Here is a 230686-nt window from a genome sequence, read left to right as displayed (position 1 = left end):
TCAGCCACTTGTTGAGGAGTAATTAGCCCATCGGCTGCAGGTACCAGATAGGTAATTTCCGCCCCTAGTTGTTCCAAATGATGACAGGTATCAAGCACCGCTTTGTGCTCGGTCGCGACGGTAATGATGTGTTTTCCTACGTGGCTCTTTTTTTCAAAAACTCCCTTGATAGCTAAGTTATTGGCTTCGGTTGCTCCACTCGTAAACACCACTTCTTTGGGCGTAACATGTACTAACTTTGCTAGTTGTTTTCGTGCCGTAGCTACTGCTTCTTCTGCCGTCCAGCCGTACAAATGCGTCCGACTTGCCGCATTGCCAAACTGCTCCGTAAACCAAGGCAACATGGTTTCCAACACCCGCGGATCCACGGGCGTAGTGGCGTTGTAATCGAGATACACTGGAAGTCGCATAGGGTCGTTATTTTTTTGCGAAAATAATGCCATCCTCTCGAAGGTTTACCGCTTTCAAAATATAATTTTTGACAGGCAGTTTTGTAGCTTTGCCACCTATGAAAACTGCGTTGGCTGTTCTGCTTTATTTGACGTTTCCGCTGCTCCTGTTTTGGTGGGGATGGTTTTCGCCTTGGGTTGCGTTGGTAAGTACCGTTGCGTTAGTGGGACTAATGAGTCCATTTTACCCCACTATTGTTTCTTTTTGGAAAGAAAAACCTACCAAAACGTCCATTTTGGCTTTATTCTATTGTGGTATAGCCGCCTTCGCATGGACGTACTTGGCGGGAGTCGGAGGTTTTCGCCCGCAGCATTTCGATTACTACAAACACAACCTCGTTCTCAACAACTTAGTACGGTATTCTTGGCCCGTACAGTATTCCGACGGTAGTTATTTGTGCTATTACCTGGCCTATTATTTACCTGCCTCAGCCTTGGCCAAACTAGCAGGTGGCATGGCGGCCATGCCTTATTACCTTTTTGGCTGGACGTGGTTAGGGCTTTGGCTGGTCGTTTGGTTACTTTATCAATTAGGTGGCAAACGACTTTTGTTGTTTTTTGCACTTTTCAGCAGCCCCAACGGCCTATTATTAGTTTACGAAATCATCCAATCTCCCCTCCCACTCGGTGCTGCCTTGCGGGATATTTGGACGAATGACCACACCATCGAGCTCATTCAATCCCCTGGTGGATTGATGTTTATCAGTCACATCGACTCGTTTTCTGCCTCTCCCCAACACGCCCTCCCCGCTTGGCTTATTACGGCGTTGTTTCTTTATTCATTTCAGAAAACTTTTGTCGTACCGACGAAGGGGGTATCTAGCTTCCTGTTTCTCTCCCTAGTGGCCACCACCCTCTACTGGTCGCCATTGGTGGCGGTGGGGCTTTTGCCGTTTTTGGGGTATCAGGTTTTTCAGGAATACAACGGTCGGCGGGCAGCAGGCAGTAACCTGTGGGATTCCAGTCATCTGTGGACATTTTTGTTAGTTTTAATTATTTCGATACCTGCATTTCTGTTTTTTTCAGGACACGTTCCCTTGCACGATGCGCGAGGTTGGTGGTGGAACTTGTTAGCAACACCGCACCAATTTGTCCTTTGGGGAATTTTCATTTTCTTGGTCGTCGGTGTTTGGGCAATTTTAATCCTTTTTTTGAAGACAAAAGGGGCATTTTCTCCCGCCGAATTTCAGCTACTTTGCCTTTCGCTCATTGTACTTTTTGTACTAACCCTCTTTAAATATGGCCATTACAACGACCTACCTCGTCGCGCGGGATTGCCTGCTACATTGGTGCTTTGTTGGGGGTTAGCTCGCTCGCTTCGTGCCTCATTTTTCCAAGATAAATACCTTCGGGTGGGCCTTGGGTTGGTCGCCATTTTTAGTGCGTTTTTACCTTTCAAACACCATGCACTGTGGCTAACCCCCCGACCGTACATTGCCACTACCGACAAAACCATCCTCGATTTCACCCCTTACTCTATTCATTATCTCAGTAGGTATCATTGGGGCGAATTTGATGTGGTTTCACAGTACTTGGGCGAAAAAAAATCTGCGTATCTACGTTATTTTGCTCCTGCAAAATCCACCCCTCCGCGACAACTAACGAACGCATTTTATTACTGGAAGTCTGAATTTTCGCTTTCGGGGTATGAGAAAAAAGCCCTTGCCCAAAACGGCATCAATAAGCTTTATATTCGATTTTTTGACGTGGACTGGGATCCCGTCAGCAAGCAAGCGGTTCCCAAAGCCGTGGTTTATTTCAAGGAAAATCCGCCCGTTGCGTTTGTGCCTACCGTTTTTATCACCAACCGCACCCTCGAAAAGCTTTCGTGGGGAGGGGTAGAAGAGTTGGCAAAAAAGATTACTGAGAAGATTAAGACATTGTCGGCCACGATTGCTCCAAATCAACCAGTTACGGAAGTGCAAATTGACTGTGATTGGTCACTTTCAACGCGGCGTTCGTATTTTCAACTTTTAACTCAGCTCAACAAACATTTGCCTACTCAAATAACCCTTTCGGCCACTATTCGTTTACACCAAATCAAATTTTACCGAACCACGGGTGTGCCTCCCGTAGCCCGTGGAATGTTGATGTATTACAACATGGGTGATTGGAAAAGCCTCCGCACCGAAAACTCCATTCTCGACCTTACTACCGCCAGCAGGTATGCCGATTACATCTCGGATTATCCATTGCCACTCGACGTTGTTTTACCTTTATTCCGTTGGGCTATTTTTTACCGAAATGGGCGACCATTAAAAATAATTAACCACCTGTCTCACAAAGACTTTCAAAACAATTCATTATTCAAAAAAGCCCCCGAAACCAACCAATACATTGCCCTTACTAATACCCACTTATGGGGGATTTCGGTACGGCGTGGCGACCGTTTTCGGGTGGAAGAAAGTACCGTCAACAACCTTTCAATAAGTGCCAAAACTTTAGCTCAAGAAATACAAAATACTAAGCTTACCTTTGCGTTTTACCACTTAGATTCGACCAACCTCTCCCATTATGAAAGAGATTCTCTCCAACAAATTATTCAAGCGTTCCGCTAGAACCATTGCCGTATTGATACTCCTTGCGTGTGCAGGAGGCCCTGCTGATTTGAACGAATTTACGAGCTATTTTTTACCCGAAACCGCCACTGCCCAAGCGGGCGACGGGCGCTACCACTTTACCCAACAATTTCTGTATTTGGACGATTACAGCGATACCCTTCGTCCTGAAAAAGACATCAACTCCCAAGCCTGGGCGAAATACGCAGGGGTGGACGAAACCATCGCCTACAACTATTTTTATACCGAAAGCGCCAATAATACGCTGCCCAACCGCCTCATGTTGAAGGGCAACAAAGCGGCCGTTACTTATCTCCAATTGGCCAAGTCGATTGAAAAATCGTACCAGCCGTCCGTTTATTCGTGGGAAGAAGGAAGCAAAGATTCGCTGGTATTAGTGGAAGCATTTGCTAAAAGTCAACAGCTTGCCCGCAGTACGACCGACCCGTTTTTAAAAGAGCGTTACGGGTATCAAGCCGTGAAATTGGCCATGATTTTAGAGCAGCCTGACAACTGCGTCAAGCTCTACGATGAGCTTATTAAACCACTGAAAACCAAAACCTTTATCAGTGATTGGGCTTTTTCAAGAAAAGCAGGTGCGACCATGGCATTGGGCGATACTGCCAAAGCGCTGTACGAATTTGCCCAATTGTTTGACCGCTGCCCGTCACGCCGCCGTGAAGCCGATTTGAGTTTGCGTATCAAGGGGGTTCGTTTTCAAGAAAAAGCCTTAGACTATTGCCAAAACAACGACGAAAAAGCCGCTGTTTACGCCCTGAGCGCCATTCAGCCTTTGGAGGATGGATTGCCTATGCTCAAAAAAGTCACGGAGTTAAATCCTAAAAACGCCCTTATTGAGCTTATCACAGCCCGTGAAATCAACAAAAACGAGTACTATGCCAACGGCGAAATGCCTTACGTAGAAGATACCCTTGCCTACGAAAAACGCCGCGGAGAAAGCAAGTCGTACTTTGAACAATTGGGAGATTTTTGCGCCGACAATGCCACCAACAAAGCCTTGAGCAATCCTTCCTTTTGGTACACTTCTGCCTCTTACGTTGCCTACGTCAACAAAGACTACAAAAAATCAGAGGAATACCTTGCGCAAGCCAAAGCCGCTCCCGCCCCCAACGACTACCTCAAACAACAAATGGACATTCAGGAAGTATTGTTGTTGATTGCTCAGCAGGAGGGAATTACGTCCGAGTTTGAAGGCAAAGTGATTGGGATGTTGGAAAAACTCAATAAATCGGTGAATTTCCGCATCGTTAATGCCTATACGCGTGCCTGTGGCTTGTTGGCAAAAATGTACCGAGGGCAACCTACCGAAGAAAAAAAATCAGGCGGATGGTGGTCGAGCTGTAGCAGCAAATCATCGGGCGACGTCTCTGCCACTCATTTGGCCAAAGCCTTTTTATTGGAAGCCGCTGCCAGTTGGCAGTCACGCCCAGCCAATGCCGACGGCTACGCTCCCGCTTTTGCCACCAACCTAGACCGATACGCTGTCGAGGATAGCACTTCGGTAGCAACCCTACGCGAAGCCATTTCGTACGCACAACAGCCCCAATTGGATGACTTTGGCAAACGCCTCGTGGGACTATCGGGGGTAAATGCTGACTACTTGAACGTTGTCTTAGGTCGCCGCCTTTTGGGAGAACACCAGTACGCCCAAGCCGCCGAAGTATGGAAAAATGTGTCACCCAAAACGTGGACGGAATCTCCCTTTAGCGATTACCTTACGGAAAATCCGTTTTATATCAAGCCCGATAATGGCCAAAGTCCGTCGCAAACCTTGACTCCAGCAGCATTTGCGGCTCGTATGGTTCAGTTAGAAACCCAAATGAAAGCAGGTGATGCGCAAGCCGCCTATTTGTTGGCCTGTGGAGCCTACAACATGGGGTATTTTGGCAACAGCTGGTTATTGCTCAACCGCCAACGCAGCAGCAGCGAATACGAATACACCTACCCTCCCCGCGATTTAACAGGCGTTGACTATTACACCGCTGCCAAAGCAAAAACGTATTTTGAAAAGGCATTGCAATTGACCAAAGACCCCGAATTAGCCGCCAAAGCGGCCTTTGGTGCATCTCTTTGCGAAGAAAGCACGTTCTATGTCTTTAAGGCCAACGAAGGCCGCGACCTCGGTTACGACGAAGCCACCCAAGCCGCATTTAAAAAGCGTATGAACGAAGAGCAAAAGAAACGCTTAGGCAAGTACTTTGACTTGCTTCGTCGCAATTATGCCAACTCTGCCTACACCAAAGAAATCATCGAAGAATGTAGCACCTACCGCGATTTTGTAGGCCAATAACGACTAGAAGCGTTTTAGGGCGAAAAATTTTTAAAAATTTTTCGCCCTAAAACGCCTTGAAAAACAACAAGATACAAAAAAAGACTCATTTTTTTGATTTTTTTTCAGCAAAAACGTTTGCATTTAAAAAACACATCGCACATCTTTGCACTCCCGAACGACGGGAACAAAACAAAAAACGATGGTGATGTAGCTCAGTCGGTAGAGCAAAGGACTGAAAATCCTTGTGTCGGCGGTTCGATTCCGTCCATCACCACCATCGGTAAAAGCCGTTATAACGCAAGTTGTAACGGCTTTTTTTGTTTTGCAAGTATCATTATTAGAAGGTTACTCATTTTTTGTATCTAATCCTAAAAATATTGTTCAATATTATTTATCTTTAAATTTCAACCATCATGCTTTTACCATAATCAGGAGATACCAACAATCCATAAGTGGGAATAGTAGAAATAATAATTTTAGAAAAATATAGATAATAAACAGGGCTTCTTTTCTTTGTATAAACAGCATTCTGGCAATTTTGCTATACAATAAAATAACTGGCCGTTCCATTACATTTCGCAATCATAAGCGGCGAATAATGGCTATCTTTACATAAATTGTTGATTTTATGAATCAGGAACTGTTAACACGGTTATTTAGAGCAATAGAGGGCGATTATACATCACCTCTGTTCAAGGTAGCTTACACCATTATTGAAGAAGAGAAGAAAAAAGGACATGAGAAATTAGCAGAAAGATTGAATTCAATTCTTTCAAATAAAAAAAATCGAGCCGAAGGAAATGCCCCTAGTCTCAGATTAGTTAAAGATAGTGTCTATAAAGTCCCTGTAGATAGAAGATATAAATTGCCGCTGGCAAAACATATTGAGCATGACTATTTGCGCCATGAAATGGTTTTGTCGGATGAGGTAGAAAAAAAGATAACTCGGATCGAGAATGAGTATCTTGGGCGGGAGCGGCTTGCTCATCATGGATTGAAGCCCCGGAGAAAAATCCTGTTTTATGGCTCATCGGGATGTGGCAAAACAATGGCTGCTGAACGCATTGCATGGGACTTAGGTTTACCTTTTTACAAGGTACGATTTGATTCAATCATTTCTTCCTATTTGGGGGAATCTGCATCCAACCTCCAAAGCCTCTTTGAAAGCTTAAGAGACTTTCCATGTGTTTTACTGTTAGATGAATTTGATATTATTGGAAAGCAGAGAAACGTATCATCAAACGAAGTAGGAGAAGTCCATCGGATTGTAAACGTTTTGCTTGGGTTATTAGAGGAATACGACGGCGAAGGTATTCTGGTGGCAACGACGAACCTTGAAAGCAGTCTGGATAAGGCGTTATTTAGACGCTTCGATGACATCATCGAATTTCAGAAGCCTACTGAACTTGAAATTGAGAAACTGTTAAAAATATCCTTTTCTGCTTTAAAACTTAGCAAGGAAATAGACTTAAAGAAGTATGCGAAGAAGATGACAGGACATTCTTATGCAATTATTGTTAAGATTGCAAATGATGCTGCTAAGAAGTCTATCATTAGCCTAAGGCCGGAAATATCAAAAGACGATATTGAAACAGCCTTTTTGGAAAATGTAGACCTCGCAAAATAGATGGAACAGTTTGCTCACCTGAGACTTGTCACAAAGAAAACCGGACTGGCCGCTCTTACAGGCGGCGGCGCAGATGCGGAAGAAACAAAGGCAAATAAAGCAGACAGAAAAGGCCACTCGGGCAAGTTACAGCGTTGGCTAACAGATATAAAGACTGATTGGGAAGGTGAGTTTGCCGAACGAGAGCAAAACCAACTGGCGCCGCTGGATCAGGATGTTGTCACGGTCTTTTTTCAGATTAATCCTGACCTATTACTTCCAACGTTTGATCTTGAGGCTTTCGGCATTGAGATTATTTCTGAGGAAGAGGATGGTTTTATTATTGGTGCATCAACGGACAATTTCAGGTCTCTTGAAGCAAAAATTACCGGTTTCGTAACAGAAGAGTATGGCAGCGCAAAAGTAGGAGACCTTTGGAAGATCATTGACGGTGATAGAGGTTCATGGCGTGCTGAACATATTTTATCTGAGACGCTTTTTGCAAGGTGGAAAGATATTCGAGACGACGACCTTCTTAAGCTCGATGTATCTATTGCATTTGCTAAGCCACTCGGAGCTCGTCCAGATCCCGATAAAAGAGGAGGTCCGAAAAGATTAGAAGAATATCAGAGGCTATTTATAGAAAGGGATGATGCGCTTATTGAGCGTCAAACTCACTTTGAAAATTTTGTCAAGTTTTATAAAGGAAAAATTCCTAGCGGTTTAATTGACTTTGATGACAGTTTTAGTGCAAAGGTCGAAATCTCGGGTTTAGGTTTTAAGGATCTGGTTCGAAATTATCCATTTGTTTTTGAAGTCGTTGAAACTGAAGAGGCAGGGATTGGCGATACTGATAGCCAAGAGATGGTTCTCGATGGAATTGAAATTCTTCCTCCGCCAGAGGGAGCACCAATAGTTGGAGTGATCGACAGCGGAATAATGGAGGGACATAAATATTTGGCTCCGGCAATTGATGTTGGACGCTCCTCATCATATCTTAAAGGTGACGGGTCGACTGCTGATTATGTTCCCAGTGGTGGTCACGGTACTAAGGTTGCAGGCGCAGTCCTTTTTCCAAAGGGGATTTCATCACTAACTTCGCCATTTTCACCCCCATGTTTTATCCGAAATTTAAGGGTACTTGATAAAGATAAACATCTGCTGGAGGTTTATCCTGCGCAGCTTATGCAACAAATTGTCGCAGATAATGATGATTGTAAGCTTTATAATCTATCAGTTACAGCAAGCGCCCCATTTCGGATAAAACACATGTCGTCTTGGGCAGCGATGATTGATAAACTCATTCACACTAATGATGTACTGTTTGTTTTATCAGTAGGAAATATCACATTTGGTACTGTTAGTTCTTATCTTCGAAGTGGAGTTACCTATCCTGCTTATTTAGAACAATCATACTGCCGCATTGCAAATCCTGCTCAAAGCAGTTTTGGCATTTCCGTTGGTTCAATTGATCACATTGATTTTCATGATGCTAGCTGGCGATCAGTTGGCGGGAATGGGCTGGTTTCAGGGTATTCAAGGATTGGCCGTGGGATGTGGGGACAGATCAAACCTGATTTGGTTGAGTATGGTGGCGGAATAGTGGCTTCACAGAATGGGTTGTCACAAATTGCGACTAATTCCAATACTGCTACTGAACTTGTTCTTTCAACCCTTCATGGTGGACCTGCAATAGGTACAGACGTAGGTACTTCGTACAGTGCCCCAAAGGTAACGCATATTGCTGCGGTGTTAAAATCCTTATATCCTGATGAAGGAGTAAATTTGATCAGAGCGCTTCTGGTTCAAGGTGCTCGGCTTCCAGGTGATTTATTCTACACCCCAACAGATCTGGGAATGCGGCAACTTGGGTATGGTCTACCTTCCATTGAACGTGTGACAAGTAATACAGACTATCGAGCGACATTTTACAGTACGGGCCTTATTGCTGCCAATGAAGGTCATATATATTCTTTGCGCATACCTGAATCTCTTCGTAATCCGGGAAATGAATATGATGTCTTGGTAGAGGTGACACTTGCTTATACAGCCAAAGTGCGCAGAACAAGGCAAAGACTAAAGTCATATTTGGCGACATGGCTTGACTGGACATCTTCAAGATTTGAGGAAAAGTTTGATGGTTTTTCAGAGCGTGCCCTCAAGCCGGAAGATGGATCTAAAAGAGCCAAGAAAAAAAATGAAAACGGGAAGACCATTCAATGGAAAATTCGGGAAAGAAGTGACCTTGGGGATGTTACAGAGATGAACCGGAACCAAGGTAGTTTACAAAAAGACTGGGTCATTTTGAAGTCGCATCAAATGCCCGAGGAATTGTCATTTGCTGTACGAGGGCATAAAGGATGGGATAAGGATTTTGAACAAATCCCTTATGCATTTACTGTCTCAATCGAAGTGCTTGGCGCTGAAATTCCTATATACGAAGAAATTAGAATTGAGAACGAAGTCGAAATCGAGATCAAGGTTTAGAAACCTCCCACGATAGCACTTAAAGAAAATATCAGAGTATATGTGGGCAATTTTTCGAATCATTACCTTTGTATTGGTAATACCTCCTTTTTATCTAATGTTCGGGCAGTAATTCTGAAACGGCATTACTGGCACTTTTAAGGTGTTCAGTCAACTGATTCACGAAAACGCTCGGGCTCGTAACAGCACCAAATCAATGTCTTCCGAAAACCGGCTAATAAAGGAAAAACATTTCGCTAGAGCCGTACCACCTTTAAAAACGGTAAATTCCGCCAAAGGGCTCGTAAAAGTATGTTGCAGGGTAAACGTGACCCAATAATCCTTTTCTACATAAATTTCGGGCAAATTCAGATACTCTGCCGTGATTGATATCGCGTCCGCAAATAGGTCTGGGTTTTCGTGTAATTTCATTGAATGTTCCAGTTGGAGGCCGTTTTCAGCAGAGAATTATTGAATCCTAAATTAAACTTTGTAAAAGGATTGAGACTTTCTTTGAGCGGGGTCAAATCCAAATCGCTTTGAATTTCTTCCAAAACGGCTCCCAATAATGCCCTTACCCGTGGGGGATATAACAAGGCATAGGTAATCATTTGGCGTTGCCGTTCGCTGCTCAATGCTTTTATGCGAGTTTTGAAGATGGTCAGCGCTGACTGCATATCCAAATCTGGGATTTGTTTTAGGTCTTTCATCGCATCCAGAAAACCCAGCATTTGATAATTATCTTCAGATACGTCGGCGTAGCTTTTGACGGAGCTGACTTTCATAAAGCTGATTCCGCTCAAGTTACGGCGGGACCGACTGGCAATTTGAATATCGGCTGGTATCTGAGTGGTCAGTCCTAGTTGATTATAGAGCCTTGTCCCCGTGATGTAGGCTATGCGCCGCCCGTTTTGGTACAGGTAAGGTTTAAGTAACTCCGCCTCATTGGGTCGTTTTTTTCCAAAAATAGTCATTTTAGGCTTGTAAAAGCGCCCTTTTGAGACCCTGCTGACCAGCCCTTTCTTCTGCAACCGTTCCAGCGCTTTGGCTGCCGACGCAAACTCTTCCCGACCAATGGACAGCCGATCATAGCCAAAGATTACACCTTCGGGCATGTTCTTTATCGTTTGGGCTATTTTTTCGGCGACACTTATCATTCTGTAAATATAGTATGTTAGTCAAGTACTGTCAAGTTTTGTATTTTATTTACTTGACAATATAAAATATGTTAATGAATACCTAAATTATCTGTTATATCATTTTCAAGTTTTTAGTGCCTTTTTCATGATTAAGGCACCTCTCATTCCAAGTAGGTATTGATAAAATTCGGTCGCCATCTCAGGCTGGCCGCATCACTCTCCTTGGATCTACTTAGACCGAAAAAAAGTAGGCTTCCGATGAACAAGCCATGCGGCGAATATACTGCTTAATCACCGCATAATATGCGTCAATTATCTTGACAATGCGGTAATTAGACACTACATTTACCGCATAACAAGCGGTGAATAGAACATGTACATCCATCAACGACCTCTATGGCCTCATTTTTCGTGGGATAGGCAACTAATTATGGACTTACTGGCTTCCGTTCGCCATAAACAGGGAAAACTCATTGGCCGAATGGAAAGCTTAGGCTTCCCTTTACAGGAAGAAGCTATACTGCAAACGTTGACGTTGGAAGTACTCAAATCCAATGAAATTGAAGGCGAAATCCTCAACGCCGAACAGGTACGCAGCAGTATTGCCCGCCGTCTAGGGATAGACATTGGAGCACTCTCTCCCACAGACCGCCATGTAGAAGGGGTGGTCGAAATGCTACTGGATGCCACACAGCATTTCAATCAGCCTCTTACAGAAGACCGCCTCTTCGGGTGGCATGCCTCACTGTTTCCTACAGGACGCAGCGGTATGTACAAAATCACTGTGGGAAATTGGCGGGATAATGAGACTGGCCCGATGCAAGTGGTATCAGGGCCTCTCGGTCGTGAAAGAGTCCATTTTGAAGCTCCCTCATCCGAACGCTTACCGCAGGAGATGGCCCAGTTCATGGAATAGTTTAATACCCAAAATAACATGGATCCCGTCTTTAAAGCGGCCATGGCTCATTTATGGTTTATTACCATTCACCCGTTTGACGATGGTAACGGGCGTATAGCCCGCTCTATTGCCGATATGCAACTCGCGCGAGCGGATGGAAGTCATCAGCGCTTTTATAGCATGTCTGCCCAAATTAGACTGGAACGCAAAGACTACTATCATATTTTGGAAAAGACACAACGCGGAGATTTAGACATTACAGAGTGGGTTCATTGGTTTTTGACTTGCCTAGACAGGGCATTATCAGCTACAGAAGACATTCTTACGTCGGTACTGACCAAAGCAAGATATTGGCTATTTTTCTCCGAGAAAGACATCAATGACCGTCAAAAATTGATGCTTAATAAGTTATTAGACGGCTTCGAAGGAAAACTCAATACATCCAAGTGGGCCAAAATCACCAAGACTTCAACGGACACCGCATTGAGAGATATACAAAATTTAGTGGAACAGGATGTTTTGGTGAAAGAGGATTCAGGCGGTAGAAGTACCAGTTACAGGCTTATTGATTTGAAACACTAAATTGCAAGGCATTTGATTTCTACTGTCCACCATTAAGCACTTTGACAAAGGCACCCCATCATTCCATCAACAACCTCCTCAATACGTCAATTTCTTAATGTTATCCATGTAGCCTCGGCTGACGCGCACCCAATCGCCGTTTTGCATAATGACATCGTAGCTGCTGAGTTGTTTTTGGATTTCTTTTACAAACTCCAAATGAATGATGGAAGAGCGATGCACCCGAATAAAATGCTGCGGGTTAAGTTTTAATTCGAGCTGGCTAATGCCATAATTGCTCAAATAATTGCCTCGGTTAGTTATAATTTTGGAATAATCACCCTCGGCCGAAATCCAGATGATGTCGCGCACATTGACTGTCACCAGTTTTTGATTTTGCTGAATGAGAATCTTTTCGGGATACTGCAAGGGATTGATGAGGCTTTCGGCCAGTGGTTGAACGGGGGTTAAATTCTGGCTCTGGTTCAACCGCAATTTTTGAATGGCAGCGTTGAAACGAACCCCCGTATAAGGCTTTAACAAATAGTCAATCGCGTGGACTTCAAACGCCTGCAAAGCGTATTGGTCGTAGGCCGTTGAGAAAATTATCTGCGGAATTTCTTCCAAATACTTCAGCACGTCAAAACCCGTCAGGCCAGGCATTTGAATGTCCAAAAACACCACATCGGGTTTAAATTCATTGATAATCTTGACGGCATCGACGCCGTTGTTGGCCTCCCCTACCACAATCATCGTAGGGTATTCCTGCAAATATTGCTTGATGAGCGTACGTCCCGCCGCTTCGTCGTCGGCAATTACTATTTTTTGCATGGCTGTTAGTGGAGCGGTATTTCAAACCAAACTCGAAAACCGCTCGGTTGGTTTTGTTGAAAATGTAACGTTTTCCCAAACATCTTTTCTAAGCGCAATTTGGTGTTGGTTAGCCCCACACCTTTTCCAATAATTTCTCCTTCATTGACCAACCCAACCCCCGTGTCTGTAACCTCCACTATCAAGTCGTAGGTACTTTTTTTGATTGTTATTTTCACTTCTCCCCCTTCGATTTTGGGTGAAATACCGTGTTTGATGGCATTTTCCACAATCGGCTGAAGCAACATCGGTGGCACCCGTTCGGTCATCAATGCTTCGTCCACCTCAATCGTTGTTTGCAACCTGCTGCCAAAACGATCTTTTTCCAAGGCAAGGTATTTTTCAACAAATTCCATCTCGTCTTTCAGTTTGACAAAATCCACCCGAGATGCCTTCAACTGGTACCGAAACAAATCGGCCAACTTGGCAATCATCTCCCGCGTGTCTTCCATCTCGGGCGGTACCGACGCGCTGATGGTATTGAAAACATTGTACAGAAAATGTGGATTAAGCTGGGCTTTGATGGCCGAAAGCTCACTCTCCAGCGACGCCTGTCGAAGGGCGTTTTCGGTCTCTTTTTGGCGTTGGTAGTGCAAATGGTATTCGTAGGCGTGAAAAAAGCCAAATTGAATGACGTAAATAAGCGCGGGAATGTAGATGTCCCACACTTGACTCGACCCTCGTAAATGCCCACGCCCAAGGGTATCCATCGTGAAATAGAAGGCTTTTTGCCACGTAAAAACAAAAAGTAACATCGTAAATACGTGCAAAAGAATCTTGGTCGAAAGCTTCCAATGCGGAATCACCCGAAAGTAGAAGTACCAAAGGGGGATGGTCAGGATAAATTTTAAGGCATAATCAAAAAATTGGCTGACGGCATAGTTGAGAAGCAGTGCGCCGTAGGTCATTTTAACGTACGACAACTCATTGAATGTCAACGTCAAACAATACAAAGCATACAATACAAAGTAAACTCCAACCACGGCTAGCAGTTCTCCAAGCCGAACTCCCCAAATGAGTTTTTTTTGCCAATTTATCATTTTTCTCCGCTGTATTTCTTGTGAATCTGTGTCAAATCTCCCACAAATAATTCGATTCTGCTACGTTTTTTCGACGAACTGCCGTATAAGCCGTTCAACTGCACAAAGTGTCATTCGTCGGGTTATTTGTCGATTCGCCGAATGTCTCTTTGATGGGTTTCGTCAGGACTGCAACTTTGTCCCATCAACCATCGCAACCATGAAAACCATCTTACTTCCATTTCTCGTTTTAATAACCACCGTATCAATGGCTCAGCGCTTTTCCGTTTCAGGATTGGCAAAAAACGAACAAAACGAAGGTATTCCCTTTGCCACTGCAACCCTTTTTAAAGTAAGCGACTCCAGCCTCGTAAAAGTTGAAAGCAGTACCGAAAACGGTCATTTTAAAATGAGCGGGATTGCCCCCGAACACTACTATTTGGTCATTAGCAGCGTGGGTTTTCAAAAATACCGCTCGGTCAATTTCAAGCTCATAGATACCAACATTGACTTCGACGCCTTTGTTTTGCGCAGCGATAATCAACTGGCCGAAGTAAAAGTAAAAGCCCAAAAACCGTTGGTCGAGGTTCTTTCGGACAAAACCATTTTTAACGTCCAAGCGTCCCTCAGCGCTACGGGAACGACGGGCTTGGAACTGCTACGAAAATCGCCAGGGGTGGTGTTGGACAACAACGAAAACATCATTCTCGAAGGTAAAACAGGCGTCCGAATTTTCATTGACGGTAAGCCTTCGGTATTGCAAGGCGCAGACTTAAACCAATTCCTAAAATCACTCCAAGCCTCTGACATTGAAGCCATTGAAATAATCACCCAACCCTCGGCCCGCTACGATGCCGCAGGCAATGCGGGTATCATCAACATTCGCCTCAAAAAAGACAAAGGCTTCGGCACCAACGGGTCGTTGGCGCTGGGGTATGGCTATGGTCATTTTGGAAAAGTTAATAGCTCCGTTTCGTTTAACCATCGAAACCGTAAAACCAATTTTTTTGGCACGTACAGCAACCGAACAGGGCAAAATTGGTCGTATTTGAATTTTTACCGCGAACAAGTCAACACCATTTTTGACCAAAAAGCCGAGACCATCAACAACAACCAAAGCAACAACATCAAACTCGGCATGGACTACTTTGCATCGACCAAAAGTACGTTTGGGCTTATTTTGAACGCCAACCTCAATGCCAACGATAACACCTCGCTCAGTCGAACGCCCATTTACCCCCAAAACAGTACCCTCCCGACGCAGGTTTTGATTGCCGATAACACCTCCCAACAGCACAGCAACAACTTGTACCTCAACACCAACTATCGTTTTGCAGATACCCTTGGCCGCATCCTGAACGTGGACGTTGACTTGGGTTCGTACAACAGCAATCGCCACAGTTATCAGCCCAATTTTTATAAAAACGGGACCGAAACCCAAACGTTGTTCAGCCAAATTTACCGCATGAAAACCCCGACAGATATTGGTATTTTTTCGGCCAAAGTTGACTACGAACAGCCATTTTTAAAAGGGAAACTAGGCATGGGGGCAAAACTATCGATTGTAAAAACGAACAATACCTTCGATTTCTACGATGTGGTTGACGGAATGGATGCGTTCAATGCCAATCGCTCCAACAATTTTGTTTATACCGAACAAATCAACGCCGCTTACGTCAACTACAACCGAAGCCATCAAAAATTCGACCTTCAATTTGGTCTTCGGGCCGAGCAAACCGTGTCGGAAGGGAAGTTGACTGGAACGCAAAAAAATGCCGATGCTTTTGTGCGTCGCAACTACACCAATCTCTTTCCCAGCGGTGGTATCACCTACAAAGCCAACCCCAACAATAGTCTTGCGTTGACGTACAGCCGCCGCATCGAACGACCTACGTACCAATCTCTTAACCCTTTCGAGTGGCAATTGGATGAATTGACCTATCAAAAAGGCAATGCGTTTTTGCAACCCCAATACGTCAACAACCTCAAACTTGCCCATACTTACAAATACACCCTGACGACCTCGCTGAGTTACAGCTACGTCCGTGACTTTTTTGCCCAAATTACCGATACTACGGGCTATAATCGCAACTTTATGATGGAGCGTAACATCGCCGACCAACAAGTCATCAACTTGGGCGTTTCGTACCCGTTTCAGGCGGCGAAGTGGTGGAATGTGTATGTCAGCCTCAATGCTTACCACACCGCGTTCACATCTGACGAGAAGAAATTTATGAACGTAAAAGCCAACGTGTTGAGCCTGTACGGGCAAAACACCTTTAGTTTACCCCTAAAATGGAACTTAGAAGTATCGGGTTGGTACAGTTCGCCAGGCATTTGGGGCGGCACCTACGTTACGCGCAGCCAAGGTTCACTCGACTTTGCGCTCCAAAAACGTATTTTAAAAGAAAAAGTAGCATTCCGCGTGGCCATCAGCGATGTATTTTACACCTCTCCTTGGCGCGGTACCACCCAATTCGGCGGACTACGCATCACAGGTTCGGGCGGCTGGGAAAGTCGTACTGTCCGAATCAACTTGAGTTATAACTTTGGTAATAAACAAGTAAAATCGGCACGACAACGACAAACGGGAGTTGAGGAGGAGAAAAACAGGATTAATTGATTGTTGCAACCTTCAGCGCATCTCCTCCTTATTATTAACCCTTTTTCTCATGCCCTACCTTGCCCATCCCTACAGGCAAGTAGGGCATTTTTAGTGAGTAGGTATTTTTCAAAAAAATTCGTTATCATTGCCATACTGATTGTGTATCAGTACCCTACTCACGCTTTGACCCTCAACTTTATGGCTCTCATTCAACCGCTCGCAAACCAGTTCCACCGTGAACTGCTTCGTAAAAACCTTACCCGTATTTTTGGTGATTTTGACGATACCCTGCTACATAGCCTCGAACCTCAGCTCCAATGGGTGGAAATAGGTGGAGGCGAACAACTTTTTGCCCAAAAAGACGTCGGTGACTCGCTCTATTTTGTCATCAGCGGACGCCTACAGGCCCAGATAACGACCGAAGAAGGCACCCAAAAGGTCATCGGGGAAATTATGCGGGGCGAAACCGTGGGTGAAATGGCCATTTTCACGGGAGAACCTCGCTCCGCTACGATTGTCGCCATCCGTGATAGTGTTTTGGTGAAGCTGTCGAAGGAAGTTTTTGAAAAAGTCATCTTAGACTACCCTGCCGTTTCCATGAACGTCACCAAACTCATTATCAGCCGATTAAAAAATTCGCAAGGGGGTCGAAAAAGCGTAAAAAAACCCGTTAATATTTGTTTATTGGCCCTACACAACAGCATTTCTTTACCCGATTTTTCCCACGATTTATACCAAGCATTAACTGCCAAAGGGACAGTTTATCTGGCCTCAAGCACAGCCGTGGACGAACAGCATGGCATGGTAGGTTTTGCCCAAACCAATAAAAACGACAGAAAAGCCTACCACGAACTATCGCAGTGGCTTGATAATCAGGAGTCGAAACACGAGTATATGCTCTATGTGACGGACTCCGAAAACACCGAATGGACGCAGCGGTGCATTCGCCAAGCCGATGAGATTTTTCTTATTGCAGACGCTACCCAGCCTTCGGTGCTGGTCTCGCACGAACAAAGTATCAATTCTAGGTCTGCCACGACTGGCGTTCCGCAGGTGTTGGTGTTGCTGCATCCGTCAGATACAGTTTCGCCGCGCCACACCCGCGAGTGGCTGAGTTTGCGCCCGAACGTAAAATCTCACTACCATTTGCGCCGAGAAAGCTCCCAAGATATGAAGCGGTTGGCCCGTATTATGAGCGCAACGGCCATTGGTTTTGTGGTAGCGGGCGGCGGAGCCAAAGGGTTTGCGCACATCGGAGTGATGCGTGCGTTGGAAGAATTTGATATACCCATAGATTTTGTGGGCGGAACGAGCGTGGGCGCGATGGTGGCCGCAGCGGTATCGTTTGGAGAGCCTTCCGAAACCGTGCAACGTATTATGAAAAAGGGAGCCATGTTTAATCCGACCAAAGACTACAATTGGCTACCTTTTATTTCACTCATTCGCGGCAAACGCATCAAACAGATGATTGACGACACGATTGAAGCCTTCGTGGGTGTACGCCAAATCGACATAGAAGATACGTGGCGAACGCTTTTTGTGGTGTCGAGCAATTATACCCAAGCCCGCGAAGAAGTACATACCCGTGGCTCCATGAGCAAATACCTGCTGGCTTCTACGGCCATCCCAGGCGTATTTCCACCGATTATTGATGGCGACGATTTGTTGGTGGATGGCGGGACGTTCAACAATTTTCCTGCCGACGTCATGAGCCGCGCCAAGGTAGGCAAAGTGATTGGCGTGGATTTAGCCCGCGACCAGAACTATCGACTTGATTTAGAGGAGATTCCTAGTCCCAAGCAGTTATTACAAGACCGATTTCGTCCCAAAAAACAGCGTAAATATCGATTGCCTTCACTTACGTCGTTGTTGCTCAATGCGACCTTGCTCTACAGTGCCGCGCGGCGCAACGAAGCCATCAGCTACTCCGATTTGTATTTCAACCCCGACGTCAGTCGCTTTGGTATCGTAAGTTGGGCAGCCTTCGACACCATTGTCGAGAAAGGCTATGAACACGCCAAAGAGGTTCTCCAAAACATGAGTAGTGAAGAGTTGGCTTCGTACAAATCCTAAAGCAAAAAACGTTATGCAATTGCTTCAATCGCTGATACATAATTTTAAACAACCGTCTTTCGGGATAGGGCGCGCCTACTACCCGCTGCGTATTTTGGGCTACGCTTACGGCATTCTTTTGCTTGTTTTACAGGGCAATAGCCGTGGTTTTGACAGCAACATTTACCTGCTCATCGGTGTTTTTTTGATTTATCCTCACGTTTGCTTTTTGGTTTATAAATTTTCTGGCTCGAGTCGCTTTATCGAGCTCTCTTTTTTAATCATAGATACCTTTTGGGCAGGTATGTTTATTGGCATCATGTCGTTTGCGGTATTCCCGACCATCATGTACATCGTAATGACCTGGACGGGAAATATAGGCGTGCGGGGCATACGGCAGTGTCTATATGGCATCGTGGCGACCATCGTAGGCATAGGCGTGAGTAGTTTTTTAAAGCCAATTACCTTTGAGCCTGATAGTAGCTTATTGATAGAACTAATCTGTTGTGGCCTGGTCACGGTTTATGCGCTTTATTTTGGCTATACCGCCTATCTTTCTACGATTTATCAGAAAAAACTTAGGAAAGAAATCGAAGCCGAAAAGAAACGTTCGGAAGAATTATTGCTCAACATCCTGCCCTACGAAACAGCCGCTGAATTAAAAAACAAAGGCTACGTGGACGCCCAAACCTACGGATTGGTCACGGTGATGTTCACTGATTTCAAGGATTTCACCAAAGTGTCTGAGCGTATGAGTGCGCAAGAGTTAGTGTTGGAAATTGACAAAATATACCGAGAGTTTGACCGCATCATTGGCAAACATGGCATCGAAAAAATAAAGACCATCGGCGATGCGTACATGTGCGCGGGCGGGCTCCCAAAATCCAACCAGACCCATGCCGCAGACGTGGTGGCGGCGGCTATTGATATTTTAGGGTTTATCCACCAAGAAATCGACGCTCGCAAACGCTTGAATTTGCCCTATTTTGAAATTAGAATTGGCATCCACACGGGGCCGTTAGTAGCGGGCGTAGTGGGCATCAAAAAATTCAGTTATGACATTTGGGGAGATGCCGTCAACATTGCCAGCCGTATGGAAAGCAGTAGCGAAGCAGGAAAAATTAATATTTCGGAAACAACCTATCAACTCATCAAAGACCGTTACGCATGTCGCCATCGAGGTAAAATTACGGCCAAAAACAAAGGCGAAATCGACATGTATTTTGTAGAATAAGAATAACCAACCTTTTTTATGCGCTATCCACTCCTTTTAATGACCCAAGTTGACCGTTATTTGTTAAACGCACTAAAACGGCTACTTTATTACTTCATCACTTGTTATTCTGGGCTGGTTTATGGACAAACCTCCTCAACATTTGACAACATTTCTGCAAAACAACTGGCTAAGTTCAAAGCCGCAGGGGTAGTTAGTTACCGTGATTTTGGCGCCAAAGGGGATGGCAAAACCGACGACATGGAGGCCATTGCCGCGACTCATGCTTTTGCCAATACCAACGGGCTTAAAGTCAAAGCCGACGCCAACGCCACTTATTACGTGAGCGGCAAAGAGCGGACGGCGGTGATCCAGACCGATACCGATTTTGGCACGGCAGCCTTTATCATCGACGATACCGACGTCCAAAACCGCAATGCGTCGGTGTTTACGGTCAGCTCTAACCTCCAGTCGTTTAAGCTTTCTACGGTTTCTTCCCTCAAACGAAATCAGAAAAAAATCGACGCGTCCTTGCCAAGTACTTGCCTAATTACAGTCACCAATGCCAACGTAAAGCAATACATTCGGTTTGGGTTAAATCAAAACAACGGCTCTTCGCAAACCGACATTTTTGTGGTTGACAAAAACGGCAACGTTGACATGAACGCTCCCATCATTTGGGATTTTGACCAAATCACGGATATTACAGCGCTGCCCATCGACGAAAAACCTTTAAAAATCACGGGAGGACGCTTCACAACCATTGCCAACAAAGCCGAATCAAAATATACCTATTATAGCCGAAACATCGCTGTTCGTCGGTCAAACGTTCTCATCGAAGGACTCGAACACCGCATCACGGGCGAAGGCGAAAACGGTGCGCCTTACGGCGGATTTATCAACGTCGGTGATTGTGCCTACGTCACCGTCAAAAACACCTTGCTGACGGGCCACCGCACCTACAGTACCATTGGCGCGGCAGGCAAGCCCGTTTCGATGGGCACTTACGACCTGTCGGTCAATCGGGCGGTGAATGTATCTTTTGTCAATTGTACCCAAACCAACAGCATCGACGACAATACGTATTGGGGCATTTTGGGTTCCAATTTTTGCAAAAACCTGCTGTACGACCGCTGTACACTCTCCCGTTTTGACGCGCACCAAGGGGTAGCCAACGCCACCATCCGCAATTCCACCCTCGGACACATGGGCATCAATGCCATTGGAAGTGGCACGTTTTTGGTCGAGAACTCCACCATTCGCGGTCGAAGCATCGTCAATCTTCGCTCCGACTACGGCAGTACGTGGCAAGGCGAGCTCATCATTCGCAACTGTGTTTTTGTCCCCGCAGGTGGTAAGCCTACCAGCGCCGACCTCATCAGTGGGTCATATTCTGGCCTACACGATTTTGGTTATACCTGTTACATGCCCGAACGAATCACCATCGAAAACCTCCGCATCGACGATTCACAGCACCCCGACAACTACCAAGGCCCTGCCATTTTTGCCAATTTTAACCCCCAACTAACCGACAGTTCCTACCAAGAAAAATTCCCCTACGTCATCACCAAAGAGGTCGTTCTTCGCAACGTCACAACGGCCAGTGGGAAGGCAGTACGGGTTAGTAACAACTTGTTTATGTTTAGGGAGGTGAAGGTAACGACAGCGCCCTAGTCTTTTTTATTATAATATACATTCAACCTCTTTTGGTATCTTTTTTAGCAAAAGGCTTTTTCCTAAATCTACAATTGACGTATTTTGTTGTATTGGTTAAAAACCCATACCAAAACTTCAATTGTGACCAATGCCTACTCTTTCTCCCTTTAAAAATAAACGTTTAGCAGCAATCACCCTGTTCGTTGCCTTATTTTTGGGGTCATCAAGTGCTACGCTTTTGAATGCTCAAAACCCCAAGGTAGCTTCGTTCTTAACGTTAAAAGACCTAGCTCGGTTAGACAGTCTTGAAATGCACTTTATTTGGGCGAGCGAAGAGCCTGACAGTACTTCAATGGCTGCTGATTTGAACGCGATTGAACTGTATGCCAAGCAATCGCAAGACGAGCAGCTACGCCTTTTTCTCAATTACCTAACACTCAACTACTTTACTTTTAAAAAAATACCCAAGCCTAGCTCTAGGTATTTAGAATTGAAAAAATTGCTGGACGGATTAGCAAAACTACCCCAAACCCTTTTAACCGATCGAATCAGGGCTTATGTTGAATTTAGAATGGGTGTGTACCTTTATAACCAACGCGCCAATTCTGTCACCCTCGTCAATCATTTTCTTACGGCGGACCTGCTTTTTCGGAAAATAGGCTATGACAATGTCTTGTTAGCAGACCACAAGCTCAACCGCCTTGGAACGTATTACATGAACCAAGTATCTGATTTTAAGACGGCTATTAAGTATTTCAGAGAAGGTGAAAAGTATTTGGCCAAAGACCCAATTGACCATTATCGGATTGATTTTTATAAAAACTATGCCAACTGTTTGGGCTACTTAAAGCAATACGACCAAGCCATTAAGTATAACAAGTTGGCGATTGCTCAAGTCCGACTAAAAAAAGATAGCTTAAAAATAGGCACCATCAACGGTAACATTGGCGAAATCATCCTCAATACCTCCCCTAATCCCGCCCAATCAGAACCCTACTTTAAGCAAGAGTTGGTTTATCGTTTGCGCTACAAACCCAAAGGGTTGGGCGATATTGCCAAGGTATATGGTAATTTATGCCAAGTCGCTGGGGTCAAAGGCAACAAAGGGGAAATAGTTCAGAATTTTGAAAAAGCCGTTAAAATCCTCAACTCTGATCCTGATACGCTAGATTACCACGCCTTGCTGTCTGGATTATACAAAAACCGAATGATTGCCGATTCGCTGATTGGAGATTTCAAAAGCGCTTTTCTGCACCGAAAAGGGTATTACGAAGAATTGATTGTCAGCAACGAACAAGAAATTAAAGCCATTACTTCGGAAGCTTCGGTACGGTTTGACGTAGAAAAAAATAAACTTCAGGCTGAACTTGCAAATGAGCAAGCCCAAAACTCGCGCTTTTGGGTATTGGCCATTTCATTGGTGCTTGCTATCGTTTTGTTTGGTGCCTACTTTGTTTATTACCGCCAAAAAACACGACGCGAGGAATTAATACAGCGCTTGTCTTTTGAGCAAAAAGAAGCCGAACGATTGGTGGCGTTGGACGAAACCAAAACGCGCTTTTTTACCAATATCTCGCACGAGTTTCGCACCCCGCTGACCCTGCTCGTTGGCCCTTTGGCAGAGCTAGGCAAAAAATACCCCACCGAAGGCATGATTCCTGTCATGCAACGAAACCTATCTCGCCTCCAAAACCTTATCAATCAACTTCTTGACCTTTCCAAACTCGAAGTCGGAAAACTAGAACCCACCATTCAGTATGGCGACGTAGCCCATTTTTTACGTTACCAATTTGCGTCCTTTGAATCGCTTGCGCAGAGCAAACAAATTATTTTTGAACGGACGCAAAGTCATCAAAAATGCCTTGCTTATTTTGACGAAGATAAGCTGGAAAAAATCGTCACCAACTTACTTTCTAACGCTTTTAAGTTTACCAATGAAAATGGGCGCGTAAAAGTGAATGTACAGTACACTACTCCCGAAGGAGATGACCATGAGAAAGGCGCACTTCTCACGCTAACAGTGGCTGACAACGGAATTGGGATGGATGCCGAACGACTCCCCCGAATTTTTGACCGTTTTTACCAAGTTGATGACAGCCAACGACGCCACTACGAAGGAACGGGCATTGGATTGGCCCTCGTGAAAGAATTGGTTTTAGCCCTCAAAGGGACGATTGACGTGACAAGTAAGCCCGAAAAAGGAACCACTTTTGTCGTGACTCTCCCCTGCGATGCTGCTCATTGGGGTGAGTTTGTCCACGTTGGCCAAACAACTGTTGAAAAACCAGATTCACGGCTGGCGTTCGAGTCTAGCGCATCAAGCCTTACGGAAGCTCCTGTTGTCGATAAAAATAGCGAGGCACCGTTACTACTTATTGTTGAAGACAACCCCGATTTGCGCCATTATATCCGAAGTATTTTTAGTAGCACGTATCGCATCGAAGAAGCACAAGACGGCCAAATCGGTCTCCAAATGGCTACCGAGCTAGTTCCTGATGTTGTTATTTGTGACGTTATGATGCCACGGCTCGATGGGTTTGGTTTTTGTAAAGCCCTTAAAACCGACATTCGCACCAATCACATTCCTGTCGTAATGCTTACCGCAAAAGCTACGCTCAACGACCGACTGGAAGGGCTTGAGACAGGTGCCGACGATTACCTGTCGAAACCATTTCATACGGAAGAACTGCAAGTACGACTCCAGAATTTGCTCAAAAAACAACAATTGCTCCAACAAAAGTACGCTCATCTGACCCCGATAGTTCAGGCTACCGACGAAGTCGTTCCAGCGGCGTCGATGGATGACTTATTTTTACAAAAAGCAACCGATGTTTTAGCTAAAAACTATACCGAAAGTAGCTTTGACGTTGACCAGTTTGCGGCGGAGATGAGCTTAACGCCCGTGCAGCTACGTCGTAAATTGAAAGCGCTCACCAACCAAACCGTGACCGAATACGTCCGAAATTATCGCCTCCAACTAGCGGCTGATATGCTGAGGGCCAAGGCTGGAACCGTTTCAGAAATAGCTTATCAAGTGGGCTTTGAGAGTTTGCCCTATTTTTCTAAAATATTTAGCGAACGATACGGAATTTCACCAAGTGAATACGCGTAGCAGACCATGAACTACACCACTATCTATTTCATTGTCAATGGCTCAAAAAAAGCCAGCCAACGTATCATACCTGAAATTACAAATACCTTTGCCGCTTATCCTATAAGCGTTCAACTTACGAACTATAGCGGTCATGCTGCAATGTTGGCAGAAGAAGCTGTGCAATCGGGTGCCTTGGTTATAATCAGCGTTGGAGGTGACGGAACGCTCAATGAAGTAATCAATGGAATTATGAAAGGCTGTGCCAAAAGCGGACTTGATTCCCGTACCGTCGCACTGGGCGTTCTTGCGACGGGTTCAGGTAATGATTTTGTTAAAAGTTTAGCCAAAAAACATACCTTAAACTCATTACTAGAAGCTATTCAGGATTCCAATAACACATTGGTCGATGTTGGAAAAGCTGAATTTTTAACAGTAGATGGCCAACCGACTCATCGTTATTTTATCAATATCGCCGATGTTGGCATTGGTGGCGTCATTGCTGAAAAACTAAGCCGATACCAACGTTGGCTTGGCGCTACTTTTACGTACCAACGGGCGATTTTGGCTACCTTTTTGAGTTATACTCCGCAATGGCTGTTAGTCCGCACCCCTGCGGAAGAAATAGCTACCCCCATGATGAGCTTAGTAGTGGCCAATGGGAAATACTTTGGTAGTGGCCTTGGGATAGCCCCCAGCGCCCTCCTCAACGATGGTCTGCTGGAAGTAGTAATGCTCAAAAACATCACGGTCATCGACTACTTGCGTCACCTACCTACCATCCGTAAGTGCCGCCCTATACAACATCCCCAAGTGAGTTATTCATCTGCTAAATCCATTCAAATTGACACCCAAAAACCGTTACCTATTGATATGGACGGAGAGTTTGTAGGCGTCACCCCCGTTGTTTTTACCGTGTTGAAAGAAGCCATTTCAGTGATTTAAACCCCAAACGACTAACACCCAGCGATGTTGGGCATCAAAGGTTTCGCTTCATTACCTCCACGCATCTCACTAATTCTTCCTCTCTCGACGACGCAAACCCTAAGCGTGTGCCGTTGAGGGCTGGGTGAAGGTGTTTTCCGTTGGAAAAAAAGAGATCGTGTTTGAGACAACGTTCCGCAAATTGTTCTAGGTCAATACTTTTATCAAACAACGTCCAAATCGCCATCCCACCGTCGGGAAGTTGAAACTGTACGTAATCGCTCAATTCGTTTTGAAGTAGTTCGGCAAAGACATCCCGCCGTTTGCGGTATTCTTTCAGCGATTTACGAAGGTGCCGCTCAATCACCCCGCTCTGAAGGAGCTCGGCCACCGTATTTTCCAGCATCAAATCTCCCTGTCGGTCGATGATCCGCCGCAGGCGTGCCAAATGCGCAATGACGTCCTCTGGCCCCACCAAATACCCCACCCGAAAGGCGGGCGAAATGGCTTTGGTAAACGACCCACAATACAGCACCATGCCCGCGCGGTCGGCACTTGCCAGCGGCAGCAGCGGTTTGCTCAAGTAGTGAAAATCGTAGTCATAATCGTCTTCAAAGACAATAAAACCGTATTTTTCGGCCAATTTCAGTAAATTCAATCGGCGGTCGGCGCGTAGGGTGACGGTCGTTGGGTAATCGTGGTGCGAGGTCACATAAACCAAACGAACTGTTTTTTGTTGGCATAGTTTTTCCAGTTCTTCTACCACTAGACCGTATTCATCCACTTCAATTGGCTCAATGTGCGCGCCCGCCTGTACAAAATTGGTCGTAGCCGTTCCCCAACTCATTTTTCCCGTCACGACCACGTCGCCGCGCTGTACCAAACCCGCGCTCGCCAAGTGGATGCCCATGACCGTACCACGGGTAATCAGGATGTTTTCGGGCGTAATTTTAAGTCCACGTGTTTCGTTCAAATACGTCGAAAGTTCTTGTCGCAACCAACCAGACCCTTTGGTATCTCCATAGCCCAATTTTACGTACTGATTCCCCAGCAGCAACTGACTTCGATACACGCGGCTTAGTTCGGCGAGTGGTGCCAAACGTGGATCAGGAAAACCATCGTCCAAATGCAAGGCATACCCCGACGTCAACACATCGCGACGTAAATGCGGTGGCTGGGCAAAAGTAAACCCCGCTTTTTTGGCAGGATTCACTTTTTCGAGCGTCTGTTTGCTCAGTTTTTGGGGTTCAACTTCGGGTAAAGTTTCAACCACGTACGTCCCGCTCCCTGTTTTGCTTTCTAACCAGCCTTGCACCAACAGTTCATCGTAGGCTTGCACGACCGTTTTGCGATGAATATCAAGCAGTTCGGCCAACGAGCGAGTACCAATTAGTTTCTGTCCTGCCCGCAGCTCGCCCGTCCGAATCAACTGAATCAGCTGATTGGCCAATTGCAAATACGCAGGTTGCTTGGCGTTTTTGTCGATGGATAATTGTAACTGAGAAACAAGCATTTTTCGAATGACAAATAGAACGAGTGACGAGTGAGGATTTTTTTGAATGACGAATTTCTCGAATGACGAACTTTTTTTTCGTCATTCGTCACTCGAAGTATTCGTCATTCAAAAATTCATCATTCTCTTAATCTCTATAATTAAGGGCTGGTTTGCGGTCGCCGACCAAGGCTTTATAGGTAAAATCAGTCCCACGGCGTTTTTCAAATTCGGCTTTGGCTTCCGAGATTATTTTTTCGTTTTGGAATAAATCAATGGCCGTCGTTGCCAACGCTTTGGCCGCAATCACCATTCCTTTTCGTCCAATGCTCGTGCCCCCCGCCGCTACTGCTTGCCAACTGTGGGCAGGCGTACCTGGCACCCACGTAGCCGTGCGCAAACCAACAGTTGGCACCGCCCAGCTCACATCACCTACGTCCGTTGAGGCACTGCTTAGTCCCTCGTTGGCCAATGGTTCAATCGTTTCAACTGAACTTAGCTCCCGAATCCCCATTCCTTGCGTTTTGCTGATTTCTTCGGCATATTTCAATTCCTCGGCCGTATATTTCATTCCTCCAATGCCTTTCAAATTTTCGTGCATCAATTGCGACAAAACATCGTTGGGCAAAATTTCGTGTACGCCTCCAATGATTTCTTCTTCCACCGTCGTGCCCGTGGCCAACGCCGCCCCTTGGGCCGCTTTTTGTACGCGTTCCCAAATCGAGGCCACGTATTGACGACTTGGGTGGCGAACGTAATAATACACTTCGGCAAAATCAGGAACAACGTTTGGCGCTTTCCCGCCGTTGGTAATCACGTAATGGATTCGGGTAGCGGACGGAATGTGTTCGCGCATCATATTGACGGCATAATTCATCACCTCTACCCCATCCAAGGCCGAACGACCACGGTCAGGGGCAGCCGCAGCGTGCGAAGAAATGCCTTTGAAACGGAATTTAGCCGATTTGTTCGCCAACGACGACGACGAACTTGCGCTGTTGCTATCGCCTGGGTGCCAGTGCAGTACCACGTCCACGTCCTTAAATAACCCATCACGTACCATGTACACTTTTCCCGAACCACCTTCTTCAGCGGGTGTACCGTAAAACCGAATCGTTCCTTTGTGTCCTGATTGCACCAACCAGTTTTTAATGGCAACCACCGACGCCAACGAACCTACCCCAAACAGGTGGTGCCCGCAAGCATGCCCTGCAATACCTCCGATTGATTTTTTGATGGGAATTGAATCTTGTGACAAGCCTGGCAAGGCATCAAATTCACCCAAAATGCCAATCACAGGTTTGCCTTCGCCAAAACTCGCCACAAAAGCCGTAGGCATATCTGCCACGGCCGACTGTACCTTAAAACCTTCCTTGCGAAGCTGGTCTTGTAAAATGGCCGAGCTTTTGACTTCTTGATACCCTACTTCGGCAAACGTCCAGATTTGCTTAGAGAGCACGCCATACTGCTTTTCTTTTTGGTTAATTTCCTTGATAACACTTTCGTGGGCTTTGTTGGGAACTTGCGCAAAGGCCGTACTGATCCCCGCTAAAAACACCCATAGGTTTTTGGTTTTCATCGTTTGTTTAGGTTAAAAAGTGGACTACTTACTTTATTAAAAGTGGACACGTATAGCAATCCAGTAAAGATATACTTTTGTCAAAAAAAAACCAACCCATGCAGCCAACTCCCCGCACAACTCCAAGTCGTTTGGCCAAACGCGCTCAGTACGACGAAGAAACCGTTTATTCGATTTTGGATGAATCGATGTTTTGTACCGTAAGTTTTACCATCGACGGGCAGCCTTTTGCCCTACCCACTGCATTTGCCCGCTACGAAGACCGTATTTATCTTCACGGGTCGGTGGGGAGTCATTTTATTCGAGAACTAGAAAAAGGCATTCCTGTTTGTATTTCGGTCATGTTGACGGATGCTTTGGTGGTGGCCAAATCGGCCTTTCATCATTCGGTCAATTATCGTTCGGTCGTGGTTTTTTCCAACGCCGAAAAAGTAGAAGATACTACCCTTAAATGGGAGGCACTCCGTTGGATTACGGAGAAAATTGTCCCCAATAGTTGGGAGTACCTACGCCCCATGACGGAGAGCGAGGTTCGTAAAACAACCGTTTTGTCGTTTCCCATCGTAGAAGCCTCGGCCAAATTGCGTACAGGGATGCCCAAAGACGACGAAGAAGACCAAGAACTGCCGATTTGGTCGGGGCTGATTCCCCTTCGTACCGTTCGTGAAACTCCCGTGGGGGATGAATTCAGTAAAAATGTATCTTTACCCGAACATTTAACTCACCTACCTTCATGAAACGTTCCGACATCCAACACATGCCCCAGTTTTTTGATCGTTACATCCTACTTGTTGACGACATTGACATCATCGACGGTCTGGAGGCAACGGCTGGCCTTTATCACGCGCCCGAAATCAAAGAAAAACTGGAAGCACTTGGCGACCAAGTCTATGCACCTGGCAAATGGACTGCCAAGGACATCATCCAACATTTGATTGATAACGAGCGCATTATGTCTTATCGAGCGATGCGTTTTGCCCGAAACGATAAAACAAGCCTTCCAGGATACGACGAAGAATTGTTTGGGGCCAACACCACCGCTAACCAACGCACGTTAGACGATTTGCTGGATGAATTTGCCGTAGTTCGTCAGTCAACCATCGCACTTTTTAAAAGTTTCAGCGACGAGATGTTTCACCGTTCGGGCGTTAGTTTTAACCAGCAAATTTCTCCCTTAGCTTTAGGATTTGTGTTGATTGGCCACCCCATTCACCACTTACGGGTGTTGGAAGAGCGTTATTTCCCATTGATTTAAGGTTCACTTACTACCATCATGTTCGCAAACAAAATTAGCTTGGCAGAAGCTTCTCAAAAACTCAGTCAACACTCCGAGGAATTTATCTCGTTGTTTCGGCGTAGCAACTTAGAAGTGGAACTTTACCAACCACACCTTGTTGACAAACAAACTCCCCACGACCGCGACGAAGCTTACATCATTGCATCAGGGAGCGCAACGTTTGAGTTAGAAGGAAATGTGACCGAAGTAGAAACGGGCGATTTTTTGTTTGTACCTGCCCATGCAGCCCACAAATTCACCCGTTTTTCAGAAGATTTTTCGACTTGGGTGCTATTTTTTTAAAAACTTTGAAAAAAAATAAAAAAAAATTGTGACCTTGTATTCGACCTATAGTCTAAGCTATAGAGTTTTTCATAACGTTGAGTAAAGGTTAAAAATCCGAGTGGGCTTCCCGCTCGGATTTTTTTTTGCCCTACAAACTGGTATTATTGCTTTATCAAAAGCATTTTTCATCCCAAACTGGATTCCTAAGCAAACTACAAGCACTCTTCTACCATGAAAATTTTTCGTCTAGCTCTGCTATTTTCTATTTTTTCCCTCACCCTTTACGCCCAAAAATACACCTTCACGCACGACGATACACTGCGGGGCAGCATTACCAAAGAACGTGCTTGGTGGGATTTGCAGTTTTATCACCTCAATACCCGCATCAACCCTGCCGATAGTACGATTGGAGGCAGTGTAACTGTTCGCTACAAAGTAATTCAGCCGTCACAAGTGCTTCAAATCGACCTGCAACGCCCCCTAACGATTTCTAAAATTACCCAAGATGGTCAGGAGCTCACCTACAAGCGCGACGGAGACGCTTTTTTTGTCACGTTGGCCAAACCCCAAAAAACCAATGCCCAAGAAGAAATCACGGTGTATTATGGCGGACGGCCACGCATTGCAAAACGTGCGCCGTGGGATGGTGGTTTTTCTTGGAAACGCGACCAAAACGGACAGCCTTTTGTCGCGACCTCATGCCAAGGCTTGGGTGCGAGTGTGTGGTGGCCTTGCAAAGACCACATGTACGATGAGCCCGACAGCATGAAAATCAGCATTACGGTACCGCCAGGTCTGACCGATGTTTCCAACGGGCGTTTAAGTAGTGTTTCCAACAATGCCGACGGGTGGCGCACTTTTCATTGGTATGTCCAAAATCCCATCAACAACTACGGCGTAAACGTAAATATCGGCAACTACGTCAGTTGGACCGACACCTTTGAAGGCGAAAAAGGCAAGCTCGACCTGTCGTTTTATGCACTACCCGAAAACGTAGAAAAAGCCAAAGTACAGTTTCAACAAGTCAAACCAATGCTCAAAGCGTTTGAACACTGGTTTGGGCCGTATCCGTTTTATGAAGATGGGTTTAAACTCGTCGAAGTTCCCTATTTAGGCATGGAACACCAAAGCTCCGTGACGTACGGCAACGGCTACCAAAACGGCTACCTTGGCCGCGACCTTTCGGCTACGGGTTGGGGATTAAAATGGGATTTTATCATTATCCACGAGTCGGGGCACGAGTGGTTTGCAAATAATATTACCTACAAAGACGTGGCCGACATGTGGATTCATGAAAGTTTTACAAATTATTCAGAAAACTTATACACTGAGTATCACCACGGTAAGCAAGCAGGAGCAGAATATGTGATTGGTTGTCGAAAATTAATTCGCAACGACAAACCGATTATTGGCGTATATGGTGTTAATCACAGTGGCTCGGGCGATATGTACTACAAAGGCGGAAACATGCTCCATACCATTCGACAAATTGTGAACGACGACGAGAAGTGGCGCGGCATCTTGCGCGGATTGAATAAGACGTTTTACCACCAGACCGTTACGTCACCACAAATTGAAGAGTATATGAGCGCACAAGCGGGCGTAAACCTGTCAAAAGTGTTTGACCAGTACCTCCGCGATGTTCGCATTCCAACGTTAGAGTACAAACTCGAAGGTAAACAGCTTTCGTATCGCTGGAGCAATTGCGTAGCAGGTTTTGAGATGCCAGTAAAATTGAAAATTGGCGATAATTGGAAGACACTACAGCCAACTTCTGATTGGAAAACACTCAAAGCATCTAAGGCAAGCGCTGTGATGATAGACCCTAATTTTTATGTAGAAATAAGAAAATTAGAATAAATCATTACACCATTCTTACGACGTATGCACATCCATTATGAACAACACTCGGATGGAGAAAAACCACTTTTCTCCATCCTCATTCCTACTTGGAATAATCTTTCGCTGGTCAAACTTTGCGTTGAGAGCATCCGCAAAAACTCCACTTACAACCACCAGATTATTCTCCACATCAACGACGGCTCCGACGGCACTGTGGCCTGGGCCAAACAACAACAGCTTGACTTCACCCAAACGGCCGAAAATGTCGGAATTTGCGTTGCTTGCAATGCCGCTTTTACGCTTTCCAAAGCCGACTACATCGTTTATATCAACGACGATATGTACGTGTGCCCCGAATGGGACAAGCGACTTTTTCGGGCAGTGACGGATTATGGAAGCGACGATTTTTACTTTTCATCGACCATGATTGAACGGGTAGCAGCCAACAGCGGCAACGTATCATCACCTCACAACTATGGCGATAGCGTCGAGAATTTTAAGGAGGAACAATTGCTGAAAGAATGGTCGAGTTTGATTATTCCCGACTGGCAGGGCGCCAATTATCCCCCAAGCATCATGCACCGACGGATGTGGAATTTGATTGGCGGCTTCAGCGTCGAGTTTAGTCCTGGCATGTATTCCGACCCTGATATTTGCAGAAAACTTTGGGCTGTAGGAGTACGTAACTTTAGGGGCATTGGCGATAGTCTTGTCTATCACTTTATGTCGAAGAGCGTATCGCGCATCAAAAAGAACGACGGTAGCAAGCAGTTTTACCAAAAGTGGCGAATTTCAGCCCGCACGTTTTTTGATTATTACCTTCAATTTCAGCGCTCAACCCAAAACGCTTATTACAAAGGTATTCTGAGCGAGCCCGCCGAAAGTACCGCGCTTCGTTTCAAACGTACCCGCGACAAAATAAAGTACTGGTTTTAAGTGCAGCGGGGTACTAGGTGTGCTGCGGGGTACTCATACCTCGCTGAGTAACCTACGCAAATAGGTTGTCGGGGTATTGTACTGTGCTGCGGGGTACTCATACCCCGCTGAGTAGCCTACGCAAATAGGTCGTCGGGGTATGAGTACCCCGACGCACGCCACGCACGTACCTTAAAAACTTGGTGTTTTGTCATTCAAGAGTGTGGTATCCACTACGCTGCCCGTGCGAGGAGCACCTGCTTCGATCCACCGCCGCACAAACTCAATTTGTCCTTTATAAAGCGCTTTACCGTTTAGCGGCATGGGATTTCCGTAACTTAATCCGCTGTGGTGACCACTGTCTCCCCAAACCAGTTTATGATAAAAAAGACTTTGCAGCGAAAAATAAGGCGTCACTAACTTTAGTTTATCAATGCGCGCATTGGCGTTTTTAGGGTCTTTGTTGACCAAAAAATCATACGTTTTTCCCTTGGCCAACACCAAACCGTGCTGCGCAAACGTGCTTTCCTGCTCCGACGCATGACAGCCCGCAGTGGCACAAGTGGGCGTCAAAATACGGTCTTGAAGCAAATCAAACGACGCTGCTTGAGGTACGGAAACGGGCGTTTCTTTGGGCGTGCAGCCCTCCAGCGAGAGTCCCAACGCCAATATGCTTACTGCCCAGTACAACTGTTGTCTAAATTTTTTCATGGTTAACTCAAAATTGGCACTGCATCAAAGTTAAACAATTCTCCATTCCCACGCTATTTTACTATTTTTGCAGCCTCAAATTTGATTTATTATCCCATGAGTAAGAAATACACCGTTACGGCGGCCCTCATTTACGCCAACGGCCCTATCCATATTGGTCACTTAGCAGGTTGTTATGTCCCTGCCGATATTTACGTGCGGTACTTACGTGCCAAAGGTGCCAATGTAGCTTTTGTAAGCGGTACCGACGAACACGGTGTCCCCATCACCATCCGTGCAAAAAAAGAGGGAATTACGCCCCAAGAAGTGGTCGATAAGTACTATACGCAAATCAAACAATCGTTTGCTGATTTTGGGATTTCGTTCGATGTTTACTCTCGCACGAGCCTGCCTGTTCACCACAGCACATCGCAAGAGTTTTTTAAGACCATTTACGACAAAGACGGCTTTGTAGAAGAAACCAGCGAGCAGTATTACGACGAAGTAGCGCAGCAGTTTTTGGCCGACCGCTACATCGTTGGAACGTGTCCCGTTTGTGCCAATCCCAACGCCTACGGTGACCAATGCGAACGCTGCGGAACCGCCCTCAGTCCGATGGAATTGAAAGAACCACATTCGACACTTTCGGGCTCAAAACCTGTCTTAAAATCGACCAAAAACTGGTACTTACCTTTGGACAAAATGCAACCCGACGTAGAAAAATACGTAGGAAGCCATACCGAATGGAAAACCAACGTATTTGGTCAGTGTCAGTCGTGGTTGAAAGAAGGTCTTCGGCCCCGTGCCATGACCCGCGACCTAGATTGGGGCATCAAAGTACCCCTTGCCGATACCGACGGAAAAGTGCTTTACGTGTGGTTTGAAGCGCCCATTGGGTACATTTCGGCCACCAAAGATTGGTTGATTCAGCAGAACGGCACCGACGCAGGCTGGGAGTCGTGGTGGAAAAAGTCGGACAACGAAGAGACGAAGCTGATTCACTTTATTGGCAAAGACAACATCGTGTTTCACTGCATCATTTTCCCCGCTACACTCATGGCGATGGGAGGCGAGTATTTGTTGCCCGACAATGTTCCTGCCAACGAATTTATGAATTTGGAAGGCGATAAAATTTCAACTTCTCGCAACTGGGCCGTTTGGTTACACGAATATTTAGAAGAACTTCCTGATAAACAAGACGTTCTGCGTTACGTATTGACCGCTAATGCGCCCGAAACCAAAGACAGCGAGTTTACGTGGAAAGACTTCCAAACCCGCAACAACAGCGAGTTGGTAGCAATTTACGGCAATTTTGTCAACCGTGCCGTTGTCTTAACGCACAAATACTGCAACGGTAGCGTTCCTGCCTTGGGTGAGTTAACGGATTTTGACCGTGAAACGCTCGCATCGTTGGCCGAGCTCCCCGTCAAAATTGGGGATTCCCTCGAAAACTATCGTTTCCGCGAAGGCTTGGCATTGTTGATGGATTTGGCACGTTTGGGCAACAAGTATTTGGCCGAAACCCAACCTTGGCAAGTCATTAAAACCGACGCCGAGCGCGTAAATACCATCATGCACATTGCACTTCAGATTGCCGCCAACTTGGCCATCGTGAGCGAGCCTTTCTTGCCGTTTACCGCCGAAAAGCTACGCAATCAACTGTCGCTCAGCCACCAACAGTGGGCAGAAGCGGGTAGAAGAGACCTGTTGGCAGAAGGCCAAGCCGTTGGCGAGGCTTTCTTATTATTTGAAAAAATCGAAGACTCGGTCATCGAAAAACAAGTACAAAAACTGCACGACGCAAAGAAAATGAACGAATTAGCGACCAAATCCGTCCCTGAACTTAAACCAACGGTTCAGTTCGACGATTTTGCCAAATTAGACCTTCGCATCGGTACCATTTTGGAAGCCGAACGCGTTCCTAAAAGTGATAAGTTATTGAAGTTTTTGGTGGACGATGGTTTTGAAAAACGCACGATTCTGAGCGGAATTGCCAAACATTTTTCACCCGAAGAAATGATTGGTCGCCAAGTGACGTTCATCGCCAACCTCGCCCCTCGCAAAATCATGGGGCAAGAATCTAACGGGATGATTCTCATGGCCGAAGACCGCGACGGCAGCCTATCGCTGCTCCAGCCCCACAAAGAAGTGTGGTCAGGAGCTTCAATTTCATAACTTGCTTCGAACCTGATTTTACAAAATGAGCGGCTGCCCGAAAAGGACAGCCGCTCACGTTGTATAAGTACCAATAAAACGTAGTGCTTCTCCCCTTCCAAAGGCTTACGGGCATTTTATGGCTTGGCATTTAGCGACTATGAAGGCCTTGTTATTGATGTTAGTTTTTTATTTTTAAAGCACTATTTTTTTTAACCACTCCGACATTGTATCAAAATATCCATCACATGGTGGTTGATATTTATTACTGTTTTCAATAGTTTCTTTCATTCCACCTGTTTTACAACTTTTAAGGTTATGGTTACAATCAGGATAAGTCTTTATTGTTAGCTTAGCTTTCGTTTTTTTCCCTATTGTTTCTTTATAGAGGGCAATCGTTTGTCTCCAATTAATATTAGCATCTTTTTCTCCAAAAATTGCTAGTACAGGGCATTGAATTTTCATAAGCGTTTTCCGAAAATTGGGAACGTATATCATTAGCCCTGTTTTTCTGTCAAATTTATGATGTTCACTTATAAATTGTTTCTGCTTAGACAAATAGGACTCTTCGGTTTCTGAAGAATTGTTTAAAAAAATCCAAAAAGAATCCTTCGTTAGATTTTGAGTCGCTTTTTGATATTCAGCAAATGCCCCACCTTTTCTAAATATATCATTACCTCTTTGCCATTCTGAAACCAATAGTTGTATTTCAGTTTCACTTCTGCCGTCAATTCTAAGATTTGTTTCAAGCAAGTAGCCAAAATTTTCTTTATCATCTGTTCCACTCACCGAAATCCAATAGGCAATTTTTGGATATTCTTGAATTACCAAAGGGCAAATCCATCCTGCACGGCAAATCCCCCAAAGTCCAATATTGGTAGCCCCTGCAATATTTTTACTTTCTATTTCTTTAATTGCAGAAAGCACCTCATCGGCACTACTTTGTACTGTTTGATTTACGTCAAATTCACCTTCACTTTTTCCACAACCAGGTTTATCCCAAATAACACAAGCAAGTCCAAGTTTTACAAAGTTTGAGCGTAAATCGTAATACCAATTTCCTTCTACAATATTACTTTTTCCGTAACCTTGAACAATTAAAATTACTGAAGTGGGCTTTTGTCCAATTGGTAAATCCAGAAGTCCACTAAGTTTTTTACCGTTATGAATAAACTCAAAACTTTCTGTTTTAATCTGCCCAAATGCTGAATCACAAACGAACAGAATCAGGATAATGAAGGATCGTAATGCCATGCTTTTTTTCATTTTTTACGTGATTTTTCTATTAGAACTATCCTACTAAAACTACTACCAACGAGCGAATGGACGCCGCTCTAACATTTTGAAACACACAGTTCTGAGTAGCCCTCGATAGGGAGAGCATCACGCTTATACTGTCTATTTGCAAGACTTCGAACCCAGCTTGGCAATAGAAAGGCTAGAAGCCTGCAAATAAGGGCCACGAACGGGACGTTCGCGCCATCGAAAGCTGGGTGCTTTTGTAACGTAACTTGCAGAAAAACAAACCAATAAAAAGCGAGAGACTATCCTTTGGGGACAAACTCTCGCTTTTTATAACTACCTATTTTTATTAGGCCATTGGATAACCCTCTAGTTCTTTCAAGCCCGATTTCAATTCGTCGTCGGTCAAGAAATGGTCGGAGAGTTTACCGTCGAAATAGTCCATGTAAGCCTGCATATCCAAGAAACCGTGGCCGCAAAGATTGAACAAAATCGTCTCTGATTTGCCTTCTTCTTTGCAACGCTGCGCTTCTCTAAATACCTGCGCGATGCCGTGCGTGGCTTCGGGCGCGGGGATAATTCCTTCGGCTTTGGCAAAAGCCACCCCTGCCTCAAAACACTCCAACTGCTGAATGGCATTGGCTTCGATGAGGCCGTCTTTCAACAACTGCGAACACAATACCGACGCCCCGTGGTAACGCAAACCGCCCGCGTGAATGGCCGCAGGGCGGAAGTTGTGGCCCAAGGTGTACATCGGCAACAACGGCGTAAACCCAGCCGAATCGCCAAAGTCGTAGCGGAATTCACCCTTGGTAAGCTTAGGACACGAAGCAGGTTCTACGGCGATGGCGCGCACGTTTTTACCTTCGGTGATATTTTTATGTAAAAATGGGAACGAAATCCCTGCAAAGTTGGAGCCACCACCCAGCGGCGCAATGACGACGTCGGGATAATCGCCCGCTTTTTCCATCTGTACCAAACACTCTTGGCCAATGATGGTTTGGTGCATCAACACGTGGTTCAACACACTTCCGAGGGCGTACTTGCAATTTTCGTCCTGAACGGCACACTCAATCGCTTCCGAAATCGCAATTCCTAAACTTCCTGGCGTATCGGGATATTGTTCCAAAATCTTCCGTCCCGACTGCGTTAGCTCCGAAGGAGAAGGGAAAATTTTGGCACCAAACGATTCGATAAGGGCTTTACGATACGGTTTTTGGTTATAGCTGATACGCACCTGAAACACTTCGCACTCGATACCAAACATCTGACACGCAATGGCCAAGGCCGTTCCCCACTGCCCTGCGCCTGTTTCGGTCGTGATGCGTTTTACGCCTTCCATCTTATTGTAGTACGCCTGCGCCACGGCGGTGTTGGTTTTGTGGCTACCCGATGGACTTACGCCTTCGTATTTGTAGTAGATTTTTGCGGGCGTGTCCAGCATTTTTTCCAAGCGATGCGCACGGAACATGGGCGTTGGACGCCACAGCTTGTAGATTTCGCGTACTTCTTCGGGGATTTCGATGTATCTTTCTTGGGATACTTCTTGCTTAATCAGCTCCATCGGGAACAACGGAGCCAAATCGCCTGGCCCTACGGGCTGCTTAGTAGCGGGGTGCAATGGCGGCAGCGGCTTGTTGGGCATATCTGCCTGAATGTTGTACCAATGTCTTGGAATCTCGTCTTCCGTGAGTAAGATTTTGTGTTGCTTTTCCGACATGATTTAAGGAATTAACGTGATTAGGAATATTAACCTTTAAACTTAAAAAGGATTTTCCCGACCTGCAATGACCTTTGTCGAAAAGTTTTATCGAGACCTTCCCGAAAGTTTCAGAACTTTCGGGAAGGTGGTACTTCTATTTTTTCAAACTCGTTAAGAACTCTACTAAATCGCGGATTTCACGTTTTGACAGAATGCTCCCCATCGGCGGCATCCCCGATGGCATGTTTTCGCGCTTGCCGATGCGCGCCACAGGAATGACCAATGGCTCAGCGTCGGAGGTATTGACAGTGAGTGTTTCGGCCGTTTCTTTGGCTAATGTTCCGTTCACCACTTGACCGTCTTTCAGCGTGAGCGATACCATGCCAAACCCAGGTGCCAAACGGGCACTAGGTTCTACAAGTGCTTGCAACAATTGCTCGCGTGTAAGTTCATCACCAATGTGCGTCAATGATGGCCCAACGGCTCCACCCGTACCCCCAACGGCGTGACAACGTACGCACTGAGCCGCTGAGTTGTTGTTGAATATGTTGCGACCTGAAAAGCGATTTCCGCCAAACAGTGCCTCCGCATATTCATCTACAAGCGAAGCGCCTGGCTTCACCGTTGCCATTTTTTCTTTCAACGCTGCTACCCCCGAGGCTTCTACGGCTTCTTTCAGTTCCAATGACAAGTTGGGAGACAGTTTTTTATCCTTCAATTGGTCTATCAAATCGCCCAAAATTACCTGTGTTTTGTCAGCGTCCATTTTCCCCAACACTTCAAGCATTTTTTGTTGCTCCCGCGTTGTGCCTTTGGTAAAGATCGAATTGACAATCAATGGTAAACTTGCTTTGGTGACGTTGTTATTATTCAACAGCCCCAATGCTACCGTGCGCACACTTTCTTCTTTGTCGTCCATTCCTTTCTTCACAATGGCATCAATCTGCGCATAACCCAACTGATTGAGGGTAGTCAAAATAGCACTTTTTACCCGAGGACTTTCGCTGGCGTCAAAAATCGACACCAGTTGTTCGTTGGCTTCGGTGATTTTTACGTCCGCAATCAAGCCCACAATTGCCGCCAGAGGTTCTGCATTTTTCTCCTTCAAAAACTCATTGATGTAGGGCAACACTTTGGCTTTTACTGCCGCAGGGTCACGCTCAATTTTACCACGGTAACGACCATCAACACGGTCGGTGTACGACGGATTTGCCCACGTTCCGAGTGCGGCCAATGCTTCTGCTTTTATGTCTTCTTTGAGGTCGGTGCGACGGGCAAAATCAAGCAACAATTGAAGCTCTTTGTCGCCGCCCACGCGCAATGCCGCGTTGATGGCACGGCGCACAATCACCTCCGACGTAAAGCGGGTTTCTTTCAACGTAGCAGCCAAGGCAGGCAAGGCTCCCACAATCGACAGGTCGTCGTTGATGGCACGGGCGGCTTCGGCTACGATGTATTCGTCTTTATCGTTCAAGAAAACGGCCACATTTTCATTACGTAAACGTCTCAATACCACCACTGCCGCTGTCCGCAATGCTTTGCTTGGGTTATTGGCCAAGGCTACCATTGGTTCTACTTTTCCAATGCGCGACAAGGCCAACACGCCCGCGTGACGTAAGTAGAGGTCTTCGTCGTTGTTGGCCCCAATCATTTCAATCAGCGGCGTTACGGCATCTGCATAAGCGATGCGTCCCAATGCTTCAGCAGCGTAAAAACGAACACGTGGGTTGGTGTTTTTCAACAAAGGTACCAATGCACTTCCTGCACTCGCGATACGTGCATCTCCGAGCATTTTGGCGGCTTGGGTCATAACCTCAGGGTCTTTGTCATTCAACAACGACATCAACGTCCCAGCGTTGGCTTGGTCGATGCGTGTCAACTGACCAATTCCCCAAATTCCGTGAATACGTGCCAATTGGTTCTGCGTTTGTTCGGCTGCTTTTATCAACTGCGGAAGCCCTTTTTTGCCGCGATTCACCAACTCAAATTGCGCTTTTTGACGAACCCGCATATCGCCGTACGAGAGCAGCGAATACAGTTTTTCTTCGGTTTGTGCAGGGTAACTCAACTGAATCATCCGCTTGGTTTCTTCGCGTACGGCTGCTAGGTCATTTTTATCTTTGGTAACGTCCAATTTCCAGACGCGGCCGTAATTTTTGGTTCCCCAGCCATTGATCCAGTCAGCGACGTACAACGCACCATCTGGCCCAAATTTGATGCCCGTTGGCAAAATCCCGCTCACAATGTCCTTTTCTCCATCGAGATCAAACGTAGCTCCTTTTGGCTTCAGCCCAAACGACCAAATGTGTGACCGTGAGGGTGTTCCGACAAATTCTACCAAGAAAAACTTGTTTTTCCACTCCGACCCTAGCGCCGTGCCTGGGTTGTATTCCATCCCCGTTGGGCCATTATGGTAGTTCATGATGGGAGGCAAAATATAGGCTGCTTGCCCCTCCCAACGTGGTTTGAACAATTTCTCGTTCATCCACACATTGTATTTATTGTTGCGCAGGTCGGTGTATTTTCCATATTGCCAGTTGGAACGCCAGCCCGCGTCATGCCCCTGCACAACGTGCACCAAACGCTCGCTTTCGCCTGGGTGGTCACCGTCGTTGTCGGACGAAATGAGGTTGCCGTATTCATCAAAAACAAACTCGTGGGTGTTACGAAGTCCCGAAGCAAAAATTTCAAAATCAGAGCCGTCTGGATTAGAACGAGCGATAATTCCTGAGTTGGGATTTTCCCATTTTTTGCCATCGGGTGCAGTGATATTCGCCCCAATGTCGCCAATGTTCCAATAAATGCGCCCATCGGGGCCTTCGGTTACGCCCGACATACCGTGACCACTAAACCCAATGTGCACGCCGTAACCGTGGCTGATGGATGTCTTTTTATCCATGATACCATCGCCGTTGGTGTCTTTCAAACGCCAAAGGTCAGGAGCAATTGCCACAAAAATTTCGCCCGCCCGTACGAGCATTCCCCCCGCTACGTCGGTTACTTCGTCGAAAAAGTCTTCTAGCACACGCAGCGAAACGTCGGCGATACCGTCGTTGTTGGTATCTTCTAACCGCCAAATTTCATCTTTTTCGACGGCCAAGTCTTTCCAATCATGCACCCCATCTTCATTAAGGTCGCGCAACCACTCGTTGGCTTTGCTACGCTCAGGAGCAAATGTTTTGCGCAAAAACGCCCGACGATCTTCTACCGTTTGAAGGCCAATCGACTCCGTCATCCAATCGCGGTGCCCGCGAATGTCAAATTCTGAGTTTTTTTGGCGATGGGTACGGTTGATATAGACCCGTCCTTGGTCGTCGATGGCCATGGCCACGGGGTCGGGAGCAAGTGAGTCCGACGCCCAAAGGGTCATTTGTAGCCCTTCGGCAAGCTTTACGGGCGTTTTTTCACGGATTTCCTTGGCCCTAGCAATGGCCTTGGTAGGGTCTTCTTTGATGACAACGGGCTGGCTAGTCCGTGGTGTTTTCATACACGACACCACCAAACAAGCCGTCCCGATTGCCGCCGAAAGTTGCAATTTTGACTGTTTTTTAAAACGCATGGGTTAATCAAACTTTTGTGAGAGAGATACTTAAAACTAAATAAAACGACCAAGTTCTGCTTTTTACTTATCCCACGTCAGTTTTTTAGACGAGCCCTTCTTTTATCGCCTTTTTTATGCCAAATAGTGCGACTAAATTATCGCAAGCGAGTATGAAAAAAGGATTAAAATCGCTTTACAAGGGTTACCTACATGACTACCCAATCGAGTCGGTGTCTATATTTGCAGCAACAGCATTACTCTTAAAGGGGTGGAAACGAACACTTTGACACATCAACAACCCACATCGTTTGTATGAAAATCTTATTAGTGGAAGACGAGGATAGACTCGCTTCTTTTATTCGTAAAGGCATTTCGGCCGAAGGCTATGAAGTAGAAGTTGCCTACGACGGGCGCATGGGTCTGTCGCTGTTTCGCAAAAATAGTTACGACATCATTTTATTGGACGTCAACCTTCCCCATATCAATGGCTTTGAGCTATGTCAGCTTATTCGGGCTGACAATGAAAGTGTTCCCGTACTAATGCTAACGGCCCTCGATAGCCTCGCCGACAAAGCCGATGGCTTCAACGCGGGCGCGGACGACTACCTCGCCAAACCTTTTGAGTTTCAGGAACTGCTGCTGCGCCTTCGGGCACTCACGCGGCGAAGCGGCACTAAGCCAAAACAAGTGTTACGGTTGGCCGATTTGGAATTGAACCTTGATACCAAGACGGTCACTCGCGCTGGGCAACGCATCGACCTGACGACCCGCGAATACTCTTTGATGGAATATTTGATGCTCAACAAAGGGAAAATTATTTCGCGAGTGGACATTAGCGAACGCGTTTGGAGTTTGGATTTTGACAGCAGCACCAACGTCATCGACGTCTATGTCAGTTATTTGCGAAAAAAAATTGATAAAGGTTTTTCTACCAAACTGCTCCATACCATCGTTGGGATGGGCTATGTGCTGCGCGAAGGATAATCGTTTTCTATACTATGCTCATTCGGAATCGACTTACCATCATTTTTACCCTGCTTGCCACGGCCATTCAGGTGACGTTGTCGTTGTTGGTTTGGTACTTTTACTCGCTGTACCGTCAAGAAGAATTTTACAGTCGATTGGAGGGAAAAGCGCGGGTAGCGGGAAGGGTGTTGATTTCGAGGCGGCACCTCCACGATGATTTTTTTAAAAACATGGTTCGTACCGATTTGCTCACCATTGTCGAGGAGCAAATCAGTATTTTTGACCAACAACATAAGCTAGTTTTTACCAACCGAACCCTCAAAGAATCGGATTATTACAAGGAAAAAATCCCGCACCTCCCCTCTTCCGATGCCATTTTTGAATTTCGTACGGGGCACCTTGAGTCCATTTTAATTCCTTACAATGACCAAGGGCAGCGCTTTTTCATTTTTGCCTCGGGCTACGACCGCATTGGGTTTGCCAAACTTGGCACGTTACAACAAATCCTCCTGTTGGCCAACCTATTAGGATTTTCATTGATTGTATTGGCAGGATGGTATTTTTCGGGAAGGGTCTTGAAACCCATTTCTCAGATTGTTGAAGAAGTAGAACAGATTACCGCTAAAGATTTGCACAAACGGGTACAAGAGGGCAACCGCCGCGACGAAATTGCGCAGCTTGCGATGACCTTCAACCAAATGCTCTTTCGGCTCGAAGATGCCTTTGTCTCCCAACGGAGTTTTGTGGCCCACGCCTCTCACGAGCTTCGTACTCCGCTTACCAACACCCTCGGCACGCTCGAAACATCGCTCCGGTACGATCAAAATCCCAACGACTGGCGCGACAGCATGGAAGTAGCCGTGGAAGAATTAAAAAAAGTCATTTCGCTCACCAATAGCTTGCTGGGACTGGCGCGCGTCACCGATGGGGCGCTTACCCTCCAAAGCGTGCAGGTAGATGATTGTTTGCTGACCGCATTGGGACAAATTCATGCCAAATACCCGCACCGAAGTTTACCCCTTCAATTTACAACCGACGACGACCACTCGCTGACGGTAAAAGGAAATGCGACTTTGCTGACCACTGCCTTTCTAAACCTCCTCGACAATGCCTGCAAGTACTCTACTGAGGCCGTTTCGGTACATCTTCAGACGACTTCTGATAAAATTTTGGTCGTTATCAAAGACCGCGGACGGGGCATTGCCGAAGCCGATGTTGCCCACATTTTTGACCCACTTTACCGAGGAAAGAACGTAGAAGGAGTGCCTGGGTTTGGCATTGGCTTAGCCATGACGCAGAAAATCATTGAGCTACACCAAGGCTTTCTTCATTTGAATTCTAAAATCAACGAAGGCACCACCGTTTCCATCTCATTTCCCAGTTTAAGTTAATCTTTTTTAGGAGCGACGCTCATCTCACATTAGAAAATCACCCCATTTTTCTAATGTCTTCAAATTTGTTTCTTAAAAGCAAATAATTGTACAATTCCTATTTTCCCCCAACTTATCAACTATTAACGCACTACCTAAAAGCACTAGAACTGGCTATTAGTAGGTATTTATGCTTTCTTAGGCTGGTACAAGCACTTCGAGTCACTTAGATTTTTCTAATGTTTTCTAATTTGCTTCTCACACCGTTTTAATACCTAAGTGGTTGCTTTGTTTTGTCAATCAACATAGCTATCCACTCTATGCGACGCCATTATTTTCCATCGATTTTGCTTTACGGCTTGGGGCTCACATTGGCCCTCTCGCTAGGCTTCAACGGCTTTTTACTTTACCAACAAACCCGCCAGCGTAGCCTCTATGAATTTGAATTAGCCAGCGTGGCTAGCAGTGTCGATAATGTGTATTGTCGGCAGCAACTTTCGGAATGTATTCGTCACAACCAAGAGAAAGATAGCCTCTTACGAGAATTGGTCCAACACCCCAACGCTCCCCCGCTTTACAAAACAAACTCGCATTCAAAAAAATAAATCCACTCACATTATTCCCCATTCTCCCTACACAAAACGTGAAATCAGTATGAATAAGACCCTCATGCTCGCAAGTTTCTGTGCCTTGTTGTGGTGTACAAGCTGCTCAGAAAAAGAAGAAGAGAAGGAAGAAATTACCAAGTTTTTGGTAACTACCCCCCTCAAAAAAGACACTACCATTACGAAAGATTACGTCTGCCAGATTCATGCCTTTCGTCACATTGAGCTCCGCGCTCAGCAGCGAGGCTACCTCCAAAACATTTACGTGGACGAAGGTCAGTTTATCAAAGAAGGCCAAATGATGTTCCAAATCATGCCCAAACTGTACGAAGCCGAGGTGCAAAAAGCCGAAGCCGAAGCTAAGTTTGTCAGCATCGAATACCGAAATACCAAACGCCTTGCCGATAGCAACATCGTAGCGCCCAACGAACTGGCGATGGTCAATGCCAAGTGGGACAAAGCCAAAGCCGAACTTGCCTTAGCCCAAGTTCACTTAGGTTTTACCAAAATCAAAGCACCTTTTTCGGGCATCATGGACCATTTCCAAGTACGCCCTGGAAGCTTGGTGGACGAGGGCGATTTGCTTACCACGCTCTCTGATAACAGCAAAATGTGGGTGTATTTCAACGTACCCGAAGCCGAATATTTAGACTTTAAAGCCAAAGCTCAAGACGGCAAAAAGATGTCAGTTAACTTGTTGATGGCTAATAATCAACTCTTTGGTCATTCGGGCATTGTCGAAACAATTGAAGCCGACTTCAACAACGAAACGGGAAACATCGCCTTTCGGGCTACTTTCCCCAACCCCAAAGGGCTGCTTCGTCACGGCGAAACAGGCAACATCCAAATGGTAGTTCCGCTTCGCAACGCCATCATCATTCCTCAGAAAGCGACTTTTGAAATTCTGGAAAAACGCTATGTGTATGTGGTAGGCAAAGACAATGTTGTCAGATCGCGCGAAATTAACATCGCCGCCGAAATGCCCGACCTCTACGTGGTGAAAGATGGCCTAGCCGCCGACGAACGCATCTTGCTTGAAGGTATCCGTAAAGTACACGACAACGAGAAGATTCACTTCGACTACCAAGAACCGCAAAAAGTGTTGGCCAATCTTAAAGTATATACCGAGTAACAGCCGTCCCCAAAACCTCGCACGAATATGTTTAGTAAATTCATACATCGGCCAGTACTTGCTATCGTCATCTCGCTGGTCATCATTTTTATGGGAATATTGGCTATCACTAGCTTACCCATCTCGCAGTTTCCCGAAATTTCGCCCCCAATGGTCATCGTACGGGCCTCTTACCCAGGGGCTAGTGCGAAGGTACTTACCGAATCGGTGCTGATTCCGATGGAACAGGCCATCAACGGCGTACCTGGCATGAAATACATGACTTCTGACGCCACCAGTGCGGGGGAAGCCAACATCCAGATTGTCTTTAACCTCGGCACTGACCCCGACCAAGCGGTCGTCAACGTCAATACGCGTATTGCACAGGTGCTCAACCGTTTGCCTATTTTGGTACAACGCGAAGGGGTCATCGTAAACCGCATCGTTCCCAACATGTTGATGTACGTCAACTTGTACAGCAAAGACCCCAAGGCCAACATGAAGTTTCTCTTCAACTTTGCGGGGGTAAATATGTTGCCCGAACTTCAGCGGATTACGGGAATTGGACAAGCCAGTATCTTGGGTAGTCGCCAGTACGCCATGCGGATTTGGCTCAAACCCGACCGTATGCGGGCTTATAATATTTCGGCCGACGAGGTGATGGAAGCCCTCAACGACCAGAGTGTGATTGGGTCGCCTGGGCGGATTGGCCGAAGCGACGGAAAACGCGCCGAAGCCTTGGAATACGTACTGACCTACCAAGGGCGTTTCAACGACGTGGAGCAGTACAAAAACGTGATTGTGAAGGCAAATCCTAACGGTGAAATTCTGAAACTGAAAGACATTGCTGAAGTGGAGCTTGGTAGCGAATATTATGACATTTATTCCAACCTCAACGGCTATCCATCGGCAGCGATTATGCTCAAGCAAACCTACGGAAGTAACGCCAGCGATGTCATTAAAAGCGTAAAAGCCAAACTGGACGAAATGAAGAAAACGTCGTTTCCGCCTGGCATGGATTACGAAATTAGCTACGACGTTTCGCACTTTTTGGATGCCTCCATCGAAAACGTCATTCATACCCTGCGCGATGCCTTTATTCTGGTGGCTTTGGTGGTCTTTATCTTCTTGGGCGACTGGCGCTCTACGCTCATCCCTACGCTGGCCGTGCCCGTATCGCTGATTGGTGCGTTTATCTTTATGCAGCTTTTTGGCCTGACCATCAACATGATTACGCTCTTCGCGTTGGTACTTGCCATCGGTATTGTGGTCGATGACGCCATTGTGGTCGTGGAGGCCGTCCATGCCAAAATGGAAGAAGAGCCGCACCTCACGCCTTACAAAGCCGTCAAGAAAGTACTTCGTGAAATCAGCGGTGCCGTTATTGCCATTACGTTGTTGATGACCGCCGTGTTTGTCCCTGTTGCCTTTATGACAGGCCCCGTGGGGATTTTCTACCGCCAGTTTTCGATTACGATGGCTACGTCTATCGTCATTTCGGGGCTGGTAGCGCTTACCCTTACGCCTGTGCTTTGTGCCATGATTTTGAAAAACCACCACGGCCACAAACGCAAGAAAACCATCATCGACCGCTTCATTGATGCATTCAACCGAGGTTTCGAGAAACTGACGGGTCGGTACGTGGGGCTTCTGCGCCTCATCGTCAACCGCCGCATGGTGACTTGGGGAATCTTGTTGGCGTTTGGAATTGGAATTTTCGGAATTACGGCCAAACTCCCCTCGGGCTTTATTCCGAGCGAAGACCAAGGCATGATTTACGCCATCGTACAAACGCCGCCTGGCTCGACCTTGGAACGCACCAACGACATTACCCGCAAACTCCAAGCCATTGCCGAAAAAGTAGAAGGAATTCAGTCGGTTTCGGCTCTTGCGGGCTACGAAGTCCTTACCGAAGGGCGGGGGTCAAACGCGGGTACGTGTTTGATTAACCTCAAGCCTTGGAACGAACGTAAACACACCGTCAATGAGATTATTTATGAATTAGAAGAAAGAGCCAAAGTAATCCCTGGGGCAACCATCGAATTTTTTGACCCACCAGCCGTACCAGGCTACGGAGCTGCGGGTGGTTTTGCGCTGCAATTGTTGGACAAAACCAACACGGGTGATTACAAACAACTCGAAAAAGTCAGCTCCGACTTTATGAGTGAACTCAAAAAGCGGAAAGAACTGACGGGCTTGTTTACCTTTTACAGTGCCAATTACCCCCAATACGAACTCGAAATCGACAATAAATTGGCCATGCAAAAGGGAGTTTCGATTGGCAACGCCATGAATACCCTCTCCATCTTGATTGGTAGTACGTACGAACTCGGTTTTATTAAGTTTCAGCGTTTCTTTAAGGTGTTTGTGCAAGCATCGCCCGAATACCGCCGACTCCCTGACGACATTATGAACCTGTACGTTAAAAATAAGTACGACGAAATGGTACCATTCTCGGCCTTTATGCGCATCAAAAAATCGCAGGGCGCCAACGAAATCAACCGCTATAACATGTACACCACTGCGGCTTTCCGTGGGGCACCCGCCAAAGGGTACAGTAGTGGGGAGGCCATCAAGGTGATTCAGGAAGTGGCCAAGAAAACCCTTCCACGTGGCTACGACATCGACTGGGGTGGGTTGTCGAAAGACGAAGTAATGCGGGGCAACGAGGCACTTTACATCTTCCTCATCGTATTGGCCTTTGTCTATTTTGTCCTTGCTGCCCAGTATGAGAGCTTTATTCTGCCGCTGGCGGTGGTCTTCTCGCTGCCTGCGGGGGTCTTCGGTTCTTTCCTACTCATTAAAGTGATGGGACTTGCCAACGACATTTATGCCCAAGTAGGACTGGTGATGTTGGTTGGGTTGTTGGGGAAAAACGCGGTCTTGATTGTGGAGTTTGCCGTTCAGAAACACAAAGAAGGATTCACCGTTTTGAACGCCGCCATCGAAGGGGCCAAGGTACGTTTCCGCCCCATTTTGATGACGTCTTTTGCCTTCATTGCGGGGTTGATTCCGCTTGTGCTTGCCACGGGTGCAGGGGCCATCGGAAACCGTACAATTGGTTCGTCGGCACTAGGAGGAATGCTTTTCGGGACTGTATTCGGCGTGATTATCGTTCCTGGGCTGTACTTTATTTTCGGAAAAATAGCCGAAGGTCGTCAGTTGATTAAAGGCGAAAAAGAGAATCCGTTAACCGAAGAAATTGAGCACTAATGTTTAAGAAAATCATCATACTCGGTCTTGGAGTTGCGGGGTTAACGTTGGCCATTTCGGGCTGCAAAACCCCAGCGCTGGTCACCAGAACCGAACGAAACACCTTACCTGCGAGTTTTAATAACTCGCAGGACTCGACCAGCAGCGCCACGATTCGATGGAAGGAGTTCTTTACCGACCCTTACCTCACCGCACTGATTGACAGCGCCTTGCAAAACAATCAGGAACTAAACATTACGATGCAGGAAATCGAAATGTCGCGCAACGAAATCATGGCCCGTCAAGGGGAATACAAACCTTTTGTGGGCATCCGTGGCAGTGCGGGTGTGGACAAAGTGGGGCGCTATACCAACATCGGAGCCAGCGAAGCCACCACCGACATCAAACCTGGCCGAGAAACCCCCGAACCGTTACCCAATTTTCTGGGAGGTCTTTTTGCTACGTGGGAAATCGACATTTGGCATAAACTCCGCAATGCCAAAGATGCCGCCGTGCATCGGTACTTGGCTAGTGGTGAGGGTAGAAATTTCATGGTGACCAACTTAATTGCCGAAATTGCTACTTCGTACTATGAGTTGTTGGCACTTGACAATCAATTGGCGATTATTCACCAAAACATTGATATTCAGAACAATGCCCTTCGTATTGTGCGCCTTCAAAAAGAAGCCACCAAGGTAACAGAATTGGCCGTACGGCGGTTTGAGGCTCAGGTATTAAACACCCAAAGTTTGCAATACAACATCCAGCAACGAATCATCGAAACCGAAAACCGCATCAATTTTTTGGTGGGACGCTATCCCCAAACCGTGGCGCGTAGTTCACAAGATTTTAGCAATTTAGTCCCCACGACCATTCATACGGGCTTGCCTTCGCAGTTGTTGGCCAATCGCCCCGACATTCGTCAGGCAGAGCAGGAATTGGCCGCCAACAAACTCGATGTGCAAGTGGCCAAAGCCCGTTTTTATCCTTCGTTGGGCATTTCGGCAGGACTGGGCTATCAGGCTTTTAATCCGCTTTATTTGTTAAAAACACCCCAATCGCTCCTTCTTTCTTTGGCGGGGGATTTGGCGGCACCGTTGGTCAATAAAAACGCCATCAAAGCCTCGTATTTCAACGCCAATGCCAAGCAGATTCAGGCCGTGTACAACTATGAACGTACGTTGTTAAACGCCTACATTGAAGTGGCCAACCAAATGGCCAAAATAGGTAATTTGGAAAAAACGTACGACACAAAATCAAAAGAGGTTCAGGCACTTACGCAGTCCATCACGATTTCAAACAACCTGTTTAGCTCGGCCCGCGCCGATTACATGGAGGTATTGCTGACACAACGCGACGCCATAGAATCGCGGTTTGACTTGGTCGAAACCAAGATGCAACAGATGAATGCCGTTGTGAATATTTACCGCGCCCTGGGCGGGGGTTGGAATTAATTTATTTTCCGTGGTCAGTATGAAAAGGTTTTTTTTGCCATCTATTGTAGCGACGTTGCAGTGCAACGTCGCTACAATCAAAAGACCAATGAAACACCTTTTCACCACCCTCTTAATCGGTTGGACGGCCATCGCCAGCGCCCAAGTAACCCAACGTAACCTGCTCGGTACGGCCTATTCGCTTGAGGCCGTCAAGCAGTCGCTCCTCCCCCAAGCACAATTTAAACCCTACCCCAAAACCGCCGCCGAATGGCAATCCCAGCTTCCCGATAGTGTGGTGGCACGGGTGATAAAAGCGGGAGAAGTTGTCTTGAACTACAAATTTGAAGCCATTCCAGCCAGCGTTTCGATGGATTTTGTACGCTCAGGCGACCGCGAACGCCACGGTAAACTCTCGTACGGAAAACGTAACGCCCTCATTGACCTTGTTTTGGCCGAAAGCGTCGAAGACAAAGGCCGTTTTACGGAAGCCATTTTCAACGGCGTTTGGTCCATTTGTGAGGAAAGTTTTTGGGGCGTTCCTGCCCACATTAGCGGTACAGGTCTGCCCAACGTCGAAGACCCCGTCGTGGATTTGTTTGCGGCCGAGACCGCAGCCGTACTTTCTTTCGCCGACTATTTTGTGGGTGAAAAATTAGACAAAATCAATAAACTTATCCGCAAGCGAATTTACGTTGAAACCAATCGTCGGTTGTTTGTTCCCATGATTCAAAACCCCGACCGATACGGTTGGATGAGCAAGAAAAATGCCGTCAACAACTGGAATCCGTGGATTATGTCCAACTGGATGACGGCGGCGCTGTTGTTGGAAAAAGATGAAAAACGCCGCGCCGAACAGCTCTACGCAGCCATGCTCGGATTGGATTTATACCTCAACGGCCTCGGCGAGGATGGCGGCTGCGACGAAGGCCCAAGTTATTGGTTTGCGGCGGGCGCCTGTGTATTTGACTGTTTGGAATTACTCGAATCCGCGACTCAAAACAAAGTAAGTGCGTACCAACAGCCGCTTGTTCAAAAAATGGCGTCGTACGTATTCAAAACCCACATTGCGGACGATTACTTTGTCAACTTTGCCGATGCCGACCCCAAACTCAAGCCCGACGGCATTATGTTGTATCGTTTTGGCAAAAAAATCAACGATGCTCAACTCATGCAATTTGGTCTATGGGCAACTGAAAAATACCCCTTGGCAGTGTCTAACAACGGCTTTCACCGCATGCGTCGCATCCAGAACTTACTTACTATCAAAGAATTACCTTCCACCAAAGCGACGTATCAACCCGTCAAAGACGCTTGGCTCGGCGATATTCAAGTACTAACGGCCCGTAGTTCCAACGGTCTGTATTTGGCTACCCACGGCGGGCACAATGCCGAAAGCCACAACCACAACGATGTGGGCGATTTTCTACTTTATGCCAACGGTGAGCCTGTTATCATCGACGCAGGTCGCGGCAACTACACCGCCCGCACTTTTTCGTCGAAGCGGTACGAGCTTTGGTTTACCCAATCGCAATACCATAATTTGCCCATTGTCAACGGACTAGGACAACTTGCGGGACGCACCTACGAAGCGCATAACGTCAAAAGTACCATCAACGAAAAAGAAGCAACTTTGTCGATGGACATTGCGCCTAGCTATGCCAAAGAAGCGGGGATTCAGGCTTGGAATCGCTCGGTGAAGCTCAATCGCGTAAAAAATGTTGTCGAAATAAACGATGATTTTGCGTTGGCGCAAAAACCCACTTCGCTCCAGCAAATTTTTATGACGGTTTGCGACACGGATTTAACCACTCTTGGCAAAATCAAATTGACTACTCCCAAAGGCCAAACCTTTGTTATTCAATACGATAACAAACTTTGGGACGTATCTGCCGACCTCCCCTCCACCGACGGAATGGAGTACGTTAGTTTCAAAACCAAATGGGACAATCGCCCCGTGCGTCGATTGATTCTTTCGCACAAAGCACTGCCTCAGAAAGGAAAATCGACATTTTTAATTATGCCGAATTAGGTACATTGTTTGCTACTTTTTTTAAGTTTTACCCGCAGATTAAGAGCCGCAGATATTCGCTGATGAAAATAGCTTCATTAAGTCATTTATCAGCGAATATCTGCGTTTGTATTATTCTGCGCGCTTCTGCGGGTAAAAAATGAAATTATGTATTAAGCCTAGTATTTCCCCTTTTTTCATCGTCGATGTAGCTAAATAGGCGCTAAAGTCAAAACTTAGCGTTAACTTTACTTACACATTCTACACCAAAGGACCAAAACAGCTGTTTTTGACGCCTTATTGCTCATTTTTTTCCCTCAAGTGGCTAATCATGGCATGGTTCGTGTAAATGAAATTAAGTTAGTTACATTGACGATTGGTATGGAGATGCTGACTTTTAGGTTTACTTTACTCCTTTTTATAGTTGAATTTGTACTTGGCACACGGTCTCAAGCGTGCGTGGTAGATTCTTCTAATACGGGGTCGTCAGCGCATTCAACCAAGAAAATTACGGTAGCTCCCCCCAAAAAAAATAGTCCTCAAAACCCCAAGCGGTTTCCTCAACTCAACAACGGTGGCATTCAGTACGCTTACAATCAGCGGTACCAAAGTGCGCAGTCGATGTTTCTGCAAGCCCAAGAATACCAAGCCAACAACGACACCCTATTATACAATCTCGCGCTTGTCACTGGCGTGTTGAAAGAATACGACACCGCCCTGCAACTACTGACTCAGACTGGAGCTGGGCGGCGTTATTTGCACAATAAGGGCGTTTGGGAAGCTCAAAAAGGCAATATTCAACAGGGCTTGGCCACGTGGGAACACGCACCTCCTAGCGATACCCTCATTTTTAACATCGCATTGGCCCATTACAAATTGGGCGATTTGCAGCAGTCGCAAGATTGGAGCAAACGAATTGGGTTTGCCAAAGCGGCCGAATTTCACGAATTGGCCGCCAACGTTCATTTTAAACTTGGCGACTACAAACAAGCCGAACGCCTCTACGAAAAAGCCGACAAGCTTGCCACGCGCGTGGGCAAGCATCCAAGCGGGCCTCGCTTTTTGGTACAGCGCGGGAATAGCTCGCTGGCCTTGGCCGAATACACCACAGCCGAGGGCCTTTACCGCGAATACCTTGCTACCAAAGACCCTTATTATCGCTTTGCGGCAAGGCTGGGTTTGGGGCACGCGCTTTATCGGCAACGTAAGTACCAAGAAGCTGTATTGGAGTACGACGCGGCTTGTCGGCTCAATGATTTTTCGGCCGAAGCGTGGCTAAGTTTGGGCAATGCGTACGTCGGCACCAATGGGCAACGTCAGGCGCAAAAAGCGTACGAACGGGCGTTGGATTTAGATTCTACCCAAAAACACGCGTGGCTTGGTTTAGGCATTATTTATTATCGACTCCAAAACTACGGGGAAGCGGTATGCTGCTTTGAGCAAGCGGGTGAAATTTTGAATGCCAAAAACCCACATCATGCCGATTTTTTTGCCGCACGGGCATTTTGTCGGCTCTATTCTCACCAAACAGCCTTGGCAAAAGATGACGTTCAAACGGCGGTGCAACTTTCGGGCAAAGGACTACTTCCGTGCTTGGCCATGAGCGAGTATTGCCGCATCGAAGGGTATTTTTTGACTTCCTTAAAATGGCTGGAAAGAGCCATTCGGGCCAACCCCGAAATCAGCGTTCGGATGCTCGTCAATCGAGGGAATATTTACCTCAAATGCAACGAGTACCAGCAGGCCCTCGACGACTTCACCCACGCCCACGCCCTCGACCCAAGCAATATCAACGCGAGCAACGGGTTGGGCGTTTCGTACCTCAACATCGACGACATCGACCGCGCGAAGGTGCTCTACGATAGCCTTTTGCGAAAAAAGCAATTGCCGATGTTGTACAACAACCGTGGGATTGTTCAGTCGTATATGTCATTGCGTGAACGCCACAACCGCGACCAAGCCGAAGAAGCCAAGTTTTCCGACTTATCGCTCAAAGATTTTGAAAAAGGCTTGGAAATTGATTCTACCAAAAAGGCGTACAATGTCAACATTGGGAATGTCTTCAAAAACCGCAACGAGGAGTCATCGGCCATTGCGCATTATCAATTGTATTTAAGCAAAAACGCCATCAACAACATGGGGGTTTTGTTTGCCAAAGACACCCGCAAAGACTTTTCGAAGCACTACATCGACATTGCCATTACCTACGACTCGTCAAACACGATTTATTTGTACAATCGCGCCAAACTTCACCACGATCATTTTAAAGAACAGTTTTTCCGCCGCGCCGATTTTCAACAGGCGTTTAAACTAAAACCTACCCAAGACATCAGCCTCAAGTACAGCCCCGATGGGTTTATTACGATTTTCTTGTTTGATTACGAATTTGAGACGTACCATTTTCCTGGTGACCCGCTGTTCGACATTCATCCTCAGCCGATTAATGACTTTGCTTTTTTGCCGTCGTTGGATTTTATTCCGATGAAAGAAGGGGGAGAAATTAGGACGCGAAACGGAAAAGGAGGGTATTTGGTCACGAAAAACCAACTTCAATTTCGACCCGCTTCGCGCAAACAACGTGGGCGAACAAAATGCCCTAAGATAAGATAACACCTTCCCGAAAGTTTTGAACTTTCGGGAAGGTAAACCTCACACTTAAATCCGATAATAATCCTCCCAGCCTTTGCGCGGCGGAATGCCTGTGAGCATCGCGTTGGCAAAAGAATGATTGGTAATGGTTTTTGTCGTACGGTCAAACAACAGTTTCGTGTTCAGACGCTGCGCCATCACGCCCAACGCAAATACCTGACACAACGGCCCTGCGATTTCAAACGGTGAACGCGTTTTTTCTTCTCCTTGACAGGCCAACAAGAAATTCTTGAAGTGGTTGGACGGGCTGGCTGGCACCACTGGCAGTTTTGACTGCATTTCCACCGCTTTTTCTTTCGGAATAATACTCAACGTACTTCCGTGCGAACCACCCTTGAAAATGAGGTCTTTTGAATAAATAATCTTGCCTGGGTTCAAGGTCGCCGCCTTGATTTTCTGTCCTGCTACCACTGGAATATTCGGGTCAAGTTCTGACAAACCGTATCCGTCGGGCAGCGGTGGCTGGTTATTCACCCCATCGTACCACGTAATATCCACGGCTGGCATTCCTTTGCGCTCAGGAAAGCGGAACAAAAGCGTCGATGACATTGGGAAGAAGTAGTCGTTGTGTCCGTCCAACTTCACCGCAGTCACTTCGTTAGGCAACCCAAGGTCGAGGAATTGGTGCGCCGTATCCAAGATGTGTGCGCCCCAGTCGCCCAAAGCACCCATCCCGAAATCGTACCAGCAGCGCCAGTTTCCGTAGTGGTATTTTTCATTAAAATCGTGGTACATCGTGTTCAAATGCCACGTATCCCAATCCAACGTTGACGGAATGGGCTGAGCTTCGGGGTATTTTGAAATCTTAGGATCCCAACCGTGCCATCTGCGGGCCGAGTTCATGTGGGCCGTAATTTTGGTTACGTCTTTGATGATACCCGCATCTTTCCATGCTTTAAACTGGAAATAATTGGCCTCCGAGTGCCCTTGGTTTCCCATTTGGGTCACCACTTTTGGGTTTTTCTTGGCCAACTTCATCAACAATTCCGATTCGTGGAAAGTCCGTGCCATTGGTTTTTCAACATAGACGTGTTTTCCCAACGACATCGCATGGACGGCCACTACGTAGTGGGCAAAATCAGGAATTCCGATAGAAACCGCCTCAATCTGATTTCCCATGCTGTCGAACATCTTACGGAAATCTTGGAACTGTTTGGCATTGGGAAACATGGCCGCAATCTCTTGCGTATGCTTGGCGCCCATGTCGATGTCGCAAAGCGCCACAATCTCAGCTAAGCCCGTTTTGTTGAGTTCTTTGATAATTTCACTCCCACGGAAGCCAATCCCGATACACGCCAATTTGACTTTTTCGCCTTTTCGTGCTGGATTTGTCATGATGCTTGGGCTCAATTGCCCCAAAGCTAGGCCCGAACCCGCAACCCCTGCTTTTTTTATAAAATCCCTTCTCGTTGTCATTTGGTAACGATTATTTTTTTTCTAAAATCTTAATGTTTTTAAACCATACTTCGTCTCCGTGGTCTTGGAGTAAAATCGGAGCTTCGGTAGCATTGCCAAAATCGGCGTACTTTTTGTATTTGCTGTAGTTGACCAACGCCCGCCACATCTGGTTGTTGCGGTCGTATTCCACTATTTTCACGCCATTGAGCCAGTGTTCTACGTGATTGTTATTCACAACAATCATGGCCGTATTGAAGTCGTCCTTTTTAAGTGGTTTTTTGGGGTCGGCCGTAATCAAGTCGTACAAAGAACCCAAGGTACGGTTGCCCTCCACGCCTGCTTTGGCATCGGGGTGTTTGTCGTCGTCCAACACTTGGTATTCGCAACCAATTCCCGACGAATTTACGAAGTACTTGATGCCGCTGTTGGCACCTTCGGTCAGTTTGAAGTCTATTTTTAGGACAAAGTTTTTGTACTTATTCGTCGTAATAATATCGCCTCCTCGGGCGCTTTTCAAGACTTTCAACACACCACCTTCCGTTGACCAACCTGTGGCAGGAAACCCGTCAGCTTTTGTGCTTTTCCAGCCAGCGTTGGTTTTTCCGTCCCAAAGGAGTTTCCATCCTTCGGTTTTTTCCTTCTTCGTCAGGGTATTGTCTTCCGATTGGGCGTACGAGAGTGACGTACAGAACAATAAAGAAGCCAACAAACTTTTAACTTTCATGCTTTCTTAGATTAATATTTACCCTAAGAAGGCATTTTTGGCCAAATGATACTGCAATCAGAGCGGAATTTTAAGTTCTACGCGCGTGCCTCGAGGGTTTCCCTGCTCGTCCATCAAGTCGATGGTAATGGCACTAACGGCCTGGGTACGGTTGGCATTGAGGAGGCGAATCCGACTATCGGTAAAAGAAGTACCGCGCGAAATGTGCGCGCGACGGCGGTGGGAGTTGATGTACGCAGCGGCCTCGCGGCCAATACCGTTGTCTTCAATGACGCACAACAAATCATCAAACTGTCTCAGAATAACCACTTTAAGCTGCCCTCCACCCTCTTCTTTCGGACGAAGCCCGTGTAAGATGGCGTTTTCGATGTAGGGTTGGAGCAACATCGGCGGAATCTCCGTCCGCTCGGCATCAATGGTTTCGTCAATGTCGATGAGGTACTCAAATTTATTTTCAAATCGAAGCCGCTCTAAATCAATATAATACGACAACGCCCGTGTTTCGTCGGCCAGCGCCACGCGGTCATTCACCGAGTTTTCCAGCATCTGACGAATCAGTTTTGAGAATTTTGCTAAATAATTCAGCGACTCTTTGGTCTCTTGTTTGAGGATAAAATGCTGAATCGACCCCAGTGCATTGAACAAAAAATGCGGATCCATTTGGGCCTTCAATGCCTGCAAACGCAGGTCGTGGTTGATGTGCTCAATGTCCAAGCGCTGGCGCTCAATTTCCTCGTTTTGTTGGCGAAGCAACGCGTTGGTATCGTCCAACACTGCCCGCTGACGATCGGTTTCGTCCAACGCTTTTGTCAGCTTTTGCTGATTGCCACGATTAACCAGTTGAAGATAAATAAACGCCACCGTCAGCATAACCATGCTCCAAATGATACCCATGTGTGCTACGTACGGGTTGTCGTAGTGGGCATCGTTGGCAATCCAGGCCGACCGAGGAATTAAGTCTGTCACGTAGTCAAACGACAGCACCGTCAGAAATACCCACCCAAGCCCAAGCAGCATTTGAAACCACTCGGTGATTTGAAAAAGTAAAATAGGCAGGATAATCATGGCCATAAACGAAATTTTGGCCGCCGATGCAGGGCCTTCGGTTAGCAATCCAGCACCTATCAAATTGAACACAGGCGGCGTGAGCACAAACCACCACCGCGCCGTCGAGTACCACCCCAAACGATTGATAAAAATGGGTATCAAATAGCTCAGAATCGCTAAAAAATGCAGAATGAAGACATCCAGTACTTGAATGTAGTTGAACAACGGCCCAATAAGCATCAAACTAACTGTTGCCGCCAAGCGGTTGGTCAGTTTCACTTTGTTTCTACGGTCTTCGGAAAGCGCGTCGGTAACGCCTTGTCTCGACACCCAACGCCATAAGGGACGAACCCAACGGACCAAGGTCTGTGAGAGGGCATTTTTCTTGGCATTTAACGATTCCGAAAGCGCTTTCAACATACATTATGATTTTAAAACACGATAACGGATTTCGTAACGGTTAGGGACAGACGTCGAAACCGTAATCGTACCTGCTTGGGCTGCGTTGTAAAGCTCCATCCGTTGCCACATCAGGTTCAATGAAGCGTTGTCCGTCTCTGATTTATTGCTGATTCCCACTAAAGGCTCTCCCGTTGGCGCATTTACTTCAATGCACCCCACAATGTACCCATTCTTATAATCAAAGCCAATTTGCAGAAAACCATCGTTGTCTTTTCTAACCAAAATACCGCGGTGCAAGGCAGTTTCAATCAACGGGTATATCAACAACGTCGGAATCTGCCAATCTTTGACGGCTTGGTCATACTGCACTTCAAAGCCAAATTTGTCGGCATAACGGATTTTTTCCAATTGCAAGCACTGCGTCATCAACTGACATTCTTCCTCTACCGTACAAAAGGTTGTTTCGGATTGCTGCAACAAATTATTCATACATTCCGACAGCGCCGTCAGGTACGCCAGTGTGCTTTTTCGTTCGTTGATGCTTACAAAATACCGAAATGTATGCAGTGCATTGAACACAAAATGAGGAGTTGTTTGCGACTGCAACACCCGTAGCTGCAAATCCCGATTGATGCGTTCTATCTCGCTTTTTTGGGTCAAAATCAACTCGTTTTGCGTTCTCAACACTTCCGAATAGTGCTTTTTGCTACGATATCGAAGATAAAATACAAACATCAATACCAATGCGAACACACCCGTCAGCAGAAGAATGTTCCGAACGTCACGCTGAAACTCTGACTCCTGAGCGGCTTCGATGACGCGTGCGGCAAACAAGTCTTTCTCAATTTGTAATAACTCCAAATCGTTTTGATTTCGCATCGAATCGTTCATCACGTTTAGAAACACCAATTTCCACATGTGAGCGCCCAAATACTTACGGGCGATTTGCTCAAAATCACGCTGAAAATCAGCACTTTCAAAGTACGCATCGACGGGCTCTTTCCAATCACTTTTTTGAGGATAAATCCCCGCAAAACCTGGACGTTTTACGGCCCACACGGGCTGGCGTTTGACTTTGAGGCCACGCTGGAGCGCCACAATGTATATCGACAATGGCAGATACCCAAACGCTTTCTCATCTTGGGAAATGGCCTCGGCAATTTCATAATCGTTGTTTTTGAACGTTGTCGCCACCTGAGGAATCCGCGAGCGAAGTTTGGCCAGGTCTTCAGCCATCGTGGTGTTGTTCATCGCAAAGCTGTGCATCTGTTTGGCACCGTCTAAAAACGCTTCGGGCGATTTGTACAATGCTCGGTTGGCGTGTGTCACGAGCACGTTGAGGTCGGGCATGTAGGGTGGGGTAAATTGAAGAAACTTGACCCGCTCGGCGGTGATTGAGATGTACCCCCACGCAAAAACCCCTGCTTGTTTACTGTTTTTGATGGCCGCAATCATCTGCTGAAAATCGGGGTTTTCCACCCAGTTCACGGCCAATTTTAGCCCGTATTTTTTTTCGGTAAAACGCACAAATGCTTCCATCACTTCGTACTCCACGCCCATCAGCCGCCCATCCGAAGCCTTAAACACAAACGGGTCGATGCCGTTCCAAAGCGACGTGACTGTTCCTTGTTTATTGCGCAGTACTTCTTTCCACGAATCACCCTGATACGAGGCTGTTATCTGCGCAAAAACACTCAGTTTCCACAGCACAGCCAGCCCTATCAGTAGCACTTTTTTCATTGATTTCGGTTCGCGATTTTGGAGTTTTATCTTAACCTCCAAAAATACCAAAACCCAGCGAGACCATTGGCATATATATACGTAAAATGCCCCGAAAAGGGGCATCCACTTATTTAGCGTAACAAATACGTCTTTTTCCGAAAAAATAATCCCCTAAAAATACTTAATGAATAGCTCAATGAGCTTCTTGACTTTGTCAGTATAAGGCGGATAAATAAACTTCATCGTTCCAAATTGTCGTTTGGTTACGCCCCGCAGGTTGCTCATTTCTTGAAACCCAAAAAAACCATTCGACTTTCCAATTCCGCTGTTGTTTACGCCCCCAAAAGGCACTTCGGCGTTGCTAAACTGCAACATCATGTCGTTGATGACGGTATCGCCCGCCGTGGTATTGTTCAGAAAATAGTCGATGCTCCGTTGACTGTTACTGTGAATGTACAAAGCCAGCGGTTTTTCTTTACTGTTAACGTATCCAATCACCTCCTCTTTGTCGCGGTAGGTCAATACAGGCAACACAGGCCCAAAAATCTCCTCTTGCATCACTTTCATGCTATCGTTGACGTGGGTAAGGAGCGTTGGTTCAATGAAGTTTTGGTCAGCAATGGTCGCCCCGCCCACTTCAATTTTAGCGCCCTTTTCTACGGCGTCGTTCAGATACCCTTTGATGCGCTGAAAATGGCGTTGGTTCACAATGCGGGCGTAGCTATCGGAGGCTTCCACTTTGTTGCCATCTGAGGCATACATCTTTTTGACAACTTCGCGATAGGCATTGACAAATGCGTCTTTTTTCGACTCATGAATCATCACGTAATCGGCCGCAATGCAGGTTTGGCCGTTGTTCAAACATTTACTCCAAGCCGTCATTTCAGCCGCTTTCTGAATATCAGCCGTTTCGTCGATGATATTAGGCGATTTTCCTCCTAACTCCAGCGTCACCGATGCCAAATGCTCAGCCGCAGCCCGCATCACTATTTTACCAATGGAAGGCGCGCCCGTAAAAAAGATATGATTAAATGGTAGTTTCAACAGCTCCGTGGCCACAGCGGCATCGCCTTCTACCACCGCCACTTCGTTTTCATCAAACAATTCACCAATCATTTTTTTGATAAATCCCGAGGTATTGGGCGTCATTTCTGAGGGTTTGATGATGGCGACATTCCCCGCCGCAATGGCCGATACCAACGGCTTAATGGCCAACGAAAGCGGGTAGTTCCAGGGAGAAATAATGAGTACATTTCCCTTGGGTTCGTGTTTGATGTAGCTTACGGTGCCTATCATCCCCATGGGCGTCGAAAGCCGTTGCGGCGCCATCCAACGTTTCAGGTTTTTGCAAGCAAATTTTATCTCCGACGTAATGCTATAAACTTCTCCCAAAAGCACTTCAGAAGCTGGTTTTCGGAAGTCATCGTACATGACTTTTTCCACTTCTGCTTGGTGTTCCATCAAATACGCCTGAATCTTTTCGAGTTTTTCTTTCCGCTCATTGGCGTCCGTAAGAGCAATGTAGGCAGCTTTACGCCGCTGTTTTTCAAAAATACGCTTACAGCCCTCATGGACTATTGGTTCTTGAACTATCATAGGTTTTTGGTCAAAAAGGTTAGGTTAAGTCAGCGTTGGGTAAGTACAAAAATACAATTTTTCAGCAGGATAGTTACATATTTTTAGTAAAACAGAAATTTATCTACTTTTACTAAAATTTTTATCAAAATCGCCATGAGCATTGTCAGCGACAACATGAAATACTTGCGGAAATTGCACGGAATGACGCAAGACCAATTTGCCCGCCGAATTGGCATAAAACGGGCTTCTGTGGGCGCTTACGAGGAACAACGCGCCAATCCCAACATCGACGTTTTGAAGGTAATGTCGAAGTTGTTCAATGTTTCTGTGGACGATTTGCTAAAAAAAGACCTTCGGAAAATCCGCGAAACACCGAGTCTTATTCCCATCGACAAACCAGCGGTTTCGTCGTTGGTATCGGAGCCTCAAGAAAAAGAGCCACAGACACTTTCGAGCATTTTTGACCAGTTTTATGTGCCGCCTACGTCCACGCAGCCGCGTCCACAGCCTGTGCCTGTAAGCCCACCCGCTGCCGTAGCACCGCCCGTGATTGAACCTCCCAAACCACCGAGCCCACCCAGTTATTCGGCGCCCGTTACCCCACCACCTGTTGTACCGACTTATGCCCCAGCGACGACGTTCAACAACAATTATGACGGCGGTTCGGCTACCATTGTCCAAACACCGAGTGCGTACGACAAGCCAAATCCACAGGCGATTCCTTACGTTCGGCAGTCGCAAATGAAGGAGTACATTGATAAATTTTCGCAAAACGATTACGTCAAACGTCTTCCTTCTTTTGAATTTCCCCTTTTGCCCAACGGCAGTTACCGTGCCTTTGAAGCGGGCGACGATTTTTCGTACGTCAATTCGTTTTTGGTGGGTCAACAAATCAGCAATTGGTACGACATCGCCGACGGGAAAATGTACGTCTTGGTAGCGCGCAATTTGGGCGTCGTTTGCCGACGAGTTTATAACCAAGTAAAAATCAAAGGAACACTTTTACTGAGTTCAGATAAAGTAAACATTCCTACCTTTGAGGTACCCATCAAGGATGTACTGGAAGTGTGGGAAATCAAGGCATTTTTTAGCACAGTTTTGCCCGAGCCTACCGTTTCGCTTGACCATCTTCGGTATTTAGTGAATCAAATGCACGAAGAACTGAACCAAATTAAGAAATAGATGGGTTGTTAATACATGTCTAAAGTTATTCTCATTACTGGAGCTTCGACGGGGATAGGTCGCACTACCGCCGAGTACTTAACGAATCTAGGGCATCGCGTGTATGGCACCAGTCGCAAACCCTTCAACGAGGTCGTTTCTTTTCAAACGGTTGTGATGGACGTCACCGACGATGCCTCGGTACAAAGCGCCATCGCCCACGTTTTGCAACGTGAACAACAAATCGACATCCTCATCAACAATGCAGGGTTGGGAATTATTGGCGCCCTTGAAGAGGTTCCCGAAGAAATGATTCAACGAGTTTTTGACACCAACGTTTGGGGACTTTTGCGGGTTTGTCGCGCCGTGTTGCCCGCCATGCGCCAACGCCGCAGTGGGCTTATCATCAACGTAGGCTCGATTGCAGGCCGCATGGGCTTGCCTTTCCGTGGCATTTATAGCGCCAGCAAAGCCTCGGTAGAAATCCTGACCGAAACCCTCAGCATTGAACTCAAACCGTTTGGTATTGAAGCGTGTAGCGTATTGCCTGGCGACGTCCGCACCAACATCAACGCCAACCGTTTGGTGGCGCACAGCCCTTCCAATTCGCCTTACCGCGCTTACGTGGACGACATGAATGCCAAGGTAAAGGCCGAAGTAAGCGAAGCCGCCGAACCAATGTACATTGCCGAAACGATTGAGAAAATTATCAACGCAAAGTCACCCAATATTTATTACGTAGCAGGGCCATTCCTCCAGCGCGCCTCGTTATGGCTCAAGCGCTTCCTACCCAGCCGCATTTTTGAGTACTTGCTTCGCGAAAATTATGGAATGAAATGATGTAGAATGACGAATGAGCGAGTTACGAATGACGAATGAGGCAATTACGAGTTATAATAATCTTGGCGGGTCTTGCCTATTTTTGAAATAATTTCAAATTGTTATATAATATAATTAAAATATAGACAAAGTCTTTTTTTTATACCTCTTCAAAAAAGGAGACTTATTAGCTATCTATTTGGAATTACAGCCCCCAATATACGCCTCAAATACGTTACCAGTAGCCGAAAACCCTGGTTTGAAAATTATAGATTCTTCAGCTTTAATCCTCACATCAGTGTTAGAAATTTTACTAATGATAGAAATTTTGCCCGCTTGATATACTGTTGTTTCTGATATAGAATAATTATCAATATCCAGTTTGGGTTGCCCAGATACCGAAATACTAACGTGTTCTGATAGTTTTCGACTACAGCCATTCGCGTCACTAACACCATCAAGCGTGTATTTGAAAGTTCCAGAAGTTTGAGTGTTATGGGAAATACTAATAGAAGTATTCATGCCAGTAGTAGTCATTTTTACATTACCCCATCCATTTGCCCCATACGTAAATGTATAAGGAGGCATGCCACCACTACCTGTATAAACAACATTAAGAGGAGGATCTCCCTTACAAACCATCGTGGTACCAGTAATACTCGCTTTTGGAGCAGGGTTGACCAATATGTCCACCTCCCCTTTAGAAAAACCCGTTGTTTGAACCGAATTGTCAGGGTAAGTGACTGATACTAAACTATAAGTATTTTTAGGGGGGACGGGATTAGTAAATACGTCAAAAGGGATTCCGTTTGTGACGTCAGTAACCGTTCGATTAGTTACTCCGTCATTATATACGATTGTATAGGGACCAGAACCTGCATTGGAAGTCCAAGTTAATTTGCCTATTTGTGATTCACAAAGAGGACCGTTTGCTGCTACTCCTCCTTGTGGTATCGTTTGTCTGTACACTGATATATTTTCAGTGTTACTATTTGATACTACTAAATCCGATTTTCCATCACCGTCTAAATCTCCAATTGTTGAAAAGAAAGAAAAAGTCCATTGAGAATTGGGATTCGCCAATGTGGAGAAATCTACTTTGGGGGCTAAATTCACAGTGCCAGGGGTAGATAAATTACGAAAAATAGAAACGGTGTTACTTAAACGGTTAACAACTGCTAAATCGGGTTTTCCGTCCCCATTAATATCACCAATTGCAACGGATTGAGGCGAAATACCAGTGTAAAAAATTTCTCCAAATGCAAAACTGAGGGTGGTTGAAACAGAGGTATTTCGATAAATGGATAATGCTCCTCCCTGATACGTCTCATTTACTGCAACTAAGTCTCGCTTACCGTCACCATCAATATCTATTGATGTAACAGTTACATTCGCTCTGATTGGCCCTGTTTGATAGGATACTCCTTTATCAAAGCTGAGTGTCCCCAAAACAGAAGTGTTACGCATCACTTGTCCGACCGAAATTAAATCAGGTTTCTCATCACCATCTAAATCTCCAAGTTCAGAAAACCATACTGCAAAATCTCTTCTTGATGCAAAATTGATAGTACCTGACGTAGAAGTATTATATAGTATCGAACTAACTGCATTTTCGCCATCCGAACCAATGAAAATTTGGTCATTTCTTACAACTAAATCGGATTTACCATCACCATCTATATCGCTTATGGATACTAGATAAGGGTATGGTCCTGTGGAAATATCTATTTGGGGGGCAAAACTTACCAAACCCGCAACGGATGTATTTCTAAGAATGGATACATGACTCGAATTCTGACTCGTAAAGGCTAAATCTAGTTTGCCATCCCCATCTATATCGCCAATACTTAATGAAGTAAGTTTTGCATCAATTTTAAAGTCAATTTTAGGAGCAAAGCTAATCGTACCAGAAAAGCCTGTGTTACGGAATATTGATATACTATTATTCCCTTCATTAACTACAACTAAATCAAGCTTTCCATCGCCATCTAAATCACTCACTTTTAGCAACTTAGGAGTTAATCCAGTGGCATAATCTTGTTTATTTTCAAAAGCAATTTTTCCTGCAAAAGTGGTAATAAAAGGTTTAGCAGAATAAGCTGTTAGATTATTTATTAAATTAGTAACTGATATATTCTGGTAGGTAGCTCCACTTGGCACCGTGACAGTCAAACTGTTAGGACTCGCGACCAAAATATTGGCTTTCGTTGCACCAAAAAATACAACATTATTGGCAGGGGTAACATCAAAACCTGAACCCGTGATTATGACACTTGTGCCAATGGGACCAGAAGTAGGCGAAAAAGTGGTAATAATGGGGGCTTGTGCCTTGATATTCTGCAAGGTCACTATCACGAGCAATAATAGTAGCACATTTTTCATAATAGAAATGGTTGCTGGTGTGTTTACGTACTGTTACAAAAGCACAATTCTCAAGTTATTAACACAAATATATAACCAATTAACAAATTTTTTTAGTTAATATCCAAAAAGCAGAAAATGAGCTTACTCATTTTCTGCTCATCAACAACTTATTTATTGCATTCTCTCTGGCCTCCTATTCGTAACTCGCTCATTCGTCATTCCTAATTCAAATTTTCCCTAAAGGCTTTTTTCGTGTAAAACTTCACATTGTGTTGGCGAAGAAACTCCTTGATGATGTCGGCGCTAATGCAAACGCCTACGTGCAAAAAGGGATGATTAGAAATCTTGGCGCGGTGGGTTCCCCCTACCCAAACGTCGTGATTGACCATGTCAAACCCCATGTGCAAGTGCCGAGTCGATTGTTGCATTCCGTAAACGGTCCCTTCGGTATCAAACAACGGGCCACCACTTTGTCCTACCAATCCTGGGGTACTCATTTCAATCGCAAAAGGAGTTCCTGACTCATCGGCAATGTATCGAGTGACAATTCCATCAATGGGAAACGAAGGAGTTACTTGGTTATGGGTACGAACCCACTCAATGTCGTCTAAATCTGAATTGTAGCGAAAGTTGGTGTATTCGGCAAACGGATACCCCAAGCGGCACAATGACTTTCCAGGCTTCGCACTGGCTCCATCGGCGACAAATTCGGCAGGACGTTGAAAAAACTTTTGCCCCGTTCCCTCAAAACGCAAAAGTGCTAAATCGTATTTTGGGTGGTACGTAACGTGGATTTGGGACAGACTTTCAAAGCAATTGATAAAATCGAATTTTTGCCCAATGACTGTCCCCAACTTCATATTAAACTGGTCTTCCAATCGTTGTCGCAAATAGTCGTGCTGAGGCTCGCGTAAAATTTTACGGTATTCCGCCATAAAACGTGCATAGTGCTGCTGGATAGCTCCCACGTTGACAATCAAGTCGGCTACGTGCTTGCAAGTGATGGCATCGCCATTTTCATTGATAAAAAACAAGGTCGCAGCACCAGGTCTGATTTCGGCTTGGTTATATAAACGAGTGATAATATGAATAGGTCGAGTAAACTCACTAACGCGTTCGATGGCTTTTACAAACATTTTTTCTCTCAGGTATAAAGTTATGGCAAGGTATAGTACAATTCTCGTACCACAAAAAAGCCCTCAGCGAGATTTCTGAGGGCTTTGGGAATTAAAAAAGAGGAAGAAAATCGTTAGGCCAACGGCGCACCCGCTAAGATTTGCGGACTTGCGTAATCGCTGTATTTAGCAAAGTTACTGCGGAACAAATCGGCAAGGTGCAAAGCGGCGTGGTCATAGGCTTCGGCATCGGCCCAAGTCGCACGTGGGTTAAGCAATTCGCTAGGTACATTTGGACACGTTTCGGGCATTTCAAAGCCAAAAATCGGGTGTTTTACGTAGTTTACCGCTTCCAAATCGCCTTTTAATACCGCCGTTATCATCGCCCGCGTATAGGCCAGTTTCATCCGCTCACCTTCGCCATAGCCACCGCCCGTCCAGCCCGTGTTAATCAGCCAAACGTTTACTTGGTGTTGGTTAATTTTTTTACCCAACAAATCAGCATAACGCGTTGGGTGAAGTGGTAAAAAAGCTGCTCCAAAACAAGCTGAAAAAGTAGCTTGTGGTTCTTTGATGCCCATTTCAGTGCCTGCTATTTTGGCAGTATATCCCGAAATAAAATGATACATCGCCTGACCTGTCGTCAGTTTTGAAATCGGTGGCAGTACGCCAAACGAATCTGTGGCCAAGAAAAAGATGTTCTTAGGCGCGTCTCCCCGCGACGGCTGCATGATGTTCGGAATGTAGTCAATGGGGTAGGCAGTGCGGGTATTTTGCGTCACCGAGCTATTGGTATAATCAACGGTGCGCGTTCCTTCGTAAAAGCGGGTATTTTCGACAATCGTCCCAAAACGAATCGCGTTAAAAATCTCAGGTTCGCGCTCTTGGGTCAGGTTAATGACTTTGGCATAACACCCTCCTTCAAAATTAAACACCGTGTCGCCCGTCCAGCCGTGCTCGTCGTCCCCAATTAACGAGCGGTTGGGGTCGGCCGATAAAGTGGTTTTTCCCGTCCCCGACAAGCCAAAGAAAACGGCCGTATCGCCTTCTTTGCCGACGTTGGCCGAGCAGTGCATCGACAACGTGCCGCGTTCGTGGGGCAATTTGTAGTTTAGCACCGAAAACACCCCTTTTTTCATTTCGCCCGCGTAGCCCGTTCCCCCAATCAAAATCACATTTTTGGTCAGGTTTAGAATGGCAAAATTTTCGCTGCGGGTTCCGTCAACGAAGGGGTCGGCTTTAAATTCGGGGATATTGATAATGGTAAACTCTGACTCAAACTGGCTCAATTCTGTTTCAGAAGGGCGCAAAAACATGTTATGACAAAACAAATTGTGCCACGCCCAGGTGTTGACCACGGTCAGATTGAGGCGATAATCGGGGTGGTCGCACACGTAACCTTGACGAACGTACACCGTTTTATCCTCCAAAAAGTCCAGCATTTTTTTGTGTAAAGCATCAAACTTTAGGGCGTCAAACGGGGTATTGATGTCGCTCCACCAAACCGAGTGTAATGTTTTCTCGTCGTTGACGATGTAGCGGTCTTGCGGTGAGCGTCCTGTAAATTCGCCCGTATCGGCCATGAGTGCCCCTGTATCCGTAAGGTGGCCTTCGCCGTTGAGGAGCGCGTGTTCGACCAACGTCGCTGGTGGTAAATTGAAATGAAATTTGTTGACCCGTTGTAGTCCTAACGAGTCGCGAACCTCTTCGGTATCGACGAGGACGCGTTCCAAAATTGCAGTCATTTTAGTATGTTGTGTTGATGAAGTGGAAGGGGTTAAACTAACCACTACAAAAGTACACAGCAACCGTAATTATAAAAATAACCGCTGGCGTTTTTTACAATTTTTGACCATTATTTCATCATCGATTTAAAATTTTCTTCAACTCCTTCACATTGCCAATAATAATTAAGCGATCACCAGGCCGCAGTTCGGTTTCGGCATCAATCTCTAGGTTGAGTTTTTTAATTTTTCGGGTATTTCCCCAGAGGCTTTTTTCATTTTTAACCTGCACGTACGCTACTACTTTTAGCTCTTTGGCCTGCGCCAGCTCCGTTTCAGCTAATTTTTGGTAATAAAACTTTTGGGGAATCGACAATTCCATCATCGACGAATTATCACAAATCTGCACAGAGTTATCAACCAATGGCAAGGTTAACTTATTGGCGACTCGTTCGGCAGCATCTTCTTCGGGAAAAAGAATTTCGTCCACGCCCAAGGCTTCAATCACCGTTCGATGCACATCGTTGAAAGCTCGGCTTATGAGTTTTTTTACATTTTGTTGTTTCAGCAACGCCGTAATCAGTACCGAAGCCGCAAAGTCTTCCCCAATCGCCACCACTACCACATCCATTTCTTTCAGCGGGACGGTGTGGAGGTTGGTCGCGTCTGTGCAGTCCATACAAACGGTATGCGTGATTCTATTTTTGAGGGATTCGACTTTATTGAGGCTAATATCGGCTCCAATCACCTCATGCCCCATGTCGGTAAGCCGAATGCTGAGGGTAGAACCAAAATTCCCAAGACCTACTACAAAAAACTTCATGATTTTCTAGTTTATGAAAACGTTTTCGTTGGGGTACTGATAGTTCAGCGCTTTGACCCGTCGCACAAAAGCCACAAACAAAGTAAAAGTACCAATCCGTCCAACAAACATAAGAACAACTAATACCAGCTTGGTACTATCTCCCAAAAATGGCGTAAGATTTAGGCTCATTCCTGCCGTTCCAAAGGCAGAAAAGCACTCGAACGCCAAGCCAATCAAAGGTTTTTCGGGCTCTAAAATGGTGATAATGAGAATGGCAGGACCAATAATCAACAAAGACAACGTAATAACAGCAAACGCCCTTCTGACAGATTCAGAAGGAATTCGACGCTTCATTACCTCTACCCTGTCTTTGCCTTGCGCCAAGCTCAGGACGTTGAGCAATGCCACCGCAAAGGTGGTAACTTTTATCCCTCCTCCCGTTGACCCAGGAGCGGCCCCAATCCACATCAACAACAAGAAAATCAGGACAGTGGCAGGGTATATTTGCCCAATGTCAAAGGTCGTAAAACCCGCTGACCTTGGCGCGGTTGAGGCAAAAAACGCCATTGTAATTTTTCCAAATGTACTGGTTTCATTGGCCAACGCGCCGTTGGATTCGCTCCACCAAAATGCAAGCGTACCGACCAAAAGCAGCAAGGCGGTCATCACCATTACCAAACGGGTATTGATACTGACCGACCGAGACATGTGATGTACTTTGAGACCGTAGCGTATCCACAAATAAAGCTGTCGGCCGTAGTGTTTAAGGTATAGGTAAAAGTCATTGATAATACTGAATCCAATTCCTCCCATGATGACAAGCACAATGAGCACCCAATGCAAACTGATATTTTGACGCAGACACTCATTGTAAAGGCCATTTGGAACAGAAGAAAAACCCGCATTGCAGAATGCAGAAATGCTGTGAAAAACGGCAAACCGAAGCCGCTGACCATTGGTGGCAAAAAGACCCGTGGTATCAAGTGTCAAATAAATAAACAACGCCCCTACCAGTTCGATAAACAGGGTAATAAAGATGATTTTGAACAAAGACCGAAAGACATCCCCAATGCGGTCGGAAGTGGCAATATCTTTTAGAAACAACTGATTTTCAATCGAAAAACCACCTTGGTATAGATACCCAAAAAAGCTGGTAAATGACAGCATCCCCAGCCCACCCAGTTGAATCAATATCAGCAAGATAATCTTACCCAAACGGGTAAATTCTACGGCGACATCCACCGTCGATAAGCCCGTCACACATACCGCACTTACCGACGTAAAAAGCGCATCGACAAAGCTAAGGCCATGAACCGTAGCCCGAGGTAGCATCAGTAACCCCGCCCCTATCAATGCCAGTAATAAAAAGCTAAGGATGAATGAAAGTGCAGGATTGAAGCGTTGAGAGTAAAGCGAAAGCACTTTACGCGAAACATCAAAAAGCAACAAAAACCCACAAATGGCCAAGCTGCCCACGTTCATCCACGAATGCGGAGCAAACGCATGTTTGAGGTGATTAAATTTATAACCACAAACAAACAACAGCACGATAATCAAGAGCAGCCGCAACGCGTTGCTCAAGTTACTTTTACTCGGGAACAGCAACGTACGCAGGATAAAAGCCACGGTAAAAGTGCTCAGAAAAAGCAAATAGACACTCGAAAAAAAAACGGGCTTAGAGACGTGCCGAAACCCTAGATCATAAGCCATTACAACGGCTGTTACAAGCCCTATGTACAGAGAAAATTGCTCAAAAAAATTGTGTAATGAATGGAGCAATTTTATCTTGAAGCGCTGATAACGGTGATAAAGACGACGTAAAGCCATTGAATCTCAAATAGGTTGTAATACGATTTTAAAGAAACGAATTAGTTATATTTTGGTGAGACTATCAAACTTATGCCCATTTTTTATCTCCCCAAGCTACTCCTTATTCCCCCGTCCCAAGGTTATTTCACCAGTTTTTTCGGCCTTTTCTATACCTTTGCCAAAAAATACGCACTTCACACATGAAACGCCTGCTGTTCCTATTCTTTCTAGCTTTTTTATTGGTTCAAACCAGTTTCGCCCAACAAACTACCCCGCCTTTTCTCAAAAACCCAAATCAACGTTGGGTTGACTCGGTATTTAACAGCCTTACCGCCGACGAGCGCATTGCCCAACTCATCATGGTCGCTGCGCACGGATACCCCAACAATCCAAGTCGTGTGATCATTGATACGACTTTTACCAACCCGCGTGTGGTAGCCAAATATATTAAAGAATATAAAGTAGGCGGAGTGATTTTCTTCCAAGGCGGGCCAGTTCAGCAAGCACAGTTGACAAACTATTATCAGTCGATTTCGAAAGTACCATTGTTGGTCGCCATGGATTCGGAGTGGGGACTCGCCATGCGCCTCGACAGTTCGGTACGTTTTCCCTACCAAATGACGATGGGGGCGATTCAGGGCAACGACGAGCTGATTTATACAATGGGAAAACTCCTAGCCGCCCAAAAACGTCGCTTGGGGGTACACATCAATTTTGCACCTTCGGTCGATGTCAACAACAACGCCAACAACCCTGTCATTAACTTCCGTTCGTTTGGCGAAAACCCGCAGAAAGTTTACGAAAAAAGCTACGCCTACATGAAAGGAATGCAAGACGGAGGCATTTTGAGTTCGCTCAAGCACTTTCCTGGTCACGGCGATACCGGCGTGGACTCGCACTACGACCTGCCCGTTATTCCTCATAACCGCGCCCGCCTCGACTCAGTGGAGCTATATCCATTTCGTAAATTGATTGAACAAGGAGCCGACGGAATCATGATGGCACACTTGGCCATTCCAGTATTAGATACGGCAAAAAATGTACCTTCAACGCTTTCAAAACCCATTGTAACGGGGCTACTCCGCGACCAACTCAAATTCAACGGCCTGATTTATTCGGACGCCATGAACATGAAAGGGCTTACGAAGTATTTTCCGAATGGTTTGGGCGATGCCAAAGGATTGGAAGCAGGCATGGATGTGCTGGAATTTAGCCCCAATGTCCCTGCGGCCATTGCGGAAATCAAAAAAGCCGTGGCCGAAGGACGTATTTCTCAAGCGGAAATTGACGCACGGGTAAAAAAAGTATTGGCAGCAAAAGCGTGGGTGGGACTCGACAAGTTTACCCCCATTAAAACCCAAAACCTGATTGAAGACATCAACGATAAACAATCAGAACTTATCAATCGCCAATTGACCGAAAATGCCCTGACCGTCCTCAAAAACAACGACAACGTCCTCCCCATCAAAGATTTAGACAAAGTAAGTATTGCCTCTATTTCATTGACCGACGCCCCCGCCATTACCACCGTTACCAAAGATGGGGTCATTGCCCTTGGTACGCGCAACGAAACGGCTTTTACGGGCGAACTGACCACCTTCCAAAAAACGCTGTCACTTTACGCCAACATCGACCATTACGTTATTCACCCAAAAACGCCTGACAGCCTTCAAGGTAGCATTCGAGCGGCCCTCAAAAGCTACGACATTGTACTGGTAGGGGCGCATTTGAACAACATTCGCCCAGGTACCAACTATGGCATTACGCCCACCACCGCAGCTTGGGTGAAAGAACTTGCGGCCAACGGCAATTCGGTCATTACAGTATTTGGGAATGCCTACGCACTCAATAAACTACAGGACATTGGCAAAGCCAAAGGTTTGGTAATGGCCTATCAGCTGACGCCATTTACGGAAGAATTGTCGGCCCAATTGATATTCGGCGCTATTCCTGCCAAAGGAAAACTTCCTGTATCAGTCAATACCCAATTTCCGTACGGAGCAGGCATCGAAACGCCCGCGATTGGTCGATTAAAATACACCATTCCCGAAGAAGTGGGCTTGGATAGCAAGTGGCTTTCTTTCAAAATTGACTCCATTGCCAATAATGCCATCGCGTTGAAGGCGGCGCCGAGTATGGTAGTACAATTGGCCAAAGACGGCAAAGTATTTTATCGAAAAAGTTATGGCACCCTAATCCCCAACGAGGGTGCTACTAATTCTCCCTCCTTGGGGATTGGGGGGCTCTATGATTTTGCTTCTGTTACCAAAATTGCGGCCTCTACCCTAGCATTGGCCAAATTGCACAGCGAAGGTAAGTTCAACTTGGACGGCACGATGAAAGACTATCTGCCGTTCTTGAAAAAATCGAACAAAGCCGACTTGGTTTGGCGTCAAGTGCTTACCCACCAAGCAGGGCTAAAAGCGTTTATTAACTTCTGGCGCGATTGCCGCAAGCCAAATGGCAAATGGAAGCCTCGCACGTTCCGCTGGGGTAAAGAAGCCCACGGCGCTTATACCGTGCAGATTACGGACAGCCTTTGGTTGCACAAAAAATACCACAACAAGCTGTTTGCTTCGCTCAAAAACTCAGCCCTCAACGAGAAAAAAGAGTACGTGTATTCCGACTTGTCGTTTATGCTTTATCCGCAAGTAGTGAAAAACCTCACGGGAATCGAATTTGAAGAGTATTTAAAATCGAACGTTTATCGAAAAATCGGGGCTAATAGCCTTACTTTCAATCCACTTCGCTTCAACAAATTAAGCCAAATCGCTCCTACGGAACGGGATACTTTTTTCCGCCAAACACTGGTTCACGGGCGCGTACACGACGAAGCAGCCGCCATGTTGAATGGCGTAAGTGGCCACGCAGGCTTGTTTGGCAATGCCAATGATTTGATGAAAGTCACGCAGTTGTTTCTCCAAAAAGGCAGCTACGGCGGCGAATCGTTCATTTCTGAAAAAACAATGAATGAATTTACGCGCTATCAGTTCCCAGAGTCGCGCCGAGGAATTGGTTTTGACAAACCTAGCCGCGTTTACAACGGCAACGCGCCCAAAAGTGCCAGTCCGCAAAGCTATGGACACACAGGTTTTACGGGCATTATGATTTGGAACGACCCTGCGTACAGCCTCAATTACGTATTTTTGTCAAACCGCGTTTATCCAACGCGTGACAACAACAAACTATCCTCCCTCAACGTCCGTACAGCCATCATGCAAGTAGTGTATGATGGATTGGGAATAAAGTAAAGTTGGTATATTTGTAAAAAATAGCACATGTTACAAGCCTCTCAAAAACAGCAAATTTTACACTATTTACGTCCTTTTCACCCGACGTTAGTAGGGGTTTTTGGCTCTTATGCTCGTAACGAACAGCGTCCTGATAGCGACCTTGATATTTTGGTAAAGTTTGCCCAGCCAGTTAATTTATTAGACATTATTGGGCTTGAAATGGACCTTTCGGATGCACTTGGTATTAAAGTAGATTTGGTAACAGAGCCTTCCCTGTTACCAAATCTACGGCCTTACATTGAAAAAGATTTACTTTTACTATTATGAGTAAATCTCCTTTAATTTATGTGGGTCATATCTTGACCTGTATCAACTCCATTCTTGATTATACAACAGGCATGGATAGTGACGCTTTTTTAAGGAATAAACTTGTTCAAGATGCAACATGGGAATAGACATAGAAGCTATTTTACGAGCAGAAGCAGCCCCCTAACCACATCCCTTATTTTCCTTCCAAATACCTCTGAATATTATCTGCAACCTTATCCATCAATCGAATTCTGGCTTCGATACTCGACCAAGCTATGTGAGGGGCGAGCAGCAGTTTTTCGGGATTTTTAAGTTGTAAATAAGGATGGCTCGCGGGAATCGGTTCCTGCGTAAATACATCAATAGCCGCACCCGCAATCAAATTATCGTCGAGGGCACGTACCAAATCTACTTCATTCACGATTCCTCCCCGACTTGTATTGAGCAACAAAGCCGTGGGCTTCATTTGGGCTATACGCTCGTAGGTAAGTAAATTATCGGTATGTTCGTTGAGCGGTGCATGTACAGAAAGCACATCGCACGTCGCCAAAAACTCTTCCAACGAAAGAGAAGCATAAGGTACGTCATACGTTTGTCCTGACGCTGAATAATACACCACTTCACAACCAAAGGCGGCTGCAATCTGCGCAACTTGGCGACCAATTTCGCCCAGTCCCAAAATCCCAAAACGTTTCCCTCGCAGCTCCCAATAAGGCCGACCAAGGTGCGTAAACATTCGTTCTTTAGAATATTCCCCCGATTTTACGTACGCATCGTAGTAGGCTGTCGAGTTGAGCAATGCCAACAACAACGCCATCGTTTCTTGGGCTACGCTGTCGGTTGAATATCCTTTTACGTTCTTTACTTGTATTCCCAACTCCTTGGCAGCGGCCAAATCGACATTGTTCGTTCCCGTGGCTGCCACACAAATGAGCTTCAACGACGGCGAGTTCTCCATCGTTTGACGAACCACTTTGACTTTGTTTGTAATCACGACTTCGGCCCCCTCTATGCGCGAGGCGACTTCGTCGAGTTGGGTATCGGGGTAAAAAACAACTTCGCCTAGCTCAGACAATTTGACAAGGTTAGGAATATCTCCTAGCGTGCGGGCATCTAAAAAAACGATTTTCACGGGATATAGCTTGAAAGATTAACGTTTGGTGGCCTCGAATGACCATTTATTAAAGCAAAAAATGGGGCCAAAATAACCCTGTTGCATAACAAAAAATCCCTGCCTTGTGGCAGGGATTTTCGGAAATTAGTTTATTATCAAGACCTTGACTACTGCGCCAATTTCTCAGCAATCAGTCCTTCGAGGTATTCTTTGATAGCTCCAATTTTGATTTGGCTAATGACATCCTCACAGAAAGCATACATCAACAACGTCTGTGCTTCCGCTTTTGGAATCCCGCGCGAGCGCATGTAAAACAACGCTTCGTCGTTAAGTTTCCCCGTTGTCGTTCCGTGCGAACACTTTACGTCATCGTTAAAAATTTCCAACTGTGGCTTGGTATTCATGATAGCCTCGTCCGAAAGCACCACGTTACGGCACGACTGGTACGCGTTGGTTTTACTAGCTCCATCGCGTACAAAAATCTTCCCGTTGAACACCCCCGTTGATTTGTCTTTCAAAATCCCTTTGTACAACTCATTACTGTACGAATTTGGCTGAGCATGATCCACCAACGTATGGTTATCAACGTGCTGTTTTCCGTTCGGGAAGTACAAACCGTACATAAACGCCTCACAATTTTGGCCATCCAACACAATGTTAAGGTTGTTTCTGACAAACCCACCATTGATGGTTACCGTTACGGCGTAGAAGTGGCTATTTTGCTTTTGGCATACTTGGGTAGTACCCACATGATACGATTTTTCGGTATCGTTCTGTACTTTGTAGTATTGAACGTTGGCATTTTCTTCCACCACAATTTCGGTCACGGTGTTTGTAAAGGCACCATTCTCCCCCATTGTACGGAAAGCCTCGGCGATTTTTACTTCGGCATTTTTACCAACTACCACCAAATTACGGGGCTGTGAAGCCACATTGATACTGCGGGCGTCGGTAATAAAACGCAAGATAATTGGCTGTTCTACTACTTTCCCCGCAGGCACGTTGATGACAACGCCGTCGTGGGCAAAAGCGGTATTGAGAGCCGTGAAAGCTTCATTTTGGTAATTGGCGTATTGGGCAAAATACGTTTCCAACAAAGTCGGATTTTCTTTTACCGCTTGGCCAAAATTCAAAATTTGCAGTTGGCTCTCAGGCGAAACAATGTTCGACAGCTCTGCATTATAAATGCCGTTGATAAAGTACAAAACGTTTCCTTCCAAATTAGGGATTGAAAGGGCAGCAAGTTCATTTTCCCCGAACTCCGTTTTGACGTTAAAGTCAAACGCCTGCTTTACTAAATTGCTGACGTTGCTATATTTCCACTCCTCGTGCTTGATAGTTGGGAAGCCCAATGTCTCAAAATTTTGCATTGCCGCCCGACGCGTCTGATGCACCGCCGATTTGGTTTCGCCATTAAGACGTCCTTCGGTCGCTTGAAAATTGGCAACGAGTTGTTCTTTTAAATCTATATTTTTTGATAAATCCATGTTTGAATTTTTACAACTCAATAATGAAACTTGCAGCTAATGATGATAATTTCATCGTTTGTAACTTGATATACTAAGCGATGTTCATCATCTATCCTTCTCGACCAACACCCTTTAAGGTTGAACTTCAAGGGCTCTGGTTTTCCAGTTCCCTCAAAAGGATTTCTTTGAATTTCTTCCAGTAGTTTAATAATTCGGTCTTGCATTTTTTTATTTATGTTTCTCCAATCATTAAACTGGCTGAAAGCCGTAGGTGTAAAGGAAATATTCCTCATTTACTCAATTCACTTAACTCTATGGCTATTTTTTCACCTCTTTTCGCCTCCTCTAATGATTTCTCTAAGGCAGCACGGTTAGCTTGAGTTGAAAGCAGATAATCAGTCTCATCCATTTCACTATCAATAGTCAAGCGAATTTTACGATTTTTATACATGGCTCTCAGTCCTTTAAAAAACTGATAATCAAGCTCTTCTGCCTTCAATTCTATGGTAGTAGTCATAGGAATTAGTTTTTCAATTTCGATACTACATCGTTGCCGCTACTTCTGCCTTAATCCAGTCGTATCCTTTTTCTTCCAACTCAAGTGCCAATTCTTTTGGCCCTGATTTTACGATACGGCCTTTGTACAATACGTGTACGAAATCGGGCACGATGTAGTCGAGCAAACGCTGGTAGTGCGTCACTACGATTACTGCGTTTTCTGGCGAGCGCAACTTGTTTACCCCTTCAGCCACGATACGAAGCGCGTCGATGTCCAATCCTGAATCGGTCTCGTCCAAAATCGCTAATTTTGGCTCCAACATCGCCATTTGGAAAATCTCGTTGCGTTTTTTCTCACCACCCGAGAAACCTTCGTTCAACGAACGCTTCAACAATGAGTCGTCGATGTTTACCAATTTGGCTTTTTCACGCATCAATTTCAAAAACTGCGCGGCATCCAACGACTCTTCTCCGCGCGATTTGCGGATTTCGTTAAGAGCCGTTTTCAGGAAGTTGATAGTCGTTACCCCTGGAATTTCTACAGGATATTGAAACGCCAAGAAAATACCCGCAGCCGCTCTTTCTTCGGGCGACATTTCGAACAAATCTTCTCCGTCAAAATCAACGCTACCGCCTGTTACTTCATATTCTTCCCGCCCCGCCAAAACCGAAGCTAAGGTACTTTTACCAGAGCCGTTTGGCCCCATTATCGCATGGACTTCGCCAGCTTTGATTTCCAAATTGATTCCTTTCAAAATCGCCTTGTCGTCAACCGACGCTTGTAAATCCGTGATTGTAAGCATAATAAGTGTTTGTTATCTAGGTAAGGACGAGAATGATTCTCGTAATACATCCGAAAAAGTCTGCAAAATTACAACAAAGAGTCCATAAACCCTTGTGTTTGAGTAACAATTCTAATGAAGGAAAAGTTGGACTAAGGGCTAAAACATTTACAAGAAAAACACCTTGCCTCTTTTAACAACAATTTAATATTTGTTTAAAGCTTCTTTAATACACTGCGAAGACCTTTGTGCGCATCAATACTCAGTTGTGTATTATTACCTCTAGCCAGCCTCTTTTGAACCTAATAGCGCTTGTGAAAAATATTTTATTCATTTTCCTCTTGTGGTGCAGCTGCAATATGCGGGGCTACACCCAACCCTCTCCTGCGAAAGGTATATCACTCGCAGACGCTCTAGCCCTTGCCAGCGACAATAGCCCTTTCCTCAAAGTGGAAGCGCACGGAGTCAAACTCGCAGAAAGCGACATCACCAGCGCTTACTTACGCCCCAACCCTGTGTTGAATAACCAAACGTTATTTTCTGCCAACTCTCAGTTTTACCCCGACAATACTCGCTTTGGAGGAAGGAGTAATCGCCAAGTTTGGTACCAACTTACCAAGCCAGTTCAATCGTCGGCCTTGCGGCAAAGTCGAATTGAGTTGGCAAAACAGGGAGTAACGTTAGCGAGTGAGCAATTTGGCGAAATTAAACGAGGCATTCTGTATGACGTGGCCAATCAGTGGCTCAATGCCTGGTCGGTAGGGGTTCATATCAACGTCTTAAAAGCCGCCATCTCCAACGTTGATTCATTGCTCATTATTAATCGGCTTCGACTCAAAAATCAATTTGCTACTGGAACGGAGGTTACTCGAACGCAGCTTTTGTACGACCAATATTCGGTACGGTTAAAAAACCTCGAAAAAGATTACCAAAACGAACTGAAACAGCTGGCTTTTTTGGTAGGAAGCGACACTCCTATTACGTTAGCTGCGATTGAGAACGACGATTGGCAAAGCCTCACGCAAAGTTTGCCCGCGCTTGTAGAAGCCACCCATCGCCTTCGCCCCGACCTAAAAGCTACGCAACAACAACAAAATGTAGCAGACGCAAATATCAACTTGCAGAAAGCGCTTGCAAAACCAATTCCAGAAGTTGGACTGATTTATAATCCGCAAAACAAAGCGCCGTATTTTGGTTTTTATGGTACCCTTCCTCTTCCCATTTTTTCGCGCAACCAAGGCGAAATTCAAAAAGCAAACGTGCGAAAAGAGCAAGTGAAGCAAGCAATTATAACGGCCCAAACGCAAATTAGCACCGAGGTGCAGATTGCGTACGAAAGCTATTTGACCCAAAAACAAAACTTAACCCGATGGATTGACATCAATAAGCAATCGGAAAGTGTACTCAATACCGTTCGGTATGCCTACTTGCGCGGAGGAACTACCATCGTCGATTTTTTGGAGGCACAACGAGCGTGGTACGATACGCAAATTACCTATAACGATGTGCTTTTGGAATACCGCAGAAGTTATGTCGAGCTTCTTTATTCGACGGGGCTCATTATGGAGAAAAAATAACGTCGTCTTCCTCTTTTCAGATACTCATTTTTAATCAACATTCTCTATCTCTACTTTTTATGCGTCGATTCGTACAGTACATTTGGATAAGTGCAGTTTTGATGGTTTGGAGCTGCAAAAAAGAAGAAAATACGCTTCAAACAGCCTCCGTAGCCAAACCCACTGTTTCTGCCGACGGAATTACTATTTCGTTTGCAGATACAATCGGAATCAATGGCTTTTTGTACTACAATGTGGCTAAAAAATCCATCCGCACCGACCTTGTTGCACCTGGGCGGGTAGTGGCCGAAGTGGTTCGTTCGTCGGATGCGATGGGGCAAAATTTAGTCCTATTCGATAACCCCGACCTGACCTATAACTACACTGAGATGCTTCAGCACCTCATCAATATCAATAAACAAAAGGGAATCATTGCGCAAAAGAAGGTCATTTTACAGCAGAAAAAACTCCAATTGACCCGCGTCAAAGACTTGGCTGACAACCAAGCCGCCACGGGGCAAGATTTGACCAACGCGCAAATTGAAGTAACAAACGCCGAAACCGAAGTTGCACAGGAAGTAACGGCCCTTGAAAACGAAAAAACCTCGCTTTTGGAACACGAAACACGCCTAAAATTGGCAGGATTTGACCCCAAATCGCTCGTAAATGCCAAGCAAAATGCGACCTGGGTCATTTGCGAACTTCCTGAGAATCAATTCCAAAAAGTAACCCAAGGCCAGCATTGTTTTATTCAGTTTCCTGCCTTTAACGACAAAAAATTTGAAGGAAGAATTGAAGAGGTCGGCGAAGTGGTGGACAATCTTACTCGTTTGGTAAAGCTGCGGGTGGCGGTCATCAACCCCAGCAGTATTTTGAAAGCAGGGATGTTTGGGAGCGTGCATTTTGGCGTGGCCGAAGGTGATTTTATTACTGTACCGCGCGAAGCCCTCGTCGTGGTGCAGGGCAAACAATACGTTTTTGTAAAAACCAAGGAGCGAACCTTTGTCCGCCGCGAAGTTATGGCGGGGCAGCCCGTCGAAAATGCCGCAGTTATTTTTGCGGGGCTTCAGCCCAACGACCAAGTAGTGACCCAAGGTGCCATGCAATTGAAAGGACTTAGCTTCGGTTATTAATCATGCTCAACAACTTACTTACGTTTTCGCTCCGAAACCGCTGGGCCGTCGTGGCCGTAGCGGCGGTTTTGATGGGGATTGGCTTCTGGTGTTTTACCCTGCTTAAAATCGAAGCTTATCCCGATATTGCCGATGCCAACGTCATCATCATTTCAAAATACGATGGCCGCGCTGCCGAAGAAGTGGAGCAGCAAGTCACGATTCCAATTGAACGCGTTCTGAACAACATGCCACGCGTCATTGACCGTCGGTCGAGAACCATTTTTGGGTTATCGGTGGTTCAGTTGACCTTCCAAGACGGCACCGACGACTACTTTGCACGTCAACAAGTTATTGAACGATTATCGTCCGTCAATTTGCCCGAAGGAGTCACCCCCGAACTGGCTCCGCTTACCACCGCCGTGGGCGAAATTTATCGCTACGTCGTAGAAGCACCTCCTACCTACACCCCCATGCAACTTCGGGATTTGCAGGACTGGGTCATTGTACCCTATTTACTGCAAGTACCTGGCATTGCTGACATTACGACCTTTGGCGGCCCTAAAAAAGAATACCACGTACTGACCTCTCCCGACAAACTTCGCAAGTATAGCCTGACGCTCCAAGACGTAATGGAAGCCGTGGAACAGAACAATCAGAACACGGGCGGAAATATCGTTGAACGGGGTGAGCAAGGTTTTGCCGTACGCGGGCTCGGCGCCATCAAGCACTTAGAAGACATTCAAAACATCGTTCTGAAAGCCGATAACGGTATTCCTGTTTTTTTACGCGATGTCGCCTCGGTCGAAATTGCCCCACCCCAACCCTCTGGCGTGCTGGGCTATACCATTCCAAGCGCTAAGAGCAACGTAGCAAGCGCCACGGAAGGGATTATTTTGCTTCGACGGGGTGAAAACCCAAGTGAAGTGCTGGGACTGCTCAAAGACCAAATTCAACAATTGGAAGCCAACGAACTCCCCCAAGGCGTGCATTTGCGGGTACTTTATGACCGCAGCTTCCTGATTGACCACTCACTCGAAACCGTGGCACACACGCTTTTTGAAGGAATTTCGATTGTCATGATTATCCTTGTCATTCTCCTTGGGAGCTTACGTTCGGCACTGGTGGTCACGGTGATGATTCCTTTTTCGTTGCTATTTGCCTTTATTTTAATGAAAATAGCAGGTATTCCTGCCAATCTACTTTCCCTCGGTGCCATTGACTTTGGTATTATTGTGGACGGTGCTTGTGTAATGGTGGAGCACTTGATGAGCCGCTACCGAAACGCCACCGAACTCGACCGCAACCGAGGAATTGCGACGTTTACGTTGGGGGCTGCTCGCGAAGTGGTCAAAGAAATTTTCTTCTCGGTAGGTATCATCATTTTGGCTTATATGCCCATTTTGTTGATGACCCGCGTGGAAGGTAAGTTATTTTCTCCGATGGCACTTACACTTTCGTTTGCCGTGATTGGGTCGTTGGTGGGTGCTCTCACCATCATTCCCGTTTTGATGAGTTTTGTGTTCAAAAAAGCGTACCAACAAAACAAAATCAAAGAGCACCATAACTTCGTTTTGGACGCCTTAGACCGTGGCTATGAATGGTTATTAAAAACTGTTTTGCTCAAAAAATACCAAGCATCGGTGGTTGTGGGCATTGGAGTAGTATTGCTTCTGGTATCTTTTGGAGGAAAACTAGGCACCGAATTTTTGCCCGAATTGGACGAAGGTTCCATTTTTATGCGGGCTTTTTTACCCTCAGGAGTGAATATTCAAAAAACAACATCGATGATGCCTGCCATTCGCGAAACCATCGCGAAGTACAAACCCGTTAAATCGGTCATTACGCAAGCAGGTCGCAATGACGACGGCACCGACCCTTTTCCTGCCAACCGCATGGAAATTTTGGTCGCCCTGAATGATTACCACGAATGGTCGGATTCGATTTCCAAAAAAGAGCTAATTCGTACCATTCAGACCGACCTTCAACGGCAATTCCCAGGCGTCTTTTTCTCCTCGGGGCAACCCATCATTGACCAAGTAATGGAAATTGTGACGGGAAGTGCCGCCGACCTTGCGGTATCTATCGTGGGCAACGACCTCAATCTGATGCGTTCCAAAGCCGACAGTATTGCTAAAATCGTTCGTGAAACGAGCGGAGCGGTTTCGGTCAACATTGAGCAAGAAGGCCCTCAGGCGCAGTTGACCATTCAGATTAATCGCGAGCAAGCCGCTCGTTTTGGGATTAATATCACCCAAATCGAAACCATGATTGAAGCCGCGATTGGCGGAAAAGTAGTCACCACGCTTTATGATTCTAACCGTCGGTACGATGTTTTGGTACGGTATTTACCCGAAAATAGAAATTCGATTGAAGCCATCCAAAACCTGCAAGTTCCTGCGCCAAGTGGGGCATTGATTCCGATGCGGCAGTTGGCCGACGTAAGCTTTACCGACGGCCAAACCAACATTTACCGCATCAACGGCAAACGGATGATTACGGTACGTACCAACATCCGAGGCCGCGACCAAGGAAGTTTTGTACAAGAAATTAGTCAACGCATCAACAAAGAACTGAGCATTCCCAAAGGCTACCAAGTGGTGTACGGCGGGCAATACGAAAACCTTGCCCGTGCTGGAAAGGGATTACTCCTAACGATTCCGCTTACGATTGTGCTGGTGTTTTTGGTACTGTTTATGCTTTTTGGCAACCTACGCCATACAGCGGTGACATTTACCTGTATTTTGTTTGCGCTGGCGGGAGGTATCATTGCGTTGCTCATCCGCGATTACCACTTCAACGTTTCGGCGGGGGTAGGCTTTGTTTCTATTTTTGGAATTTCGGTTATGGCAGGCATTGTATTGGTCTCTGCCTTCAACCGCGCTCCCGACGTAGAAGGCCAATCGCTCAACGAAAAAACGCTCCAAATTGCCGTCCGTCAGCTTCGTCCACTGCTTTCGATTTTGGTTGTTGCGATTGTGGGATTGATTCCTGCCGCTACCTCTACAGGCATCGGTTCGGACGTTCAGCGCCCTTTGGCAACGGTTATCATTGGAGGACTTACCAGCACGTTGTTGTTTACCCCGCTGTTGCTTCCACCACTTTATCAATGGATAGAAGGTCGCGCCAAGAAGAAAAAGACGGTTTAACTTGCTTTTAATCCGCCTTTAAAATGGCTTTAATTCTCTTGTTGCACTTTTGGAGTGTTAAATCAACACATCCATTCTATGAAGAGATTACTCATCTTAGCTACAGCCATCGGAATGTTATGGCTCCAAGCTTGTAAGCACCGCATCAGTCAAGACCAGATTCCCGCCGATGTTCGTGCGAGTTTGACCCAACACGTTCCTCAGGCCCGTCAAGTAGAATGGGAAGAAAACCCAGACTACTATTTTGCCTACTTTACCGAAAACGAGCAGCAAGGCATGGCATTGTTTTACCGCGCAGACGGCCATTGGATTGAAACCGACGAAGCCCTCAAGGTAAACAATCTGACAATCGATCAGAAAAAAATGCTCATGAGTTTTAAGGCAGCGCACATTGAGCAAATCGAAGAAGTTAAGAAAAGCGACAGCACCGATGTCATCCGTGTCACTGCCAGTAAATAGCTTCCCTAAAACCAACTTCTCGAAAGCAATAAAACTTTCGAGAAGTTGATAAAAACGGTGCTTTAACCTTGAAGTCCAGTCAACAGCCTAACTAACACTCTATTTACATTTTATCTAGCTATGCGTATTGTATTATTGCTTTTTGCCATCACGATGGTGACTTTAAGCGCACGCCCCGTTCATGCCCAATCCGACTCGTTGCGACTTTCTTTGCCCCAAGCTGAGCAACAGTTTATCCAAAAAAACTTTGTATTGTTGGCTCAAAAATACAACGTCAACGTAGCCGAAGCTGCCAAAGAACAAGCCAAACTTTGGTACAACCCCAACTTATTTGTAGAAACCAACCTCTACAACGGGTACAGCAACAAACTGCTTCCTTATGGTCGTAATGCTGATTTGTACAACCCAACGGGCGGTGTCGTCAATGTTCAGGTGCAACAAATCGTCAGTTTGGTCAAACTCAGAAGTAAACTCGTTCAACTGGCCGAAACCAACATTTCGCTCCAACAATCTGCTTTTCAAGACCTTATGCGAAACGTTCGATTTCAGTTAGCGCAGTCGTTTGGCAACTTGGCTACGAATCAGCAAAAACTAACCATGCTCCAACTACAAGGCCAACAGCTAGCCTCATTGTTAGAAGCATTTCGGGCGCAATTAAAACTCGGCGTGATTGCCCCTTACGAAGTAACGCGTCTTGAATTGGAACAGAAAAATTGGGAAAGCGACCTCACCGATTTACAAGCCCAAATCAGCCAAGACGAAGCAACGTTGCGTACTTTGCTATCCATCAACGGTACAACGTATATTATTCCCGTTAATGAAGGAAACGCCCCCAAAACAACCGCACCTTTGAACGAATTGGTCAGTCAAGCATTATCGCAACGCCCCGATTTACAACTTGCCGACCAACAAATCACCTATAACCGCCAAAATCTTACGTACCAAAAAGCCCTTGCCACGCCTAATCTTACGTTGGGAGCTGATTACCAGCGGGTAGGCGCTGCTTTCCCTCACTATTTGGGCGTCCAAGCTTTAATAGATTTACCCATTCGGAACAAAAACCAAGGCAATATTCAAGCGGCACGCTGGGGCATCGACCAAGCCAACCAAAGCCGCAATGCCGTGGGGATTCAAGTAGAGCAAGAAGTCGTAAATGCTTACCAACAATACACGCAAGCGACGCAATTACAAGCCAAAATCACCCCCGAATACCTCCAAAGTATCCAAGATATTTCTAAAAATGCCACCGAAGATTATACCCGTCGGGTGATTGATTTGGTGAGTTTTATTGATAAAATCAGGGCTTACAAAGATGCCCAAATGACGCTCATCGACAGCGCCAATCGCCTGTACCAAGCCCAACAACAACTTAATTACGTCACCAACGCGAAGGTGTTTTAACTCTCAATTCTGCCATCCAATGAAAACCAAGTTACTTGTGTGGGTACTTTGCCTACCCGCTATCGTTCTTCTCTCGTGCCAAAGCGAACAAAAAAACGAAGAGCCCAAGACCAAAGATACAGGCTCGGCGTTTCGCACCGATACGGTTCAACTTCGTAATTACGAACAAGAACTACAGTTTACGGGTCAAGTCTCGTTTGACCAAAAACAAGTGGACCGCGTCTATCCGATGGTCAGTGGTAATGTACTGGATGTCAACGCTGAACTCGGGGCTTTTGTCAAAAAAGGACAAGTATTGGCCAAACTTCAAAGCGCGGACGTAAGCCAATTTGTGAAGGATTATAACACCGCCAAATCGAACTACGACATTGCCAAACGCAACGCCGATAACGTAGAACAGTTGTATAAAACCAAGTTTTCGTCAGAAAATGATTTGGTCAATGCCCGCAAACAACTCGAAATCGCCTCTTCTGAATTGGAGCGTTCGAGCCAAGTGTTGAAAATGTACGGCGGAACTTCGGCCAATAGCCAGCCTATTTTTACCGTCACCGCCCCCGTAAGCGGCTACATCGTAGAGCGGAACATTAACCCCAACATGCAAATTCGTCCCGACAACGGAAACAGCCTGTTTACGATTTCTAACCTTTCGGATGTGTGGGTGCTTATCAATATTTATGAGTCTGACATTCAGGCCGTAAAAATAGGGCAACAAGTCAACATCAGCACGCTTGCGTATCCCGACCGCGTGTTCCAAGGCCGCATCGACAACATCAGCCAAGTCATCGACAACGATAGCAAAGTATTGCAAGCGCGCGTAGTGCTTCCCAACCCTGGGGGCTTGCTCAAACCTGACATGTTTTGTACGGTAAAACTTCACATCGAAAAACCCGAAAAATTGTTGGCCGTCAACCCCAAATCAGTCATTTTTAGCGAAGACCGCTACTTTGTCATTCTCGACAAGGGAAAGGGAAATTACCAATCTATCCCCGTAGAAGTCATTAAAAGCACTTCCAAATACAGCTACATCAAAGCCAATCTCCGCGACGGCGACCAAGTTGTAACCGAAGGTGCGCTCTTGTTATTCAATGAATTAACCGACTAAGTCATGAACAAATTCATCAAAAATATCATTGGCTTTTCACTCAAAAACAAGGGCATCGTCTTTTTTGTCACCTTGTTGGTCGTGATTGCGGGGGCGGTAAGTTTTTACAATACCCCCGTCGAAGCCTACCCCGACGTCACCAATACCGAAGTGGTGATTATCTCCCAATGGCCTGGTCGGAGTGCCGAAGAAGTAGAACGTTTCATTTCGATTCCGATTGAAACCGAAATGAACTCCATCAGCCGCCGCACGGCCATTCGTAGCGTCAATTTGTTTGGGTTATCGTTTATCAAAATCATTTTTGAGGACGGAGTTGACAACTTCAGCGCCCGCATGGAAGCCAGCCAAAAGCTCTCCAACGTGGATCTTCCCGAGGGTGTAAACGCCGAAATCCAGCCTCCCGCAGGGCCTACGGGCGAGATTTACCGCTACACGCTTACATCGCCGACCAAATCGGTGACTGAACTTAAAACCATCCAAGATTGGGTGATTCAGAAAAACATCAAAGCCGTTCAAGGCGTAGCCGACGTCGTGAGTTTTGGAGGACGCGTACGTACGTTTGAAGTGAGCGTTAACCCCAATTTGCTTACCAAATACAACCTTACCGCGCTTGATGTGTATGGTGCTCTCCAACGCGCCAACGTCAACGTAGGAGGTGACATCGTGCGAGAAGGGCAGCAAGCCTTTGTAGTGCGCGGGATTGGCATCGTGAAAGACGTTCCTGACATCGAAAAAATCATTGTCAAAAACATCAACGGCGTTCCCGTTCGGATTTCAAACATCAGTACCGTTCGTCCTTCTAATTTACCACAGCTAGGCATCGTTGGTCGCGATTTTCACGACGACGTCGTAGAGGGAATTGTGTTGATGCGGAAAGGTGAAAACCCAGGCGAAGTGTTGCCCAAACTCAAAGAAAAAGTAGCTTATCTTAACTCGACAGTATTGCCCCAAGACGTTAAAATCAAGGTATTTTACGACCGTACCGAGCTCAACAACCACACCATGCATACGGTAGGCGAAAACGTGGCGTTGGGCATTACACTCGTAACGGTGATTCTTTTGATTTTCTTGGCCGATTGGCGTACGACAGTCACCGTGGCGCTTATCATTCCGTTGGCGTTGCTATTTGCCTTTATCTTAATGCGGGTCAAAGGCATGACAGCCAATCTACTTTCTATCGGCGCCATCGACTTTGGTATCATCATCGACGGGGCAGTGGTCATGGTCGAAGGACTGTTTGTGATGCTGGCACATTGGGCCGAAAAAGAAGGCATGGAACGTTTCAACAAACGGGCTAAACTCAGCCGAATCCTCAAAACAGCCGTAGAAATGGGAAAATCTATTTTTACGTCTAAGCTCATCATTATCACGGCCTTATTGCCTATTTTCTCTTTCCAAAAAGTCGAAGGAAAGCTCTTTAGTCCGTTGGCATTTACGATTGGCTTTGCCTTGTTGGGCGCGTTGTTGTTAGCCCTTACGTTTGTGCCAGTATTGAGCAGTATTTTGCTCAACAAAAACGTTCGTGAGCGTCATAACCCCATCATTACGGGACTCAACAAAGCCTATGCTCCTTTACTTGATGCCGTTATGAGTCATCCCAAACGGGCCATGGTAGCGGGCGTTACGGCGCTTGGTTTGGCACTCGGTGCTTTCCACTTTGTAGGTTCCGAGTTTTTACCCCAGCTCAACGAAGGCTCCATTTACGTTCGGGCGAGTATGCCCCTCAGTATTAGTCTCGAAGACAGCTACCACTTTACGCGCAAGTTCCGTCAGGTGTTTGAGCAGTTTCCTGAAGTAAGAGGTGTCATTAGCCAGACAGGTCGCCCCAACGACGGTACTGACCCCACGGGCTTTTTCAACCAAGAGTTTTTTGTGGATTTGTACCCTGCCAACGAGTGGAAACGCGACATCACCAAAGACCAATTGGTAGCCGAAATGCAAGCAAAATTGGCAGGCTTCAAAGGCGTGGATTTCGGATTTTCACAACCTATTTCGGATAACGTAGCCGAGGCAGTTTCGGGGGTAAAAGGGTCGATTGCCGTAAAAGTACAGGGCGATGACCTCACTATATTAGACAAAAAGATTACGCAAGTTTTCAATGTCCTCAAAAAAGTACCTGGCGTGGAAGATTTAGGCGTGTTCCGTAACTTGGGACAACCCGAACTTCGCATTACCCTCAACCCCGATAAAATGGCGCAATACGGCATTGATGCGGCCGACGCCAATGCGGTCATCGAAATGGCGATTGGCGGAAAGGCCGTAAGCCAAGTGTATGAAGGTGAAAAGAAATTTGATTTGCGTCTCCGCTACGACCAGCCGTTCCGTTCGTCGATTGAGCAAATTGGACAGCTCCAAGTACCTACCCTCAACGGCGGAAAAATACCTTTAAAACAAATAGCAAACATCGAAAACGTCGCTGGGCCTGCCTTTATCTACCGCGAAGACAACGCCCGTTTTATCGCCGTGAAGTTTTCGGTACGGGGTCGCGACTTAGGAAGCACCATCGCCGAAGCTCAGGCGAAAGTGAACGCCGCTGTAAAATTGCCCAAAGGCTACGAAATGAAGTGGAACGGGGAATTTGAAAACCAACAACGCGCCCAAAACCGCTTGGCCTTGGTGGTGCCTATCAGCTTGATTTTGATTTTCTTTATCTTGTTTGTTTCTTTTGGCAACGCCCTCGATTCCATTCTGGTGCTCCTCAACGTGCCTTTTGCCCTCATTGGCGGGATTGCGGCGCTGCTTCTGACAGGGGTCAACTTTAGTATTTCGGCGGGGGTTGGATTTATTGCCCTGTTCGGGATTGCGACCCAAAACGGGGTTATTCTTATCAACAATTACCACAAAAACCTAAAAGCAGGAATGCCGCTGATTGAGGCGATTAAAGACGGCTCGAAAGCGATGCTCCGTCCCATTGTGATGACCGCCTTGATGGCTTCGTTGGGATTATTGCCTGCCGCTATTTCAACAGGCATTGGCTCCGAAACTCAAAAACCGCTGGCTATTGTCGTCATCGGTGGGCTTATTACGGCTACCTTATTATCGCTGCTTATCCTTCCTACGGTTTATGAATGGATTTATAGCAGCCGCGAAAAACGCAAACAATTATTAAAACAGTAACTTCAATTCTAAACCTATAAGGTTTTTGAAACCTTATAGGTTTATTTTATGAGTTTGCCACTAGCTAAACTTCTTCTTCAAATACTCGATTGAGTGCTTGTACGCATCAGCCGTCGCCGTTGCGTCGTGCTTAGGGTTACTTGGGTTGGCAAAACCGTGTACTGCGTCGTACATTTTCACGGTTACTTGCTTACCCGCTGCCTTCATATTTTCTTCAAATTGAGCCACCATTTCGGGCGAAGGAGCTTTGTCTTGTTTGCCAAAAACACCCAATACGTCCACGTTCAACGTCTTGAGTTTTTCTACATCCTGCTCAGGACGACCGTAGTACATCACGCAACCCACCGCTTGCTTGCCTTCCAACAGCGCCGACTGCAACGACAACATACCGCCGAAGCACCAGCCTACACTCGCAATTTTGGCTTTTTTACCAACGTGTGCCAATGCACCTTGCATGATGGCCGTCAAACGCTCTTTGGGTACTGATTGCATGATTTTGCCCGCTTCTTGCGGCGTTGTACCTACTTGGCCGTCGTACATATCCAAGGCCAACACGTTTACGTCGCCCAAATCGTTGTAGAACGTCTCGGCTTCGTGCTTGATGTGGTCGTTGAGCCCCCACCATTCTTGATAGACAAAAAGCCACTTGTCTGACTTCTTAGGGGCTTTAATCAAAAAGCCCGACGCCTCTTTTCCATCAGGTGTCGAAAACTTAATGGTTTCTCCCTTACCCGCATAGTGATATGCTTCGGGAGCTTCGTGCATGGCCATAAAATTGGCATCAGCCGCCCACGTAGCCATATCGTGCGAAGTTTGACACAATGGAATCGGGGTTTCAACTGGGCGTTGGATAAATGCCTGCATAGCAAACATCGCCCCAACAAGAATCAATTTTTTCATTGGTGAATGAGTTAAACAGTGATATAGGTTGATACACATATTGTCAAACCAAAAATGCAAAAAATGGTTTGGAAATGCACATTAAAAAAAATCCTACAAAAATAGTTTGCAAACTACAGTTATAGTACTATATTTGTAGTATGGAAAAGCTAACCAACAAAGAAGAAGAAATTATGCACGCGCTTTGGAAAGTAGAACGTGCTTTTGTGAAAGACCTTATGCCGTTTTTCACCAACCCGCCATTGCACTACAATACCGTCTCGACCATCATTCGGAATCTCGAAGAAAAAGGCTACATCGGACATCGAACCTACGGAAACACCTACGAATATTATCCGCTGGTGTCGAAAGAGTCCTACCAAAACCAATTCGTTATCAGCAAGTTGGTTGACAATTATTTTGACAATTCGTACAAAAACTTGGTTTCGTATTTTGCCCAAAACGACAAAGTTTCTGCCGATGAACTGCGCGAAATCTTACGCATGATTGAAGGCGGTAGCGATACTTAAACCTCCCCTTACAGTGACCATCCATCCTTTAACCTCGACTAAACCGTGAACTTCGAACTCCTCTCCTATCTACTGAAAGCCAGTTTGGTGATGGCTATTTTGACGGGTGCCTATGCTTGGCTCGTCAAACGCGAAACTTTTTTGCAGGTGAATCGATGGTTGCTGTGGATCAATGTAGCCGCGACCTTGGTTTTGCCCGTCGTCCCCGTCCCCGATTGGGAATGGGTACCCGATGCCCCCGCTCAAATCGTCAATCAAGCCGCATCTTGGACCAAGGAAAAAGCGCCAAAGCAGCCCTTCTCAACTACTACTCAGGTGTCGTCACCGCGCACCGCTGCACCAACCTTTAAGGAAGAGCGTCAGGCGGTCAGCTCTGTCGCATCTCCACAAAAAACGTGGACACTCTTTTCTTGGATTGCGTTGATCTATTGGCTAGGCGTGGGGCTGTTAGGGGCAAAATTTTTGGTACAATTGGCTTCCCTTTGGCGGCTCAAGCAGAAAAGCACGCTTTATGCCACCGATTTTAACGTGGTATTGGTCGAAAACCCAACCCTTACAGCCCCTTTTTCATTTTTTCACTGGATTTTTTACAACCCTCACCAACACACCACCGACGAATGGGAACAGGTATGGACGCACGAGTGCATCCACGCTCAGCAGTACCACAGCCTCGATATGCTCAGTTCGGAGCTGTTAAAGTGCGTTTTTTGGTTCAATCCTTTTGCGTGGTGGCACCAGCGTTTGGTACAAGAAACCCTCGAATACATCACCGACCGCGCCGTGCTTGACACGGGTGTTGAGAAGAAATCGTATCAATTTCATTTATTACGGAGTACCCTCAGCACTTCCCAACAAACCTTCGCCAACCACTTCAACCAATCGCTGCTCAAAAGTCGGATTACGATGATGAACAAACGTAAATCCAACTGGAAAGCCTTCGGTAAGTACGGGCTATTTATTGCGTCGATTTGGGTATGCGCGGCGTTTACGAAGCCTTATCGGGAAGAGGTTGTCAGTCAGATTATTACAAATTTGCCGCAACTAAGTACGCTGGTACCTTCTCCCAAAGACGACAAAAAAGGCAAGCCTACCCCAAAAACAGTAGAGGTTGATTTGGAAGAAATCAGGGTTTATCAAAAAACGTCAAAAGAACCACCACAAGAAGGGCAAATAGAAAGTCGCCTAAACTTAACCAACAAAAAGTACGTGAGGTACAGTGAGAAGAATGAAATTCAAGTGCTGATAACGTCCAAAACTACGCTCTCCGACATGGTTGAAATTCAACAAGAATTCAAACAACTGGGGAAAGATTTAAAAATCATTCAATGGATTACGGATTCATCAGGGCGTTTCTTGCGTAAACTTTCGGTGGAGGTTACTCCTTTTGCTGGGAAAATGTCCACGCTGATTTCACAAGGCACAGATACCACCTTTATGCCCATGAAACCCATTCAGTTGACCGTTCCCGTTTCTAATTTTGGCAACAAGTGGGGGTATGGTGATTGTTGTATTGACCCTAGCCAACAGGCACTTTCCCGCGAGGAGGACGATATTGCAAAATTTGAAGCGTTGGAAATAAACACAAAGCCTGACGTAATCGCAAGATTCAAACGTGGAGGTGACTATTTCAAACCTACCCATATTTTTCTCCCACAGTCGTTGCATTACGAAGGGTCAATGACTGCGTATCAAGCCATTACTACCACTAAACACACTGATCGCATCACTCTTTCCGTCAAAGAACCTTACCGAAACGCTCAATTTAGACTCAACGGCAAAAAAGTCGGCATTGAACAAATTGAAAAGTTATCCCCTGAGCGGTTTTTAAGAGCTGAGAAGTACGAAGTTACCGATGCTTTTGGAAAAACAAACGATACGTACTTTGTTATTTACACCAAACTGTAAAGCCATGAAAACCCTCACCTCCCCCGAACATTTTACGTTTACCAACCACTTCAACCAATCGCTGCTCAAAAGTCGGATTGCGATGATGAACAAACGTAAATCCAACTGGAAATCCTTCGGTAAATACGGGATGTTTATTGCCTCAATTTGGGTATGCGCGGCGTTTACGAAGCCGTATCGGGAGGAGGTGAAAACTACTTTGATTGAAAAAATACCTGTATTGGGCGAAGTATTAGAAACCCCTGTATCGAAGCTCACACCATTGAAAGACTTTGTGTTGGAAGCGAAACGCGAACCTTCATCAAAAACTAAATATGTCCATTTCAATGAAGGCAAACTCTACTGGGTCATCACCCCCAAAGTAACGCTCAAAGACCTTAGTATGATTCAGAATGAATTTGAAAAAGTGGGATGCACTTTTGTAGTTAAACAGCTAAAATTAAACGCACTAGGATACTACATTTCTGAAATCAAAGTAGGAACCTCTCTCCCCAAAGGCGGAGGGCGTTCCAGCTCTGGCCTGATAAAATCCGTCAATAAACCTTTTGATTCGTTTGGTGGGTGGCTAAGTGTCAAGGACGCCTCTTGCGGCATTTCAAGCATATCGTACGATACTCTCTTTAAGAAAGTGGTAGAAAAAGACCAACACTTGCTTAGCGAATGGTTAAAAAAACACGAAAAAGAACATAGTAAAGCTAATAAGTCAGAAGCTTATGATGAGCAAACCCAAAATTTTCGTGAAAATTTTTACAAATCTCCCCTCAGAGCCCTCAATGGTTTAAAAGAATTACAGCAGGAAGAACTTCAGTTTTTAGCGGAATCAGGAGCCCGAAATGGCGTCTATTTTGAAGACGGTAATTTACGGTTAGACCCTTTTTACATAACCGCAGAGATTTTTGTGGATGAAAAAGAAAGTAATTTGGGACAGATTCAACAGCTTGACGTTAAAGACATTAGCGCAATACTTATTTCAGCAGTATATACCGATTCTAGCCGAAAACACCTTACTCGTACGGTTGCCGTTTTTACTAAAAATAACCAAAAACTGCCATGAAAACCTTCACCTCCCCCGAACACTTTACGTTTACCAACCACTTCAACCAATCACTCCTCAAAAGTCGGATTGCGATGATGAACAAACGTAAATCTAGCTGGAAAGCCTTTGGTAAATACGGGCTGTTTATTGCGTCGATTTGGATGAGTGCGGCGTTTACGAAGCCCTATCGGGAGGAGGTGCAAAAGATAATTGTTCAGAAAGTACCTGAATTGGAAACTGTTTTCACTTCCACCCAAACCTCACCAATCGTTCATTTCTATGATTTTAAACTAGCCCCAGCTCCCGTCTCAACAGCTGAAATTGCTTCAACCGCCCTTTCAGATACCTTGTTTTCCAAAACGCCTTACGTTGTGTTTCAAAACAATCGACTTTATTGGGTTCTTACCCCCAAATGTACGTTGCAGGATTTAGCCAATATTCAAGACGAATTTAGAAAGATTGGGTGGAATTTTTCGGTTGATCAAATCAAATTTGACCCACTCAGCCATTTCATCACGGCCATTGACTTAACAACCACCTGGGCGCACAATGATAAAAAAAGCCAATGTCAAAGCAGAATTGATGACACCAACAAACCAATTGCGATTACAGGTGGCTCCATCGAAATCGCAAAAAATTTTTGTAGCGCAGGTCGTTCCTACGCAGCCGCTGCCTCACTCGCGGAACTTACAAAAAAAGACGAACAAGAGGTAAATCATTGGATTCATAGCCACCGCTATGAGCTCCTGAAAAGAGAATACCAAGCACGTATAAAAGCCATCACCCAAGGAAAAAAGGTAAGTTTTTCGGAATTTAAAGAAAGTGGATTCAACTACTTATGCCAAACAGGCGCACGAAATCAAATCTATTTTTCACCCGAGAAACAGTTGCGCATTGAAAGTTTTTACCGAGAGGCCCTTTTTATCATCGACAATCAAACCTCTACCCTCGAAGACGCCGAAAAGCTAACAATCAATAACTTATACGCCGTACATTGTTATGCTTGGTACGATGATGAAAACTCTCAAATCATCAAGCGAGCGTTTGCCATTTTCACGAATCAATCACCAATACTGCCATGAAAACCCTCACCTCCCCCGAACATTTTACGTTTACCAACCACTTCAACCAATCACTCCTCAAAAGTCGGATTGCGATGATGAACAAAACTTCAACGTGGCGAAGCAGCTGGAAGTACGTCTCGATTGGGCTCGTTTTTAGTATTATTTTAACGTGTTTTCAATCATTTACTTTGCCTGAAGTCTCGTCTCCCTCCGAGTTTGGAACTCGTTATTTGGTCGCCAAAAAAGGAAAATTATATGGTGTTATCACTCCTTATGCCACCGATAAAGACCTCACTGCCATTCAAAAAACACTAAAAAAACACGGAGTTACTTTTGAACTTCAAGGAGTAGAACGTGACGCGGAAGGGCGCATTTCCGACATCAAAAACGTAATTTTGGGCAACTATGGCAGCGAAGCCATGAAAATTATCAGGCGAAGAGACAAGACATCAGAAGGATATAAAATGGCCTTTTTTGATTTTTGTTACGACCCAGAAGTGGGTTGCTATCCCGACATTCACCCGTCTGACTACCCCAATTCGCTTTCTCAAGTCCTAGCGCAAGAAGGTTTATTTACCCACAACAGCGCATTTAAGCAATCTCTATTTGACATTTCTTTCAAAGATAAAATCAAAGGGACTCAAACCTATCCCGCCGAATATCGCAAAAAAATGGAAAGAACTTGGTCGGGCAACATGAATCAGTTATTGGAAGCAAGCTTTTTCAAACGACAGGGGACGATGGTGTACGTACGCCCCGACAAATACTTAGACGTTTATCCAAAATACCGCGAGAACGTCACCTTATTTGTAGATGGAAAAGAAGTTAGCACGGAAGAACTTCACAAAGTACACATCCGTCAAGTGGCTGTGGTGTATGCGCACAAACGGCCCGCGCAAGAAGAACTATTTGGCATTTCGACGCGAAAAAGTGGAGAAACTGATTACGTTGTCTGGATTGAACGCGCCTCCAATCGCTTGCAGCGCGACTCTAGCCGTTATGTCGTCAGTCCATTTTATACAGGCGACTTCTAAAAACAAAGACACCTAGGGTCAAACCGACCCTAGGTGTGCTATAAACAACCCATTCTCGCAAGATTTTTATAGTTTGAGTGCTCTGTTCAGCACTATACTTCTAATGTCTCTACAGTTTCTAAGTGGCACACTAGCACGGGAATGTGCGTAGCAAGTACCATTTTTTTCGACACGCTCGGATTGATAATGCCCGATAGCCAATCCCGCTTGCGGGTAGCCATTACGATCAAATCCGCGTGTTGTTCGTCGGCGTACGTTTGGAGACCTCCTACAACTGAGTCGGCTTCTATGACCTGCAAAGCGTACTTTTTAGTACCCAAAACCGCCGCAATGTCCTGCATAAACTCCTCATCGTTAAACACATCCACTTCAAAAGGCGCTCTTACTTTTACTAAATCAAGCTCCGCTTTAAAGTGTTCGGCGAGGTTGAATGCAAATCCAAGCGCATTTTCTTCGGGGCGTTCGAGTTCGGTTGCATACACAATTTTCCGAATCGTACGAGTTTCTGTTTGGGGCGGTAAAACCAATACAGGGCAACTTGCTTTTCCTGCAACACCAGCCGCTACACTGCCAATAATTTTATCCAACCACCCCCCTTTTCCTGTTCTTCCCATCACCACCAAAATCGGCTTTTGCGTTTTGATTTCCTCCAAAATCACTTCCGCAGCCGCGCCGTAAACAAGTTTACTTTGGCACGCAAAACCATCCGCCCTACAGTCACTTTCCCACTTCAAGAGGGTTTCTTGGTTGAGTTTTTCGGTTTGTTCGGCCAACGCTACGAGCGTTTCCGCAGGCAGGTTGGGATCCACAACGGGCGGATGAAAGGCGTGAACCAATGATATACCCGCGTCGTAACGTTCGGCTATTTCCTGCGCAAACTCCAACGCTCGTTGTGAATTTTCGGAAAAATCTATCGGAACTAATAGTGCTCTCATCGTTGTGTGTGGTTGAATTGAACGATGTAAAATTCTCTCTATAAAACTGAAAAATGTATGACAAAAATCAGTTATCTTCCTGATTAACATCAATTAGGACAGTAGATGCTTACTTTTTGCGAATTTTAACCCTAAAAACCACATTTATGAAGCATTTTTTTTCTACCAGTATGCTTGTGTGCCTTCTATTCGCAGGTGCACTTTTTGCCCAGAAAAACCCTGCGGCGGCTGGCTTTGACCAAGCAGGCTCTGACCCCAAAGCCATTGAGCTTGCCGATAAAGCGATGGACGCGATGGGCGGGCGTAAAAACTGGGACAAAACCCGTTTTATTGCCTGGAACTTCTTTGGAAACCGAAAATTGATTTGGGACAAATGGACTGGTAATGTCCGCGTTGACAATGTCAATAATGACCAAACCATTTTATTAAACATCAACGACGGCAAAGGACGGGTTTTCAAATACGGACAAGAACAAACCCACCCCGACTCATTGGCGAAGTATTTAAAGCAAGGGAAAGGTGCTTGGATAAATGACGGGTATTGGCTCACTATGCCCTTCAAACTCAAAGACTCGGGCGTTACTTTAAAATACCTTGGGGAAGAAAAAACGCAGGACGGAGCCGAAGCAGATGTGATTCAATTGACGTTCAAAAATGTAGGAAATACTCCTGACAATAAGTACAAACTTTGGGTCAACAAAAGCAATCATTTGGTGTGGCAATGGGCGTATTATCCCAAATTTGACGCCGAGAAACCTGGCTTTATTCGTCCGTGGACTGATTACAAAAAACACGGAAAAATTTTACTTTCGGGCGAGCGTGGCGACCGCGACTTGACTGATATAATGGTATTTGAGCAACTTCCTGAAAGTATATTTACGGATTTTAAACGCCCTGATTTGAGCCAATACGCTACAAAATAATTTCCACCTCCCAGCTTTCAACCGATTTCGTCGCCGTCGAAAAATTGACGCCCACTGCCACCAATGATTTCCCAAGTGGTTTGTAGGGCGTCAAGTACCCCTTCTCCTTTACTTGTGACAACGCCTCCGATGATGTTTTATCCAACTTAAATTCAAACCCATACACATAACGCTGCGTTTGCACCAGCGCATCACAACGACCTCGTGAAGTATGAACTTCCGACTGTACATATACGCCCAATAAAGTAAACGTCAAGTGGATAAGTGCGTGGTAGAAACGCTCATTCTCATTTTGCCACAAATCATAAGGCAACGACGAAAACACCGTATCCATCACCTCCATCGCCTTCGCTAAGTCATTGTTTTGCAAAGCGTTCCGAAGATGTACGACCATCGACAAAGCTCCTTCACTTTCATCTTGACGATACGCCTTCAACAAATATTGGTTCAATGACAGTTTTACTTCTTGATTGGGAAAATCAAGCGTGTATAAAAAATCCTCTTGGCTGTAACTCACTATCGTCAGGTAACCTGTCTGAAACAATAAGGCGACTGGACGCAAGTTCTCTATATCGAACGAGTTTAACTCATCTTCCGTCACTGACAAATTACTAAAATCATACAAAAACTTTTCCTTAGCTAGTCTTACCAGCCACGTAGGCGTCCCTGTACTGAACCAGTAATTTTGAAAAGCACCTCTTTTTGAAAAGAAATTCAATAATGAAAAGGGATTATAAACCCTATCCGTCCCATTCCAGGAATACCCATTGTACCACTCTTTCACTTTGTCCAGAAACGCCTCTCTAGAAATTTCTTGTTTTGCCGCCAAAACACTAATCTCTTCCTCAAAACTGGCTTCTAATTCAGGTTGGCTTATCCCTACTAAATTAGCGTAATCGTCATCTAAACTTATGTCATTCAGGTTATTCAAATCCGAAAACACACTGACCTTGGCAAATTTGCTCACCCCCGTCAACAACACAAACTCCAAATGTTCGTCCGAAGGTTTGAGTATCCCATAAAACGACTTCAACAACTGACGATTCAAATGCGCAATGGGCAACTCCTCCAAATAATCCACTATTGGCTTGTCGTATTCATCCACCAACACTACTACTTTACGACCCGTCTTAACGTGTAGTTTCTCGATTAGCTCTTGGAACATAAAGCCCACCCCTTCACTCTCCAACAACAAATTATGGCGGCGCGCTTCGTTGCGCAACGTCGTTATCAGCGATTGTTCCAAACCCACATCCCGCAAACTCATCTGATTAAAATAAATCACAAGCGTGGGGTTCGTCTGGCTAAAATCCCATTTATCCCCAATGTACAAACCCGAAAACAGTTCTTGCTTGCCTTCGTACAACGCCTGCAACGTACTTACCAACAACGACTTCCCAAAACGACGAGGACGCGACAGAAAGTAGTATTTTCCCCTACTCACCAAGCGGTAAATCAACGCTGTTTTGTCAACATAGAGATACCCGCCCGTAATAAGCTCTTGAAAATTCTGAATTCCTATCGGATATTTTTGCATCGTTTCTCGCTTTCTTTAAACAAAGATAGACAGAAATTAATAATGACCGACTTACCCATCTCTCAAACCCCCGCCATCTTAGATGCCATTGATGCCGATGCGGCGGCTATCAGTTTTGGACAACCTTCCGATGACCTTACGGGGGCATTTCTTCGTACGCTTATTGCCAGCAAACCCGCAGGCAAATTTCTGGAACTAGGTACAGGGGCTGGCCGCGCCACGGCTTGGATGCTCGAAGGTATGACCTCTGACGCACACCTTATTTCGGTAGAGTCTGACGAAGCACTCATTGCCATTGCCCAAAAGCACCTCGGCGCCGACCCTCGGCTCCAGCTCATTCATAGTTTGGGCGAAGAGGTGATTGTGAAACTTCCTCACGGACAGTTCGACCTCATTTTTGCCGATACGTGGCCAGGGAAATACAACCATTTGGAAGAAACACTGGCTTTGGTCAAGGAGGGTGGTTTTTATATCATCGACGATATGTTGCCGCAACCCAACTGGCCCGAAGGCCACGATAAAAAAGCAGCGAATCTCATCCAAACCCTCGAAAATGACCCGCGTTTTCAGCTGGTAAAAATGACGTGGGCTTCGGGAGTGATTATGCTGGTAAAGAAGAGATAAGCGAGTTCTAAAACCCAATTTCACCATTTCTTTGCCCTCAAGCGGCTCAGGGTTTCGGAGGTAATTCCCAAATACGAAGCAATGTACTTGAGCGGTATTCGCTTGCTAATGTCTGGAAACGATGTAATCAGCTGACGGTATCGCTCGTCGGCTGTTTTTTTTCGCAGACTTTGGGTGCGCTGTTCGCTCAACACATAATAACGTTCCGTCAGCAGCCTTCCGACTTGGTTAAATCCTGGATGTTGGAGGTACAACTGGTGAAGTCGCTGGTAAGAAATAGACCACAAAACACAGTCTTCGAGCGTCTCAATCAGTTCTTCGGAGGGGTGTTGGGTATAAAAACTGACAATAGAAATGACAAAATCTCCCTCTTTCATAAACCACGAGTTTACCTCCGTTCCTTCTTTTAGATAATACCCTCTTAGGCAACCTTTTTCAACAAAGTACATCTTTTTGGCCACTTGCCCTTCTTGTAAAATCACCGTTTTTTTAGGAATTTCTTCCCTGACAACCGCCTCTTGCAGCGCCGCTTCAAAATCGGGGGTAACGGTTGGCCAAAAATGTTTGATAAGTACAGTTAGTGATTTCATGGCGATGAGTGAAAACAAAAGAGGCCGCCATTGTGTGGCGACCTCCTAATCTAAGCAATAAATGTATGTGATTAGCTCAACGCGTTCACAATTTCTTTGAACTGCTCTACGTCAATTGTTTTTGCCTCAACTGCCACTTGGCCGCTCAAGTACTCAAACACTTTGTCGTCAAACACCAAGTTGAACATCTTTGAGTAGTTGTTCTCTTTTTCGGTGGTTAGGTAGTTCATCGCAATTTTGCGGATGGTTTCTTCCATCTGGTCGCCCATTGAATCACCGTAGATACCAAATTGCTCACGAACCATGTCCTCAGCACGTGCAATCACTTCTGATTGATCTACTTTGATTTCGGTTTGCTCGGCCAATTTATTTTTAATCAACGACAACTTCAACGATTTTGTGAATTGTGGATAGTCAGCGTCGATTTGTTCTGCGGTAAACTTACCTTCGTTCAATTGGAACAACCAATCTTTCAAAAACGCTTCTGGAAGGTCGATTTGGATGTTGTCCAACAACAACTGGTCGATGTCGCGGCGCAACAATGAATCTGCTTCACGTGCGTAGTTGCGTTGGATGATTTCGGCCACTTGTGAACGGAACGACTCTTCATCTTCAGCTTTACCTACGCCCAATACCTTATCAAAAAACTCTTGGTTGATTTCTGAAGGCGCTTGGCGCGTGATGTCTTCTACCACAAAGGCGTATTCACCCGTAAATTCAGCGATTTCTTCTTCTTTTTTACCCGTCAAAAGCGCAATGGCTTTGTCGTCCACAAACGTATCGCGAATATCAAACGTCACTTCGCTTCCTTTGGTCAAACCAACGAATTTCGCTTGTGCTTCTTCTTTGATTTGTTTTGAAGGAATCGCTGTTTTAGTAGAAAATTCGCCACCGACTTGCTTCAATTCACCGTAAAGCATATCGCCCGCTTCCGATGTTTCAGGGTTGATTTGACCCGTAAACTGCGTACGAAGGTTTTCGATGGTGTCGTTAAGTTCCTTTTCTCCTGCCTCAATCGTGTAAGAAGAAACCGCAGGCAATGCCCCGATATTTACCTCAAAATCAGAGGCTAAACCTAATTCGTAGCTAAATTCAAATTCCGTTTGTTTGTCCCAATTAACCGCATCTGTTTTTTCGCGGTCAATTTGCGGGTCGCCCACTACGGCAAGTTTGTTGTCACGGATATAGTTACTTACGGTTTCAGAAAGCAAGTTATTTACTTCGTCGATAACAATGCTTTTACCGTACATTCTTTGGATTACATTAGCAGGTACTTTTCCAGGACGGAAACCTTTCAAAGCTACGCGCTTGCTATAATCTTTGATTGTTTTATCTACTTTTGGTTGATAATCCTCTTTCGCTAATTTGATGGTTAGCGTGGCATTGGTGGGTGTGCTTTTTTCTAACAGAACCTCCATGATATATGTTTAAATTTCTGAATTGGGGATTTTGAAAATATGCTATAAAAAAAATGAGTGAATTAGGTTAGCGAAAAAGTGGGTAAGAAATCACTAAATCACTAAGTCACTAAATCACTCATTTATAAAACCAGATAGTGCGGGCGGAGGGACTCGAACCCCCATGCCTTGCGGCGCCAGATCCTAAGTCTGGTATGTCTACCAATTTCACCACGCCCGCAGCGTGTGTGTTTGGGGATGCAAAACTACCTTTTGTAAATACAATATGCAAGCTTTTTTTTATTTTTTTTATCTTTCTTAAAAACAGAAACCTATCTTACTTGGCCTATACTTACTATAAATCAGCCATTTACTCTCAAAAAAAACACTTATTTTTTTTTACTACATCATAAAAAACTTGTTAAAAACACAACGATTTATTACCTTAGTCGTATTGAGTACAACAAATTTCGGATGACCGAACACCAATAACATGCCCATCGAAGTAGAAATTGATTTGGAATTGGAGCGCTTAGAAATTCTTAAAAGGTACCGAAAACTATTACGCGCCGCCAAACCCTTCTTAAAAGATGATGACGCCAAAAAAATTAAAAAAGCGTTCAATCTGTCGGTAGAAGCTCACAAAGACATGCGCCGCAAGTCGGGAGAGCCGTATATCTACCACCCCATTGCCGTCGCCCAAATATGCGTTGAGGAAATTGGACTCGGTACTACCTCTATTATATGCGCGTTGCTTCACGACGTAGTAGAAGATACAGACTACACCCTCAAAGACATCGAACATCAGTTTGGGCCTAAGGTTGCCCAAATCATCGATGGCTTAACCAAAATTTCGGGACAGTTTGAGTTTGGTACGTCGCAACAAGCCGAAAACTTCCGCAAGATGCTCCTTACGCTCTCGGATGACATTCGGGTTATTATGATTAAGCTCGCCGACCGCCTCCACAACATGCGCACCCTCGACAGCATGGCGCGCGACAAGCAGCTGAAAATTGCGTCTGAGACTATCTTTATCTATGCCCCACTCGCCCACCGTTTGGGATTGCACTCGATAAAAACCGACCTTGAAGACCTCTACCTCAAATATACCGAGCCCGAAAGCTACGAGGAAATCAAGAACAAACTACGTGCGACCAAAACCTCCCGCGATAGGTTTATTAATAAGTTTATCGAACCTATTGACATCGACCTCAAAGAACAAGGCTATGACTTTGTTATTAAAGGACGCCCCAAGTCGATTTATTCGATTTGGAACAAAATGAGGAAACAAAAAAAGCCGTTTGAAGAAATCTACGATTTGTTTGCCGTACGGATCATTATGAATTCGGTGGACATTAAGGCGGAGAAATCGGATTGCTGGCACGCCTACTCCATCGTTACTGACCACTACACGCCCAATATCGACCGCCTCAAGGATTGGTTGGCCACACCCCGTGCCAACGGCTACGAGTCGTTGCACATCACGGTTATGTACCGCCCCGAGGGAGCCGACAAAGGACAGTGGGTAGAAGTACAAGTTCGTTCAAAACGAATGGACGAAATTGCCGAAAAAGGCGTAGCTGCCCACTGGAAATACAAAGGCAACGACACCCGCACGGGGCAAGGAATCGACCAGTGGATTAACCAAGTCCGCGAAATGCTTGAAGCAACCAAAGACAGCAAGTCGGCAGCGTTGGAGTTTTTGGATGATTTCCGGAGCAACTTGTTTGCCGAAGAAGTATTTGTCTTTACCCCAAAAGGGGAGCTTCGGGTACTACAACGCGGCGCTACAGCCCTCGATTTTGCGTTTGACATTCACTCTGAAGTTGGCGCACGCTGCATCGCGGCAAAAGTCAATAATACGTTGGTCCCCATTAGTCAGCCACTAAACAACGGCGACCAAGTGGAAATCATCACGGCCAAACGTCAAAAACCAAGCGAAGACTGGTTAAAGTTTGTCGTTACCTCCAAAGCAAAAGCCCGTATTAAAGAACTTATCAAGGAGGAAAACAAACAATACATCAGCGACGGCCGTAGTATTATTGAGAAAAAGTGTAAAATCTTACACCTTGACGTTACCCTTGAGCTTATCAATCAGCTGAGGGCGTATTTTAACTGTAAAACCCCAAGTGACCTCTATTATCGTTTTGGAAAAGCCTACATTCAACCTGACGAAATCAAGAAATTTAAACAGGAAAAGGAGGCAAAACAGAACATACAAGCCAAAATAAATACCGACGACCTCCAAGACGGCAAGCAGTTTACCAAAGAGCTCAAAAAAATGCACGGCGAGCGCACCGACGCCGACGCGCTGCTCATTGGCGAAGACATGGACAAGATTGACTACATCTTGGCCCAATGCTGCAACCCTATTCCTGGCGATGACGTGTTTGGATTTGTGACGGTCAATGAAGGCATCAAAATTCACCGAACTACCTGCCCCAATGCCCCAGAGCTTTTGTCGAACCACGGCAACCGCGTCATTAAAGCAAAATGGACGTCACAGCAAAAAATTGCTTTTTTGGCAGGACTCCGCATCGACGGCACCGACCGCGTGGGATTGGTCAACGATTTGACTCGGATTATATCCAATGAGCTCCACATTAATATTCGTTCTATTTCGGTAGAAACCGAAGAAGGGCTCTTTGAAGGACTCATCAAACTGTATGTCTATGACACTCGGCACTTAGAACAACTCATCCACAAAATCGAAAAAGTAGATGGTGTATTTAAAGTAGCGAGGTTTGATTGAAAATTAGTACTTTTGCCACTCTAATTTGAAAATTTGCAAATGCACCCAATTTGAAAATTAAGGTTCATTTTCAAATTTTCAAATTTTCAAATTTTCTTATTGTAATCATGCCACAGGCCAAGCACGAAAACTTAGAAGCTGCGAAGCGCATTCTGACTGCCTACTTAGAGCGCAAAGGGCTTCGCAAAACCCCTGAGCGATTTGCGATATTGGAAGAAATATACACCCGCGAAGACCACTTCGACGTGGATGAGCTGTATATTTCGATGAAAAACAAAAAGTATCGGGTAAGTAGGGCAACTGTTTATAATACATTGGATGTACTCGTTGACTGTGACTTGGTTACGAAACACCAGTTTGGCAAAAATTTGGCCCAATACGAAAAAGCTTACGGCTCCCGTCAACACGACCACCTGATTTGTATGGATTGCCACCAAGTAATGGAGTTTTGTGACCCTCGCGTCCAGAATATTCAAAACATGGTGGGCGAACTTCTTAAATTTAACGTACTTCATCACTCGTTAATTTTTTATGGTAATTGCCAACGGGCAAACTGTGAAAATAAAACCAAGGCCATTGCCGAACGGCCCAAAAGAATAGAAGTTGAATAGTGCGGAGAGGGGGCTACTTGCCCAACATGCACCGTGCCCTACCCCAACCCTATGGGCATGTATCACATCCAATAAAATCCCCTTCAGGGTTAGGGGTTATAATTTCTAATGAAAGTTGATGTATTACTCGGCCTCCAATGGGGCGACGAAGGAAAAGGGAAAATAGTGGACGTTTTGGCGCCACAGTACCAAGTGGTGGCTCGCTTCCAAGGTGGGCCTAACGCGGGGCATACACTCGAATTTGACGGTTTTAAGCACGTTTTGCACCAAATTCCGTCAGGGATTTTCCGTCCTGAAATCAAAAACGTTATCGGAAACGGGCTTGTACTTGACCCCATCGTCCTCAAAAAAGAAATTGATGGCTTGGCTAAGTTCAATCTCCCACTTGATAAAAATTTGTTTATCTCAAAAAAGGCGGCGGTCATTATTCCAACCCACCGCTTGCTTGATGCCGCCTACGAACAATCTAAAGGTGCTGCCAAAATTGGTTCTACATTGCGCGGTATTGGCCCCACTTACCAAGACAAAGTAGCGCGGATGGGATTGCGAATGGGTGACATTCTTTCTCCAAATTTCAAAGAAAAGTACAGCCACCTAGTGGATCAGCACAAGGTCATCCTCAAGTTTTATAACTATGAGTTTGAAACCTCACTTGCCGAAGCGGAAAAAGCGTTCTTTGAAGCAGTCGAATTCCTCAAACAATTCCAATTTGTTGACAGCGAATACGTAGTGAACGAATCACTCGAAGCAGGTCAAACGGTATTGGCAGAAGGTGCACAAGGTTCATTGTTGGACATTGATTTTGGTTCGTATCCTTTTGTAACCAGTTCTACCACCACCGCTGCGGGGGCTTGTACTGGCTTGGGGGTTGCACCAAAGCACATCGGCGAGGTATTTGGGATTTTCAAAGCCTACTGCACACGCGTAGGAAGCGGCCCATTCCCTACCGAATTGTTGGATGAAGTCGGAGAACGTATCCGTCAAGAAGGACGTGAGTTTGGCTCAACCACGGGGCGTCCGCGTCGTTGTGGATGGATTGATCTTCCTGCCCTCAAATACGCAATTATGATCAATGGCGTCACGCAGTTGGTTATGATGAAAGTGGACGTTTTGAATATTTTTGATGAAATTCAAATTTGTACGCACTACCAATTGCCCGACGGTACCACTACTGACCAGCTTCCTTACGACCTTTGCGACGAAGAAGTAACGCCTGTTTACAAAACGTTGAAGGGCTGGGCTACATCACTAGAAAACCTTCATTCGTACAACGAAATTCCAGCAGAACTTGCTGCGTACATTGAGTTTTTGGAAGCCGAATTGAAACTTCCAATTAGCTTTATCTCCACTGGCCCTGACCGCGAAGCCATCATTCACCGCGAAGCGCAGACCGCTTAAATCAGCGGTTAGCTATTAGGTCAATAAAAATGCCGTCGCCCAAAAACGACGGCATTTTTATTGCTATTCCTTTAACCCCACGCCTTTAGGCTGGGGTCTAAAAAAGAGCAAAACTTAGGGCTTTAGCCCTGATTTTTTGACAGCAAGGCGCTAAAAATCAGGGCTAAAGCCCTAAATAAAACTTTCACATTGTATCCCCAGCCTAAAGGCGTGGGGTTAGAGAAGTTACATATTATTCATAATATCCATGTACCTCTAAAATTCAGGATTTGAGACAAAATTCAGAAACGAATTGCTGTACGTTTTGTATTTTTCTTCGTTGACTTGGTACAAGTACGCTCCTTTTTTAGAAGACTTTTGCTTTTCCTTTAACTTCACCAACAAATGCGTTGAAAGGATTTTTCGGCTAAAATTCCGCTTATCAAAGGTTGTTTGGAAGATGGCTTCGTACAGTTTTTGAAGCTGGGGAATTGTAAATTTTTCAGGTAAAAGCTCAAAGCCAAGCGGGTGCAAAGCTGCTTTGTAGCGTAGTTTCTGAATCGCCAAATCGATCATTTGTCGGTGGTCAAACAATATTTCGGCGGGCATCTCACTGACAGGAAACCACTGCGCATGATGCACTTCCGAGACACTCGAATCATAATGTTCGACATTAATCAGGGCAAAATACGCCACCGAAACCGTCCGTGCGATGGGGTCACGGTGAATGTCTCCAAAAGTGTATAATTGTTCGAGATAGACCTCCTTCAGTCCCGTAAGCTCGTACAAAATCCGCTCAGCCGACAGTTCGAGATTTTCATTTTCGGCCAGCCACCCTCCCATCAGCGACCAAGTGTCGATGGTAGAATCAGGACCACGTTTTACCAAAAGGATATTTAGCTGGTTGCCATCAAACCCAAAAATAATGGAGTCAAGCGCAACAAGGTATTTAGTTTGTTTACTGTAGGATGCTATATCGAGCATAGAGTACTTTTTTCTCATAGGTTCAAAGTCGAAAAATAGTACATTTTACCTATACCCCAATCGTATCCCCTTCATCCATCGGTTTTTTTTCTTCAATATACCCAATTATCAAGTCTGCAACATTGATACCTGTCACCTTTTCGATACCCTCCAATCCTGGCGAAGAGTTTACTTCCATAATCATCGGCCCCCGATTCGATCGAATCATATCAACTCCTGCGACCCTTACTCCAAGTGCCTTTGCCGCTTGTAAAGCTGCTTTTTCTTCCTCTGGCGGTAGCAAAATGGCTTCTGCTTTTCCACCACGGTGAAGGTTTGAACGAAACTCCCCCGTCGTTCCTTGACGTTTCATGGCAGCTACCACTTTGTTGCCCACCACAAACGCCCGAATATCGGCTCCGTTTGCCTCCGCAATGTATTCTTGAATCAAGACATTGGTTTTTAGTCCATAAAAGGCTTCAATCGTCGATTTGGCTGCTTTATTAGACTCCGCCAACACTACGCCCACGCCTTGTGTACCTTCTAGTAGCTTAATAATAACGGGAGGGCCATCCACCAGTTTAATCAAACTATCAATGTCTTTTGCTTGATTAGCAAAAACTGTTTTGGGAATTTGCACCCCAGCTTTGGAAAGAATTTGAAGGCTTCGCAGTTTGTTTCGCGACCGCATGATGGCCTGCGACTTCACCGTAGTAAAGACTTTCATCATCTCAAACTGGCGCACTACGGCACTTCCATAGTCGGTTACCGATGCACCAATTCGAGGAATAACGGCGTCAATCCCTTCAATTTCTTTGTTTTTATACAAAATAACAGGCTTTTCTTCCTCGATGAGTACGTGGCACAACGCGTGGTTGATTACCACTGCCTCATGGCCGCGTTGCTGAATGGCCTCGACTAGCTTTCGAGTAGAATATAACTTAGCATTGGTTGATAAAACCGCAATTTTCATAATTGGAAAGACAAACAATGGAACGCTACACAAGGCTTCCTTTAACCCTCGTGTTTTATGTTCCTGCGTGACAAAATTATAAGGAAGTACGTTGAGATAATATTACGTTTTTGTTAACTACGCTTTGGTCCTACTTTTGCGTTGCATAAAATCGTAGGATAAATTTTCGAGAGAGACATCCACCAAAAAACGACTACGCAGCAATTTCCGCCCCAAAAGCACGGGATAACGCATCTGAGAGCGGTCAGCCAGCGAAAACTCGGTTCTAATGCTTTTGCCAAAAAGGATCACTTTAGTCTTGATGACATACCGCATTTCAGTCTGGCCAAACGAATTTTTGATGGCTTTTAGCTCAAATTGATCAGTCGTAAATTTTTGGTGCTTTTCACTACGATGCGCAGGCAAGAAAAAAGAAAGTACCCCTTCTTCCACACTTATCTTAAAACAATGGATAGACGAAGTATAAGCGCCCGTGTCAATTTTTACACGAACGTTCGTTAATCCCAAATCAGGAAAATCTATCATGTCATTACGGCCAATGACCCGTTTTTCGGTCACGCTAGGCTTCTTTTTCTTTTTGACTTCCATCACAGCAAAAGTACAGCAAAAAGTTAACTTGTTACAAAACGTTTTATCTGTTTTTAATGGTAAAATTCCTTACAATTTTGGTAGTATCTTAACCAAAAATAGGATAAAAACACTTTTTATTTGCACACTCAAACTGATTTCAATCAAGTGCTACATTCAAGCAACTTTATTGGATTATATTAATACAAAAGAAAGTTATATATTAATCAACTAAGAATATTTTGTTCAAAAATTATAAATAAATCGCTTTTTTAGTCAAAATATAGTCAGTATTTGCAAAAAACAGCTAAGTTTTTTGCACTATATCAGTATATATTTGTACATTATATTCTGTAAGAGATTTTATTGTCGCCTTACGCCTATCTATCAATCTAAACATACTTTATGACCCACTGATACTCAACTTCTTGAGGAGTGTTTTTAGGCAGCTACAGCCCCTTCGTCCTATACTCCAAAAATTAATTTTCTCTGATACCGAATTTTTTTCATTTTATCTATCAATTCATAATCCCAATTTCTTATGACAAAAGTGAGCTACAAACTCAGTTTGCTAAGAATGCCTCTGGCTATGCTACTCGTGGGTAACACGATTAGCAGTTATGCCCAAGAAGCAACTCGGTGGCAAGCACGTCAAGAAAGCAAATCGGTGGTATTTGCTAAACTCCAACCTGAGCGCAACTCAGGGAACCTGGCGATTACCGTCAAAGGTAAAATCACAGACGAGCAAGGGCAGCCTCTGCCTGGCGTAAGTGTGGTGGTCAAAGGAACCTCGGTAGGTACATCCAGCGACATCAACGGTGCTTATTCTATCAATGTTACCGATGAAAAAAATGCCACGTTGGTATTCTCATTTATTGGTTATCTTTCGCAAGAAGTACCAGTAAGCAACCGTTCAAGCGTCAATGTAACTTTGGCCGTTGACGTAAAATCACTCAACGAAGTCGTAGTCGTTGGATACGGTGTGCAAAAGAAAGAAACCGTTACGGGTTCAGTTGTGAGCGTAAAAGGAGGCGATTTGGTAAAATCACCAGCCGTTAACCTTTCCCAATCACTTGCTGGACGTTTACCAGGGGTTGTTGCTACCAACCGTAGTGGTGAGCCAGGGTACGACGGTGCAGGGATTCGTATCCGTGGTTCAAACACCTTAGGAAACAACTCCGCACTTATCGTAATTGACGGTATTCCTGGTCGTGAAGGGGGCTTAGACCGTATCAACCCTAACGACATCGAAAGTATCTCCGTTTTGAAAGATGCCTCGGCCGCTATTTACGGTGCTCGTGCAGCAAACGGGGTTATCTTGATCACTACTAAACGTGGAAAGTCGGGTAAACCAGAGCTTTCGTATTCATTCAACCAAGGTTGGGCTCAGCCTACGAAACTTCCATCGTTGGCCAATGCTTCTCAGTACGCCGAAATGTTGAATGACTTGGACATTTACGGTTTACCAGCATCAGAATGGTCGGCTGCTACGGCTGCTTACAAATCGACAGGGGTTTACACAACAGCTGCTGGCGCACAACGTAAAGCACCTTACCAACCTGATGATTTCAAAAAATACAACGATGGCTCTGACCCATGGGGACACCCAGATACTGATTGGTACGGCGCTACGCTCAAAACCTGGTCGCCACAGACACGCCACAACGTACAACTAAACGGTGGTAGCGATAACGTGAAGTACTTGGCCTCATTGGGTTACCAAAACCAAGACGGAAACTACATCAACTCAGCAACAGGTTATAAGCAGTACGATTTCCGTATCAACCTCGACGCAAAAGTAAACAAGTTCATCAACGTGAATTTGGGGGTAACTGGTCGTCAGGAAAGTCGTTTCTTCCCAACCAAAGGAGCAGGCGCCATTTTCCGTATGTTGATGCGTGGTAAGCCAAATCAACCTGCTTACTGGCCAAATGGACTCCCTGGCCCTGACATCGAAAACGGTGAAAACCCAGTAACCATTACAACTAATGCAACGGGTTATGACAGAGACAAGCGTAACTACCTACAAACCAATGGCCAATTGGACATCAAAATCCCTGGTGTTGAAGGTTTGAAATTTACAGGAACCGCCTCTATTGACGTTTTGTCAAGAAATCAACGCCGTTGGGAAACACCTTGGACGTTGTATGAGCGTGGAAGTGGCTTTGAAGCAGATGGGGTAACTCCTAAGCTCGTTGCTAGTAAGCGCGGACCAGCAGAACCACGTTTGACATTGACCAATACCAACCAGCTAAACGTTTTGTTGGGAGGGGTTCTCGCGTATGAGCGCACCTTCGGAGGTCATAGCTTGACTGCTTTGGCGGGTACAAACAAAGAAACGATTCAAGGAGATAACTTCAACGCGTATCGTCGTTACTTCCTTTCTACTGCCCTTGACCAAATCTTTGCGGGTGGTGACTTGGAGAAAAACAACGGCGGTGGTGCTTTCGAGCGTGCTCGTTTGAACTACTTCGGTCGCGTAGCTTATAACTACAAAGAAAAATACTTGGCTGAATTCTTGTGGCGTTACGATGGTTCTGATATGTTCCCAGAAGCAACACGTTATGGTTTCTTCCCAGGCGCGATGGTGGGCTGGGTGCTTTCTGAAGAAGAATTTATCAAGAAATCACTTCCAGTTTTCAACTACTTGAAACTCCGTGCTTCATACGGTCAAATGGGTAACGACCAAGTATATTTGCCAGGTACTGAAACACTTGCTACTTACCAGTATTTGTCAACCTACGGTTTCCGCAGCTACATTATCAACAACACGGAAACAAAAACGTTGTTTGAAACTCGCGTTCCTAACAACACCATCACGTGGGAAGTGGCAAACAATGCTGACATCGGTTTGGAAGGTCAATTGTTGGGTGGAAAAATCAGCTTTGAATTTGACGTATTCAACAACAAGCGTACCAACATCTTGTGGTACAAAAACGCGTCAGTTCCTCAGTCAACAGGTTTGACCTTGCCTGCTCAAAACATCGGTGAAGTATCTAACAAAGGATGGGAATTTAGCCTTGGCTACCGTAACCAATCAGGTCCGTTCAAATACAGCGTAAACGTAAATGGAGGATATGCCCAAAACAAAATCTTGTTCTGGGACGAAGCTCCAGGTGCTCCAGATTGGCAACGTACTACTGGTAAACCAATGAACACTGTACAAGCTTATATCTACGATGGTGTGTTTAAAGACCAACAAGAAATCAATGAAAACAAAATTGATTACAAGGCTATCGTAAATACACTCCGCCCTGGTGACATGAAGTACCTTGACTATAACGGCGACGGTAAAATCACGCCTGATGACCAAGTACGTACAACGTTCAACAACATTCCTAAATTCCAAGGAGGTATTAGCTTGATTGGTAGCTACAAAGGATTTGACGTAAACATCTTATTCCAAGGTTCTACTGGTGCCAAGCAATACGTTAGTCCAGGTGAAATGGGTAACATCGGTAACTACTTGTTAGATATGTACAAAGATCGTTGGACGGTTGAAAACCCAAGCAGCGTACACCCACGTATCGCTAACCGTAGCGACCAGTACTTCTCTGGTGGAAATACCTATTGGTTCAAGAACCGTGACTATATCCGCTTGAAAAACTTTGAAGTGGGTTATAACTTACCTTTCGGACTTACCAACAAGATGGGTATGAACAACTTGCGTCTTTACGTTAACGGATTGAACTTGTTTACAATCAGCAAATTCAAAGAGTTTGACCCAGAATCAGACTCATCTTCTGGACAGTACTATCCACAACAGCGGATTATCAATGCTGGTCTATCAGTTACATTCTAATTTTTCCTAAGAAATACGATGAAAGGATTCAAATATTTATCTATCACTGCCGTTTCAGCTGCTTTATTTCTTTCTGGCTGTAATGGCGACTTTGTCAACACCAAACCTTTAGATCAGCTTTCTGAATCGACGGTATGGACCGATGCGGCTTTAAGTGAGGCTTTTGTAACCGAAATTTATGCAGGGTTTGGACAGGGTGGTTTTAATGAGCAAATGCTTGCTTCTTTGACCGACGAAACCCTCTTTACTCACCCAGGTCGCGGTATTACAACCATCACTGAGTCTCGTTCAAACCCTGCCGATATTGGTTGGGTAAACGGTACACTTAGCTGGCAGCAAATGTACATTCGTATTCGCGCTTGTAACTTAGCACTTAGCAAACTTGAAAAACCTCTATTTAACGATGCAACCCTTGTTGATCGTTTGAAAGGAGAAGCCAAGTTTATGCGTGCTTATTACAACCACCAATTGCTACGCTATTACGGAGGTTTTCCTGTTGTAGAGCGTCCATACGAACTAGGTGAAGCTGACTACTTAGCAGAACGTAGTACCTTTGAGCAATGCGTAAACGCTATTACGAAAGATTGTGACGACGCCGCTACGTTGTTGAATGGAAAGTCATTGGCGTCTGGCCGTGCCAACCGTGCAGCAGCCTTGGCTCTCAAAGCTCGCATACTTACCTATGCAGCAAGTGATTTGCACGATATGACCAAAGCAAAAGCAAAGTCAACAGTATTAGCAAGTTTTTCAAAGCCTGAGCTAATCGGCTACACCAGCGGCAGTCAAGCTGACCGTTGGCAAAAAGCCAAAGATGCAGCTAAAGCAGTATTAGACTTGTCTGGCTATGGCTATGCGCTCACTTTGTCGGCTCCCGCGTCAAAAGATGAAGGAACTACCAACTACCATAATATTTCTATGGCAAGAAACGGTGGTGAGAAAGAGCTGTTGATGGCGCGTTATTTCATTAACGCCAAACAAGAAGACGGTGGTCGCCAAGGATTGTTTAACGGCCCTAACGGTTATCACAACTGGGCTGGAAACACGCCTATTCAGTTGATGGTGGATGACTACGAAATGATGGACGGTAGCAAGTTTGATTGGAGCAAAGCAGAACATGCTTCAAAACCATACGACAACCGCGACCCACGTTTCTACGCTTCTATCTTGTATGATGGTTCTAACTGGAAGCCACGTACGGCTGACGTAGCAGCAAAAGATCCTGCAAACCAAATCCAAACTGGAACGTACGAAGTTTCAAGCGGAAGCTCAAAAGTTCCGTTCTTTGGTTTGGATACACGTAAGTCGTCGGTAGAAGACTGGAACGGTAGCTACACGGGTTATTATGCTCGTAAGTTTGTAGATCCTAGCCCTGCGATTGTAGATCAAAATACGTGGCAACAAATTCCTTGGCCTGTATTGCGTTATACCGAAGCGATATTCAACTACGCTGAAGCGTGTATCGAATTGGGTCAAGATGCAGAAGCACGTACGTGGCTCAACAAAATCCGTTTCCGTTCGGGTATGCCAGCACTTACTGAGTCGGGCGATGCACTTCGTCAGCGTTTCCGCAACGAAAAGCGTATCGAAATGTACATGGAAGAACAACGCTACCACGATACACGTCGTTGGATGATTGCTCCAACAACCCTCGGACGTAAAGCCAACGGTATCAACGTAACAGGTACATTGAAAGCAGGTAAAACTGTGACAATTTACAAGTACGACCCAACTAGCTACGATTACACCTACAAAGTATTTGAAATCGACCCAGGTAAAGAAAACCGTGCTTGGTTGGACAAAATGTATTATTTGCCAATTCACCGCGATGAAATGAACCGTAACAGCAAGTTGGTTCAAAACCCTGGTTACTAGGATATTTCATAGCAGTTACCTATTTGAAAAAATCTACCTCTGCTTTAGAGGTAGATTTTTTCTTTTATTTTTGAGAAAATGTACGTTTCATGACGCGGCTATTGTCTATCATTACCATTACTTATAACGCGGAAGCTTTTTTAGAACGCACCCTCAGAAGTATATCTGCCAACTTGGCTTCTCTTGCTCCCGACCAACGCTCCCTTTTCGAATATATAATCGTGGATGGGGCGTCAAAAGATACTACGTTGGCCATCGCGCAGTCGTATCATTCAATCATCAATAAGCTTGTTTCGGAACCCGACAAAGGCTTGTACGATGCCATGAACAAAGGACTAGGATTGGCAACGGGTGAGTACGTTTGGTTTATGAACGCAGGCGACGAAATACATGACAATGAAGTACTTGCACGCTTGTTTCCGCTGCTATCCGCAAAAGCCGATGTCTATTACAGCGACGCTTTGTTTGTAAACAACGATGGCTCCACCGTTGGCCTTCGCTCCCAAGTGACGCCCCACAGTCTGCCTCGGCAACTTACTTGGCAAGACATGGCACTGGGGATGAAAGTATGCCATCAGGCTTTTATTGCCAAAAGGGCTTTGGCTCCATTGTACGATGTACAAAATCTTAGTGCTGATATCGGCTGGGAAATTGACATCTTAAAAAAATCACGCCAAACTTACTTGGTAGAATTTATCTTATGTAAATACCTCACAGGAGGTATTTCGGTACAAAAACACCGTAAATCCCTCATTGACAGGTTCAATGTTTTATCAAAACACTTTGGCTTTTTACCAACGCTTTGGAACCACGTTCTTATTGTACTAAGAAGTATTTTACGAAAAATAAAATAACCCACTTAATCTGAGCTTGACCATGAAGGCAGTTTGTTTATCTTTAGTAATGGTAATGCTGTACTTCATTCACCCAATGAAGGCCCAAGAGTTTTTTAAGGTAAAAGCTGGCGAAGACCCAAAAAAGGCAATCCCCACCTCGGTACAATATCTTTATCCACAATTTCAACCAGGACGGGTTATTTTTTATAATGGAAATAACACAAACGCCCAGCTTAACTATAACTTGCTTTTAGGAGAGATTCACTTTGTAGGGACACAAAATGACACCCTATCACTCACCAATGAGCAACTTATTAAGATGATTATTGTAGGGAAACAACCCTTTGTTTTTGCCCCCAAATATGGTTACTTGTTCATCGAACCCAACGATTCTTCGTCCGTTCGGCTTGGTAGAAAACAGCAATTTAGGTTAGCTAATCTGGAAAAAATTGGGGCATATCAACAATCAACAGGAGTCTCTTCGATACGAACATTTACCGTTTTTTCCAACGGCAACGGCTCTGTCCAAAAGCTTGACCCCAAAGGCGATGTTGTCTTTAGTAAAAACACTACTTATTACTTTGTTGACAAAAACAACAGTTGCTACAAAGCGTCAAAATCATCGCTTTTCAAAATACTCCCTAAGTATAAAAAACAGATTACGAATTACTTACAAGAAAAAAGACCCGACTTTAGAAATGAAAAAGACCTAAAAGATATTATTGAATTTTGTCGTCAATTCACCTAGTTTACCTTCGATTTCCACTTTTTTATGAAGCTAACATCTACTCTTTATATAGCCTGTGTTGCCCTTTTCCTTGGCGGTTGTACCAATTCTCCCAACAATCAAAGCGCCCAAGAATCCAACGAACCCACGCTTTTTACGCAGCTAACCGCCGAGCAAACGGGGGTTGACTTTCAAAACATCATCAACGAAGGACTCAATACCAACGTGTTGATGTACGAATATTTCTACAATGGTGGTGGCGTGGCCGTGGGCGATCTCAACGGCGATAAGCTCGAAGACCTGTATTTTACGGCCAACATGAGCGATAATAAACTGTACCTCAACCGTGGCAACATGAAATTTGAGGACATTACGCTTCCGTCGGGAGCTGCTGGGCGCTCGGGGCCGTGGAAAACAGGCGTGACCATGGCGGACGTCAACAGCGATGGGAAACTTGATATTTACGTCTGCCACTCGGGCAATTTGATGCCTGAGAAAAAAGCCAACGAACTGTTTATCAACCAAGGCAACAACGCTCAGGGCATTCCTACCTTCGTAGAACAAGCCGCTGAATATGGCCTCAACAGCATGGCATCAAGCACCAACGCGTATTTCTTTGACTACGACCGCGATGGCGATTTGGATTTGTTTTTGCTCAACCACAACATCAAATCGTTGCCCGTCTTGAATGAATCCAATAGTGCGGAATGGATAAAAATGAACGATGAGGTAAGTGGCTCTCGGCTTTTTAGGAACGATAACAAACGGTTTACCGACATTACTACCCAATCGGGCATCAATAGTTCACCGCTGTCGTATGGTTTGGGGGCGGGAATCGCCGACTTTAACCAAGACGGTTGGCCCGACATTTACGTAAGTAATGACTATACCATCCCCGACCGCCTCTATATAAACAATCAAAAGGGAGGATTTACTGACCAACTTGGGCAGTCGATGGGGCATATTTCGCAGTTTTCGATGGGGAATGACGTAGCAGACGTGAACAACGATGCCTTACCCGATATTTTCACCCTCGATATGTTGCCCGAAGAAAATCGACGCCAAAAACTCTTGATGGCCCCCGACAACTACGAAAAGTTTGACATGACCGTGCGCTCGGGTTTTCAAAAGCAGTTTATGCGGAATATGTTGCAGGTGAATACCCCCCTCCCTGCCTCCCCCCTGTCAGGTGGAGGAGCAAAAACGTCCCTCCCTACAGGGGAGGGATTTAGGGAGGGGTTCTCCGAAATCGGCCAAATGGCGGGGATTTCCAACACCGATTGGAGCTGGGCCGCCTTGTTTGCCGATTATGACAACGACGGCTGGAAAGACCTCTACATTACCAACGGCTACTTACGCGACTATACGAACCTCGATTTTCTGAAATACATGAATGAGTTTCAGCAAAATGCGACCAACGTAACCCGCGACGACGTGATGAAGCTCGTGCAACAGATGCCCGCCTCGAACGTGGTCAATTATGCCTATAAAAACAACAAAGACCTGACTTTCAAAAACGTTGGTATGGCTTGGGGATTGGGTCAACATTCCAACAGCAATGGTGCGGTATATGCCGATTTGGACAACGATGGCGACTTGGACTTGGTCGTTAATAACATCAACGCCCCCGCTTTTATTTATCAAAACGACGCCAACAAAAAACTCCAAAACCACTACCTCAAAATCAGTTTGGCTGGTTCAGAAAACAACCGTTTTGGAATCGGTGCCAAAGTGACCATTTTCCAAAAAGGCCAACCTCAGTACCTCGAACAAATGCCCATGCGTGGGTATCAGTCGAGCGTGTCGGGTGTGCTCAATTTTGGATTAGGGACAAACGCCACCGTTGATTCGCTGCACGTGACTTGGCCAAACGGCAAACAAAAGCGCCTTGCCAACCTTAAAGGTGACCAATGGCTAACGCTGAATGAGAAAGACGCGACGTTGAATCCTTTTAAGACTACCACTCCCGCCCCGCTTTTTCAACCTACCTCCTCGCCCATTGTGTACCAACAACCCTCAACAGGCTTCAATGATTTCAAACGTCAGATTTTGATGGTCAACCCACAATCGTACGTCGGGCCGTGTCTTGCCAAAGGCGATGTGAATGGCGATGGCCTCGAAGACGTCTTTGTGGGAGGTGGAAACGGGCAAGCAGGTGCCTTGTTTTTACAACAAAAAGGCAGTTCGGGCGCTGCTCCGCGTTTTGCAAAAAAATCCCAGCCTGCTTTTGAAATGGATGCGAAAAGCGATGCTTCGGACGCCGTGTTTTTTGATGCCGACGGCGATAAAGACCTTGATTTGTACGTTTGCCACGGAGGCTATGCCAATTTTCAGCCCAACGACCCGCTTTTGCAAGATGCCCTTTACCTGAACGATGGACAAGGAAATTTCACCAAAAACGCCGCCGCACTTCCTTCAATGCCCGTAAGCACAAGCTGCGTTCGAGTAGCGGATGTGAATGGCGACGGAAAACCTGATTTGTTTGTAGGTGGGCGAGTGGTACCTGGAAGTTATCCTGAGACTCCGCAAAGTTTTATACTCAGCCCTATTAGCGGCTCAAATGGGGTTACTTTTAAAGATGTAACAGCTAGTATAGCTCCTGAAGTGAAAAAAATGGGTATGGTAACGGATGCCGTTTGGCTTGACCTCAACAGTGATAAAAGACCTGAACTAATTGTGGTGGGCGAATGGATACCCGTAACGGTGTTTGAAAACGTCAATGGCAAATTGGAGAACAAAACGGATGCCTATTTTTACCAAAAATACAGCGGTTGGTGGAACAAATTGTTGGTGGATGATTTCAACGGCGATGGAAAAATGGATTTGGTTGTGGGGAATTTGGGGCTAAACTCGCAAGTAAAAGCCTCGAAAGAACAACCTGCCGAATTGTACTTCAAAGATTTTGACCAAAACGGCCGAATTGACCCCATTTTGTGTACCTACATCCAAGGGAAAAGCTACCCTTATGTCACGCGTGATGAGTTGATTGGACAACTTCCGATTATGGGCAAGCGCTATACCGACTACAAAACGTACGCCGACGCGACACTGCAAGATGTTTTTGACTCGTCGGAGTTGAGTGGTGCGGGGCATTTGGAAGCCACTCATCTTGCCACTACTTTGTTTATCCGTGGTGCCGACGGTAAATTTGCTCCACAAGCCCTTCCGCTCGAAGTCCAAGCATCGCCTGTTCATGCGTTGGTAGCTTTGGATTATGACAAAGACGGTAAAAAAGACCTGCTGCTTTGCGGAAACCAATTACATACCCGCTTGCGCTTTGGACATTATGACGCCAATTTTGGGGTGCTTTTACACAACAACGGCCAAGGGAAATTCAGTTATGTTCCGCAGGCCCGTTCAGGCTTTATGTTACAAGGCGAAGTTCGCAGTGTTCTTTCTGTTACTAATTACCTCTTCTTTGGGATTAATCAGCAGGGGATAGTTTCGTATAAAAGCAATTAGCGAACGTCAGAGACGTAAAAACCGTGCACGCCCCGAATCGTAGTTCGGGGCGTGCTTTGGGGTTCATATCAATCCCAAAACTTACCCTCGCATCGTTCGAGCAGCCGTCAGTGAAATGTCCAAAAAAAGCACTTTAGCGCGGGCATTTCGCTCAAGGTGATAATACCCTTCCGTCATTTCTTGAATGAGCAATTCGATGGAAGCAGGTACAACTGCTTTCCCAAATTTTTGCACAAAACCTAGTTCTTCATCTTGCAAACGAAGCAAATCTTCCACGCCGTTTTGCCATAAAAACAAATCGCGGAAAAGATTGAGGGTGTAGTCAAAAATCCTTTTTTGTTTTTCTTTTCCCAAACCATCAAATTCATCCGCCAACTTTACCAAAGCCCCAAAATCGCGCGAATAGCATTTCCGCATCCAATTGGCAAACCACGCATGGCGGTCGTCTTCGGTTTCGTGGGTCAAGCGCATGGCTTCCGACAAATTGCCTTCGCACAAAAACGCTATTTGCCGCGCACGGCGCTCGTCGATTCCTTTTTGGGATAAAAATTGAGTAACCTCTTCGTCATCAAAACCCCGCACTGCTACCCGTTGTGTCCGCGAAATAATGGTTGTCAGCAGCTTATCCGACTGGCTCGAAATGAGCAAAAACAACGTCTTTTGGGGAGGCTCTTCCAAAATTTTAAGCAGTGCATTGGCCGCTGCTGTATTGAGCAGTTCAGGCTGCCAAAACAACATAATTTTATACTCTCCCTCAAACGCTTTGAGTGAAAGTTTATTGATAATTCCGCGTGATTCACGAATAGGAATAATCCCCTGTTGATTACCCGTGGCATTGATATACGCCAGCCAATCGGATAACGTTCGGTAAGGTTGTTCTTCCAGAAAAGCGCGCCATTTGGGAGTAAGCTCGGCCAACAAATCTTCGCCCTCTTTGGGTGTACGAGGCAATGGAAAGATGTGATACACGTCAGGATGGACGAGTTTACGCATTTTGATACACGACGGACACCGCCCACAAGAATCCTCGGGCTGTCGGTCTTCGCAATTGACATAAGTAGCAAACGCCCACGCCAGCGCAATACCTGCCCCGCCTACGGGCCCGTCAAATAGCTGAGCATGAGCGACGTGGTTGGTTTGAACTGAGCGAATAAGCGCGCGTTTGGTTTCGTCGTGACCGATAATATCTTTAAACAGCAAAACAGAACGAAGTTTAATGTAGGCTGTAAAATTAAAGAATGTCGGTTGGTTTAAGGCAATCGACTTTAAATAAGTGTTAATTAACAACTATCTAAAACCGTGTTATTCATCGCAAGGCTTCAACTCAGGCGGCCTACCACCCTTTCAAATCTTAACAGTAAGGTACGTAATCAGCGCATGGGTATGGTCAAATTCGGACAGCGTGGGGCGTTCGGACAGGACATAAATGTAACCAAGCTCTAGGTCTAAAAAACGGGTCAATGAGCGGGTATAGGTACAAGACAGTCGATTTTGGTTAAACCAATTGGGCTGGGGATGAGGGTGGGTATTTACAAAAAACTCATCGTACAAGCTCAGTGTATTAGCAGGGCTTATCGTCCACCGATTCATCACCCGTGTACGGAGCCTTCCCCGTTTGAAACCATCAAAATTGCGGTATTCATAAATGCTACGAATCTGAAAACGGCGTTTAAGCGCAGGCTTTAGGTATTCAACCCCACCCGATACCCGAAACTCGTGCACCCGTGGGATAGTTGAGTCCGTTTCTTTTCCTAACAATGCCTCCGAGTAAATATTTTCAGCGGGAGATAAGATTAAGTTGAGACGTTTGAGGGAATAAGTCAGGGTTAATTTAACGTTGTTGGTCTGCGGTTTTTCAATCGGATTGAGATGAATGAGGCTATTTTGACGGCGCATTCCTACTTCAGCCATTACGCCTAGTTTGGGGGTTAGTTTTGCACTTAGCGCCAACCGCGACCACGAGCCTACGTGGGTGTAATGTTGAGCAAGGGTAAACAACGGAACAAATCCTGTAAAAACTACCAGTAAAATTTTCTTCATAAAGGTGCTTGGGGGCAGTATTCAACAAAAATAACGGCTTTTACGAAGTTTACCAATACTTAACTTTTTGTTTATTAACACCTCTATCACTTGCCAACGCCTTTTTGATTTGTGACTTTTCATTAAATAAATAGTATATTAATCGTAATTTTTGACTTTCAACCCTCATTACCCATGCACGCAGGAAAAAGATATTCAACCGCCGAACTTCTCATCTGGACTCGAAAAAACATCCTCAAATTCGTCATTCTGAGCGTCATACCTGTGCTTTTGTACGAATATGTAAACTTGCAATGGCTGGCCGTACCTTGGACGGTAGTCGCCTTGTTAGGTACTGCCACGGCCTTCATTGTGGGCTTTAAGAATACCCAAACCTACAACCGAACCTGGGAGGCACGGCAAATTTGGGGTAGTATTCTCAACAGTAGCCGCGCGTGGGGCGTTATGGCACGCGATTTTTTGGACAATCCTCAACAATCTAAACAACTGGTTTATCGGCATTTTGCGTGGCTAACCGCCTTGCGCTATGCCATGCGCGATGGCCGCTCGTGGGAAGCACAGTCGCTTCAGCACAACCTCGAGTACCAAGACAAATATTATTCTGTTCCTGAAAAACAAAGCTCGTTGGAAAGCGAATTGGAAAAATACCTTTCGAAAGACGAGCTTTCGTATATTATGGGTACCAAAAACAAGGCGGCTCAACTGCTGAGCTTACAAAGCAAAACCATCAAGGAGTTGTACCGCAACCACCAAATCGACAGCATTCAATTTGTTGAAATGCAACGCGCCATCAAGGATTTGTACGACCAGCAAGGCCGCAGCGAACGCATCAAAAACTTCCCCTATCCGCGTCAGTTTGCGACCATCAACACCGTTTTTATTCGGATTTTTTGCATTCTCCTCCCCTACGGAATGCTCAAAGATTTTGACAAACTCAATGAAACCATTTCGGGCGTCTTGCAAGGACACATGATTTGGTTTGTGGTGCCGTTTAGTATTCTGATTTGCTGGATGTACACCACGCTCGACCAAGTGGGTGAAAGCACCGAAAACCCATTTGAAGGAAGTCCTAACGACGTTCCGATTTCACAAATGAGCCGAACCATCGAAATTGACATGCGAGAAATGCTCGGAGAAACTGACCTTCCACCCGCCATTCAACCCCAAAATAACATTGTTTTATAACCCAAATTCTCAAAAATCATGCTCAAGAAAGAAAAATTAAAAATCATCCGTCAGTGGTATCCTAATGCCATTACGACCATCGACAGTGTCAATCGTTTTATTGATTTTATTGAAGAACACCTTGACCTCGAACCCGAACAAGTAATGCTTGCCGACAGCGTTTGTAGCGACGACGTCAACAGTATTCAATATCCTGCTCGTACGAAAGAACTGCTCGGCCCCTTCAAAATGGGTGGCCTAGACGGGTTTCCTTTTACGGGACTGACGGGCATGGGCGCTTTTGCCAGCCACGTTCCCGACGATGGCGCGGTGTTTATCTACTACGGCCCGCACATCGGAATCACTAAAACGGGAACTATTGGAGAAATTCACCGTTTTGGTCAGCACAAAAATAGCGGCTGCTGCGGAGCTGCGAAGGGAGCGTTGGCCAAATTAATGAACGACCAAATTGTGGAAGGGAATGTCACTGATTTAGATTACCAAATGAATACCCTTGAACAGATATTACTCAAACAAAAAGAGCGGATTCTCTCCGCTAAAACGCCACTATTTGAGGCAACCGAAGTGATTTATGAAGCCATCGACGCTCGCATTTGCGAATTGGTTTCAAAAACTACCTACAACTGCAAATACGTGATTTTAATGGGGGCAGTTCTTATCAACAGTGATACTGACATGGGGTCTTATACCTCCGCCAAACGCTTTGAGTTAATCAACTTAGAATCGGGTCAAAAACGTGATTTGATGGAATTGCTGACCGTATAATTCCTACCTTTGTGGCAAAAAAAGACCCATGATTTTAGATCAAATTAAAGCCAACGAAGTTAGTTTTCAAGAAGTGATTGCCCACATTGAGGCAAATTTTGAGTTTACCCCTACGGCATTCAAGAACGGAGACACCTACAATGCCGTGGGGCAAAACTCAGGTTCGTGCAAAGTATTTTCTTTTGCCAAATTATTAGGTTTAAGCCAACAAGATACCCTCCACTGCTTTGGTGATTTTTACAACAAAGACGTCCTCGGCAACCCCGATGGCACCGACCACCAAAACATCCGCAACTTTATCAAGTACGGTTGGGACGGCATTCAGTTTGAAGGTGAAGCATTGAAAGCGAACTAATTCGTGAGATAAGCTGCAACATTTAAAAAAGCACGAATCCATGTTACAATCCAAAGCCGCCGTTGCCGATGGCAACGGCCATTTTTCCATTCAAAATATCACCGTAGCCGCCCCGCAAGGCGATGAAGTCTTGGTAGAAATCAAGGCCGCAGGGGTATGCCATACCGATTGGGATTCGCAGTCGTGGGGGAAGCCGCTGGTAATGGGGCACGAAGGGGCTGGTATCGTAAAAAAAGTAGGGAATCGCGTAAAATCGCTACAAGTGGGTGACAAAGTAATGCTCAATTGGGCGATTCCCTGCTACGAATGTTTTCAATGCCAAGAAGGAAACCAACACATTTGCGAACGTAACTCGGCAGTCACGGCGGGAAATAGACTAAGCGAAGGCCATGCAACTTTCAGTTCAACCACCTACAACGATGTGCCGATTGAACGTGCCTTTAGCCTCGGTACCATGTCCGAATACACCCTTGTGCGTGAGGCCGCGTGCGTCAAAATGCACGTTGAGATGCCTTTCAGCTCTGCGGCGATTGTCGGCTGTGGCGTGATGACAGGCTATGGTTCAGTGGTCAATGCCGCCAAGGTAAAACCAGGCACATCGGTGGTAGTATTGGGTACGGGCGGCGTGGGTCTGAACGTCATCCAAGGCGCACGCATCGCAGGAGCAGGCAAAATCATTGCCGTCGATATTAATCCTTTGCGCCTCGAAATGGCCAAAGAATACGGCGCCACGCACACGGTTTTGGCCGAAAAAACCGACAAAGGCTTGGTGAATGCGTCCAAAGTAGTTAAAACCATGACCGACGGGCGCGGTGCCGATTATGCGTTTGAATGTACCGCCATTCCAGAATTGGGAGCAGCACCGTTGGCGATGGTTCGAAATGCGGGGATGGCCGTTCAGGTCAGCGGCATAGAGCAGGAGATTGTGATTGATATGAATTTATTTGAATGGGATAAAGTATATATCAACCCGTTGTACGGCAAGACTCGTCCACAAATTGACTTCCCCATTTTGCAAGACCTCTACGCTAAAGGTGCTTTGATTTTGGATAAAATGGTCACCCGCACCTACCCACTCAGCGATTTGTCGCAGGCATTTGCTGACATGCACGCGGGTGTGAATGCCAAAGGAGTCATTGTGTTTTAAGTAACCCCACCTAAATCCTCCCCTCCAAGGGAGGACTTTCATTAGTTGATAATCAAACCCCTAAAGCACTTACAAGTTTTTGCATAATTACTTGACGAAAGCCCCTATGAGTTCATTTTTTACGACCGAAAATGCCATTTTTCAAGGTTTACACTTTATTACCGTGAAAAGTAATGCGTTGAAAAAACGGGCAGATTTAACCGTTTATACCCCATCAAAGGCGGAGGGAGTGCTTCCTATTGTCATTTTGTTACACGGTGTATATGGTAGCCACTGGGCTTGGGCAGTAAAAGGAAAAGTACACGAAACGGCACAAAAACTCATAGACGCGGGACAAATCAAACCCATGATTTTGGTGATGCCCTCTGATGGATTGTACGGGGATGGCAGTGGTTATGTACCCCACAAAACCGCCGATTATGAGCGTTGGATTGTAGAAGATGTACTACAAGTAGTAAAAGAGCAGTTCCCGCAAGCGACGGACGAGTCGCCCGTTTTTATTACGGGGCTATCGATGGGTGGTTTTGGGGCAATGCGCTTGGGAGCAAAGTACCCCAACTTATTTCGGGCGTTTTCGGGTCTGTCAAGCATTACTCATTTCGAGCAACTTGGTGAGTTTGTGGAAGACTTTGACCAATTACAAAACGATGCATTGGAACAAGATGGCGTGTGGGAGTATTTGCTCCAAAACAAAGACTGTTTACCTCCTTTTCGTTTCGATTGTGGCAGCGAAGACATTTTGATTGAACACAACCGAGAATTACACAAAAACCTAACTGCCAACAACATACCTCATACCTACCAAGAATTTTCAGGCGGTCATTCGTGGGAGTATTGGGAAGAACACATTGCGGATACGTTGCTGTTTTTTAATCAATACGTTTAACCCGCTTTCTTTACTCCACTTTCATATCCTGCAACCCCCACTTACTCATGGCATCAATGATGGGCACTAACGTTTGGCCATAATCTGACATTTTATATTCCACACGGGGTGGAATTTCGGCATAGATAATGCGTTCCACCAGCCCATCTTCTTCTAATTCTCGCAGTTGATTCACGAGCATCTGTTTACTAATATCAGGAATCGCCCTTTGAAGCATCGAAAAACGGTTGCAGTCTTTTCGTATCAAATGAATAATGACGGGCTTCCACTTTCCCCCAATCAGGTTCATGCAATGCGTCACAGGGCAACCATTCGGGTTAAAATCTTTGTTTTTTCTCTTATTTTCCATTAGTCTATTTTTTTTGTACTATATATAAAAAATACGACTACTTATTTTTTACAGACAAATATAAGAGTTTTGTAGCGTTAACTTAAAAAACAGACAAATGAAAACAAAGCAAATCATCCTCGGACTGGCCCTGCTTGCCATCTCAGCCATCAGTTTCAAGGCATTCAGCTTTTCCCGCCTCAATAAGGAAGAAAAGATAAAGCACATTACCGAAAAAATGGCAAAAAAACTGTCGCTGACAGAGGAGCAAAAAACAAAAGTGTTTCAAATCAACCTCGAAAGAGCCAATGGGCATGAAGAAGCCTACAAGCAAGGCCGAAAAAAAGAAGTGATTTATGCAGCTGTTGCCAAATGGCAGGCCGAGTTGAAACAGGTATTAACCACCGAGCAAGCACAAAAATTGCGTATTAACTAACATTAAAATCAACAAAAAAATGACAATTGAGCAGATTAAAACGTACGTACAAGGTGGCGAATGGGTAAGTATTTCGCCTGAACTGCGTCCTTTTGAAGACAGACTTGGCACTGGTAAAATTGAACCTTTTTATGTTCAGCGCAATTTTCAATATTTTTCCAATGACCGTTTTGAGGGAAGTATTTTAAGTTCAGCAGACCCCTATGGACAGCTTCCTTTGGTAAAGTTCACCTTTAAAGGGCACACTATTTGGGGTAAAGCCCACCCAATTGCTGAGGGGGCTTTTGAGGTTGATTACATCTTGGACGAAGGTTTTGAAGTAACTCCCTTACACCCCATGTTTGCCGACCAACTCAACTCTGCTCCCGTAGAAGGTCTAAACACTTGGGCAGTTGGCGTAACGCAAGACATCAAAGGAAAAGAATTTCCATTGTTTGGGGTAAAAGCGGGTGAAACAGTAGGCGATTATGACCTTATCTACATCTACAATGATATGCTCTTTATGGGGGGCAAACATGTGGACGGGAGAGGCTTTGACAAACCCGAAAACCGTCCAACTAATTTACAGGTACCCATTGTAAGAAAGTAGTCATTGAAGGGGCAAAAATCTGTGAACGGAGGTTTGTCCCTTCTGCTATTATTTAAAAAGTCATTTATCATTTATCCCCATTTCATCCATCAGTTCTAGTCCATAGTTTCTGATAACTTTCACTACTTCGATAGCTCTGAGCCCGCGTTCAGTGATGGTGTATTCGGTTTTGGGTGGCACAACTGCATATACTTTTCTTACCACAAATCCATCGTCTTCGAGTTCTCGCAGTTGGGTAGTGAGCATTTTTTGCGATATATGCGGAATGTCTTTCTGTAACTCACTGTACCGCATAACACGGTCTTTCAACCGCCACAAAATCGGCATTTTCCACGTCCCACCAATTCGGTCCATTGCAAACTCTACTGGATTGTAATACATTTTACCGTTGTATCTAAAATCTCCCATTTTGAATTAGTCAGTGTAGAACTATTTGAACCCGCTGATTTCGCAGAATAAATACCCGCAGAACAGCGCAGAATTAGTCAGCGGAAGTCTGCGAAAAAAATCTGCGTGAGTCGGCGGGTAGAAAAACTTTAACCCGCTGATTGCGCAGAATAAATACCCGCAGAACAGCGCAGAATCAGTCAGCGGAAATCTGCGAAAAAATCTGCGTGAGTCTGCGGGTAGAAAAACTTTAACCCGCTGATTGCGGAGCAATTACGCTTATTCGAGACCTATCTGTCTTCAAAAATAAACATACATCTTCATAATTTTATACATACTTTTTAGTGCGTATCGTACAAAAAAGTGGTACACATGGTTTTGTGTGCTTGGCCTCCCAATTTTGCTCCACAAATAAACGACCAAAACACCTCACAATGATTACAGAAATTAACAGCTACGTACATTTCCACGGCGCACCTACTAAGGGCAAAATTTTAATGGTAGCCAGTTCGCCAAGTGTCTCACAACAAACAGGTTGGCCCATTGGTTTTTGGGTGGCCGAACTCACACACCCACTTCGCGTTTTCCAAGAAGCGGGCTATGAAGTAGAACTAGTATCGACCGAAGGCGGCAAATTGGAGATGGATACTTACTCAAATCCTGCCGATGCTAGTGGGTATTCTGCTCACGATGTAATTTCGTTGGGCTACATGCAGCAGCAGTGGTTCAACGACATGCTTTCTAACACCAAAAAACTAACCGAAGTAAAGGCAGACGAATACGATGCTATCTTTTTGGTGGGTGGCCAAGGCCCGATGTACACGTTTCGCGGCAATCACGAACTACAAAAACTATTTGCGGATTTCTACGAAGCTGGTAAGCCAAGTACCGCCGTTTGTCACTCGACAACGTTGTTGCTAGAAGCTAAAAAATCAAACGGCGAACTAATTGTCGCAGGAAAAACGTGGACTGGTTTTGCCGATGCTGAAGAAGAATTTGCTGACCAAGCCGTGGGCATGAAAATTCAGCCCTACCGCATCGAAACCGAAGCTCAAAAATTAGTAGGAACGACCTTCAAAGTAGCTGCTCCGTTCTCATCATACGCAATCCAAGACGAGAATTTGATTACGGGTCAACAACAAAATTCGGGTGCCGCTGCAGCTGAATTGGTGGTAAAAATTTTAACCCGCTGATTGCGCAGAATTAATACCCGCAGAGCAGCGCAGAATTAGTCAGCGGAAGTCTGCGAAAAAATCTGCGTGAGTCGGCGGGTAGAAAAATTTTAACCCGCTGATTACGCAGAATAAATACCCGCAGAACAGCGCAGAATTAGTCAGCGGAAGTCTGCGAAAAAATCTGCGTGAGTCTGCGGGTAGAAAAATTTTAACCCGCTGATTGCCCAGAATTAATACCCACAGAACAGCACAGAATTAGTCAGCGAAAGTCAGCGAAAAAATCTGCGTGAGTCGGAGGGCTAAGAAGCTAAACCATTGACTTTTCGAAAAATGCTTTTTGAAATATCATCCGTATTAAAATTCACCAATATACCGAGTTTCATTCCTGAAAGCTTTAAATAGGTAATGACCTGTTTGTGATGAACATCCAAAAGATTTTCAACCGATTTGAGTTCAATAATGACCTTGTTGTCAACCACAATGTCCAAGCGATAGGCAATATCCACCCTCATTTCTTCATAAATCATGGGAAGATTTACTTGGTTACTAACCATCAAACCTTCCTTACGAAGCTCATACATTAAAGCAACTTCATAAGCACTTTCTAAAAGTCCAGGTCCAAGATTTTTAAACACCTTGAAAATACAGCCTCGTATTTTGTAAGAAATATCGTTTTCGGTCATTTTTCTATCTTTTTGGGCTGGCTTATGACTGATTCAAAACAAGAAGGTAACTTCAATTCATCGAGAAGAAACGAATTTTAACAATCATGATTCTACGCAAAGTATTTAACCCTATTGCCGTTGCTCGTTACATGCGTACCGAATTGCTTGCCTCGGCAGGCCTCTCCGCCGCTGTTTATTTTTTATACCACAATCAGCACCTCGAAAAAGTAGTTTTACCCTTTTCCGTCGCGGCTATTTTAGGGAGTGCCTTGGCCATTTTTTTGGCTTTTCGCAACAACAATTCCTACAATCGCTGGTGGGAGGCTCGCACCCTTTGGGGAAGTATCATTAACAATAGCCGCATTTTTGCGCGCCAAATCATCGCCAATGCCGACAATGCCGTCGCGATTGGCAAAGCCTCCTCACAGCAGGTCGATGACTACAAAAGGGAATTAATGTACCGTCAGATTGCCTTTGCCCATGCACTGCGCTTGCACCTTCGTCGTCAAGATTCGTGGGATGAAATCAGGCACTTATTGTCAGAACACGAATACCAACACCTCCTCCAAAAAACTAACAAGCCCAACTATTTACTTCAAAATCAAGGCATTCGTATCAAAGAAGGAATGCGTTCAGAAATTTTAGGGGCATTTGACAACATTAGTCTCGAACCTACACTAGCAGGCTTCAACAATTTCCAAGGGGCTTGTGAACGCATTAAAAACACGCCCCTTTTACGCCAATACCACTTTTTTACTAAATTATTTATGGTGGTGTTTATGGTTATTCTTCCGTTTTCTTTAATAGGCGACTTCAATAAAATGGGCATTCCTGCGCTGATGATTCCCGTGAGTATCTTGGTTTCGTTCGTATTTGGGGTAATGGGTAAGGTAGGTGAAGTCAACGAAGACCCATTTGAAAATCGAATTACGGACGTTCCAATGACGTCTATTTGCAATACGATTGAGCGGGACTTGAAAGAAATGCTGGAAGAGAGTAACTTACCTACTAAAATCGAAGCCGAAAACGGATTTGTTTTCTAAAAAAACTAAACAGATATGAAAATAGCAATCATCGGTTCGGGCAATGTCGGCGGGGCATTAGCTCAAAAGTTTATCGGCGCGGGCCATACCGTCTTGATGGGAGCCAAATTCCCGTTAAGCGACAAGTCAATCAAGCTCGCTACCCAAATCGGCGAAGACCGTTTTACAAGCATCGAAAGTGCTGTCCAACAATGCGACATCATTGTGCTCGCCACCCCTGCCCCTTTGGCCTCAGAAGTAGCCCAATCGCTGGGCAATACCACGGGCAAAGTAATCATCGACACCATGAACATCGTGATGGGGCGTGGCCCCGCAGGTTTTACCAATACCTCGGAAGCCATTTTGGCCAACACCGCCACCACCGACGTAGTGAAATGCTTTAACACCACAGGCTTTAATAACATGCTTGACCCTACTTATGGTGACCACGCCATCGACGCATTTGTGGCGGGTGACTCAGAAAAAGGCAAAGCCATCGCTTCGCAATTAGCGTTGGATGCGGGTTTTGGTGCTTGCTACGACGTAGGTGGAAATGATAAATTTCAACTCATGGAACAGTTTGCTTTCTTTTGGATAAACCTTGCGATGTTCAAAGGCCAAGGCCGCGACATTGGTTTTAAGCTAATGAGACGCTAGGTGCTCAAGCACATGTTAATCGTTATCCGTTCAAAGTCAACGAATTACACCAAGGCAAATACCCTAATTTTGCTTTCTTACTTAAAAGCACATTCTGCACTTACATTTAGCAAAACGCCACCCTACGGATACTCCGCAGGGTGGCGTTTTTTTAGCACCAAGCTATCAACTTACAATTTCGCAATGGCTTTTGATTTTGAAAGTTTACTCGGTTTTGCCGATGCTGTTTTAGCACAAGATGTTTGGCAATTTTTGTCGTTTTTGGCGCAAGCCTCTGTTTTTTCGCAAGCAGTTTTGCAACACTTCGACTTGTCGCAGCAGTTAGGGCTTGATTGAGCTGACACTCCAGCCGTTGCTACAGCTACCAAAAACAACGCAGACAAAAGAACTTTTTTCATGATAAAAATACGTTAAAGAATGATTAATTGATTTGATTGTTTTAACGCTACAAAGGTACGGCAGCCTCCCCTTTGCTTGGTGTCATTGGGATGTTACCCACTTGTTATCAAGTTGTTATTTTAGGGTTTTATTCTCTAGCTAGGTGTTACATTTGTTCTATGAAAATTCAACGAAACAACCTATCGGTCATTCTTATCGCGTCGGCGCTGGGAGGAATTGCGCTGGTAGTAATTCAATTGATTTGGATGCGGCACTCCTGGCAACTCTCAGAAGAGATTTTTAACCAGCGTGTGTCAATGGCGCTTTGTGCTACCATCGAAACCTACGATGGCGGTTCTCTGTGCGCGGGGAGTCATTGTTCGATGGCCAAAAACTCGGAAACGCTTGTCTTCGCCAATGTCAATCATTTACCCGCAGGATTGATTGATAAGCCCGATTTTCGAACCGAACTCAACAAAACGCTGGCATTCTATCAAATTGATTTGGACTACCAATTGAGCCTTTCGACCACCAAACAATGTCAACCCGATGTTTATCAAACCGTCGTATCGTTGCCATCTTTAAAAGGCAAAGAAGCGTATCTACGAATGAGTTTTCCCAATAAAAAAAGCTTCATTCTTCGCAGTATGAACTTGATGATGTTCGCTACGGTCATAATTTTGATTTTTGTGACAGTACTCCTATTACTTGTCAACTGGTCGTTGATGAAACAAAAACGCTTGCTACAAACCAATGTTGATTTTTTCAACAACATGGCCCATGAATTCCGAACTCCACTTAGCAATATCGGATTGGCCGTAAACATGTTATCCAAAAAACACGGCGAACTAAAAGGCAATCAATTAATAGACATCATCCGTCGCGAAAACAAGCAACTGCTGCACGAAGTAGAGCGAGTTTTACAGTTGGCCAAAGTTGAAAATGGCGACTACGCCCTCGAAAAAGAACATGTATCGGTAAGCCAGCTCCTCCAAAAGGCCATTGATAGCTTGTCCATGCCAATTGCCGAGCGCCAAGCTACGCTCTTACTCGAAGATGTCCCTAACGACCTTTATATCTTTGGAGATAAACAACATTTGGGAAATGTTTTCCGCAATTTGCTTGATAACGCCCTCAAATACACCAAAGAACGTCCCTTGATTCGGATTTCGGTTCAAACCGACGATAAAGGCGTCATCGTAGCAGTTCAGGATAACGGCATTGGGATTCCGACGAACCAACGAGAAATGATTTTTGAGAAATTTCAACGCATTCATCACGGAGACAAGCACGCTGCCAAAGGTTTTGGGCTAGGGTTGGCCTACGTTAAAAGTATGATTGAACTGCACAACGGCTTTGTGCGGGTTAGTAGCGAAGAAAATCGTGGAAGTAAGTTTGAGGTATATCTCCCTACGGTATCAAACGAGGGTTTGACTAGGTCAGACGATAGTCAGACCGTGAAAAATCGTCAAAGTATGGTCTGACTACCGTCTGACCATCAATGGCCTTAACTAACACCCACAATCATCTGAAAATGAAACAAAAACAACGCATTTTACTGGTAGAAGATGACCTCAGCATGGGCTTTTTGTTGACGGAATTTTTGGAGGATAATGGCTTTGAAGTAAAACTGTGCCGCGACGGAGAAAGTGGACTTGTCGCCCTTCAACGTAGCCCGTTTGACCTATGTATTTTTGACATAATGATGCCCAACATGGACGGTTTTACGCTGGCACAACACGCTCGAACGCAATCCTCCTCCACTCCTTTCCTATTTTTAACAGCGCGTTCTCTCAAAGACGACAAACTCAAAGGGTTTGAGTTGGGTGCCGAAGATTACATTACCAAGCCCTTTGACGAAGACGAGTTGCTGTGCCGCCTCAAAGTGCTACTGCGTCGGCAAGTCTCCCCTGCTACCGCCGTGCCTAGCCAACGGTTTTCCATCGGTGCGTATGTGTTTGATTACTCGCGGCAAGAATTAATATACCAAAACGAAACGTGGCGCTTGACCGAAACCGAGAACGAAGTATTAAAACTACTGTGTCAGCACCAAAACCAAATCCTGCGCCGTGAAGATGCGGTGGAAAAAATTTATGGCAAAAAGGATTATTTCTTAGGTCGCAGTTTTGACGTTTTTATTTCAAAACTCCGCAAAATGCTCCAGCACGACTCCCGCATTAGCATCGACAATGTATTTCGGGTAGGTTTCATTTTAAATGTACAAACCGACACTATTTTGCCTATTTCTTCCGAGGTTTAGCACCGCTATTTGTATCTTTGCAGGGTCAACAGCCTTACAAAACAAATTACTCATGGAAGAAAAATTTTCTCTCAAAGACCACCTTTTTAACTCGTCGAAGGTGGCATTTCTCACCCGTTCAATTGCCAATGTGTATCCCGCTTTTGAACAAGAATTATTTCAACAAGAGGTTCTCCAAGCCTTCCCACAACTCGAACTGAAAGAACGCATCGCGCACATTCGGCAGTGTTTTCGGAAATACTTACCCGAAGATTATCAAGAGGCTACCAACATTTTGCTCCGAACACTCCCCGCACCTTTGGACGAAACCTTGAGCGACAATGACTTCGGAGAGTTTATCTATGCCCCTTTCAGCGACTTTGTGGCGCATTATGGCTGCACCCGCGAACAGCTTCATTTCTCGTTGGAAGCCATCAAAGAAATGACCAAACGTTTTTCTGCCGAGTTTTCTATTCGATTTTTTATCAACGCCTTTCCCCAAGAAACCCTAGCGGCGCTCCTCACTTGGGCCAACGATTCCAATTACCACGTTCGGCGTCTTTGCAGTGAAGGGAGTCGGCCTAAATTGCCGTGGGCTCAAAAGATTCATATTGCCGCCGAAGATGCCGTGCCCATTCTACATCGTCTTTTTGCCGATAAAACCCGCTTTGTTACAAGAAGTGTCGCTAATCACCTTAATGATATCGCTAAAATTCATCCCGAATTGGTGCTCACTACCTTGAAACAATGGCAATCGTCGGGGCAACAGACCGAGGCTGAAATGAATTTTATGACCAAACATTCCTTGCGAACATTGGTAAAAATGGGTCAGCCCGAAGCGCTGCGTATGTTAGGATTTGGAAACAGCACCAACCTCAATCTCAGTGCTGTGCAGTTTGATACGCGTGTAAAAGTAGGAGATGCACTTTCGTTTTCATTTGAACTAAGCAGCACCGAAACCAAAGGCGCCGTGGTGGATTATATTCTGTATTTTCAGAATAAGCAAGGAGTGATGACCAGCAAAAAAGTCTTTAAATTACAAACGCTTACCCTTCATCCCGAAGCGCCCCAAACGCTTTCTAAGCGCCATGTTTTTCGTCCCAACATGACTACGCGGCAATTGTACGCAGGAACTCATCAGATTGACATTCAAGTCAATGGAGCGGTGCTAGCCTCTTTTCAGTTTGAATTGGAAGTATAAAAACAGAAGATTGATTTCGTCGGGTTGTGAGCAATCTGATTGTGTGGAGGGTTGCTCACAACCCGATTATCGTGTCGAGGGTTTCTCAAAACCCGACGCTTTTCCCAGCGTTTTTTTATTTTGTCGAAAGCTGGCGTAGCTTGGTATTTTGGGTGCGAATCCGTTGGCAAAGAATTTTGATGATGTTCCGAAGCACTTCGCCGCGTTCGTCCATCAAATCATAAAAATCGCCTTGGTCGATGCGGAACAATTGTACATCTGATAACGCTACCACGCCAGCCGAGCGAGGTTCGGTATCAAGCAGGGCTAGTTCTCCAAAAACATCTCCCCGACCAAAGGTTGCCAGCTGAACTTTGCCATCGTAAATACCAACTTCGCCATCATAAATCACAAACATACTCGTTCCCAAATCGCCTTTGTCAAAGATCGTTTGACCTTCGTGGTAGCTAACTTCGCGCATGATGGGCGCAATGCTACTCAGGACGTTTTCGGGGGTTTCAGCAAAAAGTTCGGTATTTTTTAGAACCATAACCCGTTCCGTAATCGAAACCGTAGCGGTGGCAGAAGAATGACTCATAAGGCGTAAATCGGGGTATTGAAATAGGGTTTCGAGCGGGATACCACGCAGAGCCAATCGGATGGTCCAATCGGTAAAATAGCGTGTTCCTTGCTGTAAAATATAGTCTTTGATAGAACCTGTAACCGTAGATGTTCCCAATTGAGCATCCATCATCCGAATTTTGTCGGCATCGGCAACGTTGTCGAGCAGTGCGTGTAAATTCGCATATACCTGACGAGGCACCACATTTTGAAGCAATTCCAGCGAATTGGCACGGCGTTCGCGCGAGCTGTGCAACAAACTTGCCTGCGTGCTCAGAATCGCCTCTTGGTCATATTGTTGCATCAGCAAGCCAAAAATCCGCTGAATGAGCACTTCTTGCTCGTAGATAAGGCTATTTTTCAGGTCATTGCCAAGGTCTGTTTCATTGGTAGCGTGCAATAAACGTTGTGCCAACAAAAACTCTTCTTTCAGCAATTGCTCAAAAACAGCAGCCTTACCTCGCGCATTGGGATAATTTCGCAACGCCTGCAAAGCCGAAGTTCGAACCGTCACGTCGGGGCGTTGCACCATTTCTACCAACAAAGCATGGGCTTCTTCCGAATGCATCTGTCCCGCCGTAGCTATCACCCGCTGGGTCACTGTCAGGGAGTTAGCCGAGGTTTCTAAAGCAGCTAGTACGGGTATCGCTTCTAGTTTGGCCAAGCTTCGTGCTGCTTGCCGCCAGTATATTTTTTCATTTAATAATCCCGCTACTTGTTCGGTCAGGACTGGGTCTTTCAACCTTCCTGCTGTCTCAATCGCAGACATGACCACTGCGGGGTCAGACTGTTTTAGTGCATTACCTATCAGTTTACTGTGGGTTGATAAGCCCAATTCTTTTACAATGTCGAGGGCGGCCAACTGGCTTTTCACCTGCTCACTTTGCAACATCGCTTTGAGCGCGGTTTGCCCCTGTGCTTGCTCAGGATGGGTGGTCAATAACCCAAGCAATGCCCCCTTTCTAACCACCAAATCGTCGTGGTACAAAAACTCTACCGCCGCCGATTCCGAATCTTTACTCAACACAAATGCCGCTTTCTCCCGTACACTGACTTCCGAGTCATGCAAAATCATCATGCGAAGCTGAGCAGGTTTGAGTTTTACTTTAAGTTGGTCGGCAATGTCAAGGGCTTTTACCCGAATCCGTTCGTTGGAATGCCCTACCAACTCCGTCACGTACCGATACAGCCGATCTGATGACACACTTTTCGGCCGATTGGCCACCAACCATTCAATCGCGTTGATCACTTCTTTAGGTTTATCACTTTGCAAGTTTTTCAACACCGCATGAACAGCCTCATCGGGGACGGCCAAATCTTCGGCCGCCATAAAACGTTTGCTCAATGCCTCTTGCAGCGTAAGCACGTATTGACGGTACGTTCTCCTCAAAAACCACAAGGCAAACAACGCCCCAATCACAATTTCTTCTACCAAAAACCAGTCGCCACCTTGCCACAAATGATGGCTCAAGTACAGCATCAATCCCCCAATTCCTAGTCCCAGTGGCTCGTAGAAACCTTTGGCGAGGGTATGTCCGCGCAGGCGTTGGTGGGTAGAAAGCGGTTGAAAAAGCACCAAAAAAACGGGATCAAACAAAGCCCGACGCACAACCTCAAAGCCTAAATAGACAAAGCAATAAGCCACCAATTGCACCGACACGTCGGCCTCCGTGAAGAAAATCACGCCCAATGCCATCGACACCAACAATCCTCCTACAGGAAGCAATGCCAACATTCGGTTGATGCCAAAGTACTCGACCGTTTGGCGGGAGACAATCAGTTTCACAAACGTTGCCAATAAATACGTGAGTGCCAATACAATACCGAGGTATTTCATCACGTCGGCTTGGCTGTGAAGTTTGTATTTAACGTTAATAAAAAAGGCGTATTCTACCCCCGTTGCCATGATGGCTACTGCGGTCAGGCTCAGACACATGGCAAAAATCAACTCGCTCCCTCCAAACAACTGCGCAATCAGGCGGGGCATGTGGGTACGACGCACAGGAGCGTGCCCGTGTTCGGTGGCGACTTTGTGCGACCGAAACGTTTGCACGGCGGTGTACATCGCCGCCCAAAAGAACCCAAATGCCAATAAAATAAGCACCAGCAGTTCGGTATGGCCATGAATTAAGACTGCCAAAACACCCCCAAGGGCTTTGGCTGGCATATCGCCCGCGCTGATTACCCCAAACAACCGTTTGCTTTGACGCACGTCAAATACCACCGCTGAGACGCCCCAAAATTCAAGATTTGTTAATAAATAAATCGCTCGAAAACCCACCATGATGGCAACGGAGGCCGCCACCGAATGCCCAAAATAAACCAACGCCAAAATGACGGCCGTCAGCACCAGCACTGCCCCAAGCACCCGAATCACCAGGCGGTCGAGCAACAAGTGGTGTTCAAAATAACTATAGATTTTCCCTACTAACATCATCCCCACCGCCGAAGCCATGTACGCCAGCGGGAGGCTCGTTTCGGGGTGATTTTCAAGGAGAATGACGTTGGCCGACACGTAAATAAGCATCGTACCAAAGCCTAAAAAAAAGTGGTGCAAGAAAAACAGTCCTACGGTTCGGACTTCTTCAGCCCTGATGCCTAACGAACGGTATAGTGGGTAAAAAGACATAGCGAGTAAGCAATATTGGACAAAAATACAGATATTGGACAAAAAACAACTTATTGCGACCTTTGATATAACTTATTCCTAACAAAACCTCGTTCGGTCACGGTTATGAGCTTTATACTTCCTTTTCTGGTAGCCTTCTTTTTGCTGCCTTTTGTTCAAAAGTTTTTACAAACTGCTGAGCGCCTGCCCGAGTGGCACGACCGAATTCGCATCGGGCGATTGATTGCATTTGGTTTATTATTGGTGGAGGTTGTGACCGATGGAGAAAAAATCTCCCCACCCGTTTTTTTTGGCTTACTTATTTTGGTGGCATACCCCGCCTATCTTTTAAAAGAAGAAGTCCCTAATGCCCGCTTGTTGTTTTGGATGATTGTGCCATTGGGAGTTGTTTTCTTTATTGATAACTTGGCCGAATACTGGATGCCTCGCTTCTACGAAAACTACGATCTCTTCTTTCAAACGGCCAAATCCATCGTTTTTGTCCTCAGTTTTGTGCTTGCCATTATTGCCCGAAATCAGCAACGAGAGTTTAACAAGCAACGCCAAAAATTGGTCCAAGAAGAAGAAAACAACCGAATCTTGGAAGCCAAAAAATTGGATTTGGAATACCAAGTAGCCGAACGTACCGCCGAAATCACCAAACAAAAAGAAGAATTACAACAAGCCCTCGAACACCTAAAAGCCACCCAAGAGCAACTGATTCAGTCGGAAAAACTGGCGAGTTTGGGCGAACTTACGGCAGGTATCGCGCACGAAATACAAAACCCGCTTAACTTTGTCAATAACTTTTCGGAAGTATCGGTAGAGCTGCTCGAAGAACTCAAAACCGAACGCGCCCGACCCACAGAAGACCGCGACGAAGGATTGGAAGCAGAAATTTTGGACGATATTTTTCAAAACCTAGAAAAAATAAACCACCACGGAAAGCGCGCGTCCAGCATCGTTACGGGGATGCTACAACACTCGCGGGCAAGTACGGGCAAAAAAGAACCCGTCAATCTCAACGCCCTCGCCGACGAATATTTACGACTGAGTTACCACGGCTTGCGCGCCAAAGACAAATCGTTTAATGCCAAAATGAATACGTTTTTTGATGAGTCTTTGCCCAAAGTCAACGTCATTCCGCAGGATTTTGGACGGGTATTGCTCAACCTCATCAACAACGCTTTTTACGCCGTACAAGCCCGAAGCATCAGCCAACCCGAAAACTATATGCCCACCGTGACGGTTAGTACCCAAAATACCGACCAAGGAATCATCATTAAAGTAGGCGACAACGGAACGGGGATTCCAGAAGAACTCAAATCCAAAATTTTCCAACCCTTTTTTACCACCAAGCCCACGGGGCAAGGCACGGGTTTGGGGCTAAGTTTGGCCTACGACATCGTCACCAAAAGCCACGGCGGCACCATCGAACTCGACAGCGTCGAAGGAGAAGGAACGACCTTTACCATCACGTTACCCAATCATTGATGAAGCATTTTTTATTCTTTTTTCTTTTCTGCGCTGCCACCCTCGCCAATGCGCAACTTCCTCCTCTCCAAGTGGACTCTCTACCAGCCACTGGCGTCCGCTTTGATAAAGGATGGAGTTGGCGGTCAGAAAACGCAAAAGATACCGTCTGGAAACCCATCGACGTGTCCCTACCCTTTTCTGAAAACCCTGACTTTGCGTCCTCAAAAGTCAGCTGGTTGCGACTTACCCTAACAATAGATTCCAGCTTGTGTCAACGCCCGCTTGCCATCCTCACCCGTCAGGCAGGTGCATCCGAAGTTTATCTGAACGGAAAACGCATTCGTGAACTTGGGAAAGTAAGCGAAGACCCTACCGCCGAAAGCACCTATTCGACGGGCTTGGGCAGTATTTCCTACCTTGTTTTTCCCAAAGCAGGAACTTATACCCTCACCGTTCGACATTCGTACACCAGTCGTCCAACGACGTTTTTTCAAACGTTATTTCCTTCCAAAAAGGCGCTGTTTGAATGTACGCTGATTGACCCAACGGGGCGTTTTGAAAAAGCCTTTCAATCGGGTCGATACGTCGCTTGGTATCATTGGTCATTGGCGGGATTATTTCTGGTCATGGCCGTTTTGCATTTTATCCTTTACCTTTACAATACAACCAAAAGCTACAACCGCACCTTTGCCCTGTGTCTTTTGTTTGCCACCCTACATTTTGTAACAGGCGATGTTTTATTTGGCACCAGCCATCCTTTTACCGCCTCACTTCTCACTTTTGGTTACAGTCTCTTTATTTCGCTTTATTTACTCATCCTTTGCTATACCATTATCAGCTACTTACAGCAGCCCATCTCTTGGTTTTTTAAGGTGTTAGGCGTCGTTTTTCTAAGTGTTACTTCTGTAAGCATTCTTGCCCCCAACGCTCCGCTCACCCAATACATCTATTACGGGAGTATTCTTGGTCTATTGATAGAAGTCGTCCGAAAAGTCGTACTTGCCCGCAAATCCAATCAGCTCGACTCCCGTTCTCTGATTCTTTCGTTTGTCTTAATGATTGTTTTTTTGAGCGCTCGTTTGCTCATCATTTCGGGAACCATTCAGGTCGGTTCGGTTCAAAACTGGGCCAATTTCTTGATGATTGCTTTTTATGCGTGTACGCCGCTGACGCTTTCCATGTTGATTGCGCGTGGTATTTCAACCACCGAAAAAGAATTGCAGTTAAAACTAAAAGAGCTAGAAGAGTTGTCGTTGGAAAAACAACGCATTCTTTCTCAGCAAAATGACGTGCTTGAAAAACAAGTAGCCGAACGAACCTCTGCCCTCACCCAATCGCTAAAACACCTAAAAGCCACCCAACAACAACTGATTCAGTCGGAAAAACTGGCGAGTTTGGGCGAACTTACGGCAGGCATCGCCCACGAAATACAAAACCCGCTTAACTTTGTCAATAACTTTTCGGAAGTATCGGTAGAACTGCTCGACGAACTCAAATCGGAACGTACCAAAGAAGAGCGCGACGAAGAATTGGAGAACGAGATTTTGGATGATATTTTCCAAAACCTAGAAAAGATAAATTACCACGGCAAACGCGCATCGAGCATTGTAACAGGGATGCTCCAGCATTCGCGGGCGAGTACGGGCAAAAAAGAACCCGTCAATCTCAACACCCTCGCCGACGAATATTTACGCCTGAGTTACCACGGATTGCGCGCCAAAGACAAATCATTTAATGCCAAAATGAATACGTATCTTGACCCATCTTTGCCCAAAGTCAACGTCATTCCACAGGATTTTGGACGGGTATTACTCAACCTCATCAACAACGCTTTTTACGCCGTACAAGCCAAAGAAAAATTAGGAATCAAGGACTATTCCCCCACGGTTTCGGTACATACCCAAACCACCGAGCAAGGAATTGTCGTCAAAGTGGAAGACAACGGAACGGGCATTCCTGAAGAACTCAAATCCAAAATTTTCCAACCCTTTTTTACCACCAAACCCACAGGACAAGGCACAGGTCTGGGGCTAAGTTTGGCCTACGACATCGTCACCAAAGGCCACGGAGGAACCATCGAACTCGACAGCATTGAAGGAGAAGGAACGACCTTTACCATTACGTTACCTGACCCTTCCTAATCTTAGTTTTTATGAAGCATTTATTTAAAGTTTTTCTTTTCATTTTAATCGGTTGTCAGGTTTGGGCTCAAAGCCGCGCCCCTATCAAAAGCATTTCCTCCGATGGCTTTTCCCTGTCTAAATTTTGGAAATGGAAAGAAGGCGACAACGCTGCGTGGGCGGCTCCGTCGTTCAATGACTCTACGTGGAAAGATGCCCCCGTTTTGTACAAAAATATCAGCCATTTTCCCGAACTACGCAAAGCCCAAATTGGCTGGTTTCGCAAACCAATTCGACTCGATTCGAGCCTTGCTAAAAAGACGTTGTTCCTGAATATCGAGCAAATGGGTGCCTCGGAGATTTACCTCGACGGCAAGCTACTCCACAAGATTGGGGTCGTCAGTACCAATCCTGCCGTAGAAAAAACCAAGGTGCTGGCCGAATTACTTCCAATCACGCTTCCAGACACGTTGCAGCACGTATTGGCCATTCGCTACTCGTTTACGAAAAGTAATTTTTATTTTCCAGGCACGGGCCAAGAGCTTTTCAAAATCAAACTTCACGACATTAATCGCTGGGGAGGCTCCTTTTATCGGGATAACCTAGAAATGAGTCGAGCGCTGGCATTTTGCATTGGCGTTTTCTTTATTTTCAGCTTATTACACTTTCTTTTTTATTCAACCAATCGCCAGCAAAAGGTTAGCTTATCGCTGGGATTTACGTTGTTATTTTTTGGTATTTCGTTCTTCGCCGACTTTCTCGACGACCATATTACCACCATTAGTGGACACGAAATCAATGAGTTAATCACGCTGATTACGCTCTACCTTGGCCTGCTTCTCATCAATGTTTCGCTGTATCTCTACCTCGACCAGCCCTTCAAGTATTTCTTTTACCTGCAAGCGGGGCTCATGGTGTTGGCCTTGACCTCCACGATTTTTGACATCACGCTTCCCTTCGAGCTTCAAACTTGGCCTTTCTTCGTTTTGTTATTTGTTGATTTTATTCGGGTCAGTATTCTTGCCGACCGCCGACGCCACCCCAACGCCAAAGTGCCCGTCAATACCCTCATTGCGATGGCGGTTTGTATTGTAGTGTTCTTTGCGGTGTCCATTCTTTTTGGGATGTTGGCTTACAACATTGACTCGATTCAATCTACTAGCGAATACTTCTTGGTCGTTTTAGGAATTTTAGCCCTCATCTTTGTATTGAGCATTCCTGTTGGACTTTCTTTGTCGTTGGTAAAAGAATACACCCGTACGCACCGTTCGTTGCTCAAAAAAATCACCGAAATCGAAGAGCTTTCAGCGCGAAATTTAGCCCAAGAGCAAGAAAAACAGCACCTCTTGAGTACCCAAAATGAGTTGCTCGAAAAACAAGTAGCCACGCGTACGTCCGAACTCAAAAAGTCATTGCAAAGCCTCAAAGCCACGCAAGCGCAGTTGGTACAATCGGAAAAATTGGCTTCATTGGGAGAATTGACGGCGGGGATTGCCCACGAGATTCAGAATCCGTTGAATTTTGTCAATAATTTCTCAGAAGTATCGACGGAATTAATCGACGAAATGAAAGAAGAAATCGAGCGCGGCGACACCGAAGAAGTGAAAGCCATTGCGGGCGATTTACAGCAAAACCTTCAAAAGATTGTCCACCACGGCAAGCGTGCCAGCAGCATTGTCAAAGGAATGCTGGAGCATTCGAGGATGGGTACGGGTGAGCGCCAACTCACCGACATCAATGCCTTGTGTGACGAATACCTGCGCCTTTCTTACCACGGAATGCGCGCCAAAGACAAAAGCTTCAACGCTGATTTTGAACTCATTACCGAACCTGACCTTCCCCGAATCAGTGTAGTTTCTCAAGACGTTGGACGTGTCCTACTTAACCTTATCAACAATGCCTTTTATGCCGTCAATGTAGCACGGGCTTCTAGCCCATCCTTCAAACCTAAGGTAAGTGTGTTCACCGAAAAAAGCGACAACCAGCTCATTATTAAAGTCAAAGACAACGGCGGGGGAATGAGCGACAAAGTCAAAGCCAAAATTTTCCAACCCTTTTTTACCACCAAACCCACAGGCCAAGGCACTGGTTTAGGGTTGTCGTTGGCCTATGATATTATTACCAAAGGCCACGGTGGCAAAATCGACGTAGAATCGGCGGAGGGCAACGGTACCACATTTACGATTCGGCTTCCCATAGCAACCGCGCCCGTTGCCGTTTCCTAGCATTTCCAAACCATTCTTTTCAATACAGCCTTTCCATGAAAAACCCTATTTTAATCCTTTTCTTTTTGCTGTTTTGGGTCGGGGCCCAAGGCCAAAATGTAAACAACATCGACAGCATTCCATCCAAAGGTTTGGTGCTTACCAACGGATGGAAATGGCACGTAGGCGACAACCACGAATGGGCTGACCCCGAATTTGATGACAGCGACTGGAAAATAATTGACCCTACGCAAGACGTCAACGCCATCCCAGAACTCTCTCGAAAGGGCTACGGCTGGTTTCGCACCACGATTGAGTTTTCGCCGATGGTTGCCCAAAAATTAACCACCCTCCAAATCAGCCAAAGTGTAGCTTCTGAAGTATATATCAACGGCATTTTGGCCCGAAAAATCGGCGACATCGACGCCAAACGAGGCATTACTCAAGCGGCCAATATTTTCCACAACAACTCCATCGGATTGCCTTATTCGGTCAGTTATCCGTTTGTACAAATCGCAGTACGGGTAGCATACGAGCGAAACTCTTTTTATAACCGTGTGGGTTTCAACAAGAACCATTGTTTCCGAGCCACGCTGATTGAAACCGAAAACGCCCCCAAAAGCCAAGCTTACCAGCGCCAGCAAAGCGATTACGGTTGGTTTCAGGTCGGGGTCTTTTTTATTCTCACCTTTTTGCACTTGTCCTTTTTCTCCCTCTACCGAACCCAACGCGCCAACCTCTATTTTTCAGGAACAACCTTGGCGTTGGGAATTGCTTTTTTTTGCATTCCCCTTTCTTTTGAGTTTGTCGAAACCCTCTCGCTTTATTTTATTGTCGAGTTCATTCAGACCCTTTCTTTCCCCATTGCGTACCTGTTTTTGATACGGGCCATTTATGAGATTTATCACCAAAAAACAGGGATACTCTTTTGGCTCATTGTCGTTTTTGGGGCGGTCATTATGTTAAGCCTTTTTACCCCCTACTCATTAGGCTCCATTTGGGCCGAGCTCGGTACCGAACTACTGATGACGGCGGAGGTGATTCGGGTGACGGTGGTGGCTTTACGGAAGCATCTCCCTGGAGCTCGCCTCATCATGATTGGAATGGGGATTTCGTTGGTGATGTTTATGCTGTTTTATTTTGACCTTCTCCTTGCATACTACGGTTTTGCACCCTTGTTTCCTCAAGGATTTGGAGGTATTTTCACTTACCAAATCGCCGTTTTGTGCGTACCGCTGTCGATTTCGCTCTATTTGGCCATTAGTTTTTCTCAAACCAATAAAGTGCTGATTGAGAAGCTGCAAGAAAACAATACCCTTACCCAAAAAACGCTACAGCAGGAACAAGAAAGGCAGCAACTACTTGAAGTTCAGAACGAAACGCTTGAGCGACAAGTACGCGAACGAACGTCGCAACTTGAGCAATCATTGGAAGAATTGAGGGCGGCGCAAAATCAATTGATTCAAAAAGAAAAGATGGCCAGCCTCGGCGAACTCACAGCGGGCATCGCTCACGAGATTCAAAACCCGTTGAACTTTGTCAATAACTTCGCCGAATTGTCCGTCGAACTTATTGATGAACTCAAGGAAGAAGCCCATATTGAGGGGTTGGGAGCAGAAATATTGGCCGATATTTCGCAAAACCTTGGAAAAATCAACCACCATGGCAAGCGCGCCTCAAGCATCGTCAAAGGGATGTTGGAGCACTCGCGCATGGGTACAGGCGAACGACAACCCACCGACATCAACGCCCTTTGTGATGAATATTTACGACTCTCCTTCCACGGAATGAGGGCAAAAGACAAAGCTTTTAATGCTGATTTTCAGATTCATCTTGACCCTACCCTCTCCAAAATCAATATTGTGCCGCAAGACATTGGCCGCGTATTGTTAAATCTGTTTAACAACGCCTTTTACGCCGTCAACCAACGAAATACCGTAGGGGCGTTGCATGCAACGTCCCTACCAAACCCAACCGTAACGGTGCAAACCAAACGCCTTGCAAACGCGGTCGAAATAAAAGTAAGCGACAACGGAAACGGGATTCCAAACGACATTTTACCCAAAATATTCCAGCCTTTCTTCACCACCAAACCCACGGGCGAAGGCACGGGGCTGGGTTTGTCGCTGAGTTATGACATCATCACCAAAGGGCACGATGGAACGTTGGAAGTAGAAAGTGCGGAAGGAAAAGGAACAACGTTTACGATAAAACTACCGATTTCAGCACTTCCCCTGGTTTAATTCCCCTAAATACACCTTTACCTATGAAACTCGAAACCGCGCTATTTAAAAGGAGTCACTTCTACTTCGTTGGGTTCTTCCTGTTGATGGTCGGCGGGTTTTGGTTTAGTTATTTTTCCCGATTGCTAGACCAAGCCAATTATCGAATGCATACCCACGGCATCAGTCTCATTTTGTGGTGCGCTATGTTGGTTGTACAACCTTACCTGATTCGCCAAAAGAAAACGGCGTTACACCGCCAAATTGGGAAGTATTCGTACGTATTGGTTCCGTTGATTATCCTCACTACGTTGGATTTGCTCAAATTCCAAATTGACAAAAGCCAGGCGTTAGGAACCATGGAATATTTCTTTATCGCACTGGTAATCAACGCCCTCGTTGCTTTCCTAATTTTGTACGGTTTGGGGATTTATTACAAAAAGAAGGCAACCATTCACGCACGGTACTTGGTTTGTAGTGCTTTTCCCATGGTTACCCCCATTACCGACCGACTCATTGGTCATTTTGCCCGTGGGATTCGGGCTTATCTGCCTACATTAGAAGGATGGCCTATCACGCCCGTGGCAGGTTTTTTATTGGCCGACTTGCTGTTGATAGCGCTAAGTATTTGGGATTGGCGGTCGCACAAACGGCTGAATGTATTTCCACTTGCCCTCGGGATTCTTTTAGTCTATCATTACTCTGTGCTCAATTTCTACAAGTTTCCTTTTTGGCAAACGTTCTGTCAGTGGTTTTATGAGTTGAGTTTTTGATGGCTTATTTAAAAACATGTGTAGATTGCGGTAAAATTAGCGTACCATCTTTTTATTTCATCAATATGCTAAATCGTACCTCTACCTTCACATTGTTTACCTTGTTGAGTTGTTTTGTCTTTCTTCCAAAGCACGGAAATACCCAAGAAAACGGCGAAGGAAAAAGCGGAAAAGTAGAAAGCTCTTATTTGAAAGAAGTAGAGCAATTGGCCAAAACCAAGCCATTGCAAGCCGCGTTTCAGTCCATTCTAGACCAAACCCAGCGCAACCGAAACGAGCTTATCATGCTCACCGAAATTCCTGCGCCACCATTTATGGAAACCAAGCGCGGCGAACGCTTTGCCAGTATGCTCAAAGAAGCGGGTGCTGATTCGGTTTGGACGGATAAGGAAGGAAACGTACTCGCACTTCGCAAGGGAAAGAAACGCACGCGCACGGTTGCTTTTGACGCCCATTTGGACACCGTTTTTCCGCTCGAAACCAAGATTAAAGTAAGCAACAATGCCGATACGCTCTTTGCGCCAGGTATCGCCGATAACACCCGTGGCCTGGTTTTATTGTTGTCCGTAGTTCGGGCCTTGGAAGAGGCTAAGGTGGAAACCGAAGCGGATGTGCTGTTTGTGGGCTCAGTGGGCGAAGAAGGCTTAGGAGATTTGCGCGGTACCAAGTTTTTATTTACCGACCAAAGTCGTCGCATCGACTCTTGGATTGCCATCGACGGCGGCGAAACGGGCACGCTTATCAACATGGGTTTGGGTTCGTTTCGTTACCGTGTTACGTTTCGTGGCCCAGGCGGCCACTCGTGGGGCGCTTTTGGGCTGGCCAATCCGCAACACGCGCTCGGCTCGGCCATTCATTATTTTTCCAAAGCGGCGGATAAGTTTACGCGTTCGGGCGCTCGCACGAGCTACAACGTAGGGCGCATTGGCGGCGGGACATCGGTCAACTCGATTGCATTTGAGTCGTGGATGGAAGTCGATATGCGTTCTGAAATTCCCGAAAACCTCAACATGGTCGATTCGTTACTAAAAGCGTCCATTCAACAAGCCTTGGTGGAGCACAATGCCATGAAACGCATGGGGCCTGCCTTGACGGTAGAAATCAAAAAAATCGGCGACCGTCCTTCTGGCGAACTTCCCGAAAGTCTTCCACTCATTCAACGCGCCATGGCCGCTACTACCTATTTTGGGGTATCGCCTCGACTAACCCGTGGCTCGACCAACTCCAACGTGCCTATTTCCAAAGGAATACCTGCCATTACGCTCGGACAAGGCGGAAAAACGGGCAATAACCACGCCCTTAACGAGTGGTGGTACGACGAAAAAGACAGCTACAAAGCCATTCAACTTGCCTTGCTGACGCTTGTATCGGAAGCAGGTTTGGCCAAATAAAACGACCTAAACGCCCATTCATCATGAGAAAACTCTATTTTGTTTGTTTATTGTTCTTGACAACGTGGTCATTTGGACAAAGTTCCGACTTAAATGAACGCGTAAAAGCATTGGAAGACAAACTCCAATTTATGGAACAAGGTCTTACCAAGACCATCGACGACCTGCTTTGGTACGAAAAACTGGGCGATATCGCCATCATCGACAAAGTTCGGTACGCCAGCAAACCCCCACACGTGGTACGCAACCCCACTGGGCAAGGTGCCTACAATCCCGTGGTTATTCCTGCCTATACTTTTATTCCAAAAAAATACGCTGAGTCGAAAAAATTGCCGTTGATTGTGCTCATTCACGGCGGTGTTCACGGCGATTTCAATACGTTTTATGCCCACATCGTCCGCGAAATGGTTGAGCAAGGGTACATCATCATCGCTCCCGAATACCGAGGAAGCACGGGCTACGGAAGCACTTTTTACCGCCAAATCGACTACGGTGCCTATGAAAACGACGATGTGTTGGCAGGAAAACGCTGGGCCGTCGAAAACATGCCACAAGTCGATGCCGAACGCGTGGGAATTATGGGATGGAGCCACGGCGGGATGATTACGCTCATGAATATTTTTGACCATCCCGAAGATTACCGCGTTGCCTACGCTGGCGTGCCTGTCAGTGACTTGATTGCGCGCATGGGCTACAAAACCCAAAGCTATCGCAACGAGTTTTCATCGCCCAACCACATTGGGAAAGATGCCGCCGAAAACGTGGCCGAATACCGCCGCCGCTCGCCGCTTTGGAATGCTCAAAAACTGAAAACCCCACTTCTCATTCACACCAATACCAACGACGAGGACGTCAACGTACTGGAAGTAGAAGGACTTATCAACGCACTGAAAGCCAACGGTAAAAAATTTGAGTATAAAATTTACCAAGAAGCCCCAGGCGGGCATACGTTTAACCGCATTGACACAAAATTAGCCAAAGAATCGCGGCAAGAGATTTATCGCTTCCTGGCACCCCACCTTACACCGCCTAATCCTGTTAAATAATACAATCAGCCATTGCTATGAAACATTACCTCTATCTAGTTGCTTTTTGGGCCTGGTTTACTCCTTGCACTTTCGGCCAATCTGTTTCTTCCGACACGGCAAAAGTGGAAAAAAAGGCCAATTTTGGCCCGCTCTTTAAAAACGATGACGTCATCAAACTGCGCATTGTCACCAACATCAAGGCGCTCCAAAAAGACCGAGGCGCTTCTCCTTCCAATCACTGGGCCGAATTGTATTATGCCCGCAAAAAGAAAGGGGATTTAAAAATTCCTATCAAACTCAAAGTACGCGGCAACTTCCGCAAAGCAGCTAAAAACTGCATTTTTCCACCTTTGCTGTTGGATTTACCGCAAAAAAAAGACAAAAACTCCATCTTTGAGCGTCAAAATCGACTTAAACTTGTCACGCATTGCCAGAGCGAAGAATACATTTTCAACGAATACTTGGTCTATCGAATGTACAACCTGATTACAAATTACAGTTTTCGGGCGCGAATTGCCCAGGTAACGTACGAAGACTCGGCGGGGCTTCAAAAACCCGTAACAAGTTATGCGTTTTTGCTTGAAGACGAAGACGATATGGCCAAACGCAACAAAGCTAAAGATTATACAATCAAACAAATTCCGATGCCCCGCATTGATTCTCTTCAAATGGCGACGGTTGCGGTGTTTGAATACATGATTGGCAACACCGATTGGTCCGTGCCTTATTTGCACAATATCAAACTGTTAGCCCCCAAAGGAGGAAAATATCCGATTCCTGTTCCTTATGATTTTGACCATTCGGGTATTGTAGAGGCCAAATACGCCCAACCTGCCGAGCAATTGGAACTTGCCTCGGTGCGTGAGCGACTTTACCGAGGATTGACCTATCCGCCCGCTTTGCTCCAGCAGGTTTTTGCACGGTTTAAAGCCGCCAAACCCGAAATCTATGCGTTGTATCAAAACAACCCTCATCTAAAACCAGGCTACGTCAAACGCACCCTTCGCTATTTGGATGATTTTTATTCGATTATCGACAATCCTAAAGATGTAAAGCGCTTGCTGATTTATGGTGGGGGAAAACCACAGGCGGCGGGTGTTGTGATCAAAGGGCTTAACTAACCCCAAACAACACCACCAAAAAGCTAAGAAGAACCAACGGAAAACCAATCATAAACACCAAATAGGTGATTTTCAACAGACGATATTTACGTTCAATGACAAACCCTTGGGCGTAAATATTGTCAATCATCGTTTCTTTCACTCGTTCTTCTTCCGTCACCAGTTGCTTCATTGCTTCTTTGTACTCATCGCGCGATAGCGCCAAATAATCTCCGAAAAACAACAGGTCAATGTTTGATTTATCCAACGTCAGACGCTCGGCTTTTGAGCGTACCGACGGGCGGGTGGAAAGCAACGCCAAAGTGATAGTCGCAAGGCAAACGAGTACCAATAAAGTCATCGGCACCAATAACTGAGGATTGGACTCTACTTCACTCACCAAAAAAGTGATAACTACCGAAATGATGATAGAATTAATCGAAATCATCAAGCCCGCTTTTTGGTCGGCCATGGCACTGAGCTGAAGATGACTTGCCAACGTCGTCCGAAACATTGTTTCGGCGCTACGGCCTTCTTTTTTTTTCTTCTTCTTTTTCTCTTTCTTCGACTTGTCTTTTTCTTTGGGTTGTTCAAACTCTTCCATTGGTCTATTTTTTAAGTAACAGAGCAAAAGTTTTAGGGTGTTTTTTTAACGTAATCCGCTAATTTTGAACGGATAACAAATAACGGTTAACTTGTGCTTTAGCACCTAAGATTGACGCGCCCAAAGTATAAAGTCAGTCGATGGCACTTGCGACAATTCGGGTTTCAAAATGCTGATGATTTGTCCACGATGATAGGCCGCGTGGTGGCTCAAGTGCGTTAAAATATCACCTAACGACGACTGAAAAGTAGCACCAGTGGTGGTTTGGTACGTAATAATTTTATCAAAATCGGCTTCGTCGGTATCTTTTACAAAGCTTGACCATTTTTGGTAACTGTGTTCCAACGTTTCGGAAAGCCAAGCAACAGGTAAGACGTCCCACACGCCTACCACCAAATGATCATTGGCAACGCGTGTAAACCAAACCATTTGCGCATTGAGCACATGGCTCATCAGCGACAAAGCTCTTTCGGGAGGTGTTTCGAGCGATTCAATAGAAGCGACCAATTGGGCGTTGGCCCAACGTTCATAATCGAGAAGTCGGAGAAAATGCGTTTTCATGGAAACAAAAGCTATGATTACTTCGATAAGTTGCCCAGTACGATTACCATTTAATCAGTGCAGACGCCCACGTAAAACCGCTACCAAAAGCGGCTAAACAAACAAGGTCGCCTTCTTTGACGCGTCCTTCTTCCCAAGCTTCGGTAAGGGCAATTGGAATGGAAGCGGCGGTGGTATTACCGTATTTATGAATGTTGTTATAGACTTGGTCTTCGCGCAGGCCCATTTGCTGGCGAATGTACTCGCTGATACGAATATTCGCTTGGTGAGGTACCAGCAGCGAAATATCTTCGGGCTTGTAGCCATTGGCATCCAAGGCTTCGTTGATGGCTTCGGCAAAACGAACAACGGCGTGTTTGAAGACCGCGTTTCCGTTCATAATGACTTCAAATCCTCCCTCGTCCACCATCTCTTTGGTAGCCGAGCGAACTGGGCGGCTACTGCCTGGGTCTTTCACAAACAAATCTTCGGCAAAACGACCGTCGGCGTGTAAGTGCGTAGAAAGCACGCGATGGGTGGGGTCTTCGGTTGCTTGCACAACGGCAGCCCCTGCACCATCTCCAAAAATTACGGCAACGTTGCGGCCTTTATTGCTTTTATCAGTCCAAGTCGATTGAATCTCGGCTCCTATGACCAAAATCGTTTTATACGTACTGGTTTTGATAAATTGGTCGGCAATCGAAAGCGCATACACAAAACCCGAACATTGTTCCCGAATATCAATCACAGGAATACCAATGAGGTCGAGTTCGCGCTGCATCAAAAACGCCGAACCTGGAAAAAAATAGTCGGGCGTAATGGTGGCATATACAATCATGTCAACATCCGATGGCTGCAAACCCGCCCGTTCCAATGCCTGACGGGCCGCCGCAGTAGCCATGCTCGCGTTGGTATCTTTGCCGTAGGTAAAGTAACGACGTTCTTGAATCCCTGTCCGCTCACGAATCCACTGGTCAGAGGTATCCATCAGTTTGCTCAAGTCATCATTGGTTACTACGTTTTCGGGTACGTAAAAACCCAAACCTGTAATTTTGGAATATGGCATGATTGTAGGAGTATTAAATAACAAAAGGCAGAACTTCCTTCCGAACGTTCTGCCTTTATCGCTTCACTAAGCTTCTTTCAACGTGTAAGTATAGTCTTCCATAATCAAATTGGCCAACAATTTACTGCAAGCCGTTTCGACGAGTTGTTGGGCAGCAGCCTCTGAATCAGCGTCTAAACTCAAAGTGATGTGTTTGCCAATACGGACATCAGATACGTCGTCGATACCCAAATTATGAAGCCCGAGTTTAACGGCTTTCCCTTGTGGATCAAGGATTTCTTTTTGGGGCATGACGTTGATTTCGGCGATGAATTTCATAGAACTTAAAGCCCCCCACCCCCAATGGGGGAGATTTTGATTGTTAAGCCCCTTTTGGGGATTTGGGGGCTATGAATGAGAGTAAAATGTAAATACCGACTATCAGCGGAACAGCTGCAAATTTCAGCAAAATCAATAAAACCACCGACACCCCAAGGAAAATATATTTGAGTTGATTTTCTTTCCAACCAAAACTTTTGAATTTAAAGGCCAACAAAGGCACTTCCATGATCATCAAAAACGACATCACGAGCGTGTAGCCGATCAATACCGTTGGATTCACAATGATGGATTGAGACTCAGGATACATCCTAAGAATAAAAGGAAGCGAGGCCACTACAATGGCATTGGCGGGAGTGGGTACCCCAATAAACGAATCGGCTTGGCGGGTATCAATGTTGAATTTGGCCAAACGCAAGGCCGAAAAAACTGCCAGTAAAAACGCCACGAAGGACACCAACATCCCCTCAATTTCGATGGAATCATTGGTACGTTCGAGGTATTGAAACACAATCATGGAAGGCAAAACACCGAACGTTACCATGTCGGCCAATGAATCCAATTCTTTGCCAATGGGCGAGGATTGATTTAAAAGTCGCGCGGCAAAGCCATCAAAAAAGTCCAACACCGCAGCCAAAAATATCAAGGCTCCCGCTAATAACAAATCACCCCGAAAGCTGAACACGATACCTAAGCATCCACAAAGTAGATTGCCGCAGGTCATCAAATTGGGAATCGTAAAAAGGCGCATACGTTTATTTCAAAAAAGGATTATAACGGCGTTCGTAGCCGATGGTGGTGGGTTCCATGTGCCCTGCATATACTTGATAGTCGTCGTCGAGCGTAAAAAACTTGGTACGAATGCTGTTCAGGAGAGCTGCATGGTCGCACAAAGGAAAATCGGTACGGCCTATGCTTCCTTTAAACAACACATCGCCACCAATGACAAATTTTTGCGGATGACAAATAAAGGCAATGTGCCCTGGTGCGTGACCTGGCACAAAAACCACGTCCAACGACGACTGTCCAAACGTCACTTTGTCTCCTTCATCCAAAAACGCATCGGCCTCTACGGGTTCAAAACCAGGAATTCCCCATAACTTACAGCGGCTTTCGACCGCCTCCAATACAGGCAATTCTTTTTTGTGCATGTACATTTTTACGCCATATTTACGCTTCACAAATGCACTCCCGAAGACATGGTCCAAATGCGCATGAGTTTGGAGTAAAGCGGTCACTTTTAATCCTTTTTCAGTAATAAAATTAGCCAATGTTTCCTTTTCCGACTGCATCAAACAACCTGGGTCGATGATGACCGCTTCCTTGGTCTCGTCATAAAGAACGTAGGTATTTTCTGAAAAAGGAGAAAAAACAAAAGAAGTGATTTGAATCATAGTAGTTAAGCTATTCTGCCGCTAAGTTACTAAAGTATTTCCGAAACCAGACGAGTTCTATGCCCAATCCACCTTTCCCTCCGCCCTTCCTCGACCAACGCACGGGCGACTACTATTTAGAAGGCCCCAAAAGCCGTCGATTTGAGTTTTTGTTTGTGCTCGAAGTTTTTTGGGAATTTCTGAAAGGAATCCGTGCCCTGCACTTTGTTGGCCCTTGTGTCACGGTTTTTGGGTCGGCAAGGTTCAAAGAAGGAAGTGAACACTACGAACAAGCCCGTGAGATGGGTCGGCGCATTGCCCAAGAACTTGGCCTTACCGTGATGACAGGCGGTGGGCCTGGCATCATGGAAGCCGCCAACCGTGGGGCGTTTGAAGCAGGCGGGCGTTCGGTGGGTTGCAATATCATTCTTCCGCACGAACAAAGTGAAAACCCTTACATGCACAAATGGGTAAAAATCAAGTACTTTTTCATTCGTAAGGTACTTTTGGTCAAATATTCCTACGCTTTTGTGATTATGCCTGGCGGCGTAGGCACCATGGACGAACTGTTTGAAACCCTAACGCTTATTCAAACGGGGACGATTCAGAACTTTCCGATGGTATTGATTGGAAAATCTTACTATGAGCCACTGATTGAAATGCTCCAAAAGATGATTGACAAAGGAACCATTTCTCCTGATGACCTTAATTTGCTCAAAATCACCGATGACTTGGAAGAAGCGACTCAGCACATCCAAAGTTATTTGAAGGCAAATTTTAAAATCCAACGCCGCCGTCGTCCTATCTGGTGGTTGTTTGAAAAGAGTTAGCGGTTCATTTTCATTTTTTCCCTATTCAATGGCAAATATCAACGCCTTGGCAACTCAGTTTTGAACCTTAGGAGGCATTGGTTGTAGCTTTGAACCATCAAACAAAAACACAACCGCGCTCGACAATGGACTTTCTCGCAACTACCGCCTTGACTTCTTTACATGACCTAGCTAGTCGGATGCCTCATTCGCTCACCGAAGCTGATAATCAAACCCTTAGCGACATTTATTTTGAGTCAGTCGAAGATTTAGAAAACCCCGAGTCACTGTTCAATTACACGCTTACGAAAGCCATGCGTAAGCACACTACAGGTACACAAAGCCAAGAACATATTTATTTACAACGTTTTGAAATTCCCCAAATTCGTTTGTTTGAATTGTTGATTCAACAATTTCCATTGGCAAATTTGAGCCAACATTGCACCAATACTTTATTGATTGACGCCCTCGCCCAGCACACGCATCCCGTCTTGATGGACATCGGTATCGGAACTGGTTTTCAGGTGGCTAACATCATTGAAGGGTTGTCTAAAAAAGAAAACAGCAACGTCAAGCACCTAACTGTCGTTGGCATTGAGCCATTTGCAGATGCCGTGACGACTGCCCACGAAAATGTAAAACGCGGAAGTGCCCAAGCCCCATTCACGGTTGAATTGGTAACGGAAGTCGCATTTATCGAAAACTATACCTTGGAAACGCTGCAAGCACTTCTCCCCGCGCAACACGACGGAATTTATGCCAACGCCTCGTTTGCCTTACACCATATTCAACACGCTTCGCAACGTAAAACGGTGTTTGAATTACTAAAAACGCTCGGTATTAAAGCATTGGCCTTGAGCGAACCCAATTCAAACCATTATGAACCCAATTACCAGCGTCGCTTCCAAAATTGCGTCAATCACTACGGCGCGTTGTTCAGAATTATTGATACCCTCGACATAACCAATACGGAAAAAGCAGCGTTGAAACTGTTCTTTAGCCGTGAAATCGACGATGTTCTGGGCAATTCGGAGGAAGTTCGCGTAGAAAAACACTACGCCACTGAGCAATGGGAACAACTGCTGACCGAAACTGGATTCCAACTTGAAAAACGCGAGGCTCAGTTCCAATACACCCACCTCAACGGAACAGATTTGCAAACCGACCTGCCCAATCGCTACGCCACGGTCTTTGAAGGAGAAGAAATTACAAGTCTTTTCTGGGCTGTTTAATCATTTTATTGTTTTACCCGCAGATTTCGCAGAATTATTACCCGCGGAGTAGCGCAGAAACGGTCAGCGAAAATCTGCGCCAATTAGCGGGTAAAACTTTCAACAACCTTAGCTGACGATAAGCCATACTAAACGCTTCAAATAACTCTCTGAACCTTTTTCTAACATAACAGAACCATGAACTCAATTGCACAACTGGCGGTACCCCGCGAGATACGGAAATCATTTGCCTTTACTCCACAAACTATCTCAGTCGAAACACCTGAAACTGTCGCTCGGCTTCACTGCAACGAAACGCCTTTCGATTTACCCGAAGCATTAAAGCAGCAGTTGACCGCCAAAATGGCATCGTTGGCCTGGAATCACTATCCCGATTTTCACAATACCGCACTCAAAGCGCTCATTGCCCAACAAGCCAATGTAACCTCTGAAAACATACTCTTGGGAAATGGTTCTTCACAACTCATCCAACAAATCGTCAGCTGCTTTTCGAAGGTATTTTCGACGGCCATTCTCGAAAGCCCTACGTTTACGTTTTACCACCAAGTATGTCAAAACGAACGGATGAGCTATAAAGAATGGATATTGTCACCAAACACGGGTTTTGACCTAGCGTCTTTTCCTCAAGTGACGGAGCCTGCGTTGGTGGTGTTAACCTCTCCCAACAACCCAACGGGCGCAACACTTCCGTTGGCAGAGCTTCAAACATTGCTAGAAAAACACCCCGAATGTGTCTTTGTAATTGATGAAGCTTACGGTGATTTTGGGGGCGAAACGGCACTTTCATTGGTACAACACTATGCCAACTTACTCGTACTCCGTACATTTTCAAAAGGGTACGGCTTACCTAGTGTTCGTTTTGGTTATGCCGCTGGCAACGCAGCTCTTATCCAATTAGTGAAGAAATATACGATTCCTTTTACGGTCAATTGTTTTACGGAAGTTATTGTTTCAGAAGCGCTTACCAACGCGGAGTTTATCAAATTCCAGCAAGCCAATATCCAACGTATCAACAACTTGCGCGATTTTGTTTATCAGCTTATCGACGAAGTGGCTACCCCTCATACGTTTTCAGTTCAGCCTTCAGCGGCCAACTTTTTGTTGCTCCGTTTTCACGATGAGGATTTATATAACAACCTCAAATTTGCCCTCCAAGCCAATCGTATTTTGGTAGGTTATCCGCTCCAAAACTGCCTCCGCCTTACCATTGGCACCGAAGTAGAAATGCACCGAGTGGTACGTCTCCTTAAAAAAACGATGGCGCAGCATAAAAGCCGCGCCATCGAAACAAATGTTGTCTGTAACTAAGCAAAAGGGAAGCTAACTACCAAATTTGCTCCAAATCTTTGGGTGTATAAGTATGATTTCTTTCTGCATACACCGTATTTGAATCTGGGCGTTTTACGTTCATTGGATTTTTGGTAGAAAGGCGATAAAGTGTCGCAATCGGCCACAAAAACACGTAAAAGAGAACCGTCAAAATAACGCGTGAGTTAAACCAGCCAAGTCCTTCCGCGATTTTAAACCAGATTTTAACGATAAAATCGCCAACGATTGGGATAAAAATGCTGATAAGTCCCACTGCCCCTGCCGCATACAAAAGATACGTAGCTGCATTTTTGAAAATAAACGAAAACACCACCAGCCCAGTAACAATCACCAACTGGGCTTTACTTTTTTCTGCTTCTGACATTTTTAGGGAAAAAGTTATCTGTTATCCGTTACTGGTTATTAGGAAGTCTGATAACCAATAACGGATAACATTCAATTAAAACAATGTATAAATGAAAGGTGCTACGGCCGAGCCACCACCAATCACGATGATGATACCAATCAATAACAAAAGGATGATCATTGGAGCTAACCACCATTTTTTACGCTCGCTCAAGAACGCCAACAAGTCTTTTAGAAAATCCATTTTTTTAAAACGTTTTTATAGTGCAAATTTAATCGTTGTTACTAGCCTAGCCGAGGTTTTGCGTAACCCTCTGACGCCCGCAAAAATAACCAATATTACGATAACCAACTCAATATGAGCTGCGAATCATATTGTTTTTCAAAACATAGGAGGCCACATTATTGGCAAACACCCGACTACCATCGTCCGTCAAATGGCAAATATCACAGAAATTTCGGCCTTCACGCGGCAAAAGTGGCATCATATCTAGGTAATATACACCCTTGTTCTCGTTCGCAATTTGTTGCATCATGGCGCGGTGGGTCAAAATTCCTTTCTCTACTGCCAAGGGCGTTCCCCACGTCCGAATAGGCGATGATAAATCACAGCCCGCATAATCCCATTCTTGATCTTTAAAATTTGATTTACGCCATTTTTCGGGGATGTAATAGGTAAAGTTCACCAAAATAAGTGGCTCTTTACGCGCCTGTGCTGTTGCTACAATCTGACTTAGATTTTTTCGATACGTAGGGGCGGTTTTAACGTCAAACGCTTCCGAATAAAAGCGTTCGTCGGGAGTATCGTTGATAAAATACCGTTTCCCCACAAGCGTAGAGGCGTAATTTAAGAACAAGTGAACCGTAAACGGAATCACTGTATAACGCATCTCAGGGTGTTGTTTTATCAAAGCTATGTCGTGGTACCAGCGCACGTGGGTATAATCAGAGCGGAACAACGATGCGGGTACATTGTTGAAACGGGTCTCGTTAATCCCTTCATAAAAAACCACCAAATCGAAGCGTTTGTCTCCCAACATCTTGTATTTATACAAGTTGTCGTTGGTATTATGACCCAAATTGGCTAAGTTAAAATACCGAACTTTAGACGTATTTAGTCCTTTTCGTAGCGAATCTTGCAGATAGCGAGCTACTTTACTCCTCCATTCATCAGCCACAACCGACCCACCCAAAATAAGCACATCCAACGAATCATTATCCGTTGAAATAGTCGAATTTTGAACGAGTTTCAATTCCTTATAAAAATGTTCCTCAACGGCCAAGTCGGGTCTAACAAAAGGAATTTCTTTGCTGATTTTCAGGGTTAGACGAAAAGCTAGTTCGCAAAAAAGCCCAATCAATACGATGGTAATTAATGCAAACAAACCTTTCTGCCTCACACTGTTACGGGGTGCTTGCATGAATCTGTTTATATAATAAGTCGGCAATCAACGCATTTACTTTGGCGCTTGCATGACCGTCGTTTTTACCCACAATTCGCTCCTTTGGGGGAATACTGCCCAAATGATCGCTAAGGCGAACGACTGGAATTTTCTGATTAATGAAAAAGTCTTCAATAGGCTTGGTATAACCATTGCTTTTTTCAACGTTCTGTAAAAACGGCACCATCACCACGTACATGGGAGCGTTGTTTTGGCGCGCATAATCCACAATTTTCTGTAAGTCACGCAAGTGTGGGTTCAGAATCGTTGTGTCGGTGTATGATTTTTGAACAAAATCGGTAATCGACGCAGGAGGCATGTGCGGAAATTGCCAATAGAGGTAGTTGGGAAAATAAAAACGCATCACCAGCGAACCTGCTCCTGGAATTTTAATGTCATCGTAAGGTTGAAACTGTGCCAAAGTCAATTTAGCATCGCGCGCCGCTTTCTCAATGTCGTTCGGAAAATACTCCAGCACCAATACTTCGGGCTTTACGGGAAACTTCTGCAAACGCTGAAACTCATCGCGCGTGTCTGAACCTGAAACCCCTAAATTGTAAACAGCGTAGTTATCTGCTCCGAGCTTTTGTTCTAATTGGTCAGAGAAACGATCTTCCGTATTTTCCAATCCGTGCCCCGCCGCAAACGAGTCTCCCAAAACCAATACCTTCTTTTTCTTTTCGGCGTTTGTTTTAGGAAAATCGCGGTAACCCTCAGCTGTGATGGGACGCCAGTATTTGGCAAACCAAATCTGAGAGGCTTTGCTAAGGTCACCTTCGTGGCTTTGCGAAATAAACATGAAGGTTATTTCCAACAATCCCACCAACCAAACCACCATAATCCCCAAGGTGGCGATGTTAGCGATAATCTTGTTACTTTTTTCGTTTTTGATTACTCCGTAATAAAACATGCGGAGCAATTCTACCAGCACCAAAAGCAAGGTCATGGCCTTGGCAAGGCGAATGTAGAAGTTATCAACTAACCCTGCATAGGGGTAGTCAAATTTGATATTCCATTTGTCAGGGAAAAACAACAAGACAAATGGAATACCAAGCAATAAAAGTCTAAAAACAGACGTGACGAGTTTTGAAGTCATTTTTTAATCGAGGACAAACTCTTCTTTCCAGTTATCGGTATCTTGCCACTCAGGCTGTTGACGTTTGTCAAACAAATAGTTACCTACCACCAAGTAGTCCATTTCGGTACGCATGAAACAGCGGTAGGCATCATTTGGCGTGCTAACGATAGGCTCCCCACGTACGTTGAAACTGGTGTTTACGATTACTCCGTAGCCTGTCAACTTCTCAAAATCGCTAATAAGCTGGTAGTAGCGTGGGTTGGTATCTTGGTGAACAGTCTGAATCCGTGCCGAGAAGTCGATGTGGGTAATCGATGGCAAATCAGAGCGCAAATAATAAAGCTTGTTACGCAAGTCGAATCCATCAAAGTCTTTTGGCAAAGGTTTGCGACGCGAATCTTTGACAGGGTGAACCAGCAACATATAAGGCGAAATTCCCTCGTAGTCGAAATAATCACCTACTTTTTCGGCCAACACCGAAGGCGCAAACGGACGGAACGACTCGCGGTATTTGATTTTTACGTTGAGTTTTTTCTGCATTTCGGCATTACGTGGATCGCCCAAAATACTACGCGCTCCCAACGCCCGTGGTCCAAATTCCATACGGCCTTGCACCCAACCTACTACGTTTCCATCTGCCAAAATCTGAGCAACTTCTTTGGTTAAGTCGTCCAATTTGTCAAAATGCTTAAACGAAGCTTTGTATTTTTTCGCGACAAGCTCCACGTCGATGTCAGAGAAAGTAGGCCCTAAATAAGAACCTCTCATGGCATCACGCGTGTAGTTAATGACGCGTTTTTGGTCAAAATAAATATAATAACCCGTCAAAGCAGCTCCTAATGCCCCACCAGCATCACCTGCGGCAGGTTGGATATATACTTCTTTGAAAACGTTCGATTTTTGTAATTTTCCGTTCGATACGCAGTTGAGTGCTACCCCACCCGCTAGGCACAAATAATCGGCTCCTGTGAGGCGTTTGGCTTCTTGTGCCATTTTCACTACCACCTCTTCGGTCACGCGCTGAATCGCCAACCCAAGGTTACAGTGATGGGCTTCGAGCGGGTCTTCAGGACGGCGGGTCTTCATGCCAAACATGCGCTCCCACTCACCTTCGTTTACCATTTTTAAACCTGTTGCATAATCAAAATAGCGTTGGTCTAACCAAATAGAGCCATCTTCTTTGATTTCAATCAGTTCTTTTTTAATGGTCTCGATGTATTTATCAACTTCGGGAGCAGTGGGGTTGCCGTAAGGCGCCAATCCCATCAATTTGTACTCTCCCGAGTTTACTCTAAATCCTAAGAAGTACGTAAAAGCAGAATACAACAACCCCAACGAGTGCGGAAACCGCAATTCTTTGAGAATTGACATCTTGTTTCCTTCACCCAAACAGATAGAAGCGGTAGCCCACTCACCCACCCCGTCGATGGTCAAGACTGCTGCCTTTTCGTAGGGAGATGGATAGTAAGCACTTGCTGCGTGCGATAAGTGGTGCTCAGGGAACAGAAGCTTAACGGGCTTCTTTTTGTCGTAACCTATTTTTTCTAATTCCTCGTTGATAAGGCGCTTCAAGAACATTTTTTCTTTGATCCACACAGGAATCGCCGTAATAAATGACTTCAACCCCTTAGGAGCAAAGGTATAATAGGTTTCGAGCAAGCGCTCAAATTTCAAAAGGGGCTTGTCATAGAAGACAATAGCGTCCAATTCATTGAGGGTAGTCCCACCGTACTCTAAACAGTATTTGACCGCATTGGTAGGGAAATTAGGGTCATGTTTTTTACGAGTGAAACGCTCTTCTTGTGCTGCTGCTACAATTTCGCCGTTATCGATGAGGGCGGCTGCGGAGTCGTGATAAAATGCTGAAATTCCAAGGATTTTCATTCAACCAGAATTATATAAGGCAACAAAACTACGCAGGATTACCTAATATTTCAAAAAATTAGGAAATAGGTTATTTAATGGTAGCTCTTTCCCGTTTACTTTTGCAGAAACTTAAATTGAGACAAAATTGAAAATAGCAGCAATTGATATTGGCTCAAACGCGGCACGTTTGCAAATTTCATCGGTTCTGAAAGATGGAGGTTACACCAGTTTCAAAAAGGTAGAGTACGTCCGCTTTCCACTCCGCTTGGGGCATGATGTGTTTACATACGGTAGTCTAACCCCCGAAAGCCAAGAACGCACCATCAAACTCATGAAGTGTTACAAGCTGTTGCTAGAGCTTCATGACGTGGAAGGATACATGGCTTGCGCTACCTCCGCCATGCGCGAATCGGCCAATGGGCACGAGGTAGTTGAACGCATCGCCCATGAAACAGGGATAAAAATCCACATCATCGACGGCAGCAAAGAGGCCGAACTTATCAATAATGTGGTGGTTCAGGCCCTGGTAGATGGCCAATACCTGCACATCGACGTTGGGGGTGGGAGTACGGAGCTAAACCTGTATTTTAACCGTCAAAAAGTGGCTTCTAAGTCCTTTAAGATTGGTTCAGTACGGCTGCTAGAAGGCAAAGAAAGCAAAGGCGCTTGGCAAAAAATGGAACGCTGGATTGAAGAAAACGTGGACAGCTATGAGCCTGTAAAGGCGGTAGGAACAGGCGGCAACATTTCTAAGCTTTTTAACTTGGTCTCAAAAACGTCCGATAACGCTACGTCTGTCGAGGAACTTGCTCGAATGCGCAACTACATTGCTTCCTTCAGCCAAGAAGACCGCGTCCATAAACTTCGCCTTAACGCCGACCGCGCGGACGTCATCGTACCTGCTTCCGACATCTACATTTCGGTGATGAAGTGGGCGGGAGCCTCCGAAATTATCGTTCCTGATTTGGGACTAAAAGATGGAATTATCCAGTTGGTGTACGAAAATTTGTGTAAAAAATAGCGGGCTTGATTCAAAAAGTTTACACAAAGATAACCTTGACTTGTACAAAGAGGCTGTCTATTTGGGGTACAAATAAATGCAAGATTAATCAGCATTCATTCCAAACCACATAGATCACATTAGAATAAACACATAGAAAATGGAGATAACAGCCGCTTAGGACTTTAGATTTGTCTTCTATGTGAAAAATCTAAGTGAGCTATGTGGTTTTCTGCAAAATTGCGTACACTTTATTCTACTATGATGTAGCCCTCTGGAGCCATAAATAGTAGTTCTATGCTTTAATGCGTTCAAGCTGATTCGCCCACTTGGGAAGTCTTTTTATCAAAAAGTTTGTCGTAATCAGGGCTTTCGGTTTTACCCCATTTATCCCAAAAGGTAAAATACAGTCCGTAGTTGTACTTAAACTGCGAATGGTGTAGGCTATGGTGCGTCGCACCTATCCACCATTTGCCAAACCAATGCCGATGAAAATCGCGCGGATAAAGCTCCGTATTCAGGTGATTGATAACGCTCGTAGTAGTCATTATGAGCAAAATAACCACAATTGCGCTGTAATGCAGGGGAATCACAAACGTCAACGCAGGCAGAACTAACGCCTGTAAAATACTCTCTGTCGGGTGAAAAGAAAAAGACGTCCACGCGGAGGTAGTGATGCTATCGTGGTGGGCTTTGTGCACCCATTTATATACCTTTGGAAGGTGCATCCAGCGGTGGAGCCAGTAGTAATACGTTTCATGCAAAAACAAAACTAAGCCAATACTAAACACAAACCACAGAATAGAATATTGGCTAAAATCAGTATAAATTTTTGTATATCCCTTCTGCCAAAGCACCACCATGGCCGTGCCTACAACGGCAAAAATAACCGATGTAATAAACGAAAAGCCAATTTCGCGCCAATGCTGTTCGGGACGACGAGGTCGTAAATTGACTTCTCTTGGCTGAAAATAAGCTTGGTATTTTACTTTAAACAAGTAGTAAAACAAGGCAGCAATGAGCACATAACGCCCAAAAATGCCTAAAAACATATAGAAAGCCGTTTGGGCAAAAATATCGGGCTGGGCAAAATCAATGGTTTCCATGTTTTTCTAACAACAACAAGTCAATAAGTGTTTGACTGTAACACTATAAAAACTGCCTTAATTATCCGACTTTGAAGTTCATAAAAGGGACAAAGTGTCCAATAAAGCATTTCACTCTCGAACCGCTGCTCGTCGGATACGATCATTGATGGCTCGGCCTAAATCTTTTTCGGGCAAAAGTTCAGTACAAATCACCTCAACCTCAAGTGCATCAAGTTGGCGCATGTATGCAAAAAGGTGCTTGGCCGCCTCAGCATAACTCCCCGATGACGATAAAATGCGCTGGTGCTCGGCAGGAACGAGCGGAGACGTTTTTTTGAAGGTCAAATATCCTACTTTTTGAGCGTCATACGCTTTCACCACCTCCTCCAAAGCATTAATAAAGAGCGGTTTTCGGGGAGAATAATGGCTTTTTAACATACCTGGCGCTTTGGGATTGGAACTTGAATGTGCCACCAAACGGACGGGACCCACTACGTTTTCGATGGCCTCTACCGATGCTCCACCCAACCGATACACCACCGTTTCTTCTTCTTCAAAACCCACAATCGTCGATTCAATTCCTACTTGACTGGCACCTCCATCCAAAATGTAAGGTATTTTTTTACCCAACTGTTTCTCAACGTGCTGCGCCGAGGTCGGGCTAATGTAGCCAAAAGGATTGGCACTGGGTGCTGCCAATGGAAAATCAAGTTCGGAGAGTAACTCCAGCGTCAGAGGATGGTTCGGAATACGTACCGCCACCGTTCCTAACCCCGACGTTACCAAATCAGAAATGGCTTCTGACTTTGGCAAAAGCAGCGTCAATGGCCCAGGCCAGAATGCTTCGGCCAATTGCTGGGCTTTGGGTGGGAAATCAGCCACAAACGTTTTGACTTTCTCCAACGAATTAGTATGCACAATCAGTGGATCAAATTGTGGACGATTTTTAACCTTAAAAATTTGAAGAACAGCGTCATCATTCAACGCATTTCCTGCCAAACCATAGACCGTTTCGGTCGGAATTCCCACCACTTCCCCCGCTTCAAGGAGTTTTTTTACTGCTAAAATATCTGTTCCTATCATTGCCATGCTGCAAAGTTAGCGGAGAGTTTACAGTTCACGGTTTACCTTTTGGGGATTTTTTGTTTATTTGAACAGGATTTTAGGGTTTTGATATGAATTTTAACTACGAACTCACACTCGTCGAGTATATTTTTATTGCTGCATTCCTCATTTTGTACAGTGTGTACATTGGACGAACCTTGTACGTTGCCAAGGCGTTGGGTAGTACTGCGCGGGGCGTAGTCATCAAGTTTTTTTTGAGAACTACCTACGTTGCTCTGTTGATTGTAGCGATTTTAGGGCCTTTTTTTGGTGAACCCGAACGCGACATTATTGCTGAAGGAAAAGACATCATGGTGCTCGTCGATGTATCAAAATCAATGGATGCGACTGACGTTCAGCCTTCTCGCCTCGACAAAGTCAAATTTGAACTACAACGCCTCACTACTTCCCTCAGCGGAAATCGGTTTGGCCTCATGATTTTTTCAAGTAGTCCATTTTTGCAAGTTCCGCTTACGTTCGACCTAAACGCTTTCAGCTTGTTTACCCAAACCCTCAACACCTCTCAAGTCAGCAACCACGGTACTGATATTTGCAGTGCGCTGGATTTGGGGGTAGAAAAACTTGTCCAAAACCGTTCGACCAATACCTCAAAAATTATTTTACTTCTGACCGACGGGGAAAATTTTGGTGCCTGCGAACGTCAAACTTTTACCAATATCAAAAAATTTGACCTTAAACTGATGATTGTGGGCATAGGCACCACCAACGGTGGCCGAATTAAAGAAGGAACAGGATGGGTAAAAGACGACAACGACCAAATTGTAACCACGCACCTCAACAATGCTTATTTAAGAGAGTTAGCAAAATCTACCAACGGAAAATATTTCGAAATCAACAGCCAACAAAACGCCATCGGAGATGTTGTTGATGCCATCAATTCGGTGGAAAATCGGCTAATTGATAGCCGTAAAGTGGCCGTTGTAAGTAATAAATACAGGTATTTCTTGATGGTCGCGCTCGTTTTAATTGCCCTTGACATCTTAGTGACGGTATCGACATTCCAAGTATAGCCTAGCCTCGTTACTTTTTATTTTTTCACTAAACCCACTGACACACCACCATGTCGGACTCAACAAACAACACCCATTTAGAAGCATCCCTTACGCCCACCTTACTTTGGGGGCTGGGCGTCGGTTACGTTATATCAGGAATGTACTTTGGCTGGAATTTTGGCCTTGAAAAAGGCGGCTCCCTCGGCATGGCCCTTGCCACGGGGCTCGTTGTCATTATGTACGTCTGTTTTACGTTTGGCTACGCCGAGCTTTCCTGCGCTATTCCCAAGGCTGGCGGCATTTTTGACTACGCCACTCGCGCATTAGGTCGCGACTGGGGGTTTGTAGCAGGCATTGCCCAAGTCGTTGAATTTGTTTTGGCTCCCCCCGCCATCGCTGTTGGAATAGGCGCCCACGTCAATCTTTTTTTCCCCGAATTACCACCCACGTATGCCGCCATCGGTGCATATATCGTATTTACCTCGCTCAACATCATTGGGGTAAAGTTGGCCGCTACTTTTGAGCTCTTAATTACCTTTGTTGCCATTGCGGGGCTTTTATTATTTGCCTCCATTACGTTCGGGGCGGTTTCGGTTCAGCATTTATCGCACAATGCCCTACCCAATGGCTGGTCGGGCGTATGGGCTGCCATTCCTTTTGCCATTTGGTTTTTTTTAGGCATCGAAGGACTAGCCAACGCCGCCGAAGAAAGCAAAAACCCTCAACGCGACCTGACACGCGGCTTTGGTTCTGCGATGTTTACCCTCGTCATACTTTGTAGCATTACCTTCATCGGTTCGGTAGGGATTGCGGGCTGGGAGGCTGTCATCTACAAAGCCGATGGCAGCTCTTCAGACTCTCCCTTGCCTTTGGCACTGGCACGCTTGGTCGGTGAGTCTTCAATTTGGTACAGTGCCGTTATTGTAACAGGTTTGTTTGGCTTGGTAGCCTCGTTTCACGGGTTGCTAATGGCAGCTGGACGCGCCACGTTTGAGATGGGCCGCGTTGGGCACTTTCCACGGATTTTGGGTCAAATTCACCCCAAACTCCAAACCCCCGCCAATGCGTTGTTGGTAAATATGGTAGTCGGAATCATCGTTTTGTTGTCCAATACTTCGGCCGACATCATCGTGTTATCAGTGCTCGGAGCGCTTACCCTTTATGGCTTTGGGAGTATTTGTGTGATACGCCTCCGCCAAAACGAACCCAACCTCCCTCGGCCCTTTCGTGCACCTGCTTATCCCTACATTCCTTGGTGCGCTTTTGGGCTTACTTTGGTGTCATTAATTGCCGTCGTCGTGTCTAATCCCCTCTTGGCCGCTTATTATGTCGGAACGCTTGTAGTTAGTTTTACCATTTATTGGGCAATTAGTATGTATCAAAAGGAATAAAAGCCGTTTCAGTAAAAATTTCGCACTTTTTAATTTCATTTTAATAAAGAATGCATTAGCTTTGTTCTCGAATTCAATTCTTTCTCATTCGAGAAATTGGATTTATAGAAATGGTGTGGATAACGTCGGAAAGCTGTTCGAAATTTCGAGCAGCTTTTTGTTTTTTCAGCCCTCCTGATTTCCACCCAAAAGCCCGTACTTTTGTGCCATCATTTAGCAACAGGGCTTATTTATGTGGGATATTTACCTAAAACACTTTAAAGATTTTTTACTCCTCGAACGCGGTCTGGCCGACAACTCCGTGGAAGCTTACGTACGCGATGCCACCAAACTCGCCGAATACGTCGAATTGATGGGAGGAAAAGAAATCACGGCGGTGGTTGAGTTCGATATTTTGGGATTTTTGGGCTACCTGCACGATTTGGGACTGGCGGCGCATTCACAAGCACGAATTTTATCAGGTCTTAAAGCATTTTTCAAGTACTTACTTCTCGAAAATATCCTTACAATTGACCCAACCCAACTCATTGAATCTCCCCATTTGTCGCGGCATTTGCCCGATGTTCTCACTTACCCCGAAATTTTAGCGTTGTTGGAAGCCAATGACCTTTCGACCCCCGAAGGAATGCGCAACCGTGCCATGTTGGAAGTGCTGTACAGTTCAGGACTGCGGGTATCTGAGCTGGTCGATTTACAAATCACAAATTGTTATTTTGACGCAGGTTTTTTGCGGGTGATTGGAAAAGGAAGCAAGACCCGACTGGTGCCCATTGGCAGCGATGCCGTCAAACAAACTTTGCTTTACGTCAACCATACCCGTAGCGCCCTCGAAGTACAGAAAGGCCACGAAGATTTTGTGTTTTTGAACCGTCGGGGTAAGCAGCTTACCCGCGTCATGGTATTTTTAATCATCAAAAACCTGGTTGAAGTGGCTGGAATACCCAAAAAAGTCAGCCCGCACACTTTTCGTCATTCCTTTGCCACGCACCTCATCGAAGGTGGGGCAGACTTGCGTGCCGTTCAAGAAATGCTCGGTCACGAATCAATCACTACTACCGAAATCTATACTCACCTCGACCGCGAATACCTCCGCGAGGTAGTCACCAAATACCACCCAAGGGCCTAAAAAAAAGTCGCGGGGGGCATGGCCCCCCGCGATCTCCGCTTTTACTTTACCCCTTATTCAAATCACATAAAAACGTGAATTGAGAAGCTCTTTATGCGTTATCACTGCTAGATTTTTCCCCCACAAAATAGTGCTCAGTTTGTTTGAAGAGCAGGTTGAAGGAGGTCATCGAACCGTAAATCTTGGTGATATACTGCTGAATATTCACTTTTTCTTCGTCATCTAATTTACTCGCATTGATACGTTGTTCCAGTACGCGTAGGCGGTCGCGGGTCATCACGATTTTATGGAAAAAACTATCAATCGTCATTTCTTTGGGAGCCAAATCACTTCGTCCAGGCTTCAAAATCAATTTTCCACCCTTCCATTTATCTCCCAATGGAACAACTTCACTCACATCCAGCCATTTTTGAAGAATTTTAGTCAAAGATTGTTCTACATCAAAAAGACTAACCAAATCGGTGTCTAATTCAACCGCTTCTACAATCTCTAAAGGAGCGTCCAATTTAATGACCTTGTTCCCGTACTCAATAAATGTGATACTATAACTACTCGACTTCACATTTATCACTACCCCATCTCCAAACTCGCTATGACGTACTCGAGAACCTACTCCTAAAATCTGCTTCATTACAAACTGTTTTTGTGAGCTATGCTATTCTTGTAAACAACTTACGTGCCAAACTCTACTTTACTACTCAAAAATTTTTTTTTGTCTTCTAAATAAAAATGTATCAGTTGGTTACAAATCAGCTTTTTTTACTAATCAACATAACAATATATACCAAAATTAAAGCTTTGGAAGAGAAAATGGCGCATTGACTCATTGGTAAAAAAGTTATTTTACTCGAAGCACACCACTTTTTATAGCGATTCAAAGAAAAAACATAAATTTACCCAAACAAAAAACCTTTCGCTAGCAATGATTCAAACGCGCATTATACCCCGCACGCCCTCGGCTTACGACCCGCCATTGATTATTAAAATGTTGTTCAACCAAGTCACAAAATACAACCCACAACGTGAAATCGTGTACCGTGACTTGTTTCGGATGAATTATACCACCTTTGACAAACGAGTACGTCAACTAGCTAATGTCCTCACCGAAATAGGGGTAAAAGGAGGTGATACGGTGGCCGTTATGGACTGGGATAGCCACCGTTATTTGGAGTGTTTCTTTGCGATACCGTGTTTAGGAGCGGTTTTACATACGATCAATGTTCGGCTTTCGCCCGCCCAAATTCTCTATACCATGAACCACGCCGACGACAAGGTGGTGATTGTGCATGAGGATTTTGTGCCCATCATCGAAGCCATCAAAGACCAACTTACTACCGTCGAGAAATTTATCATCGTCAGTGATAAAGTGTATCAAGACCCCAATGCGCCATTGGTCGAAACCTCGTTTCGCCTTGAAGGTGAATACGAAAGCCTCCTTAGTAACGCCTCCGACCAATACGACTTTTCTGATTTTGACGAAAATAGCTTAGCTACAACTTTCTACACCACAGGTACAACGGGAAACCCGAAAGGGGTGTATTTCTCGCATCGACAACTGGTGATGCACACGTTTTGTTTGTTGGCGTATTTTCCTGGCTACCGCGCTTTGCCACTCGACCACCGCGATGTGTATATGCCCATCACGCCCTTGTTCCACGTCCACGGCTGGGGCTTTCCTTACTTGGCAACCATGCTTAACTTTAAACAAGTGTATCCAGGGCGTTACGAACCCGAAATGTTGTTGAGGTTGTTATTAAAAGAAAAAGTGACCTTCTCTCACTGCGTTCCGACCATTCTCAATATGCTCGTCAACAGCCCCGTAGCGAAACAAGTGGATTTGAGTAAATGGAGCGTTCTGATTGGCGGCTCGGCCCTTACAAAAGGACTGGCCAAAGCCGCGTTAGAACTGGGCATCAACGTGACGCAAGGCTACGGAATGTCAGAAACCGCGCCTATTATGTCGGTGGTACACATGACGGACGAACAACTTCAATTGAGTATCGACGAACAATTACCCTTCCGAACCAAAGCGGGGAAAATTGCGCCGTTTGTTGAACTGGATATTATTGACGACGACGGCAATTCACTCCCACACGATGGCGATGCCGTGGGCGAATTGGTCGCACGTGGGCCATGGATGTCACAAGGCTATTATAAAGATGCTGAAGCGTCGGAAAAACTGTGGGCAGGCGGATGGCTACATACGGGCGACGTAGCGGCGATTGGCACCGATTATTACGTCACCATCGCCGACCGCGTCAAGGATGTCATCAAAACGGGCGGTGAATGGGTTTCTTCGCTCGATATTGAGAACTTGCTCTCGCAAGTAGAAGGCGTGGCCGAGTCGGCGGTGATTGGGTTTCCCGACCCCCGTTGGGGTGAACGCCCCCACGCCATTTTGGTCATCAAACCCGATTACCAAGGCAAACTCACACCCGAAGGAATCAAAGCAGGACTCCAAGCACGGGTTGACAGCGGCGAAATCAACAAATGGTACGTGCCTGACAACATTAAATTTGTCCCCGAAATCCCGAAAACGTCGGTGGGTAAAATTGACAAAAAACGGATTCGGGTAGAGATGAAGGAGTTGATTTTGGGCCATTGATAACGAGAAGAAAATTTGAACACAGACTGGGCGGAGGAGACAGATTTACAATGGTATGCAATAGAAAAATCAGTGTAAATCCGTTTAATCTGTTGTATCTGTGTTCAAATTTTATGATTTTGTGCAAAATTCCCTTCCCTAATGAGCAAAGCATCTACGAACCCTCCCTCCTCCACGAACACACTTCTTGGCGCTGCCTTTCTGATGGCGACCTCGGCGGTAGGCCCAGGCTTTTTGACCCAAACTACCGTTTTTACCCAGCAACTGCTCGCCAACTTCGGCTTTGTGATTCTGCTTTCGATTTTGCTTGATTTAGGGGCACAGTTGAATATTTGGCGCATCATTGCCATCACCGAAAAACGCGCCCAAGACATCGCCAACGACCTATTTTTTGGCTTGGGTTATTTACTTTCAGCCCTGATAGTCATCGGAGGATTGGCATTTAACATTGGTAACGTCGCAGGGGCAGGCTTAGGAATTGAAGTCATGAGCGGGTTGGATGTCAAGATTGGCGCGTTAGTGAGTGCAGGCATTGGCATCGCCTTGTTTCTACTTCCCGAAGCGGGCAAAGCCATGGACAACTTCGCCAAGTATCTGGGTATCTTAATGTTACTTCTTATCGCTTACGTAGTTTTCTCGGCTTATCCTCCCGTGGGTGAGGCCCTTGTACGCACCGTTGCTCCCCAACAATTTGACCCCATTGCCACCATCACGCTCGTTGGCGGAACCGTCGGCGGGTACATCACTTTTGCGGGCGGCCACCGCTTGCTCGAAGCGGGTATAAAAGGGGCGCAGTACCTTCCCCAAGTCAACCGAAGTGCTACCACAGGTATTTTGGTTACTTCCATCATCCGTTACTTTTTGTTTTTAGCAACGTTAGGGGTCGTGGCTACGGGACTTACTTTGAGCAAAGACAATCCGCCCGCTTCGGTGTTTCAGTTGGCCGCTGGGCAGGTAGGTTATCGCTTGTTTGGGGTCTTGATGTGGAGTGCCGCCATTACGTCGGTCATTGGTTCGGCTTATACATCGGTTTCGTTTTTACGTACCTTCCACCCATCCCTCGAACGCAATCACCGTTACCTAACCGTCGCGTTTATTACGGTTTCTACCGTTATCTTTTTGGCCGTTGGCAAACCCGTTCAGATTTTGGTGTTTGTCGGTACCGTCAATGGTTTTATTCTACCCATTGCGCTGTCGGTCATGCTCATTGCAGCTCGCAACAAACGATTGGTCGGCAACTACCAACACCCGCTTTGGTTACAACTTGCGGGCTGGCTAGTTGTCCTCATCATGAGCGGCATGGCGATTCAGACGTTGTTGAAATAAGTAGTTGTAACCTAAAATTCGACATTCTGCCCTCTACACTCGATATTCTTTATGAAACGTATCGGTCTTATTTCTGACACCCACCATTTTTTGGACGACGCCGTTTTTACCCACTTTGACCAATGCGACGAAATTTGGCACGCGGGCGACGTGGGTAGCGTCGAAATTTTGGACAAACTAGCTCAATTTAAACCGCTACGAGCGGTATATGGCAACATCGACGCCAAAGAAGTCCGCTGGCAAGCCCCCGAACACCAACGTTTTGAGCTGGAAGGTTTTCGAGTGTGGATGACGCACATTGGTGGCGCTCCCCCAAAATACAACCCGCACGTTCGACCAGAGTTGGTCAATGCCACGCCCGATATTTTTGTGTGTGGGCACTCGCACATCCTCCGCGTCATGCGCGACCCGCAACTTCACAATATGCTTTACCTCAACCCAGGCGCGGCAGGCCGAGAAGGTTTTCACAAAATACGTACCCTTTTGCGGTTTGTTTTAGACAGCGGTAAAATCAGTCAAATGGAAGTGATTGAACTGGGAAAACGTGGCTGATTATAAATAGTTTTGCTATTCCCATAACCTTCGTTTCTTGCCAAAATACCCCAAAAAGGGGGATGTAGATGCTAGTAATTTTGTTCTACTTCGCAGGAAAACAAAACTTCATCTTCCATGAAACGTCTCTTCCTTCTTTTTAGCTGGTACATTGCTAGTGCCTACGCCCTGCTTCATGCCCAAGGCCGCCTCACTACCGCCCCCGATGGTGGCAATAAAAAAGCCTTTGTTTCTGAATACGTTGGCGTGGTGAAAATCGACATTTCTTATCATCGTCCTGGGGTCAAAGGTCGTGAGGGAAAAATCTGGGGAACGCCCATTGCCCCCTATGGCCTCAATGACTTGGGTTTTGGTACGAGCAAAGCCGCTCCTTGGCGCGCAGGTGCCAACGAAAACACAACCATTTCGTTCTCCTACCCCGTCAAAATCGAAGGAAAAGACCTACCTGCGGGCACCTACGGCCTCCACATGATACTAGGCGCAGACGAAACCACCCTCATTTTTTCAAAAAACCATACCTCTTGGGGTAGTTTTTACTACGACCCCACCGAAGATGCCCTGCGTGTGGCAGTCAAAAACCAATCGCTTCCCCAAAGCGAGGAATGGCTCAAATACGAGTTCACTGACCAAACCGAAAACGGCGTAACCGTAGCAATGCAGTGGGAAAAACGCCAGATTGCGTTCAAGGTAGAAACCGATGTTCACGCCGCGCAAGTAGCCTCGTTTGCCAACGAACTTCGCAACACGCCTGGGTTTGCATGGCAGGGGTTTGTAGAAGCCGCCAATTACTGCGTTCAACACAACATTGCCTTAGACAAAGCATTGGCCTGGGCCGACCAAGGCATTTCAGCTCCTTTTATCGGGCAAAAAAACTTCCAAACCCTGAGCGCCAAAGCGGGCGTGTTGTTAAAGATGAACAAAACCGCCGATGCCGACGCACTCATGAAGGAAGCCCTGCTACTAGGCTCGATGAACGAACTCCACCAATATGCCCGAACCTTGCTGGCAGCCAAACGCGCCCGAGAAGCCTTTGAGGTATTCAAAGTAAATTATGATAAAAACCCCAACACATTTACCACCAACGTAGGTTTAGCGCGTGGTTATTCGGCCATTGGCGACAGCAAAAAAGCGTTAGAATACATGAAAGCCGCGCTTCCCCAAGCACCCGACGCCCTCAACAAAACCAGCGTCGAAGCCATGATTAAAAAGTTAGAACAAGGTCAAGCCATCAATTAAGCATCAAAAAAGGAGGGCAAGCCCTCCTTTTTTGATTAAAAAGTATTTATTCGACACTCGTCACTCTCCCACTCGACACTTGTGCCTTATTCTCCTTCTCCTCGAAATTCATCGGTAATCATTTTCCGAATCATTTGGTGTGGGCGAAGGGAATTGCCTTTTTTGCCCGAACCTGTGGTGAGATAATTAATGCTGCGGTCGGCGGCAGTGGCTGCTTTTAAAGCCAAATTATGTGTATTCATCACCGAGTTTCTAAACTGCGTAAACTCTTCTTCGTTCATCAATTCGCGCGCAATTTCACCTTTTGCGTAACCATCGTTGAAAGACGCAATTCGGCTATCGGTTTGGGCCAAACGCGTAGTTTCAATCAGTTCGTCAAGCTCATTGCGGAGTTTGAGGCGTTCGGCACGTAAGTCGTCCAAATTAGGGAGTATTTCTAGCTCGTGCGCCAAAATATCCTTCTGAGTCGTATCTTCAGCCACTTCTTTTTCGGCGCCTTCAATTTCTTTCACCAATTTTTTACGGCGACGACGCAAGCGCCCCAAACGCGGGTCGATTTGTAACCAGCGGTACCAGAAGTTTTGCAAAACGGGCAAGGCCATTCCCAACGAAACAGCACCCGCTAAGGCAAACAAAATTCCACTCAAAACAAACGATGCCAAGGCCCACGGGCTGTTGACCAACCCTAAATTCAGCTCGTCGGAACGTAGCAATTGTTGTTCAATTTTTTGTAACAAGGCTTGCTGCTGCGCGGGCGAAATTGACGCCGTTGGGTCGAGCGGAGTAGCGTTTAACTGCAAGTTTTTCACCGACTTATTGATGGCTTCTTTGAGTTTGTCGGTACGGTACGCCTCGTAACGAAACCAGCCCAAAATCCCCAATGTCACAATCGCAAATCCTGCCAAACCCACCTTAAACCACGCATAACGCGAGCGTGCTTGCTGCGTATGTTGATCGGTGTAGGGTTTTTCAATGAGGCGGTCGTAGGCGGGTTTGAGCAAAATAGAAATCATGGCCAAACCAATGGCAAACGCCCAAGCTTCGTAGTTGTTACGGATGTTGAGGGCATAGGCCACAATTTCGTGCGAGATAATCAAATCGCCGAACACAAAAGCCAAACCTGCCGCAAAGAAAAACAAGCCCGCCAACAGCGAGTACTCCGACTGCGTTTGTTTACGGCGGTTGCGAAGCGCCTCGGTTTCTTCGTCAATTTGGTCACGTTGCATGACTAAATCGGCCAAACGTTTGCTCGATTTGGTAAAACGCTGGACAAATTCTTGCAAATGGTCGTACGCCACCTTGCGTTTTATCGTCGTCTCTTCTATCTGATTTTCAACCCGCTGCACTTCATTGCGACGGTCATTAACTCGTTGCACCAGCCAATTGTAATGTATTTCGCTTGACAAATAGCTTTCGTACGGATTTCGGTTTTCCGATCCTTCAACACCGCTATTGTAGCCGTGCAAAAAATCAGGTTTTTCGGTATGTTGTTGGTTCTCTTCCATGGTTGTTTTTGGCTAAATAAAAAGCACCTACTCAAATCCTTTTTCAAACTCACGCCATTGCTTATCCGTTAGGCGGTCGCGAAGTTGACGTGCCAAGTAAAACTCACTTTCAAACAATTTGATAAGTGCATCGCGGCGGGCGTTCAAACGAGCCACTTCGGCCTCAGCTTTGTTGAGATTGGGCAAAATCTGCCATTTCTGCACCCGTAATGCGTCGATTTCGGCCGTTAGTCGCGCTACTTCGCCGTCCCAAGTTTCCGTTTTGGTTGATTTTTCTTTCTTCAAATTTGTCCCTGTCAACCATATTTTCAAGTCATTTCGCAATACGGTGATGTTGCTTAACAACAATTTTCCCGCAAACAAAAACAAGAAAAACACAAAGACAAACAACGCACCTGCCCGCCAAACACCTTGACTTTGAATAGCTTGCACAAACACAAACAAGGCAGCAGCAAACGGCATCCCCACCTCTTCAAGCATTCGCCGCCACGATACGTTGCTTTCCGTATCATGAAACAACGACACCCGTCCAAACAGGTTGAACATCCCCGCTAAAAACACCCCAACTGCAATCCATTGACTGTTGGGATACAACGGGCGGAGGGTATCGTCAATCAGAAAATAATTCCCCACGCACATCGCCGCCGAAAAGGCCAAACCCACAATTGTACGAGGCAATTGGTGCTCTCCGTCGTGGTTGCGGCTTTCCATATCAGAACATTTTTCCTTGAGCTCGGTGATACGATTTTCCTTTTGCTCAATAAACAGGTTCAGTTCTTGAATTTTCTCCCCGTGACGCTCCACTTCCCGTTCCCAATCGGCCGTTTGGTGGACAAAATAATTACGGATAATGGCCACCTTTTCCTCCGCTTTTGACTCAGACAAACCAAAAATCACTCCTTCATCACGCAGCAGGGTTTCATCTTCTAGCCAATTTGGCCACTCGATTTTTTGGCTAGGGGGCGTCATCACCCACGATTTCGTCTCCGACTGAGGCTCTTCCGCAAACAAAGGTTGTGACGGAGCCGCAACCACCGCAGGCGTGATAGAACCCATAGTGGGCAACGTAGGCATAGTCGCCGTTACGGGCGCAGGCATTGGAGCAGCGACCTTGGGTGGCTCCAATTCATCAAAAGACACCAATTCAGGGTCTTTTTGAAAGTTATCGCGACTAAAATAGGCTTTGACACGTTCAAAGAAGCTCATATTGGATGGTTTGGGCTGTTAAATGCGTATTGTTAATCACAAATTGATACTTAAAAACTCGAAGTTGGCAAAATTTATTGTTTTACTCCCCAAAAATGGGACGAATGGCGCAATTTAAGACGTAGAATTGACTTTTTAACTTTCAAAACAAAAACTAACATTTTGGCCCTAGCCCTGTAAAACTTTTATTCTCTAATTTATGTATTACATTTGTACCATACATGCCAAATACTGCAAGGACATGAAAACAATAGACACTCCCAAAAACAATACCTTCAAGAAGGGCAGCAAACAGTCTAACATGGCCTCAAAAATGTTAGATAATAAAAAGGCTATTTTTGCCCATTTTCGCGGCGAAATAACCAGCGAAGAATTAAATGCAAAAGGCATCAAGCTCAGTTAGACACTACAGTTACACCCACACTTCGAGTCAATTTGCTACTATATTCGAATTCACGACTGATTCGGGGCTAGTCTATGGCGTTTATTTTGTTGGAGGCGAGAAATACCTAGGTGGCAACCCAAATTACCGTGGATACATTAAAGAATTTGGTTTCGATACCATATCAGCCAATCATACATCAGAAGTTCCTACACGAGATGTAAGGATAAAATATACCATCCTAGCCATATTGAAAGAATATATAGATAATAATATTCACTCAAGCATCATTTATGTTTGCGACTATAGCGATGGAAGGCAGCAAAAAAGAAGTAAGCTATTTAACAGATGGTTTGATGACTCAGAAAACTCCGAATACAAACCCGACGTGTCTATTACAAAGTATATAATTCCTGTTGATGTTGAAAACGAATATGGGGAAACAGTCAAAACAGACGTAGTTCTGTTGAATCTTGAAACATGCCTGTTTAGTAAAGAATTTGTCAGTTATCTTCTGAGCGACTAGTAGTCCTCCCCCCTTGTCTTGGGTCATAAATACTACCAGATACAAGGCTTTGCCCGATACCTTGCAAGTAAGTGGGTCGTTTAGCCCTCCTATTGTTTCGCTGTACAAATAAGCGGGTTTCTAAAACAAAAACTCCTCGCTGAGTAGATTCAGCGAGGAGTTTCGACTAGGTCAGACGACAGTCAGACCGATGCTCTTACTATAGCTAAAGTCTGACTACCGTCTGACTTAGATACAGTCTGACTAGCGACTAGGTCAGATGATAATCAGACCGATGCTCTTACTATAGCTACAGTCTGACTACCGTCTGACTTATTTTGTAGCGATTTTTAATTCGTCTAGTTGTTTTTGGTCAATCGTCGATGGAGAATCAATCATCACGTCGCGGCCAGAGTTGTTTTTCGGGAACGCAATAAAGTCGCGAATCGAATCTGCCCCTCCAAAGATTGAACACAAACGGTCGAAGCCAAAGGCGATACCCGCGTGAGGCGGTGCTCCAAACTCAAACGCATCCATCAAGAATCCAAATTGTGCTTTGGCTTCCTCAGGCGTAAAGCCCAAGATTTCAAACATTTGCATCTGTAACGGACGTTGGAAAATCCGCACGGAGCCTCCACCTACTTCTGTTCCGTTGATAACCATGTCGTAGGCATTGGCACGAACCGCGCCTAAATCGGTTGACAACAACGGAATGTCTTCGGGTTTGGGGCTAGTAAACGGATGGTGCATCGCAAACCAACGTTGTTCCTCTTCGCCGTACTCCAACAATGGGAAATCAACGACCCAAAGCACTTTGTACTCGTCAGGATTGCGCAAGCCCAAACGGCTACCCATTTCTAAACGAAGTTCGTTGAGTTGCTTACGGGTTTTATTGGCTTCACCCGCCAAAATCAAGAACAAGTCGCCAGGTTCGGCACCAAACGCCTCGGCCCATTTTTTGAGGTCTTCTTCACTGTAAAATTTATCTACCGACGACTTGATGGTTCCGTCAGCGTTGTAACGCGCGTACACTAGCCCTTTGGCACCGATTTGAGGACGTTTTACCCATTCTGTCAACTCGTCGATTTGCTTGCGGGTGTAGTCGGCACAACCTTTGGCACAAATCCCTACGACCAATTCAGCCGCATCAAAAACCGCAAAGTTTTTACCCGAAATCAAATCGATATCGCCCTTCAACTCCACGAACTCCATGCCAAAACGCACGTCGGGTTTGTCTGAACCGTACTTTTTCATGGCCGTTGCGTAGGTCATGCGAGGTACTTCGGGAAGGTCAATTCCTTTGACAGCTTTAAATAAGTGACGAATCAATCCCTCAAACATTTGCAATACGTCTTCCTGCGTCACAAACGACATTTCGCAGTCGATTTGCGTAAATTCAGGCTGACGGTCGGCACGAAGGTCTTCGTCACGGAAACACTTTACAATCTGGAAGTAACGGTCGAAGCCCGATACCATCAACAATTGTTTAAAGGTTTGCGGTGATTGTGGCAAGGCATAAAACTCCCCTGGGTTCATGCGGCTTGGCACCACAAAATCGCGTGCCCCTTCAGGGGTTGATTTAATCAACACAGGTGTTTCTACCTCAATGAAGTTTTGCGCATCCATAAAAATGCGCGTTTGTTGCGCTACTTTGTGACGCAATTCGAGGTTTTTGCGCACCGTATTACGACGCAAATCTAAGTAACGGTACTTCATACGAAGTTCGTCACCACCGTCGGTTTCGTCTTCAATCAAAAAAGGCGGTAATTTAGCAGGGTTCAACACCTCCAAACTACTCAATTTCAATTCAATATCTCCCGTTGGGATTTTATCGTTTTTGGCAAAGCGTTCAGAGACTGTACCAGAGACCTGAATAACGAATTCGCGGCCAAGCTCACGAACTTTGGCAATGATGTCAGCGGCTGTTTTTCCTTCTTCCACCATCAACTGCGTAATGCCGTAGCGGTCACGCAAATCAATCCATATCATACCTCCTTTATCGCGGATACGCTGAACCCAACCGCTTAGGGTAACTTCTTTATTTACATCCGAAATGCGGAGTTCACCGCAAGTGTGCGTTCTAAGCATAGAATATTATTTCTTAAATTCCTCAAAAAGTCCGCAAAAGTACGGAATAAATAATAAAAACCTTATACGTTTGAGTAGGATGATGGGAAGTAAACCTATAAGATTTGGGCAAAAACAAAGAAGGGCAAGCGGAGAACCCCGTTTGCCCTTTGATTTGACACATTGTTATGACCAATTAGAATCGGATTTTCAATATATCAGTGGAGTGTTGCAATTAAGCAAGCTTAACGTTGGTGGCGTTGATGCCTTTTTTCCCTTGGACTTTATCAAACGTTACAGTATCTCCTTCGGTGATTTTGTCAACCAAGCCAGATACGTGTACGAAAATTTCTTGTCCACCGCTAACGATGAAGCCAAATCCTTTTGATTCGTTGAAGAACTTTACTGTTCCAGTTTCCATTACAAAATAAATTAAAAAAATGAATGATTGGCGTACTGCCAATACAAAAGTAGAGAATTAAAATTATAAAATAATTTTTTTGTGTGTTTTTTAGTTTCTGGCAGCCTAGAACTTGTTTATTCTGCTTTCCGTTATTTACTTTGGGCAATAACGCTGCTGATTTTTCTCCTTTAACCAAGTACGTCTTTGAACCAAGTAATTGACAACCACGGGCGCCCCATCAACTACTTACGGCTGGCAGTAACCGACCGCTGTAACTTGCGTTGTTTTTATTGTATGCCCGAGGAAGGCATCAAATATGTGCCCAAACCGCATCTTCTGACGTGGGAAGAAATGGAGCGTGTTATTCGCATTTTGGTACGCATGGGGGTGGACAAAGTTCGGATTACGGGGGGAGAGCCTTTTGTACGGCGAGGAATTATGGAGTTTTTGGAAGAACTCAGTCAAATCGAAGGTTTACAGCAAATCAATATCACGACCAACGGAGTGCTCACTGCGCCGTTAGTGCCTGATTTAAAAAGAATTGGAATTAAATCGGTCAACCTCAGTTTAGATAGTCTCGACCGTCAACGCTTTTTTGACATTACGCGTCGCGATGAATTTCCGAACGTGTGGCAAACGTTTGAAGCCCTGCAAGCCCACAACATTTCGACCAAAATAAACACGGTGGTCATGTCAGGAAAAAATACGGACGACATTATCCCAATGGCCGAGCTCACACGCCACTCCCCCGTCAGTGTACGTTTTATTGAAGAAATGCCTTTCAATGGCGACGGTGCGCACGAATACCAAGAATTTTGGAATTATCGTCGAATTTTGGACGAGCTAAAAAAAGCCTATCCTGGCATTTATAAACTCCCCGACCCTCCTGCCTCCACGTCTTACAATTATCAAATTCCTGGGCACCAAGGTACGATTGGCATCATTGCGGCCTTCAGTCGCACGTTTTGTGGTACGTGTAATCGGCTTCGCCTAACCCCGCAAGGTCAGTTTAGGACGTGTCTATACGACGATGGAGTTTTTAACATTCGTGACTTGATTCGGCAGGGGCTCAACGACGAGACCCTCCAAACGTACATTTACGAAGCATTACAAAACAGGGCAAAAGATGGCTTTGAAGCCGAAGCTAGACGTAAAGTGGGTGTGGTTTCGGAATCTATGTCAACCATTGGAGGGTAATAATCCCTCTTTTTTTATTCATCATCAATTTTCACGTTCTTCCAGTTTTCTCCCGACCGAATACGATTGAGCTGAGTGTGCGTAATGCCAAATTGCTTTGCAATCATTTTTAAGCGGTTTTTATCGCTTTTCAGCATCTTCTTAATCATCCTTACTTTGGGTTCGGTAAGCTTGTAATTACGGGTACGTATCGGAATCTGTCGATTGATTACCGCTGGGTTGTTGCGGTTGTGCTCCACCATTTCGTCCTTGGTCACCCATTTTAGGTTTTCGGCACGGTTATTTTGTTTATCAAAATCTAAGTGAATAACATACTTAGCGTTTTCACTTTCTTTTTTTACAAACAAATCAGCCACTAATTTATGCACATATCTGTTGATGGTTTTGCCCCCTGTAATGCGAATATTTAAAGAGCGATACCCCTGAATCACAGACCCTTTGATTACTTTCCCTTGATTATCTTCTCCCTGAAAGCTCGCCAAGCGGCCATAGTTAGACACTCTATAATGGGGCGGATTTTCAACTCCTTCAAACTCAATTCGTACCCACTTCTCGTTCCAGTAGTTTGCTATTTTATTATCAGCCATGGTTCTTGTGTTGTTGATTTTTTCAATCCCAGCAATCGTACTTTTTCAATACATTTGTGCATTGTCAGTACAACTAACTTGTGCTTTTTATTGTTTTAAAATTACTATCAATCAAGTCTTAAAATGAAAAAAACGCTCATCCTTGGGGCTTCTACCAACCCAGAACGCTACGCATTTCTTGCGGCACATCGTATTAGCAATCACGGCCATCCCATTGAGTTGGTAGGTCTCAAAGAGGGCGTTGTTGCGGGTCAACAGATACATACTGACAAACCAGCCTTTGACGATATTGATACAGTTAGCTTATACGTTGGGCCACGCAATCAACCCGAATGGTACGATTACATTGTGTCATTACATCCAAAACGAGTTATTTTTAACCCTGGCACAGAAAATGATGAGTTTGTCGCTTTGTTGACACAAAACGGAATCGAAGCCCAAGAAGCCTGTACACTTGTGCTTCTTTCGATTAATGCGTATTAAGCCTATATTTTAGTGTTTGATAGCGGGTAAGTCAGTGGTAAGGTGTGGTTTTGGTTGGTAAGTAGGATTACCCTTATCAAACACTAAGTTAATGAAATGGTTTTCAAATCAAACAAGATATTCTTTTTTTTATTATTCTCTCTCCAATACTATCCCTAAAAGAACGCTTTTTGTCCTTACTTACTCTATTAGTGGTGAAAAACTTCTGTTTCTACTTCACGCACCTCTACTTGGCCCTCTGCGTTAATCTCAATCAGTTGCAAACGTTTTACCTCATTGATGAGTAGCGGGTCGTATTTGGCCGTCACACGCACGTAGTTTTCGGTAAAGCCTTGCATATTACCATCCACCACTTCGTCCTCAAACAGCACCGTCCGCTCGGTGCCTAATTGGCCTTCATAAAACGCCCTACGTTTTTTATCTGACAAAATATGGAGCATTTTTGACCGCTCTGCCCGCTGCGACTGCGGCACAACTGGCTTGATATCAACCGCCAACGTATTGGGGCGTTCGGAGTAGGTAAATACGTGTAAGTACGAAATCGGAAGCTCATTCAAGAAGTTATACGTTTCCAAAAACTCTTCTTTTGTCTCGCCAGGGTGCCCTACGATGACATCCACGCCAATACAGCAGTCTGGCATCAATTCCTTGATTTTCGTCACTCTATCTACGTACAACTCACGACGGTAACGACGGCGCATCAAGCCCAATACTTTGTTTGAACCTGATTGAAGTGGAATATGGAAATGAGGTACAAAACGCTTTGATTGAGCCACAAACGCGATAATTTCGTCCGTCAACAAATTGGGTTCAATCGAAGAAATACGAAAACGCTCAATTCCCTCTACTTCGTCTAGTGCTTGTACAAGTTCAAAAAATGTTTCGGTACGCTTGCCGTCATGAAGGCCAAAATCACCAATATTTACACCCGTAAGCACAATTTCTTTTACCCCCCGTGCTGCAATTTCGTGTGCCGCTTTTACCACATTTTCTACTGTATCAGAGCGGCTTTTGCCCCTTGCCAGCGGAATGGTACAATACGCACACGGATAGTCACAGCCGTCTTGCACCTTCAAAAAAGTGCGCGTACGGTCATTGAGAGAATACGAAACGTGGTAGTCAACGGCCTCTTCAATCGGTGATGCCATCACACGCCCGGGCTGCGCAACGGGCGCTTTGACAAATCCATCCAATAAATCTATCAACCGAAACTTTTCGGCGGCCCCAAGTACGGCGTCCACACCTGGAATTTCAGAAATTTCTTGCGGTTTTAATTGCGCATAGCAGCCAATGATAGCTACGTAACCGTTGGGATTTATCCCTTGCGCTTCTCTGACGATTTTACGGCATTTTTTGTCGGCATTGTCTGTAACCGAACAAGTATTGATGATGAAGATATCGGGCTGTTCGTTAAAGGCTACCTTTTGATACCCTTTTTGCTCAAACATCCTTGATATACTGGAAGTTTCGGAATAATTGAGCTTACACCCCAATGTATAAAATGCAACTTTTTTCATGGTGCAAAATTAGTGATAATACTCGTTTGGGCGACAAACAATCCATATATTCGTCAAATCCTTCAATGGAAACCCATAACTTTGTCAATCAAACAAAAAAAATATATGTTTGGTGCCTATTCCAAAAACAGTTGATTTTCATTCTAATTACCCGATACTTCATTTATGGCAAATATGAGATTCAAGGCCCTTGAAACGGCCCATAACCGCGCAACAATCAGTGTAACACCCCCAAGCGATAAAGTAGCCGATTATTACGGTTCATATACTTTCAGCGACGACGTTATGAAGTCGTTGCTCACGCCCGAAGCCTATTACAAAGTTTCTAATGCCATTAAGTCGGGTTCTCGAATTGACCGTGAAATTGCCGATGAAGTAGCCGCAGCCATGAAATCGTGGGCAACTTCCAAAGGCGCGACGCATTATACCCACTGGTTTCAACCTTTAACGGGCGGAACTGCCGAAAAACACGACGCGTTTTTTGACGTCACAGCTCAAGGAAAAGCCATTGAAAAGTTTAAAGGAAGTGCATTGGTGCAGCAAGAGCCCGACGCCTCTTCTTTTCCGAGCGGGGGCTTACGGGCAACATTTGAGGCTCGGGGCTATACGGGTTGGGACCCTAGTTCTCCCGCTTTTTTGATGGACAATGGCGCAGGGGGTAAAACGCTCTGTATTCCGTCGGTCTTCATTTCTTATACAGGTGAGGCATTGGATTACAAAACGCCCATTTTACGTGCCCTTCATGTGCTCGACAAAGCCGCCACGGCTGTGATGTATTACTTCGACCGCAATGTGGAAAAAGTAACGGCAACCCTCGGCGCGGAACAAGAATATTTTTTGGTTGATAAAGCCCTTTACTACGCTCGTCCTGACCTCATGATGTCGGGAAGAACCGTTTTTGGCCACTCTCCTGCCAAAGGTCAACAATTGGAAGACCACTACTTCGGCTCTATTCCGCCCCGCGTAAATGCGTTTATGGTTGATTTTGAGTACGAAGCTTGGAAATTGGGGATTCCTGTGCGTACACGTCACAATGAGGTTGCTCCAGGGCAGTTTGAATGTGCGCCTACGTTTGAAGAACTCAACTTGGCCATCGACCACAACGCGCTGTTGATGGACTTGATGCACAAAGTAGCCGAAAAGCATAATTTTAAAGTTCTTTTCCACGAAAAACCGTTTGCGGGTATCAATGGTAGTGGAAAACACAACAACTGGTCGATGATGACTGATACAGGCGTGAACTTGTTGGCGCCTAGTAGCAAACCCAAAGAAACGCTTCGTTTCTTGACGTTTATGATGAACACCGTAAAGGCCGTTCACGACCACGCTGATTTGTTGCGGGCCTCGATTGCTTCCGCTGGCAACGAATACCGCTTGGGTGCCAACGAAGCCCCTCCTGCCATTGTCTCCGTTTTCTTAGGCGATGAGCTAATTCGCTTGCTCGAAACGCTTGAAAACCGTGGGGAAATTCAGCTTGAAAAAGGAGACAACGTATTTTATAAACTGGGAATTACGCGCACTCCTCCCCTCATGCGCGACAATACCGACCGCAACCGTACATCGCCGTTTGCTTTTACAGGAAATAAGTTTGAGTACCGCGCCGTAGGTGGAAGCGCCAACAGCGCCTCTCCAATGATTATCCTTAATACAATTGTGGCAAACCAACTCCAAGAGTTCCGCAAAGAACTCGAAGTGCGCCTCGAAGCTGGGGAGAAAAAAGAATTGGCGATTGTGGACATTCTGAAAAACTACTACCGCCATTCCAAGCGTATTTTGTTTCAAGGAAACGGGTATTCTGAGGATTGGATTCAGGAGGCGGCCGAACGTGGACTCACGAATATTGCCTCTACCCCCGTTGCGCTTGAAAAATACATCGAACCATCGGCGATTGCAGTGCTCGAAAAAATGGGTGTCTTAACCGAACGCGAAGTACACGCACGCTACGAAATTGAGCTCGAAAACTATATCAAAAAAGTCCAGATTGAGTCAAGGGTAATTGGTGATTTGGCCCTCAACCATGTGGTTTCAACGACAGTAAAGTATCAGTTTCAATTAGCTCAAACTGCCAAAGCACTGGTAGAACTTGATTTAACGGAAGAAGCTCAGCCCCTAAAGGAATTGATTAAGGAAGTATCTCAACGGGTGTTGACCATCAAACAATCGGTGGATGCAATGACCGAAGCCCGCAAAAAGGCAAATAATACCGAAGACCTCGTGGAGCGCGCCGTGTTGTACGGTTCTGAAGTGAAGGACTATTTTGAAAAAATTCGCTACGAAGTTGATAAGCTCGAATTGCTCATCGACGATGAAGACTGGCCACTTGTCAAATACCGCGAAATGCTTTTTGTAAAATAATATCCAATACCTTTTGTAAAATAATCTTCAATACCTTCCCGAAAGTTTTAAACTTTCGGGAAGGGCATAGTCAACTAACATTCTTATGGTCTCAGAATTTGGGGTAATTCTTTTATTCATTTTTGCGGCGATTGCGCTTATTGCGGTGATGCTCACGCTTGCCAAAGTAATACGCCCTCATCGCCCCAATGAGGAAAAGCTTACTACTTACGAATCGGGGGAAGACCCACTCGGAAATGCCAATGTGCAGTTTAACGTCCGTTTTTACGTGATTGCCATCGTTTTTCTTCTTTTTGAAGTGGAACTCATTTTCCTTTTTCCATGGGCAGTGGTTTTTGGGCAAGCAAACCTCATTCGTCAAACCGATGGGCTGTGGGGCTGGTTTTCGCTGGTAGAAATGTCTTTGTTTGTCGGAATACTTATTTTAGGATTGGCCTACGCTTGGAGTAAAGGCTACTTAGATTGGGTTCGTCCGCGTCCAGAACTCCCCGACGTTCAGACGAAAGTTCCCTCACAACTTTACCAAAAAATCAACGACAAATACGCCCCAAAGAAATAAGCAATGTACCAAAAAGCGAAGTCCCACCAAGATTACAAACCTCGGTGGGACTTCCTTTTTGGCGTTCATCAACTTAGTTGACTCCTACCAATTCAATTTCAAACACTAAATCCTGCCCAGCCAGTGGGTGATTTGCGTCCACGATAATTTGGGTCTCGTTTACTTGCACCACCGTCACAGGAATCGGCTGTGGATTTCCGTCTTGGTGCATGTTTAATTGCATACCTACCTCAAACGGAATATCGGCGGGAAGTTCAGAACGTTCAAAAGGCAAAATGAGCTCTTCTTGTGCTGGCCCGTACGCCTCTTCTACTGGAATATGCACTGTTTTTTTATCTCCAATGGTCATTCCTTGAATCCCGTTATCAAACCCAGGAATCACCATGCCCGAGCCTAATTGAAATTGCAGAGGTTCGCGACCTTCTGACGAGTCGAACAACGTACCGTCGGTCAACGTCCCTTTGTAGTGTACCTGTACGGTATCACCTGCTTTTGCTACACTCATGTTAGTTATTTTTGAATTAAATGGTTCTTAATAAGCCCGTGCAAACAATACCCGCCGCGTTGAAGGTTTGCCCGTCAGGATACATGTTCCTTCTTCTTCTGGTGCATTGTATGGAATACAACGAATGGTGGCTTTCGTTTCGTCTTTAATACGGTCTTCGGTTTCCGACGTACCATCCCAGTGAGCCAACACAAATCCTCCCTTTTCGTCAAGAACTTGTTTGAACTCCTCATACGTATCCACTTTGTGGGTATTTGTTTCGCGGAATGCCAAGGCTTTTTGGTAGATATTTTTCTGAATATCTTCCAACAATTGCTCAATGTACCCCACAATTCCTTCAAGCGAAACCGTCGTTTTCTCTTTCGTATCACGACGCGCAATTTCAACCGTGCCATTTTCCAAATCGCGCGCACCCATGGCCAACCGAACAGGCACACCACGGAGTTCATATTCAGCAAATTTCCAACCAGGTTTGTTCGCATCCGAATCGTCAAACTTCACACTGATTCCAATGCGCTTTAAGCCCTTCATAATTTCTTTTACTTTTTCAGAAATTTGGCCTAATTGCTCTTCGTTACGGTAAATAGGCACAATAACCACTTGAATTGGTGCTAATTTTGGAGGCAAAACCAAGCCTGAGTCGTCCGAATGTGCCATCACAAGCGCACCCATCAAACGTGTACTCACGCCCCAAGAAGTACCCCACACGTATTCTAAGCCACCGCCTTTGCTTTGGAATTTCACATCAAATGCTTTGGCAAAATTTTGTCCTAAAAAGTGAGATGTTCCTGCTTGCAGGGCTTTTCCATCTTGCATCATGGCTTCGATACACAATGTTTCTTCAGCACCAGCAAAGCGCTCATTTTCTGTTTTGTAACCTTTTATTACGGGCATCGCCATCCATTCTTCGGCAAAGCGGGCATATACCTCCAACATCTGGCGGGTTTCGGCCATGGCTTCGTCGGCTGTAGCGTGCGCCGTGTGGCCTTCTTGCCAAAGGAATTCGGCTGTGCGTAAAAACAAGCGCGTACGCATTTCCCAACGCACGACGTTGGCCCATTGATTAATCAACAATGGCAAATCGCGGTACGACTGAATCCAGTTTTTATACGTACTCCAAATCACCGTTTCCGACGTTGGGCGCACGATTAGCTCTTCTTCTAGTTTGGCATCTGGATCCACAATTACCCCACTCCCATCTGGGGCATTTTTGAGGCGATAGTGCGTTACGACCGCACACTCTTTGGCAAAACCCTCCACGTGGCTTGCTTCTTTACTCAAATATGATTTGGGAATAAAAAGCGGAAAATACGCATTGGTATGCCCCGTTTCTTTGAACATATCATCGAGGGCGCGCTGCATTTTTTCCCAAATAGAAAAACCGTACGGTTTTATCACCATACACCCTCTTACCGCCGAATTTTCGGCCAAATCTGCTCTTTTAACTAATTCGTTGTACCACTCAGAATAATTATCGCCACGGCTCGGAATCGCGTTTGCCATCGTTAGTATTTGTTACAGGTTTACTCTTGAACTTTACAGTCACTTAGTTGACTTTTTCTTATTTTTGATTGTCGAATGCGCCTTCTACCAATTTAAAATTTTTTAATTTTTATACCCTGATAGTCAAAGGCTTAAACGTATTTTACACACTTATACCGCTTTAAATGCTAATTATCAGTATTTTGTGGTATTGAGTGTGAAGTTGACATTTATAATTCTTTGATTTTCAATTATTTTACTAATAATAACCCATTAGTTTTTTTATAAAAAATCCTTGCAAAGATACTTTTTTATCCTAAATTTGTGACGAAACTGAATCAGAATCCATCAAAATAACGTTTTATAGGTAGCAGGGACTGATTTCTAACTGAACATAAAACATTTTGAACACCATGAAAACCCTTCGTTCACTCACCCTTTTATCGGCGCTTGGCCTGATGGGATTGTGGAGTTGCAGCTCCAAACAATATGCCACCCAAGATGATGCCGAATACGATGATTTATACGGAAATTCGTCGAGCGCAGCCGTAGCAATGGCCAGTCGCTCAACCGAACAAGCCGCTGACAATCGTAACCTCAATCCTGACTATTATGCAGGCCAGGGTTCTACTAACAATAACAACAGCCAAGAGGATTACTATGACGAATCTTACTTGAGCTCACGCGGCATTGCCCGTAACCTTGGCCCTAATGCAGGCTACAATGCAGGTTTTTCGGATGGCTATAGCTCTGCCTACAACAATCTCAATTGGGGCAATTACTGGAATACGCCTTGGCGTAGTGGGTTCAATACCTGGAATAGATGGAATTCACCCATGATGTTTGGATTAGGCTATGGTCTTGGCAATTGGGGATATAATAGTTTTTATAGCCCTTATGGCTGGAACAGTTTTGGCTCGGCCTATGCTTGGAATGATCCATTCTATTCACCTTGGGGAAATTCGTACGGCTGGAACTCATTCAACTCACCTTGGGGATATTCTCCTTGGGGTTACTCACCTTATTATGGATACGGAAACTCATTCTATGGTGGGGGTAGCTACTGGAATAACAATGCTTGGTACAACGGCCCAACCAACAATATCCAAATTGTAGATGTTCGTCGTCGCCCAGGTACTGATTACTACAACCGCGTTGATCGTTCCTCTAACGCTTACAACAACAATAGCAACAACAGCGCACGCTACACTAACCAAGGCCGCCGTCAGGGATATGACCCGACAGACCGCACTGGAAGCTACAACAGCAACTCATCGTCGTCAAGCGATTCCTACTATTCTCGCCCACGCGGAGGCTCGAATCGCTCATACGATGGCTATAGTTCTAACGCAGGTGGACGCACTAGCAGTGGTTCGTATTCGTCAGGAAACACTGGTACAAATTCTTATTCGTCAGGTACACGTGGTGGTGCCACCCGTAGCTATGGTGAAGCGAGCAGCAGTGGCAGTAGCCAACGCTCATCGTACAACAGCAATTCCAACAATTATTCAAACAATAATAGCTGGAACAACAGCAACAGCAGTCGTCAGAGCAGCTGGAACGACAGCGGAGCGTCTCGTAGTAGCAGCTCTAGTAGCTGGAGTAGCGGTAGCTCATCTAGTGGAAGCTCATCATCGTCGAGCAGTGGCTCAAGCGGTTCGTCAAGTTCGGGTTCACGCGGTCCACGCTAATCATTAAACACGCGTTTTTTTTAACATAGAATCCTCTATTTTCAAGAATGTATTTACATTTGTTGAAATACTCAAACCTCGCTATTCACATCAGTAGCGAGGTTTTTTATGAATTATAAATGTACTTTTAACAATTTTTTTTCTTCCTGCCATGAAAAACCGCCCAATCGTATGGGGAATCTTGCTAGGGTTAGCAGTTTCTTCCCACACCCACGCCCAAAGTCGCTTATACGCTAACACTGCCATGCAATTGTCTGACCTCACTCAAAACGGCACCGCTCGTTTTCAAGGAGTAGGAGGAAACCACGCATCACTAGGTGGCGACGCCAGCAACATTTTTGGCAACCCTGCGGGGATTGCTTTTTTCAACCGCTCCGAAATTAGCCTTAGTCCTACTTTTTATAACATTAGCAACGAAGCTTCTTATATTGGAAATACTCGGAGTGACCAAAAGTTAAATCCAAATCTCTCGCAGTTCTCGCTTATTTTGGCAGGAAACCCACAAAGCTATAACCGCGAGTGGCGTCGTACCTCGTTTGGAATTAGCTATTCTCGCCAAGTGAATGCTAATAATATGATTACGTATGGAGGAACCAATAATCGCAGCTCCATGATCGACAATATCGCCGAGCTGGCTACGGGCCTTTCAGTCAAAACCCTTGAAGATGAATACAACAATAGCCGCCCATTCTCGATTGAATCTGCGTTTTATAATTTATACCAAATAGATGCATTATCGGACAATGGCCCTTACCGTCGGCCTATTCCACTATCGAGAGCATCGTTTGAACAAAGCGGCAACGTCGAAGTTTCGGGCGGTTCTTCTCAGTGGACTTTTGCGTATGCTGGCAACTATGCCGACAAGCTTTATTTGGGTGTTTCGGGCGGTTTTTCTCGTCATACCTTCATCCGTAGAAACAACTACACTGAGCGCTTTGTCAACGGAGGCGCATTTAGGGGATTGGACTACCGCGAGGATGTAAACATCTCAGGAAGCGGCCTTTTTATTTCAGCAGGGGTGATTTATAAACCAAACGCTATGCTACAACTTGGTGCTTCTATCCACAGCCCAACATTTAGCAACCTCCAAATGACCTATCAGGAAGAAGTTGGTATTGACATCCTGAACAACCGCGTCCCTGTGTTTGACGCCAACGGCAACCCCGTTACAAACGCGCAAGGACAGCAAGCCTTTGACCAAATTGTAACGACTCGGGTCAACCTTGAGCCTTACGACTTTGAGTATAAAATGCGCACTCCTTTGCGAGCAAATGGAGGAATTACCATTTTTATTGGCAAAAAAGGATTTATCACAGGTAGCGCCGAGTACGTGGGTTACAAAGGGATGGGTATTAGCACAGCCGATGATAACCAATTCAAAACGAACAACAAGCGCCTGATTCAATCATCCTACAACAACGTCGTCAATCTGCGTGTAGGAGGCGAAGCACGTCTGGATAAATTTAGAGTGCGGGCGGGAGTAGGCTTTTTGCCCAATGCCTACAGTCAAAATTACAACGTTGAAGGTAGCCTTGACCGTTCTAAAATTCAATTATCAGGCGGACTCGGTTATCGTACCGAGCGTTTTTATGTTGATTTGGCAGGTACTTATTTACAGACAAAGGATGCGTATTCGCCGTACCAACTCAGCGACCCGTCCAATTATTTCTCTGCCAAACTTAACGTTACATCGCTTAATTTTACAGGAACAGTGGGGTTGTTTTTCTAATAACCAAGCCCGTTTTTCTTTAAGAAAATATTTTTATAGGAAGCAAAAAAGGAGCAGTATTTCTACTGCTCCTTTTTTTGTGAGTTGTCCTTCTTAGTTTCTTATTTTTCAGGTAGTTACTTTTGTCGGTATTTTTTATATTTCTGTCCGTTTGGTTACATATTATACCCACTCCTGTCAAAATGACTACCATTCTAACCAGTAAAAATATTCGTTACCGCATCCTTAGGGCTTATTTTTTCTCTGTTGTTATTCTATTTTTTATCTGGCTTATCGGTCGAGTTGTCACCTCAGAATTTATACAAGAAATAAGATTAGACAATCAACTGTATTATCATGTTAACCATCAGCTTACTCATTCCGCTATTTTAAAAGAACAACTGCACCACATAGCCGCTTTTCCTAGTGTTACTCCCGCTATCAACCAACAATTTCAAGTCAAAGTAAGACCATTTTATATCAATCATCAAGCATTGGTAAATTCGTACGAACAACAAGATGCGTACTTAGGTGCTCAAATGGAAAAGTACCTACAAAATAGTATTCCGAAAGCCATTCAAGTTTACCAAAAAATTGATAAACAATTAAAAATAGCTGCACAGGGTAACTGGGGCGATAAAAAAAACATCTCCGAAATTTTAAACTACATTGACCTCTACGAAAGCGAGCTACATGCTATTGTCCATAACTATTTCGAGGACATGGAAAGCGATTTCAGTGTGTTGGATATTTGGATCAACTTTGCACTTACGAGCATTCTTTCCTTGGTTGGTATCATCATTGCATTTAAAATTGTCAAGCCCTCTTTTACCTATTTAAATCAGTATTTACTTCAAAATTTACAAAGCCAACGCGAGGTCAACAAAGTCAATCTTGAATTGAGAAGGGTCAATGAAAATCTAAAAACTACCCAACAACTCCTCGAAACCGAGCAAAAACGCTCCATGCAAGCCTTACAAGACAAATTAACCCTTGTGCTTGAGCAGGAAAAATACTTAATCAAAGGTCAAGAAGAAGAACGAAAACGCATAGCGCACGAACTACACGATAGCATTGGCCAAATGCTCGCAGGAATAAAGTATGGATTGGAAAGCTTAAAGGGTTCATTACCGTCTATAAATACGTGCAATCAGTTTAGAGGGATTCTTCAACTTACCAATAAAACGATTGAAGAAACAAGACGTATTTTGATGGGGTTGCTCCCATCCACCCTCGAAACTTTTGGAATTTTGGGTGCTATACAATCATTGATTGACGACCTTCAAGCGCAGCATCCCAACGTACATTTTCAGTTTTTTCAACCCAACACTCCCATTCCTCCACTTTCAGATTGGGTTTCATTGGGAATTTTCCGAATTGTTCAAGAAGCCCTAAACAATGCCCTTAAACATGCTTTGGCAAAAGAAATCCTCGTTGAAATAGAAATTGAGCAAGGAGCACTTACCGTGCGTATTGTAGATGATGGCTCAGGGTTTGATTTAAAGAAAATTTGTCGAATGAGCCAATCGAAATTTGGCATTGAGAATATGCGGCAGAGGTGCCAGTTACTTTCTGGCGACTTTCATCTTGAATCTATCATCAACCAAGGTACAGAAATCAAAGCAACAGTTCCGCTACTGAATTAATAAGTTTATAGACATACATCTGCATTCCACCCGAGAATGTAGCATTTTTTGGCAAATCCACAGAATTATGTTTAATATTGGCGTTAAACTAATACCATAGACTGTACATTTGACATTAGTGATGAATATTAAAATTGTTGTAGCAGACGACCACGAAGTTGTACGGAAAGGTATTATTTCGCTTTTAAGTCAAGAAACAGATTTGGCCGTTATTGGGGAAGCAAAAAACGAGCAAGAAATCTGGGAATCAGTCAATGATAAACAACCCGACATTTTATTGCTTGACTTATTTTTTGACCATCAACCTTTGGGATTGCACATCATCCCCCAATTATTGGCTAAATTCCCGCAGCTCCGCATAATCATTTTTTCTATTTTTAATGACGATAAATACGTATTAGACTGCATTCAACAAGGGGCTACCTCTTACATTGTCAAAAATGCAGACCGACAAGATATTATTCGTTCTATTCGATGTGCTTACGCCCGAACGGCTTTTTTTACCCCAGAAATTGCCACCATTATTCAAAAAGCCCTGATTCAATATCGCCCCATCAACACTCAGCCACTCTCCAGTACACCATCTGCCTATCCTTTACATCTTCTGTCTGAGAAAGAAAAAGCCATTTTAAAATTAATCAGTGAAGGCAATAGTAGCAGAGATATCGCCGAACAGCTAGGGCTCAGTATTTATACGGTGAATAATCATCGCATCAATATGATTAAAAAAACCCAAGTCAAAAATAGCACAGAGCTAGTTCGGGTTGCACAAGAAGCAGGCAAGCTCTGATTACTCGACAGAATTACTTCTACATTTATTTTCTCTTCTTTTTTTATTATTTGTAAACTTTATTTTACAGAAATAACCTCTATTTTCTGCCTTTAAAAACTAAATCTGGTATAACTATGCCTGTGAAATAGCTATACTATCTTGTCTATTTATTTTCAAAAATAGGATAAAACCAAAAGTATTATCCAAAAAACATATACCACTCCCTCGATTTAAAGGCAAAATATACGATACAGCAGAACACAAAAATAGCTATTATTAACTACTTCATTCGCTTGCATTTAGTTATTTTTATTATAATTATTGCAGCAAAATCCCCATTCTATCTAATGAATATACCAATCAATCAATTACCAGAATCAGAACTACCAGTAACATTTGAAGAGGCAACTCTGTTTAAAATCCCCACCCAATACTTGCCAAAATTGACGGCAATGATGGAAGCAGAGCTTCTACCCTATCAAATCATTTCGCAAAACACTCCCAAGAACTTACAACAAGCGATTGAAAAACTTACCCCCAATAAATTGGCGGTTTTAGGGCAATTAGCCAATGGCAAAGGATACGATGAGATTGCCCGAGAAATGAATGTGTCGGTCAACACCATCCGATTTCGAATCAAACAAATTTACAAATCCTTAAATGTCAACAACAAAGTGGACGCTTCTCGCTTGTATTTGGCATACAAAAGCACCAAAATCTAACTACACTCTTATGAACACCAGTTTAGATGCCGTGCAAGTCATCATTAGTACGGTTGATTCCAAAATGGATTTGCTTCCAGTCCACCCTGGCTATTGTAATGTTTATTTTTGTTCAACCAAAATACAGCTTGAGCAATTGGACATCAGTATCGTTACCGATCATCTGTTTATTAATTTCCCTTCTGATAGTTGGCAAATTTCACCCCTGAATGCTCCTGCCAACATCATTACGCTGTCTATGCCTATTTCTATATTTGAAGCATTAATAGCCCCCCAAATAGCGTATGTGAACAACCAAGAGAGTGTGGTGATTCTTCCAACACCAGCCCCTTCAAAAACAATCCAGTATATTTTAGGATTGGTCTTAAAACCAAACGGTATAGCCCTGCAGAGCCTTAGGGAGAACAAGTGTAAATTAGTAGAAGCCCTGATAAAGGCCCTATCTGAACAATATGTACTCCCAAGTATATCAACGTCAACTGGCTCTCTGACCGCTGCACCTCCTTTGCGAGGGTTATCCATAATGACCTTAATGGATTTCATTTATGAAAACTACATACTCAACCACAACAACCAGCAGGTACCCAACGCATCGGAAATAGCAAAGAAAATGCGAATAAGTCCCGCGCTATTTAGGGTAGAGTTCAAGAAAGCGTACGGAAAAACGCTTTATCAGGCTTACCTCGACAAAAAAATGGAGTATGCCAAAACCTTACTAGCGCAAGGGCTCAAAGCCATTGAGGTGTCGCGCATTACTGGATACTCCTCTCCCATCAAATTCAGCAAGCAGTTTCAGAAACACTTTAATACAACACCGTATCAATACAAAAAAATGGCTTACCAGCCTTAAAAGACTGCTGATAGGGCACAAAAAAAACGCAGAGCCTAGACTCTGCGTTTTTTGTACCGAGGACGGGAATCGAACCCGTACGAGCGTTTCGGCTCACAGGATTTTAAGTCCTGCGTGTCTACCAGTTCCACCACCTCGGCAGGGGTATCCCTTTTTGACAAAAAAGCACCGTTTTCGGCGGTGCTTTGAGCGAAAGACGGGGTTCGAACCCGCGACCTCGACCTTGGCAAGGTCGCGCTCTACCAGCTGAGCTACTTTCGCGTTTTGGTTAAACTTGTTTCGGCGAGCCGTTCAAGTGTTATTTGGTGGTGCAAAAGTAGCGCGTTTCACTATATGACGCAAGTGTTTGGCGAAAAAAAATTACAACTTTTTTGAAAGTTTTTTACAAATCACTAAAAATCAACAATATACAAAAGCACTTTTTTTCAAGAAAATACTACTAGGGATTTGTTGTACACCGTAACGGATTTCGATTTCTAAAACCAACCACCCGTTTGGGCAAGCGATACGCTACTGTTAGCCCCCAGAACTGGTACCTGTCTGTTTTTTCAGGATTCGCCGCATGGCTTATGCCATCCAAATAATCTGAAAAAGTCAAACGAAAACCTGCTTCAAGCGTCAAAGTCCACTGAATGTGCGGGCGGTACTTTACCCCCATTCCGAAAGGAATAACTAGGTGGTAGGGGCTGTATGCTGTGTTTTGATCAATTTCAGCCCCTATCACAAATTCAGGCTTGGAAACAATCATGTTTTCTAAATCAGGGGCTGGTCGCGTGTATGCCCCACCTATCCCGACAAACAGAAAAGGGGAAAATGTTGATTGAAAAAAGCGAGGTAAACGGGGTTGCACCAAAGGCAAAATGTGAAGTTCGGTCTGCACAGTAATTTCCGAAACAGGTGATTGGGTTGAGAAATTTCGAAATGCGCGGTCTTCGTAATGGCTATCTCGCCCCGACAAGTACCCAAAAAGCAAAGAAGCACGCACCGCTAAGAAATCCGACGCATTGTAACGAACCAAGCCACCTAGACCCACTTTGGGTTCTTTAGAAAACCAATCAGATTTATTTAAGTCGCCCAAATAACCTGAACCGCCCACAAATCCCCCAAATTCTATGCGCTCTTGGCTCATTGATTTTGTAACCAATAGCAAGCTCAGGCAACAAGTTAAAGCAGGCAAACGCATTCTTTTGAGTTTTTTACAAGAAAACGCAAAAAGTCGAACAGCTTGTTGGCTGTCCGACTTTTTAACGATGCAGTTATTGTAAGTTATTACTGACGAAACGCTTTTACCTCGACACGGCGGTTTTGCTGACGGCCTTCTTCCGAAGCGTTGCTCGCTGCTGGCAAACTTTCACCAAAACCACGGAAAATAATCCGAGTCGCATCCACCCCTTTCGTACGTAAGTACTCAAAACAAGCTTGGGCTCGTTTTTCAGACAATTGTTGGTTGTGTACTTGCGCCCCTTTGCTATCAGCATGGCCCGACAACTGCAATTTATACGTTGGATTTTTCGCCATTGTGTTGGCTACTTCATCAAGAACCATTTGGTATTGAGACTGAATAACGGCACTGTTTGACTCAAACAACACAGGCTCAACTTTGAAATCAACCACTATTTTGGTAGGGTCAAGTGTACCTTTTTGTTTTTTGGCCAATTCGGCTTCAAGTTTCGCTTTCTTCTCTTCCGCTTTGATGATTGCTTTCAACGTCTTGGCGTCTGGACAACCTTCAAACTCTGCTTTCCCTGCAATGTCAGGACAACGGTCTTTGGCATCTTCTACACCATCTCCGTCAGTATCAGGACAACCTCCAAAGGCTGCTACACCCGCTACTGTTGGACAAGCGTCATCTTTGTCGGCAATGCCATCACCGTCGGTATCAGGACACCCCTTCAATTCGGCTTTGCCTGCTACGTCAGGACACGCATCGTCTTTATCCGCGATTCCATCGCCATCCGCGTCAGGACAGCCTTTCAATTCGGCTTTTCCTGCAACCGTCGGGCATTCGTCTTCTTTGTCCTCAATGCCATCTTTGTCAGTGTCAGGACAGCCTTTAAATTTGGCTAAACCTGCTACGTCAGGACAGGCATCATCTTTATCGGCAATACCATCTTTATCACGGTCGGGGCAACCTTGTAACGCGACCAAACCTGCAACCTCAGGGCAGGCATCGTCTTTGTCACGAATGCCATCGCCGTCGGTATCAGGACAACCCTTGTAAGCCGCCAAACCGAAAGTATCTGGGCAATCGTCGTCTTTATCAGCAATACCGTCATTATCACGGTCAGGACAGCCATTCATTTTGACCGAACCAGGCTGCGTAGGACAGGCATCTTTTTCATCAGGAATACCATCGCGGTCAGTATCTTTTTTGTCAAAACGATACGCAATAGACACCGTTGAAAGTTTGTAACGATCATCACGATTTGGATTTGCTCCTTTGCTGATACCGTCTAAATAATCAGAAAATGCCAAACGGAAACCCGCCTCAGCACCCAATACCCAATGCTCTGCAAGGTCATAACGTACACCTATTCCAAAAGGAACGACAAAGTTTGATTTGGAATAATTGGCCGCTTGATCAGCTATTGCCCCTTGTCTATAAATATCGGGTGTCGTGGCAGTGCCCGTAAAATTAGGTTTGGGATTGGTAAAACCTACCCCTGCCCCTGTAAACAAGTAAGGTGACAATCGGCGTTTGAAACGCACTTGGAAAGCGGTGGAATCGTATTTGAAACGTTGACGCCCCAAGAAATCATATTCCACAATGGCTGAAAAGTCGGTAAGAGGCGAACGCGTTGAAAAACCGCGCACTTTACGGTCTTCAAAATTAGCATCATTGCCCGACAATGTACCAAACGTTAAGGCGCCACGAAGCGCCCAACTCCGATTAAAGTGGTAACGACCAAAAACCCCTCCGCTCCCTTTAGGTTCTTGCGAAAAAAAATCTGATTTGTTCAAATCACCTAGGTAGCCCGACAGGCCAAGCCCTGCTCCTACTTCCCAACGCTGATGAACTTGTTGGGAATGAGCTTGGTGAATACCGACTAGCAACAAAACAGCGTATAGATTGCGTAACGTTAGCTTCATACTCATTGTAATTTTTACGTCTAAACCATTTTACGCTTAAAGCTAACAGAACAAGCCTGAATTACCAAAACTTATCCATTTACTTGATTACGAAGCCAATCAATCAGTAATCGAACGCCATAGGCCGTCCCCGATTTCATACTTCCAAATTCTGAATCAGCAAAGGCCGTACCTGCAATATCCAAATGCGCCCACGCGGGGTGATTGTTGGTAAAAACTTCTAAAAATTTAGCCGCTACGATGGCTCCCGCTATGGGCTTTCCGTGGTAGTTTTTCACATCGGCGACATCCGACTTTAGCTCGTCTTTGTAATCATCCCAAATGGGCAAACGCCATACTTTTTCGCCCGTTGTCATTCCACTTTTGTACAAGCTTTCGGCAAGGGCATCATTACTGGTAAACAAACCTGCGGCGGCATAGCCAAGCGTAGCTACGCAGCTACCCGTGAGCGTTGCCAAGTCGATGATGGTAGCTAGCTCAAAATGGCGATGCGCGTACGTCAGGCTATCGGCCAAAATCAATCGGCCTTCGGCGTCGGTATCAATTACTTCAATGGTTTTGCCCGAATAGCTTCCAATCACATCACCAGGTTTAATGGCAAGCCCGTCCATTGAGTTTTCGGTCGAAGGAATAATCCCTATTATATGAACAGGAAGTTGCAGTTTCGCAGCCAACTCCATCGTACCTAGCACGGCAGCAGCCCCGCCCATGTCCGACTTCATGTAGTGCATATTGGTGGAAGGCTTCAGCGAAACACCACCCGTATCAAAAGTCACTCCTTTTCCTACAAGTCCAATGGTTTGGGAAGCGGCGGCATGTTTGTATTCCATGACGATAAAACGGGGTGGGTTTTTGCTGCCAGCACTCACCGACAATAAAGCGTGCAAGCCCATTTCCGCACATTGTTTTTCATCAAACACTTGTACCGAATATCCGTGGGTTTTCCCCGACGAAACCGCCCAATCGGCCAGCACTTGGGGGTACTTATGGCTTGAAGGAGCATTCATCAAATCCATCACCCGAATTTGGGTTTGCGCCGTCGCTACACCATTTTGGACTGCTTGAGCAGCCAAATCCACCTCTTTTTCCTCCACCAGTAGCCACAGTTGTGAGTTACGTTCAAAAAACGTAGGTTCTGTCGCCTTATCTGTTTTGTATAAACCTAAATCGTAATCGCCCAACCAAAGTCCATTGACTACCGCCTCGATTTCGCTCGCGGTCAAGCCTTGGGCGTGCAAAGCAACTGCATCGGGTAATTTCTTTTTTTGGTTAAAAAAGAAAGACCTCAGCGCTTTGATATAATCGGCTGGTTTTGGTGATTTTCCCAACCCAAGGAGATACTTTTTTGAGTTGTCACCATACACCAACTGTGTTTGTTTAAAATCAGCTTTAAAATCCTGAATCAGAAAATCGGCCTGTGAAAACTGCGCCAACTGGTCAGCTAAAGAATCATTTTGGCAAAAAAGATATACCTCGGCCTGGACTGGAGTCGGCAATTGATGAACTACGTCTATATTCATTGAAAAAATACCTGTTAAAAATTTAACAAAAAGCCACTATCTTTAAATAGTACCCGCTGATTAATGACTGATTTCGACACTTTAGCTGTAACGGTCATTTCGCCAGGGGTAAGCAGTGTTGGAGTAACCTCGTCCTTCCCAAAATCCAAGTTTATTTTTTGGTAAAAATTCCAATCGTTTTATCCATTTCGACCCTTTCCAAGCATACAATTGGGGCGTTATCATTCGGGCTGGGCCGCCGTGTTCTTTGGGTAGTGGCTCGCCATAGACCGAATGCGCCAGCAGTACATCGGGTTTGAGGGCTTCTTCCAGCGATACGTTGGTGGTATAAGTATCGTATCCGTAACACATCAAGTGGGTAGCGGTTTCTTTGGGTTGAACCAGCGCAGCGATGTCCAGCAAACGAACACCCGTCCAAGACATATCTAGCTTAGACCACGTTGTTACGCAGTGAAAATCAGAGGTATCTTCCGTTTGAGGCAACGACATGAAATCTTCCCACGTCAAAATCATCGGATGCTCAACTTCTCCATCAATGTACAAACGCCAGCGGTCGAGGGTCACATTGGGCTGATACCCCAAATCTAACACTGGCCATTTTGCGGTTACCGTCTGTCCAACAGGCACTTGAGGCATTCCGTGGCGGTTTGTCTCACCGTGCCCTTGGGGGCGTTCATCCGCCATTGAGGGCGTATTCTGCATTTTTTCTTCAAAACGCGCTTTGAGTTTCATCCGCGCTTCGATGATTCTATCCAGTTTATTATTTTCTTCCATGATTCATTTTTTAGAAATAACCAACCACTGATGCCTTGGTTATCATCCGTTTATTTGTAAAAACACGCCAGCAAAAGAAAAGTTCTGAAACGACTACGTAGCCGAAGAAAGGTAAGAAGAATTTAATCCACCAAAATCCCAGTGGAGGGCAGTATTGTAAAGCAGTTGCCCTTTTTCAATTTGAAGGGGGCTGTCGATGTTGTTGTGGTAAAGTTGGCCAGTACCCAGTCCTTGGGGCAATGTATTGTCAAATTCGGCCGTAAATTGAGCAATCGCATTTAGGCCTACATTCGACTCCAGCGCCGAAGTGATCCACCAACCAATTTCCAAACGCTGTGCTGTTTCAATCCACTCACGCGTCGCTTCAAAACCGCCCAATAAAGTAGGTTTAAGAATGATGTACTGCGGCTTGATACTTTTGAGCAATCGGCGTTTGGCGGCATAATCAAAATTTCCGATTAGCTCTTCGTCCAACGCAATAGGAACGGGGGTTGTTTCACACAGTTCCGCCATCAACTCTTGCTGCCGAGGGCGAATGGGCTGTTCAATGGAATGAAGGTCAAACTCTGCCAATTTTTGAAGCCTATCTCGTACGTTGGACGCATCAAATGCGCCGTTGGCATCGACCCGTAAGGTAATTTCGTTGGAAGAAAAATGTGTTCTAATATGGGTTAGAATAGCGCACTCTTGGTCAAAATCAATGGCTCCAATTTTAAGCTTGATGGTATCAAACCCTGCTGCAATTTTTTCTTCAACTTGCTTGAGCATCGCCTCCTGTGAACCCATCCAAACTAGCCCATTGATTGGGATAGACCGCTGCCCTTCCACAAAAGGATTGGGAAACAAAATACGCTTGCCACCGTTGAGGTAATCAAGCATAGCAGATTCAAACCCAAAACGGATAGATGGCCACTGACTGCCTACGAGCTGCTCAAGAATAATGGGTATATTCCAAGAATATATTTCAAGGTCGAGCTTATTGAAGTTTTGGCATATTTCCTGTAATTTATCCTCAAAGTCAGGACGGTCATCACTGCTTAAACCAGGCAACGGGCCACACTCTCCTACCCCTACAATTGACGGTGCTGCATCATCGTATATCTTCACAAACCACGAAGTTTTTTCGGTCAGAACGCCTCGCGAAGTTCCCGCTTCAAACTTAAACTGTAGCTTATGTGGTTGATAGTGAACTTGTAATGGCATTTTAAAACAACTGTTTGGGGTAAGCAAGCGCACAATTTAGATAAAAATACCTTACTTTGCCAAAGTCAGTTTAAGAAAATGTTAAGAATCTTACCAAGCGGTTTGCGGTGGCTAACGTGGCCTTTTAGTTTGCTGTATCAATTTATCACCTCGGTTCGTAATGCGATATTCGACGCAGGATTTCGTTCTATATACCAATCAACAATCTATACCATCAGTATTGGAAATCTTACCATAGGTGGAACTGGCAAAACGCCCCAAATTGAATACCTGCTCCGCTTACTCGCTAACAGATATACGCTCGCTACGCTGAGCCGTGGTTATGGTCGTAAAAGTAAAGGATTTTTACAGGCTAAAATTTCCTCATCCGCTGCCGAAATTGGCGATGAACCGCTTCAACTCTTTAAAAAATTTGGCGCCAACGTGCCCGTATTTGTCGCCGAAAAAAGAGCAGAAGGACTCAAAAAAATAGAACAATTATTGCCTTGTCCTCAACTTGTTTTGCTCGACGACGCCTACCAGCACCGTGCCGTTAAGCCTCATCTTTCGCTTTTATTGACCGACTATGGTCGCCTCTTTTACCAAGACTATGTACTTCCTCTTGGGTTGTTACGAGAAAGTAGGCAAGGTGCCAAACGCGCCCAAGGCGTGATTGTGACAAAATGCCCTCCTACACTTACGCCGCACGACCGTGAACAAATTGAGAAAAAAATCCAACAATACACCCTAGCCAATACGCCCATATTTTTCTCGTATTTAGACTACGGAACCCCAGTACCCTATTTTGAAGCCCAACCGTCTTTCTCCACAGACACACCGTTATGGCTTGTTTCGGGCATAGCCCAACCCAAACTATTTGAAGAAGCAGCTCGAAATAAATTTAAAGTTGCGGGACATAGCGCCGTAGGCGACCACCATGATTTTACGAAAGAAGAAGTAAAAAAATGGGTCAACGTTAGTGATAATCACCCCATTTTGACGACTGAAAAAGATTGGGTAAAACTGAAACCACTTTTAGAAGAATTGGACTTGGCACACAGTCGCTTTTATTATTGGCCCATTCAAGTGGCGTTTTTTGATGAACGATTTGACCGTTTTTTACTCAGCGAAGTAGCGAAACAACGCCCCGTTTGGTAAATACTCGCCCCACTTTATCCTTTACATTAATCACATACGTGTAAAGTCCAACGGGCAACGGCTGGCCATTAGCTGTTCCGTTCCAAAAATGTTGGTTGGCTGTGCTCTGAAACAGCGGAGAGCCCCAGCGGTCGTACACCACCACTTGCACTTCGGCTGTAGGGTCAGCTTTGATTTCAAAAAGATCGTTGATACCATCCCCATTGGGCGAAAAAGCGTCTGGAATGAATACATTGGCCAAAGAAACACACAACACAGGCGGCGCATCCACGCACACTTTGTTGGACAGTATCGTGCCACTGCGCGTGTCGATTTGTAAGCGATAACAGCTCTGTTTGTTACAATCTCCTGAATTATCTTCTCGGTACAACTCCGTAATGGATGGATTCCACCAGATAGCTCCATTGCGAACCAGCGTCATTTTTGACACTTCCGTAGGTCGTCGGTAAGGGGAAACACTCACAATGTTTGCTTCTAGCGTAGGCGCCACTTTCAGGAAGTTGACACACAACACGTTTGATTCCAAGGATGAAATGCAACTCGCACGGGGCTTTACTCTGTAGCAGAAAATTTTGGTCGTATCCACCAGTACTTTGGCCTTTTCGCCATCGGCTCGAAAAACCGTCCCTGTTGTTACAAACGTACCAGCGCCTTCTTGTCGAAACAACTCCAACTCAATCGCATTAGGATTTGAAACCCTTATTTCCGCCGTGGTAGCATCCAAAATTTCGAGGGTATCGAGTTTTGCCAATTTCGCTCCAATTTCTAGCACAACCACTTTACTACTTTTTCCACCACACAAGCTTCGGAGGCTACGTCCTTGTACCGTTATTTGTTTGGGGGTGACATCGGGGTACTGGTAGTCAATCGTTAGATTAAGCCGATTGATAATGGCGATATTGCCATCTCCCCACTCAATCACGTATTCATCATAAGGCGCAGCAGTTTGGTTGGTAATAGTCAAGGTGACTTTGCCATTTTCACAAGGAACCACCTTAAAATCGGGCGGAGTTACGTCTTGTATCGTAATCTGCCGACATGCTCGAAGCGCTTGTCCTTGTGCACTTTCGGAAAGTTGCATGATGGTATAGATACCCGCTTTGGTATAGGTAAAGTTTCTTGTGGTATCTTGTTTGTAAGAAGCTGCGTTCGGATTTCCCCCTTTGTAGTCGTAAATATAACGGCTTTTGATTGAGCCAGCTTGGGTATTTTGTACCTTAACGGTGAAAGGAGCGCAGCCTATTTCGCTCGAAATAGAAAAGTCGCCGCTACCAACTCCGAGCACATTATCGCATTGATTATCCGGTAATTGTTGGGCAAAAATAGCCGTACTACCAAGCCCCATATACCACCCAACCAAACACAAAATGCCCCATTTGGAAGGTATAAGCAAGCGAAGAAGAGAATGAGTTTTACGGTAGTTATTTCCCAAAATTTGCATTTTTTTGAGTCTATTCCGTAAAAATAACACAATAGCGGGACAAAAATTGTGCCCGCTATTGAAAAATACAAAAGTATGTACGAATAATCTAAGAGTCGTAACTCAAGCCGTATTGCTTCAATACATCCGCAGGAACTCCCTCCCAAGCGTTCGGGCGGTTACCTACATAGCCTAAGTAATTGAATCCAATTTGCGTCGTAAAATAACCCGTAGCCGTTAGGTTACGCATCAAATTAAAGAAAGATACGCCCTGACTCATTTCTGGCTTGGCCTGTTCAGGATATGCAATTTGGTCTAGCATTTTGGTTTGTTCACTTTTGGTACATGTCACAAACTTCTTTCCAAATTGCTTCAAACATTGGGTATCTAACCAGCTCAACCCACCTCGCATTGGCGTTTGGTGTTGAGGCATATCTTTGACAATGAATTCGATAAAATCGGGCACTTTGGCTTCCAATGCACCACCGTGCTGCCCGTCGGCAGGAATGATGTAATTAGCCAATACGCCAATGGTCTGTTTTTCGTGTGCAGTAAAAAACGTCTCAGCCGCAGTTTTTGCATCACGCGCACGTTCTGCCGCACTTTTACCATTTTTAAAATCAGACAATGACAGGGGCGCTACGGGCTTTTTGGGAACATCAGCCTTTGCTTCTGTACCTACAACCGTCGCCGTAATTGTCCCAAGGGAAATCGCTTTTAACGTGTCTCTGCGTTTCATAGGTTTGCTTTTTTACGTTGGTCAATGATGTATTCAGAAGCCCGCATCGACAATGCAAGAATTGTCCAAGTTGGGTTTTTATCCGCTTGCGATACAAACGTACCTGCGTCCACAACGAATACGTTGCGCGAGTCATGCAACTGACTATAACGGTTCGTCACTGACTTCGATGGGTCATCGCCCATACGGGTTGTTCCTACTTCGTGAATGATACGACCTGGCGCTGCCAAACCATAATTCGATTCTGGGCCTGGTTTCGGACCTGTTGGAATACCTCCCATCGCAGTGATGATTTCCTCGAAGGTATCTTGCATGTGTTTTGCCTGCTTGATTTCGTGCTCCGACCACTTGTAGTTGAATCGAAGTACTGGAATACCGTACTTGTCCACCATGTTCGGGTCGATTTCGCAATAGTTATCCTCACGTGCAATCGCCTCTCCGCGTCCTGCCATACCGAAGTTGGCACCGTAGAAGTGGCGGTAGTCTTCTTTCAATGACAAACCATAACCACCCGCAGGTTTTTTGTTGCCGTCTTTGCCTGGGTATTTTCCGTTGGTGTTTTCCATACCAAAGCCAAAACCATAGCCTGGCATTCCCATACCGCCACCGTACTCGATGTGGTATCCACGCGGGAAGTCTAATTTTTTATCGTTCAACCACCAAGGCGTATAAACGTGCATACCTCCTACGCCATCTTCGTTATAACGCTTTCTATCCACCAAATGAGGCAAGAACGCACTGCGGCCTGCTCCTGTTGAATCGTGTAGGTATTTTCCGAGAATGCCACTTGAGTTACCCAAGCCTTTTGTGTGACGCGACGATTTTGAGTTCATCAACAAACGCGCTGATTCACAAGCACTAGCCGCCAATACAACGATTTTGGCGCGTACGGTGTATTCTTGCAAATTTTGCTTGTCAACGTAAGATACCCCCGTTGCAATACCATCTTGGTTGGTGATTACTTCGCGCGCCATTGCGTTGGTAAATACCGTTACATTTCCTGTTTTCACGGCAGGTTTTACCAAAACTGAAGACGACGAAAAGTCGGCATACGCTTGGCAACCACGGCTACACTGTGAACAGTAGAAACATTGACCACGCTCGTTGTTGATAGGTTTTGTCAAAATCGACAAGCGCGACGGAATCACGGGAATGTTTATTTTTTTACCCGCCTGTTTCAGGAACAACTCGTGCAAACGAGGTTTTGGCGGTGGCAAGAAAATACCATCTGGTTCATTGGGGAAATTTTCTACACTCCCAAAAACTCCCACAAGACGGTCCACTTTATCATAATAAGGCTTCACATCATCGTACCCGATTGGCCAGTTGTCGCCTAAGCCATCCACGTCTTTGCGTTTAAAGTCTAGTGGCCCAAAACGAAGCGAGATACGTCCCCAGTGGTTGGTACGTCCTCCAAGCATCCGCGAACGGAACCAGTCGAATTGTGTACCGCTTTTGCGCGTATATGGCTCACCTTCAAGTTCCCAACCTCCCCATGCCGCATCAAAATCACCAAATGGGCGATGAGTACTAGCGCCACGGCGCGGCGATTCCCACGGGTTTTTAAGCTGGGTAATGTATTTGGGATCCGCAGGATCATACCAAGGTCCCGCTTCTAGCAAAGCCACTTTCGCTCCCGATTCCGCCAATACCTTGGCAGCCATACCACCACCCGCGCCTGAACCCACGATACAGACGTCATAAACAGTGGGTTGTTCTTTGATTTGAAAACTCATACTGATAGAAACGATTGGGTTTTTAAAATTTTTGTCAAATATGAAAAAGCATCAGCACTTATCCAAATACTGTAAATAATCAAAGGAAGACTAACATTATTTCAATGTTTTTCTGAGCCATTGAAAATTTTACCCGCTGATAACCGCAGATTTAAAGTCGCAGATTTACACAAATTATTGCCAATAACATAGGTTGAACGCATTAAAATAGCAAGCTCGTATTTATTGCTCCAGAGGAGCTACATCTTAGTAGCAAAAATGAATCAGGTTTGAAATCAAGCCCCATCGGGGTGACCTCTTCCACCGAGCATTGGTCACCCCGATGGGGCTTGGTAGAGGGGGTTGCTCCTTCCTCTTTTTCTACAAAGATTTAGCCTCTCTGAGGCTATTGTTTTAGTGCGTTTAACCTAGCTAACAATTCAAAAGCATTCGTTCCAAATCTTTTTCAGTAAATTTGTGCGCCTATTTATCAACTATGACATTCTATCAACGACATTCTACCTCTTCTAGTAGTTATAGCCCTTTTTTGCTTCTTGTCATTCTTGTAGTGGCGCTTGGCTTACGGCTTTATCACCTCGATGCCCACGGTATTTTTTTCGATGAAAAATCAACGATGGTGGTGAGTCAAGGGATTGTGCTTGACGGAGCCAATCAAAAAGATGTTTTTGACAAAGGGAAATTGGTCTTTACCAACGAAGAGTTTTGGCACGAAAAGAAAATTCCCGACTACTACGAAGCCATGACGCGCAGCGATATTGGCAATAGTCCGTTTTATTATTTTCTGCTCCATCATTGGATGAAGGTTTTCGGGCTTTCGGATTTCTCCGCCCGAATGATGTCCGTGCTGTTTAGCGTCCTGACAGTCTGGTTATTGTTTATTTTTACCCGCCGCTTTTTTCAATCAGAGCGTTTGGCTTTTACTGCTTCTGCATTGGCGGCCATTGAGCCTTTTTTTGTGGCTTATAGCCAGCAAGCGCGCAATTATTCCCTCACGTTTTTTCTTACGTTACTGGCTTCCTACTTATTTCTCCGTGCCTTGGAAGCCGACAACACCAACAAGCCTTCGTTGAAATGGTATGCTGGTTACGCAATCACGGCCTTTCTGGGATTGTATTCTCATTTTCTAGTGGCGTCGGTATTGCTTGCTCATGGTTTGTACGTGCTTTGCTGCGTTCGTAAACTCAAGAGCTGGATTGCATTCAGTTTTTCAGGGGCCTTCGCCGTGGCCACTTTAGCCTGGTGGCTCGTTTATGGTGGTGGTCAGAACACCCTTTTTAGCCTCAATCACCAGACCAAAGTGTATTTAGAATGTGCGCTCAACCGACCGTATAATAATCCATACGGCATTATTCTTCCTGCTACTTTTGGCAATGTAGTCCAGAAAAGTATCCCCATGTTTACCGATTTATGGGTGTTTACCAATGGATTGACGGAGCATTTAGCAGGCAAAAAAAACATGATATTAGCAACGCTTATCGGTGTATTGCTAATGGTTACGTATCATTTTTCGCAGAAAAAACACCCGTTTGCCCACTGGTTGGTCATTGCCTCGGTTGCAATTCTTGGCGCAAGTGCAGCTTTATACAAAGACTATACGTTGGGTTTCTGGGCGCTATCAATGGCTTTGTTTATGACCTATTTAGCTGTTCAAACGTTGATTTCGCGAACAAAAAATTTCGCCAAAAGCTACCTTTGGTTTTTGGTCATTATTGGCATTATCCCTACCGCATTTTTGATTTTTAACGCCGTTAGAAGCGGTCATACCTATGGCCTGATGCAGCGCTATTCGGGTTTTTCCTTCCCTTACGTTACTATTTTAGCAAGTATTGTTTTGTGGCAACTGTGGGAATCAAAAACGACGATTAAGTGGGTTGTCTCTGCCATTTTGGGGATTCAATTGTATTTTGTGATACAGACCCTTCAAACGATTTACGCCGACCGTTCAATAAAATATAACTACCGAAACACCCCTCGCGAACCAAACCCTCATTATGCGGCGGCACAACAAGCAAAAGTGCTCTATCAGAAGGGAGATACGGTATTTTTGCCCGCTCCTATGGCGCATTTTGATAACCCAATGGACCGCACTTATTTGCCTTATTCGGTGGTCGATGCTCAATATTTTAACCTGTATCTACCAAAAGACCGTATCTTTGTGCAAAAGTTGGATACCGTCAACGTGAATAAGATACGATTGAAGAAAGCTGACGGGCAGCTAATTGAACTCATTGACTTGAAAGGAAAACGCTACTAATGGTCGAAACACAAGCTCTCGCAACAGATTATTTAAAACTCAGCGGCGAACTTCGTTTGAAGGTGTTGGGTCTATACAAAAAAGCCAATGCGGGCCATATCGGGTGCTCGTTGAGTTGTATTGACTTGCTCATTGGGTCGTTGGTTCATCACAAGCGTCCGCAAGATTCCTTTATTTTGTCCAAAGGCCACGCAGCTGCGGCTTTGTACGTGACCCTGAATCATTTGGGTGAAATTTCGGACGAAATCTTAGATACGTTTTATCAAGACGGCACTACCCTTCCCGCCCACCCTGCCCCTAATAAACACGCAGGCATTCCGTTTGCAACGGGTTCACTGGGCCACGGACTTCCGATTGCGACGGGCATTGCCCAAGCTAATAAACTATCAGAAAATGATGGAATCTCCTTCGTTTTGATGTCGGACGGAGAAACCAACGAAGGAACCACTTGGGAAGCAGCGCATTATGCCATCCAGAAAGGGTTAGATAACTTGATTGTGTTGATTGACCGCAATGGTCTTCAGGGATTTGGTTATACCAACGAAATTTTGGGCGATTCGGCCGATGCCGTCAAATGGCGCGCGATTGGTTTTGACGTGGTCGAAGTCAATGGACATAATCCTGCCGAACTAATCGAACAAATCGCGGAGCTTAAAACCCGCAAAAATGGGATACCAAAAGTAATTATTGCGCATACCATTAAAGGTAAAGGGGTTTCGTACATGGAAAACCGCATGGAATGGCACTACTTGCCGATGAGTGACGATTTGTACGCTACGGCCGTCTCAGACGTACAACAAACCTATTTATTGTCATGACTGAACGTGAGCGCCTTGACCAATTAGAACTTTTGATTGCCGAATTTGCCATCAAGCAAGACGAACATACGGCGATTTTAGAAGAACATTCGGCCAAACTTGAACGATTGTCTTTACAAATAAAACGCCTCGAAGAAGCCGTTAAACTATGCCTGAGAGGAATCCAGCAAAATAGCGATGATATTCAGTTCCTACTCCGCAAACAGAGCGAGTTTGAAGCCCAGTTAGCCGAACTTAAAGCCCGTTTTGAAACCCTAGAAAAACGCTTTGACAATTTGGAAAACAGACTCGAAAACGTAGAGAACAGACTGGGAAAAGTAGAACAACGGCTCGAAAACGTGGAAACCAAGCTAGATACGATTATTACGATTCTTCAAAATCGCAATTAGAGATTATTGTTAACATGACGACCCAAGAACAAAATACGGCAATCATCAATTACTTAATGCCCTATAAACCGACTAAAATTGGGGTATTTGGTTCTGTGGCTCGTGGTGAAAACACAAATAATAGCGATTTAGACTTACTAATAAACCTAGGAATACCTATTGACTTGTTTCAATTCATGGAAATTTGGGATGACTTAGAAGTTCTTTTAAACACAAAAGTGGATTTAGTAACTGAAAATGCTTTAAAATCGTCGAACCAACGGGTTCAAAAAAATATAAATCAAGATATTGTTTTCATTTATGAAAAGTGATTTACTCTATCTTGAACACATTCAAGGCTGTCTTCTAACAATCATTGAATATACAGAAGAGGTGAGTCTTGAGCAGTTTATGCAACAACGCATGATACAAGATGCGTGCATTAGGCAGTTTGAAGTAATGGGAGAAGCTACCAAGCGCGTTTCTATGGAATTAAGGGAAAAATACCCTTCAATTAAATGGAAACAAATGGCTGGCTTTAGGGATAGATTAATCCACGATTATCTAAATGTTGATTTAGATTTGGTATGGAACGCTTCCAAATACACTTCAATTTCGCTTTTGATTGAAATTGAGGAAGTATTGAGAGTTGAATTAAACAATGAGCAGACAAACTAATACCGTTTTGGTGTACAAAGACAAAATACAACAGCTCAAAGGCCCCATTTTTGTATTTGGGGCGAGTGGTTTCATCGGAGCCAACTTGTTCAAAGACATTTATAGCGTGCGTCAGGATGTGTATGCACTCACCCACGATGCCACCAAAGCTTGGCGCTTAAAGCTTTTGAATGTACCGTTTGAAAACATCGTTCACTGCGATATTTTATCTGACCATTCGGTGGAAGAGATTTTTGACAAATATAAGCCACGTACCATTTTCAACCTTGCCGCGTACGGGGCTTACAGTAAACAAAAAAACGTCAATCTCATTTATGAGACCAACGTCATCGGAACGGTAAATATTCTCGAAAAATGTACCGATGAAACCGTCTATATTCACGCAGGGAGTAGTTCTGAGTATGGTTTCAACTGCTCGGCACCCAAAGAAAGTGACCCTGTAAAACCCAATAGCCACTATGCCGTTTCGAAAGTATCGGCGGCGTACCTGATTGAGTTTTATGCAAAAGTTCACCAACGAAAAGCGCTCAATTTACGCCTCTATTCCATTTATGGTGCTTGGGAAGAGCCTGACCGCTTGATTCCTCGACTGATTGAGGAAGCTCGTAAAGACAAATACCCTCCGCTCGTTTCGCCCGATATTAGCCGCGATTTTGTCTATGTGGACGATTGCGTTGAGGCTTTTATTGACGCTGCGTTGCAAGTCAACTCGTCGATTTCAGGAAATTCGTACAACATCGGAACGGGTCGAAAAACGACCATGCGCGAATTGGTCGATACCACACGCACGGCTTTTCAACTGACCGACGCCCCCGTTTGGGGAAGTATGCCTAACCGTGGTTGGGACTTGGCCGAATGGTACGGCGACCCTACCGCCGCCGAGCGCGATTTGGGCTGGAAGGCACACACACCACTCAGCGAAGGCTTGACCAAATACCGCGACTGGCAAGTAGAAAGTAAGTACGAAGAAAATGTACTTCCTGCTTTCCAAAACCCCAAGCTAAATCCCGTCATTACGGCCATTATTGCTTGTTACAAAGATGCCCAAGCGATTCCGTTTATGTACGATCGCTTGGTGAAGACGTTCAATCAAATGAAGGTTCGTTACGAAATCATCTTTGTCAACGATGCTTCACCCGATAACCAAGAAGAAGTTATCAATGCCATTTGCCAACGCGACCCTAACGTGATTGGGATAACTCACTCACGAAATTTTGGCTCACAGTCTGCCTTTTTAAGTGGAATGGAAATTTCAACGGGCAACGCGGTGGTGCTGATGGACGGAGATTTACAAGATCCACCTGAGATTATCCCTCAGTTTTATGACAAATGGAGCACAGGCTTCGATGTCGTTTATGGCGTGCGCGTACAGCGGGAAATGAAGCCTCATATTCATTTTTTCTATAAAATGTTTTACAAAATATTCCAAAACCTAAGCTACGTTCCCATTCCACGCGATGCGGGCGACTTCTCGATGATTGACCGCAAGGTTGTCAAAGAACTCGTCGCATTGCCTGAAACTGAACAGTTTTTACGCGGCTTACGGGCGTGGGTTGGATTCAAACAAACGGGCGTTGACTACGTTCGTCCTGAGCGAATGTTTGGGGTAAGTACCAACAACTGGCGGAAAAACATTTGGTGGGCTAAGAAAGCGATTTTCTCCTTTAGCTTTGCTCCACTCGAACTCATGAGTTACGCTGGTTTTATGCTCACAGGCTTGTCTATTCTTGGGATTTTCTATCAGATTTTAGCCAAATACTTCTTTGCTCCCGACACCCCGCAAGGGTTCACAACAGTCATTATTTTGATTGTACTTTTCGGAGGATTGACGCTCTTAGGAATCTCATTTTTAGGAGAATACATCAGCAAGATTTTTGAAGAAACGAAGAAGCGGCCTAAGTTTATTCGTACCAAAATCCAAAAAGGGTCTAAGACGTTCCGTACTTCTGAGGAGATAATGACATTAGTGAAACAGCGAAAGAAGTAAACGGAGTGTAGTACGTAACCCATTATTAGTCATTCAATACCGTGTTATGAAACCTCTTTACGTGTGGTTATCATTGATAGCCATTGTCTCTGTGTTTGGCATTTTTATTGGGTATTTCGCCGTGGATCTTCCTCAAGGAGATGACTTTGATTTGATTCTCCACTTCTTGGCGAACTACCTTACCAATGCCCATACGCTCTACGACAAATGGAGTCTGCTAACGGCTCAGTTTGTTGAACACAGGTTGTTTTATACGCGCTTTGTCGTGTTGGGACAGTATTTACTCACGGGTAGTGTTTCTTTTTATCTCATTATCCTCATTGGAAATCTTTCTTTGGTAGGGATACTTTACATTGTTTACCGACAATTACGTCGGGCCAATCTACCCATCCATTTCCTGCTGCCTGCTGCCCTCATTGTATTTCAACCGTCTTATTCGTTCGATGGTGTGTTATGGCCTGCGGCTACATTGGCCTACAATTCAGTGGCGTTTTTTGCCATTCTCACCATTCACTGGCTTTCTACCTCTAAGCCTGTTAATTTTTGGTTGGCCATTGGCAGCGCCCTACTTTGTACTTATACTTTTGGCAACGGAATGCTCATTTGGGGGGTAGGACTCATGGTTCTTTGTCTGCAAAAAAGATGGAAAGACACCGCTTTTTGGATAGGTGCTATTGCCCTCATAATCGGCTTATATTTTTCTAATTACGTCCATTACCAAAGCCGCAACAACCCACTTTCCCATCTGCTCGAACACCCTTTATACGTCATTATTAATTTTTTTGTATTCACAGGTTCGGCACTCAACTGGAGCGAACAATGGCCCAAAAACCTCGCTTCCGATGATTATTGGTCGATTATCACGGGGATTTTGATTACTTGCCTTTATTTATTTTTGCTTTACAAAGTACTTGTCAATTTTCTCCAAAAATCACCCGATATGGATAAAACACTTAGTCGTTATCGGATTTTCATTGTTGGTGTTTTAACTTTTATTATCCTTACTGGTTTATTATTAACCACCGCTCGGGTGCATCGTGACGACATTCTCATGCACATCAATCGTTATCGTGTTCATTCGGTTGTGGTGCTGGTCGTTTCGTACATGTATCTTATTCCGTGGCTGCAAGCTAAGCGACAAGGCTTCCTTGTAGTTACTTCTATGACACTTTTCTTTGCGGTTCTTTCTTATTTTTGTTTTTACAACATTTTTGATTTTTACAAACGTAACTTCACGGCAGGTCAGTTCAATTGGCAACAAAACAGCGAATGGTTTATCTATCGCGATACCGCTTATTGGGAAGGTGCGTCGAAGTTAGTCCTAAACGAAGCAAAAAAAGTCAAGACTTACGAAGTCCCCCCGTCAGCTTTCAAAGTCTTACCCGTCTCTGATTCAACCCAAAGTTTAGAAATCAAATTAGACCCACAAGCGAAAGAACTTCATCTCAAAGGCTTTGCCGATGACTTGTCATCCATCGGCCATCAAAACAATTATTATTTTGTATTTAAGAACCTATCTACCAACAAAATATATTTGGAAGCATCGCATTATGACCATCGAAGTTTTCGATTGGTGCTGATGGGGAATCCGTACTATTACGGGAATTTTAACACCTTTATTACCTACGCGCATTTTCCCAAAGGTAAATACCAAATAGGCTACGCCCGTATAAACGCTCAAAATGAGCTTTCTTATCACTGGCAAGCTTCATACTTTGAGCAATAAAGTAATGCAGTCCCCACGAATTCACTTCTGTGTATTTGGGTAACCTTCCGAATTTCGCTTATTTTGTGGTAAGTTTTCTGAGATTCCTGTGTTCTTACACGGGAAAAATAGCTATACATTATGCGTAAAGAATTTTCAGCCGCTATTGAAAAATTGGCCCTCGCCGATGAATCGATTGTGTTTATTACAGGTGACTTGGGCTACAACGCCCTCGAAAACCTCCAAGAAAAACTAGGCAAACGCTTCATCAATGCGGGGGTAGCCGAACAAAACATGGTCGGAGTAGCGGCAGGAATGGCCTATCGCGGCTACAAAGTTTTTTGTTATAGCATCGCTCCTTTTGTCGTTTACCGTTGCCTAGAACAATTCCGCAACGATGCCTGTTTGCATAATCTCCCCGTTTTTTTGGTAGGTAACGGCGGCGGCTACGGCTACGGAATCATGGGAAGTACTCACCATGCCATCGAAGATTTGGCTTGTTTGAGTAGTCTTCAGAATGTAAAAACGTGGATTCCTGCTTTTAGCGATGAAGTTGAATTTTCATTGACGACGATAGTAGAAGAAAAACGTCCCGCCTATTTACGGCTTGGCGTAGGTGGCCTTACGCCTGAAGGTTCTGTGTTGTCAGGTTCCCTCAAAAAAATTCACCAAAGTACCCAACCGACTACGGCCATTGTCGCTTTAGGTCCGATTGTCTCCAATGTGCTGAAAGCACTCCCTCAAACTGAGCTAGCCGATGAGTGTAATATTTATACAGCGCTTACACTTCCGCTTGAGCTTTCTCCCTCTACCATCGAAGAACTACGCCAAGTCGATACCATTTTGGTGGTTGAAGAACACGTAAGCATTGGTGGGCTCGCCCAGCAGCTTTCGGTAAAATTGCTTGAAGCTGGTGTACATCCTAAGAATTTCAAATCGCTCGCCGCCCAAGGATACCCCGACGGACTCTATGGCAGCCAAAGCTACCATCAGGCACAATCGGGTTTGGATTCTGCCAACATTGTTCGCACGCTTCACTCCTTTAGTCACTCATTAAGTCGCTAAACGGATTTTATGAATAAACGAGCCATCGCTTCTTTAGTGGTTACAATGGCGCTGATATTTGCTTACTATCAGCTCTGGAATCGTTATGCCATCAATATTCCCAAATGGGACGACCATGCACTCAAAGCGACGGTACTTAATTTCGACAAAACCGAAAGTGTCGGGGGCAAACTTTACGAACTCTACCGCCAACACAACGAGCATCGTATTGCCCTGACGCGGCTTGTTACGGTCATTGATTATAAAATCTTTGGGCACATCAACTACGAGCACTTAATGTTCTTTGGCAACCTCGCCTTGCTCTTAATTTGGTGGTTGCTTACGCGCTTTTTCAAACCCCTTCAAGGCGCGGTTTGGTATGCTCTTCCCATTGCTACGTTTTGGTTTTCGTTGGCGTTTTGGGAAAATGCGTTTTGGGGAATGGCAGCGGTACAAAATATTTGGGTCGTTGCGTGGGCCATGCTTACTTTCTGGAAACTCAGCCGTGCCGATGCTTACTGGTGGTGGGCGCTTCCTACAGCTTTTATGGGTCTCTTTACCAGCGGAAATGGCCTGTTCGTCATGCCACTGGCCTTGGGTATTCTTTTGCTCCAAAAACGCTGGAAAATATCGCTCATTTGGCTGGCTTTCAGCGCCTTTTGTATTTTGCTTTATTTTTGGGACTACCAACGCCCTCCTACCGACCTAAGCGCCACGGGAAGTATCAAAGAGTTTATTCGGGGCTACTTGCTTTTTTGTGGTTCATTGACCGAAAGTTTGCCCTTTGGCAACTTTCCCACCCAAATGCCTGTCTGGTTTGGTGCACTTACGATTTTTGTAAGTTTTAGTATGCTGCTCTATATTTTGCGCAGCTACTGGAAACGGAATTTTGAGCTCGACTCTTTCGACTATTTTTACGTGGGCGGTGTCCTTTTTGCTTTAGGAACGGCGCTTATTGTCGTGTATTCGCGGGCTGGACTTGGAGCCGAAATCATGCTTACCAGTCGGTATAAATTATATTCTGCCTTACTACTAAGCTTTAATGTCGCTTATCTGACGCGCTTGGCGCACCCTCGTTTCCGCGAAGTGATGACGATGACGTTTGTTGTTGGGGCGGCCTACCTTTTTGCCTGCAATCAGCATTATCACTTATACGACACGATTCAATTACGGAAGTACAACGTCACCAGTTGCTTCAACTGGCGTAATGATGGCATTACCTCTAGTGCTATTTATCGGGCTCCTTCGTTGTTTTTGGAGAATATCCCTATTCCCAAGGATTCTGTCTTTAAGGGCCAAGCGTGTTTGGTCAAAAACAATTCTCTTGAATTGTTTCAATCCGAATATCGCCTTTACGACCTTCGTGATGGCGGCCTCTACATCGTGCTTTCCAATGCCCAACATCAGTATGTATTTCCTACTTGGCAAGCCCGAAAACATTCGTTTAGGAATATATTCAATTACAAACACTACTTCATCAAAGGCTCAAAAGCCATTGTACCTCCCCCATCGTCAGACATAAAACCTGGTACGTATAAAGTACGTTGGTTGCATTTTGACCGACAAGGAAAGCTTTATTTTGAAGATGCAAAATGCAGTGTGGCGACGTTCCAACCAGCTCAACAACAAAACATTAAGACAAATTGGTAAAACATCAAGATAACTACCTCGTCCAACTCGACGGATTGCGTTTTATAGCAGTTGCCCTCGTTTTGTGGGACCACTGGATGCCAGAACCACACTCACTCCCGTTTGGGAAGTTAGGTGTAAACCTCTTTTTTGTTTTGAGTGGGTTTCTAATCGCTCGGATTTTGCTCAGTAGTAAAGACAAAACCTACGGCACAGAAGGCGGTTTGGGCGCCTATTTAAAGAAATTTTACATTCGTCGTACCATTCGAATTTTTCCCATCTATTACTTGTCGCTGATTGTACTTTGGTTGCTCCACGACCCATCCGTTCGTGGGAAAGAAGGCTGGCAATTTTTGTACGCTTCCAATATTTACATTGTCCTTAATAAGACGTGGTTAGGTGTTACCGATCACTTTTGGTCGTTGGCCGTTGAAGAACAGTTTTACATCTTTTTTCCGTTGCTTATTTTCTTCATTCCCCGTCGCTACGTGGTTTCGTTTTTTAGTATTCTCATTGTCTTTAGTGTTCTTTTACGGGCTTACTTTTGGCAAACCAATGAGCCTTGGTACGTTTCTTACGTGACTATGCCAACCGCTTTGGATGCTTTTGGGGTAGGGGCACTAATGGCCTACGCTCAGCTCTACCACCGCCCATTTTTTCAAAAAACATTCAGTAATCGCTGGTATCTAGGGATTAGCTTTTTGGCACTTGCGGGCATTTTTGTGTTATCACGCCAACAAACCCTCGCAGGGGTAACCCAAGACCAAAACCTGTATATTTCCATTTGGGAACGTTTTTTTGCGTCTATTTTCTTTACATTTCTGATTGGGGGTGGCATTATTGGGTACAAAGGGTGGTTTAAATGGTTTTTAGAGCACCCTGTCAGCAACTACCTCGGAAAGATTAGCTACGGACTTTATGTCTATCATAATTTTGTATATAATCATTACCACTCACCTGCCCTCCACCCTACGGTTCGGTTATTTAACAAACTAAGCCGTATCTTCCCCGACTTCGGAAACATGCACTTTGTCCAGTTTGTCATCCTCTTTGTACTCACCACCATCGTTGCCTCCGTTTCGTGGTTTCTCATTGAAAAACCCATCAACAACCTAAAAGATAAATACGCGCCCTAATAGAACCTACCATAAAATAAATCCTTCGCGAGGAAAGATAGGCCAATCGCCTTTTTTTGAGTAGTTTTGAGAAATTTTTTGTCTTAAAGTCGTTCCGTTTGCACAATAGCGCGTCTTAACACACAAATCCCCAATTCAATAATGAGCCTTTATTTTTCGATTGTGATGCCTGCTTATAATGAAGAAGAGTGTATTGAGCAGGTAGTAACCATGTGGACTTCCTTTCTCAAAAATACCTTCCCAGGCAAAGAGACCAAACTCATCGTTATCAATGATGGTTCAAAAGATGGTACCAAGCAAATCCTTGACCGTATCGCACCTTCCATTGACAACCTTTACGTTGTACACCAGCCCAACGGCGGACACGGAAATGCAGCGGTAAACGGCTATCGTAAGGCGGTTGAACTTAACTCTGAATGGGTATTCCAAACCGATAGCGACGACCAATTTGTCACCGAAGATGTGATAAAACTTTGGGCAAAACGCAACGAATCTAATTTTATCATGGGCTATCGCCAAGTTCGCTTCGACGCCCCTGCTCGTTTGGTCATTACCCGTATCTTAAAATATACGATTTTCTTTGCTTACGGGACTTTCATCAACGACGCCAACATTCCTTTCCGCCTCATCAAAGGAAGTTATCTAAAAAAACTTTTAGCCCAGCTTCCTAATCCAGAGCCGTTTGCGCCTAATATTTTCTTGGCAGTAATGGCTAAAAAAGCGGGAGAAAAAACATTTGATATACCAATTACTCACAAAGAGCGTTTGACTGGGACCGTTTCTATCTTACGTTGGAAACTAATCAAGGTTTGTATTCAAAGCTTTAAGGAGTTGTTGAACTTCCGTTTGGCCCTCAACAGCAAAGTACGCGCTATCAAAGCTTCTTGAGTTGTTTCCTGTTTGGGGTTTTGAAGTTTACTGTTTAGGGCGTTTACTGTTAAAGGTTCTTGTTTCCTGTTTTTAAGAATTGGGATTTCCTAGAACTTCAAACGGTAAATCTTAAACAGACAACCCAAAACCTTAAACTGTAAACCCAAAACCGTAAACTTCCATGAATAGAAGAGGCATCATAGTTGCCATTTCGTTGGTGATTTTATTAGCAGGCTGGTGGGGTTTTCAGCGTTGGCAAATGTATTCGGCAACCGTCTGGAAACTTTTACCCGAAAACGCATTTTTAGTCCTGCAAAGCCAACGAATTCAAGACACAACCTTTAAAGTCCAGAAAGGTGGGATTGAAATGCGCGAAGTACCTCTTCTTAACCTTGCGGCCCATCAAATCGACCACTTTCGCCTTTTGAGTGACGATAGCACCAAAGCGGATAAATTGCTCAAAAACCGTGGAATCACTTACGTTCTTCAAAAAACATCAAGCGGTCGATTTGTCTATTTGGTTTTTCTCCCGCTTGATGCCTTTCAGTCTTATAATTGGTTAGAAAGTCCTACTTCCTCTAAAGTACGGGTGACGTCTCACTTACACAGTGGTCAAAAAATCTACGACGTTACAACCCCAACTTCTGACCCCATTTTTGCCTATACGCGTTTCAATAACTTTATCGTCTCCTGTATTTCAGGTGACGTGTTAGAAGATTGGATTCGCTACGCATCGAGTCCGCTGCGCACCACCCGCCCAAGCCGCTTTGAAACAATCAAAGACGACACCAGTGAATTAAGTATTTTTCTTGACAACACACTCCTGTCTGATGTTTTGCGGCGCGATGTCTCCACCAAATCAGACGCTGGTCTGCTCTATTTTCTTTCTTTCCTGCCGAGTATAGAAAGCTTACACCTCGACCCTGTCTTTTCAAGTAAAAACACGACCCTTACCTCAAAAGGGAAAAAAATAAAGGTAGAAGGCTACCTCGATGCCCTCAACGACCAAAAAGCGAGCCCGTTTAAAAATACCTTTTTTATCCCCAACAATACGGCCATCATGTACCGCCTTGGGTTTGATGATGCAGGTCTGTTTACACGAAAGTTACGGGGACAACTTCAAAGCCTCTCTGCGGATTCAATCAATCAATCTCGGTCAGCACTCCAATCATTGATTAGTGCCAGCCGCATTGACTCTTTTTATCGTTTTGCACACAAAGAACTTCTTCTTTGTCAATTGGAACCCAACAACGTCCTTACCAAAGGCCAAGTAATTCTGCAACAAGTAAGCCCTAACACTTCTTTAGAGCCATTCATTCGACGTTTAGCGATTCTTTTAAACAAAAATAAAGGGTTGCCTATCGAGCCTTTTCAAGGAGGAAAAGTGTATCGAATTGACTGGAGTGAACTTCCTGCAGTACTATTTGGGGGACTTTTTAAAGGGTTTCCGAAATGTTATGTAGCCTTTCACAAAAACTTTGTCGTTTATGCCAACGATTCGCAAGTGCTAAAGGACTACCTCATTGACCTCGAATACCAACGTACCTGGGCAAATTCGGCCGTTTACAATGCTTTTTTTGACAAGACCTTTCGGGCTTCCAACTTTACGTTTGTCATCAATCCGCGTAAAAGCAAAGAATACATGGGCAGCGGCTTTATGAATTATCTTTTTAAAGCCCTTAGTTATGACATTACCGAACAATTGCCCTTTGACCAGCTTGTTTTCCAAAGTGCGTACAAAAAATCACGGGCTTATTCTTCCCTTACTTTTGGGCGTCTTAGTAAGGCATCTAGTGCTAAAATTTTGAATAAAGTATTCCTACAGCAAGAACTTGAAATCCCAGAAGCTCCTTCGGGGGGTATTTTTACCGTTCGTAATTATCCCAATGGAATGGAAAAGGTAATCATCGCAACTGCAAGCAACGAATTACTGAACCCACTTGCCGAAGAAAAAAAACGGAAAATTGCGAAACTAGATGCCCCCATCGTAAGCAATATTTATTCGGTTGATTTTTTGAGTGTAGGCCGCCTTCAATACGTTTTTGCTACCGAAAAAAGCCTCAACGTAGTTGACGAAGACGACCAACAGCGGTACATGACCATTCCTTCGATTCGCTTACCATTAGGTCGAAAAATTAGAAGCCTCCAACAACTTGAAAGTGGAATTGAGGGAAGTTTTCGATTTTTAGTGATTGATACCAATGGGTTTTTATACCTGTGGAATAGCCCTACCCAACCCCCGATTTTGCTCAACACGTCTCGCCCTTTTGCTGATTTACTACTTCCAATTCAGGAAGTCGAATACCAAAGCAAACGTCATTTTTTATTTACCCAGAGCACAGGTCAGATTGGCCTCATCAACGAATCGGGTGTTATTCCTGAACCTTATAAAATCGACTTTAAAATCAATCTTTCGGGGCCATTCTTTGGCGTTTTTCTTCCTGAAAATAATTCAACACGGCTTATTGGTGTAACCAAATATGGTGAATTCATTGAAAATACGCTTGCTGGAAAGACCATCGACCGACGTCAGCTTTTCCGCACCGACCCAACTTCGTTTTTCCGCGCCAAAGCCGCCCCTAACAACCGTGATTGGTTGCTTTTCCGTGAATCAGAAACACAATTTGCTGTGTTAGATAAAAAAGGGAATGAACTCTTTTCGGCCAAAGGTCTTATTGCTGCCAAAAACCAAGTTCAATACCATTACCTGAGTTCGGAAGTAAAGTTTTTGAGTGTAAAATCAGGAAATTACACCACACTTTATGACCTCAAAGGGTATCAGATTGGCGATAAACCTTTCCCAAGTGAGTATCCCGTTCGTATCAACCTTGTCGAAGGCTACAACAAGCTATTAATCTATGGCTTTGCGAATAAGAAAATACAAGTTTGGTCGCTCAAACTACGTTAGTTACCGAATTCATGAAGATTTTTTTAAAATACCTACTCCTATTTGTTGGGTCACTGCTTTGGGTGGTCGGCTGCGTTCCTACATTTCGTAAAACAGCTTTTGAATGGGGCTTAACGAAAGATTCTTACCGTTATGGGGATTTGTATCGTTTGTCCAATTTACCTCAATTCAAAGAAGAACAGCTACCTTGCAATAACACTCCACGTTTCGACTCCCCGACCAATTCCACGGCTCTATACATCATTGGAGATAGTTTTACGGAGCATCAGCGCGTTGGGAAGCAAGATTTCAACGTTGGAGCTTACACCCGCATCCACTGGAACGAAACAGAAACGATTCAACTTGATACGTCAAGGCGAAATATTTTGGTTCTACAAACGGTAGAACGACATTTTCGCGAGCACTTCGCGGCAGAAGTACGTAATTTTACCTTTGGCCCCAAACAACCAAAAGAAAGCGGATTTTCGTTTGAAAATTGGGTGGCAGAAGTATATCAGAGTTTTGAAGAAACCTTAAAGGAAAGCGAAGAATCTTTGACTAGCTTTCTTTTTTCTAGCGATATCTTTTTGACTTTGAAAGAATGGAAAGCCTACATAAACCTCCAGTGGTTTGGGCGGCACAACGACCAAGTAGCCCTCTCTCCCGATAAAACGCAATTACTTTTTGTTTGGGACACTGACTCTAGCCGTATTACATCTTCCTTCAAGTATTTGCCTGATAATGAGCTAAAAACGCTCATTCAACAAGTTAATAAGACCCGAGAGTATTACAAATCGCTTGGTTTTGATGAAGTATATCTTTCTATTATTCCCAATAAAACGAGCATTGTCGCACCCAGCTTGGGGACTTACAACCACCTCATTGAGCGCGTGCAACGCGATACTCTCCTTCAAACTCCCTTTATTGATGTTTGGGCTCCATACACCCAACAACCAACCACCATTTACAGCCTAAGCGACACCCACTGGAGTTGTACGGGGCGGGCAATTTGGTTGGAAAAAGTAAACGGGGCTATTAGTGCTTTATAATGAGCTTTTTACCAAGAACTTTACCTGTATTGGTCATTATTCGTAGTTGATAATCGCCCGTTTGTACAGATTTTACATCAATTTCCCAACTTTCGTTGTTAATACGATGCAGCTTCAGCTCTGATTGATATCCATTTGTATGTACCAAAAATCCTTGTTTTATTTCAGCATTGGGCTCATCTAATTTAATTGTCAAATAATCATTGGCTGGATTTGGGAACGTTTGTAAATCCATTTCTGAATGATTGACAACTATGCGTTCTTCTACCGCTTGTCGCGCGGTATTTGACGTTCTAAAGATCGGGACAGGGGCATACGTACCTAACAAGACCGTATTGGGATTAGGAATCATCAACCAATCGGCCAAAATAGCCGCATAAACTTGACGAAAATCATGCTGCATTTTGAGGTTATTATTCTCCAAATCCAACAGATTTGGGTTTTTCCCAATCATTGATGTTTTAATACCTGCCCCAAATACAAACATCGGAGCCGACGTACCGTGGTCTGTTCCTAAACTTGCATTTGACTTTGCTCTCCTTCCAAATTCCGAAAATGTCATTCCTACTACTCTCTCCGCTACACCCATTTTACTCAAATCATCGGTAAAGATTTTAATGCTATCCGAAAGATTTTTAAGCAAGTTCGCGTGAGTCCCCGTCGAAGTATCCGAAGAAACCACTTGCGAGGCATGGGTATCAAACCCACCGGGTAAGAAACACCTTGTACAGAATTTCAAAAGTAGCCCTGCGAAGCAAATGCGCCGCTTAAGCTTCCGTGAGCTTTGACGTTTGGATATGCAATGATATGTTTTTAAAAAATAAAAAAGAAAACCCCGCCAATTGGCGGGGTTTTCTGCACTAACTCTTTATTGACTATGATTAGTCTTGAGATACTTTCAATACTTTCAAAGCAGCACGCTTAGATGGAGTGCTAACTTGGATGAAGTACATACCAGTATTTTGGCTAGTCATGTCGATTTCCTCACGGTGCGTGTTAGTTTCAGGAGTTACTGAAGAAACTTTGATAGAACGGCCAGAGGCGTCAACCAAGTTCAACTTCACATCTTGACCTTTAGCACCGTTGATTGTCAATGACAACGTACGAGTTACTGGGTTTTGACCCATTGTCACGAATGGAGCTTCAGTATTTTCAGTTACACCCTCACGAGCTGCACCTGAACCGATACCATTTTGCGATTGGATACGGAACCAGTATTCTTGGTATGCCAACTCAGTACCTTGAGTTTTACGTACGGCTGGGTAAAGACCTAGGCCTTTTTGGCTCCAATAACGGATACTCAACTTATACAAACCTTTTGGCAATCCTTGTGCATATCTAGGATCATGAGTAAATCCATAAGCTCCGTGGTTGTGCGCATACAATTCAGTGAAACCATCACGGTTAGCATACATTAAGTATGGTGCGTTGTTTTCAACAGTATTGTAAGAAAGTGGCAAACCTGCTTCAGGTGTTACTAACATATCATAAGAAACTGAGCCTGTATCTCCCAATGCACAAGTTTCAACGTGTACAGTCCAGAAACGATCTGCTCCTTTGTTAGGATTCTCAGTGAAGAATACTGAAGGATTACCTTGTGAGCTGCTTTGCAATGATGGACCTGCGTCAACGGTTACGAAGTTAGCTGCCCAAGCAGATTTTGGTACGTTTGAACCAGGCTTAACTCCTGAACGTGAAGAACCAATATTGATAATTGTAAGATCGAATGTTTTCCAAACTACAGTAGTAGTAGCACTCACTGGCGACTCACAAGTTGTACTTCCTACAGTAATTACACACTTCGCAGTTACGGCACGTACTTGCGGCACATTTGATACCAACGGTAACGCATTATTAGTATCGCCAGTACTCCACTTAACAACAGACCCTGATGGGCAATTAGTAGTAAGTGTTACGTTTACACCCGTACATACTTCTGTACCACCTACAGATGTGATAGTTGGCGCTGTAGAATTACCCACCACTGTCAACGAAGTAGTCGCACTTGCAGGACTCATACATCCACCACCATTCACACATTTAGCATAATAAGAATATGTACCTGGCGTAGTTGGGGTCATTGAAGGCAATGAAAGCAACTGTGTATTTGTAGTTGCATCAAACCATACTGTTGCTAAAGCACCACAGTTTGAGCTTCCACCGAATGCCACTGGCGCTGATGCGCTACATACAACAGCAGGTACAACGCTAGCCGTAGGTGCTGTTGTTAACACTGAATATGCCGTTAAGCTCATTACTCCTGACTCAGGTCCAGTACAAGCTGTTGCACCAGAGCCTGCTTGGCAGCGTACACGGTAGTTGTGTTTGATTCCATCAGCCATCACCGTTGGAAGCGTCGCTGAGTATGGGTTACTATCAACGCTCACAAGCAACGTCTCTCCTGAAGGACAACCCGTAAATACAATAGCAGTTCCGGTTGTACTACAAATAACCTTATCTTGACTAACATTTACTGTTGTTAAAGCAGCAGTCATAGATACTGCAGTTGGTGTACTACCTGCAGGGTTAACAGTATATTTAACTTCTGCACGAATTGGGCTTTCACAGCCGGTAGCCAAATCTTTACATGAAGCATAGTATTTGTACTCCGCTGGAGCTGTTGGTGTAACGTTTGTCAAAGATGCAATAGGGGTTCCACCAGTTGGTGTGTTGTACCACAATGTTGCAAGAGCGCCACAATCTGTGTTAAAGTACAACGCAACTTGTATTTCACCCTGGCAACGACTTGTCTTATTATCTGCATCAATGATGGTTGCAACTGGTGTTTTAATCGTTGGATTAACACTTACGGAAGCTGTTGCTGGAGCTGCAGGGTTAGTACAACCTTTAGCCGAAATACATCTTGCAGCAAATGAATAGGTAGTAGTAGTTGCAGGAGTTCTTGTAATATCTACAGAGAACGAAGTTCCTTTACCAGCTCCTAACAATGTCATTCCAGTAGTAACATCCCAGATTTTAACTGAATCTGTCGCAGCACATGATGTTACTGATAAGGTAATCACACCTGAACATACAGGGCTTCCTGTTGGAGTAATTGAAACTGTTGCAGCTGATGGGAATGCATTGACCGTCAATGTTACAGGAACGCGGCTAGCTGCTGGTGTCTCACATCCTTCTGGAGTTACACATCCTACATAGTAAGTGAATACACCTGCTGTGTTTGTACTTGCTGAACCTGTTGCCACACCACCACCTGCGGTAGTGTTGTCATTGAAAATCATTGGTGAACCTGAGGCACA

181 protein-coding genes, 4 tRNA genes and 1 pseudogene (1 of these 186 only partly in view) are annotated in these 230686 nt (G+C 45.1%); 111 read left to right on the top strand and 75 right to left on the bottom strand.

Features of this window, described 5'->3' with window-relative positions:
- Positions 1-410, bottom strand: partial view of a cysteine desulfurase family protein gene (locus FHS57_RS02950; RefSeq protein WP_183971351.1) — the beginning only. Its footprint begins 730 nt before the window's first position; 410 of the gene's 1140 nt are visible here — the first part of the coding sequence; the start codon lies at positions 408-410; its stop codon lies off the left edge, out of view.
- A gap of 98 nt (positions 411-508) precedes the next feature.
- Here FHS57_RS02950 and FHS57_RS02945 point away from each other — a divergent pair, with 98 nt between their 5' ends.
- From FHS57_RS02945 to FHS57_RS02925, 5 genes are all read left to right on the top strand, one after another.
- Positions 509-3007 carry an LTA synthase family protein gene (locus FHS57_RS02945; RefSeq protein ID WP_183971349.1) on the top strand — a complete coding sequence of 833 codons (2499 nt, stop codon included), beginning with the start codon at positions 509-511 and terminating at the stop codon, positions 3005-3007.
- Positions 2964-5318 carry a hypothetical protein gene (locus FHS57_RS02940; RefSeq protein ID WP_183971347.1) on the top strand — a complete coding sequence of 785 codons (2355 nt, stop codon included), beginning with the start codon at positions 2964-2966 and terminating at the stop codon, positions 5316-5318. Before FHS57_RS02945 ends, FHS57_RS02940 begins: the two co-directional genes overlap by 44 nt.
- 183 nt (positions 5319-5501) lie before the next feature.
- A tRNA-Phe gene (locus FHS57_RS02935) sits at positions 5502-5577 on the top strand.
- Positions 5578-5928: 351 nt separating this feature from the next.
- The gene (locus tag FHS57_RS02930) at positions 5929-6927 is read left to right on the top strand and encodes an AAA family ATPase (RefSeq protein ID WP_183971345.1); all 999 of its coding nucleotides are present in this window, start codon (positions 5929-5931) and stop codon (positions 6925-6927) included.
- Entirely contained in the window at positions 6928-9393 is a 2466-nt protein-coding gene (locus FHS57_RS02925) for a S8 family peptidase (protein ID WP_183971344.1), read from the top strand.
- Positions 9394-9552: 159 nt separating this feature from the next.
- Here the strand turns inward: FHS57_RS02925 and FHS57_RS32135 are convergent, their stop codons facing one another.
- Both FHS57_RS32135 and FHS57_RS02915 read right to left on the bottom strand, forming a co-directional pair.
- Positions 9553-9804, bottom strand: coding sequence for a nucleotidyl transferase AbiEii/AbiGii toxin family protein (locus tag FHS57_RS32135; RefSeq protein ID WP_183971342.1), 252 nt, complete (start codon positions 9802-9804; stop codon positions 9553-9555).
- Positions 9801-10529 (bottom strand): DUF6088 family protein, encoded by a 729-nt coding sequence (locus FHS57_RS02915; protein WP_183971340.1) that lies wholly within the window; start codon positions 10527-10529, stop codon positions 9801-9803. Before FHS57_RS02915 ends, FHS57_RS32135 begins: the two co-directional genes overlap by 4 nt.
- 355 nt (positions 10530-10884) lie before the next feature.
- Here FHS57_RS02915 and FHS57_RS32270 point away from each other — a divergent pair.
- A pseudogene (locus FHS57_RS32270) lies at positions 10885-11991 on the top strand (Fic family protein).
- Between the two features lie 78 nt (positions 11992-12069).
- Here FHS57_RS32270 and FHS57_RS02905 read toward each other — a convergent pair.
- Both FHS57_RS02905 and FHS57_RS02900 read right to left on the bottom strand, forming a co-directional pair.
- On the bottom strand, positions 12070-12801 hold the full coding sequence (locus tag FHS57_RS02905; RefSeq protein ID WP_183971338.1) for a LytR/AlgR family response regulator transcription factor: 732 nt from the start codon (positions 12799-12801) through the stop codon (positions 12070-12072).
- A gap of 5 nt (positions 12802-12806) precedes the next feature.
- Entirely contained in the window at positions 12807-13880 is a 1074-nt protein-coding gene (locus tag FHS57_RS02900; protein ID WP_183971336.1) for a sensor histidine kinase, read from the bottom strand.
- Positions 13881-14079: 199 nt separating this feature from the next.
- Here FHS57_RS02900 and FHS57_RS02895 point away from each other — a divergent pair, with 199 nt between their 5' ends.
- From FHS57_RS02895 to FHS57_RS02870, 6 genes are all read left to right on the top strand, one after another.
- Positions 14080-16482: a TonB-dependent receptor gene (locus tag FHS57_RS02895; protein ID WP_183971334.1), complete on the top strand. Its 2403-nt coding sequence runs from the start codon at positions 14080-14082 to the stop codon at positions 16480-16482.
- Positions 16483-16662: 180 nt separating this feature from the next.
- Positions 16663-18537 (top strand): patatin-like phospholipase family protein, encoded by a 1875-nt coding sequence (locus FHS57_RS02890; RefSeq protein ID WP_183971333.1) that lies wholly within the window; start codon positions 16663-16665, stop codon positions 18535-18537.
- 13 nt (positions 18538-18550) lie between these two features.
- Positions 18551-19750 (top strand): adenylate/guanylate cyclase domain-containing protein, encoded by a 1200-nt coding sequence (locus FHS57_RS02885; RefSeq protein WP_221225530.1) that lies wholly within the window; start codon positions 18551-18553, stop codon positions 19748-19750.
- 18 nt (positions 19751-19768) lie between these two features.
- Positions 19769-21403, top strand: coding sequence for a hypothetical protein (locus tag FHS57_RS02880; RefSeq protein WP_229601242.1), 1635 nt, complete (start codon positions 19769-19771; stop codon positions 21401-21403).
- Between the two features lie 130 nt (positions 21404-21533).
- Positions 21534-24497 carry a hybrid sensor histidine kinase/response regulator transcription factor gene (locus FHS57_RS02875; RefSeq protein WP_183971332.1) on the top strand — a complete coding sequence of 988 codons (2964 nt, stop codon included), beginning with the start codon at positions 21534-21536 and terminating at the stop codon, positions 24495-24497.
- A 6-nt stretch (positions 24498-24503) separates the two neighbouring features.
- Positions 24504-25421 carry a diacylglycerol/lipid kinase family protein gene (locus FHS57_RS02870; protein WP_183971331.1) on the top strand — a complete coding sequence of 306 codons (918 nt, stop codon included), beginning with the start codon at positions 24504-24506 and terminating at the stop codon, positions 25419-25421.
- A 34-nt stretch (positions 25422-25455) separates the two neighbouring features.
- Here the strand turns inward: FHS57_RS02870 and FHS57_RS02865 are convergent, their stop codons facing one another.
- Positions 25456-26913, bottom strand: coding sequence for an aminotransferase-like domain-containing protein (locus FHS57_RS02865; RefSeq protein WP_183971330.1), 1458 nt, complete (start codon positions 26911-26913; stop codon positions 25456-25458).
- A gap of 127 nt (positions 26914-27040) precedes the next feature.
- The gene (locus tag FHS57_RS02860) at positions 27041-28471 is read right to left on the bottom strand and encodes an amidohydrolase (RefSeq protein ID WP_183971329.1); all 1431 of its coding nucleotides are present in this window, start codon (positions 28469-28471) and stop codon (positions 27041-27043) included.
- A gap of 98 nt (positions 28472-28569) precedes the next feature.
- On the opposite strand from FHS57_RS02860, the gene FHS57_RS02855 reads away from it, so the two are divergent.
- From FHS57_RS02855 to FHS57_RS02835, 5 genes are all read left to right on the top strand, one after another.
- Entirely contained in the window at positions 28570-29208 is a 639-nt protein-coding gene (locus FHS57_RS02855) for a pyridoxamine 5'-phosphate oxidase family protein (RefSeq protein WP_183971328.1), read from the top strand.
- Positions 29205-29726 (top strand): DinB family protein, encoded by a 522-nt coding sequence (locus tag FHS57_RS02850; protein WP_183971327.1) that lies wholly within the window; start codon positions 29205-29207, stop codon positions 29724-29726. The genes FHS57_RS02855 and FHS57_RS02850 overlap by 4 nt, the downstream gene beginning before the upstream one ends.
- Before the next feature lie 18 nt (positions 29727-29744).
- Entirely contained in the window at positions 29745-30050 is a 306-nt protein-coding gene (locus tag FHS57_RS02845) for a cupin domain-containing protein (protein WP_183971326.1), read from the top strand.
- 213 nt (positions 30051-30263) lie between these two features.
- Positions 30264-31892, top strand: a complete 1629-nt coding sequence (locus tag FHS57_RS02840; protein WP_183971325.1) for a M1 family metallopeptidase — start codon at positions 30264-30266, stop codon at positions 31890-31892.
- Between the two features lie 24 nt (positions 31893-31916).
- Positions 31917-32810 carry a glycosyltransferase family 2 protein gene (locus FHS57_RS02835; protein ID WP_183971324.1) on the top strand — a complete coding sequence of 298 codons (894 nt, stop codon included), beginning with the start codon at positions 31917-31919 and terminating at the stop codon, positions 32808-32810.
- 171 nt (positions 32811-32981) lie between these two features.
- Here the strand turns inward: FHS57_RS02835 and FHS57_RS02830 are convergent, their stop codons facing one another.
- On the bottom strand, positions 32982-33500 hold the full coding sequence (locus tag FHS57_RS02830; RefSeq protein ID WP_183971323.1) for a hypothetical protein: 519 nt from the start codon (positions 33498-33500) through the stop codon (positions 32982-32984).
- Between the two features lie 96 nt (positions 33501-33596).
- Between FHS57_RS02830 and metG the strand changes: the two genes are divergently transcribed.
- The gene (gene metG, locus FHS57_RS02825) at positions 33597-35654 is read left to right on the top strand and encodes a methionine--tRNA ligase (RefSeq protein WP_183971322.1); all 2058 of its coding nucleotides are present in this window, start codon (positions 33597-33599) and stop codon (positions 35652-35654) included.
- Between the two features lie 174 nt (positions 35655-35828).
- On the opposite strand, the gene FHS57_RS02820 is transcribed toward metG, so the two are convergent.
- From FHS57_RS02820 to FHS57_RS02810, 3 genes are all read right to left on the bottom strand, one after another.
- Positions 35829-36899, bottom strand: a complete 1071-nt coding sequence (locus FHS57_RS02820) for an alpha/beta hydrolase family protein (RefSeq protein ID WP_183971321.1) — start codon at positions 36897-36899, stop codon at positions 35829-35831.
- Positions 36900-37224: 325 nt separating this feature from the next.
- Positions 37225-38595 (bottom strand): TrpB-like pyridoxal phosphate-dependent enzyme, encoded by a 1371-nt coding sequence (locus FHS57_RS02815; protein WP_122929166.1) that lies wholly within the window; start codon positions 38593-38595, stop codon positions 37225-37227.
- Positions 38596-38731: 136 nt separating this feature from the next.
- Complete coding sequence (locus FHS57_RS02810; protein WP_183971320.1) at positions 38732-42136, bottom strand: DUF7133 domain-containing protein; 3405 nt, start codon at positions 42134-42136, stop codon at positions 38732-38734.
- Between the two features lie 294 nt (positions 42137-42430).
- On the opposite strand from FHS57_RS02810, the gene FHS57_RS02805 reads away from it, so the two are divergent.
- The 8 genes from FHS57_RS02805 to FHS57_RS02770 all read left to right on the top strand — a co-directional run bounded on the left by FHS57_RS02805 (position 42431) and on the right by FHS57_RS02770 (position 55416).
- On the top strand, positions 42431-43102 hold the full coding sequence (locus FHS57_RS02805) for a response regulator transcription factor (RefSeq protein ID WP_183971319.1): 672 nt from the start codon (positions 42431-42433) through the stop codon (positions 43100-43102).
- Positions 43103-43116: 14 nt separating this feature from the next.
- Positions 43117-44475 carry an ATP-binding protein gene (locus tag FHS57_RS02800; RefSeq protein ID WP_183971318.1) on the top strand — a complete coding sequence of 453 codons (1359 nt, stop codon included), beginning with the start codon at positions 43117-43119 and terminating at the stop codon, positions 44473-44475.
- Between the two features lie 299 nt (positions 44476-44774).
- Complete coding sequence (locus tag FHS57_RS02795) at positions 44775-45059, top strand: hypothetical protein (RefSeq protein WP_183971317.1); 285 nt, start codon at positions 44775-44777, stop codon at positions 45057-45059.
- Between the two features lie 49 nt (positions 45060-45108).
- Positions 45109-46191 carry an efflux RND transporter periplasmic adaptor subunit gene (locus FHS57_RS02790; protein ID WP_183971316.1) on the top strand — a complete coding sequence of 361 codons (1083 nt, stop codon included), beginning with the start codon at positions 45109-45111 and terminating at the stop codon, positions 46189-46191.
- Between the two features lie 27 nt (positions 46192-46218).
- On the top strand, positions 46219-49383 hold the full coding sequence (locus FHS57_RS02785; protein WP_183971315.1) for an efflux RND transporter permease subunit: 3165 nt from the start codon (positions 46219-46221) through the stop codon (positions 49381-49383).
- Positions 49383-50816 carry a TolC family protein gene (locus tag FHS57_RS02780; protein ID WP_183971314.1) on the top strand — a complete coding sequence of 478 codons (1434 nt, stop codon included), beginning with the start codon at positions 49383-49385 and terminating at the stop codon, positions 50814-50816. Before FHS57_RS02785 ends, FHS57_RS02780 begins: the two co-directional genes overlap by 1 nt.
- A gap of 88 nt (positions 50817-50904) precedes the next feature.
- Entirely contained in the window at positions 50905-52827 is a 1923-nt protein-coding gene (locus FHS57_RS02775; RefSeq protein WP_183971313.1) for a heparinase II/III domain-containing protein, read from the top strand.
- Positions 52828-53265: 438 nt separating this feature from the next.
- Positions 53266-55416, top strand: coding sequence for a tetratricopeptide repeat protein (locus FHS57_RS02770; RefSeq protein WP_183971312.1), 2151 nt, complete (start codon positions 53266-53268; stop codon positions 55414-55416).
- 45 nt (positions 55417-55461) lie between these two features.
- Here FHS57_RS02770 and FHS57_RS02765 read toward each other — a convergent pair whose 3' ends face one another.
- The 5 genes from FHS57_RS02765 to FHS57_RS02745 form a co-directional block, all read right to left on the bottom strand.
- Entirely contained in the window at positions 55462-56871 is a 1410-nt protein-coding gene (locus tag FHS57_RS02765; RefSeq protein WP_183971311.1) for a Gfo/Idh/MocA family oxidoreductase, read from the bottom strand.
- 10 nt (positions 56872-56881) lie between these two features.
- On the bottom strand, positions 56882-57577 hold the full coding sequence (locus FHS57_RS02760) for a 3-keto-disaccharide hydrolase (RefSeq protein ID WP_183971310.1): 696 nt from the start codon (positions 57575-57577) through the stop codon (positions 56882-56884).
- A 57-nt stretch (positions 57578-57634) separates the two neighbouring features.
- Positions 57635-59044, bottom strand: a complete 1410-nt coding sequence (locus tag FHS57_RS02755; protein WP_183971309.1) for a sensor histidine kinase — start codon at positions 59042-59044, stop codon at positions 57635-57637.
- A 3-nt stretch (positions 59045-59047) separates the two neighbouring features.
- Positions 59048-60766 (bottom strand): histidine kinase, encoded by a 1719-nt coding sequence (locus FHS57_RS02750; RefSeq protein ID WP_183971308.1) that lies wholly within the window; start codon positions 60764-60766, stop codon positions 59048-59050.
- 153 nt (positions 60767-60919) lie between these two features.
- Entirely contained in the window at positions 60920-62344 is a 1425-nt protein-coding gene (locus FHS57_RS02745; RefSeq protein WP_183971307.1) for an aldehyde dehydrogenase family protein, read from the bottom strand.
- Positions 62345-62479: 135 nt separating this feature from the next.
- Here FHS57_RS02745 and FHS57_RS02740 point away from each other — a divergent pair, with 135 nt between their 5' ends.
- Both FHS57_RS02740 and FHS57_RS02735 read left to right on the top strand, forming a co-directional pair.
- Positions 62480-63508, top strand: coding sequence for a helix-turn-helix domain-containing protein (locus FHS57_RS02740; RefSeq protein WP_183971306.1), 1029 nt, complete (start codon positions 62480-62482; stop codon positions 63506-63508).
- 15 nt (positions 63509-63523) lie between these two features.
- Positions 63524-64327: an SDR family oxidoreductase gene (locus tag FHS57_RS02735; RefSeq protein WP_183971305.1), complete on the top strand. Its 804-nt coding sequence runs from the start codon at positions 63524-63526 to the stop codon at positions 64325-64327.
- A 174-nt stretch (positions 64328-64501) separates the two neighbouring features.
- On the opposite strand, the gene FHS57_RS02730 is transcribed toward FHS57_RS02735, so the two are convergent.
- The 5 genes from FHS57_RS02730 to FHS57_RS02710 all read right to left on the bottom strand — a co-directional run bounded on the left by FHS57_RS02730 (position 64502) and on the right by FHS57_RS02710 (position 72024).
- Entirely contained in the window at positions 64502-66688 is a 2187-nt protein-coding gene (locus FHS57_RS02730) for an FG-GAP-like repeat-containing protein (RefSeq protein ID WP_183971304.1), read from the bottom strand.
- Positions 66689-66891: 203 nt separating this feature from the next.
- Positions 66892-67806: a S1 family peptidase gene (locus tag FHS57_RS02725; RefSeq protein ID WP_183971303.1), complete on the bottom strand. Its 915-nt coding sequence runs from the start codon at positions 67804-67806 to the stop codon at positions 66892-66894.
- A 113-nt stretch (positions 67807-67919) separates the two neighbouring features.
- Positions 67920-69530, bottom strand: coding sequence for a phosphoenolpyruvate carboxykinase (ATP) (gene pckA, locus FHS57_RS02720; protein WP_183971302.1), 1611 nt, complete (start codon positions 69528-69530; stop codon positions 67920-67922).
- Positions 69531-69648: 118 nt separating this feature from the next.
- The gene (locus FHS57_RS02715; RefSeq protein ID WP_183971301.1) at positions 69649-70332 is read right to left on the bottom strand and encodes a potassium channel family protein; all 684 of its coding nucleotides are present in this window, start codon (positions 70330-70332) and stop codon (positions 69649-69651) included.
- Positions 70333-70338: 6 nt separating this feature from the next.
- The gene (locus FHS57_RS02710; RefSeq protein ID WP_183971300.1) at positions 70339-72024 is read right to left on the bottom strand and encodes a TrkH family potassium uptake protein; all 1686 of its coding nucleotides are present in this window, start codon (positions 72022-72024) and stop codon (positions 70339-70341) included.
- Positions 72025-72323: 299 nt separating this feature from the next.
- Here FHS57_RS02710 and FHS57_RS02705 point away from each other — a divergent pair, with 299 nt between their 5' ends.
- Positions 72324-75374 carry a serine hydrolase domain-containing protein gene (locus FHS57_RS02705; protein ID WP_183971299.1) on the top strand — a complete coding sequence of 1017 codons (3051 nt, stop codon included), beginning with the start codon at positions 72324-72326 and terminating at the stop codon, positions 75372-75374.
- Positions 75375-75401: 27 nt separating this feature from the next.
- A complete protein-coding gene (locus FHS57_RS02700) occupies positions 75402-75683 on the top strand; it encodes a nucleotidyltransferase family protein (RefSeq protein WP_122929140.1) in 282 nt (93 codons plus the stop codon).
- Between the two features lie 175 nt (positions 75684-75858).
- Here FHS57_RS02700 and FHS57_RS02695 read toward each other — a convergent pair whose 3' ends face one another.
- The 5 genes from FHS57_RS02695 to sufC all read right to left on the bottom strand — a co-directional run bounded on the left by FHS57_RS02695 (position 75859) and on the right by sufC (position 79549).
- The gene (locus FHS57_RS02695) at positions 75859-76797 is read right to left on the bottom strand and encodes a D-2-hydroxyacid dehydrogenase (RefSeq protein ID WP_183971298.1); all 939 of its coding nucleotides are present in this window, start codon (positions 76795-76797) and stop codon (positions 75859-75861) included.
- A gap of 149 nt (positions 76798-76946) precedes the next feature.
- Positions 76947-78266 carry a Fe-S cluster assembly protein SufD gene (sufD, locus tag FHS57_RS02690; RefSeq protein WP_183971297.1) on the bottom strand — a complete coding sequence of 440 codons (1320 nt, stop codon included), beginning with the start codon at positions 78264-78266 and terminating at the stop codon, positions 76947-76949.
- 17 nt (positions 78267-78283) lie between these two features.
- Positions 78284-78541, bottom strand: coding sequence for a Txe/YoeB family addiction module toxin (locus FHS57_RS02685; RefSeq protein ID WP_183971296.1), 258 nt, complete (start codon positions 78539-78541; stop codon positions 78284-78286).
- On the bottom strand, positions 78538-78765 hold the full coding sequence (locus FHS57_RS02680) for a hypothetical protein (protein ID WP_183971295.1): 228 nt from the start codon (positions 78763-78765) through the stop codon (positions 78538-78540). The genes FHS57_RS02685 and FHS57_RS02680 overlap by 4 nt, the downstream gene beginning before the upstream one ends.
- Before the next feature lie 25 nt (positions 78766-78790).
- The gene (gene sufC, locus FHS57_RS02675) at positions 78791-79549 is read right to left on the bottom strand and encodes a Fe-S cluster assembly ATPase SufC (protein ID WP_183971294.1); all 759 of its coding nucleotides are present in this window, start codon (positions 79547-79549) and stop codon (positions 78791-78793) included.
- Positions 79550-79842: 293 nt separating this feature from the next.
- Here sufC and FHS57_RS02670 point away from each other — a divergent pair, with 293 nt between their 5' ends.
- The 7 genes from FHS57_RS02670 to FHS57_RS02640 all read left to right on the top strand — a co-directional run bounded on the left by FHS57_RS02670 (position 79843) and on the right by FHS57_RS02640 (position 91424).
- Positions 79843-81105 carry a TolC family protein gene (locus tag FHS57_RS02670; RefSeq protein ID WP_183971293.1) on the top strand — a complete coding sequence of 421 codons (1263 nt, stop codon included), beginning with the start codon at positions 79843-79845 and terminating at the stop codon, positions 81103-81105.
- A gap of 59 nt (positions 81106-81164) precedes the next feature.
- Positions 81165-82217 (top strand): efflux RND transporter periplasmic adaptor subunit, encoded by a 1053-nt coding sequence (locus FHS57_RS02665; RefSeq protein ID WP_183971292.1) that lies wholly within the window; start codon positions 81165-81167, stop codon positions 82215-82217.
- Positions 82218-82219: 2 nt separating this feature from the next.
- Positions 82220-85345 (top strand): efflux RND transporter permease subunit, encoded by a 3126-nt coding sequence (locus tag FHS57_RS02660; protein WP_183971291.1) that lies wholly within the window; start codon positions 82220-82222, stop codon positions 85343-85345.
- A 78-nt stretch (positions 85346-85423) separates the two neighbouring features.
- A complete protein-coding gene (locus FHS57_RS02655) occupies positions 85424-85804 on the top strand; it encodes a hypothetical protein (protein ID WP_183971290.1) in 381 nt (126 codons plus the stop codon).
- 120 nt (positions 85805-85924) lie between these two features.
- Entirely contained in the window at positions 85925-87205 is a 1281-nt protein-coding gene (locus tag FHS57_RS02650; RefSeq protein ID WP_183971289.1) for a TolC family protein, read from the top strand.
- A 19-nt stretch (positions 87206-87224) separates the two neighbouring features.
- Positions 87225-88307: an efflux RND transporter periplasmic adaptor subunit gene (locus FHS57_RS02645; protein ID WP_183971288.1), complete on the top strand. Its 1083-nt coding sequence runs from the start codon at positions 87225-87227 to the stop codon at positions 88305-88307.
- A gap of 3 nt (positions 88308-88310) precedes the next feature.
- The gene (locus FHS57_RS02640) at positions 88311-91424 is read left to right on the top strand and encodes an efflux RND transporter permease subunit (protein ID WP_183971287.1); all 3114 of its coding nucleotides are present in this window, start codon (positions 88311-88313) and stop codon (positions 91422-91424) included.
- Positions 91425-91484: 60 nt separating this feature from the next.
- On the opposite strand, the gene FHS57_RS02635 is transcribed toward FHS57_RS02640, so the two are convergent.
- Positions 91485-92324 carry a dienelactone hydrolase family protein gene (locus FHS57_RS02635; protein ID WP_183971286.1) on the bottom strand — a complete coding sequence of 280 codons (840 nt, stop codon included), beginning with the start codon at positions 92322-92324 and terminating at the stop codon, positions 91485-91487.
- Positions 92325-92464: 140 nt separating this feature from the next.
- On the opposite strand from FHS57_RS02635, the gene FHS57_RS02630 reads away from it, so the two are divergent.
- Genes FHS57_RS02630 through FHS57_RS02610 form a run of 5 tightly spaced genes read left to right on the top strand, consistent with a single transcriptional unit; the run spans position 92465 to position 97872 of the window.
- Positions 92465-92833, top strand: coding sequence for a BlaI/MecI/CopY family transcriptional regulator (locus FHS57_RS02630; protein ID WP_028527249.1), 369 nt, complete (start codon positions 92465-92467; stop codon positions 92831-92833).
- A gap of 45 nt (positions 92834-92878) precedes the next feature.
- Positions 92879-94738: a M56 family metallopeptidase gene (locus FHS57_RS02625; protein WP_183971285.1), complete on the top strand. Its 1860-nt coding sequence runs from the start codon at positions 92879-92881 to the stop codon at positions 94736-94738.
- 4 nt (positions 94739-94742) lie between these two features.
- Positions 94743-95792, top strand: a complete 1050-nt coding sequence (locus FHS57_RS02620) for a hypothetical protein (protein WP_183971284.1) — start codon at positions 94743-94745, stop codon at positions 95790-95792.
- The gene (locus FHS57_RS02615; RefSeq protein WP_183971283.1) at positions 95789-96856 is read left to right on the top strand and encodes a hypothetical protein; all 1068 of its coding nucleotides are present in this window, start codon (positions 95789-95791) and stop codon (positions 96854-96856) included. The genes FHS57_RS02620 and FHS57_RS02615 overlap by 4 nt, the downstream gene beginning before the upstream one ends.
- Positions 96853-97872 carry a hypothetical protein gene (locus tag FHS57_RS02610; protein WP_183971282.1) on the top strand — a complete coding sequence of 340 codons (1020 nt, stop codon included), beginning with the start codon at positions 96853-96855 and terminating at the stop codon, positions 97870-97872. Before FHS57_RS02615 ends, FHS57_RS02610 begins: the two co-directional genes overlap by 4 nt.
- A gap of 92 nt (positions 97873-97964) precedes the next feature.
- On the opposite strand, the gene FHS57_RS02605 is transcribed toward FHS57_RS02610, so the two are convergent.
- Positions 97965-98807 (bottom strand): universal stress protein, encoded by an 843-nt coding sequence (locus FHS57_RS02605; protein WP_183971281.1) that lies wholly within the window; start codon positions 98805-98807, stop codon positions 97965-97967.
- A 146-nt stretch (positions 98808-98953) separates the two neighbouring features.
- Between FHS57_RS02605 and FHS57_RS02600 the strand changes: the two genes are divergently transcribed.
- Positions 98954-99730, top strand: coding sequence for a hypothetical protein (locus FHS57_RS02600; RefSeq protein ID WP_183971280.1), 777 nt, complete (start codon positions 98954-98956; stop codon positions 99728-99730).
- On the opposite strand, the gene FHS57_RS02595 is transcribed toward FHS57_RS02600, so the two are convergent.
- Positions 99720-101267 carry a PD-(D/E)XK nuclease domain-containing ATP-binding protein gene (locus FHS57_RS02595; RefSeq protein ID WP_183971279.1) on the bottom strand — a complete coding sequence of 516 codons (1548 nt, stop codon included), beginning with the start codon at positions 101265-101267 and terminating at the stop codon, positions 99720-99722. The two genes, FHS57_RS02600 and FHS57_RS02595, sit on opposite strands and share 11 nt — an antisense overlap.
- Before the next feature lie 42 nt (positions 101268-101309).
- Between FHS57_RS02595 and FHS57_RS02590 the strand changes: the two genes are divergently transcribed.
- Positions 101310-101891, top strand: coding sequence for an O-methyltransferase (locus FHS57_RS02590; RefSeq protein WP_183971278.1), 582 nt, complete (start codon positions 101310-101312; stop codon positions 101889-101891).
- A gap of 20 nt (positions 101892-101911) precedes the next feature.
- Here the strand turns inward: FHS57_RS02590 and FHS57_RS02585 are convergent, their stop codons facing one another.
- From FHS57_RS02585 to FHS57_RS02575, 3 genes are all read right to left on the bottom strand, one after another.
- Positions 101912-102481, bottom strand: coding sequence for a Crp/Fnr family transcriptional regulator (locus FHS57_RS02585; protein WP_183971277.1), 570 nt, complete (start codon positions 102479-102481; stop codon positions 101912-101914).
- A gap of 71 nt (positions 102482-102552) precedes the next feature.
- Positions 102553-103899 (bottom strand): trigger factor, encoded by a 1347-nt coding sequence (gene tig, locus FHS57_RS02580; RefSeq protein ID WP_183971276.1) that lies wholly within the window; start codon positions 103897-103899, stop codon positions 102553-102555.
- A gap of 138 nt (positions 103900-104037) precedes the next feature.
- Positions 104038-104119: transfer RNA gene (locus FHS57_RS02575), tRNA-Leu, on the bottom strand.
- A gap of 252 nt (positions 104120-104371) precedes the next feature.
- Here FHS57_RS02575 and FHS57_RS02570 point away from each other — a divergent pair.
- The 3 genes from FHS57_RS02570 to FHS57_RS02560 all read left to right on the top strand — a co-directional run bounded on the left by FHS57_RS02570 (position 104372) and on the right by FHS57_RS02560 (position 108639).
- Positions 104372-106630: a RelA/SpoT family protein gene (locus FHS57_RS02570; RefSeq protein WP_183971275.1), complete on the top strand. Its 2259-nt coding sequence runs from the start codon at positions 104372-104374 to the stop codon at positions 106628-106630.
- A gap of 107 nt (positions 106631-106737) precedes the next feature.
- Positions 106738-107241, top strand: a complete 504-nt coding sequence (locus tag FHS57_RS02565; protein WP_037302452.1) for a Fur family transcriptional regulator — start codon at positions 106738-106740, stop codon at positions 107239-107241.
- A gap of 108 nt (positions 107242-107349) precedes the next feature.
- The gene (locus tag FHS57_RS02560; protein ID WP_183971274.1) at positions 107350-108639 is read left to right on the top strand and encodes an adenylosuccinate synthase; all 1290 of its coding nucleotides are present in this window, start codon (positions 107350-107352) and stop codon (positions 108637-108639) included.
- Between the two features lie 255 nt (positions 108640-108894).
- Here FHS57_RS02560 and FHS57_RS02555 read toward each other — a convergent pair whose 3' ends face one another.
- The 3 genes from FHS57_RS02555 to FHS57_RS02545 all read right to left on the bottom strand — a co-directional run bounded on the left by FHS57_RS02555 (position 108895) and on the right by FHS57_RS02545 (position 111142).
- Complete coding sequence (locus FHS57_RS02555) at positions 108895-109602, bottom strand: NUDIX hydrolase (RefSeq protein WP_183971760.1); 708 nt, start codon at positions 109600-109602, stop codon at positions 108895-108897.
- A gap of 49 nt (positions 109603-109651) precedes the next feature.
- Complete coding sequence (gene rimK, locus FHS57_RS02550) at positions 109652-110554, bottom strand: 30S ribosomal protein S6--L-glutamate ligase (RefSeq protein ID WP_183971273.1); 903 nt, start codon at positions 110552-110554, stop codon at positions 109652-109654.
- A gap of 117 nt (positions 110555-110671) precedes the next feature.
- Positions 110672-111142: an ATP-dependent zinc protease family protein gene (locus FHS57_RS02545; protein ID WP_183971272.1), complete on the bottom strand. Its 471-nt coding sequence runs from the start codon at positions 111140-111142 to the stop codon at positions 110672-110674.
- A 556-nt stretch (positions 111143-111698) separates the two neighbouring features.
- Between FHS57_RS02545 and FHS57_RS02540 the strand changes: the two genes are divergently transcribed.
- The 5 genes from FHS57_RS02540 to FHS57_RS02520 all read left to right on the top strand — a co-directional run bounded on the left by FHS57_RS02540 (position 111699) and on the right by FHS57_RS02520 (position 121820).
- The gene (locus tag FHS57_RS02540; protein ID WP_229601241.1) at positions 111699-114923 is read left to right on the top strand and encodes a SusC/RagA family TonB-linked outer membrane protein; all 3225 of its coding nucleotides are present in this window, start codon (positions 111699-111701) and stop codon (positions 114921-114923) included.
- An 18-nt stretch (positions 114924-114941) separates the two neighbouring features.
- A complete protein-coding gene (locus tag FHS57_RS02535) occupies positions 114942-116795 on the top strand; it encodes a RagB/SusD family nutrient uptake outer membrane protein (RefSeq protein WP_183971271.1) in 1854 nt (617 codons plus the stop codon).
- An 89-nt stretch (positions 116796-116884) separates the two neighbouring features.
- On the top strand, positions 116885-117649 hold the full coding sequence (locus FHS57_RS02530) for a glycosyltransferase family 2 protein (RefSeq protein ID WP_183971270.1): 765 nt from the start codon (positions 116885-116887) through the stop codon (positions 117647-117649).
- 22 nt (positions 117650-117671) lie between these two features.
- Positions 117672-118379, top strand: a complete 708-nt coding sequence (locus FHS57_RS02525; RefSeq protein WP_183971269.1) for a hypothetical protein — start codon at positions 117672-117674, stop codon at positions 118377-118379.
- Between the two features lie 24 nt (positions 118380-118403).
- Entirely contained in the window at positions 118404-121820 is a 3417-nt protein-coding gene (locus tag FHS57_RS02520; protein ID WP_183971268.1) for a VCBS repeat-containing protein, read from the top strand.
- A gap of 81 nt (positions 121821-121901) precedes the next feature.
- Here FHS57_RS02520 and FHS57_RS02515 read toward each other — a convergent pair whose 3' ends face one another.
- Positions 121902-123020, bottom strand: coding sequence for a DNA polymerase III subunit (locus FHS57_RS02515; protein WP_183971267.1), 1119 nt, complete (start codon positions 123018-123020; stop codon positions 121902-121904).
- A 144-nt stretch (positions 123021-123164) separates the two neighbouring features.
- The gene (locus FHS57_RS02510; protein WP_183971266.1) at positions 123165-123860 is read right to left on the bottom strand and encodes a DUF2490 domain-containing protein; all 696 of its coding nucleotides are present in this window, start codon (positions 123858-123860) and stop codon (positions 123165-123167) included.
- 174 nt (positions 123861-124034) lie between these two features.
- On the opposite strand from FHS57_RS02510, the gene FHS57_RS02505 reads away from it, so the two are divergent.
- From FHS57_RS02505 to FHS57_RS02485, 5 genes are all read left to right on the top strand, one after another.
- Positions 124035-125045 (top strand): bestrophin family protein, encoded by a 1011-nt coding sequence (locus tag FHS57_RS02505; RefSeq protein ID WP_183971265.1) that lies wholly within the window; start codon positions 124035-124037, stop codon positions 125043-125045.
- Positions 125046-125063: 18 nt separating this feature from the next.
- Complete coding sequence (locus FHS57_RS02500; RefSeq protein ID WP_183971264.1) at positions 125064-125810, top strand: LCIB family protein; 747 nt, start codon at positions 125064-125066, stop codon at positions 125808-125810.
- A gap of 28 nt (positions 125811-125838) precedes the next feature.
- Positions 125839-126165 (top strand): HopJ type III effector protein, encoded by a 327-nt coding sequence (locus tag FHS57_RS02495; protein ID WP_183971263.1) that lies wholly within the window; start codon positions 125839-125841, stop codon positions 126163-126165.
- A 40-nt stretch (positions 126166-126205) separates the two neighbouring features.
- On the top strand, positions 126206-127312 hold the full coding sequence (locus tag FHS57_RS02490; protein ID WP_183971262.1) for an alcohol dehydrogenase catalytic domain-containing protein: 1107 nt from the start codon (positions 126206-126208) through the stop codon (positions 127310-127312).
- 106 nt (positions 127313-127418) lie between these two features.
- Complete coding sequence (locus FHS57_RS02485; RefSeq protein WP_183971261.1) at positions 127419-128198, top strand: alpha/beta hydrolase; 780 nt, start codon at positions 127419-127421, stop codon at positions 128196-128198.
- A 10-nt stretch (positions 128199-128208) separates the two neighbouring features.
- Here FHS57_RS02485 and FHS57_RS02480 read toward each other — a convergent pair whose 3' ends face one another.
- Complete coding sequence (locus tag FHS57_RS02480; protein WP_183971260.1) at positions 128209-128547, bottom strand: winged helix-turn-helix transcriptional regulator; 339 nt, start codon at positions 128545-128547, stop codon at positions 128209-128211.
- Between the two features lie 97 nt (positions 128548-128644).
- On the opposite strand from FHS57_RS02480, the gene FHS57_RS02475 reads away from it, so the two are divergent.
- Positions 128645-128962 carry a DUF4890 domain-containing protein gene (locus tag FHS57_RS02475; protein WP_183971259.1) on the top strand — a complete coding sequence of 106 codons (318 nt, stop codon included), beginning with the start codon at positions 128645-128647 and terminating at the stop codon, positions 128960-128962.
- A gap of 19 nt (positions 128963-128981) precedes the next feature.
- Entirely contained in the window at positions 128982-129551 is a 570-nt protein-coding gene (locus FHS57_RS02470; protein ID WP_183971258.1) for a hypothetical protein, read from the top strand.
- Positions 129552-129611: 60 nt separating this feature from the next.
- On the opposite strand, the gene FHS57_RS02465 is transcribed toward FHS57_RS02470, so the two are convergent.
- Positions 129612-129959, bottom strand: coding sequence for a winged helix-turn-helix transcriptional regulator (locus tag FHS57_RS02465; RefSeq protein ID WP_310586958.1), 348 nt, complete (start codon positions 129957-129959; stop codon positions 129612-129614).
- A gap of 413 nt (positions 129960-130372) precedes the next feature.
- On the opposite strand from FHS57_RS02465, the gene FHS57_RS02460 reads away from it, so the two are divergent.
- A complete protein-coding gene (locus tag FHS57_RS02460; RefSeq protein WP_183971257.1) occupies positions 130373-131131 on the top strand; it encodes a type 1 glutamine amidotransferase domain-containing protein in 759 nt (252 codons plus the stop codon).
- 281 nt (positions 131132-131412) lie between these two features.
- On the opposite strand, the gene FHS57_RS02455 is transcribed toward FHS57_RS02460, so the two are convergent.
- The gene (locus tag FHS57_RS02455) at positions 131413-131796 is read right to left on the bottom strand and encodes a GxxExxY protein (RefSeq protein ID WP_183971256.1); all 384 of its coding nucleotides are present in this window, start codon (positions 131794-131796) and stop codon (positions 131413-131415) included.
- An 86-nt stretch (positions 131797-131882) separates the two neighbouring features.
- Here FHS57_RS02455 and FHS57_RS02450 point away from each other — a divergent pair, with 86 nt between their 5' ends.
- The 6 genes from FHS57_RS02450 (at position 131883) to FHS57_RS02425 (ending at position 137275) form a co-directional block, all read left to right on the top strand.
- Positions 131883-132821, top strand: a complete 939-nt coding sequence (locus FHS57_RS02450; protein WP_183971255.1) for a bestrophin family protein — start codon at positions 131883-131885, stop codon at positions 132819-132821.
- 15 nt (positions 132822-132836) lie between these two features.
- Complete coding sequence (locus FHS57_RS02445; RefSeq protein ID WP_183971254.1) at positions 132837-133457, top strand: NADPH-dependent F420 reductase; 621 nt, start codon at positions 132837-132839, stop codon at positions 133455-133457.
- Between the two features lie 12 nt (positions 133458-133469).
- Positions 133470-133793 carry a hypothetical protein gene (locus tag FHS57_RS02440; RefSeq protein ID WP_183971253.1) on the top strand — a complete coding sequence of 108 codons (324 nt, stop codon included), beginning with the start codon at positions 133470-133472 and terminating at the stop codon, positions 133791-133793.
- 221 nt (positions 133794-134014) lie between these two features.
- Positions 134015-135319, top strand: coding sequence for a sensor histidine kinase (locus tag FHS57_RS02435; protein ID WP_183971252.1), 1305 nt, complete (start codon positions 134015-134017; stop codon positions 135317-135319).
- 50 nt (positions 135320-135369) lie between these two features.
- On the top strand, positions 135370-136095 hold the full coding sequence (locus tag FHS57_RS02430) for a response regulator transcription factor (RefSeq protein WP_183971251.1): 726 nt from the start codon (positions 135370-135372) through the stop codon (positions 136093-136095).
- Between the two features lie 52 nt (positions 136096-136147).
- On the top strand, positions 136148-137275 hold the full coding sequence (locus FHS57_RS02425; protein WP_183971250.1) for a DNA alkylation repair protein: 1128 nt from the start codon (positions 136148-136150) through the stop codon (positions 137273-137275).
- Between the two features lie 115 nt (positions 137276-137390).
- Here the strand turns inward: FHS57_RS02425 and FHS57_RS02420 are convergent, their stop codons facing one another.
- On the bottom strand, positions 137391-140504 hold the full coding sequence (locus FHS57_RS02420; protein WP_183971249.1) for a cyclic nucleotide-binding domain-containing protein: 3114 nt from the start codon (positions 140502-140504) through the stop codon (positions 137391-137393).
- 105 nt (positions 140505-140609) lie between these two features.
- On the opposite strand from FHS57_RS02420, the gene FHS57_RS02415 reads away from it, so the two are divergent.
- The 8 genes from FHS57_RS02415 to FHS57_RS02380 all read left to right on the top strand — a co-directional run bounded on the left by FHS57_RS02415 (position 140610) and on the right by FHS57_RS02380 (position 152818).
- Positions 140610-141977: an ATP-binding protein gene (locus FHS57_RS02415; RefSeq protein ID WP_183971248.1), complete on the top strand. Its 1368-nt coding sequence runs from the start codon at positions 140610-140612 to the stop codon at positions 141975-141977.
- On the top strand, positions 141977-144100 hold the full coding sequence (locus tag FHS57_RS31735) for a sensor histidine kinase (RefSeq protein WP_229601240.1): 2124 nt from the start codon (positions 141977-141979) through the stop codon (positions 144098-144100). Before FHS57_RS02415 ends, FHS57_RS31735 begins: the two co-directional genes overlap by 1 nt.
- 11 nt (positions 144101-144111) lie before the next feature.
- On the top strand, positions 144112-146304 hold the full coding sequence (locus FHS57_RS31730) for an ATP-binding protein (protein WP_229601239.1): 2193 nt from the start codon (positions 144112-144114) through the stop codon (positions 146302-146304).
- Positions 146305-146339: 35 nt separating this feature from the next.
- Entirely contained in the window at positions 146340-148526 is a 2187-nt protein-coding gene (locus FHS57_RS31725; RefSeq protein ID WP_229601238.1) for a sensor histidine kinase, read from the top strand.
- A 23-nt stretch (positions 148527-148549) separates the two neighbouring features.
- Positions 148550-149278 (top strand): hypothetical protein, encoded by a 729-nt coding sequence (locus FHS57_RS02395; RefSeq protein ID WP_183971247.1) that lies wholly within the window; start codon positions 148550-148552, stop codon positions 149276-149278.
- A 65-nt stretch (positions 149279-149343) separates the two neighbouring features.
- Positions 149344-150669 (top strand): M20/M25/M40 family metallo-hydrolase, encoded by a 1326-nt coding sequence (locus FHS57_RS02390; RefSeq protein ID WP_183971246.1) that lies wholly within the window; start codon positions 149344-149346, stop codon positions 150667-150669.
- 23 nt (positions 150670-150692) lie between these two features.
- On the top strand, positions 150693-151715 hold the full coding sequence (locus tag FHS57_RS02385; RefSeq protein ID WP_183971245.1) for an alpha/beta hydrolase family protein: 1023 nt from the start codon (positions 150693-150695) through the stop codon (positions 151713-151715).
- Between the two features lie 17 nt (positions 151716-151732).
- Complete coding sequence (locus tag FHS57_RS02380; protein ID WP_183971244.1) at positions 151733-152818, top strand: hypothetical protein; 1086 nt, start codon at positions 151733-151735, stop codon at positions 152816-152818.
- Here FHS57_RS02380 and FHS57_RS02375 read toward each other — a convergent pair.
- The 6 genes from FHS57_RS02375 to FHS57_RS02350 form a co-directional block, all read right to left on the bottom strand.
- On the bottom strand, positions 152811-153401 hold the full coding sequence (locus tag FHS57_RS02375) for a Pycsar system effector family protein (protein ID WP_183971243.1): 591 nt from the start codon (positions 153399-153401) through the stop codon (positions 152811-152813). The two genes, FHS57_RS02380 and FHS57_RS02375, sit on opposite strands and share 8 nt — an antisense overlap.
- A 105-nt stretch (positions 153402-153506) precedes the next feature.
- Positions 153507-153962, bottom strand: a complete 456-nt coding sequence (locus tag FHS57_RS02370) for a DinB family protein (RefSeq protein ID WP_183971242.1) — start codon at positions 153960-153962, stop codon at positions 153507-153509.
- Positions 153963-154005: 43 nt separating this feature from the next.
- Positions 154006-155007, bottom strand: coding sequence for a 3-oxoacyl-ACP synthase III family protein (locus tag FHS57_RS02365; RefSeq protein WP_028521797.1), 1002 nt, complete (start codon positions 155005-155007; stop codon positions 154006-154008).
- A gap of 66 nt (positions 155008-155073) precedes the next feature.
- Positions 155074-155325, bottom strand: a complete 252-nt coding sequence (gene purS / locus FHS57_RS02360; protein ID WP_028521798.1) for a phosphoribosylformylglycinamidine synthase subunit PurS — start codon at positions 155323-155325, stop codon at positions 155074-155076.
- Between the two features lie 43 nt (positions 155326-155368).
- The gene (gene pssA / locus FHS57_RS02355) at positions 155369-156076 is read right to left on the bottom strand and encodes a CDP-diacylglycerol--serine O-phosphatidyltransferase (RefSeq protein WP_028521799.1); all 708 of its coding nucleotides are present in this window, start codon (positions 156074-156076) and stop codon (positions 155369-155371) included.
- Positions 156077-156080: 4 nt separating this feature from the next.
- Positions 156081-156719 (bottom strand): MBL fold metallo-hydrolase, encoded by a 639-nt coding sequence (locus FHS57_RS02350; protein WP_183971241.1) that lies wholly within the window; start codon positions 156717-156719, stop codon positions 156081-156083.
- 59 nt (positions 156720-156778) lie between these two features.
- On the opposite strand from FHS57_RS02350, the gene FHS57_RS02345 reads away from it, so the two are divergent.
- The 3 genes from FHS57_RS02345 to FHS57_RS02335 all read left to right on the top strand — a co-directional run bounded on the left by FHS57_RS02345 (position 156779) and on the right by FHS57_RS02335 (position 160047).
- Positions 156779-157528: an LOG family protein gene (locus FHS57_RS02345; protein ID WP_183971240.1), complete on the top strand. Its 750-nt coding sequence runs from the start codon at positions 156779-156781 to the stop codon at positions 157526-157528.
- A 125-nt stretch (positions 157529-157653) separates the two neighbouring features.
- Positions 157654-158739 (top strand): GRAS family protein, encoded by a 1086-nt coding sequence (locus tag FHS57_RS02340; protein ID WP_229601237.1) that lies wholly within the window; start codon positions 157654-157656, stop codon positions 158737-158739.
- Positions 158740-158916: 177 nt separating this feature from the next.
- Entirely contained in the window at positions 158917-160047 is a 1131-nt protein-coding gene (locus FHS57_RS02335) for a pyridoxal phosphate-dependent aminotransferase (protein ID WP_183971239.1), read from the top strand.
- A 16-nt stretch (positions 160048-160063) separates the two neighbouring features.
- Here FHS57_RS02335 and FHS57_RS02330 read toward each other — a convergent pair whose 3' ends face one another.
- The 5 genes from FHS57_RS02330 to FHS57_RS02310 all read right to left on the bottom strand — a co-directional run bounded on the left by FHS57_RS02330 (position 160064) and on the right by FHS57_RS02310 (position 164817).
- Positions 160064-160432 carry an SxtJ family membrane protein gene (locus tag FHS57_RS02330; protein ID WP_028521804.1) on the bottom strand — a complete coding sequence of 123 codons (369 nt, stop codon included), beginning with the start codon at positions 160430-160432 and terminating at the stop codon, positions 160064-160066.
- Positions 160433-160507: 75 nt separating this feature from the next.
- Entirely contained in the window at positions 160508-160657 is a 150-nt protein-coding gene (locus FHS57_RS02325) for a DUF5989 family protein (RefSeq protein WP_164489795.1), read from the bottom strand.
- A gap of 109 nt (positions 160658-160766) precedes the next feature.
- Complete coding sequence (locus tag FHS57_RS02320; RefSeq protein WP_183971238.1) at positions 160767-161834, bottom strand: hypothetical protein; 1068 nt, start codon at positions 161832-161834, stop codon at positions 160767-160769.
- A complete protein-coding gene (locus tag FHS57_RS02315) occupies positions 161818-162951 on the bottom strand; it encodes an SGNH/GDSL hydrolase family protein (RefSeq protein WP_183971237.1) in 1134 nt (377 codons plus the stop codon). Before FHS57_RS02315 ends, FHS57_RS02320 begins: the two co-directional genes overlap by 17 nt.
- Positions 162952-162954: 3 nt before the next feature.
- A complete protein-coding gene (locus FHS57_RS02310; RefSeq protein ID WP_183971236.1) occupies positions 162955-164817 on the bottom strand; it encodes a carbamoyltransferase family protein in 1863 nt (620 codons plus the stop codon).
- 127 nt (positions 164818-164944) lie between these two features.
- Here FHS57_RS02310 and FHS57_RS02305 point away from each other — a divergent pair, with 127 nt between their 5' ends.
- On the top strand, positions 164945-165820 hold the full coding sequence (locus FHS57_RS02305; protein ID WP_183971235.1) for a Ppx/GppA phosphatase family protein: 876 nt from the start codon (positions 164945-164947) through the stop codon (positions 165818-165820).
- Between the two features lie 290 nt (positions 165821-166110).
- Here the strand turns inward: FHS57_RS02305 and FHS57_RS02300 are convergent, their stop codons facing one another.
- Positions 166111-166905 (bottom strand): sterol desaturase family protein, encoded by a 795-nt coding sequence (locus tag FHS57_RS02300; protein WP_183971234.1) that lies wholly within the window; start codon positions 166903-166905, stop codon positions 166111-166113.
- Positions 166906-167016: 111 nt separating this feature from the next.
- Positions 167017-167976: an L-threonylcarbamoyladenylate synthase gene (locus FHS57_RS02295; RefSeq protein ID WP_183971233.1), complete on the bottom strand. Its 960-nt coding sequence runs from the start codon at positions 167974-167976 to the stop codon at positions 167017-167019.
- Positions 167977-168062: 86 nt separating this feature from the next.
- Here FHS57_RS02295 and FHS57_RS02290 point away from each other — a divergent pair, with 86 nt between their 5' ends.
- The 3 genes from FHS57_RS02290 to xerD all read left to right on the top strand — a co-directional run bounded on the left by FHS57_RS02290 (position 168063) and on the right by xerD (position 171521).
- Positions 168063-169022, top strand: a complete 960-nt coding sequence (locus FHS57_RS02290; protein WP_183971232.1) for a vWA domain-containing protein — start codon at positions 168063-168065, stop codon at positions 169020-169022.
- 50 nt (positions 169023-169072) lie between these two features.
- Positions 169073-170395 (top strand): ethanolamine permease, encoded by a 1323-nt coding sequence (gene eat, locus FHS57_RS02285; RefSeq protein ID WP_183971231.1) that lies wholly within the window; start codon positions 169073-169075, stop codon positions 170393-170395.
- A gap of 232 nt (positions 170396-170627) precedes the next feature.
- Entirely contained in the window at positions 170628-171521 is an 894-nt protein-coding gene (gene xerD / locus FHS57_RS02280) for a site-specific tyrosine recombinase XerD (RefSeq protein ID WP_183971230.1), read from the top strand.
- Between the two features lie 91 nt (positions 171522-171612).
- Here xerD and FHS57_RS02275 read toward each other — a convergent pair whose 3' ends face one another.
- Positions 171613-172152 (bottom strand): DUF8685 domain-containing protein, encoded by a 540-nt coding sequence (locus FHS57_RS02275; RefSeq protein ID WP_183971229.1) that lies wholly within the window; start codon positions 172150-172152, stop codon positions 171613-171615.
- 291 nt (positions 172153-172443) lie between these two features.
- Between FHS57_RS02275 and FHS57_RS02270 the strand changes: the two genes are divergently transcribed.
- From FHS57_RS02270 to FHS57_RS02255, 4 genes are all read left to right on the top strand, one after another.
- A complete protein-coding gene (locus FHS57_RS02270) occupies positions 172444-174126 on the top strand; it encodes a fatty acid--CoA ligase (RefSeq protein ID WP_183971228.1) in 1683 nt (560 codons plus the stop codon).
- A 141-nt stretch (positions 174127-174267) separates the two neighbouring features.
- Entirely contained in the window at positions 174268-175452 is a 1185-nt protein-coding gene (locus tag FHS57_RS02265; protein WP_183971227.1) for an NRAMP family divalent metal transporter, read from the top strand.
- A gap of 51 nt (positions 175453-175503) precedes the next feature.
- Positions 175504-176004: a metallophosphoesterase family protein gene (locus FHS57_RS02260; RefSeq protein ID WP_183971226.1), complete on the top strand. Its 501-nt coding sequence runs from the start codon at positions 175504-175506 to the stop codon at positions 176002-176004.
- Between the two features lie 117 nt (positions 176005-176121).
- Entirely contained in the window at positions 176122-177240 is a 1119-nt protein-coding gene (locus FHS57_RS02255) for a DUF2911 domain-containing protein (protein ID WP_183971225.1), read from the top strand.
- 86 nt (positions 177241-177326) lie between these two features.
- On the opposite strand, the gene FHS57_RS02250 is transcribed toward FHS57_RS02255, so the two are convergent.
- Entirely contained in the window at positions 177327-178745 is a 1419-nt protein-coding gene (locus FHS57_RS02250; protein WP_183971224.1) for a hypothetical protein, read from the bottom strand.
- A gap of 27 nt (positions 178746-178772) precedes the next feature.
- The gene (locus tag FHS57_RS02245) at positions 178773-179951 is read right to left on the bottom strand and encodes a hypothetical protein (RefSeq protein ID WP_183971223.1); all 1179 of its coding nucleotides are present in this window, start codon (positions 179949-179951) and stop codon (positions 178773-178775) included.
- A gap of 241 nt (positions 179952-180192) precedes the next feature.
- Here FHS57_RS02245 and FHS57_RS02240 point away from each other — a divergent pair, with 241 nt between their 5' ends.
- Together FHS57_RS02240 and FHS57_RS02235 are read left to right on the top strand one after the other, a co-directional pair.
- Complete coding sequence (locus FHS57_RS02240) at positions 180193-180354, top strand: hypothetical protein (protein WP_183971222.1); 162 nt, start codon at positions 180193-180195, stop codon at positions 180352-180354.
- Positions 180329-180859: a DUF6169 family protein gene (locus FHS57_RS02235; protein ID WP_183971221.1), complete on the top strand. Its 531-nt coding sequence runs from the start codon at positions 180329-180331 to the stop codon at positions 180857-180859. The genes FHS57_RS02240 and FHS57_RS02235 overlap by 26 nt, the downstream gene beginning before the upstream one ends.
- A 312-nt stretch (positions 180860-181171) precedes the next feature.
- Here the strand turns inward: FHS57_RS02235 and aspS are convergent, their stop codons facing one another.
- Both aspS and FHS57_RS02225 read right to left on the bottom strand, forming a co-directional pair.
- Positions 181172-182926, bottom strand: a complete 1755-nt coding sequence (gene aspS / locus FHS57_RS02230; RefSeq protein WP_183971220.1) for an aspartate--tRNA ligase — start codon at positions 182924-182926, stop codon at positions 181172-181174.
- 214 nt (positions 182927-183140) lie between these two features.
- Entirely contained in the window at positions 183141-183326 is a 186-nt protein-coding gene (locus FHS57_RS02225; protein ID WP_028521824.1) for a cold-shock protein, read from the bottom strand.
- A gap of 186 nt (positions 183327-183512) precedes the next feature.
- Between FHS57_RS02225 and moaA the strand changes: the two genes are divergently transcribed.
- On the top strand, positions 183513-184505 hold the full coding sequence (gene moaA / locus FHS57_RS02220) for a GTP 3',8-cyclase MoaA (RefSeq protein WP_183971219.1): 993 nt from the start codon (positions 183513-183515) through the stop codon (positions 184503-184505).
- 14 nt (positions 184506-184519) lie between these two features.
- On the opposite strand, the gene FHS57_RS02215 is transcribed toward moaA, so the two are convergent.
- Complete coding sequence (locus FHS57_RS02215; protein WP_183971218.1) at positions 184520-185092, bottom strand: HNH endonuclease; 573 nt, start codon at positions 185090-185092, stop codon at positions 184520-184522.
- A 123-nt stretch (positions 185093-185215) separates the two neighbouring features.
- Between FHS57_RS02215 and FHS57_RS02210 the strand changes: the two genes are divergently transcribed.
- Positions 185216-185575 carry a CoA-binding protein gene (locus FHS57_RS02210; protein ID WP_183971217.1) on the top strand — a complete coding sequence of 120 codons (360 nt, stop codon included), beginning with the start codon at positions 185216-185218 and terminating at the stop codon, positions 185573-185575.
- A 188-nt stretch (positions 185576-185763) separates the two neighbouring features.
- On the opposite strand, the gene mtaB is transcribed toward FHS57_RS02210, so the two are convergent.
- Positions 185764-187092, bottom strand: coding sequence for a tRNA (N(6)-L-threonylcarbamoyladenosine(37)-C(2))-methylthiotransferase MtaB (mtaB, locus tag FHS57_RS02205; RefSeq protein WP_183971216.1), 1329 nt, complete (start codon positions 187090-187092; stop codon positions 185764-185766).
- A 165-nt stretch (positions 187093-187257) separates the two neighbouring features.
- On the opposite strand from mtaB, the gene FHS57_RS02200 reads away from it, so the two are divergent.
- Both FHS57_RS02200 and FHS57_RS02195 read left to right on the top strand, forming a co-directional pair.
- Positions 187258-189447, top strand: a complete 2190-nt coding sequence (locus FHS57_RS02200) for a glutamine synthetase III family protein (protein WP_183971215.1) — start codon at positions 187258-187260, stop codon at positions 189445-189447.
- Between the two features lie 85 nt (positions 189448-189532).
- The gene (locus tag FHS57_RS02195) at positions 189533-190006 is read left to right on the top strand and encodes an NADH-quinone oxidoreductase subunit A (protein ID WP_183971214.1); all 474 of its coding nucleotides are present in this window, start codon (positions 189533-189535) and stop codon (positions 190004-190006) included.
- A 73-nt stretch (positions 190007-190079) separates the two neighbouring features.
- Here the strand turns inward: FHS57_RS02195 and FHS57_RS02190 are convergent, their stop codons facing one another.
- A complete protein-coding gene (locus FHS57_RS02190; protein ID WP_183971213.1) occupies positions 190080-190511 on the bottom strand; it encodes an FKBP-type peptidyl-prolyl cis-trans isomerase in 432 nt (143 codons plus the stop codon).
- A 27-nt stretch (positions 190512-190538) separates the two neighbouring features.
- Complete coding sequence (gene proS, locus FHS57_RS02185) at positions 190539-192014, bottom strand: proline--tRNA ligase (protein ID WP_183971212.1); 1476 nt, start codon at positions 192012-192014, stop codon at positions 190539-190541.
- 392 nt (positions 192015-192406) lie between these two features.
- Between proS and FHS57_RS02180 the strand changes: the two genes are divergently transcribed.
- The 6 genes from FHS57_RS02180 (at position 192407) to FHS57_RS02155 (ending at position 199382) form a co-directional block, all read left to right on the top strand.
- Entirely contained in the window at positions 192407-193684 is a 1278-nt protein-coding gene (locus FHS57_RS02180; protein ID WP_183971211.1) for a hypothetical protein, read from the top strand.
- A gap of 151 nt (positions 193685-193835) precedes the next feature.
- Positions 193836-195413, top strand: coding sequence for an OmpP1/FadL family transporter (locus FHS57_RS02175; RefSeq protein ID WP_183971210.1), 1578 nt, complete (start codon positions 193836-193838; stop codon positions 195411-195413).
- A gap of 182 nt (positions 195414-195595) precedes the next feature.
- On the top strand, positions 195596-197038 hold the full coding sequence (locus tag FHS57_RS02170) for a sensor histidine kinase (RefSeq protein WP_183971209.1): 1443 nt from the start codon (positions 195596-195598) through the stop codon (positions 197036-197038).
- Between the two features lie 121 nt (positions 197039-197159).
- Entirely contained in the window at positions 197160-197828 is a 669-nt protein-coding gene (locus FHS57_RS02165; protein ID WP_183971208.1) for a response regulator, read from the top strand.
- 329 nt (positions 197829-198157) lie between these two features.
- Positions 198158-198532 (top strand): helix-turn-helix transcriptional regulator, encoded by a 375-nt coding sequence (locus FHS57_RS02160; RefSeq protein ID WP_183971207.1) that lies wholly within the window; start codon positions 198158-198160, stop codon positions 198530-198532.
- Between the two features lie 10 nt (positions 198533-198542).
- Positions 198543-199382 carry a helix-turn-helix transcriptional regulator gene (locus FHS57_RS02155; RefSeq protein ID WP_183971206.1) on the top strand — a complete coding sequence of 280 codons (840 nt, stop codon included), beginning with the start codon at positions 198543-198545 and terminating at the stop codon, positions 199380-199382.
- A 54-nt stretch (positions 199383-199436) separates the two neighbouring features.
- On the opposite strand, the gene FHS57_RS02150 is transcribed toward FHS57_RS02155, so the two are convergent.
- The 7 genes from FHS57_RS02150 to FHS57_RS02120 form a co-directional block, all read right to left on the bottom strand.
- Positions 199437-199522 (bottom strand) — tRNA-Leu (locus FHS57_RS02150).
- A 48-nt stretch (positions 199523-199570) separates the two neighbouring features.
- Positions 199571-199643: transfer RNA gene (locus FHS57_RS02145), tRNA-Gly, on the bottom strand.
- Positions 199644-199821: 178 nt separating this feature from the next.
- Entirely contained in the window at positions 199822-200565 is a 744-nt protein-coding gene (locus FHS57_RS02140) for a DUF6089 family protein (protein WP_262889923.1), read from the bottom strand.
- 86 nt (positions 200566-200651) lie between these two features.
- Positions 200652-202472 carry a type IX secretion system protein PorG gene (gene porG, locus FHS57_RS02135; RefSeq protein ID WP_183971204.1) on the bottom strand — a complete coding sequence of 607 codons (1821 nt, stop codon included), beginning with the start codon at positions 202470-202472 and terminating at the stop codon, positions 200652-200654.
- 71 nt (positions 202473-202543) lie between these two features.
- On the bottom strand, positions 202544-203992 hold the full coding sequence (locus tag FHS57_RS02130; RefSeq protein WP_183971203.1) for a leucyl aminopeptidase family protein: 1449 nt from the start codon (positions 203990-203992) through the stop codon (positions 202544-202546).
- A gap of 81 nt (positions 203993-204073) precedes the next feature.
- Positions 204074-204766, bottom strand: a complete 693-nt coding sequence (locus FHS57_RS02125; RefSeq protein ID WP_183971202.1) for a sulfite oxidase-like oxidoreductase — start codon at positions 204764-204766, stop codon at positions 204074-204076.
- 93 nt (positions 204767-204859) lie between these two features.
- Positions 204860-205969, bottom strand: a complete 1110-nt coding sequence (locus FHS57_RS02120; protein WP_183971201.1) for an o-succinylbenzoate synthase — start codon at positions 205967-205969, stop codon at positions 204860-204862.
- Positions 205970-206047: 78 nt separating this feature from the next.
- On the opposite strand from FHS57_RS02120, the gene lpxK reads away from it, so the two are divergent.
- A complete protein-coding gene (gene lpxK, locus FHS57_RS02115; RefSeq protein ID WP_183971200.1) occupies positions 206048-207106 on the top strand; it encodes a tetraacyldisaccharide 4'-kinase in 1059 nt (352 codons plus the stop codon).
- Here lpxK and FHS57_RS02110 read toward each other — a convergent pair.
- The 3 genes from FHS57_RS02110 to FHS57_RS02100 all read right to left on the bottom strand — a co-directional run bounded on the left by FHS57_RS02110 (position 207072) and on the right by FHS57_RS02100 (position 211001).
- Entirely contained in the window at positions 207072-208547 is a 1476-nt protein-coding gene (locus FHS57_RS02110; RefSeq protein ID WP_183971199.1) for a T9SS type B sorting domain-containing protein, read from the bottom strand. The genes lpxK and FHS57_RS02110 overlap by 35 nt on opposite strands.
- Before the next feature lie 88 nt (positions 208548-208635).
- Entirely contained in the window at positions 208636-209265 is a 630-nt protein-coding gene (locus FHS57_RS02105) for a gluconate 2-dehydrogenase subunit 3 family protein (RefSeq protein ID WP_183971198.1), read from the bottom strand.
- A complete protein-coding gene (locus tag FHS57_RS02100) occupies positions 209262-211001 on the bottom strand; it encodes a GMC family oxidoreductase (RefSeq protein WP_183971197.1) in 1740 nt (579 codons plus the stop codon). Before FHS57_RS02100 ends, FHS57_RS02105 begins: the two co-directional genes overlap by 4 nt.
- A 475-nt stretch (positions 211002-211476) precedes the next feature.
- Here FHS57_RS02100 and FHS57_RS02095 point away from each other — a divergent pair, with 475 nt between their 5' ends.
- From FHS57_RS02095 to FHS57_RS02035, 13 genes are all read left to right on the top strand, one after another.
- Positions 211477-213255 (top strand): glycosyltransferase family 39 protein, encoded by a 1779-nt coding sequence (locus tag FHS57_RS02095; RefSeq protein WP_183971196.1) that lies wholly within the window; start codon positions 211477-211479, stop codon positions 213253-213255.
- Positions 213255-214073, top strand: a complete 819-nt coding sequence (locus tag FHS57_RS02090) for a transketolase (protein ID WP_183971195.1) — start codon at positions 213255-213257, stop codon at positions 214071-214073. Before FHS57_RS02095 ends, FHS57_RS02090 begins: the two co-directional genes overlap by 1 nt.
- A complete protein-coding gene (locus FHS57_RS02085; protein WP_183971194.1) occupies positions 214070-214462 on the top strand; it encodes a hypothetical protein in 393 nt (130 codons plus the stop codon). Before FHS57_RS02090 ends, FHS57_RS02085 begins: the two co-directional genes overlap by 4 nt.
- Positions 214463-214476: 14 nt before the next feature.
- Entirely contained in the window at positions 214477-214773 is a 297-nt protein-coding gene (locus tag FHS57_RS02080; protein ID WP_183971193.1) for a nucleotidyltransferase family protein, read from the top strand.
- Positions 214763-215119: a HepT-like ribonuclease domain-containing protein gene (locus FHS57_RS02075; RefSeq protein ID WP_122929030.1), complete on the top strand. Its 357-nt coding sequence runs from the start codon at positions 214763-214765 to the stop codon at positions 215117-215119. The genes FHS57_RS02080 and FHS57_RS02075 overlap by 11 nt, the downstream gene beginning before the upstream one ends.
- Entirely contained in the window at positions 215103-217106 is a 2004-nt protein-coding gene (locus FHS57_RS02070; protein WP_183971192.1) for an NAD-dependent epimerase/dehydratase family protein, read from the top strand. Before FHS57_RS02075 ends, FHS57_RS02070 begins: the two co-directional genes overlap by 17 nt.
- Before the next feature lie 46 nt (positions 217107-217152).
- Positions 217153-218832, top strand: coding sequence for a hypothetical protein (locus FHS57_RS02065; protein WP_183971191.1), 1680 nt, complete (start codon positions 217153-217155; stop codon positions 218830-218832).
- Between the two features lie 120 nt (positions 218833-218952).
- Positions 218953-219876, top strand: coding sequence for a transketolase family protein (locus FHS57_RS02060; RefSeq protein ID WP_183971190.1), 924 nt, complete (start codon positions 218953-218955; stop codon positions 219874-219876).
- A gap of 9 nt (positions 219877-219885) precedes the next feature.
- Complete coding sequence (locus tag FHS57_RS02055; RefSeq protein ID WP_183971189.1) at positions 219886-221505, top strand: hypothetical protein; 1620 nt, start codon at positions 219886-219888, stop codon at positions 221503-221505.
- Entirely contained in the window at positions 221499-222620 is a 1122-nt protein-coding gene (locus tag FHS57_RS02050) for an acyltransferase family protein (protein ID WP_183971188.1), read from the top strand. Before FHS57_RS02055 ends, FHS57_RS02050 begins: the two co-directional genes overlap by 7 nt.
- A 141-nt stretch (positions 222621-222761) precedes the next feature.
- The gene (locus FHS57_RS02045; protein WP_183971187.1) at positions 222762-223508 is read left to right on the top strand and encodes a glycosyltransferase family 2 protein; all 747 of its coding nucleotides are present in this window, start codon (positions 222762-222764) and stop codon (positions 223506-223508) included.
- Positions 223509-223671: 163 nt separating this feature from the next.
- On the top strand, positions 223672-226398 hold the full coding sequence (locus tag FHS57_RS02040; RefSeq protein ID WP_183971186.1) for a hypothetical protein: 2727 nt from the start codon (positions 223672-223674) through the stop codon (positions 226396-226398).
- 11 nt (positions 226399-226409) lie between these two features.
- Positions 226410-227426, top strand: a complete 1017-nt coding sequence (locus tag FHS57_RS02035) for an alginate O-acetyltransferase AlgX-related protein (protein ID WP_183971185.1) — start codon at positions 226410-226412, stop codon at positions 227424-227426.
- Here the strand turns inward: FHS57_RS02035 and FHS57_RS02030 are convergent.
- Both FHS57_RS02030 and FHS57_RS02025 read right to left on the bottom strand, forming a co-directional pair.
- Positions 227413-228165, bottom strand: coding sequence for a DUF1501 domain-containing protein (locus FHS57_RS02030; RefSeq protein WP_221225529.1), 753 nt, complete (start codon positions 228163-228165; stop codon positions 227413-227415). The two genes, FHS57_RS02035 and FHS57_RS02030, sit on opposite strands and share 14 nt — an antisense overlap.
- A gap of 142 nt (positions 228166-228307) precedes the next feature.
- Positions 228308-230686 (bottom strand): Ig-like domain-containing protein (locus FHS57_RS02025; RefSeq protein ID WP_221225528.1); only part of this gene is annotated, 2379 nt, incomplete at its 5' end.

This window comes from Runella defluvii (assembly GCF_014195535.1).
GTDB classification, from domain to species: Bacteria; Bacteroidota; Bacteroidia; order Cytophagales; family Spirosomataceae; genus Runella; species Runella defluvii.
Note: the sequence above shows the minus strand (reverse complement) of the source record. Positions and strands in the feature narration are given on the sequence as shown.

Excerpts from the sequence above, each read along its gene's own strand:
- FHS57_RS02040 (WP_183971186.1), top strand. The coding sequence starts at position 223,672 with ATGAATAGAAGAGGCATCATAGTTGCCATTTCGTTGGTGATTTTATTA.
- FHS57_RS02155 (WP_183971206.1), top strand. The coding sequence starts at position 198,543 with ATGAACACCAGTTTAGATGCCGTGCAAGTCATCATTAGTACGGTTGAT.
- FHS57_RS02045 (WP_183971187.1), top strand. The coding sequence starts at position 222,762 with ATGAGCCTTTATTTTTCGATTGTGATGCCTGCTTATAATGAAGAAGAG.
- FHS57_RS02740 (WP_183971306.1), top strand. The coding sequence starts at position 62,480 with ATGAGCATTGTCAGCGACAACATGAAATACTTGCGGAAATTGCACGGA.
- FHS57_RS02310 (WP_183971236.1), bottom strand. The coding sequence starts at position 164,817 with ATGAAAATCCTTGGAATTTCAGCATTTTATCACGACTCCGCAGCCGCC.
- FHS57_RS02540 (WP_229601241.1), top strand. The coding sequence starts at position 111,699 with ATGCCTCTGGCTATGCTACTCGTGGGTAACACGATTAGCAGTTATGCC.
- FHS57_RS02250 (WP_183971224.1), bottom strand. The coding sequence starts at position 178,745 with ATGGAAGAGAACCAACAACATACCGAAAAACCTGATTTTTTGCACGGC.
- FHS57_RS02850 (WP_183971327.1), top strand. The coding sequence starts at position 29,205 with ATGAAACGTTCCGACATCCAACACATGCCCCAGTTTTTTGATCGTTAC.
- FHS57_RS02860 (WP_183971329.1), bottom strand. The coding sequence starts at position 28,471 with ATGAAAACCAAAAACCTATGGGTGTTTTTAGCGGGGATCAGTACGGCC.
- FHS57_RS02190 (WP_183971213.1), bottom strand. The coding sequence starts at position 190,511 with ATGAGTGTAGCAAAAGCAGGTGATACCGTACAGGTACACTACAAAGGG.
- aspS (WP_183971220.1), bottom strand. The coding sequence starts at position 182,926 with ATGCTTAGAACGCACACTTGCGGTGAACTCCGCATTTCGGATGTAAAT.
- FHS57_RS02075 (WP_122929030.1), top strand. The coding sequence starts at position 214,763 with ATGAAAAGTGATTTACTCTATCTTGAACACATTCAAGGCTGTCTTCTA.
- FHS57_RS02335 (WP_183971239.1), top strand. The coding sequence starts at position 158,917 with ATGAACTCAATTGCACAACTGGCGGTACCCCGCGAGATACGGAAATCA.
- FHS57_RS02420 (WP_183971249.1), bottom strand. The coding sequence starts at position 140,504 with ATGTCTTTTTACCCACTATACCGTTCGTTAGGCATCAGGGCTGAAGAA.
- FHS57_RS02680 (WP_183971295.1), bottom strand. The coding sequence starts at position 78,765 with ATGACTACTACCATAGAATTGAAGGCAGAAGAGCTTGATTATCAGTTT.
- FHS57_RS02140 (WP_262889923.1), bottom strand. The coding sequence starts at position 200,565 with ATGCGTTTGCCTGCTTTAACTTGTTGCCTGAGCTTGCTATTGGTTACA.
- FHS57_RS02080 (WP_183971193.1), top strand. The coding sequence starts at position 214,477 with ATGACGACCCAAGAACAAAATACGGCAATCATCAATTACTTAATGCCC.
- FHS57_RS02780 (WP_183971314.1), top strand. The coding sequence starts at position 49,383 with ATGTTTAAGAAAATCATCATACTCGGTCTTGGAGTTGCGGGGTTAACG.
- FHS57_RS02375 (WP_183971243.1), bottom strand. The coding sequence starts at position 153,401 with ATGGAAGAGTTTGAACAACCCAAAGAAAAAGACAAGTCGAAGAAAGAG.
- FHS57_RS02875 (WP_183971332.1), top strand. The coding sequence starts at position 21,534 with ATGCCTACTCTTTCTCCCTTTAAAAATAAACGTTTAGCAGCAATCACC.
- FHS57_RS02125 (WP_183971202.1), bottom strand. The coding sequence starts at position 204,766 with ATGGAAGAAAATAATAAACTGGATAGAATCATCGAAGCGCGGATGAAA.
- FHS57_RS02350 (WP_183971241.1), bottom strand. The coding sequence starts at position 156,719 with ATGATTCAAATCACTTCTTTTGTTTTTTCTCCTTTTTCAGAAAATACC.
- tig (WP_183971276.1), bottom strand. The coding sequence starts at position 103,899 with ATGGAGGTTCTGTTAGAAAAAAGCACACCCACCAATGCCACGCTAACC.
- FHS57_RS02815 (WP_122929166.1), bottom strand. The coding sequence starts at position 38,595 with ATGTCGGAAAAGCAACACAAAATCTTACTCACGGAAGACGAGATTCCA.
- FHS57_RS02530 (WP_183971270.1), top strand. The coding sequence starts at position 116,885 with ATGACGCGGCTATTGTCTATCATTACCATTACTTATAACGCGGAAGCT.
- xerD (WP_183971230.1), top strand. The coding sequence starts at position 170,628 with ATGTGGGATATTTACCTAAAACACTTTAAAGATTTTTTACTCCTCGAA.
- FHS57_RS02175 (WP_183971210.1), top strand. The coding sequence starts at position 193,836 with ATGAAAAACCGCCCAATCGTATGGGGAATCTTGCTAGGGTTAGCAGTT.
- FHS57_RS02610 (WP_183971282.1), top strand. The coding sequence starts at position 96,853 with ATGAAAACCCTCACCTCCCCCGAACATTTTACGTTTACCAACCACTTC.
- FHS57_RS02560 (WP_183971274.1), top strand. The coding sequence starts at position 107,350 with ATGAAAGTTGATGTATTACTCGGCCTCCAATGGGGCGACGAAGGAAAA.
- FHS57_RS02255 (WP_183971225.1), top strand. The coding sequence starts at position 176,122 with ATGAAACGTCTCTTCCTTCTTTTTAGCTGGTACATTGCTAGTGCCTAC.
- FHS57_RS02390 (WP_183971246.1), top strand. The coding sequence starts at position 149,344 with ATGCTAAATCGTACCTCTACCTTCACATTGTTTACCTTGTTGAGTTGT.
- FHS57_RS02735 (WP_183971305.1), top strand. The coding sequence starts at position 63,524 with ATGTCTAAAGTTATTCTCATTACTGGAGCTTCGACGGGGATAGGTCGC.
- FHS57_RS02035 (WP_183971185.1), top strand. The coding sequence starts at position 226,410 with ATGAAGATTTTTTTAAAATACCTACTCCTATTTGTTGGGTCACTGCTT.
- FHS57_RS02370 (WP_183971242.1), bottom strand. The coding sequence starts at position 153,962 with ATGAAAACGCATTTTCTCCGACTTCTCGATTATGAACGTTGGGCCAAC.
- pssA (WP_028521799.1), bottom strand. The coding sequence starts at position 156,076 with ATGCGCCTTTTTACGATTCCCAATTTGATGACCTGCGGCAATCTACTT.
- FHS57_RS02775 (WP_183971313.1), top strand. The coding sequence starts at position 50,905 with ATGAAACACCTTTTCACCACCCTCTTAATCGGTTGGACGGCCATCGCC.
- FHS57_RS02180 (WP_183971211.1), top strand. The coding sequence starts at position 192,407 with ATGAAAACCCTTCGTTCACTCACCCTTTTATCGGCGCTTGGCCTGATG.
- sufC (WP_183971294.1), bottom strand. The coding sequence starts at position 79,549 with ATGCTTACAATCACGGATTTACAAGCGTCGGTTGACGACAAGGCGATT.
- FHS57_RS02090 (WP_183971195.1), top strand. The coding sequence starts at position 213,255 with ATGGTCGAAACACAAGCTCTCGCAACAGATTATTTAAAACTCAGCGGC.
- FHS57_RS02300 (WP_183971234.1), bottom strand. The coding sequence starts at position 166,905 with ATGGAAACCATTGATTTTGCCCAGCCCGATATTTTTGCCCAAACGGCT.
- FHS57_RS02620 (WP_183971284.1), top strand. The coding sequence starts at position 94,743 with ATGAAAACCCTCACCTCCCCCGAACATTTTACGTTTACCAACCACTTC.
- FHS57_RS02715 (WP_183971301.1), bottom strand. The coding sequence starts at position 70,332 with ATGAAGTTTTTTGTAGTAGGTCTTGGGAATTTTGGTTCTACCCTCAGC.
- FHS57_RS02845 (WP_183971326.1), top strand. The coding sequence starts at position 29,745 with ATGTTCGCAAACAAAATTAGCTTGGCAGAAGCTTCTCAAAAACTCAGT.
- FHS57_RS31725 (WP_229601238.1), top strand. The coding sequence starts at position 146,340 with ATGAAAAACCCTATTTTAATCCTTTTCTTTTTGCTGTTTTGGGTCGGG.
- FHS57_RS02880 (WP_229601242.1), top strand. The coding sequence starts at position 19,769 with ATGCGCTATCCACTCCTTTTAATGACCCAAGTTGACCGTTATTTGTTA.
- FHS57_RS02795 (WP_183971317.1), top strand. The coding sequence starts at position 44,775 with ATGCGACGCCATTATTTTCCATCGATTTTGCTTTACGGCTTGGGGCTC.
- FHS57_RS02425 (WP_183971250.1), top strand. The coding sequence starts at position 136,148 with ATGGAAGAAAAATTTTCTCTCAAAGACCACCTTTTTAACTCGTCGAAG.
- FHS57_RS02710 (WP_183971300.1), bottom strand. The coding sequence starts at position 72,024 with ATGGCTTATGATCTAGGGTTTCGGCACGTCTCTAAGCCCGTTTTTTTT.
- FHS57_RS02270 (WP_183971228.1), top strand. The coding sequence starts at position 172,444 with ATGATTCAAACGCGCATTATACCCCGCACGCCCTCGGCTTACGACCCG.
- FHS57_RS02655 (WP_183971290.1), top strand. The coding sequence starts at position 85,424 with ATGAAGAGATTACTCATCTTAGCTACAGCCATCGGAATGTTATGGCTC.
- FHS57_RS02765 (WP_183971311.1), bottom strand. The coding sequence starts at position 56,871 with ATGACAACGAGAAGGGATTTTATAAAAAAAGCAGGGGTTGCGGGTTCG.
- FHS57_RS02245 (WP_183971223.1), bottom strand. The coding sequence starts at position 179,951 with ATGAGCTTCTTTGAACGTGTCAAAGCCTATTTTAGTCGCGATAACTTT.
- FHS57_RS02380 (WP_183971244.1), top strand. The coding sequence starts at position 151,733 with ATGAAACATTACCTCTATCTAGTTGCTTTTTGGGCCTGGTTTACTCCT.
- FHS57_RS02785 (WP_183971315.1), top strand. The coding sequence starts at position 46,219 with ATGTTTAGTAAATTCATACATCGGCCAGTACTTGCTATCGTCATCTCG.
- FHS57_RS02855 (WP_183971328.1), top strand. The coding sequence starts at position 28,570 with ATGCAGCCAACTCCCCGCACAACTCCAAGTCGTTTGGCCAAACGCGCT.
- FHS57_RS02545 (WP_183971272.1), bottom strand. The coding sequence starts at position 111,142 with ATGGAAGTCAAAAAGAAAAAGAAGCCTAGCGTGACCGAAAAACGGGTC.
- FHS57_RS02470 (WP_183971258.1), top strand. The coding sequence starts at position 128,982 with ATGACAATTGAGCAGATTAAAACGTACGTACAAGGTGGCGAATGGGTA.
- purS (WP_028521798.1), bottom strand. The coding sequence starts at position 155,325 with ATGAAATTCATCGCCGAAATCAACGTCATGCCCCAAAAAGAAATCCTT.
- FHS57_RS02940 (WP_183971347.1), top strand. The coding sequence starts at position 2,964 with ATGAAAGAGATTCTCTCCAACAAATTATTCAAGCGTTCCGCTAGAACC.
- FHS57_RS02705 (WP_183971299.1), top strand. The coding sequence starts at position 72,324 with ATGAAACGCCTGCTGTTCCTATTCTTTCTAGCTTTTTTATTGGTTCAA.
- FHS57_RS02165 (WP_183971208.1), top strand. The coding sequence starts at position 197,160 with ATGAATATTAAAATTGTTGTAGCAGACGACCACGAAGTTGTACGGAAA.
- FHS57_RS02475 (WP_183971259.1), top strand. The coding sequence starts at position 128,645 with ATGAAAACAAAGCAAATCATCCTCGGACTGGCCCTGCTTGCCATCTCA.
- FHS57_RS02565 (WP_037302452.1), top strand. The coding sequence starts at position 106,738 with ATGCCACAGGCCAAGCACGAAAACTTAGAAGCTGCGAAGCGCATTCTG.
- FHS57_RS02345 (WP_183971240.1), top strand. The coding sequence starts at position 156,779 with ATGCCCAATCCACCTTTCCCTCCGCCCTTCCTCGACCAACGCACGGGC.
- porG (WP_183971204.1), bottom strand. The coding sequence starts at position 202,472 with ATGAAGCTAACGTTACGCAATCTATACGCTGTTTTGTTGCTAGTCGGT.
- FHS57_RS02555 (WP_183971760.1), bottom strand. The coding sequence starts at position 109,602 with ATGCTCGATATAGCATCCTACAGTAAACAAACTAAATACCTTGTTGCG.
- FHS57_RS02500 (WP_183971264.1), top strand. The coding sequence starts at position 125,064 with ATGCTCAAGAAAGAAAAATTAAAAATCATCCGTCAGTGGTATCCTAAT.
- FHS57_RS02395 (WP_183971247.1), top strand. The coding sequence starts at position 148,550 with ATGAAACTCGAAACCGCGCTATTTAAAAGGAGTCACTTCTACTTCGTT.
- FHS57_RS02865 (WP_183971330.1), bottom strand. The coding sequence starts at position 26,913 with ATGCTTGTTTCTCAGTTACAATTATCCATCGACAAAAACGCCAAGCAA.
- pckA (WP_183971302.1), bottom strand. The coding sequence starts at position 69,530 with ATGACTGCAATTTTGGAACGCGTCCTCGTCGATACCGAAGAGGTTCGC.
- FHS57_RS02415 (WP_183971248.1), top strand. The coding sequence starts at position 140,610 with ATGAGCTTTATACTTCCTTTTCTGGTAGCCTTCTTTTTGCTGCCTTTT.
- FHS57_RS02790 (WP_183971316.1), top strand. The coding sequence starts at position 45,109 with ATGAATAAGACCCTCATGCTCGCAAGTTTCTGTGCCTTGTTGTGGTGT.
- FHS57_RS02065 (WP_183971191.1), top strand. The coding sequence starts at position 217,153 with ATGAAACCTCTTTACGTGTGGTTATCATTGATAGCCATTGTCTCTGTG.
- FHS57_RS02585 (WP_183971277.1), bottom strand. The coding sequence starts at position 102,481 with ATGAAATCACTAACTGTACTTATCAAACATTTTTGGCCAACCGTTACC.
- FHS57_RS02435 (WP_183971252.1), top strand. The coding sequence starts at position 134,015 with ATGAAAATTCAACGAAACAACCTATCGGTCATTCTTATCGCGTCGGCG.
- FHS57_RS02460 (WP_183971257.1), top strand. The coding sequence starts at position 130,373 with ATGATTACAGAAATTAACAGCTACGTACATTTCCACGGCGCACCTACT.
- FHS57_RS02210 (WP_183971217.1), top strand. The coding sequence starts at position 185,216 with ATGAAAAAAACGCTCATCCTTGGGGCTTCTACCAACCCAGAACGCTAC.
- FHS57_RS02170 (WP_183971209.1), top strand. The coding sequence starts at position 195,596 with ATGACTACCATTCTAACCAGTAAAAATATTCGTTACCGCATCCTTAGG.
- FHS57_RS02340 (WP_229601237.1), top strand. The coding sequence starts at position 157,654 with ATGGACTTTCTCGCAACTACCGCCTTGACTTCTTTACATGACCTAGCT.
- FHS57_RS02800 (WP_183971318.1), top strand. The coding sequence starts at position 43,117 with ATGCTCATTCGGAATCGACTTACCATCATTTTTACCCTGCTTGCCACG.
- FHS57_RS02510 (WP_183971266.1), bottom strand. The coding sequence starts at position 123,860 with ATGAAGAAAATTTTACTGGTAGTTTTTACAGGATTTGTTCCGTTGTTT.
- FHS57_RS02760 (WP_183971310.1), bottom strand. The coding sequence starts at position 57,577 with ATGAAAGTTAAAAGTTTGTTGGCTTCTTTATTGTTCTGTACGTCACTC.
- FHS57_RS02070 (WP_183971192.1), top strand. The coding sequence starts at position 215,103 with ATGAGCAGACAAACTAATACCGTTTTGGTGTACAAAGACAAAATACAA.
- FHS57_RS02120 (WP_183971201.1), bottom strand. The coding sequence starts at position 205,969 with ATGCCATTACAAGTTCACTATCAACCACATAAGCTACAGTTTAAGTTT.
- FHS57_RS02755 (WP_183971309.1), bottom strand. The coding sequence starts at position 59,044 with ATGTTGAAAGCGCTTTCGGAATCGTTAAATGCCAAGAAAAATGCCCTC.
- FHS57_RS02505 (WP_183971265.1), top strand. The coding sequence starts at position 124,035 with ATGCACGCAGGAAAAAGATATTCAACCGCCGAACTTCTCATCTGGACT.
- FHS57_RS02590 (WP_183971278.1), top strand. The coding sequence starts at position 101,310 with ATGACCGACTTACCCATCTCTCAAACCCCCGCCATCTTAGATGCCATT.
- FHS57_RS02660 (WP_183971291.1), top strand. The coding sequence starts at position 82,220 with ATGCTCAACAACTTACTTACGTTTTCGCTCCGAAACCGCTGGGCCGTC.
- FHS57_RS02365 (WP_028521797.1), bottom strand. The coding sequence starts at position 155,007 with ATGCCATATTCCAAAATTACAGGTTTGGGTTTTTACGTACCCGAAAAC.
- FHS57_RS32135 (WP_183971342.1), bottom strand. The coding sequence starts at position 9,804 with ATGAAATTACACGAAAACCCAGACCTATTTGCGGACGCGATATCAATC.
- FHS57_RS02315 (WP_183971237.1), bottom strand. The coding sequence starts at position 162,951 with ATGACTTCAAAACTCGTCACGTCTGTTTTTAGACTTTTATTGCTTGGT.
- FHS57_RS02480 (WP_183971260.1), bottom strand. The coding sequence starts at position 128,547 with ATGGAAAATAAGAGAAAAAACAAAGATTTTAACCCGAATGGTTGCCCT.
- eat (WP_183971231.1), top strand. The coding sequence starts at position 169,073 with ATGTCGGACTCAACAAACAACACCCATTTAGAAGCATCCCTTACGCCC.
- rimK (WP_183971273.1), bottom strand. The coding sequence starts at position 110,554 with ATGAAAATTGCGGTTTTATCAACCAATGCTAAGTTATATTCTACTCGA.
- FHS57_RS02870 (WP_183971331.1), top strand. The coding sequence starts at position 24,504 with ATGAACTACACCACTATCTATTTCATTGTCAATGGCTCAAAAAAAGCC.
- FHS57_RS02100 (WP_183971197.1), bottom strand. The coding sequence starts at position 211,001 with ATGAGTTTTCAAATCAAAGAACAACCCACTGTTTATGACGTCTGTATC.
- FHS57_RS02290 (WP_183971232.1), top strand. The coding sequence starts at position 168,063 with ATGAATTTTAACTACGAACTCACACTCGTCGAGTATATTTTTATTGCT.
- FHS57_RS02095 (WP_183971196.1), top strand. The coding sequence starts at position 211,477 with ATGACATTCTATCAACGACATTCTACCTCTTCTAGTAGTTATAGCCCT.
- FHS57_RS02725 (WP_183971303.1), bottom strand. The coding sequence starts at position 67,806 with ATGTTTGTAAAAGCCATCGAACGCGTTAGTGAGTTTACTCGACCTATT.
- FHS57_RS02750 (WP_183971308.1), bottom strand. The coding sequence starts at position 60,766 with ATGAAAAAAGTGCTACTGATAGGGCTGGCTGTGCTGTGGAAACTGAGT.
- FHS57_RS02630 (WP_028527249.1), top strand. The coding sequence starts at position 92,465 with ATGGAAAAGCTAACCAACAAAGAAGAAGAAATTATGCACGCGCTTTGG.
- FHS57_RS02905 (WP_183971338.1), bottom strand. The coding sequence starts at position 12,801 with ATGCAAAAAATAGTAATTGCCGACGACGAAGCGGCGGGACGTACGCTC.
- FHS57_RS31735 (WP_229601240.1), top strand. The coding sequence starts at position 141,977 with ATGAAGCATTTTTTATTCTTTTTTCTTTTCTGCGCTGCCACCCTCGCC.
- FHS57_RS02430 (WP_183971251.1), top strand. The coding sequence starts at position 135,370 with ATGAAACAAAAACAACGCATTTTACTGGTAGAAGATGACCTCAGCATG.
- FHS57_RS02900 (WP_183971336.1), bottom strand. The coding sequence starts at position 13,880 with ATGATAAATTGGCAAAAAAAACTCATTTGGGGAGTTCGGCTTGGAGAA.
- FHS57_RS02195 (WP_183971214.1), top strand. The coding sequence starts at position 189,533 with ATGGTCTCAGAATTTGGGGTAATTCTTTTATTCATTTTTGCGGCGATT.
- metG (WP_183971322.1), top strand. The coding sequence starts at position 33,597 with ATGAGTAAGAAATACACCGTTACGGCGGCCCTCATTTACGCCAACGGC.
- FHS57_RS02330 (WP_028521804.1), bottom strand. The coding sequence starts at position 160,432 with ATGTCAGAAGCAGAAAAAAGTAAAGCCCAGTTGGTGATTGTTACTGGG.
- FHS57_RS02130 (WP_183971203.1), bottom strand. The coding sequence starts at position 203,992 with ATGAATATAGACGTAGTTCATCAATTGCCGACTCCAGTCCAGGCCGAG.
- FHS57_RS02885 (WP_221225530.1), top strand. The coding sequence starts at position 18,551 with ATGCAATTGCTTCAATCGCTGATACATAATTTTAAACAACCGTCTTTC.
- FHS57_RS02060 (WP_183971190.1), top strand. The coding sequence starts at position 218,953 with ATGCGTAAAGAATTTTCAGCCGCTATTGAAAAATTGGCCCTCGCCGAT.
- FHS57_RS02440 (WP_183971253.1), top strand. The coding sequence starts at position 133,470 with ATGTTAATCGTTATCCGTTCAAAGTCAACGAATTACACCAAGGCAAAT.
- FHS57_RS02805 (WP_183971319.1), top strand. The coding sequence starts at position 42,431 with ATGAAAATCTTATTAGTGGAAGACGAGGATAGACTCGCTTCTTTTATT.
- FHS57_RS02215 (WP_183971218.1), bottom strand. The coding sequence starts at position 185,092 with ATGGCTGATAATAAAATAGCAAACTACTGGAACGAGAAGTGGGTACGA.
- FHS57_RS02915 (WP_183971340.1), bottom strand. The coding sequence starts at position 10,529 with ATGATAAGTGTCGCCGAAAAAATAGCCCAAACGATAAAGAACATGCCC.
- FHS57_RS02570 (WP_183971275.1), top strand. The coding sequence starts at position 104,372 with ATGCCCATCGAAGTAGAAATTGATTTGGAATTGGAGCGCTTAGAAATT.
- FHS57_RS02730 (WP_183971304.1), bottom strand. The coding sequence starts at position 66,688 with ATGAAAAATGTGCTACTATTATTGCTCGTGATAGTGACCTTGCAGAAT.
- FHS57_RS31730 (WP_229601239.1), top strand. The coding sequence starts at position 144,112 with ATGAAGCATTTATTTAAAGTTTTTCTTTTCATTTTAATCGGTTGTCAG.
- FHS57_RS02455 (WP_183971256.1), bottom strand. The coding sequence starts at position 131,796 with ATGACCGAAAACGATATTTCTTACAAAATACGAGGCTGTATTTTCAAG.
- FHS57_RS02615 (WP_183971283.1), top strand. The coding sequence starts at position 95,789 with ATGAAAACCTTCACCTCCCCCGAACACTTTACGTTTACCAACCACTTC.
- FHS57_RS02605 (WP_183971281.1), bottom strand. The coding sequence starts at position 98,807 with ATGAGAGCACTATTAGTTCCGATAGATTTTTCCGAAAATTCACAACGA.
- FHS57_RS02295 (WP_183971233.1), bottom strand. The coding sequence starts at position 167,976 with ATGGCAATGATAGGAACAGATATTTTAGCAGTAAAAAAACTCCTTGAA.
- FHS57_RS02840 (WP_183971325.1), top strand. The coding sequence starts at position 30,264 with ATGAAAATTTTTCGTCTAGCTCTGCTATTTTCTATTTTTTCCCTCACC.
- FHS57_RS02450 (WP_183971255.1), top strand. The coding sequence starts at position 131,883 with ATGATTCTACGCAAAGTATTTAACCCTATTGCCGTTGCTCGTTACATG.
- FHS57_RS02055 (WP_183971189.1), top strand. The coding sequence starts at position 219,886 with ATGAATAAACGAGCCATCGCTTCTTTAGTGGTTACAATGGCGCTGATA.
- FHS57_RS02385 (WP_183971245.1), top strand. The coding sequence starts at position 150,693 with ATGAGAAAACTCTATTTTGTTTGTTTATTGTTCTTGACAACGTGGTCA.
- FHS57_RS02665 (WP_183971292.1), top strand. The coding sequence starts at position 81,165 with ATGCGTCGATTCGTACAGTACATTTGGATAAGTGCAGTTTTGATGGTT.
- FHS57_RS02685 (WP_183971296.1), bottom strand. The coding sequence starts at position 78,541 with ATGAGGAATATTTCCTTTACACCTACGGCTTTCAGCCAGTTTAATGAT.
- FHS57_RS02535 (WP_183971271.1), top strand. The coding sequence starts at position 114,942 with ATGAAAGGATTCAAATATTTATCTATCACTGCCGTTTCAGCTGCTTTA.
- FHS57_RS02890 (WP_183971333.1), top strand. The coding sequence starts at position 16,663 with ATGGCTCTCATTCAACCGCTCGCAAACCAGTTCCACCGTGAACTGCTT.
- FHS57_RS02835 (WP_183971324.1), top strand. The coding sequence starts at position 31,917 with ATGCACATCCATTATGAACAACACTCGGATGGAGAAAAACCACTTTTC.
- FHS57_RS02240 (WP_183971222.1), top strand. The coding sequence starts at position 180,193 with ATGAAAACAATAGACACTCCCAAAAACAATACCTTCAAGAAGGGCAGC.
- FHS57_RS02830 (WP_183971323.1), bottom strand. The coding sequence starts at position 33,500 with ATGAAAAAATTTAGACAACAGTTGTACTGGGCAGTAAGCATATTGGCG.
- FHS57_RS02200 (WP_183971215.1), top strand. The coding sequence starts at position 187,258 with ATGGCAAATATGAGATTCAAGGCCCTTGAAACGGCCCATAACCGCGCA.
- FHS57_RS02260 (WP_183971226.1), top strand. The coding sequence starts at position 175,504 with ATGAAACGTATCGGTCTTATTTCTGACACCCACCATTTTTTGGACGAC.
- FHS57_RS02525 (WP_183971269.1), top strand. The coding sequence starts at position 117,672 with ATGAAGGCAGTTTGTTTATCTTTAGTAATGGTAATGCTGTACTTCATT.
- FHS57_RS02930 (WP_183971345.1), top strand. The coding sequence starts at position 5,929 with ATGAATCAGGAACTGTTAACACGGTTATTTAGAGCAATAGAGGGCGAT.
- FHS57_RS02105 (WP_183971198.1), bottom strand. The coding sequence starts at position 209,265 with ATGAAACGCAGAGACACGTTAAAAGCGATTTCCCTTGGGACAATTACG.
- lpxK (WP_183971200.1), top strand. The coding sequence starts at position 206,048 with ATGTTAAGAATCTTACCAAGCGGTTTGCGGTGGCTAACGTGGCCTTTT.
- FHS57_RS02650 (WP_183971289.1), top strand. The coding sequence starts at position 85,925 with ATGCGTATTGTATTATTGCTTTTTGCCATCACGATGGTGACTTTAAGC.
- FHS57_RS02945 (WP_183971349.1), top strand. The coding sequence starts at position 509 with ATGAAAACTGCGTTGGCTGTTCTGCTTTATTTGACGTTTCCGCTGCTC.
- sufD (WP_183971297.1), bottom strand. The coding sequence starts at position 78,266 with ATGGATTTATCAAAAAATATAGATTTAAAAGAACAACTCGTTGCCAAT.
- FHS57_RS02700 (WP_122929140.1), top strand. The coding sequence starts at position 75,402 with ATGTTACAAGCCTCTCAAAAACAGCAAATTTTACACTATTTACGTCCT.
- FHS57_RS02645 (WP_183971288.1), top strand. The coding sequence starts at position 87,225 with ATGAAAACCAAGTTACTTGTGTGGGTACTTTGCCTACCCGCTATCGTT.
- proS (WP_183971212.1), bottom strand. The coding sequence starts at position 192,014 with ATGGCAAACGCGATTCCGAGCCGTGGCGATAATTATTCTGAGTGGTAC.
- FHS57_RS02600 (WP_183971280.1), top strand. The coding sequence starts at position 98,954 with ATGAAGCATTTTTTTTCTACCAGTATGCTTGTGTGCCTTCTATTCGCA.
- FHS57_RS02085 (WP_183971194.1), top strand. The coding sequence starts at position 214,070 with ATGACTGAACGTGAGCGCCTTGACCAATTAGAACTTTTGATTGCCGAA.
- FHS57_RS02160 (WP_183971207.1), top strand. The coding sequence starts at position 198,158 with ATGAATATACCAATCAATCAATTACCAGAATCAGAACTACCAGTAACA.
- FHS57_RS02325 (WP_164489795.1), bottom strand. The coding sequence starts at position 160,657 with ATGGATTTTCTAAAAGACTTGTTGGCGTTCTTGAGCGAGCGTAAAAAA.
- FHS57_RS02445 (WP_183971254.1), top strand. The coding sequence starts at position 132,837 with ATGAAAATAGCAATCATCGGTTCGGGCAATGTCGGCGGGGCATTAGCT.
- FHS57_RS02640 (WP_183971287.1), top strand. The coding sequence starts at position 88,311 with ATGAACAAATTCATCAAAAATATCATTGGCTTTTCACTCAAAAACAAG.
- FHS57_RS02110 (WP_183971199.1), bottom strand. The coding sequence starts at position 208,547 with ATGCAAATTTTGGGAAATAACTACCGTAAAACTCATTCTCTTCTTCGC.
- FHS57_RS02275 (WP_183971229.1), bottom strand. The coding sequence starts at position 172,152 with ATGAAGCAGATTTTAGGAGTAGGTTCTCGAGTACGTCATAGCGAGTTT.
- FHS57_RS02810 (WP_183971320.1), bottom strand. The coding sequence starts at position 42,136 with ATGCGTTTTAAAAAACAGTCAAAATTGCAACTTTCGGCGGCAATCGGG.
- FHS57_RS02895 (WP_183971334.1), top strand. The coding sequence starts at position 14,080 with ATGAAAACCATCTTACTTCCATTTCTCGTTTTAATAACCACCGTATCA.
- FHS57_RS02485 (WP_183971261.1), top strand. The coding sequence starts at position 127,419 with ATGAGTTCATTTTTTACGACCGAAAATGCCATTTTTCAAGGTTTACAC.
- FHS57_RS02495 (WP_183971263.1), top strand. The coding sequence starts at position 125,839 with ATGATTTTAGATCAAATTAAAGCCAACGAAGTTAGTTTTCAAGAAGTG.
- mtaB (WP_183971216.1), bottom strand. The coding sequence starts at position 187,092 with ATGAAAAAAGTTGCATTTTATACATTGGGGTGTAAGCTCAATTATTCC.
- FHS57_RS02465 (WP_310586958.1), bottom strand. The coding sequence starts at position 129,959 with ATGGGAGATTTTAGATACAACGGTAAAATGTATTACAATCCAGTAGAG.
- FHS57_RS02520 (WP_183971268.1), top strand. The coding sequence starts at position 118,404 with ATGAAGCTAACATCTACTCTTTATATAGCCTGTGTTGCCCTTTTCCTT.
- FHS57_RS02635 (WP_183971286.1), bottom strand. The coding sequence starts at position 92,324 with ATGAAAAAATTGATTCTTGTTGGGGCGATGTTTGCTATGCAGGCATTT.
- FHS57_RS02225 (WP_028521824.1), bottom strand. The coding sequence starts at position 183,326 with ATGGAAACTGGAACAGTAAAGTTCTTCAACGAATCAAAAGGATTTGGC.
- FHS57_RS02820 (WP_183971321.1), bottom strand. The coding sequence starts at position 36,899 with ATGAAAAAAAGCATGGCATTACGATCCTTCATTATCCTGATTCTGTTC.
- FHS57_RS02490 (WP_183971262.1), top strand. The coding sequence starts at position 126,206 with ATGTTACAATCCAAAGCCGCCGTTGCCGATGGCAACGGCCATTTTTCC.
- FHS57_RS02595 (WP_183971279.1), bottom strand. The coding sequence starts at position 101,267 with ATGCAAAAATATCCGATAGGAATTCAGAATTTTCAAGAGCTTATTACG.
- FHS57_RS02320 (WP_183971238.1), bottom strand. The coding sequence starts at position 161,834 with ATGCAAGCACCCCGTAACAGTGTGAGGCAGAAAGGTTTGTTTGCATTA.
- FHS57_RS02925 (WP_183971344.1), top strand. The coding sequence starts at position 6,928 with ATGGAACAGTTTGCTCACCTGAGACTTGTCACAAAGAAAACCGGACTG.
- FHS57_RS02235 (WP_183971221.1), top strand. The coding sequence starts at position 180,329 with ATGCAAAAGGCATCAAGCTCAGTTAGACACTACAGTTACACCCACACT.
- FHS57_RS02745 (WP_183971307.1), bottom strand. The coding sequence starts at position 62,344 with ATGATAGTTCAAGAACCAATAGTCCATGAGGGCTGTAAGCGTATTTTT.
- FHS57_RS02265 (WP_183971227.1), top strand. The coding sequence starts at position 174,268 with ATGAGCAAAGCATCTACGAACCCTCCCTCCTCCACGAACACACTTCTT.